Annotated in this window: 206 protein-coding genes, 2 tRNA genes and 3 pseudogenes (1 of these 211 running past the window's edge); 102 read left to right on the top strand and 109 right to left on the bottom strand. The window is 71.1% G+C overall.

The features are described 5' to 3' along the window. Window positions 1-60: 60 nt before the first annotated feature. Both ACTMMA_RS02640 and ACTMMA_RS02645 read left to right on the top strand, forming a co-directional pair. Window positions 61-708, top strand: coding sequence for a TetR/AcrR family transcriptional regulator (locus ACTMMA_RS02640; protein ID WP_441188548.1), 648 nt, complete (start codon window positions 61-63; stop codon window positions 706-708). Window positions 709-731: 23 nt separating this feature from the next. Further along, the gene (locus ACTMMA_RS02645; RefSeq protein WP_441188549.1) at window positions 732-3548 is read left to right on the top strand and encodes an MMPL family transporter; all 2817 of its coding nucleotides are present in this window, start codon (window positions 732-734) and stop codon (window positions 3546-3548) included. On the opposite strand, the gene ACTMMA_RS02650 is transcribed toward ACTMMA_RS02645, so the two are convergent. After that, the gene (locus tag ACTMMA_RS02650; RefSeq protein ID WP_441188550.1) at window positions 3518-4519 is read right to left on the bottom strand and encodes a hypothetical protein; all 1002 of its coding nucleotides are present in this window, start codon (window positions 4517-4519) and stop codon (window positions 3518-3520) included. The two genes, ACTMMA_RS02645 and ACTMMA_RS02650, sit on opposite strands and share 31 nt — an antisense overlap. 217 nt (window positions 4520-4736) lie before the next feature. Between ACTMMA_RS02650 and ACTMMA_RS02655 the strand changes: the two genes are divergently transcribed. Together ACTMMA_RS02655 and ACTMMA_RS02660 are read left to right on the top strand one after the other, a co-directional pair. Continuing rightward, window positions 4737-6731, top strand: a complete 1995-nt coding sequence (locus ACTMMA_RS02655; protein ID WP_441188552.1) for a PhoX family protein — start codon at window positions 4737-4739, stop codon at window positions 6729-6731. An 87-nt stretch (window positions 6732-6818) separates the two neighbouring features. Next, complete coding sequence (locus tag ACTMMA_RS02660) at window positions 6819-8309, top strand: sensor histidine kinase (protein WP_441188553.1); 1491 nt, start codon at window positions 6819-6821, stop codon at window positions 8307-8309. Between the two features lie 11 nt (window positions 8310-8320). Here ACTMMA_RS02660 and ACTMMA_RS02665 read toward each other — a convergent pair whose 3' ends face one another. The 21 genes from ACTMMA_RS02665 to ACTMMA_RS02765 form a co-directional block, all read right to left on the bottom strand. Further along, window positions 8321-9205, bottom strand: a complete 885-nt coding sequence (locus ACTMMA_RS02665) for a universal stress protein (protein ID WP_441188554.1) — start codon at window positions 9203-9205, stop codon at window positions 8321-8323. 164 nt (window positions 9206-9369) lie between these two features. Continuing rightward, entirely contained in the window at window positions 9370-10023 is a 654-nt protein-coding gene (locus ACTMMA_RS02670; protein WP_441188555.1) for a response regulator, read from the bottom strand. After that, window positions 10024-11085 carry a polyprenyl synthetase family protein gene (locus tag ACTMMA_RS02675; RefSeq protein ID WP_441188556.1) on the bottom strand — a complete coding sequence of 354 codons (1062 nt, stop codon included), beginning with the start codon at window positions 11083-11085 and terminating at the stop codon, window positions 10024-10026. Then, window positions 11082-12620 (bottom strand): NADH-quinone oxidoreductase subunit NuoN, encoded by a 1539-nt coding sequence (nuoN, locus tag ACTMMA_RS02680; RefSeq protein WP_441188557.1) that lies wholly within the window; start codon window positions 12618-12620, stop codon window positions 11082-11084. The genes ACTMMA_RS02675 and nuoN overlap by 4 nt, the downstream gene beginning before the upstream one ends. Further along, window positions 12620-14149 carry an NADH-quinone oxidoreductase subunit M gene (locus ACTMMA_RS02685; protein WP_441188765.1) on the bottom strand — a complete coding sequence of 510 codons (1530 nt, stop codon included), beginning with the start codon at window positions 14147-14149 and terminating at the stop codon, window positions 12620-12622. The genes nuoN and ACTMMA_RS02685 overlap by 1 nt, the downstream gene beginning before the upstream one ends. Continuing rightward, on the bottom strand, window positions 14149-16008 hold the full coding sequence (gene nuoL, locus ACTMMA_RS02690; RefSeq protein WP_441188766.1) for an NADH-quinone oxidoreductase subunit L: 1860 nt from the start codon (window positions 16006-16008) through the stop codon (window positions 14149-14151). Before nuoL ends, ACTMMA_RS02685 begins: the two co-directional genes overlap by 1 nt. A gap of 127 nt (window positions 16009-16135) precedes the next feature. Next, window positions 16136-16435: an NADH-quinone oxidoreductase subunit NuoK gene (gene nuoK, locus ACTMMA_RS02695; protein ID WP_441188558.1), complete on the bottom strand. Its 300-nt coding sequence runs from the start codon at window positions 16433-16435 to the stop codon at window positions 16136-16138. Then, window positions 16435-17229 (bottom strand): NADH-quinone oxidoreductase subunit J, encoded by a 795-nt coding sequence (locus ACTMMA_RS02700; protein ID WP_441188559.1) that lies wholly within the window; start codon window positions 17227-17229, stop codon window positions 16435-16437. The genes nuoK and ACTMMA_RS02700 overlap by 1 nt, the downstream gene beginning before the upstream one ends. After that, window positions 17226-17942 (bottom strand): NADH-quinone oxidoreductase subunit NuoI, encoded by a 717-nt coding sequence (nuoI, locus tag ACTMMA_RS02705; RefSeq protein WP_441188560.1) that lies wholly within the window; start codon window positions 17940-17942, stop codon window positions 17226-17228. Before nuoI ends, ACTMMA_RS02700 begins: the two co-directional genes overlap by 4 nt. Next, window positions 17935-19359 (bottom strand): NADH-quinone oxidoreductase subunit NuoH, encoded by a 1425-nt coding sequence (gene nuoH / locus ACTMMA_RS02710; RefSeq protein WP_441188561.1) that lies wholly within the window; start codon window positions 19357-19359, stop codon window positions 17935-17937. The genes nuoI and nuoH overlap by 8 nt, the downstream gene beginning before the upstream one ends. Next, a complete protein-coding gene (locus tag ACTMMA_RS02715) occupies window positions 19356-21821 on the bottom strand; it encodes an NADH-quinone oxidoreductase subunit G (protein ID WP_441188562.1) in 2466 nt (821 codons plus the stop codon). Before ACTMMA_RS02715 ends, nuoH begins: the two co-directional genes overlap by 4 nt. Next, window positions 21818-23128, bottom strand: a complete 1311-nt coding sequence (nuoF, locus tag ACTMMA_RS02720; protein WP_441188563.1) for an NADH-quinone oxidoreductase subunit NuoF — start codon at window positions 23126-23128, stop codon at window positions 21818-21820. The genes ACTMMA_RS02715 and nuoF overlap by 4 nt, the downstream gene beginning before the upstream one ends. Continuing rightward, window positions 23125-24039, bottom strand: coding sequence for an NADH-quinone oxidoreductase subunit NuoE (gene nuoE, locus ACTMMA_RS02725; protein ID WP_441188564.1), 915 nt, complete (start codon window positions 24037-24039; stop codon window positions 23125-23127). Before nuoE ends, nuoF begins: the two co-directional genes overlap by 4 nt. Beyond that, a complete protein-coding gene (locus ACTMMA_RS02730; RefSeq protein ID WP_441188767.1) occupies window positions 24036-25403 on the bottom strand; it encodes an NADH-quinone oxidoreductase subunit D in 1368 nt (455 codons plus the stop codon). Before ACTMMA_RS02730 ends, nuoE begins: the two co-directional genes overlap by 4 nt. A 62-nt stretch (window positions 25404-25465) precedes the next feature. After that, entirely contained in the window at window positions 25466-26209 is a 744-nt protein-coding gene (locus tag ACTMMA_RS02735; RefSeq protein ID WP_441188768.1) for an NADH-quinone oxidoreductase subunit C, read from the bottom strand. 104 nt (window positions 26210-26313) lie between these two features. After that, complete coding sequence (locus tag ACTMMA_RS02740; protein ID WP_441188565.1) at window positions 26314-26868, bottom strand: NuoB/complex I 20 kDa subunit family protein; 555 nt, start codon at window positions 26866-26868, stop codon at window positions 26314-26316. 74 nt (window positions 26869-26942) lie between these two features. Then, entirely contained in the window at window positions 26943-27308 is a 366-nt protein-coding gene (locus ACTMMA_RS02745; RefSeq protein WP_441188566.1) for an NADH-quinone oxidoreductase subunit A, read from the bottom strand. Between the two features lie 91 nt (window positions 27309-27399). Further along, window positions 27400-28692: a geranylgeranyl reductase family protein gene (locus tag ACTMMA_RS02750; RefSeq protein ID WP_441188567.1), complete on the bottom strand. Its 1293-nt coding sequence runs from the start codon at window positions 28690-28692 to the stop codon at window positions 27400-27402. Window positions 28693-28804: 112 nt separating this feature from the next. Beyond that, window positions 28805-29494: an exonuclease domain-containing protein gene (locus tag ACTMMA_RS02755; protein WP_441188568.1), complete on the bottom strand. Its 690-nt coding sequence runs from the start codon at window positions 29492-29494 to the stop codon at window positions 28805-28807. Then, complete coding sequence (locus tag ACTMMA_RS02760) at window positions 29494-31344, bottom strand: DUF294 nucleotidyltransferase-like domain-containing protein (RefSeq protein ID WP_441188569.1); 1851 nt, start codon at window positions 31342-31344, stop codon at window positions 29494-29496. The genes ACTMMA_RS02755 and ACTMMA_RS02760 overlap by 1 nt, the downstream gene beginning before the upstream one ends. Window positions 31345-31394: 50 nt before the next feature. Continuing rightward, window positions 31395-32111 (bottom strand): demethylmenaquinone methyltransferase, encoded by a 717-nt coding sequence (locus tag ACTMMA_RS02765; protein WP_441188769.1) that lies wholly within the window; start codon window positions 32109-32111, stop codon window positions 31395-31397. A 40-nt stretch (window positions 32112-32151) separates the two neighbouring features. Here ACTMMA_RS02765 and ACTMMA_RS02770 point away from each other — a divergent pair, with 40 nt between their 5' ends. Together ACTMMA_RS02770 and ACTMMA_RS02775 are read left to right on the top strand one after the other, a co-directional pair. Beyond that, window positions 32152-33486, top strand: coding sequence for an isochorismate synthase (locus ACTMMA_RS02770; RefSeq protein ID WP_441188570.1), 1335 nt, complete (start codon window positions 32152-32154; stop codon window positions 33484-33486). A 123-nt stretch (window positions 33487-33609) separates the two neighbouring features. Further along, window positions 33610-34107 carry a GNAT family N-acetyltransferase gene (locus ACTMMA_RS02775; protein WP_441188571.1) on the top strand — a complete coding sequence of 166 codons (498 nt, stop codon included), beginning with the start codon at window positions 33610-33612 and terminating at the stop codon, window positions 34105-34107. Window positions 34108-34224: 117 nt separating this feature from the next. Here the strand turns inward: ACTMMA_RS02775 and ACTMMA_RS02780 are convergent, their stop codons facing one another. Beyond that, the gene (locus ACTMMA_RS02780) at window positions 34225-35406 is read right to left on the bottom strand and encodes an MFS transporter (RefSeq protein ID WP_441188572.1); all 1182 of its coding nucleotides are present in this window, start codon (window positions 35404-35406) and stop codon (window positions 34225-34227) included. A gap of 139 nt (window positions 35407-35545) precedes the next feature. Between ACTMMA_RS02780 and ACTMMA_RS02785 the strand changes: the two genes are divergently transcribed. Next, window positions 35546-36850, top strand: coding sequence for a GNAT family N-acetyltransferase (locus ACTMMA_RS02785; RefSeq protein ID WP_441188573.1), 1305 nt, complete (start codon window positions 35546-35548; stop codon window positions 36848-36850). 30 nt (window positions 36851-36880) lie between these two features. On the opposite strand, the gene menD is transcribed toward ACTMMA_RS02785, so the two are convergent. Beyond that, window positions 36881-38596, bottom strand: a complete 1716-nt coding sequence (gene menD, locus ACTMMA_RS02790) for a 2-succinyl-5-enolpyruvyl-6-hydroxy-3-cyclohexene-1-carboxylic-acid synthase (RefSeq protein WP_441188574.1) — start codon at window positions 38594-38596, stop codon at window positions 36881-36883. A gap of 60 nt (window positions 38597-38656) precedes the next feature. On the opposite strand from menD, the gene ACTMMA_RS02795 reads away from it, so the two are divergent. Then, window positions 38657-40156, top strand: coding sequence for a gluconokinase (locus ACTMMA_RS02795; protein ID WP_441188575.1), 1500 nt, complete (start codon window positions 38657-38659; stop codon window positions 40154-40156). After that, window positions 40153-42405, top strand: a complete 2253-nt coding sequence (locus tag ACTMMA_RS02800) for a helicase-associated domain-containing protein (protein ID WP_441188576.1) — start codon at window positions 40153-40155, stop codon at window positions 42403-42405. Before ACTMMA_RS02795 ends, ACTMMA_RS02800 begins: the two co-directional genes overlap by 4 nt. A 15-nt stretch (window positions 42406-42420) precedes the next feature. Here the strand turns inward: ACTMMA_RS02800 and ACTMMA_RS02805 are convergent, their stop codons facing one another. Together ACTMMA_RS02805 and ACTMMA_RS02810 are read right to left on the bottom strand one after the other, a co-directional pair. Continuing rightward, complete coding sequence (locus tag ACTMMA_RS02805; protein WP_441188577.1) at window positions 42421-43059, bottom strand: hypothetical protein; 639 nt, start codon at window positions 43057-43059, stop codon at window positions 42421-42423. 38 nt (window positions 43060-43097) lie between these two features. Further along, window positions 43098-45074 carry a M13 family metallopeptidase gene (locus ACTMMA_RS02810; protein WP_441188578.1) on the bottom strand — a complete coding sequence of 659 codons (1977 nt, stop codon included), beginning with the start codon at window positions 45072-45074 and terminating at the stop codon, window positions 43098-43100. A gap of 12 nt (window positions 45075-45086) precedes the next feature. Here ACTMMA_RS02810 and ACTMMA_RS02815 point away from each other — a divergent pair, with 12 nt between their 5' ends. The 3 genes and pseudogenes from ACTMMA_RS02815 to ACTMMA_RS02830 all read left to right on the top strand — a co-directional run bounded on the left by ACTMMA_RS02815 (window position 45087) and on the right by ACTMMA_RS02830 (window position 47246). Then, window positions 45087-45638 carry a hypothetical protein gene (locus ACTMMA_RS02815; protein ID WP_441188579.1) on the top strand — a complete coding sequence of 184 codons (552 nt, stop codon included), beginning with the start codon at window positions 45087-45089 and terminating at the stop codon, window positions 45636-45638. 59 nt (window positions 45639-45697) lie between these two features. Further along, a pseudogene (locus tag ACTMMA_RS02825) lies at window positions 45698-46500 on the top strand (efflux permease Rv1217c-related protein). Between the two features lie 29 nt (window positions 46501-46529). After that, window positions 46530-47246, top strand: coding sequence for a GPP34 family phosphoprotein (locus ACTMMA_RS02830; RefSeq protein WP_441188582.1), 717 nt, complete (start codon window positions 46530-46532; stop codon window positions 47244-47246). Here ACTMMA_RS02830 and ACTMMA_RS02835 read toward each other — a convergent pair. Both ACTMMA_RS02835 and ACTMMA_RS02840 read right to left on the bottom strand, forming a co-directional pair. Further along, window positions 47224-48162 carry a lysylphosphatidylglycerol synthase domain-containing protein gene (locus ACTMMA_RS02835; RefSeq protein ID WP_441188583.1) on the bottom strand — a complete coding sequence of 313 codons (939 nt, stop codon included), beginning with the start codon at window positions 48160-48162 and terminating at the stop codon, window positions 47224-47226. The two genes, ACTMMA_RS02830 and ACTMMA_RS02835, sit on opposite strands and share 23 nt — an antisense overlap. Window positions 48163-48190: 28 nt before the next feature. Continuing rightward, window positions 48191-49132, bottom strand: coding sequence for a hydroxymethylglutaryl-CoA lyase (locus ACTMMA_RS02840; protein WP_441188584.1), 942 nt, complete (start codon window positions 49130-49132; stop codon window positions 48191-48193). 63 nt (window positions 49133-49195) lie between these two features. Between ACTMMA_RS02840 and ACTMMA_RS02845 the strand changes: the two genes are divergently transcribed. From ACTMMA_RS02845 to ACTMMA_RS02875, 7 genes are all read left to right on the top strand, one after another. Continuing rightward, window positions 49196-49393: a hypothetical protein gene (locus tag ACTMMA_RS02845; RefSeq protein WP_441188585.1), complete on the top strand. Its 198-nt coding sequence runs from the start codon at window positions 49196-49198 to the stop codon at window positions 49391-49393. 105 nt (window positions 49394-49498) lie between these two features. Continuing rightward, window positions 49499-51211 carry a DNA repair helicase XPB gene (locus tag ACTMMA_RS02850; protein WP_441188586.1) on the top strand — a complete coding sequence of 571 codons (1713 nt, stop codon included), beginning with the start codon at window positions 49499-49501 and terminating at the stop codon, window positions 51209-51211. Window positions 51212-51225: 14 nt separating this feature from the next. Next, window positions 51226-51966 carry an HAD family hydrolase gene (locus tag ACTMMA_RS02855; protein ID WP_441188587.1) on the top strand — a complete coding sequence of 247 codons (741 nt, stop codon included), beginning with the start codon at window positions 51226-51228 and terminating at the stop codon, window positions 51964-51966. Between the two features lies 1 nt (window position 51967). Beyond that, window positions 51968-52267 (top strand): NUDIX domain-containing protein, encoded by a 300-nt coding sequence (locus ACTMMA_RS02860; RefSeq protein WP_441188588.1) that lies wholly within the window; start codon window positions 51968-51970, stop codon window positions 52265-52267. A 105-nt stretch (window positions 52268-52372) separates the two neighbouring features. Continuing rightward, window positions 52373-52528 (top strand): NUDIX hydrolase, encoded by a 156-nt coding sequence (locus ACTMMA_RS02865; protein ID WP_441188589.1) that lies wholly within the window; start codon window positions 52373-52375, stop codon window positions 52526-52528. Between the two features lie 189 nt (window positions 52529-52717). Then, complete coding sequence (locus ACTMMA_RS02870) at window positions 52718-53431, top strand: response regulator transcription factor (protein WP_441188590.1); 714 nt, start codon at window positions 52718-52720, stop codon at window positions 53429-53431. A gap of 34 nt (window positions 53432-53465) precedes the next feature. Continuing rightward, window positions 53466-54965: a sensor histidine kinase gene (locus ACTMMA_RS02875; RefSeq protein WP_441188591.1), complete on the top strand. Its 1500-nt coding sequence runs from the start codon at window positions 53466-53468 to the stop codon at window positions 54963-54965. 5 nt (window positions 54966-54970) lie between these two features. Here ACTMMA_RS02875 and ehuA read toward each other — a convergent pair whose 3' ends face one another. The 4 genes from ehuA to ACTMMA_RS02895 all read right to left on the bottom strand — a co-directional run bounded on the left by ehuA (window position 54971) and on the right by ACTMMA_RS02895 (window position 58066). Then, on the bottom strand, window positions 54971-55729 hold the full coding sequence (gene ehuA, locus ACTMMA_RS02880) for an ectoine/hydroxyectoine ABC transporter ATP-binding protein EhuA (protein ID WP_441188770.1): 759 nt from the start codon (window positions 55727-55729) through the stop codon (window positions 54971-54973). 67 nt (window positions 55730-55796) lie between these two features. Next, window positions 55797-56435 carry an amino acid ABC transporter permease gene (locus ACTMMA_RS02885; protein ID WP_441188592.1) on the bottom strand — a complete coding sequence of 213 codons (639 nt, stop codon included), beginning with the start codon at window positions 56433-56435 and terminating at the stop codon, window positions 55797-55799. 3 nt (window positions 56436-56438) lie between these two features. After that, entirely contained in the window at window positions 56439-57149 is a 711-nt protein-coding gene (locus ACTMMA_RS02890) for an amino acid ABC transporter permease (RefSeq protein ID WP_441188593.1), read from the bottom strand. 11 nt (window positions 57150-57160) lie between these two features. Next, window positions 57161-58066, bottom strand: a complete 906-nt coding sequence (locus ACTMMA_RS02895; protein WP_441188594.1) for a transporter substrate-binding domain-containing protein — start codon at window positions 58064-58066, stop codon at window positions 57161-57163. A gap of 336 nt (window positions 58067-58402) precedes the next feature. On the opposite strand from ACTMMA_RS02895, the gene ACTMMA_RS02900 reads away from it, so the two are divergent. The 10 genes from ACTMMA_RS02900 (at window position 58403) to ACTMMA_RS02945 (ending at window position 68954) form a co-directional block, all read left to right on the top strand. Continuing rightward, window positions 58403-59629, top strand: a complete 1227-nt coding sequence (locus tag ACTMMA_RS02900) for a S1C family serine protease (RefSeq protein ID WP_441188595.1) — start codon at window positions 58403-58405, stop codon at window positions 59627-59629. 198 nt (window positions 59630-59827) lie between these two features. Then, complete coding sequence (locus ACTMMA_RS02905) at window positions 59828-61054, top strand: NAD-dependent epimerase/dehydratase family protein (protein WP_441188596.1); 1227 nt, start codon at window positions 59828-59830, stop codon at window positions 61052-61054. Window positions 61055-61088: 34 nt separating this feature from the next. Continuing rightward, a complete protein-coding gene (locus tag ACTMMA_RS02910) occupies window positions 61089-62267 on the top strand; it encodes a glycosyltransferase (RefSeq protein ID WP_441188597.1) in 1179 nt (392 codons plus the stop codon). Window positions 62268-62381: 114 nt separating this feature from the next. Then, window positions 62382-63011, top strand: coding sequence for an ArsR/SmtB family transcription factor (locus ACTMMA_RS02915; protein WP_441188598.1), 630 nt, complete (start codon window positions 62382-62384; stop codon window positions 63009-63011). Continuing rightward, a complete protein-coding gene (locus ACTMMA_RS02920; RefSeq protein WP_441188599.1) occupies window positions 63008-63883 on the top strand; it encodes a DsbA family protein in 876 nt (291 codons plus the stop codon). The genes ACTMMA_RS02915 and ACTMMA_RS02920 overlap by 4 nt, the downstream gene beginning before the upstream one ends. Before the next feature lie 16 nt (window positions 63884-63899). Further along, complete coding sequence (locus ACTMMA_RS02925) at window positions 63900-64745, top strand: cytochrome c biogenesis CcdA family protein (protein WP_441188600.1); 846 nt, start codon at window positions 63900-63902, stop codon at window positions 64743-64745. 58 nt (window positions 64746-64803) lie between these two features. Then, on the top strand, window positions 64804-66843 hold the full coding sequence (locus ACTMMA_RS02930) for a HelD family protein (protein ID WP_441188601.1): 2040 nt from the start codon (window positions 64804-64806) through the stop codon (window positions 66841-66843). A gap of 77 nt (window positions 66844-66920) precedes the next feature. Continuing rightward, window positions 66921-67571: a hypothetical protein gene (locus ACTMMA_RS02935; protein ID WP_441188602.1), complete on the top strand. Its 651-nt coding sequence runs from the start codon at window positions 66921-66923 to the stop codon at window positions 67569-67571. Between the two features lie 11 nt (window positions 67572-67582). Continuing rightward, window positions 67583-68263, top strand: a complete 681-nt coding sequence (locus ACTMMA_RS02940) for an HD domain-containing protein (protein WP_441188603.1) — start codon at window positions 67583-67585, stop codon at window positions 68261-68263. Continuing rightward, entirely contained in the window at window positions 68253-68954 is a 702-nt protein-coding gene (locus ACTMMA_RS02945) for a DNA alkylation repair protein (protein WP_441188604.1), read from the top strand. Before ACTMMA_RS02940 ends, ACTMMA_RS02945 begins: the two co-directional genes overlap by 11 nt. Before the next feature lie 3 nt (window positions 68955-68957). On the opposite strand, the gene ACTMMA_RS02950 is transcribed toward ACTMMA_RS02945, so the two are convergent. After that, the gene (locus ACTMMA_RS02950; protein ID WP_441188605.1) at window positions 68958-69737 is read right to left on the bottom strand and encodes a DUF4031 domain-containing protein; all 780 of its coding nucleotides are present in this window, start codon (window positions 69735-69737) and stop codon (window positions 68958-68960) included. Then, complete coding sequence (locus ACTMMA_RS02955; RefSeq protein ID WP_441188606.1) at window positions 69734-70069, bottom strand: YnfA family protein; 336 nt, start codon at window positions 70067-70069, stop codon at window positions 69734-69736. The genes ACTMMA_RS02950 and ACTMMA_RS02955 overlap by 4 nt, the downstream gene beginning before the upstream one ends. Before the next feature lie 137 nt (window positions 70070-70206). Here ACTMMA_RS02955 and ACTMMA_RS02960 point away from each other — a divergent pair, with 137 nt between their 5' ends. Beyond that, window positions 70207-70503: a WXG100 family type VII secretion target gene (locus ACTMMA_RS02960; RefSeq protein WP_441188607.1), complete on the top strand. Its 297-nt coding sequence runs from the start codon at window positions 70207-70209 to the stop codon at window positions 70501-70503. 122 nt (window positions 70504-70625) lie between these two features. On the opposite strand, the gene groL is transcribed toward ACTMMA_RS02960, so the two are convergent. The 4 genes from groL to ACTMMA_RS02980 all read right to left on the bottom strand — a co-directional run bounded on the left by groL (window position 70626) and on the right by ACTMMA_RS02980 (window position 75416). After that, window positions 70626-72248 (bottom strand): chaperonin GroEL, encoded by a 1623-nt coding sequence (groL, locus tag ACTMMA_RS02965; RefSeq protein ID WP_441188608.1) that lies wholly within the window; start codon window positions 72246-72248, stop codon window positions 70626-70628. Between the two features lie 193 nt (window positions 72249-72441). Continuing rightward, the gene (locus tag ACTMMA_RS02970; RefSeq protein ID WP_441188609.1) at window positions 72442-73278 is read right to left on the bottom strand and encodes an MBL fold metallo-hydrolase; all 837 of its coding nucleotides are present in this window, start codon (window positions 73276-73278) and stop codon (window positions 72442-72444) included. A gap of 76 nt (window positions 73279-73354) precedes the next feature. Then, the gene (locus ACTMMA_RS02975; protein WP_441188610.1) at window positions 73355-75022 is read right to left on the bottom strand and encodes a formate--tetrahydrofolate ligase; all 1668 of its coding nucleotides are present in this window, start codon (window positions 75020-75022) and stop codon (window positions 73355-73357) included. Between the two features lie 103 nt (window positions 75023-75125). Next, a complete protein-coding gene (locus ACTMMA_RS02980; protein ID WP_441188611.1) occupies window positions 75126-75416 on the bottom strand; it encodes a DUF3263 domain-containing protein in 291 nt (96 codons plus the stop codon). 390 nt (window positions 75417-75806) lie between these two features. Between ACTMMA_RS02980 and ACTMMA_RS02985 the strand changes: the two genes are divergently transcribed. From ACTMMA_RS02985 to ACTMMA_RS03020, 8 genes are all read left to right on the top strand, one after another. Further along, on the top strand, window positions 75807-76487 hold the full coding sequence (locus ACTMMA_RS02985) for a uracil-DNA glycosylase (RefSeq protein ID WP_441188612.1): 681 nt from the start codon (window positions 75807-75809) through the stop codon (window positions 76485-76487). Further along, window positions 76484-77371, top strand: coding sequence for an SGNH/GDSL hydrolase family protein (locus ACTMMA_RS02990; protein ID WP_441188613.1), 888 nt, complete (start codon window positions 76484-76486; stop codon window positions 77369-77371). The genes ACTMMA_RS02985 and ACTMMA_RS02990 overlap by 4 nt, the downstream gene beginning before the upstream one ends. Window positions 77372-77498: 127 nt before the next feature. After that, window positions 77499-77894, top strand: a complete 396-nt coding sequence (locus tag ACTMMA_RS02995) for a TOBE domain-containing protein (protein WP_441188614.1) — start codon at window positions 77499-77501, stop codon at window positions 77892-77894. Then, a complete protein-coding gene (gene modA, locus ACTMMA_RS03000) occupies window positions 77891-78625 on the top strand; it encodes a molybdate ABC transporter substrate-binding protein (RefSeq protein ID WP_441188615.1) in 735 nt (244 codons plus the stop codon). The genes ACTMMA_RS02995 and modA overlap by 4 nt, the downstream gene beginning before the upstream one ends. Further along, window positions 78622-79425: an ABC transporter permease gene (locus ACTMMA_RS03005; RefSeq protein WP_441188616.1), complete on the top strand. Its 804-nt coding sequence runs from the start codon at window positions 78622-78624 to the stop codon at window positions 79423-79425. Before modA ends, ACTMMA_RS03005 begins: the two co-directional genes overlap by 4 nt. Next, window positions 79422-80531, top strand: a complete 1110-nt coding sequence (locus ACTMMA_RS03010; RefSeq protein WP_441188617.1) for an ABC transporter ATP-binding protein — start codon at window positions 79422-79424, stop codon at window positions 80529-80531. The genes ACTMMA_RS03005 and ACTMMA_RS03010 overlap by 4 nt, the downstream gene beginning before the upstream one ends. A gap of 68 nt (window positions 80532-80599) precedes the next feature. Further along, complete coding sequence (locus ACTMMA_RS03015; RefSeq protein WP_441188618.1) at window positions 80600-81748, top strand: acyl-CoA dehydrogenase family protein; 1149 nt, start codon at window positions 80600-80602, stop codon at window positions 81746-81748. A gap of 74 nt (window positions 81749-81822) precedes the next feature. Continuing rightward, window positions 81823-82602 (top strand): SDR family NAD(P)-dependent oxidoreductase, encoded by a 780-nt coding sequence (locus tag ACTMMA_RS03020; protein WP_441188619.1) that lies wholly within the window; start codon window positions 81823-81825, stop codon window positions 82600-82602. Window positions 82603-82647: 45 nt separating this feature from the next. On the opposite strand, the gene ACTMMA_RS03025 is transcribed toward ACTMMA_RS03020, so the two are convergent. The 12 genes from ACTMMA_RS03025 to ACTMMA_RS03080 all read right to left on the bottom strand — a co-directional run bounded on the left by ACTMMA_RS03025 (window position 82648) and on the right by ACTMMA_RS03080 (window position 93661). After that, window positions 82648-83091, bottom strand: coding sequence for a hypothetical protein (locus ACTMMA_RS03025; RefSeq protein WP_441188620.1), 444 nt, complete (start codon window positions 83089-83091; stop codon window positions 82648-82650). A 29-nt stretch (window positions 83092-83120) separates the two neighbouring features. Then, window positions 83121-84821, bottom strand: a complete 1701-nt coding sequence (locus ACTMMA_RS03030; protein WP_441188621.1) for an MFS transporter — start codon at window positions 84819-84821, stop codon at window positions 83121-83123. Next, window positions 84818-86083 (bottom strand): amidohydrolase, encoded by a 1266-nt coding sequence (locus tag ACTMMA_RS03035; RefSeq protein ID WP_441188622.1) that lies wholly within the window; start codon window positions 86081-86083, stop codon window positions 84818-84820. Before ACTMMA_RS03035 ends, ACTMMA_RS03030 begins: the two co-directional genes overlap by 4 nt. Before the next feature lie 158 nt (window positions 86084-86241). Next, window positions 86242-86538, bottom strand: coding sequence for a hypothetical protein (locus tag ACTMMA_RS03040; protein WP_441188623.1), 297 nt, complete (start codon window positions 86536-86538; stop codon window positions 86242-86244). Next, window positions 86535-87269 carry a VOC family protein gene (locus tag ACTMMA_RS03045; protein ID WP_441188624.1) on the bottom strand — a complete coding sequence of 245 codons (735 nt, stop codon included), beginning with the start codon at window positions 87267-87269 and terminating at the stop codon, window positions 86535-86537. The genes ACTMMA_RS03040 and ACTMMA_RS03045 overlap by 4 nt, the downstream gene beginning before the upstream one ends. Before the next feature lie 9 nt (window positions 87270-87278). Then, window positions 87279-88082: a TspO/MBR family protein gene (locus tag ACTMMA_RS03050; protein WP_441188625.1), complete on the bottom strand. Its 804-nt coding sequence runs from the start codon at window positions 88080-88082 to the stop codon at window positions 87279-87281. After that, complete coding sequence (locus ACTMMA_RS03055; protein WP_441188626.1) at window positions 88075-88488, bottom strand: DUF2177 family protein; 414 nt, start codon at window positions 88486-88488, stop codon at window positions 88075-88077. The genes ACTMMA_RS03050 and ACTMMA_RS03055 overlap by 8 nt, the downstream gene beginning before the upstream one ends. Then, on the bottom strand, window positions 88485-89036 hold the full coding sequence (locus ACTMMA_RS03060; RefSeq protein ID WP_441188627.1) for a pyridoxamine 5'-phosphate oxidase family protein: 552 nt from the start codon (window positions 89034-89036) through the stop codon (window positions 88485-88487). The genes ACTMMA_RS03055 and ACTMMA_RS03060 overlap by 4 nt, the downstream gene beginning before the upstream one ends. Window positions 89037-89113: 77 nt before the next feature. Further along, window positions 89114-90229, bottom strand: a complete 1116-nt coding sequence (locus ACTMMA_RS03065; RefSeq protein WP_441188628.1) for an ATP-grasp fold amidoligase family protein — start codon at window positions 90227-90229, stop codon at window positions 89114-89116. 203 nt (window positions 90230-90432) lie between these two features. Next, window positions 90433-90505 (bottom strand) — tRNA-Thr (locus ACTMMA_RS03070). A gap of 68 nt (window positions 90506-90573) precedes the next feature. Further along, window positions 90574-91716 (bottom strand): transglycosylase family protein, encoded by a 1143-nt coding sequence (locus ACTMMA_RS03075; protein WP_441188629.1) that lies wholly within the window; start codon window positions 91714-91716, stop codon window positions 90574-90576. A 190-nt stretch (window positions 91717-91906) separates the two neighbouring features. Next, window positions 91907-93661 carry a protein kinase domain-containing protein gene (locus tag ACTMMA_RS03080; RefSeq protein ID WP_441188630.1) on the bottom strand — a complete coding sequence of 585 codons (1755 nt, stop codon included), beginning with the start codon at window positions 93659-93661 and terminating at the stop codon, window positions 91907-91909. Window positions 93662-93774: 113 nt separating this feature from the next. On the opposite strand from ACTMMA_RS03080, the gene ACTMMA_RS03085 reads away from it, so the two are divergent. Both ACTMMA_RS03085 and otsB read left to right on the top strand, forming a co-directional pair. Beyond that, entirely contained in the window at window positions 93775-95253 is a 1479-nt protein-coding gene (locus tag ACTMMA_RS03085; protein ID WP_441188631.1) for an alpha,alpha-trehalose-phosphate synthase (UDP-forming), read from the top strand. Continuing rightward, window positions 95253-96041 carry a trehalose-phosphatase gene (otsB, locus tag ACTMMA_RS03090; RefSeq protein WP_441188632.1) on the top strand — a complete coding sequence of 263 codons (789 nt, stop codon included), beginning with the start codon at window positions 95253-95255 and terminating at the stop codon, window positions 96039-96041. Before ACTMMA_RS03085 ends, otsB begins: the two co-directional genes overlap by 1 nt. Here otsB and ACTMMA_RS03095 read toward each other — a convergent pair whose 3' ends face one another. The 4 genes from ACTMMA_RS03095 to ACTMMA_RS03110 form a co-directional block, all read right to left on the bottom strand. Next, the gene (locus ACTMMA_RS03095; protein WP_441188633.1) at window positions 96042-97076 is read right to left on the bottom strand and encodes a LacI family DNA-binding transcriptional regulator; all 1035 of its coding nucleotides are present in this window, start codon (window positions 97074-97076) and stop codon (window positions 96042-96044) included. Between the two features lie 5 nt (window positions 97077-97081). Then, window positions 97082-98041, bottom strand: coding sequence for a sugar ABC transporter permease (locus tag ACTMMA_RS03100; protein WP_441188634.1), 960 nt, complete (start codon window positions 98039-98041; stop codon window positions 97082-97084). 2 nt (window positions 98042-98043) lie between these two features. Further along, window positions 98044-99729, bottom strand: a complete 1686-nt coding sequence (locus tag ACTMMA_RS03105) for an ABC transporter permease subunit (protein ID WP_441188635.1) — start codon at window positions 99727-99729, stop codon at window positions 98044-98046. 169 nt (window positions 99730-99898) lie between these two features. Further along, window positions 99899-101257 (bottom strand): sugar ABC transporter substrate-binding protein, encoded by a 1359-nt coding sequence (locus tag ACTMMA_RS03110; RefSeq protein ID WP_441188636.1) that lies wholly within the window; start codon window positions 101255-101257, stop codon window positions 99899-99901. A 328-nt stretch (window positions 101258-101585) separates the two neighbouring features. Here ACTMMA_RS03110 and ACTMMA_RS03115 point away from each other — a divergent pair, with 328 nt between their 5' ends. Then, entirely contained in the window at window positions 101586-102671 is a 1086-nt protein-coding gene (locus ACTMMA_RS03115) for an ABC transporter ATP-binding protein (RefSeq protein WP_441188637.1), read from the top strand. A 106-nt stretch (window positions 102672-102777) separates the two neighbouring features. Here ACTMMA_RS03115 and ACTMMA_RS03120 read toward each other — a convergent pair whose 3' ends face one another. Then, window positions 102778-103338, bottom strand: a complete 561-nt coding sequence (locus tag ACTMMA_RS03120) for a hypothetical protein (protein WP_441188638.1) — start codon at window positions 103336-103338, stop codon at window positions 102778-102780. Window positions 103339-103808: 470 nt separating this feature from the next. On the opposite strand from ACTMMA_RS03120, the gene ACTMMA_RS03125 reads away from it, so the two are divergent. The 3 genes from ACTMMA_RS03125 to ACTMMA_RS03135 all read left to right on the top strand — a co-directional run bounded on the left by ACTMMA_RS03125 (window position 103809) and on the right by ACTMMA_RS03135 (window position 106827). Further along, the gene (locus ACTMMA_RS03125) at window positions 103809-105059 is read left to right on the top strand and encodes a DUF4032 domain-containing protein (protein WP_441188639.1); all 1251 of its coding nucleotides are present in this window, start codon (window positions 103809-103811) and stop codon (window positions 105057-105059) included. Window positions 105060-105322: 263 nt separating this feature from the next. Continuing rightward, window positions 105323-105829 (top strand): transporter substrate-binding domain-containing protein, encoded by a 507-nt coding sequence (locus ACTMMA_RS03130; RefSeq protein ID WP_441188640.1) that lies wholly within the window; start codon window positions 105323-105325, stop codon window positions 105827-105829. Next, window positions 105826-106827: a cation diffusion facilitator family transporter gene (locus ACTMMA_RS03135; RefSeq protein WP_441188641.1), complete on the top strand. Its 1002-nt coding sequence runs from the start codon at window positions 105826-105828 to the stop codon at window positions 106825-106827. Before ACTMMA_RS03130 ends, ACTMMA_RS03135 begins: the two co-directional genes overlap by 4 nt. Here the strand turns inward: ACTMMA_RS03135 and ACTMMA_RS03140 are convergent. The 4 genes from ACTMMA_RS03140 to ACTMMA_RS03155 all read right to left on the bottom strand — a co-directional run bounded on the left by ACTMMA_RS03140 (window position 106824) and on the right by ACTMMA_RS03155 (window position 111940). Beyond that, window positions 106824-108833: a S9 family peptidase gene (locus tag ACTMMA_RS03140; RefSeq protein ID WP_441188642.1), complete on the bottom strand. Its 2010-nt coding sequence runs from the start codon at window positions 108831-108833 to the stop codon at window positions 106824-106826. The genes ACTMMA_RS03135 and ACTMMA_RS03140 overlap by 4 nt on opposite strands. 21 nt (window positions 108834-108854) lie before the next feature. Continuing rightward, on the bottom strand, window positions 108855-109808 hold the full coding sequence (rlmB, locus tag ACTMMA_RS03145) for a 23S rRNA (guanosine(2251)-2'-O)-methyltransferase RlmB (RefSeq protein ID WP_441188643.1): 954 nt from the start codon (window positions 109806-109808) through the stop codon (window positions 108855-108857). Between the two features lie 28 nt (window positions 109809-109836). After that, on the bottom strand, window positions 109837-111282 hold the full coding sequence (gene cysS, locus ACTMMA_RS03150) for a cysteine--tRNA ligase (protein ID WP_441188644.1): 1446 nt from the start codon (window positions 111280-111282) through the stop codon (window positions 109837-109839). Window positions 111283-111370: 88 nt separating this feature from the next. Continuing rightward, window positions 111371-111940, bottom strand: coding sequence for an AMIN-like domain-containing (lipo)protein (locus ACTMMA_RS03155; protein WP_441188645.1), 570 nt, complete (start codon window positions 111938-111940; stop codon window positions 111371-111373). A 233-nt stretch (window positions 111941-112173) separates the two neighbouring features. On the opposite strand from ACTMMA_RS03155, the gene ACTMMA_RS03160 reads away from it, so the two are divergent. The 6 genes from ACTMMA_RS03160 (at window position 112174) to ACTMMA_RS03185 (ending at window position 118119) form a co-directional block, all read left to right on the top strand. Then, window positions 112174-113313 carry an acyl-CoA dehydrogenase family protein gene (locus ACTMMA_RS03160; protein ID WP_441188646.1) on the top strand — a complete coding sequence of 380 codons (1140 nt, stop codon included), beginning with the start codon at window positions 112174-112176 and terminating at the stop codon, window positions 113311-113313. 96 nt (window positions 113314-113409) lie between these two features. Beyond that, window positions 113410-114339, top strand: coding sequence for a 3-hydroxyisobutyrate dehydrogenase (mmsB, locus tag ACTMMA_RS03165; protein WP_441188647.1), 930 nt, complete (start codon window positions 113410-113412; stop codon window positions 114337-114339). Then, a complete protein-coding gene (locus ACTMMA_RS03170) occupies window positions 114336-115145 on the top strand; it encodes an enoyl-CoA hydratase (protein WP_441188648.1) in 810 nt (269 codons plus the stop codon). The genes mmsB and ACTMMA_RS03170 overlap by 4 nt, the downstream gene beginning before the upstream one ends. 43 nt (window positions 115146-115188) lie before the next feature. Then, window positions 115189-116688 (top strand): aldehyde dehydrogenase family protein, encoded by a 1500-nt coding sequence (locus ACTMMA_RS03175; protein ID WP_441188649.1) that lies wholly within the window; start codon window positions 115189-115191, stop codon window positions 116686-116688. 107 nt (window positions 116689-116795) lie between these two features. Next, on the top strand, window positions 116796-117458 hold the full coding sequence (locus ACTMMA_RS03180) for a GOLPH3/VPS74 family protein (protein WP_441188650.1): 663 nt from the start codon (window positions 116796-116798) through the stop codon (window positions 117456-117458). A 25-nt stretch (window positions 117459-117483) separates the two neighbouring features. After that, the gene (locus tag ACTMMA_RS03185; protein WP_441188651.1) at window positions 117484-118119 is read left to right on the top strand and encodes a GOLPH3/VPS74 family protein; all 636 of its coding nucleotides are present in this window, start codon (window positions 117484-117486) and stop codon (window positions 118117-118119) included. 39 nt (window positions 118120-118158) lie between these two features. On the opposite strand, the gene ACTMMA_RS03190 is transcribed toward ACTMMA_RS03185, so the two are convergent. The 5 genes from ACTMMA_RS03190 to ACTMMA_RS03210 form a co-directional block, all read right to left on the bottom strand. Next, window positions 118159-118800 (bottom strand): MBL fold metallo-hydrolase, encoded by a 642-nt coding sequence (locus ACTMMA_RS03190; protein WP_441188652.1) that lies wholly within the window; start codon window positions 118798-118800, stop codon window positions 118159-118161. Beyond that, the gene (locus ACTMMA_RS03195) at window positions 118797-119912 is read right to left on the bottom strand and encodes an S-(hydroxymethyl)mycothiol dehydrogenase (RefSeq protein WP_441188771.1); all 1116 of its coding nucleotides are present in this window, start codon (window positions 119910-119912) and stop codon (window positions 118797-118799) included. Before ACTMMA_RS03195 ends, ACTMMA_RS03190 begins: the two co-directional genes overlap by 4 nt. Before the next feature lie 486 nt (window positions 119913-120398). Next, window positions 120399-120899, bottom strand: a complete 501-nt coding sequence (gene ispF, locus ACTMMA_RS03200; protein WP_441188653.1) for a 2-C-methyl-D-erythritol 2,4-cyclodiphosphate synthase — start codon at window positions 120897-120899, stop codon at window positions 120399-120401. Next, the gene (gene ispD / locus ACTMMA_RS03205; protein WP_441188772.1) at window positions 120896-122218 is read right to left on the bottom strand and encodes a 2-C-methyl-D-erythritol 4-phosphate cytidylyltransferase; all 1323 of its coding nucleotides are present in this window, start codon (window positions 122216-122218) and stop codon (window positions 120896-120898) included. Before ispD ends, ispF begins: the two co-directional genes overlap by 4 nt. Continuing rightward, window positions 122215-122697, bottom strand: a complete 483-nt coding sequence (locus ACTMMA_RS03210) for a CarD family transcriptional regulator (RefSeq protein ID WP_441188773.1) — start codon at window positions 122695-122697, stop codon at window positions 122215-122217. The genes ispD and ACTMMA_RS03210 overlap by 4 nt, the downstream gene beginning before the upstream one ends. 167 nt (window positions 122698-122864) lie before the next feature. Here ACTMMA_RS03210 and ACTMMA_RS03215 point away from each other — a divergent pair, with 167 nt between their 5' ends. After that, the gene (locus ACTMMA_RS03215) at window positions 122865-123404 is read left to right on the top strand and encodes a hypothetical protein (RefSeq protein ID WP_441188654.1); all 540 of its coding nucleotides are present in this window, start codon (window positions 122865-122867) and stop codon (window positions 123402-123404) included. 76 nt (window positions 123405-123480) lie between these two features. On the opposite strand, the gene phoU is transcribed toward ACTMMA_RS03215, so the two are convergent. Continuing rightward, on the bottom strand, window positions 123481-124182 hold the full coding sequence (gene phoU / locus ACTMMA_RS03220; protein ID WP_441188655.1) for a phosphate signaling complex protein PhoU: 702 nt from the start codon (window positions 124180-124182) through the stop codon (window positions 123481-123483). Window positions 124183-124382: 200 nt separating this feature from the next. Between phoU and ACTMMA_RS03225 the strand changes: the two genes are divergently transcribed. Both ACTMMA_RS03225 and ACTMMA_RS03230 read left to right on the top strand, forming a co-directional pair. Next, entirely contained in the window at window positions 124383-125660 is a 1278-nt protein-coding gene (locus ACTMMA_RS03225; RefSeq protein ID WP_441188656.1) for a sensor histidine kinase, read from the top strand. Next, the gene (locus tag ACTMMA_RS03230; RefSeq protein WP_441188657.1) at window positions 125657-126340 is read left to right on the top strand and encodes a response regulator; all 684 of its coding nucleotides are present in this window, start codon (window positions 125657-125659) and stop codon (window positions 126338-126340) included. The genes ACTMMA_RS03225 and ACTMMA_RS03230 overlap by 4 nt, the downstream gene beginning before the upstream one ends. 84 nt (window positions 126341-126424) lie before the next feature. Here ACTMMA_RS03230 and ACTMMA_RS03235 read toward each other — a convergent pair whose 3' ends face one another. The 3 genes from ACTMMA_RS03235 to mshA are packed head-to-tail and all read right to left on the bottom strand — an operon-like array spanning window position 126425 to window position 129023. Next, window positions 126425-127177 carry a phosphoglyceromutase gene (locus ACTMMA_RS03235; RefSeq protein WP_441188658.1) on the bottom strand — a complete coding sequence of 251 codons (753 nt, stop codon included), beginning with the start codon at window positions 127175-127177 and terminating at the stop codon, window positions 126425-126427. Between the two features lie 20 nt (window positions 127178-127197). Continuing rightward, the gene (locus ACTMMA_RS03240; protein WP_441188659.1) at window positions 127198-127713 is read right to left on the bottom strand and encodes a YbjN domain-containing protein; all 516 of its coding nucleotides are present in this window, start codon (window positions 127711-127713) and stop codon (window positions 127198-127200) included. A 5-nt stretch (window positions 127714-127718) separates the two neighbouring features. Continuing rightward, window positions 127719-129023 (bottom strand): D-inositol-3-phosphate glycosyltransferase, encoded by a 1305-nt coding sequence (gene mshA, locus ACTMMA_RS03245; RefSeq protein ID WP_441188660.1) that lies wholly within the window; start codon window positions 129021-129023, stop codon window positions 127719-127721. A 122-nt stretch (window positions 129024-129145) separates the two neighbouring features. Between mshA and ACTMMA_RS03250 the strand changes: the two genes are divergently transcribed. After that, window positions 129146-129919, top strand: a complete 774-nt coding sequence (locus ACTMMA_RS03250) for a class I SAM-dependent methyltransferase (RefSeq protein ID WP_441188774.1) — start codon at window positions 129146-129148, stop codon at window positions 129917-129919. Between the two features lie 6 nt (window positions 129920-129925). On the opposite strand, the gene ACTMMA_RS03255 is transcribed toward ACTMMA_RS03250, so the two are convergent. The 7 genes from ACTMMA_RS03255 to ygfZ are packed head-to-tail and all read right to left on the bottom strand — an operon-like array spanning window position 129926 to window position 134961. After that, window positions 129926-130318 carry a phosphomannose isomerase type II C-terminal cupin domain gene (locus ACTMMA_RS03255; protein WP_441188661.1) on the bottom strand — a complete coding sequence of 131 codons (393 nt, stop codon included), beginning with the start codon at window positions 130316-130318 and terminating at the stop codon, window positions 129926-129928. A 58-nt stretch (window positions 130319-130376) separates the two neighbouring features. Next, complete coding sequence (locus tag ACTMMA_RS03260) at window positions 130377-131189, bottom strand: alpha/beta fold hydrolase (protein ID WP_441188662.1); 813 nt, start codon at window positions 131187-131189, stop codon at window positions 130377-130379. Further along, window positions 131186-131518 (bottom strand): DUF2516 family protein, encoded by a 333-nt coding sequence (locus ACTMMA_RS03265; RefSeq protein WP_441188663.1) that lies wholly within the window; start codon window positions 131516-131518, stop codon window positions 131186-131188. Before ACTMMA_RS03265 ends, ACTMMA_RS03260 begins: the two co-directional genes overlap by 4 nt. Before the next feature lie 9 nt (window positions 131519-131527). Beyond that, window positions 131528-131974 carry a D-aminoacyl-tRNA deacylase gene (gene dtd / locus ACTMMA_RS03270; RefSeq protein WP_441188664.1) on the bottom strand — a complete coding sequence of 149 codons (447 nt, stop codon included), beginning with the start codon at window positions 131972-131974 and terminating at the stop codon, window positions 131528-131530. Further along, a complete protein-coding gene (locus ACTMMA_RS03275; protein WP_441188775.1) occupies window positions 131971-132966 on the bottom strand; it encodes an asparaginase in 996 nt (331 codons plus the stop codon). The genes dtd and ACTMMA_RS03275 overlap by 4 nt, the downstream gene beginning before the upstream one ends. A gap of 50 nt (window positions 132967-133016) precedes the next feature. After that, entirely contained in the window at window positions 133017-133862 is an 846-nt protein-coding gene (locus ACTMMA_RS03280) for a beta-keto acid cleavage family enzyme (RefSeq protein WP_441188665.1), read from the bottom strand. Between the two features lie 43 nt (window positions 133863-133905). Continuing rightward, window positions 133906-134961: a CAF17-like 4Fe-4S cluster assembly/insertion protein YgfZ gene (ygfZ, locus tag ACTMMA_RS03285; RefSeq protein WP_441188666.1), complete on the bottom strand. Its 1056-nt coding sequence runs from the start codon at window positions 134959-134961 to the stop codon at window positions 133906-133908. A 78-nt stretch (window positions 134962-135039) separates the two neighbouring features. Between ygfZ and ACTMMA_RS03290 the strand changes: the two genes are divergently transcribed. Next, window positions 135040-136245 (top strand): LCP family protein, encoded by a 1206-nt coding sequence (locus ACTMMA_RS03290; RefSeq protein ID WP_441188667.1) that lies wholly within the window; start codon window positions 135040-135042, stop codon window positions 136243-136245. 18 nt (window positions 136246-136263) lie between these two features. On the opposite strand, the gene ACTMMA_RS03295 is transcribed toward ACTMMA_RS03290, so the two are convergent. Together ACTMMA_RS03295 and ACTMMA_RS03300 are read right to left on the bottom strand one after the other, a co-directional pair. Beyond that, window positions 136264-136758 carry a heme-binding beta-barrel domain-containing protein gene (locus ACTMMA_RS03295; RefSeq protein ID WP_441188668.1) on the bottom strand — a complete coding sequence of 165 codons (495 nt, stop codon included), beginning with the start codon at window positions 136756-136758 and terminating at the stop codon, window positions 136264-136266. A gap of 97 nt (window positions 136759-136855) precedes the next feature. Then, on the bottom strand, window positions 136856-137644 hold the full coding sequence (locus ACTMMA_RS03300; protein WP_441188669.1) for a hypothetical protein: 789 nt from the start codon (window positions 137642-137644) through the stop codon (window positions 136856-136858). A 41-nt stretch (window positions 137645-137685) separates the two neighbouring features. Between ACTMMA_RS03300 and ACTMMA_RS03305 the strand changes: the two genes are divergently transcribed. Genes ACTMMA_RS03305 through ACTMMA_RS03315 form a run of 3 tightly spaced genes read left to right on the top strand, consistent with a single transcriptional unit; the run spans window position 137686 to window position 140325 of the window. Beyond that, window positions 137686-138393, top strand: a complete 708-nt coding sequence (locus ACTMMA_RS03305; RefSeq protein WP_441188670.1) for a winged helix-turn-helix transcriptional regulator — start codon at window positions 137686-137688, stop codon at window positions 138391-138393. A gap of 25 nt (window positions 138394-138418) precedes the next feature. Further along, window positions 138419-139378, top strand: a complete 960-nt coding sequence (gene mshD / locus ACTMMA_RS03310; protein WP_441188671.1) for a mycothiol synthase — start codon at window positions 138419-138421, stop codon at window positions 139376-139378. A 2-nt stretch (window positions 139379-139380) separates the two neighbouring features. Further along, a complete protein-coding gene (locus ACTMMA_RS03315) occupies window positions 139381-140325 on the top strand; it encodes an NUDIX hydrolase (RefSeq protein WP_441188672.1) in 945 nt (314 codons plus the stop codon). Between the two features lie 287 nt (window positions 140326-140612). On the opposite strand, the gene ACTMMA_RS03320 is transcribed toward ACTMMA_RS03315, so the two are convergent. From ACTMMA_RS03320 to ACTMMA_RS03345, 6 genes are read right to left on the bottom strand one after another with little or no spacing between them, the layout of a single operon-like run. Further along, window positions 140613-141251 carry a hypothetical protein gene (locus tag ACTMMA_RS03320; RefSeq protein ID WP_441188673.1) on the bottom strand — a complete coding sequence of 213 codons (639 nt, stop codon included), beginning with the start codon at window positions 141249-141251 and terminating at the stop codon, window positions 140613-140615. After that, window positions 141248-143104, bottom strand: a complete 1857-nt coding sequence (treZ, locus tag ACTMMA_RS03325; protein ID WP_441188674.1) for a malto-oligosyltrehalose trehalohydrolase — start codon at window positions 143102-143104, stop codon at window positions 141248-141250. Before treZ ends, ACTMMA_RS03320 begins: the two co-directional genes overlap by 4 nt. Further along, window positions 143105-145588 carry a malto-oligosyltrehalose synthase gene (gene treY, locus ACTMMA_RS03330; RefSeq protein WP_441188675.1) on the bottom strand — a complete coding sequence of 828 codons (2484 nt, stop codon included), beginning with the start codon at window positions 145586-145588 and terminating at the stop codon, window positions 143105-143107. A gap of 20 nt (window positions 145589-145608) precedes the next feature. Next, a complete protein-coding gene (locus ACTMMA_RS03335) occupies window positions 145609-145827 on the bottom strand; it encodes a hypothetical protein (protein ID WP_441188676.1) in 219 nt (72 codons plus the stop codon). Then, window positions 145824-146876, bottom strand: coding sequence for a hypothetical protein (locus ACTMMA_RS03340; protein ID WP_441188677.1), 1053 nt, complete (start codon window positions 146874-146876; stop codon window positions 145824-145826). Before ACTMMA_RS03340 ends, ACTMMA_RS03335 begins: the two co-directional genes overlap by 4 nt. After that, window positions 146873-147409 (bottom strand): SigE family RNA polymerase sigma factor, encoded by a 537-nt coding sequence (locus ACTMMA_RS03345; RefSeq protein ID WP_441188678.1) that lies wholly within the window; start codon window positions 147407-147409, stop codon window positions 146873-146875. Before ACTMMA_RS03345 ends, ACTMMA_RS03340 begins: the two co-directional genes overlap by 4 nt. Before the next feature lie 75 nt (window positions 147410-147484). Here ACTMMA_RS03345 and metH point away from each other — a divergent pair, with 75 nt between their 5' ends. The 8 genes from metH (at window position 147485) to ACTMMA_RS03385 (ending at window position 157069) form a co-directional block, all read left to right on the top strand. After that, window positions 147485-151261 carry a methionine synthase gene (gene metH, locus ACTMMA_RS03350; protein ID WP_441188679.1) on the top strand — a complete coding sequence of 1259 codons (3777 nt, stop codon included), beginning with the start codon at window positions 147485-147487 and terminating at the stop codon, window positions 151259-151261. Continuing rightward, window positions 151258-152031 (top strand): methylenetetrahydrofolate reductase, encoded by a 774-nt coding sequence (locus ACTMMA_RS03355; RefSeq protein WP_441188680.1) that lies wholly within the window; start codon window positions 151258-151260, stop codon window positions 152029-152031. The genes metH and ACTMMA_RS03355 overlap by 4 nt, the downstream gene beginning before the upstream one ends. Before the next feature lie 209 nt (window positions 152032-152240). Then, complete coding sequence (gene focA / locus ACTMMA_RS03360; RefSeq protein ID WP_441188681.1) at window positions 152241-153125, top strand: formate transporter FocA; 885 nt, start codon at window positions 152241-152243, stop codon at window positions 153123-153125. Between the two features lie 52 nt (window positions 153126-153177). Beyond that, the gene (locus ACTMMA_RS03365; protein ID WP_441188682.1) at window positions 153178-154548 is read left to right on the top strand and encodes a hypothetical protein; all 1371 of its coding nucleotides are present in this window, start codon (window positions 153178-153180) and stop codon (window positions 154546-154548) included. A gap of 167 nt (window positions 154549-154715) precedes the next feature. Next, complete coding sequence (locus ACTMMA_RS03370; protein WP_441188683.1) at window positions 154716-155474, top strand: class I SAM-dependent methyltransferase; 759 nt, start codon at window positions 154716-154718, stop codon at window positions 155472-155474. A 115-nt stretch (window positions 155475-155589) separates the two neighbouring features. Then, entirely contained in the window at window positions 155590-155892 is a 303-nt protein-coding gene (locus ACTMMA_RS03375) for an ArsR/SmtB family transcription factor (RefSeq protein WP_441188684.1), read from the top strand. Beyond that, window positions 155889-156764, top strand: a complete 876-nt coding sequence (locus ACTMMA_RS03380) for an SRPBCC family protein (RefSeq protein WP_441188685.1) — start codon at window positions 155889-155891, stop codon at window positions 156762-156764. Before ACTMMA_RS03375 ends, ACTMMA_RS03380 begins: the two co-directional genes overlap by 4 nt. Before the next feature lie 77 nt (window positions 156765-156841). Then, a complete protein-coding gene (locus tag ACTMMA_RS03385) occupies window positions 156842-157069 on the top strand; it encodes a hypothetical protein (protein ID WP_441188686.1) in 228 nt (75 codons plus the stop codon). Between the two features lie 6 nt (window positions 157070-157075). On the opposite strand, the gene ACTMMA_RS03390 is transcribed toward ACTMMA_RS03385, so the two are convergent. Continuing rightward, window positions 157076-159688: a DEAD/DEAH box helicase gene (locus ACTMMA_RS03390; RefSeq protein WP_441188687.1), complete on the bottom strand. Its 2613-nt coding sequence runs from the start codon at window positions 159686-159688 to the stop codon at window positions 157076-157078. Window positions 159689-159819: 131 nt separating this feature from the next. Between ACTMMA_RS03390 and ACTMMA_RS03395 the strand changes: the two genes are divergently transcribed. The 3 genes from ACTMMA_RS03395 (at window position 159820) to ACTMMA_RS03405 (ending at window position 161506) form a co-directional block, all read left to right on the top strand. After that, complete coding sequence (locus tag ACTMMA_RS03395) at window positions 159820-160239, top strand: aromatic ring-opening dioxygenase LigA (RefSeq protein ID WP_441188688.1); 420 nt, start codon at window positions 159820-159822, stop codon at window positions 160237-160239. An 80-nt stretch (window positions 160240-160319) separates the two neighbouring features. Continuing rightward, window positions 160320-160724, top strand: a complete 405-nt coding sequence (locus ACTMMA_RS03400) for a pilus assembly protein CpaE (protein WP_441188689.1) — start codon at window positions 160320-160322, stop codon at window positions 160722-160724. 38 nt (window positions 160725-160762) lie between these two features. After that, entirely contained in the window at window positions 160763-161506 is a 744-nt protein-coding gene (locus ACTMMA_RS03405) for a DUF1648 domain-containing protein (RefSeq protein ID WP_441188690.1), read from the top strand. 5 nt (window positions 161507-161511) lie between these two features. Here ACTMMA_RS03405 and ACTMMA_RS03410 read toward each other — a convergent pair whose 3' ends face one another. Genes ACTMMA_RS03410 through ACTMMA_RS03420 form a run of 3 tightly spaced genes read right to left on the bottom strand, consistent with a single transcriptional unit; the run spans window position 161512 to window position 163846 of the window. After that, the gene (locus ACTMMA_RS03410; RefSeq protein WP_441188691.1) at window positions 161512-161853 is read right to left on the bottom strand and encodes a hypothetical protein; all 342 of its coding nucleotides are present in this window, start codon (window positions 161851-161853) and stop codon (window positions 161512-161514) included. Further along, a complete protein-coding gene (locus ACTMMA_RS03415) occupies window positions 161850-162374 on the bottom strand; it encodes a cysteine hydrolase family protein (RefSeq protein ID WP_441188692.1) in 525 nt (174 codons plus the stop codon). The genes ACTMMA_RS03410 and ACTMMA_RS03415 overlap by 4 nt, the downstream gene beginning before the upstream one ends. Further along, on the bottom strand, window positions 162371-163846 hold the full coding sequence (locus ACTMMA_RS03420) for a purine-cytosine permease family protein (protein WP_441188693.1): 1476 nt from the start codon (window positions 163844-163846) through the stop codon (window positions 162371-162373). Before ACTMMA_RS03420 ends, ACTMMA_RS03415 begins: the two co-directional genes overlap by 4 nt. A gap of 89 nt (window positions 163847-163935) precedes the next feature. On the opposite strand from ACTMMA_RS03420, the gene ACTMMA_RS03425 reads away from it, so the two are divergent. After that, the gene (locus tag ACTMMA_RS03425; protein WP_441188694.1) at window positions 163936-164226 is read left to right on the top strand and encodes a hypothetical protein; all 291 of its coding nucleotides are present in this window, start codon (window positions 163936-163938) and stop codon (window positions 164224-164226) included. Between the two features lie 61 nt (window positions 164227-164287). Here ACTMMA_RS03425 and ACTMMA_RS03430 read toward each other — a convergent pair whose 3' ends face one another. Beyond that, window positions 164288-165910 (bottom strand): SLC13 family permease, encoded by a 1623-nt coding sequence (locus tag ACTMMA_RS03430; protein WP_441188695.1) that lies wholly within the window; start codon window positions 165908-165910, stop codon window positions 164288-164290. 83 nt (window positions 165911-165993) lie between these two features. Between ACTMMA_RS03430 and ACTMMA_RS03435 the strand changes: the two genes are divergently transcribed. Beyond that, window positions 165994-166066 (top strand) — tRNA-Lys (locus ACTMMA_RS03435). 81 nt (window positions 166067-166147) lie between these two features. Here ACTMMA_RS03435 and ACTMMA_RS03440 read toward each other — a convergent pair. After that, entirely contained in the window at window positions 166148-166405 is a 258-nt protein-coding gene (locus ACTMMA_RS03440; RefSeq protein ID WP_441188696.1) for a tyrosine-type recombinase/integrase, read from the bottom strand. A 20-nt stretch (window positions 166406-166425) separates the two neighbouring features. Here ACTMMA_RS03440 and ACTMMA_RS03445 point away from each other — a divergent pair, with 20 nt between their 5' ends. Further along, window positions 166426-166632: a hypothetical protein gene (locus ACTMMA_RS03445; protein ID WP_441188697.1), complete on the top strand. Its 207-nt coding sequence runs from the start codon at window positions 166426-166428 to the stop codon at window positions 166630-166632. Here the strand turns inward: ACTMMA_RS03445 and ACTMMA_RS03450 are convergent. Then, window positions 166609-167811: an McrC family protein gene (locus ACTMMA_RS03450; RefSeq protein ID WP_441188698.1), complete on the bottom strand. Its 1203-nt coding sequence runs from the start codon at window positions 167809-167811 to the stop codon at window positions 166609-166611. The two genes, ACTMMA_RS03445 and ACTMMA_RS03450, sit on opposite strands and share 24 nt — an antisense overlap. Then, entirely contained in the window at window positions 167798-170203 is a 2406-nt protein-coding gene (locus tag ACTMMA_RS03455) for an McrB family protein (RefSeq protein WP_441188699.1), read from the bottom strand. Before ACTMMA_RS03455 ends, ACTMMA_RS03450 begins: the two co-directional genes overlap by 14 nt. Window positions 170204-170253: 50 nt before the next feature. Here ACTMMA_RS03455 and ACTMMA_RS03460 point away from each other — a divergent pair, with 50 nt between their 5' ends. From ACTMMA_RS03460 to ACTMMA_RS03510, 11 genes are all read left to right on the top strand, one after another. Next, a complete protein-coding gene (locus ACTMMA_RS03460) occupies window positions 170254-170916 on the top strand; it encodes a hypothetical protein (RefSeq protein ID WP_441188700.1) in 663 nt (220 codons plus the stop codon). A 135-nt stretch (window positions 170917-171051) separates the two neighbouring features. Continuing rightward, window positions 171052-171312, top strand: coding sequence for an NERD domain-containing protein (locus ACTMMA_RS03465; protein WP_441188701.1), 261 nt, complete (start codon window positions 171052-171054; stop codon window positions 171310-171312). Next, the gene (gene pglW, locus ACTMMA_RS03470; RefSeq protein WP_441188776.1) at window positions 171267-175286 is read left to right on the top strand and encodes a BREX system serine/threonine kinase PglW; all 4020 of its coding nucleotides are present in this window, start codon (window positions 171267-171269) and stop codon (window positions 175284-175286) included. The genes ACTMMA_RS03465 and pglW overlap by 46 nt, the downstream gene beginning before the upstream one ends. After that, window positions 175283-178804 (top strand): BREX-2 system adenine-specific DNA-methyltransferase PglX, encoded by a 3522-nt coding sequence (pglX, locus tag ACTMMA_RS03475; protein ID WP_441188702.1) that lies wholly within the window; start codon window positions 175283-175285, stop codon window positions 178802-178804. Before pglW ends, pglX begins: the two co-directional genes overlap by 4 nt. A 1-nt stretch (window position 178805) precedes the next feature. Next, entirely contained in the window at window positions 178806-180770 is a 1965-nt protein-coding gene (locus ACTMMA_RS03480; protein ID WP_441188703.1) for a DUF262 domain-containing protein, read from the top strand. Next, on the top strand, window positions 180767-184543 hold the full coding sequence (locus tag ACTMMA_RS03485; RefSeq protein WP_441188704.1) for a DUF6079 family protein: 3777 nt from the start codon (window positions 180767-180769) through the stop codon (window positions 184541-184543). Before ACTMMA_RS03480 ends, ACTMMA_RS03485 begins: the two co-directional genes overlap by 4 nt. After that, complete coding sequence (gene pglZ, locus ACTMMA_RS03490; protein ID WP_441188705.1) at window positions 184540-187443, top strand: BREX-2 system phosphatase PglZ; 2904 nt, start codon at window positions 184540-184542, stop codon at window positions 187441-187443. Before ACTMMA_RS03485 ends, pglZ begins: the two co-directional genes overlap by 4 nt. A 10-nt stretch (window positions 187444-187453) precedes the next feature. Continuing rightward, window positions 187454-188809 carry a BREX system ATP-binding protein BrxD gene (gene brxD, locus ACTMMA_RS03495; protein WP_441188706.1) on the top strand — a complete coding sequence of 452 codons (1356 nt, stop codon included), beginning with the start codon at window positions 187454-187456 and terminating at the stop codon, window positions 188807-188809. Beyond that, entirely contained in the window at window positions 188806-190944 is a 2139-nt protein-coding gene (locus tag ACTMMA_RS03500; protein ID WP_441188707.1) for a DEAD/DEAH box helicase, read from the top strand. Before brxD ends, ACTMMA_RS03500 begins: the two co-directional genes overlap by 4 nt. A gap of 169 nt (window positions 190945-191113) precedes the next feature. Next, on the top strand, window positions 191114-192271 hold the full coding sequence (locus tag ACTMMA_RS03505; protein WP_441188777.1) for an ImmA/IrrE family metallo-endopeptidase: 1158 nt from the start codon (window positions 191114-191116) through the stop codon (window positions 192269-192271). Beyond that, the gene (locus tag ACTMMA_RS03510) at window positions 192271-192756 is read left to right on the top strand and encodes a DUF4411 family protein (RefSeq protein ID WP_441188708.1); all 486 of its coding nucleotides are present in this window, start codon (window positions 192271-192273) and stop codon (window positions 192754-192756) included. Before ACTMMA_RS03505 ends, ACTMMA_RS03510 begins: the two co-directional genes overlap by 1 nt. 140 nt (window positions 192757-192896) lie before the next feature. Here the strand turns inward: ACTMMA_RS03510 and ACTMMA_RS03515 are convergent, their stop codons facing one another. Then, window positions 192897-193226, bottom strand: coding sequence for a hypothetical protein (locus ACTMMA_RS03515; protein WP_441188778.1), 330 nt, complete (start codon window positions 193224-193226; stop codon window positions 192897-192899). A 597-nt stretch (window positions 193227-193823) separates the two neighbouring features. On the opposite strand from ACTMMA_RS03515, the pseudogene ACTMMA_RS03520 reads away from it, so the two are divergent. Beyond that, a pseudogene (locus tag ACTMMA_RS03520) lies at window positions 193824-194848 on the top strand (DNA/RNA helicase domain-containing protein). Between the two features lie 101 nt (window positions 194849-194949). Further along, window positions 194950-195819 carry an HNH endonuclease gene (locus ACTMMA_RS03525; RefSeq protein WP_441188709.1) on the top strand — a complete coding sequence of 290 codons (870 nt, stop codon included), beginning with the start codon at window positions 194950-194952 and terminating at the stop codon, window positions 195817-195819. Window positions 195820-196103: 284 nt separating this feature from the next. Here ACTMMA_RS03525 and ACTMMA_RS03530 read toward each other — a convergent pair. Then, window positions 196104-197503 (bottom strand): annotated as a pseudogene (locus tag ACTMMA_RS03530) (IS1380 family transposase). Between the two features lie 599 nt (window positions 197504-198102). Here ACTMMA_RS03530 and ACTMMA_RS03540 point away from each other — a divergent pair. Beyond that, window positions 198103-198384: a hypothetical protein gene (locus ACTMMA_RS03540; protein ID WP_441188711.1), complete on the top strand. Its 282-nt coding sequence runs from the start codon at window positions 198103-198105 to the stop codon at window positions 198382-198384. Window positions 198385-198450: 66 nt separating this feature from the next. On the opposite strand, the gene ACTMMA_RS03545 is transcribed toward ACTMMA_RS03540, so the two are convergent. From ACTMMA_RS03545 to ACTMMA_RS03580, 8 genes are all read right to left on the bottom strand, one after another. Next, entirely contained in the window at window positions 198451-199410 is a 960-nt protein-coding gene (locus ACTMMA_RS03545) for an electron transfer flavoprotein subunit alpha/FixB family protein (RefSeq protein WP_441188712.1), read from the bottom strand. Between the two features lie 37 nt (window positions 199411-199447). After that, the gene (locus ACTMMA_RS03550; RefSeq protein ID WP_441188713.1) at window positions 199448-200236 is read right to left on the bottom strand and encodes an electron transfer flavoprotein subunit beta/FixA family protein; all 789 of its coding nucleotides are present in this window, start codon (window positions 200234-200236) and stop codon (window positions 199448-199450) included. Window positions 200237-200305: 69 nt separating this feature from the next. After that, entirely contained in the window at window positions 200306-200710 is a 405-nt protein-coding gene (locus tag ACTMMA_RS03555; protein ID WP_441188714.1) for a PaaI family thioesterase, read from the bottom strand. After that, complete coding sequence (locus ACTMMA_RS03560; protein WP_441188715.1) at window positions 200710-201189, bottom strand: MaoC family dehydratase; 480 nt, start codon at window positions 201187-201189, stop codon at window positions 200710-200712. Before ACTMMA_RS03560 ends, ACTMMA_RS03555 begins: the two co-directional genes overlap by 1 nt. Beyond that, window positions 201173-201913 (bottom strand): 3-oxoacyl-ACP reductase FabG, encoded by a 741-nt coding sequence (fabG, locus tag ACTMMA_RS03565; RefSeq protein ID WP_441188716.1) that lies wholly within the window; start codon window positions 201911-201913, stop codon window positions 201173-201175. Before fabG ends, ACTMMA_RS03560 begins: the two co-directional genes overlap by 17 nt. A 20-nt stretch (window positions 201914-201933) precedes the next feature. Beyond that, a complete protein-coding gene (locus tag ACTMMA_RS03570; RefSeq protein WP_441188717.1) occupies window positions 201934-203139 on the bottom strand; it encodes a CaiB/BaiF CoA transferase family protein in 1206 nt (401 codons plus the stop codon). Then, entirely contained in the window at window positions 203136-204302 is a 1167-nt protein-coding gene (locus ACTMMA_RS03575) for an acyl-CoA dehydrogenase family protein (RefSeq protein ID WP_441188718.1), read from the bottom strand. The genes ACTMMA_RS03570 and ACTMMA_RS03575 overlap by 4 nt, the downstream gene beginning before the upstream one ends. Window positions 204303-204373: 71 nt before the next feature. After that, the gene (locus ACTMMA_RS03580; RefSeq protein WP_441188719.1) at window positions 204374-205279 is read right to left on the bottom strand and encodes a LysR family transcriptional regulator; all 906 of its coding nucleotides are present in this window, start codon (window positions 205277-205279) and stop codon (window positions 204374-204376) included. A gap of 105 nt (window positions 205280-205384) precedes the next feature. Between ACTMMA_RS03580 and ACTMMA_RS03585 the strand changes: the two genes are divergently transcribed. The 6 genes from ACTMMA_RS03585 (at window position 205385) to ACTMMA_RS03610 (ending at window position 212215) form a co-directional block, all read left to right on the top strand. Beyond that, window positions 205385-206302, top strand: coding sequence for a CoA transferase subunit A (locus ACTMMA_RS03585; RefSeq protein ID WP_441188720.1), 918 nt, complete (start codon window positions 205385-205387; stop codon window positions 206300-206302). After that, window positions 206299-207096: a CoA-transferase subunit beta gene (locus tag ACTMMA_RS03590; RefSeq protein WP_441188721.1), complete on the top strand. Its 798-nt coding sequence runs from the start codon at window positions 206299-206301 to the stop codon at window positions 207094-207096. The genes ACTMMA_RS03585 and ACTMMA_RS03590 overlap by 4 nt, the downstream gene beginning before the upstream one ends. Before the next feature lie 66 nt (window positions 207097-207162). Further along, complete coding sequence (locus ACTMMA_RS03595; protein ID WP_441188722.1) at window positions 207163-208500, top strand: MFS transporter; 1338 nt, start codon at window positions 207163-207165, stop codon at window positions 208498-208500. 114 nt (window positions 208501-208614) lie between these two features. Then, window positions 208615-209796: a TAXI family TRAP transporter solute-binding subunit gene (locus ACTMMA_RS03600; RefSeq protein WP_441188723.1), complete on the top strand. Its 1182-nt coding sequence runs from the start codon at window positions 208615-208617 to the stop codon at window positions 209794-209796. 73 nt (window positions 209797-209869) lie between these two features. Beyond that, window positions 209870-211804: a TRAP transporter permease gene (locus ACTMMA_RS03605; RefSeq protein ID WP_441188724.1), complete on the top strand. Its 1935-nt coding sequence runs from the start codon at window positions 209870-209872 to the stop codon at window positions 211802-211804. Window positions 211805-211942: 138 nt separating this feature from the next. Then, the gene (locus ACTMMA_RS03610; RefSeq protein WP_441188725.1) at window positions 211943-212215 is read left to right on the top strand and encodes a hypothetical protein; all 273 of its coding nucleotides are present in this window, start codon (window positions 211943-211945) and stop codon (window positions 212213-212215) included. A 395-nt stretch (window positions 212216-212610) separates the two neighbouring features. Here the strand turns inward: ACTMMA_RS03610 and ACTMMA_RS03615 are convergent, their stop codons facing one another. The 3 genes from ACTMMA_RS03615 to ACTMMA_RS03625 form a co-directional block, all read right to left on the bottom strand. Then, window positions 212611-213600, bottom strand: a complete 990-nt coding sequence (locus ACTMMA_RS03615) for an NAD(P)H-dependent flavin oxidoreductase (RefSeq protein ID WP_441188726.1) — start codon at window positions 213598-213600, stop codon at window positions 212611-212613. Continuing rightward, the gene (locus ACTMMA_RS03620; protein ID WP_441188727.1) at window positions 213588-214373 is read right to left on the bottom strand and encodes an enoyl-CoA hydratase/isomerase family protein; all 786 of its coding nucleotides are present in this window, start codon (window positions 214371-214373) and stop codon (window positions 213588-213590) included. The genes ACTMMA_RS03615 and ACTMMA_RS03620 overlap by 13 nt, the downstream gene beginning before the upstream one ends. Before the next feature lie 70 nt (window positions 214374-214443). Further along, a complete protein-coding gene (locus tag ACTMMA_RS03625) occupies window positions 214444-215235 on the bottom strand; it encodes a citryl-CoA lyase (RefSeq protein WP_441188728.1) in 792 nt (263 codons plus the stop codon). Between the two features lie 236 nt (window positions 215236-215471). Between ACTMMA_RS03625 and ACTMMA_RS03630 the strand changes: the two genes are divergently transcribed. The 7 genes from ACTMMA_RS03630 (at window position 215472) to ACTMMA_RS03660 (ending at window position 222899) form a co-directional block, all read left to right on the top strand. Then, window positions 215472-216233, top strand: a complete 762-nt coding sequence (locus tag ACTMMA_RS03630) for a GntR family transcriptional regulator (protein ID WP_441188729.1) — start codon at window positions 215472-215474, stop codon at window positions 216231-216233. 91 nt (window positions 216234-216324) lie between these two features. Continuing rightward, window positions 216325-217509 (top strand): CaiB/BaiF CoA transferase family protein, encoded by a 1185-nt coding sequence (locus ACTMMA_RS03635; protein ID WP_441188730.1) that lies wholly within the window; start codon window positions 216325-216327, stop codon window positions 217507-217509. Then, on the top strand, window positions 217506-218795 hold the full coding sequence (locus ACTMMA_RS03640) for an MmgE/PrpD family protein (RefSeq protein WP_441188731.1): 1290 nt from the start codon (window positions 217506-217508) through the stop codon (window positions 218793-218795). Before ACTMMA_RS03635 ends, ACTMMA_RS03640 begins: the two co-directional genes overlap by 4 nt. 37 nt (window positions 218796-218832) lie before the next feature. Continuing rightward, entirely contained in the window at window positions 218833-220014 is a 1182-nt protein-coding gene (locus tag ACTMMA_RS03645; protein ID WP_441188732.1) for an acyl-CoA dehydrogenase family protein, read from the top strand. 53 nt (window positions 220015-220067) lie between these two features. Further along, window positions 220068-220868 carry an HpcH/HpaI aldolase/citrate lyase family protein gene (locus ACTMMA_RS03650; protein WP_441188733.1) on the top strand — a complete coding sequence of 267 codons (801 nt, stop codon included), beginning with the start codon at window positions 220068-220070 and terminating at the stop codon, window positions 220866-220868. A 2-nt stretch (window positions 220869-220870) separates the two neighbouring features. Then, a complete protein-coding gene (locus tag ACTMMA_RS03655; protein ID WP_441188734.1) occupies window positions 220871-221707 on the top strand; it encodes an HTD2 family dehydratase in 837 nt (278 codons plus the stop codon). 34 nt (window positions 221708-221741) lie between these two features. Beyond that, window positions 221742-222899 carry an acyl-CoA dehydrogenase family protein gene (locus tag ACTMMA_RS03660; RefSeq protein ID WP_441188735.1) on the top strand — a complete coding sequence of 386 codons (1158 nt, stop codon included), beginning with the start codon at window positions 221742-221744 and terminating at the stop codon, window positions 222897-222899. A 39-nt stretch (window positions 222900-222938) separates the two neighbouring features. Here the strand turns inward: ACTMMA_RS03660 and ACTMMA_RS03665 are convergent, their stop codons facing one another. The 4 genes from ACTMMA_RS03665 to ACTMMA_RS03680 form a co-directional block, all read right to left on the bottom strand. Continuing rightward, window positions 222939-224333, bottom strand: a complete 1395-nt coding sequence (locus tag ACTMMA_RS03665; protein WP_441188736.1) for a glycoside hydrolase family 31 protein — start codon at window positions 224331-224333, stop codon at window positions 222939-222941. After that, entirely contained in the window at window positions 224242-225447 is a 1206-nt protein-coding gene (locus tag ACTMMA_RS03670) for a TIM-barrel domain-containing protein (RefSeq protein WP_441188737.1), read from the bottom strand. The genes ACTMMA_RS03665 and ACTMMA_RS03670 overlap by 92 nt, the downstream gene beginning before the upstream one ends. Window positions 225448-225613: 166 nt before the next feature. Further along, window positions 225614-225808, bottom strand: a complete 195-nt coding sequence (locus ACTMMA_RS03675) for a hypothetical protein (protein ID WP_441188738.1) — start codon at window positions 225806-225808, stop codon at window positions 225614-225616. A gap of 106 nt (window positions 225809-225914) precedes the next feature. Then, complete coding sequence (locus ACTMMA_RS03680) at window positions 225915-226268, bottom strand: hypothetical protein (protein ID WP_441188739.1); 354 nt, start codon at window positions 226266-226268, stop codon at window positions 225915-225917. Between the two features lie 21 nt (window positions 226269-226289). Here ACTMMA_RS03680 and ACTMMA_RS03685 point away from each other — a divergent pair, with 21 nt between their 5' ends. Continuing rightward, a complete protein-coding gene (locus tag ACTMMA_RS03685; protein WP_441188740.1) occupies window positions 226290-226481 on the top strand; it encodes a hypothetical protein in 192 nt (63 codons plus the stop codon). A gap of 236 nt (window positions 226482-226717) precedes the next feature. Here the strand turns inward: ACTMMA_RS03685 and ACTMMA_RS03690 are convergent, their stop codons facing one another. Continuing rightward, complete coding sequence (locus ACTMMA_RS03690) at window positions 226718-227836, bottom strand: hypothetical protein (protein ID WP_441188741.1); 1119 nt, start codon at window positions 227834-227836, stop codon at window positions 226718-226720. Between the two features lie 220 nt (window positions 227837-228056). Between ACTMMA_RS03690 and ACTMMA_RS03695 the strand changes: the two genes are divergently transcribed. Continuing rightward, on the top strand, window positions 228057-229097 hold the full coding sequence (locus tag ACTMMA_RS03695) for a hypothetical protein (protein WP_441188742.1): 1041 nt from the start codon (window positions 228057-228059) through the stop codon (window positions 229095-229097). Between the two features lie 87 nt (window positions 229098-229184). Then, window positions 229185-229377, top strand: partial view of a methyltransferase domain-containing protein gene (locus ACTMMA_RS03700; protein WP_441188743.1) — the start only. It continues 296 nt past the right edge of the window; 193 of the gene's 489 nt are visible here — the first part of the coding sequence; it begins with the start codon at window positions 229185-229187; the stop codon falls past the right edge of the window.

The raw sequence follows: 229377 nt of genomic DNA on the forward strand, positions 1-229377 counted from the left end.
TGATTATCTGCACATCATGCAGATTTGCACGGTGTGCAAGATCATGAATACCCTGGTGGGGTGACGCAGATCCAGGGACGCGAGATCCACGGTCGGCGGGAGCTCAACAAGGCCCGGACCCGCGAGGCCATCGTCGGTGCCCTCCGCGATCTCCTCCCCGGCACCGCCCTGACCGAGATCACCGTCGACGCCGTCGCCGAGCGGGCGGGCATCTCCCGCCGCACCTTCTTCAACTACTACGCCGGCATCCACGCCGTGCTGGTCGAGGTGCACTCGGCCTACGCCCTGGCCCTCATCGAGCAGATCGACATGGACGGCCTGCGGACCGACCCTTTGCCGGCGGTGCGCGAGATGGTGCGCCGGCAGGGGGTGCCCAGGGACTTCCTGGCCTGGCTGGCCCTGCTCAACTGCCACGACCTCGACCCCGAGGCCCGGGCCCGGATCGAGATGCCGGTGTGGACGGAGATGGGGGTCTGGCTGGAGGAGCTCCTGGCGACCCAGCTGCCGGACGGCACCGAGCAGCTCTACATCGCCACCCTGGCCACCAGCGTCATGCACTCCTTCGCGGCCACCGAGCAGCTGTGGCTGCCCAGCCTGGCCGACCCTCGTCAGGTCACCGACGCCGACGCCCGGCGCTTCACGGACATGCTCGACAAGGCCCTGGGCTATCTGGACCGGGGCTGGGCCCCCGAGCACGCGACTTCCTGAACCAACCCGAAAGGACCACCCCCGTGGCCACACTCCTGCACCGACTCGGGCGCTGGTGCGCCCAGCACCGGTGGACCGTCATCGCGGCCTGGGCCGCCCTCCTGGTCATCGTCGCCGCGAGCGCGCTGACCTTCATGAAGCCCCTGAACAACAACATCTCCATCCCGGGCAGCCGGTTCGAGACGGTGCTCAACACCCTGCGCGAGGAGATCCCCGAGGCGTCGGGCACCACCGGCACCGTCGTCTTCACCAGCGACGCCCCCTTCACCGAGCAGCAGCGCGAGGCCATCTCCGGCGTGGTCGAGGATTGGAACGCCATGGAGAACGTCGAGGCCATCGACCCCTTCACCTCCCAGGACCAGCTCGACGGGACCGCCGGCGACCTCGCCGACGGGCGGGCCGAGCTGGAGCAGGGTGCCGCCGACCTCGAGGACGCCCGGGCCCAGCTCGAGGACGGCCGCACGCAGCTGGCGGACGGGGAGAAGCAGCTCGAGGCCAGCCGTGAGCAGCTCGCCCAGGGCAAGGAGCAGCTGGAGGCGGGGCAGGCCGAGATCGACGCCCAGGCCCAGCAGCTGGACGCGGGGCAGGCCGACCTGGACGCCCAGCTCGCCCAGCTGGAGCAGGGCGTGGCCGCCGGCGTGATCCCGCCGCAGCAGGAGCAGGCCGCCCGCGCCCAGATCGCCGCCGCGCAGGCCCAGATCGACGGTGGCCGCCAGCAGCTGGCCGCCGGGCAGGCCGAGCTCGACGCCTCGCGCACCGAGCTGGAGGCTGGGGAGGCCCAGCTCGCCGAGGGGGAGAAGCAGCTCGAGGAGAGCAGGACCCAGATCGCCGACGGCGAGCAGCAGATCACCGACGGGGAGGCCGAGCTGGCCGAGGGTCGCGAGGCCCTGGCCGCCGGCGAGCGGATGGCCGAGCTGACCGACGGCATGCGCGTGGTCAACGAGGCGGGCACCGTCGCGATGACCCAGGTCTCCGTCACCGGCAGCGAGGTCGCCGCGATCACCCCCGAGGTCGCCGAGCAGATCCAGGCGATCGGGGACGCCATCGAGGCCGACAGCGGCGTCCAGGTGGACTTCTCGCAGGAGTTCTCGATGGACCTCAACTCCATCTTCGGCCCCTCCGAGGCCGTCGGTCTGGCCGTGGCCGGCATCGTCCTGCTCGTCATGCTCGGCTCGCTCGTGGCCGCCGGGCTGCCGATCCTCATGGCCTTCGTCGGGGTGGGCATCGGCGTCGCCGGCGCGATGGCGCTCTCACCGGTCTTCGAGATGCAGTCGATCACCCCGGTGCTCGCGCTCATGCTCGGCCTGGCGGTGGGCATCGACTACTCCCTCTTCCTCATCAACCGGCACCGCCAGCAGCTGCGGCACGGGATGGGCGCCACCGAGTCCATCGCGCTGGCCGTGGGCACCTCGGGCAATGCCGTCACCTTCGCCGGGCTGACCGTTATCATCGCCCTGGCCGCCCTGACCGTCACCGGCATGCCCTTCCTCGGCACCATGGGTCTGGTCGCCGCCGCCACCGTGGCCCTGGCGGTCCTGGTCGCCATCACCCTGACGCCGGCGGTCCTGTCCCTGGTCGGCCTGCGGGTGCTGCCGAAGAAGGCGCGGGAGGCCCTCGCCTCCGGCGACGACCACGAGACCGCCGAGCAGGACGCCCGCGAGGCCGACACCCACCGCGGCTGGGCCGCCTGGGTGCAGCGGCGCCCCTGGCTGGCCATCCTCGGCGTGATCGCGATCGTGGCGGCCCTGGGCTATCCCACCGGGCAGCTGCGCCTGGGCCTGCCGGACAGCAGCTCGGAGCCGGCCGGCTCGACCGCCTACACCACCTACGACACCATCCGCAGCGAGTTCGGCGCCGGCGCCACCGGCGCGGTCCTGGCCGTGGCCGAGCTCGAGGAGCCGGTCGCCGAGGGCGAGACGGCGCTGCTCAACGCCCAGGCCGACATCGCCGAGGACCTCGCCCAGATCGACGGGGTGCTGCGGGTCCTCCCGGCCGGGGTCAGCGAGGACCGCGACGTCCTCGCCTTCCAGATCCAGCCCGAGGGCGGCCCGACGGAGACCTCCACCGTGGCCCTGGTCGACGAGCTGGACGCGACCCTGCCCCAGCTCGGCACGGAGCACGGCGCGAGCATCGACATCACCGGGCAGACCGTGGCCAACATCGACATCTCCGAGCAGCTCGCCGACGCGATGCCGATCTACCTCGGCGTCGTGGTCGGGCTCTCCCTGCTCCTGATGCTGCTGGTCTTCCGCTCGATCTGGATCCCGCTGCTGGCCACCGCCGGCTTCCTGCTCTCGATCGTCGCCGCCTTCGGCGCGGTGGTCGCGGTCTACCAGCTGGGCCACCTCTCCCCCGTCTTCGGGGTGAACGAGGCCGGACCGGTCATCTCGTTCCTGCCGATCCTGCTCATCGGCATCCTCTTCGGGCTGGCCATGGACTACCAGGTCTTCCTGGTCTCGGCCATGCGCGAGGAGCACGTCCACGGCAAGGGCGCACGCACCGCGGTCGTCACCGGCTTCAACCACAGCGCCCGCGTCGTCACCGCCGCCGCGATCATCATGATCTCGGTCTTCGGCGGCTTCATCTGGGCGCACCTGACGATGGTCCGGCCGATCGGCCTGGGCCTGGCGGTCGGCGTGCTCGTGGACGCCTTCCTGGTCCGCATGACCCTCACCCCTGCGGTGCTCTCGCTGCTGGGCGAGAAGGCCTGGTGGCTGCCGCGCTGGCTCGACCGGATCCTGCCCGACGTCGATGTCGAGGGCGCCAAGCTCGAGCGCTCGCTCGGGCGAGGCGGCGCCCCGTCCGCCGATCAGGACCTCGCGGAGGCTCCCAGCCGCTGACCCGCGGCCTGCAGCAGCGTCCGGGCGCCGGCCCGCGCAGCCGGATCACCCTCGGTGATCTGCAGCGCGAGCCGGCGCCCGTCGCTCTTGTAGACCACGATGCCGGGGCCACCGGAGTCGACGATGTAGGCCGTGCGGTCCGGCAGCGCACGCAGCCCGATGCCGCCCCACTTCATGGGGTCGAGGACCTGCACGTCGGCACCGGCGATGTTCTCGGCCGGCGTGCGGGAGACGCGCACCGGCAGCACGAGCGAGCGGATCGTCAGGCCGTCCGCGTCCGCGCTGATCCGCACCTTCGACCACGCCAGGGCCACTCCCCCGGTGCCCAGAGCGGTCAGCACCAGGACGACGCAGAGCCAGATGCTCTGCCCGGCCAGGCCGATGACGACCGCGACCACGAGCATGACGCCCAGCAGCACCCAGCCCATGACGCGCAGCATGCCCGAGGAGACCTCGGTGGCCCACGGCTCCACCGGCCGGGCGGCCCGGCCGCGCAGCGGCTGCACCCGCGAGCGCTCGGGCACGAGTGCGGCCAGCTCCTTGGCCGACGGCGTTCGGCGACCGTGCACCACATACACCAGGATCCCGAGCGCCAGCCCCACCAGCATCGCGACCAGGATCCACCCGTCCCCGACCCGGTCCGGACCGTCGACGCCGGTGCGCCAGACGGTGACCACGTAGATCGCGACCGCCGCCCAGCCGACCGTCGCCGCCGTCGCCACGATCCAGCGCGACCAGCTCTGCGGGATGGCGCGCTGCAGCAGGCCGGAGGCGGAGGAGACGATCGCGGCGATCACGGTGACCACGAAGACGCCGGTCAGGAGCCCGGCGCCGCTGTCCCACCCGTCCGGGAAGCGTCCCGACCAGTGGGTGGGGACGCGCTCCGGCGGGGGCAGCGTGCTGCTGGCGACCAGCAGCACGGCCAGGGGCAGGATCGCGAGCAGGCCGGCGAGGGCGCGGCGGGAGTTCATCGGTGCGGGGTCCCCTCAGGAGATTTCTGGTCAGCCCCAAGGGTATGCGGTGGTGCCCCGCATCCCTGCCGTGCCGGTTCCACCCGGCTTCACCGGCCCGCCGTCAACTGTTCACAGTCACGTCGCCGACCGCGTCACCCGGGAGGCCTAGCGTCACGGGCGAGCCGGGGGTCCCGCCCCGGGTGATCGACGTTGACCGACGAAGCGAGGAATCCACGTGTCTGCCCCCACCGCGCCGCGCCGCACCCTGCTGCCGCTGAGCGTCCTGTCCCAGCACCTGACCAACCGCAGCGCCAAGACCTGCCAGTACCGCTGTGGCGACCAGTGCTCCCAGCCGGTGCCGAACACCTCCGCCAACACCTACTTCGGCGACATCGTCGCCGCCTCCGTGTCTCGCCGCTCCGTCCTGCAGGGTGCCGCCGGCACCGCCGTGGTCACCTCCCTGGCGTGGGGCACCGCCGAGCAGGCCGTCGCCGCGCCCGGCAAGGGCAGGGGCGGCAAGAACCTGGCCGGCTTCGAGCCGATCGCCCCCACCCCCGCCCACGTGGACGACCTCGTCGTGCCCGAGGGCTACGACTGGGCCCCCGTCATCTCCTGGGGCGACCCGGTCGAGGCCGGCGCGCCCGCCTTCGACGTGCACAACCAGTCGGTCGAGGCGCAGAAGAAGCAGGCCGGCTACAACGCCGACTACCTCTCGCTGCGTCGCGGTGGCAAGGGCAACAACGGCGCCAACAAGGGCCTGATCGTCTTCAACAACGAGTACACCAACCCCGAGCTGATGTTCCCCGGCTACGACGAGGCTGCCGGCCCGACCGCCGAGCAGGCCGCGATCGAGATGGCCGCCCACGGCATGACCATCGTCGAGGTCGCCCGCAAGGGACAGTTCGCGCCGTGGACCTACGACAAGAACGGCGCGCGCAACCGTCGTATCCACGCCTGGACCCCCTTCGCCGTCAGCGGTCCCGCCGCCGGTCACGACGCCCTGAAGACCTCTGCCGACCCGACCGGCCGGACCGTCCTGGGCACGCTGAACAACTGCGCCGGTGGCGACACCCCCTGGGGCACCACCCTCTCCGGCGAGGAGAACTTCCACCAGTACTTCAACGCCACCGGCGCCGAGGACCCCGAGGGCAAGCTGGCCCGCTACGGCATCTCCGCCTCCGGCCGTGGCTGGGAGCAGGCCGACGAGCGCTTCATGATCACCTCCGAGCCCAACGAGGTGAACCGCTTCGGCTGGATCGTCGAGATCGACCCCGACGACCCGAACTCCACCCCGGTCAAGCACACCGCGCTGGGCCGCTTCAAGCACGAGGGCGCCACCATCCGCCTCGCTGCCGACGGCCGCGCCGTGGCCTACATGGGTGACGACGAGCGCTTCGACTACGTCTACAAGTTCGTCTCCAAGGGCCGCTACCGCCAGGGCGACAAGAAGCACAACATGACCCTGCTGTCCGAGGGCGACCTCTACGTGGCCAGGTTCACCGGTGACGGCTTCGAGGACGGCATCAACGACGGCACCGGCGAGTGGATCGGCCTGGTCGTCGACGGCCGGTCCAAGGTGCCCGGCATGTCCGTGGCCGAGGTCCTCATCTGGACCCGTCTGGCCGCCGACAAGATGGGCCCGACCAAGATGGACCGCCCCGAGGACGTCGAGCCCAACCCGCACACCGGCAAAGTCTACGCGGCGATGACCAACAACACCCGTCGCGCCCCGTCGCAGATCGACGAGGCCAACCCGCGGGCGAACAACAAGTTCGGTCACGTCATCGAGTGGACCGAGGACGGCAACGACGCGGCCGCCCTCACCTTCACCTGGCAGATCGTCCTCATCGCCGGCCGTCCGGAGGACCCGTCGACCTACTTCTACGGCTACGACAAGTCGCTGGTCTCCCCGATCAGCTGCCCGGACAACGTGGCCTTCGACAGCCAGCCCGACCACCTGTGGCTCGCCACGGACGGCGCCCCCGGCACCATCGGCACCTGCGACGGCATGTTCCTCATGCCGACCGCCGGTGAGGACAAGGGCAAGGTCCAGCAGTTCCTCTCCGTGCCGGCCGGCGCCGAGTGCTGCGGCCCCGTGGTCTCCTGGGACGACCGTTCGGTGCTCGTCTGCGTCCAGCACCCCGGGGAGGGCCTGCCGAGCAACTATCCCTACCTGGGCGACAGCGTGCCGCGCCCCGGCGTCGCGCACGTCTACCGCTCCAAGCGCTGACCCGACGCGGGCCCTGCCCGCCTCCTCGTGCCCGTCGTGGCGTGGCCTCCCGGCCACCGCCACGGCGGGCACTAGCGTTGGGTCATCATGAGCTCCCACTCCGACACCCTGGCGCTGCTGCACGCCGCGCAGGAGCTGAGCACCATCGACGACGTCGGGGAGCTGCTGCGGCGCTCGCTGCGGATCGTCCGCGCCATGACCGGTGCCGGGGTGACGCTCTTCGGCGTCGACGACGAGGCGCACCCGGGCTGGTTCTCCCACGTGCTCAGCGAGGGGATCGACCGCTCGGACGACACGGCCGAAACTCTGATGGCCGGTCACGAGGACCCGCGCTTCGGGGTTCGCGTGCAGATGCCCGTCGTGGTCGGCGGCACGGAGTTCGGCACCCTGCTGGCCACCGGGTGGGAGCGCGAGCCGGACGCCCGGGACCGGCTCATGGTGGAGGCCATCGCCACGGCGCTGGGCCCACGCCTGGAGTCGGTGCGGCAGCGTCGCGTGGGCGCCCTGCACCAGCAGGTGGCCGAGACGGTCTGGGAGCTGGACCGCACCCTCGTCGACGCGGTCGACCTCGAGGTCACCCTCCCCCTGCTGGCCGCCCGCGTGCGGGAGCTCAGCGGCGCCCGGAGCGTGGCGCTGGTGGCCCCCGGCCCGCAGGGCAGCCAAAGGCTGCTCGCCGGCGCCGGGAGGGAGGTCTCAGCGACCCTCACCGAGCTCGAGGCCGACGTGCACGAGGCGCTGGCCGGCAGGCAGGAGCAGCACTGGACCACCGCGCCGCCGGACCCGCAGGAGCAGAACCCGCGCCCCCGCTGCACCTCCCTGGTGCCGCTGGACACCCGGGACCGCTCCTCGGTGGTCATGGTCGTCAGCGAGTGGCGCCCCTTCCCCGGAGTCACCCAGCAACAGGTCCGTGACGCCCTCAGCGTCCTGGCCCTGCACGCCTCGCTCATCCTGGACCGCGAGGAGGGGGAGCGGGAGCACGACCTCCTCACCCTCCTGGAGGACCGCGACCGCATCGCCCGCGACCTGCACGACCTGGTCATCCAGCGGCTGTTCGCCGTCGGTCTCACCCTCCAGGGAGCCAGTCGCCGCGCCACCGTGCCGGAGGTCAAGGAACGCCTCGAGGGAGCCGTCTCCGAGCTGGACCAGACCATCCGGGACATCCGGGCCACCATCTTCGAGCTGCGGCACCGTCCGGACGCGGGCAGCTTCCGGGCCGACCTGCGCCAGCTCGTGGAGTCCTACGCGCCGACGCTCGGCTTCGCCCCCCTGATCGAGCTGGTGGGCCCGCTGGACTCGGTCGCCGACGACGAGGCCCAGAGCCAGGTGCTCATGGTGGTGCGTGAGGCGCTCTCCAACGTCGCCCGGCACGCCAGGGCGTCCTCGGTGGTGGTCCAGGCCGTCGCGGACGCCGACAACCTCAGGATCAGCGTGCGGGACGACGGCGTCGGCATCCCCGCCGAGACCGCCCACAGCGGCCTGGGCAACGTCCGGGCGCGGGCGCACGAGCGTGGTGGAGACGTCGAGCTGCTGCGGGTCGAGCCGCACGGCACCGAACTGCGGTGGTGGATCCCGGTCTAGCCGGACCGCCCTCAGACCACCGCGACCGGGCAGGCGGCATACTCCACGAGCGCGCACCCGCGTGAGCCGCGGGGCACCACCACGAGCTCGGCCTGCTGGGCGTGCTCGAGCAGCGCGGCGACGGGATGCCGGTCGGTGGTGATCGACCGGATCTCGACACCCGGGTAGACGGAGGCCCACTCCCCCAGCACCTCCGCCAGCTCGCGCTCGGCGGCCGCGGCGTGCTCGGCCCAGACGTCGGCGATGCCCCTGCCCTCGAGGGCGGCGGTGGCGTCGACGGACCAGGCCAGGACGGCGACCAGCGGCCGGCCTTCCCGGTCCGCGCGGGCCATCGCGAGCGAGAGCGCCCGGTCCCGACCGGCGCGCGCGTCCTCGGCCCCGAGGAGATAGGTCGTGCCGTCGTGCCCGTGGCCGGGCAGGGTGGCGTCCACGACGACGGGTGCTGCGGGCGACAGGTTCTGACCCATCCAGCCCGGTGGCACGACCACCGTCGTCGGGCCCGCCTCGTGCACCAGCGTGCGCGCGGTGGACCCCAGGCTCAGCTCGGTGAAACCACCGGCCCCGCGACGACCGACCACGACCATGCTGGTGCCGACGCCGCCCGGCGCGAGATCGTGCTCGTGGGCCGACCTGAGCAGCCCGGTCGCCGGCCCCTCGCTGCTCACCTCGGTGACGGGGACGGCGTCGGGGTCGATCCTGGCCACGAGCGAGACCGCCCGGTCCACGGTCGCCCGACCGGCGGCCTCGCTGGTGCGTCCCCCCGTGTCGTGCACGAGGACGAGGGGCGCGGCGGAAGAGCTTGCCTCCGCCGTGGCCCAGGCGATCGCCGCGGCATTGTGCCGGGAGCCGTCCACGCCCACCAGCACCGCTCCCGGGGCCTGGACCGTGGCGCTCATCTCGCCCCTTCTCCCTGCTGTGATCGTGGCTTGATCCCAGCCTGCCACGCCCCGACGCGTGGTAGTAGAGGCGGGGGTCCGGACTCTGGGGGGACCAAGGTCCCGACCGAGGCGTGTCTGGCTCCGCGACGCGCGGGGATGAGGGCCGCGGGGAGGTGGCGGCGCTACTTGTCGAAGAGCTTGGCGCCCAGCACGGCGGCCTGGGTGCGGCGCTCCAGCCCGAGCTTGGCCAGCAGGCTGGTGACGTAGTTCTTCACCGTCTTCTCGGCCAGGAAGAGGCTCTGGGCGATCTGCCGGTTGGTCATGCCCTCGGAGATCAGCTCCAGGATCCGGCGCTCCTGGTCGGTGAGCAGGGCCAGCCGGTCCGCCTCGGGGTCGCCGCGCCGCAGCCGGTCCATGACCTTGGTGACCAGGGAGGGATCCAGCAGGGAGCGGCCCCCGGCGATCGAGCGGATGCCGTCGACGAGGTCGGTGCCCGCGATCTGCTTGAGGACGTAGCCGTCGGCGCCGGCCATGATCGCCGCGAACAACGCCTCGTCGTCGTCGTAGCTGGTCAGGATCAGCGCCCGGATGGCAGGGTTCTCGGCGCGCACGTCACGGCAGACCTCGACCCCGGACCCGTCCGGGAGCCGCCCGTCGAGGACGGCGACGTCGGGCGCGAGCTCGACGATCTGCCGGGTGGCCTCCACAGCACTGCCGGACTCGCCCACGATCTCCAGGTCCGGCTCGGCCGAGAGGAGGTCGTGCAGACCACGACGCACCAGCTCGTGGTCGTCGAGCAGGTAGACGCGGATCGTGGTGTCGCTGGGCTGGCTCATCTAGCTCGAGCGTAGCGCGACGCCGTCGACGAGGGCGTGCAACGCGTCGACGACCGGCCCGGCGGGCAGCCCGTCCAGCAGCGCCCTGGCCTCGTCCGCGACGCGCTGGGTGTGCTGCTGGGCCTGGGTCATCGCCGGGTGGGCGCGCAGCAGCTCCAGGGCCTCCTCGACCTCGGCGGCCTGCGTGATCGGGCCCCGCGTGAGGGTCAGCAGCCGCTCGTCGGCGGGGTCCTCGGAGGTGCGCGCGTAGAGGACCGGCAGGGTGGCCTTGCCCTCGCGCAGGTCGGTGCCCGGGGTCTTGCCGGAGGTGGTCGCCAGGGACGCGACGTCGAGCAGGTCGTCGGCCAGCTGGAAGACCACACCGATCTTCTCGCCGAAGGCGGTCAGGGTGGCGACCGTGCGCTCGTCGCATCCGCCGAACATCGCGCCGTAGCGCGCGGCGGTGGCGATCAGCGCGCCGGTCTTGTCGGCGAGGATGCCCAGGTATGCGGTGACGGCGGCGGGGTCGTCGGCGTCACCGGCCAGCGCGGTCCCGTCGACCTCACCCACTCCGCCCTCGGTCTGACGGTCGTCGCGGATCTGGCCCGAGCACAGGCGCACGAAGGTCTCCGCCTGGATCTTGACGGCCTCCGGCCCCAGGTCGGCCACGACGGCCGAGGCGGTGCCGAAGAGCAGGTCGCCGACCAGGATCGAGGTGGCGTTGCCGTAGCGGGAGTTGGCGCTCTCCACGCCCCGGCGCAGGTCCGCCTCGTCCATGACGTCGTCGTGGTAGAGGCTGGCCAGGTGGGTCAGCTCGACCCCGACCGCGGCGTCCACCACCTGAACGTTCCAGCCCTGACCGACCTCGCTGGACAGCAGGGTCAGCAGCGGGCGGAAGCGCTTGCCGCCGGCGTTGAGCAGGTGGGCGTTGGCCTCGGCGATGAAAGGGTCGTCGTGGTCGACGACCTCGTGCAGGCGGGCCGTGACCGCCGCCATGCCCTCGGCCACTCGCGCCTGCAGCGCCTCGTCGATCCCGGGGATGGTGGGGACGACGGGCGCTGCAGGGGTGTGCGGCAAGGTCACCGGAGGAAGACCGCGGTGCTCTGCGCCAGGTCGAGCAGCGGGCTGGGCATGATGCCCAGGCCCAGCGTCACGGCCAGGCCCACGACGATCGCGAAGGTCGTCAGCAGGGACGGGCTGGCCACGACGGTGTCGCCGCTCTCGTCACCGAGCCACATCTGCACCACGAGCTTGAAGTAGATGTAGGCGGTGACGGCGCTGGCCAGCACACCGATGACGGCCAGCCAGGCGTAGCCCTGGTTGATCGCCGCGGCGAAGACCGCGAACTTCCCGGTGAAGCCGGAGGTCAGCGGGATGCCCGCGAAGGCCAGCATGAGGAAGGTGAAGGCGGCCGCGACCCACGGGGCCCGCTTGGCCAGGCCGGACCACTGGCCCACCTGGCTGGCCTCGGTGCCCGAGGAGCGGACCAGGGCGACGATCGCGAAGGCCGGGATGGTCATGAAGCCGTAGGCGAACAGGTAGAACATCGTCGAGGAGATGCCCGACTGGTCGATGGCGATCAGACCGGTCAGCACGAAGCCGGCGTGGGCGATCGAGGAGTAGGCCAGGATCCGCTTGACGTCGGTCTGGACGATGGCCATGAGGGCGCCGACCACCATGCTCAGCGCGGCGATGACGGCCAGGATCGGCTGCCAGTCCAGGCGGGCACCCTCCAGCGCGACGTAGAAGACGCGCAGCATGGCGCCGAAGGCGGCGACCTTGGTGCAGGCGGCCATGAAGCCGGTGACCGGGGTTGGGGCGCCCTGGTAGACGTCCGGGGTCCAGGCGTGGAACGGGACGGCACCGACCTTGAACAGCAGGCCGACCGCGACGAGCATCAGGCCGGGGACGAGCAGGCCGTCCATGCCGACGTTGGCCGACACCGCGGCGGCGATGTCGCCGAAGCGCATCGAGCCGGCGTAGCCGTAGAGCATGACCGCGCCGAAGAGGTAGAAGGCGGAGCTGAAGGAGCCCAGCAGGAAGTACTTCAGCGAGGCCTCCTGCGAGAGCAGGCGACGGCGGCGGGCCAGGCCGGTGAGGATGTAGAGCGGCAGGGAGAGGATCTCCAGGGCGATGAACAGCACGAGCAGGTCGTTGGCGCTGACGAAGAGCATCATGCCGCCGACGGACAGCAGGGTCAGCGGGAAGACCTCGGTGGTGGTGCCACCGTGGGCGCCTGCGTAGGCCTCCTCGGCCGAGCCGGGGACCGAGGCGCCGGCCTGGGTGAAGGCGTCCGCCTGCTGGCCGCCGAAGCGCTCGGCCATGACGAGCAGGCCGATGAGGCTCAGCAGGAGGATGAGGCCCTGCAGCACCAGCGCGGGGCCGTCGAAGGAGACGGCCTCGGCGGCGGTCATGCCCTGGTTGTCCGGGCCAAGCACGACGAGCGCGACGAAGGCCAGGGCCAGGGTGACGACGGCGAGCGGCAGCTGTGCCGCATACCGGCTCCCGCGCCCCAGGAAGCCCTCGAGGAGGACGCCGATCAGACCGCCGACGAAGACGATGATCATCGGCAGGAGCGCCACGTAGTTGATGGCGGGCGGGGTGAAGATGTCGTTCATCAGCGGCCACTCCCCTTCGCGGTAGCGGTGTCGACAGCCGGAGCGGGGTCGCTGACCCCGACGTGCTGGAGGGTCTGCTGCACGGCGGGCTCGAGGACGTCGAGGACCGGCTTGGGGAAGAAGCCCAGCAGGAGGAAGGCGGCGATGATCGGGGCGACCACCAGCTTCTCGCGACCGGTCATGTCCGGCACCGCCTCGATCGCCGGGGCGGGCCCGGTGGCGACGCGCTTGTACATCCACAGGATGTAGCCGGCCGACAGGATCACGCCCATCGCGGCCAGGACGCCGAGCCAGGTGTGCCGCTGGAAGACTCCGACGATCACGAGGAACTCGCTGATGAAGGAGTTCAGACCGGGCAGCGCCAGGCCCGACATGCCGGCGAACAGCAGCGAGCCGGCGATGAGCGGGGTGACCTTCTGCCAGCCGCCGAAGTCGGCGATGTCGCGCGAGCCGCGGCGGGCGATCAGCATGCCGGCGACGAGGAACAGCCCGGCGGTGGTGAAGCCGTGGTTGACCATGTAGAGCGCGGCGCCGGTCTGGCTGATCGTGGTGAAGGCGAAGATGCCCATCACGATGAAGCCGAAGTGGCTGATCGAGGTGTAGGAGATCAGGCGGAGCATGTCGCGCTCACCGATGGCCAGGAAGGCGCCGATGACCATCGACAGCAGGGCCAGGCCCAGGATCACCGGGGTCGCCCACTGGCTGGCCTCGGGGAAGAAGGACAGGCAGAAGCGGATCATGCCGTAGGTGCCGACCTTGTCCAGCACGCCGACCAGCAGCACCGAGGTGGCCGGGCGGGCCTGCTCGGCGGCCAGCGGCAGCCAGGTGTGCACCGGCCACATCGGCGCCTTGATCGCGAAGGCGATGAAGAAGCCGAGGAAGAGCCAGCGGCCGGCCTCGACCGGCAGGTCCAGGCCCATGAGGTTGGTGACCAGGAAGCCCTCGGTCCCGCGCGGGCCGGCCAGGTAGAGGCCGATGACCGCGACCAGCATGATCAGACCGCCGGCCAGGGAGTAGAGCAGGAAGACCGTGGCGGCCCGCTTGCGGCGCGACCCGCCGTAGATGCCGATCAGGAAGTAGACCGGGATCAGCATCGCCTCGAAGAGGACATAGAAGAGGAAGACGTCGGTGGCGGCGAAGACCGCGACCATCAGCGAGGCCAGCGAGAGCATCAGCGCGAAGTAGCCGTGCTGACGGCGGCCGGTGGCCGGGACGTCGTCCCAGGCGGCCAGCAGGCAGATCGGCACCAGGATCAGGCTGAGCAGGATCATCGTCAGCGAGATGCCGTCGACGCCCAGCGCGTAGGACACCCCGAACTGCGGGATCCAGGCGTGCTGCTCCTCGAGCTGGAAGGGATCGCCGGCGCCCGGCTGGAACTGCAGCGCGGCGCCGATACCGACGGCCAGCGTGACCAGCGAGAAGCCGAGGGCGACCTGCCGGACCATGGTGCTGCCCTTGGGCAGCAGGGCCACGACGAGGGCGCCGACCAGCGGCAGGACCACCAGCGTGGTCAACCAGGGGAAGTTCATCACTGCATCACCCACACTGCACCGAGGATGGCGACGACGCCGAGCAGCATCGTCAGGGCATAGGACCGGACGAACCCGTTCTGGGCACGCCGGATGAGACCGCTGGCGCCCGACAGCGCGGCGGGGGCACCGCCGACGATGCCGGCGTCGACGACGTCGCGCTCGGCCTCGACCATGGTCCGGGAGAAGGACATGGCCGGGGAGACCACGAGGGCGTCGTTGACGTCGTCCTGGTAGAGGTCGACGCGGGCGGCCTTGGTCAGCGCGTTGCCGGCCGGGGCGGTCACGGGGACCTCGTCACGGCCGTAGCGCAGCCAGGCGTAGCCGGCGCCCAGCACCATCAGCACGGCGGCCGAGATCTGGATGGCCGGGATCGGGATGATCGGCTCGGGGTGCGGGGCCTCGCCGAAGACCGGAGCAAGCCACGACGGGAAGATGCCCGTGGTCCACAGGCCGAAGCCCAGGACGACGGCGCCCACGGCCAGGATCATCATCGGGATGGTCATCACCAGCGGCGACTCGTGCGGGTGCGCCTCGTCCTCCCAGCGGGCCTTGCCGTGGAAGGTCATGAAGAACAGGCGCGACATGTAGAAGGCGGTGATGCCGGCGGTGATCAGGGTCGCGCCGCCGAACACCCAGGCCTGCCAGCCCTCGGCCGCGAAGGCGGCCTCGATGATCTTGTCCTTGGAGAACCAGCCCGAGAAGCCGGGGAAGCCGATGATGGCCAGCCAGCACAGGGCGAAGGTGACCCAGGTGATCTTGATCTTGGAGGACAGGTTGCCGAAGCGGCGCATGTTGACGTTGTCGCGCATCGCGTGCATGACCGAGCCGGCCCCGAGGAACATCCCGGCCTTGAAGAAGCCGTGGGTGACCAGGTGGAAGATGGCGAACATGTAGCCGATCGGGCCCAGGCCGACGGCCAGCATCATGTAGCCGATCTGGGACATCGTCGAGGCGGCCAGCGCCTTCTTGATGTCGTCCTTGGCGCAGCCGATGATCGCACCCATCACCAGGGTGATGGTGCCCACGATCGCCACGGCCAGGCGGGCGTCGGGGGTGGCGTTGAAGATCGCCTGCGAGCGGGCCACGAGGTAGACGCCGGCGGTGACCATGGTCGCCGCGTGGATCAGCGCCGACACCGGGGTCGGGCCGGCCATCGCGTCGCCCAGCCAGCTCTGCAGCGGGAACTGCGCGGACTTGGCGCAGGCCGCGAGCAGGAGCAGCAGGCCCAGGATGGTCAGCGTCGAGGTCGGGACCTGGTCGACGGCACCGTGGACCTCGGCGAAGCTGAACGACCCGAAGGTGGCCAGCATCAGGCCCATCGCGGTGATCATGCCGACGTCACCGAAGCGGTTGACGATGAAGGCCTTGTTGCCCGCGGAGGCGTAGGCGGGGTTCTGGTACCAGAAGCCGATGAGCAGGTAGGAGGCCAGACCGACGCCCTCCCAGCCGACGAACAGCAGCATGTAGCCGTCGGCCAGGACCAGCAGCAGCATGGCCGCCACGAAGAGGTTGAGGTAGCCGAAGAAGCGGCGCTTGTCCGGGTCGTGCTCCATGTAGCCCAGGGAGTAGACGTGGATCAGCGAGCCGACGAAGGTGATCAGCATGACGAAGGTCATCGACAGCGGGTCCATGAGGAGGCCGGCGTGGATGTCCAGGTCGCCGACGCTGCTCCAGTCCCACAGGGTCAACTGGCGCGCGCGCTCCTCGGCGCCGTAGCCCAGGAGCTGGACGATGACGAGCACGCCGACCAGGAAGCTGCCCCAGGACAGGACGGTGGCCAGCAGCGGACCCCAGGAGTTGGTCACGCGGCCACCGAAGAGCAGGATGGCGGCGCCCAGCAGCGGCAGTGCGATCATCAGCCAGCCGACGGCGGTGATCCCTCCGTCGGCAGGGAGGTACTCCCCCACCCCGATGGGGGTGGTGTCGGGAGTGGCGAGCGAAAGGCCCGCGACGGTCTCAAGCACAGACACGTTGGCTCGCTCCTTACAGCTTCAGCAGGTTGGCGTCGTCGACCGAGGCCGAGCGGCGGGCACGGAAGATCGCCATGATGATGGCCAGCCCGACCACGACCTCGGCGGCGGCCACGACCATGACGAACAGGGCGTAGATCTGTCCGTCGACGGAGCCGTGGATGCGGGCGAAGGTGACCAGGGCCAGGTTGCAGGCGTTGAGCATGAGCTCGATGCCCATGAACACGATGATCGTGTTGCGGCGGGTCAGCACGGTGATCGCGCCGATCGTGAAGAGCACGACCGACAGGTAGATGTAGGCCTGGAGCCCCATCAGCGCTCACCCTCCTCAGGGGTCGAACCGGACGTCGTGGAGGCGCCGTCGGGGAGGCGGTAGGCCTCCGGGGACTGGACCTGGCCACGGGCGACGAGCACGCGCGGCACCGACTCCTCGACGGGGCTGCCGTCGGGGGCCAGGGCCGGGGTGTCGGCCGCGTTGTGGCGGGCGTAGACACCGGGGTTGGGCTTGCCGGCGAGCCACTTGCCCGAGCGGATCTTGGCCTCGGAGGCCTCGCGCTGGGTGACCCGGGGCTGGAGCCGCTGGCGGTGGGCCAGGACCATCGCGCCCATCACGGCGATGACCAGGAGGGCGCCGAGGATCTCGAAGCCGAAGACCTGGCGCTCGAAGATCTCTCGGGCCAGGGCGGTGACGGGACCCTCGGCCTGCGCGGCCTCCAGGCCGACGGCGGCCGGCCAGTCGACGCGGGACAGGCCGAAGACCGCGGCCGCGGCGAAGGCGGCGCCGATCAGGAAGGCCCAGAATCGCTGCCCCTTGAGGGTCTCGATCATCGAGTCGGAGGCATCGACACCGACCAGCATGACGACGAAGAGGAAGAGCATCATGACCGCGCCGGAGTAGACGAAGATCTGGATGATGCCGACGAACTCGGCGTTCTGGGCGACGTACATGATGCCCAGGCTGACCATGGTCATCGCCATGCCCATCGCCGCGTGCACGGCCTTGCGGGCGAAGAGCAGGCCGAGCGCTCCGACGACGGCGGTGAGGGCCAGCACCCAGAAGAGCGCCACCTCCATGCCGTCGATCATGACCTCGGGGGCGGGAGTCATCGGGTGACCTCCTCATCGGTGGGAGAGGCGGCGGCGTCGCGGTCGCGAGCTGCCACATACTCCTGCTGGGCCGCGGTCGGACCGGTGACGGTGCCGCGGTAGTAGTCGCGCTCCTCCATGCCCTCGGCCATCGGGAAGGGCGGGGTGAGCATCTGGTCGCCGAGCGGGGCCAGCAGCTGGTGCTTCTCGTAGATCAGCGCGCCGCGGGTCGGGTCGGCCAGCTCGTACTCGTTGGTCATCGTCAGCGCCCGGGTGGGGCAGGCCTCGATGCACAGGCCGCAGAAGATGCAGCGCAGGTAGTTGATCTGGTAGACGCGGCCGTAGCGGTCGCCGGGCGAGAAGCGGGCACCCTCGATGTTGTCCGCAGCCTCGACGTAGATGGCGTCGGCCGGGCAGGCCCAGGCGCACAGCTCGCAGCCGATGCACTTCTCCAGCCCGTCCGGGTAGCGGTTGAGCTGGTGCCGGCCGTGGAAACGCTTGGCCGTGGGGAACTTGACCTCGGGGTACTCCTGCGTGGGCACCTTCTTGAACATCTGGGCGAAGGTGACGCCGAAGCCGGCCACGGGGGCGAAGAGCGAGGCGATGGGGCCGGACTCCTTCCTGCCCCCGGTCGGGTCGACCGAGTGCGTGGCCGGGGTGGCCGCCTGCTCTCGACGGGTCGGGGTGCCGGCCTCGTCCGCCGGGTCGGTGGTGGGGTCGAACTGGTCAGCCACGGCTCTCCTCCGAGTCGGTGGTGTCGGTGCTCGCGCGGGTGCTGGTGACCGGGACCGGAGCGGCCTGCTCGAGCCCCCTCTTGGGCTCGACCAGCTTCTGGCCGGGCAGCGGCGGGACCGGGAAGCCGTCGGCGAAGGGGTCGACCTCCTCCGGCACCTCCATCCGGGCCTCGCGCTCGGCGTCGCGGCGCTGGGCGTAGCGGTCCCACAGCATGATCCCGAGCACGACGAAGACGCCGATCAGGCCCAGGGTGATGATGAGCGGCAGGACGCCGGCGCCGAAGAAGCCCTCCTGGGCCGAGCGGATCATGATGACCGCGATGACCCAGGCCAGCGACAGCGGGATGAGGATCTTCCAGCCCAGGTGCATGAACTGGTCGTAGCGGACACGCGGCAGGGAGCCACGCAGCCAGACGTAGAAGAAGATGAAGCCCCACATCTTCAGGGTGAACCACAGCAGGCCCCACCAGCCCTGGTCGAACATGCCGTCACCGATGAGGCTGATCGGCCACGGGGCGTGCCAGCCGCCCAGGAACAGGGTGGTGGCCAGGCCGGAGACGGTGAACATGTTGATGTACTCGCCGAAGAAGAACATGCCGAACTTCATCGAGGAGTACTCGGTGTGGAAGCCACCACCGAGCTCACCCTCGCCCTCGGCGAGGTCGAAGGGCAGACGGTTGGTCTCGCCGACCATCGTGATGACGTAGACCACGAAGCTGAAGAACAGCGGGATGACGTACCACATGGGGATGCCCCAGAAGAACGTCTCGGTCTGCTTGGCCACGATCTGGCTGGTGGACATCGAGCCGGCGTAGAGGAAGACGGCGACCAGGGCAAGACCCATCGCGATCTCGTAGGAGATCACCTGGGCGGTGGAACGCAGACCGCCCAGCAGCGGGTAGGTCGAGCCGGAGGACCAGCCGGCCAGCACGAAGCCGTAGGCGCCGACACCGGCGACCGCCAGCACCAGCAGCACCGCGACCGGGGTGTCGGTCAGCTGCAGCGGCGTGGTGTGGCCGAACATCTGCACGTCGCCGCCCAGCGGGATGATCGCGAAGGAGACGAAGGCCAGCGACGCCACCAGCAGCGGCGCCAGGATGAACATCAGCTTGTCGGCCGCCTTGGGCGTCACGTCCTCCTTGAGGAAGAGCTTGGCGCCGTCCGCCGCGGTCTGCAGGATGCCGATCGGGCCGAACCTGTTGGGGCCCGGACGCTGCTGCATCCGGCCGATCACGCGGCGCTCGAACCAGATGACGATGACGACCGAGATCAGCAGGTAGAGGAAGAGGAACATCGCCTTGACGAACGACAGCCACATGGGGGTGTCGCTGAAGTCGGCCACCGGCAGGTCGTCGGTCGCGACGGTCGTCCCCGCGAGCAACAGCTCGGGGTATGCGGTCAGCAGGGTTGCGCTCATGCCTCACCTCGGGGGTCGGACGGGGCGGCGGAGATCTGCACGACGGCGCCCGCGTCCGCACCGAGCGTGGCGCGGACCGTGGAGCCGGTCGAGTTGGTGGGCACCCAGACGACGCCGTCCGGCATCTCGGTCAGGACGACCGGGAGGGTGATCTGCCCACGCTCGGTCGCCACGGTGACCGAGGCGGTCTGAGCGGCGGGCACCGCCAGGCCGATCCCCTCGGCGGTCGCGGCGGACAGGCGGGCGACGGCCGCCGGGGCAGTGCCGGCCAGGAAGGGCTCGCCGTCCTGCAGCGAACCGGCGTCCAGCAGGTGGTGCCAGGTGGCCAGCACGGCCTGGCCCGCGCCGACCGAGGCCGGGACGGCGGGCTGGACGTTGGGGGCGGCCGGGCGGGTGGCCTCGGCGCGCTCGCCGAAGCCGGCGATCTCGTGCCGGACCTCGCTCAGCGTGCCGGTGCCCAGGTCGACGCCGAGGGCGCCGGCCAGGCGGTCCAGGACCACGTGGTCGGAGACCGAGGCGGAGTCGATCGCCCGCTCGAAGGGGCGCAGACGGCCCTCCCAGTTGACGAACGAGCCGGCCTTCTCCTGCTGCGGGGCGACCGGCAGGATGACGTCGGCGAACTCGTGGACGTCGGTCTCGCGGACCTCGAGGCTGACCACGAAGGCGCTGGCCAGGGCTCGCCGGGCCAGCTCCGGGTCGGGGAGGTCGTCGATCTCGACGCCGCCGACGACCAGGGCCGCCAGCTCGCCGGAGGCCGCGGCCTCCAGCATCGCGGTGGTGTCCCGGCCGGCCGGGGAGACGAGGTCGCCACCGGGCAGCAGGTTGGGCATCGCGCCGGCGTCGATCGCGCCGCGCTCACCGGCGCGACGGGGGATCCAGGCCAGCGAGGCTCCGGTGGAGTCGGCCAGCTCGGCCGCGGCGGACAGGGCACCGGGCGAGGTCGCCAGGCGCTCCCCCACCAGGATGACCGCGTCGCCCGAGAGCGAGCCGGCGGCTGCCGCATACCGCTCGTCGCCGTTGTTGGAGCCACCGGCCAGGGCGCGCAGCACCTCGGCCTCGGTCCCCGGCGCGGCCGCGAGCAGCGTGCCGCCGAGCTTGGTCAGGCCGCGCGTGGCGAAGGGCGCCACCGAGAAGACCTGGGTCTTGTTGCGACGCATGGCCTTGCGCAGGCGCAGGAAGACGATCGGGCTCTCGTCCTCGGGCTCGAAGCCGACGAGCAGGACCGAGGAGGCCTTCTCGAGGGTTGCGTAGCTGATGTCGCGGACACCGGCCACGCGGGAGGCGAGGAACTCGGCCTCCTCCTGGCTGTGCGGGCGGGCGCGGTGGTCGATGTCGTTGGTGCCCAGGGCGGTGCGGGCCAGCTTGGCGTAGGCGTAGGCGTCCTCGACGCTCACCCGGCCACCGACCAGGACCCCGACGCGGCCGGCGGCGGAAGTCAGCCCGGCCGCGGCAGCCTCGTAGGCCTGCTTCCAGGCGACGACGGCGTAGGCACCGTCGGCGCCGCGGACCACGGGGTCGCGCAGGCGATCGCCGAGCGTGGGGTAGGTGAAGGCCCAGCGGCCCTTGTCGCAGTTCCACTCCTCGTTGACCTGGCCGTCCTCGAGGGCCATCCGGCGCAGCACGACGCCGCGGCGGTGGTCGGTGCGGATCGCGCAGCCGGAGGCGCAGTGCTCGCAGACGCTGGGCGTGGAGACCAGGTCGAAGGGGCGCGAGCGGAAGCGGTAGGCCGAGCCGGTCAGCGCGCCCACCGGGCAGATCTGGACGGTGTTGCCCGAGAAGTAGCTCTCGAAGGGCTTCTCCTCGTAGATGCCGACCTGCTGGAGGGCGCCGCGCTCGATCAGCGCGATGAACGGGTCTCCGGCGATCTGGTCGGAGAACCGGGTGCAGCGCGCGCACAGGACGCAGCGCTCACGGTCCAGGAGGACCTGGCTGGAGATGTTGATCGGCTTGGGGAAGGTCCGCTTGACGTCGTCGAAGCGCGAGGTCGGGCGGCCGTCGGACATGGCCTGGTTCTGGAGGGGGCACTCGCCGCCCTTGTCGCAGACCGGGCAGTCCAGCGGGTGGTTGATGAGCAGCAGCTCCATGACGCCGGTCTGGGCCTTGTCGGCCACGGCGCTGGTGTGCTGGGTGTTGACGACCATGCCCGGGCTGACCGTGAGCGTGCAGGACGCCTGCGGCTTGGGCATCGGCTTGACGTTGCCCTCGCGGTCGGGGGTGGCCACGTCGACCAGGCACTGGCGGCAGGCGCCGACCGGGTCCAGGAGCGGGTGGTCGCAGAAGCGCGGGATCTGGATCCCGATCTGCTCGGCGGCCCGGATGACCAGGGTGCCCTCGGGCACCGAGACCGGCACGTCGTCGATGGTCAGCTCGACCATCTTCACGTCGGGCTCGTCCGGGATCGAGGCGTCGCCGCCGTCGGTGACGGCGTTGCCGCCGGCTGCGGGAGAGGTGGAGGTGGTCATGCGGGCTGGCTCTCCTTCGCGAACAGGGTGGAGCGCTCCGGCGGGAAGGATTCGTACCACGGCGTGTGCATGGCCTGCTCGAACTCCTCGCGGAAGTACTGGATGGCCGAGGTGACCGGGCTGGTGGCGCCGTCACCGAGGGCGCAGAAGGCCCGGCCGAGGATGTTGTCGCAGATGTCGTCCAGCTTCTCGATGTCGCCGGGCAGACCCTTGCCCTCCTCGAGGCGGTTCAGGATCTGCTTGAGCCAGTAGGTCCCCTCGCGGCAGGGGGTGCACTTGCCGCAGGACTCATGGGCGTAGAAGTCGATCCACCGGGCCACGGCGTGGACCACCGAGGTGGTCTCGTCGAAGATCTGCAGGGCGCGCGTGCCGAGCATGGAGCCCTCGGCGGCGACCGACTCGAAGTCGAGCGGGACGTCCAGGTGCGCGTCGGTGAACAGCGGGGTCGAGGAGCCGCCGGGGGTCCAGAACTTCAGCTTGTGGCCGTTGCGCATCCCGCCCGCCATGTCGATCAGCTCGCGCAGGGTGATGCCCAGCGGGGCTTCGTACTGGCCGGGGCGGTTGACGTGGCCGGAGAGGCTGAAGATGCCGAAACCGGTCGACTTCTCGGTGCCCATGTCCTTGAACCAGTCGGCGCCGTGGAGCAGGATCGGCGGGACCGAGGCGATGGACTCGACGTTGTTGACCACGGTCGGGCGGGAGTAGAGACCCGCGACGGCCGGGAACGGCGGCTTGAGGCGGGGCTGGCCGCGACGTCCCTCGAGGGAGTCCAGCAGCGCCGTCTCCTCGCCGCAGATGTAGGCGCCGGCGCCCGCGTGGACCGTGATGTCCAGGTCGAAGCCCGTGCCCAGGATGTTCTTGCCCAGGTAGCCGGCCGCGTAGGCCTCCTCCACCGCGCGCAGCAGGCGGCGGTAGACGTGGACGACCTCGCCGCGCAGGTAGATGAAGGCGTGGTGGCAGCCGATGGCGTAGCTGGTGATGACCATGCCCTCGATGAGGAACTGGGGCGCGGCCATGAGCAGCGGGATGTCCTTGCAGGTGCCCGGCTCGGACTCGTCGGCGTTGACGACGAGATAGCGGGGGCCACCGTCCGGCGGGGGCAGGAAGCCCCACTTCATGCCGGTCGGGAAGCCGGCGCCACCACGACCGCGCAGGCCGGAGTCCTTGGCCATCGCGACCAGGTCGGCCGGGTCGTGCTCGAAGGCCTTGCGCAGGCCCTGGTAGCCCTCGTTGGCCTCGTAGGTGGCCATCGTCCAGGACTGGGGGTCGTCCCAGAATTTGGTCAGGACCGGGGTCAGCACGCTCATGCTCCGCCCTCCTTGCTCGCCTCGGCCTCGGCCGTGCGGCCGTCACCGATGTCACCGTCGCCCGGCTTCTCGTCGGGCTCGTTGCTGGGGGTGTCCTGGGAGGTGTGACGACCGGCGTCGAGGCCGCCCGCCCTGCCCTCGGCGCTGGCCTCGGTGTCGGCGGCCTCGGGGGCCTGCCCACCGCTGACCGGTGCCGTCCAGCCCTTCTCGCGGGCCAGGACGGTGCCCTGGACCGAGGCCGGACCGGCGCCGACGCCCTCGTCGGCCAGACCGTCGGAGAAGCCGGCCAGGACGCGGGAGACCTGCTTGAAGGTGCACACCCGCGACGGACCGCGGGTGGGTGCCACGGGCTCGCCGGCGCGCAGCTGGTCCACGACCGCCTTGGTGGACTCCGGGGTCTGGTTGTCGAAGAACTCCCAGTTGACCATGACGACCGGCGCGAAGTCGCAGGCCGCGTTGCACTCGAGCCGCTCGAGGGTGATCTTGCCGTCCTCGGTCGTCTCGTCGTGCCCGATGCCCAGGTGCTCGCTGACCTCGTCGAAGATCTGGTCGCCGCCCATGATCGCGCACAGTGTGTTGGTGCAGACCCCGACGGTGTAGTCGCCGTTGGGGTGGCGCTTGTACTGGGTGTAGAAGGTCGCCACACCGCTGACCTCGGCGGTGGTCAGGTCGAGCTGCTCGGCGCAGAACTGCACGCCGCGGCCCGTGACGTAGCCGTCGACCGACTGGATCAGGTGCAGCATCGGCAGCAGCGCCGAGCGCTTCTGCGGGTAGCGCGCGATGATCGCCGCCGCGTCCTGGCGCAGCTGCTCGAGGACGTCCTCGGCGTAGGGCTCGTCGGAGGCGTGCAGCGGCGTCTGGTAGTGCAGCGGCGGCTCACCCTGGGTGTAGGTGAAGTGCGACTCGGTCATCGGTCTACGCCTCCCATCACGGGGTCGATCGAGGCGACGGCGACGATGACGTCGGCGACCAGGCCGCCCTCCGCCAGCGCCGAGGCGGCCTGCAGGTTGTGGAAGCTGGGGTCGCGGAAGTGCGCGCGGTAGGGGCGCGTGCCGCCGTCGGAGACCACGTGGCAGCCCAGCTCGCCCTTGGGCGACTCGATGCCGACGTAGGCCTGGCCGGCGGGGACCCGGAAGCCCTCGGTGACCAGCTTGAAGTGGTGGATGAGCGACTCCATGGACTCGCCCATGATGGTGCGGATGTGGTCCAGGCTGTTGCCCTGGCCGTCGGCACCGACCGACAGCTGGGCCGGCCAGGCGATCTTGCGGTCAGCGACCATGACCGGCTCGCCCTGGCTCGCGCGCAGGCGCGCGATGGCCTGCTCGGCGATCCGCAGCGACTGCCAGATCTCGTCGAGCCGGATGACCAGACGCCCGTAGGCGTCCATGTCGCGCCGGGTGATGACGTCGAACTCGTAGGTCTCGTAGCCGCAGTAGGGATCGGACTTGCGCAGGTCGTGCGGAAGCCCGGTCGAGCGCAGGATCGGCCCGGTGACGCCCAGCGCCATGCAGCCGGCCAGCGACAGGTGACCGACGTCGACGGTGCGCGCCTTCAGGACCGGGTTCTCCAGCAGCATCAGCTCGAGCTGGCGGATGCCGTCGCGCAGGGCGGGCAGCTCGGACTCGAGCTGGTCGAGGTGCTCGGGCAGGACGTCCTGGGCCACGCCGCCGGGGCGGACGTAGGCGTGGTTCATGCGCAGGCCGGAGACCGCCTCGAAGAAGCGCAGCAGGCGCTCACGCTCGCGGAAGCCGGTCGTCATGATCGTGGTGGCGCCCAGCTCCATACCGCCGGTCGCCAGGCAGATCAGGTGCGAGCCGATGCGGTTGAGCTCCATCATCAGCACGCGGATGTCGCTGGCTCGCTGCGGGATCTGGTCGGTGATGCCCAGCAGCTTCTCCAGCGAGAGGCAGTAGGCCGCCTCGTTGAAGATCGGGGTCAGATAGTCCATCCGGGTGCAGAAGGTGGTGCCCTGCACCCAGGTGCGGTGCTCCATGTTCTTCTCGATGCCCGTGTGCAGGAAGCCGATGCCGGCGCGGGCCTCGCGCACGGTCTCGCCGTCCAGCTCGAGCACGAGGCGGAGCACGCCGTGGGTCGAGGGGTGCTGCGGGCCCATGTTGACCACGATGCGCTCGGCGCCCAGGGTCGCGATGTCCTTGGCGATGTCGTCCCAGTCACCACCGGCGGTGGTGTAGACGGCGCCGCCGTCGACGGAGTCGGCGTCCACGCCGCCGTCGGCGTAGAGATCGCCCATGGCGTCGTCGAAGGCGGAGTCCATGTAGGCGGCGCCCTCGTCGGCGCGGGTGCCGGTGAAGGTGCCCTCCGGCTGGCCGGTGCTGGTCACTTGTAGCTCCTCCGCTGGTCGGGTGCGGGGATGGTGGCGCCCTTGTACTCGACGGGGACACCACCCAGGGGGTAGTCCTTGCGCTGCGGGTGCCCGGCCCAGTCGTCCGGCATCAGGATGCGGGTCAGACCGGGGTGGCCCTCGAAGACGATGCCGAACATGTCGAAGGTCTCACGCTCGTGCCAGTCGTTGCCCGGGTAGATGTCCACGATCGAGGGCAGGACCGGGTCCCCCTCGGAGCAGGTGGCCTCGAACCGCACCCGGCGCATGCCGTGGGTGATCGAGGCGAAGTGGTAGACCGCGTGCAGCTCGGCACCGGCGTGCTGGGGCCAGTGGACGCCGCTGACGCCCAGGCACAGCTCGAAGCGCAGTCGCGGGTCGTCGCGCAGCGCCTGCAGCAGGGCACGCAGGTGCTCGCCGGTGACGTGGATGGTCAGCTCGCCGCGGTCGACGACCACGCGCTCGACGCCGGCCTCGAAGGCCTGCGGGGCAGCGGCCTCGAGCGCGTCGACGATCTCGTCGAAGTAGCCGCCGTAGGGGCGCTCGCTCTCGCCGGGGAAGAGGACGGGGACCTGGAGGCCGCCCATGCCGCTGGTGTCGTTGCCCAGCGAGCTGCCGAACAGGCCGGAGCGGTGCGCGACCTGCACCGGCTCGCCGGAGCGGGTCAGGGTGGCCGGGACGACGCCGCCGGTCTGCGCGTTGGCCGTCGACACGTCCTGGGCATCGGACCTGGGCGGCATGTTGGCCTCGTCCATGGTCGAGCTCTGGGACGTGGGGTTCTTGTCCGGGGTCTCCGGACCGGTGGTGGCGCCGGCCTTGTCGCCGGTCTCGCCCTGCGGAGTGGTCACGCCAGGAGCCCCTTCTTCTCGTGCAGCGGGACGGCGGCCAGGGCCGCGGCCTCGGCCGCGCGGGCCGCCTGCTCGCGGTTGACGCCGAACTTGAACTCGCGGATCTGCCGCTGCAGCTCCAGGAGGGCGTTGAGCAGCATCTCCGGCCGCGGCGGACAGCCGGGCAGGTAGACGTCGACCGGCACGATGTGGTCCACACCCTGCACGATCGCGTAGTTGTTGAACATGCCGCCGGAGCTGGCGCACACGCCCATCGAGATGACCCACTTGGGGTTGGGCATCTGGTCGTAGACCTGGCGCACGACCGGGGCCATCTTCTGGGACACCCGGCCGGCGACGATCATCAGGTCGGCCTGGCGCGGGGTGGCGGCGAAGCGCTCCATACCGAAGCGGGCGATGTCGTAGTCGGGGGTGCCGACGGCCATCATCTCGATCGCGCAGCAGGCCAGGCCGAAGGTCGCCGGCCACACCGACTGCTGGCGCATCTGGCCGATCAGGCCCTCGACGGTGCCCAGCATGATGCCGCCGGGAATCTTGTCCTCAAGACCCATCGTGTCTCACCGAATCCTTCCGCCGGCGCGGGCGACCTGCCCACGGACCGGCACCACTGCATACCGGATGCTCATCAGTCCCACTCCAGTCCGCCGCGGCTCCACTCGTAGACGAACGGCACCGAGACCACGACGAGGAACAGGAGCATCGCGAGCACGGAGAAGAGCCCGACCTGGTCGAAGGCGACCGCGAACGGGTAGAGGAAGAGCACCTCGACGTCGAAGACGATGAAGAGCATCGCCGTCAGGTAGTACTTGATCGGCACCCGGCCGCCCTCGTGCGCCTGGGGCGTGGGCTGGATGCCGCACTCGTAGGCCTCGGCCTTGGCGCGGTTGTAACTCACCTTGCCGAGCAGCCCACCCCCGAACACCGAGCCGAAGGCGAAGAGGAGTCCGAAGAACAGGAAGAAGATGACCGGCAGATACGGGTGGTAGTCCATCAGTGCCAGTGCTCCTTTCGGGGCGTCAAGGGCGCAGGGCACGCCAAGGTCGACGTGGGGCGCACAGCAATCCTAGGGGTCCGGTGGCCGCTCATGCTGCAGGGGTCATCCTGCTCAGCGCGTTGATCACGCGGTCGTCCAGCCCACCGCCGCGTTCCTGCGGCAGGTTGGCCATGATCTTCATGAGCAGATGCATCAGACGGGTGCGCGGCAGGCCGTACTTGACCGCCAGGCGCATGATCTCCGGCTTGCCGATGAGCGTGGCGAAACCGCGCCCGAGGTTGTAGTAGCCGCCCAGCGAGCTCTTCATCACCGAGGTGTAGGAACGCAGCACGGCCTCGCGCTCGCCGGCGGTCGGGCGGGCCAGGGCCGAGGCGATCACCTCGGCGGCGTGGCGGCCGGCCTCCATCCCCTCGCCGATACCCTCGCCGTTGAAGGGGTTGATCATCCCGCCGGCGTCGCCGACGAGCAGCATGCTGCGGTCGTAGAGCGGCTGACGGTTGAAGCACATGGGCAGGGCGGCGCCGCGGATGGGGCCCTGCTGGGTCTCCTCGGAGATCTGCCAGTCCTCCGGCATGGTGCGGACCCAGCGGCGCAGGATGTCGCGGTAGTCGACCTTGCCGAAGGCCTCGGAGGTGTTGAGGATGCCCAGGCCGACGTTCATCGTGCCGTTGCCGGTCGGGAACAGCCAGCCGTAGCCGGGCATGAGGATCTTGCCGCCGTCGTCGCTCTCGGTCCACAGCTCCAGCCAGGACTCGAGGTAGTCGTCGTCGTGGCGGGGCGTCTCGTAGTAGGCACGGACCGCCACCCCCATCGGGCGGTCGTCGCGCTTGGGCCGGTCCATCGCCAGGGACAGGCGGCTGGAGTTGCCGTCGGCCGCGACCACGACGGGGGCGCGGAACTCGCGGGTCTCGCCGGTGGCCCGGCCGTCCTCCCCCATGACCTTGGCGGTGACGCCGCAGATGTGTCCGCGCTCGTCCAGGATCGGGTCCTGGACGTTGGTGCGCTCCAGCAGGCGCGCGCCGCGCGACTCGGCGTGGCGGGCGAGGATCTCGTCGAGGTCCATCCGGGTGCGGACCAGGCCGTAGCCGGGGAAGGTCTCGTTGGCGGGCCAGTCCATCTCCAGGCGGACGCCGCCGCCGATGATGCGCAGCCCCTTGGTGCGGTGCCAGCCGTCCTCCTCGCGGATCGACACGCCGACGTTGATGAGCTCGCGCACCGCGCGTGGTGTCAGCCCGTCGCCGCAGATCTTGTCGCGGGGGAAGGAGGACTTCTCCAGCAGGAGCACGTCCAGGCCGTGCCCTGCGAGGTAGGCGGCGGTGGCGGAGCCTCCGGGCCCTGCGCCGACGACGATCACGTCGGCGTTCTCGACCTGCAGATTCACGGTGTACGCGCCTCGCTTGTGCCAGATGTCACGATCTTCGTCAGTCTAGGCCTGCCCCAGGGGTGCGCCTGGTCAGGGGAGACTTCGTCGGAATAGGGCAAGGAGGACGTTCCTAATCCCGCTCGAGCACGTCGTCGAGGGTGAGCCGGCGCCCGCGGGCGACCTCCAGCGCCGAGCACTGGGCAAGGAAGAGCTCGCCGGCGGCGATCGCGTCGGTCGTGGCGTTGTGCGCGCCGTAGCGGGGCAGGTTGTGGCGACGGCGGCACGCGTCCAGCCGCAGCGTGCCGGGACGCAGCTCGTGGTGCTGGGCCCGCATGAGCCGACGCTGCACCTCGAGGGTGTCGACCACCTGGAGGTCGACGGCGCTGCCGTAGACCTGGCGGCAGGCCGCCGTCAGGAAAGTGGTCTCGACCTGGGCGAAGTGGGCCAGCAGGACCCGCCGACGCCCCCCGGTGAAGGCGGCGAGCACCTCGGGCAGGGTCTCGGCCAGCGGGGGCGCGGAGGCCAGGGCGTCGTCGGTCAGCCCGTGCACCACCGCGGACTCCCCCACCTCGCCGCGCGGGCGGACCGGGCGGTGCCGGGCACCGGCGAGCCGGACCTGCCCCGCCAGCACCGGGACCCAGCCGAAGGAGAGCAGCTCGTGGCGCGCGGGGTCCAGCCCCGTGGTCTCCAGGTCGAGGGCCACCAGCTCCACATCTTCCAGCGGGGTGCGCCGGTCGAAGGGCTCGGCGGCGGCGAGGTCCGCGAGGGGGCCGGGAGGCGGGTCGGGGTGGCGGCGGCGCCGCATACCGAGAAGACCCATCAGCCGACCTGCGGCACCCGCGCGGCCAGGCCCTGCTGCGCGCTGCGGACGATGCCGAAGGCGTCGCGCAGCAGCCGGCGGTCGAGGCTGCCCAGCGCCTTGGGGTCCAGGTAGTTGTCCGGTCGTTCCCCCGCCCTGACCTGTCCGGCCTGGTGCCGGATCCGCAGGTAGGAGAGGAGCTCGTGGGCGTCGAGGAGGTCGGCGGCGGTCTCGGGTGAGATCAGGCCCCGCTCCCGGGCGGTCGCCAGGCGCGCGGAGGTGCTCAGCGCGGTGGATCCCGCGCGCAGGGCGTGCACGCGGGCGATCTGCACGATGGCCGCGATGCCGCGCTTGACGTCGAGGGTGTCGCGGTGCTCCCCCGCGTCCTCGAGGACGAAGCCGCGGAAGAAGCCGATCGGTGGACGCATCCGCGCCGCCTGCCCCGTGAGGTGGGCCAGCAGCCGCTCGGAGCCGGCCGCCATCGGCACGACCTCCTCGCGCAGCGTCCGGACGAGCGAGGCGTCGCCGTGGAGCGCCCGCATGTCGTAGAAGATGGCCGCCCAGAGCACGGCGTCCGGCTCCGGCTCGTGGGACCAGCGGGCAAACTGCTCGCGCCACCGTCCGACCGTCATCCGCCACTGCGGGTTGGTCGCCATCACGTCGCCGTCGCACCGGGGCAGGCCGGCCGCCTCGAGACCGGCCGTGACGCCCTCGGCGAGCGCCGCCCACCACGGGTCGTCGGGATCGGCGTCGTCGGCCAGCACCAGGGCGTGGTCCTGGTCGCCGCCGAGGCCCTGCTCGTCCCGGGCTGCCGAGCCGAGCGCGGCCCAGGCCCAGGCCGCGGGCGCCGGGCCGAGGTCCGCCTCGGCCAGCTGGATCAGCCGCACGGTGACGGCGTCGTTGAGTGCGGTCGCGACCCGCCCGATGTCTTCTGCGGTGGCGTCCTCGTCCACCAGCTGGGTCACCACCCCCTGGATGCGGCGGGCCTGCCCGACGACGCCGTCGACGTCGACCTGCCGCTGCAGGTCTGTGACGAGGTAGACCGGGCTGGAGTGCTCCAGGCGGACCAGGTCCGAGGTGGTGACCAGGCCGGTCACCTTGCCGTCGGGGCCCAGGATCGGCAGGTGGTGGATGTTGTGGCCGGTCATCTCGAGCATCGCCTCGAAGGCGAGCGCCACGTCCGGGAGGGTGATCGGATCCTTGGTCATGATCTCCGCGACCGGCCGGGCCGGGTCGACGCAGGCCGCCAGCACGCGACGCCGCAGGTCGCGGTCGGTCACGATGCCGACCAGCCGCTCCCCCTCCATGACGAGCAGGGAGGAGGTGCCCTCGGTGGCCATGATCTGGGCGACCTCGGTGATGCTCAGGCCGGGGCCCGCGGTGACCGGTGGCATCCGCACCATGTCGCGGACCGAGGTCTTCAGCACGGCCGACCCGCGGTGGTGCTGCTGCAGCTGGGACAGCGCCGCCTTGATGCGGCGGTGGTGGGTCGCGGCGAAGTGGAGGGCCACCTGCGGCTGGCCGGCGATGAGCTCGTCGAAGTCGGCCTGCGGCAGGGTGATCAGCAGCGTGTCCTCGCGGGCGGTGACGTCGTAGCGCGTGGGGGCCCGCTCGATGAGGGCCGACATGCCGAAGCTGCCGCCGGCCTCTACGCGGTCGACCAGCTGCCCCTCGTCGGTGATGTCCACCGCCCCCGACCGGACGACGTAGAGGCGGTCGTTGGGTGTCCCGGCGCGCAGGATCAGGGTGCCGCGCCGGGCGTAGCTGAGGGAGCAGCGCGCCGGGAGCTGCGCCAGCACCGCCTCCGGCAGCTCGTCGTAGGGGGCGTGCGAGGCGAGGAAGTCACGGACCTCGGCGAGCTCGACGTCCATGTCGCGTCCCTCCAGGTGCGGGTCGGGTCAGGTGCCGGGCAGGCGCCGGGTCAGGCCAGCGTCCCCGGCGCCGCCAGGGGCGCGGTGGCGTGGTGGATGGCGGCGATCCCGCCGGTGAGGTTGCGCCAGCGGACCTGCTCCCAGCCGGCCTCGCGGATGCTGCGGGCGAGCTCCTCCTGGGCCGGCCAGGCCTCGATCGACTCGGCCAGGTAGACGTAGGCGTCGGGGTTGGAGCTGGTGCGACGGGCCACCGCGGGCAGGACCTTGAGGACGCCCCTGGAGTAGACGGTCGACATGACCGGCACCACCGGCTGGGAGAACTCGCAGATCACCAGGCGACCTCCGGGCCGTGCGACGCGACGGAACTCGCGCAGGGCGGCGGGGAAGTCCTGGACGTTGCGCAGCCCGAAGCTCATGGTGACGACGTCGAAGGAGCCGTCGGCGAAGGGCAGCCGGGTGGCGTCCGCCGCGGTGAAGGGCAGGTCGGGGCGGCGCCGGTTGCCCTCGCGCATCATCCCGAGGGAGAAGTCGGCCGGCACCACGTCGACGCCCGCGTCGGCGAAGGGCTCGCTGCTCGTGCCCGTGCCGGCGGCGATGTCGAGGATGCGCTCCCCCGGTCGCGCGTCCACCGCCCTGACGACCGCGCGTCGCCACAGGTGGTCGATCCCGCCGGTGAGGACGGTGTTGGTCAGGTCGTAGCGCCGGGCGACCCCGTCGAACATCTCGGCGACTTCACGGGGCTTCTTGGCGAGGGTGGCGCGGGACAGGCTCATGGGTCCATCCTCGCACCACCTAGGCTGGTCGGCTGTGTCGCTCTCCACGCCCCCGCGCCTGCGCGTGCGCTCCCTCGCCGTCGACGTCGCCGGCGACCTGCTCTCCCGCGTCCCCGACGAGACCGACCCGCGGGACGTCGTGGCCTGGCTGCGCGAGGGCGACGGGCTGATCGGCTGGGGCCGCGCCGCGGTGGTGCAGACCCGTGGGGCGGAGCGCTTCGCCGCCGCGGAGGCCTGGTGGGACGAGCTGCGTGCCGCCGCGGTCGTCGACGACGACATCCGCCTGCCCGGCTCGGGCCTGGTGGCCTTCGGCTCCTTCGCCTTCGACGACGGCTCCGGCGACCCCAGCGTGCTGGTCGTCCCGCAGATGCTCATCGGCCGTCGCGACGGGCTGGCCTGGGTCACCCAGGTGGTCGGCGCCGACGAGCCCTGGCCGGCCGAGCACCCCAGCGAGCTGCTGGCCCGCACCAACCCGCTCCTCGACCGGCTCGACCCCGTCGTGGAGGGCGAGGGCACCGTGCCGCCCGATGAGTGGCCCGGCGTCATCACCCGCGCGATCGGGCGGATCGACTCCGGGGAGGTCGACAAGGTCGTGCTCGCCCGCGACGTGCAGGTCCGGCACCGCGACGGTGACGTCGTGCGCGTCGCCCCGGTCCTGCAGCGCCTCTCTACCCGGTATGCCGCCACCTGGACCTTCGCGGTCGACGGTCTCCTGGGTGCCACGCCGGAGATGCTCGTCCGGCTCCAGGGCGGCCGGGCCAGGTCCCGGGTGCTGGCCGGCACCATCCGCCGGGGCAACGGCGCACCCGCCGGTGCCACCTCCCCCGCCGGTGAGCTGCCGCATACCGATCCCGACCATCCGGTCGACCCCAGGCTCCGTCTGGTCAGCAGCGAGAAGGACCTGGAGGAGCACGCCTATGCGGTGCGCTCGGTCGCCGAGGCGCTGCGGCCGCACTGCGACGACCTGCACGTGCCGGAGGCTCCGTACGTGCTGGAGCTGCCGGACGTCTACCACCTGGCCAGCGACATCACCGGCACGATGGCCAGCGGCGCGACCTCGCTGCGGCTGGCGGCCGCGCTGCACCCCTCGGCCGCCGTGTGCGGGACCCCGACCGAGGTGGCCTTCCGCGTCATCGCCGAGCTCGAGGGGATGGACCGCGGCAGGTATGCCGGTCCCGTGGGCTGGGTCGACGGCGGCGGCGACGGCGACTGGGGCATCGCCCTGCGCTGCGGCGAGCTCGCGCCCGACCGCCACTCCCTGCGCATCTTCGCCGGCGGCGGCATCGTCGCCGCGTCCGACCCTCAGGCCGAGCTCGCCGAGACCGAGGTCAAGCTCACCGCCATGCGCCACGCCCTCGGCCTCCTCTGACCTCTCCCCCCATTCCCGACCGAGAGCGTCGAATGGTTGCCCCTCACCCCACCGAGCGCGTCGAATGGTTGCTCCTGATCCCACCGAGCGTGCCGTGTGGTTGCCACAAGCCACAATGACCCCATGCCCGTGACCCTGCGCCCGCCCACGCCCGCGGATGAGACCGTCCTGCGGCGGATGCACACCCAGCTGGCCAAAGATGGTTTCGAGTTCCTGTTCGGACCCGAGCCGTGGGATGAGTTCCTCGCGCAGGTGGCGCGAGAGAGCCGAGGCACCGACCTGCCGCCCGGCCGTGTGCCCGCGGACTTCCTGGTCGCCGAGGTGGACGGTGCGCCGGTGGGACGCGTCTCCATCCGCCACGAGCTCAACGATTTTCTGATGGCCGAGGGCGGGCACGTGGGGTATGCGGTCGCACCACAGTTCCGCAGGCGCGGTTATGCGACCCAGATGCTGCGTCTGTCGGTGCAGCGGCTGGCCGAGCTCGGCGTGAGCCGGGTGCTCGTCACCTGTGACGACGACAACGTCGCTTCCGCCTCAGTCATCGAGACAGTCGGTGGCGTGCTGGAGGACGTGCGGACGACGTCGGCCGGGGTGGCCAAGCGGCGTTACTGGATCGGCTGAACAACCACACGCTGCTCCCGGTGGGGTCAGGAGCAAGCACACGACGCGCCCGGTCGGGGTGGGGTCAACCACACGAGGCGCCCGGTCGGGGTGGGGTCAACCACACGATGCTCCCGGTCATGGGGTGGAGCGCTCGCGCATCACCGGGGCCAGTGCCGTCATGAGGATGAGGAAGGCGACGACGATGAACAGCGCGCGGTCCAGGCCGAGGTGCTCGGCGAAGAAGCCGATCGTCGGGGCACCGAACAGGAAGGCGCCGTAGGCGATCGTCGACACGACGGTGATCGCCCGGTTGCCGCGGCCCGGCACCTCGCCCGCGGCCGACATGGCCGCCGGGAAGATCGTGGCCACGCCCAGGCCCCACATCAGCCCGCCGACCAGTGCGGCGACCAAGGACGGCACCAGCGTGACGATGAGGATGCCCGCGGCCGCCAGGACCCCGCCGAGGCGCACGACGACCGCGCGGCCCACCCGGTCGATGACGGGACTGCCGATGAGCCTGCCGATCGTCATCGTCAGGTTGAAGGCCGTCAGGGCCAGGGCGCCGAAGGCCTCCGGCGCCCCGTGGACGTCGACGAGCAGCAGGGCCAGCCAGTCGTTGGCCGAGCCCTCCGCGAGCGCCGCCGACAGGCAGACCAGGCCGATGAGGATCTCCAGGCGGGTGATCCCGCGCCGCGCGGGCCGCTCCCCCTCCCCCGTCGCCGGGTCCAGGTCCTCGTGGGTCTCGGTGACGAAGCGGGAGGCGCCGGCGACACCGCATACCGCTGCGACCAGGGCCAGGACGGGGAGCTGGACCAGGCCGATCCCGGCCCAGGCCGCGAACGCTCCCAGGCCCGCCCCGACCACCGCGCCGGCGGAGAAACCGGCGTGGAAGTAGGGCATCCACGCCCGCGGTCGCCGGCTCTCGACGTGGGCGGCCTGGATGTTCATCGCCACGTCCCAGATGCCGACCGAGAAGCCGGTGCCGACGAGCACGACGAGCAGCAGCGGGATGGAGGGGACGATCGAGACGACCGCCCAGCCGGTGCAGGCCAGCAGCACGGTCACGGTGACCACGGCCCGGCTGCCGAACCGGTCGACCAGGCGCCCGGTGAAGGGCATCGTCAGCAGCGAGCCCAGCCCCATCCCCATCAGCGCCAGGCCGAGCTCGGCCTTGTCGGCGTCGAGGGCGTCCCGCAGCGCCGGCACCCGCGACAGCCCCTGCCCCATCAGCAGGCCGGCGGCCGCGAAGACGACCATCACCGCCGCCACCGACCCCCGCAGCCCCTGGTCGGCAGGGCTCTGGGACACGGCGTTCATGGGGCTCCTGGGCAGGACGGGACGGGGGGTCGGGGAGAGATCGGAAGGGGTGGGTCGCACGCGACGAGGGGCGACCGATCCAGGCTACGGCACGAAAAGGGCTTGGCCCGACCACCTCGGAGGGAGCAGACTCGCTGCCGTGACCGACGAGCCCACGCACCCCCTGATCGACCTCACCCCGGCCGACCTGCCGCGCATCAAGGACCTGGAGGACCTCGTCTGGTTCGAGGTGCAGCCCGGGGGCACGCCCGCGGACCTCGAGGACGACCTCGACTTCGCCCACGCGCGCGCCGTCGAGCGCTCCGGCGGTCCTCGGACGGGCGAGCCGACCGACGGCCCCGCGCCGCTGCTGGGCATCTACAGCGCTTACGACATGGCCGTCACCGTCCCCGGCCCGCAGGAGCCCGTGGCCCTTCCCATGACCGGGCTGACCTGGGTGGGCGTCCACACCGACGCCCGCCGCCAGGGCCTGCTCACCCGGATGATCACCGACCACCTCGAGCGGGTCCACCAGCGCGGGGACGCCGCGGTCTCCGGCCTGCACGCCAGCGAGACCGGCATCTACGGGCGCTTCGGTTACGGCCACGCCTCGACCGAGATCAAGATCGAGCTGGGCCGCGGCACGACCTTCACCGCGCCGGCCCCGATCGACGAGGCCGCCGGCGCCGTCTCGACGCACGTGGTCACCCTGCCCACGCCCGAGGGCCGGGCCGCCCTCCATGAGGCCCACCTCGCCTGCGCCGCCGGCACCCTCGGCGCGGTCACCCGCCCCGACGCCAAGGCCGACCAGTGGTACCGCGACTTCCCCAAGTCCCGCGGCAGCAAGGAGCCACGACGTCTGATGCTCGCCACCCGGGACGGACAGGTCAGCGGCTATGCCGTCTTCCGGCGCGACTCCAAGTGGGAGGACGCCACCCCGCAGGGCGGCGTCGACGTGTCCGAGCTCGGCGCCGTCGACCACGCGAGTCTCCTCGCCCTTGCCCGACGCCTCACCGACCTGGACCTCACCAGCAAGGTCACCTTCTGGAACCGCTCGATGGACGACCCGCTCCTGTGGTGGTCCGGCGGCCCCCGTGGCGCGTCCGTCCGGGCCTTCGACAGCCTCTGGATCCGCATCGTCGACCTGCCCAGGGCACTCTCCGACCGGGGGTATGCGGCGCCCTGCCGCCTGGTCCTCGACGTCACCGACGAGCGCTGCGCCTGGAACGCCGGCCGCTGGCTGCTCACCGTGGACGAGCACGGTGCCGCGACCTGCGTGCGGACCGAGGAGGAGGCCGACCTCGTCGTCCCGGTCGCGGCGCTGGGCGCGGCCTACCTGGGCGGCCGGTCGGTGGTCTCGCTGGCGCCGGTGCACGGGATCACCGAGCACACCCCCGGGGCGCTGCGCCAGCTGTCCCGGGCGATGCGCGCGGACCTCGACCCCACGGGGGCCATCGGCTTCTGAGCCTGCGCCCGGCCGAGTCCGGCGGACACCTCAGCCGCGGAGCCGGTCGCGCAACGGCCGGTGGCCGGTGCGGTCCAGGGGCACCTCGACCACGCGCAGCCCGCCGTCCTGCGCCTCGAGCGCCGACCGCAGCGCGGCCAGGTCCGTGACCCGCACGAACGGCACGTGGTGCGCGGCACACAGCGCACCCAGGTCGGTGCCGTGCGGCGTGCCGAAGATCCGCTCGGTGGCGGCCGCGGCCTCCGCGGCGGCGGACCGGGCGGGCTCGCCGTACTCCAGCGTCGAGAAGATCCCGCCCCCGTCGTCGTTGGTGACGACGATCGTCAGGTCGGGCCGGGGCTCGGTGGGCCCGATGACCAGACCGTTGGCGTCGTGCAGGAAGGTCAGGTCGCCCATGAGGGCGACGGTCCGCCCGGTGCCCTTGCCCGACCCGGTCGCCAGGGCCACGCCCACGGCCGTCGAGACGGTGCCGTCGATCCCGGCCAGGCCACGGCCCGCCACGACGCGCGGCGAGGGCCACGTGGCGTCATGGGCGAGCGCCAGGTCGCGCGGGGCGTTGGAGGAGCCGAGGACGAGGACGTCCTCGTCGCCGAGGGCTGCGGCGACCGTCACCGCGACGCCCGGGCCGGTCAGCCCCTCGCCCACGGCGGCCCGCACCGGCTCGTCGAGCGCGCGGCCGGCGTCGACCCAGGCCGCCACCCAGGCGTCCGCGCCCGGCGTCTGCCCGGGAGGAGGCCCGAGCTCCCGGTGGACGCGGGCCACGACGTGCGAGGGATCCGTCCACCGCGGCCCGGGTGACACGTGCTCGACGCGCGTCCCGGGACGGCGCAGCAGGGCACCGAGCTCGCGGAAGAGCGTCAGCCGCCCCACGACCACCACGCGGTCCGGCACGAGACTGGAGAGCCCCGGGTCCCCGGCAGCCAGACGACCCGCGACCAGGACCCCGTGCGGCACGACGGTCCCGCCCGCCGGCAGCACCCCGAAGGGCTCGGCCAGCACCGGCCACCCCGCCAGCCCGGCCCACTCCAGCGCCTGCCTGCTCAGCGCCGGGTCGGGCAGGTCGCCGAGCAGGACCAGCGTCCGCTCCCCCGCCCCGATCGACGGGCCGCCCATGACCTGGACGACCGGCACCTCGGTCCATGGCCCCCCGCCCTCGCGCCCCTCCTGCGCCTCGACGGTGCTGCCCAGGTCCGGGGCCAGCGGGTCCCGGAAGGAGACGTTGAGGTGGATCGGCCCCCGACCACCGACCCCGGTGGGGTCGAGGGCGGCCGCCAGGGCACGGCATACCGTGGATCGCCAGTGCGCGTTGGCGACCGGCGAGACCGACTCGGGCGCCGGCAGGTCGGCCTCCCACCGGACCGCGGCGGCGAAGATCCCGGGCTGGACCGTGGTCTGGTTGGCGCCGGTGCCGCGCAGCTCGGCGGGGCGGTCGGCGGAGAGTACGAGCAGGGGGATGCCGCTGTGGTGCGCCTCGAGCACGGCCGGGTGGAGGTTGGCCACGGCCGTCCCGGAGGTGGTGACGACCGGCACCGGCAGGCCGGAGCCCCTCGCCAGACCCAGGGCCAGGAAGCCCGCGGAGCGCTCGTCCACGCGCACGTGCAGCCGCAGCCGTCCGGCACGGTCGGCCTCCTCCAGCGCGTAGGCCAACGGCGCCGAGCGGGAGCCGGGCGCCAGGACGGCCTCGCGGACGCCGCCGCGGACCAGCTCGTCGACGAGGACGGTCGCGAGGGCGGTCGAGGGGTGCACGGCCCCGATCCTCGCACGCCGGGGCTCCGGGCACGCGGGCGCCGCTTAGAGTGGTGCCCTATGGCTTCGGACTTCGAGATCGAGCTCAAGGACGCCGTCGAGCCGCTGGTCCTGGCGCTCGACGTCGGGTCGACCGCCAGCCGCGGCATGGTCTACGACGCGCAGGGACGCCCCGTCGGCAAGCGCGCCAAGGTGCCGCACGCCTTCACCACCGCCCCGGGCGGCACCTCCGAGATCGACCCCGACCAGGTGGTCGCGGAGATCATCTCGCTCATCGACCAGCTCACCGACGCGGTCGACGGCCACGAGATCGCCGGCGTCGCGCTCGACACCTTCTCCTCCTCCTTCGTCGTCCTCGACGAGGAGGGATCGCCGCTGACGCCCTGCTTCACCTATGCCGACGGGCGCTGCGCCAGGCAGGTCGTCGCCCTGCGCGAGGAGCTCAGCGAGGAGGCCCTGCAGCAGCGGACGGGCACGCGGGTGCACTCCAGCTACTGGCCGGCCCGGCTGCGGTGGCTGGCCCAGGAGCGTCCCGAGGTCGTCTCGGCGGCGGCGCTCTACCTGTCGATGGGCGACTACATCCTCTTCCGGCTCACCGGCACCCTGGCGACCGGCACCTCGACCGCGTCCTGGACCGGCATGGTCGACCGGCACACCGCGACCTGGTATCCCGAGCTCGTCGAGATCGCCGGCATCACCATCGACCAGCTCCCGCCCATCCACCACCTGGACCAGCCCGTCGAGGTCGCCGCCGAGCAGGCCGCCGAGATCGCCGAGCAGTGGCCGGTGCTGGCCGGGGCGCGCTGGTTCGCGCCGGTCACGGACGGCCTGGCGGCCAACGTCGGCCTGGGCGCGCACGACGAGACCGCGATCGGTGCCTCGTGCGCGACCTCCGGCGCCGTGCGCGTCCTGGTCAGCGAGATGCCCGAGGAGCTCCCGCCGGGGCTGTGGTGCTACCGCGTCTCCCACGACCGGGCGCTGCTGGGCGGGGCGCTCAACGACGTCGGACGGGCCGTCGACTGGGCCGAGGTCACCCTGGCGATCGACCAGCTCGACGAGGACGACCTCACCGACGCGCTGACCGCCGAGCCGCACGAGACCACACCGCTGGTCCTGCCCTTCTTCACCGGCGAGCGCAGCACCGGCTGGGCCTCCTCGGCCCGCGCGGTGGTCGCCGGGCTCAGCGCCGGGTCCGCGCCCGCCGAGGTCTACCGGGGCGTGCTCGAGGGCATCGCCCTGTCCTACGCCCGGATCGCCAGCCAGCTGCGCGAGGTGGCCCCGCAGCCGGAGAAGCTCTACGCCGGCGGCAGCGTGGCCGCCGACCGGCCTGAGCTGCTGCAGATCATGGCCGACGCGATGCGCACCCCGGTCACGCCGGTCACGCTCAAGCGCTCGACGCTGCACGGCACGGCGCTGCTCGCGCTGGAGACCCTGGCCCCCGACGTGCGCCGGGCCAAGCCGGACCGCGGCCCCACGCTGACGCCCGACTACTCGCGCCGGCCCTACTACACCGACCGCTTCCGCCGCTTCGAGCAGGTCTACGAGGCACTCTTCACGTGAGATCGCTGGCCGACGACCTGCGGGCCCGCAGCGACGACGAGCTCGCCGCGCTCCTGCGGGCGCGGCCCGACCTGGCCCGCCCGGCCGCGGCCGACGTCACCGCCCTCGCCGCGCGGGCAACCACCCGCGCCAGCATCCAGCGCGCCCTGGAGTCGCTCGACCTCGCCCACCTGCAGGCCCTGGAGGCGGTCGTGGTGGCCGCCCCGGCCGAGACCGGGGAGATCGCCGCGCTGCTGGCGACCAGCCCCTCCCGGGCGGAGGAGCTGCTCACCCGGCTGCGCGACCTCGCCCTCTGCTGGCGGGCCCCGGAGGGTATGCGGCCCGCGCGCCCCGTCGCGGAGCTGATCGGCGACCCGGCCGGCCTGGCACCGGCTGGCGAGGCGATGGAACCCGAGGAGATCGAGGCGGCTCTGGCCCGCGTCGACGAGCGCGGCCGCAGCGTCCTGGCCGCCCTGACGTGGGGGCCGGCCACCGGTGCCCTGGGGCTGCCGACCGGCGGGGACGGATCACCCGCCACGCCAGCCACGCTGGCCGGCGCCGAGCTGGTCCGCGCGGGCCTGCTCACGCGGGTCGACGACGAGCACGTCCGGCTGCCGCGCGAGGTGGCCCTGGTCCTGCGCGAGGGGCGCCTGCACCGGCAGCCCGCGACCGAGCCTCCGCAGGTCGAGCACCAGGCCCTGGACCAGGGGATGGTCGACGCGGCCGCCGGAGGTCGCGCTGCCGACCTCATCGTGCTGGTCACCGAGGTCCTCGACGAGTGGGGCCTGCGGCCACCGCGGGTGCTGCGCAGCGGCGGCCTCGCCGTCCGTGACCTCGGCCGCCTCGCCTCGCACCTGGAGCTCGACACCGACCAGACCGCCTGGCTGCTGGAGACCGCCCACGCCGCCGGGCTGCTCGCCGTGGACGACGGCGGCCCGCGGCCGGGAGCCGAGCAGGCCTGGGTGCCCACGACCCGGGCCGACGCCTGGCTGACCGAGGACGCCGGGGCCCGATGGGCGGCCCTGGCGCACGCCTGGTGGACGATGCCCGCCGCGCCCAGCCTGGTGGGCACCGGCGACGGCGGCCGCGTCAACGCCCTCTCGACGCAGACCTCATATCCCCTGTCGCGCGTGCGCCGGCACGACACGCTCGCCGCCCTCGCCACCCTGCCCGGCGGCGCGGCTCCCGACCTTGACTCCCTGGCGGCGCTGCTGCGCTGGCGCCATCCGCTCCGCACGGCCCGCCAGCAGGGCGACCACGGCGTCGGTCCGCCGGTCGCGCTGCGCGAGGCGGAGTGGGCGGGCATCACGGGTCGAGGCGCGCTGTCCGCCCCCGGGCGGGCGATCGTGGCCGGGGGCGCCGACCCCACCACCGTCCAGGCGACCGCGGCCGACCTGATGGAGCCCCTCGTCCCGCCCGCCGTCGACCACGTCCTCCTCCAGGCCGACCTCACCGCCATCGCTCCCGGACGCCTCGACGGGCCGGTCCGCACCCTGATGCACCTGGTCAGCGACGTCGAGTCCCGCGGCGGCGCGACCGTGCACCGCTTCACCGAGGCCTCCGTGCGCCGGGCGCTCGACCTGGGGTGGACGGCCGACCGGGTGCTCGCCGACCTCGCCACCGCCTCCCGCACCGGCGTCCCGCAGCCCCTGGACTATCTCGTCCGCGACGTCGCCCGCCGCCACGGACAGGCCCGCATCGGCGCCTGCGCGGCCTACCTGCGCTCCGACGACCCCGCCCTCCTGGACCGGGTCGAGCGCGACCGCGCCCTGGGGATGCTCCAGTGGCGCCGGATCGCCCCGACGGTCCTGGTCTCCCCCGTCCCCGCCGCCACCGTGGTCGACCTGCTGCGCGAGGAGCAGTACGGCCCCGTCCTCGAGGGCGGCGACGGCGGGGTCGAGCTGGCTCCCCCGCAGTGGCGCCGCACGTCCGCCCGCCCGGCTCCCCCGGTGCGCGTCAGCACGGTCGACGACGTCGTCGCGCGCCAGGTCGTCGCGCTCATGCGCCGCGGCGAGGGGGCACGTGCTTCCGGGCTCGGCGACGACGGCCTGCACACCGACCCGATCGTGGTCACCGGCCTGCTGCGGGAGGCCGCGGTCGACGGCTCCGCCGTCTGGATCTCCTACGCCGACGACGCCGGCGGCGTCGCCACCCATCTCGTCCGGCCCCAGTCCGTCGAGGGGGGACGGGTCAGGGCCGTGGTCGGCGACGGGGACGTGACGCGCACCTTCTCGATCCACCGTGTCGGCGGGGTGCGTCCCGCCACCTGAGGACCGGGTATGCGGTCACCCGCCGGCGCGGGGCTCCTCGCCGGCGATCCGCCACAGGTCCGGGTTCGGCCGGTCCTGGTCGTCCTCGGCGACGCCGGCCAGGTCGTGCAGCACCTCCGCGACGCGCTGCTCGTAGGCGGCGACCCGGCGCATCTCGGCATCCTCCCGCATCACCCCCAGGGCTCTCTTGACCTGGGGGCGCGCCCGCTCCAGCCACTCCCGCAGCGCCGCCCCGTGGGGCTCGAAGGAGGCGGGAAGCTGCCGCATACCCTCCTTGACCCGGGGGTCGTCAGCGACCCCGCTCCCCCGGGCCCGGGAGAGCCGCTCCTCCAGCGAGACCAGCTGACGCAGGTGGAAGAGCCAGGCGTCGTTGGACAGCCCGTCGAAGGGCCAGGGGTGGACGCCGTCGGTGATCAGCGACTCCTCGACGGCCAGGGCGAAGTCCGCCAGGAACGAGCCGACCAGCGCGACCGTCACCTCCGGCCTGGAGTAGGCGTGCGTCACCCGGTAGCCCACCGGCACGCGAAGGCGCAGGTCGAGACCACCGGTGAGCGACAGGCCGATGTCGGCCCCGCGGTTGGAGGCCTCCAGGCCCAGCAGCGTGGTGCTTCCGGGCGGGTCGTCCTCGAGCGGGAAGGTGAAGTGGACCGGCACGGGACCAACCTAGCCGGGTGGCCGCCCACCGCTCCGCGTCAGAAGACGCGCACCCGCTCCGCCGGCGCCAGCCAGAGCGCGTCGCCCTCGGCCGTCCCGAAGGCCTCGTGGAAGGCGTCGACGTTGCGGACCGTGTTGGCGCGCAGGTCGGCGGGGGCGTGCGGGTCGATCGAGAGCAGGCGGCGTGCCTCGGCCTCCCGGGCCACGGTGCGCCACACCGAGCCCCAGCCGAGGAAGAAGCGCTGGTCGCCGGTCCAGCCATCCACCTCGGGCGCCTGGCCCTCGGTGGCGATCGTGTAGGCCAGGTGCGCCAGCTCCAGTCCGCACAGGTCGCCGATGTTCTCCCCGACGGTCAGGCCGCCGTTGACCTTCTCCTCGCCGCCGGGCAGGTCGCGGGGGGACAGGTCGGAGAACTGCGCGATCAGGGCCTGGCTGCGCTCGTCGAAGCGCGCCCGGTCCTCCTCGGTCCACCAGTCGGTCAGCGACCCGTCGCCGGCGTAGCGGCTGCCCTGGTCGTCGAAGCCGTGCCCGATCTCGTGGGCGATGACCGCGCCGATCCCGCCGTAGTTGACCGCGTCGTCGGCCTCCACGTCGAAGAAAGGCGGCTGCAGGATCGCGGCCGGGAAGACGATCTCGTTGAGCATCGGGTGGTAGTAGGCGTTGACCGTCTGCGGGGTCATCAGCCACTCGTCGCGGTCGATCGGCTGCCCGATCTTGGCCAGCTCGCGGTCGGTCTCGAAGGCGTTGCCGCGGCGGACGTTGCCGACCAGGTCGGCCGGGTCGAGCTGGTAGGCGGTGTAGTCGCGGAAGGTCGGCGGGTGGCCGATCTTGGGCCGGAAGGCGGCGAGCTTGTCCAGCGCCCGGCCGCGGGTCTCCTGGCCCATCCACTCCAGCTCGCCGATCCGCTGCCGGAAGGCCTCGGTGACGTTGGCGACCAGCTGCTCCATCCGCTCGCGGGCTGCGGGCGGGAAGTGGGCCTCGACGTACATCTGCCCCGCGGCCTCGCCGAGGAGCGCCTCGACGAGAGCGACGCCACGCTTCCACCGCTCCTTGATCGCCGGGGTGCCCGACAGCGCGGTGCCGTGGAAGTCGAAGTGGGCCATGACCAGGTCCTCGGTCAGGTAGGGCGCCAGGCCGTCCAGGACGCGGACGGCGAGCCAGACCTGCCAGTCGGCGACCGGCACCTCGGTCAGCGCCTCGCCGACGGCAGTGAGCACGTCGGGCTGGCGGGCGACGACCTGGTCGAGCGCACCGGCGGGGGCGCCGAGGCCCTCGGCGTAGGCGTCCCAGTCCCAGCCGGGGGTGCGCTGCGCCAGCTCGTCGCGGGTGAGGCGGGTGTAGGACTTCACCGCGTCGCGGGCGGAGACCCGGTCCCAGTGCGCGTCGGCGATCCGCTCCTCGAGGGCGTAGAGGCGTCCCACCGGGTCGGTGCCCAGGTCCAGCCCGGCGGCCTCCAGGGCCGGGGCGGCGAGCTCGAGCAGCCGGCCCAGGTAGGCGCGGTAGGCCTCGCGGACCTCCGCGTGCGCCTCTGCGGTGTAGTAGTCCTCGTCCGGCAGGCCGATGCCGCCCTGGTGCAGGTAGACGATGTAGTCCTCGGGGTTGCCGGCGTCGGCGGTCACCCACGGGTTGACGAGCCCGTCGAGGCCCTCCCGCTGCAGGCGCCCGGCGAGGCGGACCACGTCGGAGGGGCTGGCGACGGCCGCGACCTCGCGCAGCGGCTCGACCAGCGGGTCGGTGCCGAGCTCGTCGACCCGGTCGGTGTCCATGAAGCTGGCGTAGAGCGCGCCGACCTTGCCCGCGGCGGTGTCGAGGGCCGGCTGCTGCCGCGCGGCGTCCTCGATGAGTTCGCGGACCCGGGTCTCGGCGTTCTCCCGCAGGGTGTCGAACGCGCCGTAGCGCGCACGGTCCTCCGGGATCTCGACGGTCTTCAGCCAGGTGCCGTTGACGTGGGCGAAGAGGTCGTCCTGGGGACGGACGTCGGTGTCCATGTGCGCGCGATCGATACCGGAGTGCATGGAGGACACGGTATGCGGTGGCGCACCGATTCCTCGCAGCGGCCCGGCGGCTTCACGGTATGGCGTGTGGGCACCTTCGCCGCCACCGTCGCCGGCGTCATGACCCTCCTGGGCGTCATCCGCTCCACCCGGGCCGACGAGGAGGAGGGCCGCACCGAGCTGCTGCGCTCCGGCGTGGTCGGCCGGCACGTCCCGCTGATCGCCGCCGTGCTCACCGCCCTGGTCGCCTGCGCCGTCCTGGCCCTCGGCATCGCCGTCTCGATGGTCGCGGTCGGCGAGCCCGTCCCGGGCTCGATCGCCTTCGGCGCGGGCACCGGGCTGGTGGCCGTCGTCTTCGCCGGCGTCGGTGCGGTGACCGCCCAGCTGGGCTCCACCGCCCGCGCCGCCCGCGGGCTGGGGATGGCCGTCCTGGGCGGCGCCTACGTCCTGCGGGCGGTGACCGACGCGCAACCGGACACGAGTGCCGCATACCCCTGGCACTGGCTGTCGCCGGTCGAGTGGATGGCGCTCTCCCGCCCTACGCCGACGAGCGCTGGTGGGTGCTGCTCCTGCCGCTGGCGCTGACCGTGACGCTGGTGGCCGTCGCGTTCTCGCTGCAGGCCGCGCGGGACCACGGCGCCGGGATGCGCCCGGTGCGGCCCGGGCGCGACCGGGCCCCGGCCGGGCTGCTGTCGGCGGAGGGCCTGGCCTGGCGGCTCCAGCGCGGTAGCGTCCTGGGATGGGCGATCGGGCTGACGATCTTCGCCCTGGCGATGGGCTCGCTGTCCGGGAGCTTCCGCACGATGCTGGACGACCTGCCGCAGTTCGAGATCGTCCTGCGGCGGCTGGGGCGGGGCGCCGAGGACCTCGTGGACACTTCTTCGTGGCGATGCTGGGCATCGTGGCGATCCTGATCGCGATCCTGGGCGTGCTGCTGTGGCAGCGCCTGGCGGCCGAGGAGCGTCGCGGGCACGCCGAGCTGCTCCTGGCCACCTCCCTGCCCCGGCCCCGGCTGGCGCTGTCCCACCTCCTCGTGGCCGCGCTGCTCCCGGTGGCCCTCCTGGCCCTGGTCGGGGCGCTGCTCGCCACCCCCGAGGCCCTGTCCCAGGACAGTCCGGGGCTGGTCGGCCAGGTCCTCGGCGCGGCGCTCGCGCTGGCCCCGGGCGGCCTGCTCATCCTGGGTCTGGCCGTCCTCCTGCACGGCTGGGCCCCGCACCTGGACTGGCTGGTCTGGGTGGTCATCGGGTGGTCGCTGTTCATCGTCTGGGTCGGCTCCGTGCTGGGCCTGCCCGGGTGGGTCACCCGGCTGACGCCGTGGGACCCGCTGCCCGCGATCCCGGTCGAGGAGATGGACTGGACGCCCGTGCTGCTCATGACGCTGGCGACCGTGGCCCTGATGGGGCTGGGGCTGTGGGGCTACCGGCGTCGGGACCTGCGCCTGACCTGACCCGCGGGCCGTCCTCGTAGGGTGGGACGGTGCTGCTCGCCGAGGAACTCATCCTGCTCCTGCTCGACGACGACACCGGTCGTTGGCTGGTCCGCCGCAAGGCCGCACGCCAGGCCGTGCGGATCGCCCTCGTCTTCGAGCTGCTCGCCGACCGGGCGCTCGGGCTGGACGACGACGGCCGCCTCGTCACCGGGATCCCGGGCCTGGTCGCCGGCGACCCCGTCCGCTCACGCGTCGTGGACGAGGCCGTGGGGCACCGTCCCTCGGAGCTGACCCGCCCGCCCAGGGGTGAGACGACGGCCCTGGTGCGCAGGCTGCGGGGCAAGGGCGTGCTGCGACGCGGGGTCCTCCGGCCCGGTCGTCATCTCCCCCGCGACGCGCACCCGGAGGCCGGCGTGCGCGCCCGCCTCCTGGAGACGCTCACGACCCGGCTGCGTCCCGACAGGCACAGCGCCCTCCTGGTCGCGATCGTCTACGAGCTCGACCTGCTGGGCACGCTGTTCCCCCACCACGACTCCTTCGAGCTCGCCCAGCGGGCCGCCACCATCGTCAGCGACCTGCGGACCGACCAGCACTACGCGCCCACCTCGCTGGAGCGCGACGCCGGCGTCGATGAGGTGTCCTCGTCCCGTGACCTCTCCTGGATCGGGGACGCCATCGACGTGCTGGACGTGATGGCGGGCGTCGTGCAGCTGGTCTCGCTGCCGTTCCGGGCGATCCGGTTCATCGGGGACCTGCTGCCCTGACCCGCCGGCGCGCCAGCAGGGCTGCGACGCCCGCCGCGAGGAGGTCGCCCGCGGTGACCAGGACGCGCGAGAGCAGGACGACGACCAGGACACCCCCGGTGTCGAGGACGGGAGCCATCGCCAGGGCCAGGACGCCCTCGCGGGCCCCGACCCCGGCAGGGAGGAAGACCAGGACGAAGCCGACGATCCAGGCCAGGGCGTAGCCACCCACCGCCAGGCGCAGCGTCGTCGTCCCCGGGTCGGCGCCGACCGCGACCGCCAGGACGTAGACCTGCAGGCCCACCGCCAGCCAGGACAGGAGCGACCACGCGGACGCGACGAGCACAGCCCGACCCCCGATGCGCTCGTGGACCGGCGCCTGCCGGGTGACGCGCAGCAGCGTGACCAGGATGCGGTTGAGGACCGCGGGCAGGACAGCGACGAGGGCCAGCGGCGCGAGCAGCACGAGCCAGCCGTGGTCGGCCAGCGGCGTGCCCGGCACCCCCGGCAGGAGCACCAGGGCCACCGCCCCCGCGACGACGGCGCTGATCATCGCCGCCAGCAGCATCGTGACGACGGTGCGGCGCCGCTCGATCCCGTGGTCGCTGCCCAGCTCGGCGGAGGCGACCACGTTCCAGACCCCGCCCGGGAGATACTTGCCGACCTGCCCCACCAGGTAGACCACGCTCGCCTCGCCCAGCCCCAGGGGCGCGCCCAGCCCGGCGCTCACCGACCGCCACGACAGGGCGGCCAGCGCCACGGTGACCAGGGACAGGACCAGCGCGACCAGGATCCACGGCCAGGAGGTCTGCGCGAGCGCCGCCCCGACGGCCTCCCGCTGGACCACCACCGCCACGACGGCGGCGGCGATCGCCGCCAGCACGAAGCCGCGCCGCACCCAGGGGCGGCGCAGGACGGAGATCAGCCTGCCCGTCACGGCAGCCGCTCCGCCGGGGGACGGACCCTCAGGCGCCGGCGAGGGCACGCACGACCCGGGAGGCGGAGGGCCGGCCGAGCTGCTGGGACATCCAGGTGCTGGTCTCGACCAGGGCGTCCAGGTCGGTGCCGTGCTCGATGCCCAGGCCCTGCAGGGTCCAGACGAGGTCCTCGGTGGCCAGGTTGCCGGTGGCCGACTTCGCGTAGGGGCAGCCGCCCAGCCCCCCGGCGGAGGCGTCGACGACGCTCACGCCCCGACCCAGTGCGGCCATCGTGTTGGCCAGCGCCTGGCCGTAGGTGTCGTGGAAGTGGACCGCGACCTGGTCCGGCCCGATGCCGGCGTCCTCCAGCGCGTCGAGCAGCCGGACCACGTGGCCCGGGGTGGCCACGCCGATGGTGTCGCCGATCGAGAGCTGGTCGCAGCCCAGGTCCATGAGCCGGGAGCAGACGTCGACGACCTTCTGCACGGGGACCGGCCCCTCCCACGGGTCGCCGAAGCACATCGAGACGTAGGCGCGGATCCAGGCGCCGCCGTCCAGGGCACGCTTGACCACCGGACTGAACATGTTGACCGACTCCTCGACGGAGCGGTTGAGGTTCTTCTGCGCGAAGGTCTCAGTCGCGCTGCCGAAGATCGCGATCGAGGTGACGCCCTTCTCCAGCGCCCGGTCCAGGCCGCGCTCGTTGGGCACGAGCACCGGCCGGTGCTGCCCGGTGCCGTCCCCGCCCAGCAGGTCGAGCAGCTCCTCGGCGTCCCCGAGCTGGGGCACCCACTTCTGCGGCACGAAGCTGGTCAGCTCGACCGTCTGCAGCCCGGCGGCCAGCAGCCGTCGGACGAACTCGGCCTTGACCTCCACGGGGACGACGGACTTCTCGTTCTGGAGCCCGTCCCGAGGGCCGACCTCGTAGATGGTGACCCGCTCGGGCAGGCCGGGCATCGGCTGGACCATCGGCAGCTGGGGCATCGTCATGGCCACATCTTCGCAGGCTCCCCCGGCGTGACGTGGCCGGGATCCGGTGCCAGGATTCCTCCCATGAGACCGCAGCGAGCTCCGACCTCGGGGATGGCGCTGGGATATGTCGGTGTCGGCGTCCTGCTCACCGTCGTCTCCCTGATGCTGCTCCTCCTGGGCACCGACCACGTCCTCCTCTGGCTCGGGCTGGGCGCCGGGGTCGCGGCCCTGGTGGTCGGAGCGGCGCAGTGGAGCTCGGCCCGCCACCCGCAGGGGTGAGCAGACCCGGGTGAGCCGTGCCGGAGGTGAGCTCGCCCTGAGGTGAGCTCGCCCTGAGGTGAGGTGGACGGAATGCGGGCGTGACCGCATACCGTTGAGGTTCTGATGACCGGACCACTGATCGTGCAGAGCGACAAGACCCTCCTCCTCGAGGTCGACCACCCCGACGCCGAGGCGGCGCGGCGCGACATCGCGCCCTTCGCCGAGCTCGAGCGCGCCCCCGAGCACGTCCACACCTATCGCGTGACGCCGCTGGGGCTGTGGAACGCGCGCGCCGCCGGGCACGACGCCGAGCAGGTGGTGCACGCGCTGATCACGCACAGCCGCTACCCGGTGCCGCAGGCGCTGCTGGTCGACGTCGCCGGGACGATGGACCGCTACGGGCGGCTGACGCTGCTCAAGGAGCCGGTCGACGGGGAGAACGATCCCGAGACGGGGATGCCGGTCACGCGGCTGGTGCTGCGCACCACCGACCGCGCGGTGCTCACAGAAGTGCTGCGGCACAAGAAGATCCAGCCGCTCGTCGGCGAGCGCCTCGACGAGGACACGGTGCTCGTGCACCCCTCCGAGCGCGGCAGCCTCAAGCAGGAGCTGCTCAAGGTCGGCTGGCCAGCCGAGGACCTCGCCGGCTACGTCGACGGCGAGAAGCACCCGATCGCGCTCGACACCGGTGACGGCACGGAGCCGGGATGGAGCCTGCGGCCCTACCAGCAGCAGGCCGTCGACGGCTTCTGGGACGGCGGGTCCGGTGTGGTGGTGCTGCCGTGCGGGGCCGGCAAGACCCTCGTGGGCGCGGGCGCGATGGCCCGCTCCGGCACCACGACGCTGATCCTGGTCACCAACACCGTGAGCGCGCGGCAGTGGCGCGACGAGCTGCTGGCCCGCACGACGCTGACCGAGGACGAGATCGGGGAGTACTCCGGGTCCCGCAAGGAGATCCGCCCCGTCACGATCGCGACCTACCAGGTGCTCACCACGCGCCGGAAGGGCGTCTACACCCACCTCGACCTGCTGGACGCCCGCGACTGGGGCCTGATCGTCTACGACGAGGTGCACCTGCTGCCCGCGCCCATCTTCCGGATGACCGCCGACCTGCAGGCGCGGCGGCGGCTCGGGCTGACCGCGACGCTCGTGCGCGAGGACGGGCGGGAGTCCGACGTCTTCTCCCTCATCGGCCCCAAGCGCTATGACGCACCGTGGAAGGACATCGAGGCGCAGGGGTGGATCGCGCCGGCCGACTGCGTCGAGGTGCGGGTGACCCTGTCGGACTCGATGCGGATGGCCTATGCAGTCGCCGAGCCGGACGAGCGCTACCGCTTCGCCTCCTGCGCCCCCGCGAAAGATGCAGTGGTGCGCGAACTGGTGGAACGGCATACCGGAGAGCCGACGTTGGTCATCGGCCAGTATCTCGAGCAGCTCCACACGCTCGCCGAGCAGCTGGACGCCCCGCTCATCACTGGTGAGACGACGGTGGCCGAGCGGCAGAAGCTGTTCGGCGCGTTCCGGTCCGGCGAGATCAGCCTGCTGGTGGTGAGCAAGGTCGCCAACTTCTCGATCGACCTGCCCGAGGCGAGCGTGGCGATCCAGGTGAGCGGGACCTTCGGCTCGCGCCAGGAGGAGGCGCAGCGGCTGGGGCGGGTGCTGCGGCCCAAGGGCGACGGGCGGACGGCGCACTTCTACACGGTCGTGGCGCGCGACACGGTGGACGCGGAGTTCGCCGCGCACCGGCAGCGCTTCCTGGCCGAGCAGGGCTATGCCTACCGGATCGTGGACGCCGACGAGCTCGACACCCTGGGGGCGACAGCCGCCGGCGGGTGAGGTGGGATGGGGCCATGAGCGACTCCACCGCCGGGGCCCCGCGCGAGACCGTCATCCTCGACGTCGACGGCACCCTCGCCGACACGAACTACCACCACACCGTGGCCTGGGCGCGCGCCTTCGCCTCGGTGGGGCTGCACGCGCCGCTGTGGACCATTCACCGGGCGATCGGGATGGGCGGCGACAAACTCGTCGAGGCCGTCGCCGGGCAGGACGCCGAGCGCGAGCACGGCGACGCTCTGCGCGGGGCGTGGGAGGAGGAGTATGCGGCTCTCCTCCCCGAGGTCCGTCTCCTGCCCGGGGCGCGGGACCTGGTGCTGGCGCTGGCAGGGCGGGGGCTGACGGTGGTGCTCGCGTCGTCGGGGAAGGAGCAGTTCACCTCGCACGTGCTGGAGCTGCTGGACCTGCCCGAGGGTGCGCTCGCGGGGCAGGCCTCCAGCGATGAGGCGGACGAGTCCAAGCCTGCGCCCGACGTGCTGGAGGTCGCGCTGGAGAAGGTCGGGGCGGAGTCCGCGGTGGTGGTCGGTGACACCCCCTACGACGTGGCGGCGGCGGGGCGTCTGGGGATGCCCTGCGTGTGCGTGCGCACGGGTGGTTTCGGGGTGGAGGAGCTGGAGGGTGCGGGAGCGGTGATGGTCGTGCAGGACCCGGCGGAGCTCGCCGGCCTCGACGACGGGGCCTGGTCCGAGATCCTGGCCAGCGAGCCTCCGCGGGGCGCCGCCGGCACCGACTCGCCCCTGCCGGGGGTGGAGTGAGATGGCCTGGCGCACCGACTCCAGCAGGGTCGTCTACGAGAACGCCTGGATCCGGGTCCGTGAGGACCAGGTCATCCGGCCGGACCAGTCGCGGGGCATCTACGGCGTCGTGGAGGCGAGGTCTCCCGCCGTCTTCGTCGTCGCGCTCACCGAGGCGGACGAGATCTGGCTGCTGACCGTCGACCGCCACACCGTCGGGCCCTCCGTGGAGGTCGTCGCGGGCGGCGCCGAGGAGGGCGACCTGCTCGAGGGCGCACGCCGGGAGCTGGCCGAGGAGGTCGGCCTCGCGGCGGAGCAGTAGGAGGAGCTGGGCGGCTTCGACTCCCTCAACGGGCTGTGCCGGGCGACCGGCACCGTCTTCCTGGCGCGTGGCCTCTCGCTGGCCACCGGCCGGCAGGCTGCCGCGATGACCGCGAGCGAGCAGCACCGCGAGGGCATCTCCGACGTCGGCCCCGTGCCGGTGTCCGAGGTGCTGGCCATGATCGGCCGCGGCGAGATCCGCGACGCCGAGACCATCGCCGCGTTGATGCTCGCCCTCAACCACCTCGGCCGCATCACCTGACCCCGGCGGAGTCCTCGCCACCGCCGGCGGCGGGGGGGCCCACCGTCGGCCGGTAAGTGATCCGTCGTCCGGAAATTTCCGGACGACGGATCACTTAGCGGCTGATGGTTCTGCGGATTCGGGAAAGGGTGGGTGGTTGATCCAGCAACTTCTCAGACGACTCCCAGAGTGCGGGGGGACGATGGCCGTATGAATGCCGCCCAGACCGCAGAGTCGGAGGCCACCCTGCTGGTGGTCGAGGACGAGACGAACATTCGTGAGCTGCTCACCACGAGCCTGCGCTTCGCGGGTTTCACGGTGCACCCCGCGCCCGACGGCCGCACGGCGCTGCAGCTGGCGGGCGAGCACGACATCGACCTGGCGGTCATGGACATCATGCTGCCGGACATGGACGGCTTCACCGTGACCCGCACGCTGCGCGAGCGCGGGCAGGACCTGCCGATCCTCTTCCTCACCGCCCGGGACTCCCTGGACGACAAGGTCAAGGGCCTGACGGTCGGCGGGGACGACTACGTCACCAAGCCGTTCAGCCTGGAGGAGGTCGTGGCCCGCATCCGGGCCGTGCTGCGCCGCACGCACGTCGCCGACACCGACGAGGACCACGCCCTGCGGGTGGCCGACCTGGAGCTGGACGAGGACAGTCACGAGGTCCGGCGCGCCGGGCAGGTCATCGAGGTCTCCCCCACCGAGTTCAAGCTGCTGCGCTATCTCATGCTCAACCCGGGCCGGGTGCTGTCCAAGAGCCAGATCCTGGACCACGTGTGGGACTACGACTTCCGCGGCGAGATGAACATCGTCGAGTCCTACATCTCCTACCTGCGCCGCAAGATCGACGTGGTGGGCGAGCCGCTGATCCACACCAAGCGCGGCGTCGGCTACGTCCTGCGCGCGCCCCGCAGCTGACGCGGCCGCGCGACAGTCTGAGACCCTGGGCCCGGTGAGCTTCCTCAAGAGCCTGCGCAGCACCTCATACCAGAGGTTGCACAACCTCTCCCTGACCCGACGGCTGGTGACCGTCGTGGTCCTCCTCGTGCTCGCCGCCTACCTGCTCACCACCTCGGTCTCGATCATGATGCTGCGCGGTTACCTGCTGCAGCGCTCGGACGCCGACCTGCGCGCCTACATCGAGCCGCTCGCCCAGAGCACGATCACCCAGATCCTGGAGCAGGCCACCGGCCAGGAGGTCACCGAGCGGCGGCAGATCTTCGTGCCGCCCAATCCCTACTTCGTGCTCTTCACCCCCGCCGACCCGTCGGCCCGTGCCACCGCGCTGGTCTTCCCGCCCCAGGACCTGCCCAGCCGCCCCCAGCTCGACCGCATCACGGTCGACGACCCACGCCTGGGCGAGCCGTTCACGGTCGGCAGCGTGGACGCCCCGGGCAGCTGGCGGGTGCTCGCGGCGCAGGTCACCGACAGCGACGCCGGGCGCGTTGGCGGGACGATCGCGGTCGCGATCCCGCTCACCGACGTCGACAACACCGTGCGCCAGCTGGGCCTGCTCACCGTCGGCATCGGCCTGACGACCCTGCTGCTGGTGGGCGTCCTGGGCTGGTTCGCTGTCCGCCGCGCCTTCCGGCCCCTCACCCGCATCGAGGACACCGCGGCCGCGATCGCCGCGGGCGATCTGACCCGGCGCATCCCACCGCGCGCCTCCAACGACGAGGTGGGGTCGCTGGCCGACAGCCTCAACCGGATGCTGGCCCAGATCGAGCACTCCTTCGCCGTCCGGGAGGCCTCCGAGCAGAAGATGCGCGACTTCGTCGCCGACGCCTCGCACGAGTTGCGCACGCCTCTCGCCACGGTTCGCGGGTATGCGGAGCTGTACCGTTTCGGTGCCGTCGCACCGGACGACGTGGCCGGGGCCATGCGCAGGATCGAGGACGAGGCCAGCCGGATGACCCGGCTCGTGGAGGACCTGCTGACCCTCACCAGGCTCGACTCGGACCCGGCGATGTCGCCCACCCGGGTCGACCTCACCGTGCTGGCCCACGACGTCGTCCAGGACGCCCAGGTCCGAGCCCCCGAGCGCAGCCTCACCCTCGTGCCGCTGGAGGAGACGACCGGGAACGGCGCCCCGACCGTCGTCGTGGGCGAGGACGGCGCGCTGCGACAGGTGCTGACGAACCTGCTGGCCAACGCCCTGAACCACACCCCCGCGGACAGCCCGGTCGAGGTCGCCCTGGGCGCCACGGCCGAGACGGTCGTCGTCGAGATCCGCGACCACGGGCCGGGCATCGACGAGCACACCGCCCGGCGCGTCTTCGAGCGCTTCTACCGCGCCGACAAGTCACGCAGCCGCGCCTCCGGCGGCACCGGCCTGGGGCTGGCGATCGTCGCGGCCATCGTGGCCCGGCACAAGGGCAGCGTCCGACACCGGCCGACCCCCGGTGGCGGCGCCACCTTCCGGCTCGAGCTGCCGGCCGCCGGTCACCGCTGACCCGGTCAGCCCAGGTTGACCGCCTCGAGGAACTTCTGGGTCCGCTCGTGCTGGGGGTTGGAGAAGATCTCCTGGGGCGTGGCCTCCTCGATCACCCTGCCACCGTCGAACATCATCACCCGGTTGGAGACGTCCTGGGCGAACTGCATCTCGTGCGTGACGATCAGCATGGTGATGTCGGTGTTGTCCGCGACGTCCTCCAGGACACCGAGCACGTCTCCGACCAGCTCCGGGTCCAGGGCGGACGTGACCTCGTCCAGGAGCAGGATCTCGGGGTCCATCGCCAGCGCTCGGGCGATGGCGACCCGCTGCTGCTGGCCGCCGGACATCTCCATCGGGTGCGCGTCGGCGCGGTGTCGCAGGCCTACGCGGTCGAGCAGGGACATCGCGTTGTCCTTGGCCTGGTCCGGGCTCTGGCCCAGGACGTGGACCGGGGCCTCGGTGATGTTCTCCAGCACCGTCATGTTGGGGAACAGGTTGAACTGCTGGAAGACCATGCCGATCCGCTTGCGGACCTCGGCGACCTGCTTGGGCTTGAGCTCGTGCCGCTTGCCGTCCCGACGTTCGTGGGTGAGGGGGTCGCCGTCCACCCAGATGTAGCCCCCGGTCAGCCGCTCCAGGGTCATCGCGAGGCGAAGGATGGTGGTCTTTCCCGAGCCGGAGGGACCGATCAGCGTCACACGCTCACCGCGTCCCACGCTGAAGTTGAGGTCCTTGAGCACGGTGGTCCGGCCGAACTTCTTCAGCACGTCCTCGAACCGGATGCGGGGAGGCTCCGTGCCTGTCTGGCCCGCCGATGCAGCAGGGACGGGACCGGGCGTCTGTGCGGGGTCAGTAGGCAAGTTTCTTCTCCAGCTTTCGCATCAGGACCGCGGTCGGATAGCTCGCCGCGAGGAAGAGTAGACCGGCCACGGCGAAGGCCTCGGTGTAGGTGAAGTTCTGCCCACCGAACTGGCGGGCCTCGGTCACCATCTCCGGGACCGAGATGAAGATGAGGAAGGGCGTGTCCTTGAACATCGCGATCGCCCAGTTGCCCAGGGACGGCAGGGTGTTGCGGATCGCCTGGGGCAGGATGACCGCACGCCAGGTGCGGCTGGCGGGCAGCGACAGCGCGCGGGCGGCCTCCCACTGCCCCTTCCGGATCGACTCGATCCCGGCGCGGTAGGACTCGGCCATGTAGGTCGAGTAGTGCACACCCATGACCAGAATCCCGACGGTCATCGCGCTGAGTCCGTTGAAGGTGTAGTAGATGACCAGCAGATGGACCGGCAGCGGGGTCATCCGGATGAAGTCCAGGACGAATCGCAGGGGGTGGGCCAGAATGCCGGGCAGCTCGCGCAGACCGATCGCCCAGACAAGACCCAGGGCGGCTGCCACCAGGGATCCGAGCACGGTCACCACGAGGGTGACTTTGACGAAGGCCTCCAGCAGGACCGGGAAAGCCTCGAGGAAGAGTTGGTTGTCCCACATGGCTCAGGCCACCCCCGCCGTCACGTCCGCCGGCTTGTCCGCGCGAGGACGCAGGCCGAGCCGCTGCTGGGCGCGCTTCTCGAGGTGCCGCAGCACCACCGATACCACGAGCGCGATGAGGTAGTAGATGATCAGGACCGCCAGGAAGGCGGGCCACGTGCCCAGCTGCCGACGCACCTGCCCCGCCTCGAAGGTGAGGTCACTCATCAGGACCAGGCCGACGACCGCGGTGCCCTTGACGAGCATGACCAGCAGGTTGTTGAAGCCCGGGAGCATCAACGCCCACGCCTGAGGCCAGATCACCCGGCGCATCTTGGTCCACCAGGACATCGACAGCGCGGTGGTGCTCTCCCACTGCCCCTTCGGAACAGCGTTGAGCGAACCCCGGACGACTTCGGCGCCGTAGGCCCCGTAGTTCAGGCCGAGTCCGACGATCGCCGACCAGGTCGAGCCCAGATCGACACCGGTAAGGGTCGGGATGGCGTAGAAGATGAAGAAGAGCTGGACCACCAGCGACGTGCCTCGGAAGAACTCCACGATCACCCGGGACACGGCCTGTGCCCACCTCGGGCCCTGGTGCAGCCCGAGCCCGAGCACGACGGCCACCACGACCGTGACCACGGCGCCGCCGAGGAAGGCGATCAGGGTGGCCGCAAGGCCCTCCTGGATCAGCCTCGGCAGCGCCGTGGCAAGGTCGGCGAAGAACTCGCCCACTGGCTGGTGGCTCAGCGACCGGCCTGGCCGGCCACCTCGTTGGCGGCCTCCAGGTCGTCGTTGCAGAGCATCTCGGCGGTCAGCCCCTCCGGCGGGCGCTCGGCGTCGGTGAACCCGAACTCGCCCACCACCTCGGCGAAGCGTGCCTCGTCGCCGACGATCTTGGCCAGCTCGGCGTTGTAGGCCTCCAGCAGGTCGGTGTCGTCAGGACGGAAGACGGTGGACCCGGCGCTGATCTGGCTCAGCCCGTCGACCTCGGCCACGAAGCCTCCGGTCGTGTCCACGGCGTCGTTCTCCTCCGCCATCGCCGCCAAGGTGATGTTGGTCAGGGCGAAGGCGTCGGCGCGGCCGTTGGCCACGGCGTCCATGCCGTCCTGGGCAGAGTTGACCGTCATGGTGTTGCTCAGCCCCAGGTCCTCGGCGTATCCCTGCTCGATGGCACCGGACTGGACGGCCAGCGTGACATCGCTGTCGCCGATGCTGGCGAAGTCGCTGAGCCCCTCGGGATTGCCCGCCGGCACCATGAGGGTGCTGGTGTACATCAGGGTGGGCTCGGCGAAGGCCCCGCGCTCACAACGGTCGGGCAGGATCGACATCCCGGCGGACACGGCGTCGTACTCGCCCTTGTTCAGGCCGGGGATGAGGGCGTCCCACTCCACCAGCTGACCCTCGACGTTGTCGATGCCCATCGCGTTGAAGATCGCGGTGTCCAGAGCGATGGTGGCCCCGGTGAGCTCACCGTTGTCGTCCTCGTAGCTGTAGGGGATCTCACCTGCGAAGGCCACCTTGATGGTGCCCTCCTCCTTGAGCCGCTCGAGGGTCGAGCCGGCCTCCTCGTCGCCACCGCCACCGCAGGCGGACAGCGCGAGAGCGGCGGCCGACACGGCCGCCAGCACAGAGATGCGAGTTCTGGTCATGGATGACCACGGTCCTTTCGGTTGGACGAGGCACATGCCCTCACACACGGCAGGGGACCTGCCGCGGGAACACGTCGCCCCGATTGGACAGAGCTCTCCCGCAAAAGAAATGCAGGAAAATTCCGAGATCACGGGAACGGAATCGATTCGAACGTAACGAGATAGATCCGTCGTTCTCAACCTGAGAGCGGCAGGGGCGTCGATCGTTATCGCTTTGAGATAGGCTCGCGATCGATTCGTGATTCCTGTCCGCTCTTCATGGCATGCCTGGACACCCCCAGCGAAGTCTCAGCCGACGCACAGCCCACGCCGACCCAGACCTGCTCTGATGGGGTCATGAACACGACACCCTCCAGCCCGGCGAACGATCACGACCGCACCCAGCCGGTCCCCGCCCTCACCCAGGCCTCGCCCTCCCCGCGCCCCACGCGGCCCCGCCGTCGCTGGAGCGACATCGCCATCGCCAGCGTCCTGGCCGCCGTGCTCTCCTCCGGCGGCACCTATGCCGCCGTGCGGGCCGCCGACTCCGCCGGCGCCGGAAGCACCGAGGCCTCGACCAGCGCCCAGGCCGGCGACAACAGCTCAGGGGACGTTCCGGCCCGCCCCGTCTCCTTCCGCGACGAGCAGGACTGGGCCGGCATCGCCGCCACCGTCACCCCCAGCGTGGTCTCGATCGACACCGCCGGCCGCGGCGGGCAGGGCTCGGGCTCCGGCGTCGTCTGGGACACCGAGGGCCACATCGTCACCAACGCCCACGTCGTCGAGGGTGCCGAGCAGCTGCGCGTCACCCTGGCCGACGGACGCAGCTACGAGGGCACCGTCGTGGGCGACGACCCCTCCAGCGACCTGGCCGTGGTCAAGCTCTCCACGGTGCCCGACGGCCTGACCCCCATCGCCGTCGGCGACGACAAGGCCCTGGAGGTCGGCGACCCCGTGATGGCGGTCGGCAACCCGCTCGGCCTGTCCGGGACCGTCACCACCGGCATCGTCAGCGCGCTGGACCGCCCCGTCACCACCCAGGGCTCGGGCCGCACCCAGGCCGCCGAGCCCATCGTCACCAACGCCCTCCAGACCTCGGCCGCCATCAACCCGGGCAACTCCGGCGGCGCCCTGGTCGATGCGGCCGGCCAGCTGGTCGGCATCAACTCCTCGATCGCCTCCCTGCCCTCCCCGGGACAGAGCCAGGCCGGCTCGATCGGCATCGGCTTCGCGATCCCCTCGGCCAAGGTCCGCGTGATCGTGGACCAGCTCATCAGCACCGGCACCGCCCAGCACGCCTTCCTCGGCGTCGGCCTGTCCGACGGGCAGGCCGAGGTCGACGGCGCGGTCCTGTCGGGCGCGCAGGTCCAGCAGGTCGAGCCCTCCTCCCCCGCCGAGGCCGCCGGGCTGCAGGTCGGCGACCTCATCGTGGCCATCGACGACGAGGCGGTCCCCTCGACCACCGCCCTCGTCGGCCAGGTCCGCGAGCGCGGCTCCGGCGCCCAGGCGGTCATCGACTACGTCCGTGACGGCAGGCGTGAGCAGGCCACGGCCACCCTGGCGGTCCGTCCCGACGCGGGCTGAGCCCGCCGACGGAGCCGCCCCACCAGCTGCCGCCCCGCGCCGACCGTTTCCCCTCCCTTGGCGGTCGACGCGGGGCGGCGCACGTCTGGCGTGACTCTCCCGCCACCGTGTCCGGCGTCCTTACCCCTCGGTTGATAGGTTGACGCCAGCGGCGTCGCAGGTCCCAGCGGTGCCACGGCCCCACGAGGAGCATCTGCGGTGAAGATTCTGGTCCTGGGCGGCGACGGCTTCTGCGGCTGGCCCGCCTCCCTCCACCTCTCCGACCTCGGTCACGACGTCACGATCGTGGACAACCTGTCCCGACGGCGGATCGACGAGGAGCTGGGGGCGCAGTCCCTCACCCCGATCTCCTCCCCGCAGGAGCGGGTGGCCGCCTGGCAGGAGGTCTCCGGGCGCACCATCGAGTTCGTCGAGCTGGACGTGGCCCAGGACTACGACGCGCTGCGCGACCTGCTCGGGACCCAGCGTCCCGACGCGGTGGTCCACTTCGCCGAGCAGCGCGCCGCCCCCTACTCGATGAAGTCACCCGCCCACAAGCGCTACACGGTCGACAACAACACCAACGCGACCCACAACCTGCTCTGCGCCCTGGTCGAGACGGGGCTGGACGCCCACCTGGTCCACCTGGGCACGATGGGTGTCTACGGCTACGGCACCGCCGGGATGAAGATCCCCGAGGGCTATCTCGACGTCCAGGTCACCACCGACGAGGGCCAGCAGGTGGAGCAGCAGATGCTCTACCCGACCAACCCGGGCTCGATCTACCACATGACCAAGTGCCTGGACCAGCAGCTCTTCGCCTACTACGCCAAGAACGACGCGCTGCGGATCACCGACCTGCACCAGGGCATCATCTGGGGCACCCACACCGAGCAGACGCTGCGTGACGAACGGCTGATCAACCGCTTCGACTACGACGGCGACTACGGCACGGTCCTCAACCGCTTCCTCATGCAGGCCGCGGTCGGCTATCCCCTCACCGTCCACGGCACCGGCGGCCAGACCCGTGCCTTCATCCACATCCGCGACATGGTCCGCTGCGTCGAGATCGCCCTGGACAACCCGCCCGCCAAGGGCGACCGCGTCAAGATCTTCAACCAGATGACCCAGACCCACCGGGTGCGCGACCTGGCCGGGCTCATCGCCCGGATCAGCGACGCACAGGTCGAGATGGTGCCCAACCCGCGCCACGAGGCGGCCGAGAACGAGCTGCACGTGCGCAACGACACCTTCCTGGACCTCGGGCTGGAGCCGACCTTCCTCGAGGAGGGCCTGCTCCTGGAGGTCGAGGAGGTCGCCGGGCGCTACGCCCACCGTGCCGACCTGGACAAGATCCCCTGCACCTCGGTGTGGACCAGCGCGCAGCAGCCCGGCGTGCCCACCTCCCGCGGCACCGACCCCGCCACTGACCAGAAGAGCGCCTGAGGGCCGGCGAGACACCGCATACCCCCTCAGACCCATGCGCATCGCGCTCTTCACCGAGGTCTTCCTGCCCAAGGTCGACGGCGTCGTCACCCGGGTGACGCGCACCCTGGAGCAGCTGGGAGAGCTCGGCCACGAGGTGCTGGTCTTCGCCCCGGGCGAGCCGCCGGACAGCTTCGGCCAACACCGTGTCGTGCGCACCCACTCGTGGTCCTTCCCCTGGTACCCCGAGGTCATGGTCGGCACCCCCACCCCCCGGATCGCGCGGGAGATGCACGACTTCGAGCCCGACATCGTGCACGCGGTCAACCCGGTGTGGCTGGCCAGCTATGGCGTCATCTCGGCCCGGCGGCGCAACCTGCCGCTGCTGGCCAGCTTCCACACCGACGTCCCGTCCTACACCACCCGCCTCGGCATCGGCTGGCTGCGCGCGCCCTCGCAGGCGTGGATCACGTGGTCGCACAACCAGGCGGAGGTCAACCTGTGCACCTCCGACCAGATGGTGCGCCGCGCCCGCGAGGTCGGCATCCGCGAGGTCGACCTGTGGCCCAAGGCGGTCGACACCGTCGGATACCACCCCTCCCGCGCGACCCGCGAGATGCGCGAGCGCCTCACCGGCGGCCACCCCGACGCGCCGCTCATCCTCTACGTCGGCCGGCTCTCCCGCGAGAAGGACCTCGACCAGCTCCTCGAGCCCCTGCGCCGTCTTTCCGGGTATGGGGCACGCCTCGCCCTGGTCGGTTCCGGCCCGGGCCGGGCCGAGCTCGAGCGCACCTTCGCGGGGACGCCGACGGTCTTCACCGGCTATCTGGCCGGGGAGGAGCTGGCCGCGGCCTATGCCAGCGCCGACGTCTTCGCCTTCCCGTCCACGACCGAGACTCTCGGCCTGGTCGCCCTGGAGTCGATGGCCTCCGGGGTGCCCGTCGTCGGGGCCGACGCGGGCGGGATCCCGTTCGTCATCGACGAGGGGCGCACCGGCCACCTCATCACCCCCGGCGACGCCGACGCCTGGACCGAGCGGCTCGGGCAGCTGCTGAGCGACGAGGAGCTGCGGGCCCGGATGGGCGCCGCGGCCCGCGCGGACGCCGAGCAGCACTCCTGGCGGGCGGCCACCGAGTCCTTGGTGGAGTCCTACGGGCGGGCGATCGAGCGGCACCAGGACCGCCCGCCGGTGCCGCGCATCCTGCGCGCCAAGCACCCGGGGTTCACCGAGTAGCCGGCGGAGACGCGTTTGGGTCCGCCCGCCCGGTGTGCTTGACTCGATTCCATGGATCATTGGAATAGTGAGGTCAGAGGCTCACGGAGGGCCCTGTTCGACTCCATCTCGCTGGTGAGCAAGGCCTTCGCCAGCCCCCGCCGGCTGGAGATCGTCGAGCTGCTCGGCCGCGGCGAGCGCACGGTCGAGTCGATCGCCACCACCCTGGACCAGAAGGTCGGGACCGTGTCGGCCCACCTGCAGATCCTGCGGATGTCCAACCTGGTCGCGAGCCGCCGAGAGGGCACCCACGTCTACTACCGCCTCGCTGGCCCGGACGTGGCCGCGCTCTTCGACCAGCTGCACCGGGTCGCGACGACGCACTCCGCCGAGGTCGGGCGGGCCCTGGACGCCTACCTGGGCACCGGGGACGAGGTCGACGAGGTCTCCCACGAGGAGCTGCGCGAGCGCATGGCGACCGGCGACCTGACGCTCATCGACGTGCGCGAGCCGCACGAGTTCGCCGAGGCCCACCTGCCCGGCGCGATCAACGTCCCGCTCGGCCAGCTGGCCGAGGAGCTGGGCTCGCTGGCCGCCGGCGACCGGGAGATCGTGGCCTACTGCCGCGGCGCCTACTGCGTCCTGGCCCACGACGCCGTCCGGCTCCTGGCCGCGCACGGTCTGCCCGCCGAACGGTTGCACCGGCTCCAGGACGGGATCCTGGAGTGGCAGGCGGCCGGCCACCCCGTGGAGGTGGGAGCATGAGCACCCCGACCACACCCCATACCCCTCAGGCGGCGCAGCCGCGACGCCGTTCGGTGATGGTCCCCGCAGCCGTCGCCGTGGTCGCCGGCGCAGTCGCCCTGGGCGGCTGGCTCGGCTCCCGGGCGGCCGACGACGCCCCGCCCGCACCCTCGACCGAGGGCACGTCGGTCGACGGCACCGCGGCCCCGCCCGCCCCCGACGCCACGACGCAGACCCTCGAGCCGATCACCGTCGGCGATGTCGTCCTCCAGCCTCCGCCGCCCTCGGAGTTCGCCTACCCCGGCGCCGAGGAGGAGAGCTGGACCGCGCCGCTGGAGGACCGCGACCCGGACGGCCCCTACGCCCTCGGCGACCCCGACGCCCCGGTCGTGCTGATGATCTGGTCCGACTTCCAGTGCCCCTTCTGCCGCAGCTGGGCCACCGAGACCAAGCCCGAGCTGATGCGCTTCGTGGAGGACGGCACGCTGCGGATGGAGTGGCGCGACTTCCCCTACCTGGGGCCGGAGTCCTCGCTGGCGGCGCTCGCCGGACGCTCGGCCGCCGAGCAGGACATGTTCTGGGAGTTCCACGACGCCCTCTTCGCCGCTGAGCACTCCCCCAACCAGGGCGGCTTCACCGAGGAGAGCCTGGCCGACCTCGCCGAGGAGGCCGGCCTGGACCGCGAGGCCTTCGCCGCGTCGCTCAACACCGTCGAGCAGCAGGAGGCCGTGGCCGCCGACCAGGACGAGGGCCTGGCCCTGGGCGTCATGGGGACGCCGGCGTTCATGATCAACGGCATGCCGGTGCGCGGGGCGCAGCCGACCGAGACCTTCGTGCAGGTCGTCGAGGACGCGGCGGCCGCGCGGGGCGCGGCGGCCGGCGCCGGCGACTGACGGGGGCGGGAGCGACATGGTCTCGATCAGCTGGTTGGCCGCGCTGCTGGCCGGGGCGCTGAGCCTGCTGTCGCCCTGCTCGGCGCTGCTGCTGCCCTCCTTCTTCGCCTACGCCTTCGGCTCGACCCGGGCGCTCGTCGCGCGCACGATCGTCTTCACGGTCGGGCTGATGACGACCCTCGTGCCGTTGGGAATGGGGGTCCAGGCGGTCTCTCGCGCGCTCTTCCTGCACCGGGAGACCGTCATCACCGTGGCCGGCTGGGTCGTCATCGCGCTGGGCGTGCTCACCATCGTGCTGGGCGGACGCTCGATGCCCGGCACCTCCCGGCTGCGCGCCCAGACCCCCGGCCTCACGGCCCGCAGCCGCGCCCGCGACGCGATGTCCTGGGTGGCCACGTGGGCCCTCGGCGCAGTCTTCGGGCTCGCCGGCTTCTGCGCCGGGCCCGCGCTGGGGGCGATCCTGACGATGGCGGCCACCTCCCCCAGCGCCTGGGTCGGCGGGGTCCTGCTGGCCCTGTATGCGGTGGGCATGGCAGTCCCGCTGTTCGCCCTCGCCTGGGGCTGGGACCGTTTCGACCTGGGCTCGCGCCCGTGGGTCCGGGGCCGGATGATCACGCTCGGCCCGGTGAGCCGGCATTCCACCACGCTGCTGTCCGGCCTGCTCTTCATCCTCGTCGGGGTGATCTTCCTGGCCTTCGACGGGACCGCCGGGCTGCTGGCCGGGCCGGACCTGACCCGCTTCGAGGGACAGGCGCAGGCCTGGCTGATGGACACCTTCTCCGGCGTGCCCTGGTGGTCGCTGCCGGCGGCCGTGGCCGTGGTGGCTCTGCTGGTGACGCTGCGGCGCTCCACCAAGGTGTAGGCTTCCCGCTCTCCCGTCCCGCACCCATCGCCATCCACCCACAGCTTTCGAGGGGCCCATGTCCACCGACCCTGCGACCGAGCTCGCGGCCGAGCAGGCGCACCTCGAGCGGGCCCGGGCCGAGCTGGCCCGGATGCGCGAGCACACCCTGACGCTCCAGAACGCCGGGGGCGACGCCCTGGCCGGGGAGTCCCTCGGCCGGCTGCTGTGGCTGCGCGCGCGGGCGCTCCAGGACGATCCCCGGACCGCGCTGTTCTTCGGGCGCCTGGACACCCGTGAGGACGAGCACCTCTACATGGGGCGGCGGCACGTCAGCGACGCGGCCGGGGACCCGGTCGTCATCGACTGGCGGGCCGGGATCTCGACCGCCTTCTACCGCGCCAGCCCCGTCGAGCCGATGGGGATGGTGCGCCGCCGGCGCTTCGGGGTGGAGGGTGGCCGACTCACCGCCTACGAGGACGAGGTGCTGGCCGAGAACGAGCTCGTCGGGGACGGGCTCGTCGAGGGCGAGCCGCCTGTCCGCGCCGCGACCCCGGGCGGTGGGCTGCTGGCCCGCGAGATCGAACGCCCCCGGATCGGCCCGATGCGCGACATCGTGGCGACCATCCAACCCGAGCAGGACGAGATCGTCCGCGCCGACGTCGGCACCACGATCTGCGTCCAGGGCGCCCCCGGCACCGGCAAGACCGCCGTCGGGCTGCACCGCGCGGCCTGGCTGCTCTATGCCTTCCGCGACCGGCTGGCCCGCACGGGCGTGCTCGTGGTCGGCCCCAACCGCGCCTTCCTCGAGCACGTCGGTGCCGTCCTGCCCTCGCTGGGCGAGGTCTCGGTGCGGCACACCACCGTCGAGGAGCTGCTGGCGCACGGTCGTGTCCGCGCGACGGACTCCCCCGCCGTGGCCACCCTCAAGGGCGAGGCGCGGATGGCCGAGGTGCTCCGCGGGGCGGTCTGGGACCGGGTGCGCCCGGCGACCGAGGCCCTCGTCGTGCCGCGCGGCTCGCGCAGGTGGCGCGTCCCGGCCTACGAGGTGCAGGACATCCTGGACGAGCTGCGCACCCGGGGCGTCCGCTACGCGGCGGCCCGGGCCATGCTCCCCATGCGCCTGGCGCACGCCGTCCTGGTGGCCATGGAGCGGTCCGGCGACTCCCCCGACGACCGCGTGCAGGACAGCGTCGCCCGCTCCGCGGCGGTCCGGGCCTACGTCAAGGAGATCTGGCCCGAGCTGACCCCACAGTCCGTCCTCGCCCACGTGCTCGGCACCGGCGAGGGCCTGGCCGGGGACCAGCGGGCCCTGGTGTGGGACAAGGCTCCCCGCTCCCCCGGCTCGGCACGCTGGAGCGTCGCCGACCTCGCGCTGCTGGACGAGATCGCCGACCTGCTGGAGCGGACGCCCAGCCTGGGCCATGTCGTCCTGGACGAGGCGCAGGACCTCTCCCCCATGCAGCTGCGTGCCGTCGGCCGACGTGCCTCGACCGGCTCGTTGACCGTGCTGGGCGACATCGCCCAGGGCACGACCCCCTGGGCGACGGGCTCATGGGACGAGTCTCTCCACCACCTCGGCAAGGAGCTGGACGCGGGCTCGACGCACCTGGAGGTCCTGGACCGCGGCTTCCGCGTGCCGGCCTCGGTGATCGACTATGCCGCCCGCCTGCTGCCGCTCATCGCTCCGGGGCTCGAGCCGCCCCGCTCGGTCCGGTCCCACCCCGGACGGATGGAGCGGGTGCCCGTCGCCGACGCCGTCGCCGGGGCCGTCGAGGCGGCCCGGGAGGCCGGCGCCCAGGAGGGGACCGTCGGCGTGATCGTGCCGGACGCCTGGCTCGACCGCACCGCTGCCGCCCTCACCGCCTCCGGGCTCGAGCACGAGGTCCTCGACGGCGACCACGGCGAGCGCATCCTGCCGCTGCACCTCGTCCCGGCCACGGTCGCCAAGGGCCTGGAGTTCGACCAGGTCGTCGTCGTGGAGCCGGCCGCGATCGCCGCCGCCGAGCCCGACGAGCGCACCGGCCTGCGCCGCCTCTACGTGGTCCTCACCCGCGCGGTCAGCGCGCTGACCGTGGTGCACGCGGAGCCCCTGCCCGGCCCGCTCGCCTCCCCCTGACCCGCCGGGTAGCAGCGGCGAGGAGCACCGCATACGGTGGAGAAGAGCACCACGACCCCTCTGCACAAGGAGCGACCATGCACCCCACGCACATGCCCATCCGCCTCGTGACCGGCGCCTACATGCTCAACTCCGGCATCAGCAAGCTGAAGTCCACGCCCGAGGAGGAGGAGCAGATGCACGGGTGGGCCTCCAGCGTCTATCCCTTCTTCAAGGACATGAAGGCCGGAGACTTCAGCAAGCTGCTGGCCTACGGCGAGATCGGCCTGGGCGCCGCCCTGCTGCTGCCGACCGTCCCCTCCGCCGTCGCCGGCGCGGGCCTGGCCGCCTTCGGCGCCGGCCTGACCGGCCTCTACCTCAAGACCCCGGGCATGACCCAGGAGGACGGCATCCGACCGACCGCCGAGGGCACCTCCCTGGCCAAGGACACCTGGCTGGTCGGCGCCGGTCTGACCCTGGCGATGCAGTCCTTCCTCTCCGGCACCAAGCACGCGGCCGAGGCCGTCGCCGACGGCGTCACCGGTGCCGCGGGCGCGGTGGCCGGCGGCGTGACCGGTGCCGCCAGCTCGGTGGCCCACGGCGTGACCGGCGCGGTCGGCAAGGGCGCGACGAAGAGCCGCTCCGGCATCGCCGGGCTCTACGACTCCGCCAAGGAGAGCGTGCACGACGGCCGCGAGGACCTCGCCGACGCGCTGGCCGACCTGGCCGACGCGATGCTCAAGCGCTGACCCCACCCCCGGTGGGCGCCGACGCCGAGGCCCTCCTCGACCGCTGGCTGCAGGACGCCGCCCGGCTCGCCCCCGACGCCGGGCGCGACCTGTGGCTGGCGGAGGGCTCTCTGCTGCTGCGCGGCTGGTCCGAGCCGCACCGCCGCTATCACACCCTCCAGCACCTCATCGAGGTCCTGGCCGCCCTCGACGAGCTCGCGGCGGCCCAGGGCCTCGATGCGCAGGAGGCGCTCGTGACGCGGGCGGTGGCGTGGTACCACGACCTCGCCTACGACCCCCGCGCCGCGCCCGGCAGCAACGAGCACCGCAGCGCCGCCCTGGCCCGAGATCACCTGCACCGGCTCGGCGTCGACGATCGGCTCGTGGACGCGGTCGAGACCGGGGTGCTGATGACGGTGACGCACCAGCTCTCCCCCGAGCTGCCCCATACCCCGGGGCTCGCGGTGTTCCACGACGCCGACCTGTGGATCCTCTCCGCCCCCCAGGCACGGTATGCGGCCTACCGCACCCAGGTGCGCGAGGAGTTCGCCCACGTGCCGGACGACGCCTTCCGCGCCGCGCGGGCCGCGATCATGGGCGGCTTCCTCGAGAGGAAGCGGCTCTACCTGACCGACCATGCGCACGAGCGGTGGACCGGGGTGGCCCGCGCCAACCTGGGGCGCGAGGTGCGTGAGTTGACCGGTGGGCCCTGACGGAGCGCTGGTCGCCGCGGTGCGCGCGGCGCTGGCGGCGGAGGGCGACCCGGAGCGGGCGGCGGGCCAGCAGGCCTACATGAAGAGCGCCCTGCCCTTCCACGGGGTGCCCGTGCAGCGCGTGCGGCAGATCGTGGCCGGCCTGGCCGGCGAGCGACCACCCAGCGATCGCGACTCATGGGAGGCGACGGTGCGGGCGTTGTGGGACGGGGCGACCCACCGTGAGGAGAGATACGCGGCGCTCGCGCTGGCCCGGCACCGCTCGGCGCGTGGCTGGCAGGACCCGGCCGCGCTCGGGCTCTACCGCCAGCTCGTCGTGACCGGGGCGTGGTGGGACCTGGTGGACGAGACCGCCACCTGGCTCGTCGGGCCGGTGCTGCTGGCCCACCGGGAGTCTGTGACGCCCGTGATGGACGCCTGGGCGGTGGAGGACGACCTGTGGCTGCGGCGCACGGCGATCCTGTCCCAACTCAAGCACAAGGGGGCGACCGACACAGCGCTGCTGGGGCGGTGCGTGGCCGCCAACCGGGAGGGATCGGCCTACGGCGGGGAGTTCTTCATCCGCAAGGCGCTGGGGTGGGCGCTGCGCGAGCACGCCAGGACCGACCCGGCGTGGGTCCTGGGGGTGCTGGACCGGCACGGGAGCCGGCTCAGCGGCCTGACGAGGCGCGAGGCGACCAGGCACCTGTGAGCGTCAGTGGCGCTCCCACCACCAGGCGACCAGCGCCCACCACGGCTGGGCGGCCCCGTGCCGCTCGGCCGCGTCCCGGGTGAACCATCTCGCCTCCAGCACGTCCTCGAAGCTCGGCCGCAGCGGCGGCGGGGCCGATCCCGACAGCTCCAGCACCGCGGCGAAGACCTGCAGGTGGTTGACGCCCGTGTCGAAGGGCCGGGGGTCCACGCCCTCGGGCACGGTGATGCGCTCGTAGCCGACGGGGGTCAGGCCGGCAGGCTCGAGCACCAGCCCGGTCTCCTCCGCCAGCTCCCGCACCGCGCCCTCGCGCACGCTCTCCCCGGGGTCCCGCTTGCCGCCGGGCGGCATCCAGCCCGGCCGGGAGGCGTTGCGGACCATCGCCAGCCGGTCCTCGGCGCGGACCAGGACGACCGACGCTCCCGCCGTGGCCTGCTCGAACGGCGAGGCGATGACGTCGAGGGTGTGCGGCGCGGAGGTGGCCGCGGCCAGGCCGTTCTCGACGCGGGCCAGCGACCGCTCGCCCTTGCGCTTGCGGACCCGCAGACCGCTGTCGCGCATCACCCGGGCCAGCTCGGTGGCGCCGATCGGGACCGCCCCCGCCGCGACGCAGTCCGCGTGCCGTTCCTCGGGGACGTCGTAGTGGTCGCCGTCGAAGGCCCGCTCGGGAAGCCCGGCCAGGGCCGCGACCTCGTGCAGCTCGGCCAGGTCCCGGTCGCTGACCAGGTGGGAGAAGAGGCGCCCGTGGGCGGGCCACAGCGGCGGGTCGATGAAGACGGTCATGGGGTCGCCCGCGGGGCGTACATGATGATCGTGACCCCGACGAGGCAGACCAGGGCGCCGAGCACGTCATACCGGTCGGGGCGGAAGCCGTCGACGACAATCCCCCACAGCAGCGAGCCGACGATGAAGACGCCGCCGTAGGCGGCCAGCACCCGGCCGAACTCGGCGCTGGGCTGGAAGGCCGCCACGACGCCGTAGAGCCCCAGCGAGATGAACCCCAGCCCCAGGAACAGCCAGCCACGGTGCTCCTTGACCCCCTGCCACACCAGCCACGCGCCGCCGATCTCCAGGAACGCGGCCAGGGCGAAGAGGGCGACGGAGCGACCGGTCATGGGTCCAGAGCCTACGTGGCCCAGGCTCCTGGTCGGAGCCTGTGGACAACTTCTGCGGGTTATGCGGCATCCCGCCTAACGTCGAAGGCGTCACCTGCGGTGTCCACCGGGTCACCGCCGCAACAGGGAGGGAACCCATGAGCAACACCTTCGCCGTCGACACGGCACGCATCGCCGCCGCCTCGGGCGACATCGAGCGGATCGCGAGCACCATCGAGTCCGAGGTGCGGGCGATGATGGCCAAGCTGACCGGCCTGCAGGACTGCTGGCAGGGCAGCGCGTCCGGCAACTTCCAGGCGGTCAGCCAGGACTGGAGCGCCACCCAGGAGCGGGTCCGCGCCTCGCTGCAGCAGATCTCGATGACGCTTCGCTCGGCGGGTCAGGACTACGAGCTGGTCGAGCAGGCCAACCGGATGCGCTTCACCCCGGCCTGACCGGCACCCTCGATCGGGTCTAGGGACGCCGGACGGGGCGGCCCCTCCGTGAGGAGGGACCGCCCCGTTCGGCGTTGGCCGCCCGCGAGGAACGCGGGCGTGCTAGCTCTGACCCGGGTGGATCAGAAGTCCATGCCACCCATGCCACCGTCGCCGGCCGGCATGGCCGGAGCCTTCTCCGGCTTGTCGGCGATGACGGCCTCGGTGGTCAGGAAGAGGGCCGCGATGGAGGCGGCGTTCTGCAGGGCAGAACGGGTCACCTTCACCGGGTCCGCGACGCCGAAGCCGAGCATGTCGCCGTACTCGCCCGTGGCCGCGTTGAGACCGTGACCGGCCTCCAGGTTGCGGACCTTCTCCGCCACGACGCCGCCCTCGAGACCGGCGTTGACCGCGATCTGCTTGAGCGGGGCCTCGACGGCGACCTTGACGATGTTGGCGCCGGTCGCCTCGTCACCCTCGAGGGTGAGCTTGTCGAAGGCGGTGGAGGCCTGGATGAGCGCGACGCCACCACCGGCGACGATGCCCTCCTCGACGGCGGCCTTGGCGTTGCGGACGGCGTCCTCGATGCGGTGCTTGCGCTCCTTGAGCTCGACCTCGGTCGCCGCGCCCGCCTTGATGACGGCCACGCCACCGGCCAGCTTGGCCAGGCGCTCCTGCAGCTTCTCGCGGTCGTAGTCGGAGTCGCTGTTGTCGATCTCGGCACGGATCTGGGCCACGCGGCCGGAGATCTGGTCGGCGTCGCCGCCGCCCTCGACGATGGTGGTCTCGTCCTTGGTGACGACGACCTTGCGGGCGGTGCCCAGCAGGTCGAGGTCGGCGGTGTCCAGCTTGAGGCCGACCTCCTCGGAGATGACCTGACCACCGGTGAGGATGGCGATGTCGGCCAGCATGGCCTTGCGGCGGTCACCGAAGCCGGGGGCCTTGACCGCGACGGACTTGAAGTTGCCGCGGATCTTGTTGACCACCAGGGTCGCCAGGGCCTCACCCTCGACGTCCTCGGCGATGATCATCAGCGGCTTGCCGGACTGCATGACCTTCTCCAGGACGGGCAGCAGGTCCTTGACCGCGGAGATCTTGGAGTTGACGACGAGCACGTAAGCGTCCTCCAGGACGGCCTCCATGCGCTCGGTGTCGGTGACGAAGTAGGGGCTGATGTAGCCCTTGTCGAAGCGCATGCCCTCGGTGAGCTCGAGCTCCAGGCCGAAGGTGTTGGACTCCTCGACGGTGATGACACCCTCGTTGCCGACCTTGTCCATGGCCTCGGCGATCATCTCGCCGATCTCGGTGTCGGCCGCGGAGATGGACGCGGACTGCGCGATCTGCTCCTTGGTCTCGACCTCCTTGGCCATGCTCAGCAGCTCGTCGTTGACGGCCTTGACGGCGGTCTCGATGCCGCGCTTGAGGGCCATCGGGTTGGCGCCGGCGGCCACGTTGCGCAGGCCCTCGCGGACCATGGCCTGGGCCAGGACGGTCGCCGTCGTCGTGCCGTCACCGGCGACGTCGTCGGTCTTCTTGGCGACCTCCTTGACCAGCTCGGCGCCGATCTTCTCGTAGGGGTCCTCGAGCTCGATCTCCTTGGCGATGCTCACACCATCGTTGGTGATGGTGGGGGCGCCCCACTTCTTCTCGAGCACGACGTTGCGGCCCTTGGGGCCGAGGGTCACCTTGACGGCGTCGGCAAGGGTGTTCATACCCTTCTCGAGACCGCGGCGAGCCTCCTCGTCGAAAGCAATGGTCTTGGCCATAACGGCTGGTTCCTCCACACGCTGATGGGCGGATGACCGGGGCGTCGCCCGCGACGGACGAGCCGGGTTATGAGGCTCACGTCGCCTCACGCCCCGACCCTCGACGAACCGGTCGGTCTTATCACTCTCAGGGCGAGAGTGCTAGGTCCATGATTAGCACTCGACCCCTCCGAGTGCAAATGACGCGCGCGGGTCAGCGACGCAGCTCGAGCGCCCTCACGGCCGCGTCGCGGAGGGTCTCGTCCTGCAGGCCCAGCCCACGGCCGGCGTGCGCCAGGGTGTCGACCGCCGCCGCTCCCCCGGCCAGCGCCTCGGCCAGCCGGGCGGCCAGCGTCGAGAGCAGCGCCGCCTGCTGACGGACGTAGGCCGCGTCGACGACGTCGCCGTGGCCGGGCACCCAGATGTCGGCGCCCTCGGCGGACGGCTTGGCCAGCAGCGCCAGCAGGGTCGCGGCCCACTCCTGCGGGTAGCAGTCCTCCATGTGCGGGTCGGCACCCTCCTCGACCAGGTCACCGGCGAAGACCACGCCCGCGTCCGGGACCGCGACCGCCAGGTCGTGGTCGGTGTGGCCCCGCCCGGCGTAGAGCAGGGTGACCCGCCGACCCCCCAGGTCGATCTCGGTGTCCTGGTCGACCAGGTAGAAGGGCGGCACGATCTCGGTGGCCTCGAAGCCCTGCGCCATCTCCTCGCGGTCGGTGGCGCGCAGGTGGTGCACGATCTGCGAGCGCTGGTCCTCCGCGGTGGCGATGAGGTCGTCCAGCATCCCGGCGTGCGCGTAGATCTGGGAGTCGCGGAAGGCGGAGTTGCCGAAGCAGTGGTCGTAGTGCGCGTGGGTGTTGACCACGACGATCTCGAGGTCGGTGAGCTCGCGCACCGACTCGAGCAGCTCCATACCGTGCTGGTGGTAGCTGCGCGTGTCCACCAGGAGCGCGCGCTCGGACCCCAGCACCAGGCCGCAGTTGAGGTTGAGCTCCTCGTGGCGGCGCACATACACCTGTGGCGCGACGCTGCGCCAGGTCACCTCCGCCATGGGTCCAGTCTAGAGGCCGGGGTATGCGGCGCCCGCCCCGCATCGGGGGCGGGCGCCTGCGTGCGTGGCCCGCGGATCAGGACAGCCCGGTGATCGTGCCGTCCGCGGCGATGTCCATCCCCACGGCGGCCGGGACCTTGGGCAGGCCGGGCATCCGCATGATGTCGCCGGTCAGCGCCACCACGAAGCCGGCGCCGGCGTTGACCACCAGGTCGCGCACGGTGATCCGGAAGCCGCGGGGTGCGCCGAGCAGGGTCGGGTCGTCGGAGAAGGAGTACTGCGTCTTGGCCATGCAGACCGGCAGCCTGCCGTGGCCCTCGGCCTCGATCTGGGCCAGCTGGGTCCGGGCGGGGCCGGTGAAGTCGACCCCGTCGGCGCGGTAGATCTCGGTGGCGATCTTCTCGATCTTGGTCGCGAGGTCGTCCTCGGGCGCGTAGATCGGGGCGTAGCTGCTCTCCTGCTCGCAGAGCTCGACGACCTTGCGGGCCAGCGACTCGCCGCCCTCGCCGCCCTTGGCGAAGACCTCGGACAGCTCGACGTCGGCACCCAGCTGGGCGCAGCGCTCACGGATCAGCCCGAGCTCGGCGTCGGTGTCGGTCGGGAAGCGGTTGATCGCCACGACCGCGGGGACGCCGAACTTGGCGATGTTCTCCAGGTGCTGCTCGAGGTTGACCAGGCCGGCGCCGAGCGCGTCGAGGTCCTCGGTGCCCAGCTCCTTCTTGTCCTTGCCGCCGTTGAGCTTGAGGGCGCGGACGGTGGCGACCACCACGACGGCCGACGGCTTGAGGTCGCCGGCCGGGCAGACGATGTCGAAGAACTTCTCGGCGCCCAGGTCGGCACCGAAGCCGGCCTCGGTCACGACGTAGTCGGCCAGCTTCAGGGCGGTCTGGGTGGCCACGACCGAGTTGTTGCCGTGGGCGATGTTGGCGAAGGGGCCACCGTGGATGATCGCCGGGGTGTTCTCCAGCGTCTGGACCAGGTTGGGGTTGACCGCGTCCTTCATCAGCAGCGCCATCGCGCCGGGGGCCTCCAGCTGGGCCGCCGTGACCGGCTCCTTGTCGTAGGTGTAGCCCACGATGATCCGGCCGAAGCGCTCCTTGAGGTCCTCGATGCCGGTCGCCAGGCAGAGCGCGGCCATGATCTCGCTGGCCACCGTGATCTCGAAGCTGCCCTCGCGGACGACGCCGTCGCCCTTCTTGCCCAGGCCCATGACGATGTGGCGCAGGGCGCGGTCGTTCATGTCCAGGACGCGGGGCCAGGTGATCCGCTTGGGGTCGATGCCCAGCGGGTTGCCCTGGTGGATCGAGTTGTCGAGCAGGGCGGCCAGCAGGTTGTGGGCCGAGGTGATGGCGTGGAAGTCACCGGTGAAGTGCAGGTTGATGTCGTCCATCGGCACGACCTGGGCGTAGCCACCTCCGGCGGCGCCGCCCTTCATCCCGAAGCATGGGCCGAGCGAGGGCTCGCGCAGGGTGGTCATCGTCTTCTTGCCGATGCGGTTCAGCGCCATGGACAGACCGACATTGGTGGTCGTCTTGCCCTCACCGGCGGCCGTCGGGTTGATGGCCGTGCACAGGATGAGCTTGCCGTCGGGGCGGTCGGCGAGCCGGTCCAGGACCGACAGGGAGATCTTGGCCTTGTCGTGGCCGTAGGGGGCGTACTCGCTCTCGTCCAGCCCGAGGTCGGCCGCGATCTGGCCGATCGGCTTGAGCGTGGCTGCCTGGGCGATCTCGACGTCGGACTTCACTGTCTCTCCCGGGGTAGATGAGCGGGCCACCCTGGCCCGTGACAGGGCACGACGCTACCCGCCGGGCAGGTGGGCCGCCAGAGGGGGATGAATCAGGTGGGGCTCAGAGCTCGATGCCGAGACGGCGGGCCGAGCGCGTGCGCTGACGGCGGGCCCGCTGACGACGCAGCCGCTTGATGAGCATGGGGTCGTGCGCGAGGGCGTCGTCGTTGTCGATGAGCTGGTTGAGCAGCTGGTAGTAGCGCGTCGGGCTCAGGTCGAACAGGTCCTTGACGGCCTGCTCCTTGGAGCCGGGGTACTTCCACCACTGGTGCTCGAAGTCCAGGATCTGACGATCGCGGTCGGTCAGGGTCGACGGCGCGGCGGCATCCTGCACCCGCGTGGCTGCACCCATGAAGAAGGTTCCTCTCGATCCTGACGATTGCTGCGACTGCCCGGAAGTCTACGGCACGGGACTTACAAGCGTGTCATTTCTCCGGCGGGTCGGGGCGCCCCGGGCGCGCCCTTCACCCCAGCAATCACCTGGGAAACACACGCCACACCACCCCCACCCCGCCGTCCCACCGACCCCGCGACCCACTCTGCCGCCCCACCGACCCGCGGCCCACCCGTCGCCCACTTCATGCGGGGTAGCCCACTTCACGCCGGTTATAACCGACACCTAGGTCAAGAAGCCGCATGAAGTGGGGTGCCCCTCGGTGCGATCCGTCTCGGGGTCGACTGGCTTCTCTGCGAGGTGGCGGTGAGTGGCGCGCGGAGCCGAGCTGCCGCATACCCTGTGATCGTGCCGTCTCCCGCCCCGCTGATCAGCCTGGTGCACCCGACCTGGGCGCAGGCCCTCGCACCCGCGGAGGGGACGGTGGCCCAGCTCGGGGCTTTCCTGCGCGAGGAGATGGCGGCGGGGCGGGGCTACCTGCCGGCCGGCGAGCACGTGCTGCGGGTCTTCGGCCAGCCGCTGGACGAGGTGCGGGTGCTCATCGTCGGGCAGGATCCCTACCCGACGCCGGGGCACGCGGTCGGCCTGAGCTTCTCCGTGGCGCCGGAGGTCCGGCCGATCCCGCGCAGCCTGCAGAACATCTACACCGAGCTGGTCGAGGACCTCGGCGTCCCGCGACCGACCACCGGCGACCTGACGCCGTGGGCCGACCGCGGCGTGATGCTGCTCAACCGCGTGCTGACCGTGCGGCCGGGCGCGCCGGCGAGCCACCGCGGACGTGGGTGGGAGAAGATCACCGAGCTGGCGATCGACACCCTCGTGCGCCGGGGCGGACCGCTCGTGGCGATCCTGTGGGGGCGGGACGCACGCAACCTGACGAGCCGGCTCGGGGACGTGCCCCGTGTCGAGAGCTCGCACCCCTCTCCCCTGTCCGCCCGCAGCGGCTTCTTCGGCAGCCGGCCGTTCAGCCGCGCCAACGACCTCCTCGTCCGCCAGGGCGCGGACCCGATCGACTGGAGCCTGCCATGACCCCCGCACCCGAGCCGACCCACCCGCTCCTGCTCATCCACGGCGACGCCGGCCCGACCGTGCACGGCGAGGCGGGCAGCGTCCGCCCGCAGCCGCGGGCCTGGGGCAGGTATGTGGCGATCGGCGACTCCTTCACCGAGGGCATGAGCGACCCGGACCCCTCGGTCCCGGACGCCTACGTCGGCTGGGCGGACCGGCTCGCCGCGCTGCTGTCGGCCCACGCCGAGGACTTCGCCTATGCCAACCTCGCCGTCCGGGGCCGCAAGCTGGCCGACGTCGCCGGCGCGCAGACCGACGCCGCGCTGGCCCTCGGCCCCGACCTCGTCAGCATCGTCGGCGGGGGCAACGACATCCTGCGCCCGAAGGCCGACGTGGACGCGCTGGCGGCCGAGCTCGATGCCGCGGTCGCACGGATCCGGGCCACGGGTGCCGACGTGCTCATGGCCACCCCGACCGACCCCGTCGGGGCGCCGATCATCGGCCGGACGCGCGGCCGGGTGGCGGTCTACATCTCCCACATCTGGTCCATCGCGCAGCGGCACGGGTGCTACGTGCTCAACCAGTGGGCCTGCGACTTCCTCAAGGACTGGCGGATGTGGGCCGAGGACCGGATCCACATGACGCCCGAGGGGCACCGTCGGATCGCGCTGACCGCCTATGTCGCGCTCGGCCACGAGGCGGAGGAGGCTGACTGGCGGGCCCCGCTGCCGCCCCAGGTCCGCCCGGGTCGCATGGAGGTGATGCGCGGGCACGCGCACTGGGCGGTGGAGTATGCCGGGCCCTGGGTGCAGCGGCGCCTCCAGGGCCGCTCCTCGGGCGACTCGATCACGGCCAAGCGGCCCGAGCTGGCGCCGGTGCAAGAGCTCAAGGGCACCGACACCTGATCCCGCGCGCCCGCCCGAGCGCTATGAGCCGGTTTCTTGTCCTGACCCCCTGATACATCCGGCTCAAGGAAAAGCAATCGGCTCGAAGCTGGGGGTGAGTCGCAGATGCGGTGATATTCTCCTAGACATGACGCAACTGCGTGTTTCTGAGGCGGCGGGCCTGCTCGGGGTGTCGACCGACACGGTGCGGCGGGCGATCGACGCCGGGCGCCTGACCGGCACCAAGGACGGGTCGGGGCGGACCGTCGTCGAGGCGTCGCAAGTCGCGGCGATGGCGGCCGAGGACGCCCACCAGGTCGAGATCGGCAGCGTCGGCGGCAGCTCCCAGCGCAACCAGCTTCGCGGGATCGTGACCCGCATCGTCAGCGACACCGTCATGTCGCAGGTCGAACTGCAGGCCGGCCCCTTCCGCCTCGTCTCCCTCATCTCCACCGAGGCGGTGAAGGAGCTGGGCCTGGAGGTGGGCTCGGTGGCGATCGCCTCGGTCAAGGCCACCAACGTCTCGATCGGGGTCCCGTCGTGAGACGCCGCGCGCTCACGCTCCTTGCCCTGCCGCTCCTCCTCCCCCTCAGTGCGTGTGGCGGCGCGAGCGACCAGACGATCACCGTCCTGGCCGCCGCCTCCCTGACCGACGTCTTCAAGGACATCGCCACCGACTTCGAGGACGACCACGACGGCGTCGAGGTGGAGTTCAGCTTCGCGGCCAGCTCAACGATCGTCCAGCAGGTCAACGAGGGCGCCCCCGCCGATGTCGTCGCCCTGGCGGGGATCAGCGCCCTTGAGCCGCTCACCGCCGAGCACCGCACGACCGAGCCGGTCGTCTTCGCCACCAACAGCCTCATGCTCGCCGTCCCCACCGACAACCCCGCGGACGTCGACGGCGTGGACGACCTCACGCGAGACGGCCTGCGCCTCGTCGTCTGCGCCGGGCAGGTCCCGTGCGGCGGCGCGACTGACGCCCTCTTCGACACCCTGGGGATCTCCCCGCAGGTCGCCTCCTACGAGCAGGACGTCCGCGCGACCCTGACCAAGGTCGAGCTCGGCGAGGCCGACGTCGGGATCGTCTACCGCACCGACGTGGCCGCGGCGGGCGACCGGGTGACCGGGATCGAGATCCCGCACGACGTCAACGTCGTCAACACCTACCCCATCCTCACCGTCTCCGAGCGCCAGCTGGCGCAGGACTTCGTCAACGAGGTGTTCTCGGAGCGGGGCCGGCAGCACCTCATCGACGCCGGGTTCGTGGTGCCGTGACCACGACGCACGGGGCGCCACCCCGGTCCGGCTGGGGCCGCCTGCCCCTCGCCGTGCCGGCCGGCCTCGGGATCGCCTTCATCATCCTGCCGCTGCTGGCGCTCTTCGTCCGGGCCGACTGGGCCAACTTCGCCGAACATCTCTCGGCCCCGGTCGTGGGCCAGTCGCTGCGGCTCTCGGCGATCACGACGCTGGCCACGATGCTCGTCGTGTGGACCCTCGGCACCCCGCTGGCCTGGCTGCTGGCCCGCTCCGAGCACCCCCTCACCGCCTGGGCGCGCGCCCTGATCACCGTCCCGCTGGTCCTGCCCCCGGTCGTCGGCGGCGTCGCCCTCCTCATGACCTACGGCCGTCGCGGCGTCCTCGGCGCCTGGCTCGAGTCCAGCCTCGGGATCACGATCCCCTTCACCACCGTCGCCGTCGTCATGGCGGAGATCTTCGTGGCCATGCCCTTCTACGTCATCTCCGTCGAGGGCTCGATGCGCAGCCTCGACCGCCGCTACGACCAGATCGCCGCCACCCTCGGCGCCTCCCCTGTCCGAACCTTCCGCACCGTCGCCATCCCGATGGTGCTGCCCGGCATCGCCGCCGGCTCGGCCCTCGCCTGGGCCCGCGCCCTCGGCGAGTTCGGCGCCACCATCACCTTCGCCGGCAACTTCCCCGGCCGCACCCAGACCGCGCCGCTGGGGGTCTACGCCGCGCTCGAACGAGACCCCCAGGCCGCGATCGCGCTCTCCCTGGTCATGCTCGTCGTCAGCGTCGTCGTCCTGGGCGCCCTCCGGACGAGGTGGCTGCGATGACACGTCTCGAGTCCCGGCTCGTCGTCGACCTGGGCGGCTTCGACCTCGACCTCGACCTCACGGCGGAGCAGGGCGTCACCGCGCTCCTGGGCCCCAACGGCTCGGGGAAGACGACCGCGCTCAAGGGCCTCGCCGGCCTGCACACCCTCACCGCCGGCCACGTCCGCGTCGGCGGCACCACCTGGGCCGACACCGCCGCCCGCACCCACCTGCCGCCCGAGCGGCGCAGCGTCGGCATGGTCCTCGCCGACCCCCTTCTCTTCCCGCACCTCTCCCTGCTCGACAACGTGGCCTACGGCCCCCGGTCCAGGGGTATGCGGCCACCCGCCGCCCGCTCCCGCGCCACCGAGGAGCTGGGTCGGGTCGGTCTGGGCGACCTGGCCGGCCGCAGGCCCGCGCAGGTCTCCCAGGGCCAGGCCCAAAGGGCCGCCCTGGCCCGCGCGCTGGCCACCGACCCCGAGGTCCTCCTCCTCGACGAGCCGCTGTCCGCGCTGGACCCCCAGACCCGATCGACCACCCGCGCCGAGCTGGCCCAGCGGCTGCGCGACTATCCCGGCGTGACGATCCTGGTCACCCACGACGCCCTCGACGCCCTCACCCTGGCCGACCACCTGGTCTTCCTCGACGGCGGACGTGAGATCCAGGCCGGCAGCCCGGCCGAGGTCGTCTCCCGCCCCCGCTCCCCCTACGTCGCCGGCGTCGTCGGGCTTAACCTGCTCCACGGGACGCTCGCCGCCGATCCTGGTGACACCTCCGCCCCCGGGACGGCCAGGGGCCTGCTCGACCTGGGCGGCGGCACCCACCTGGTCGTGGCCGACCTGCCGGAGGGCACCTCCCCGGGCGACGAGCTGCTGGCCACGATCAACCCGGCGGCGGTCACGCTCTACACCGACCGCCCCGCCGCGTCGGCCCGCAACCTGTGGGAGCTCACGGTCGCGGCCGTGACGGTCACGGGGCAGCGCGCCCGGGTGCGCCTGCACCTCATACCCGGCACCGACCTCGTCGCGGAGGTGACGCTGCCCGCCGTCGCCGAGCTGCGGATCACCGCCGGCAGCCGCCTCTGGGCGGGCGTGAAGGCCACCGAGATCGAGGTCTACCCGTCCTGACCGAGTGCCCCGTCCTGCCTCGCCGGACCGCCCTCGTGCCACCACCTGCCCGGCGATATCGTCAGGACATGGTGCAACGCGTGCTCCCGACCGAAGAAGCCCAGGACCTCCTCGCCCTCGTGCGCGAGATCGCCGACGAGCAGCTCATCCCGCAGGTCGACCAGGCCGAGGCCGAGCACCGCCTCCCCCGCGAGGTCTTCACCATGCTGGGCCGCACCGGCCTGATGTCCCTGGCCTATCCGGAGGAGTTCGGCGGCGGGGGCCAGCCCTACGAGGTCTACCTGCAGGCCGTCGAGGAGATCGCCCGCGGCTGGATGTCGGTCGCGGTCGGCGTCTCGGTGCACTCCCTGACCTGCGCGCCGCTGGTCAACTTCGGCACCCGCGAGCAGCAGGAGAAGTGGCTGCCCGGGATGCTGGGCGGCGAGCAGCTGGGCGCCTACTGCCTCTCCGAGCCCCAGGCCGGCTCCGACGTCGCCGCGATCCGCACCCGCGCCGTTAAGGAGGGCGACGAGTGGGTGCTCACCGGCGGCAAGGCCTGGATCTCCCACGCCGGGCACGCCGACTTCTACACCACCTTCGCCCGCACCTCCGACGACGGTGGCCGCGGCCTGTCCTGCTTCTACGTGCCCGCCGGCGTCGAGGGCCTGACCTTCGCCCCGCCGGAGAAGAAGATGGGCCTGCACTCCGACACGGTCGGTGAGGTGCTCTTCGACGAGGTCCGCCTCCCCGCCGACCACCTCATCGGCGCCGAGGGACAAGGTATGGGGATCGCCCTGTCCGTGCTCGACTCCGGCAGGGTCGGGATCGCCGCTGCGGCAACGGGTCTGGCCGAGCGCGCCCTCGAGGTCGCCGCCGCCTACGCCAACGAGCGCGAGCAGTTCGGCCGGCCGATCGCCAGCAACCAGGGCCTGGCCTTCCTGCTCGCCGACATGGCCGCTGCGGTGGGCTCGGCCCGCGCGACCTATCTGCACGCCGCTCGGCTCAAGGACGCCGGCCTGCCGCACACCCGCGAGGCCTCGATCGCCAAGCTGGTCGCCACCGACGCCGCGATGAAGGTCACCACCGACGCCGTCCAGGTCCTCGGCGGCTACGGCTACACCACCGACTTCCCGGTCGAGCGCTTCATGCGCGAGGCCAAGGTCACCCAGATCTTCGAGGGCACCAACCAGATCCAGCGCCTCGTCATCTCCCGCCAGCTCCTGGCCTCGCTCGCCTGACCCGAGCCAGACCCGACCCAGACCACCCCGAGCCGGACCACCCGACCCAGCACACCGCATACCCGGAGGAATCCATGCAGATCACCGACAGCACCGTCGCCCTCGTCACCGGTGGGGCCAGCGGCCTGGGCGAGACCACCGCCCGTCGACTGCTCGAGGAGGGGGCCCAGGTCGTGCTCGTCGACCTGCCCGGCGGGCGTGGCGAGGAGGTGGCCGCCGCCCTGGGCGAGCACGCGCACTTCGCCGGGGCCGACGTGCGCGACGAGGAGCAGGTCGCCGCCGCCGTGGCCAAGGCCGCCGGGCTGGGCGAGCTGCGGATCGTCGTGGCCTGCGCGGGCGTGGCCACCCCCGGCCGCGTCCTGTCGCGCAAGGGCGTCCTCCCGCTGGAGACCTACCGCACGGTCGTCGAGATCAACCTGATCGGCACCTTCAACGTGCTGCGCCTGGCCGCCGAGCAGATGGCCGGCAACGAGCCGGTCGAGGACGAGCGCGGCATGGGCGATCGGGGCGTCATCGTCACCACCGCCTCCGTGGCGGCCTTCGACGGCCAGATCGGGCAGGCGGCCTATGCCTCGTCCAAGGCGGGCGTGGCCGGGCTGACCCTGACCTGCGCGCGCGACCTGGCCGACAAGGGCATCCGCGTCATGTGCATCGCGCCGGGCGTCTTCGAGACGCCGATGATGGCCGGCATGCCCGCCGGCGTCAAGGAGTCCCTCGAGGCGCTCGTGCCGCACCCGGCGCGGCTGGGCAAGCCGGCCGAGTATGCGGCGCTGGTCGCCCACATCGTCGAGAACCCGCTGCTCAACGGCGAGGTCATCCGCCTCGACGGCGCGCTGCGGATGCCTCCGCGCTGACCTGACCAGGTCCTCGACGAGGTCGGGCTGGCGCTCCGGGCCGGGCTACGAGCGCGGAGTGGGGCTGCGGTGCCAGGCCCGGACCCGCTCCAACTCCGCCGGCGGCACCCCCAGCAGCGTGATGAGGCTGCCGTCGCCGCACACCGCCTGCACCCGCCACGGGGTGCCGTCGGGCGAGTCGTGGCGCAGGTCGAGGATGTCGGCCCGGGTCAGCCTGGTGACCCGGCGGCCGGCGGTGACCACGATCTCCTCGCCGATCAGCCGGGTCCCGCTGCGCTCGGACCGGCTGGCCCAGATCAGGAAGACGCCCAGACCGAGCCAGAGCAGCATCCCCAGGTCGATGCCGCCCCAGGGCCAGGCGATGGCCAGGGCGACCAGCGAGGTGAGGACGAGGACTGCGCCGATGCCAGCCCGCAGCAGCGGGACCCAGCTGGGCTGCATCAGCCATTCGGTGGTCGTCGGCGGCGACCCGGGCAGGGGACGGCTCACCCGACCACTGTCCCAGACCGTCTCCCTGGTCACCTCCGCCGGGCCTCCACGATCCGGCGCAGCTCGTCGGGGTCGAGGCGGACCAGCTCACCGAGCAGCGCATGCTTCTCGGCCTCCCTCAGCTCGGTGACCGACAGCCCGGAGAGCCGCTCCAGGATCGCCCGCTTCTCCTCGTCGGGCGGCAGCTGGGCCGGCGGTGCGGCCGAGGCGGCCATCGGCTGGGCGCCCCGGTTGCCGCCGCCGCGCGGCACGGTCAGGGCGATGGCCAGGATGGCGACCAGCACGATGACCAGGTTCCAGATCATCACGACCATCCCGGCCTGGCGCAGCGCGACATTGTCCTGGACGCCGGTGAAGGTGACGGTGCTGCCCAGGATGAGGGAGTTGCTGCCCATCAGACCGGTGAAGATCGCCAGCGAGATCGCCACGCCGATGGCGCTGCCCAGGCTGGAGGCCATCTTGAAGATGCCGGCCCCGGCCCCGGCCTGGTCGGCGGGCAGGTTGGACAGCGCGGCGTCGGTGGCGGGGGTGGCGTAGAACGCCAGACCCAGGCCGAAGACGGCATAGGCCACGACGGCCAGCACCTTGTAGGTGTCGAGCATCACCCACGTGGGCATGAGCAGCAGGCAGGTCAGGCCGACCAGCATCGAGCCCCACATCATCGGGCGGCGCGGGCCGAAGCGCTGGAGCAGCTTCTCCCCGACCCGGATGAAGGCGACGATCATGATCGCGTAGCCGATGCTCAGCAGCCCCGCCTCGCCGGCAGAGACGGCGTCCTGCGCGCCGGGCTCCCGGGCCCGCTGCAGCATTTGCTGGCTGACGATGAGCAGGCCCATCGTGCCGTTGAGGATGAAGTTGGACACCACGGCACCGGTGAAGGTGGTGTTGCGGAAGAGCGCGAAGTCGATGAAGGGCACCGCCTGCCGCCGCTCCCACAGCACGAAGGCGGTGATGCCCACGACGGCCACGACCGCCAGGGCCAGGGTGATCGGGTTGGTCCAGCCCAGCTGCTTGCCGAAGATCAGCACGATCATCATCGCCAGAACGGTGATCATGAAGATGACCAGCCCGATGCCGTCGAAGCCGCGGTGCGCCGCCCCCTCGACGCGGCTCTCCGGGGTGCCCCGGATGAGCATGATCGCCACGACGCAGACCACGATCGAGACCAGGAAGATCCAGCGCCAACCCAGGTTGCTGGCCATCTGCCCGCCGAAGACGGCGGCCGAGCCGGCGCCGCCGAAGGAGCCGATCGACCACATCGAGACCGCGCGCTGCCGACCGGCGCCGTCCCAGTAGGTCTTCACCAGGGCCAGCGTCGAGGGCATGATGCAGGCTGCGGCGAAGCCCTGGACCGCCCGCCCGACGAGCAGCAGCGGCAGCGCCACGACGCCGGCGGCCAGGACGACCAGGACGTTGCCCAGGATCATCGCGAGCAGCCCGATCATCGCCATCCGGACGCGCCCGGTGCGGTCGGCCAGCCCACCCATGACGACGGTGAACAGGCCGGAGAAGAGCGCGGTGATCGAGACCGCGAGGTTCATCTGCTGGGCGCTGATCCGCTCGGCCTCGGTGTTGATGCCGCGCAGGATCTCGGGGGCCACCGTCCCGACCGTGCCGGCGAACAGCCAGAAGGTCAGGACCGCCAGCACCAGTCCCAGCAGCAGCTTGTCATTTCCCTGGTATGCGGTGCGCTCGGGCTGGGGGGCGGGCGTCACCGTCGTGGTGCTCACCTCGCGCCCCCTGCCGGCCCGGCGAGGAAGGCCGTCACGGCGACGACGGCGGCCTCGGTGCCGGTGCGCAGGGTCGGCTGGATCACCGGCCCGAAGGCGGGATTGTGGTTGGGCACGCCCTGCCCCTCGGGGAAGCCGCCGAAGCCCCAGTAGGCGTAGGGCACCCCGAAGGCGTCGGGGATCACGCTGAAGTCCTCCGAGGCCGGGACCCGGCCGAGCTCGTGGACCCGCTCGGCGCCGAGGTGCTCGATGAAGGCCTCGGTGACGCGGGCGGTGACGTCGGGGTCGTTGTCGGTGAGCGGGAAGGACTCGAAGACCTCGATGTCCGGCTCGGCGGGGCAGCCTGCAGCGGCGCACTCGGCGCGCACGATCCGCTCCACCGCCGCGGAGATCCTCTCCTTGACCTCCTCGGAGTAGGCCCGCGTGTTGATCAGCAGCAGGGCCTCTCCCGGGATGATGTTGGCCTTGGCGCCGGCCTGCACGCTGCCGACGGTGACGACGCCGAACTCTCCGGGCGCGAGCTCGCGGGAGACGACGGTCTGCAGCCGGAGCACGATCGAGGCGGCCACCACGACGGGGTCGACCCCCAGGTGCGGCATCGAGCCGTGCGAGCCCCTGCCGTGGACCGTGACCCGCACCGAGGTCCCGGCCGACAGCACCGGCCCGGGGCTGGTGGCGACGTGGCCCGCCTGCGGCTGGGCGAGCACGTGCTGGCCCAGGCAGACGTCCGGGCGCGGGATCGTGTCGACGAGTCCGGCGTCCACCATGCTCTGCGCGCCCTTGCCGACCTCCTCGGCGGGCTGGAAGAGGGCGACGAAGGTGCCGCTCCACGAGTCCCTGCCCTCGCTGAGCAGCTGGGCCGCCCCGAGCGCGCAGGTGATGTGGGCGTCGTGGCCGCAGGCGTGCATGACAGCCACGCTCTTGCCCTCGTCGTCGGTGACGGTGACCGTCGAGGCGTAGTCGAGACCGGTCGTCTCGGTCACCGGCAGGGCGTCGAGGTCGGCGCGGAAGAGGACGGTCGGCCCCTCGCCGTTGGCCAGCACCCCGACGACACCGCCCCCGACCTGGTGCACCGCATACCCCAGCTCCTCGAGGCGCTCGGAGATCAGGGCACAGGTCTGCTCCTCCTGGAAGGAGAGCTCGGGATGGGCGTGCAGGTGCCGGTAGAGCTCCTCCTGCCACCCGGTGATCGCGTCCAGCCCGGCCAGGACCGTCGCCGTGTCCGGCCTGGCCGCCTCGGACATCGCCGTCGTCTCGGGCATCGCCAACCTCCCTCACCGCGGGGCGCCGGCCGGTGGGATCGTCAGCGCTCACTACACGACGAAGCGTAGTATCGTCAGCCACCGCCCGCACCCGATCGGGCGCGGGACGGGCGAGGATGAGTCTCGACCCCGATTCCCCCCGCCAGCATCAGGAGACCTCAGCGTTCGCGTGAACGGGTCCGATGCAGCGCGATCACGGCGACCAACAGACCGCAGCCCGCGATCACGAGCATGGTGACGGCGCCCTCAGCGCCACCCCTGGCAGGGGAAGCGTCGGAGGCGTAGTACGAGTACCACAACCCGATCGCGACGACCGTTGTGCCGATGGGCACCACGCCCAACCTCGAGCCTCTCCGGACAGCCCACGCGCCAAGGATCAGAGGCAGCAGCACGAGCACGAAGAGCAGCGGCGCCTCCCCGATGTCTCGAAGCATGAGATCGACTGGCGTGCTCACGGCGACTCCTGTCCCAGCACGCAGAACTCGTTGCCCGAGGCGTCGCGCAGCACCACCCAGGCGTGCCCCTGCGCCCAGTCGTCGTCCACGCGGGTGGCTCCGAGCGACAGAGCGAGCTCGACCGCCTCCTCCTGGCCCGGGTCGCTAGACTCCGGGCGCACGTCCAGGTGCATCCGGTTCTGGGTCTGCTTTCGTCCTCGCTCCGCCCACAGCTCGAGCAACGGGCCGTGCAGCGAGGGGTGGCGCAGGGTGACCGGCGCGCTGCCCGCGACGGGCACCCAGCCGGTGAGAGCGGCATAGAGCTCGCCGTCGCGCTCGGGGTCGGCGCTGTCCAGCGGGAGCGCGGCGATCGCGCCGGTGTCCTGGTATGCCGTGCGCTCCTCCATCACGCACAGCGGGCTCCCGTCGGGGTCGGCGAGCACCACCCACGGCACGTCCTTCTGGCCGATGTCCAGGGGGCGCGCGCCCAGCTCGATCAGCCGCTCGACCACCTCCTGCTGGCGCGGACCGCCAAGCAGGTCGGGGTGCAGCCTCGGGTGGGGGTCCGGCGCCCGGTCGACCTGCTCCAGGCATACGTCGAGCCAGAGGTCGGGCTGCGCGGGATCGAGGGCCAGCCGCCCCTCATAGGTGTGGTCGGTGAGGATGCCCCGGGTCAGCCCCAGCGCACCCTCCCAGAAGAGCGCGCTGCGGCCGATGTCCCGGGTCTGCAGAACGGTGTCCTCGAGACGCATGCTGCGACGCTACAGGGGACGTGGCCGTCCATCGGGTCGGGTGCGGAGCAGCGCCCATGCACCCAGGGCGGCGACGGCCACCGCGGTCGCGACGGCCGCGTAGCCGACCAGGTCGGAGCGCAGGTCGCCGGTCAGGCGACCGACCGCGACCCAGGAGGTCCCCCAGACCACGGCCGCGACCAGCCCGAGCTGGAGCATCCGCTGGTCGGTCCGGGTCAGCAGGAAGCCGGCGATGGCGACGACCGCGGCCAGCACGGCGACGGTGATCCACCGTGCGGTCCGGCCGTCCTCCGGCACACCCAGCCCCACCAGCCAGGAGGCGATGTTGGCGCACGTCGCCACGCAGATCCACCCCAGGTAGAGACCGAAGGTGAGCGCCACGAAGATGTCGGTGGCCCAGCCGTCGCGGTGCAGCCCGGCGGTGCGGCGCAGCACGATTCCCAGCGAGACCACGATGCCGATCATCACCAGCACCGAGACCAGCACCCAGCCGGCCCAGACCACGATGAGCCACAGACCGTTGAGGGCGATCGCCGCCGCGGCCGGCGCCCGGGTGACCTGCGCCCAGGGGGACGTGGAGATCCACTGCCACACCACATACCCCGCCAGACCGAGGTAGATGACCGACCAGATGGAGAAGGCCGGTCCGTGCGGGGCGATGAGGGTGGCGCTGTCGGAGAAGAGACCGCTGCCCTGGCTCTGGACGCCCTCGGTGCCGCCGAGGACGCCGAAGCCGAGCAGGGTGCCGCCGATCCACAGCACGGCAGCGAGGGTGACGACGACCCGGTCGCGCAGCAGGGTGCCGTCAGTCACGCGTGGCCGCCTTCACGACGGCGGTCGCGGCGGCGGCCGAGGCCGCGGTCACGAAGGTGCCCCACGCGATGTCGGGCACCACCATCTCGGCCGGGAAGTCCTCGATGACGGCCAGGCTGGTCAGATCGTAGGTGGAGTAGGCGACCAGGCCGAGCGCGGCGCCCTGGGCCGCGGCCTTGCCGACGCTCCCCTCCCGCAGGCCCGGGGCGGTCGCGAAGTGGGCGATGCCCAGGGTGTAGATGCCGTAGAACGCGGCGGCCGCCGGCACGTTGAGGGGGTCGGCCATGAGCGGCCCGAGGGCCCGCTGGTTGAAGTCCTTGGCCACGACCCCGAGCCAGAGCGCGTCGAGCGCCCCGAAGACCGCGGCGCCCGCGGCCCAGCCACCGAGCCAGCGGGCAGGCCTCATGGGAGCTCGACGACGGTGGGACCGTCGTCCTTCGCGTCGTCCTTGCCGGTGATCGACCTCACGGTCTGCACGACCATGCCGATCATCGACTCGCCGCCCCAGTACTCCGCCGTGTCGCCGGAGACCTTGAGGATGACGTTGTCGGGGTTCTCCGGGCCGCCGTCCATGAAGGCGTCGGCACCCTTGGACCAGAGCTGCTCGACCAGGGCGCGGTCCTCGACCAGGGTGGCGGTGCCGGCCAGCGAGACCCAGGCCTTCATCGAGGAGTAGGCGACGTTGACCTGGGGGTTGGCGCGGACGTCGCGGGCCACGGCGCTGGAGGAGCGGACGAGGAAGAGGACGTCGCCGTCCTCCTCGTGGACCTGGGTCGACAACGGGCGGCTGGTGAGTCGGCCCTGCGCGGAGCTGGAGTCCACCGTGGTCAGCATCGCGATGTCCATCTTCTTCATCACGTCGTGGACCTTCTGGACCTCGGCAGGGTCGCTGGAGACGTTCACCGGGTCGCTGGGCGTGGTGTCGTGCTGCTGCGGGTGCTCGGACGTGGTCATGACAGCTCCTCTGGGTCGGGGCCTGCCACGCTAGGCGGGCGGGGCCCCGCTGTCCTGCTGAGACGCAACGGCTTCCGTCAGCGCTGGTCCTGGCACCACCGGCCGCAGGGCTCGCGGTGGACGGCCCAGTGGCCCGACCCTTCGCCGTGGGAAGGATGGCCGGGCGGGTAGAGCGAGGGTGCGTCGTGCATGCCGTGCAGGGTGAAGGGCGGGCGCCCGGCCTGGATGTCGACGTCCAGGCGGCGGCGGGCATCGGCCCAGAACTCCCCCAGGGCGCGGTCGTGGTCGGCCCGGTAGAGCTGCTTGCCCCCTGGCGTGCGGGTCAGCTCGCCCAGCACGGGGCCGTCCGGGGTGTCGTAGAGGTCGACCCTGATGAACGGCAGCGCGACCGCCCGGGACAGGTGCCGCGCGACGTCCATCATCTCGGTGAAGGAGACCGGCAGGGGGATGCCGGGGTCCGTGCCGGCCGGGATCACGTCGTGGCCGAGGTCCTGCCCCTGCTCGTCGACATAGCGGCTGGCGACGGTCGCCAGGTTGCCGTGCTGGCCGGCCCTCCGCAGCAGGACGTGGCCGATGCGGCCGTAGAAGGCGTAGGCCTTGACGTCGTCGGGCAGGGTGCCCGGTGCCTGACCGACCTGCTCGAGCAGCTCCTCGGCGAAGAACGGTCCCCGTGCCTGGTCGGTGGCGTCGAGATGGGCGCGGAGCGCAGCGGCGTCGAGCTCGCCCGCCTTCCCCGCGACGCGGTAGCGGTCGTGGCCCACCCGGGTCAGGGGCAGCACCCCGTGGCTGCCCGCGCCCCGGTCGGACTTGAGGACGAAGCGCTCCGGCAGCCCGTCCAGGTCGATGTCTGAGGTCTTGGCCCACACGCCCAGGACCCGTGGCACGGGGACGCCGTGGCTGGCGGCGAGTCGATAGTTGCGCAGCTTGTAGGGAACCTGGAGCAGCGGGTGCTGCCTGGCGCCGGGCGTGTGCCACAGGGCCTTGGCCGAGCCGCGTGCCGCCATCAGCTCGCGGCGGAAGGACGGGGGCAGGTCGTGACCGTCCCGCTCCCCCCGGTAGGACGCCAGCTCGGCCTCCAAGGCCGCCACCCGCTCCCGGAGCTCGGCGACCTGCTCGGCGCGCTGGGCCAGGCGCCGGTCCCGCCAGGCCAGCGGTGGGATGGCTGCGATCACACGGCTGCGCAGACCTGCCACGTGGACCTCCGTCCTCCTCGTAGTGCGTCCACATCCGCAGAACATGTACCACGTTCTCCTCAGGGAGCACCTGGGCTACCAGCCACCCGCCCGCCGGCGTACGTACCGGCGTGCGCAATGGACCCCATCCTCGGCTCTTGGGCGGATTTCGGCCGTTGTGCACGCCGGTACGTACGCGCGTCGGGACCTCATCGTTCGAGGAGAGCTGGCGAAGGGACTCGAACCCTCAACCACCTGTTTACAAGACAGGTGCGCTACCAATTGCGCCACGCCAGCGGACGTCCGGGCACGCCCCGGACGGCCTGACGAGTCTAAGCGACCGGGAGAGCCCGGCCCGGCGCGGCTCAGCCGATGACGTTGGCGTTGAGCCAGCCCTGCAGCGCGAGGACGGTGCGGTAGTTCATGTAGGTCGACCCGTCGCGGGTCATCCCGATGCGGTCCTGCAGTGCGGCCTGCGACGCGGGGCCCCAGTCGCCGTCGGCAGGGGTGCCGACCGTGCGCTGCAGCGCCATGATCGTGGTGGTGTTCCAGTAGCCGGTCTCCTGGATGCCCGCCCACCGCTGGATCGCCTTGACCGTCAGCGGGCCACGGCTGCCGTCCAGGACCAGCGGCGCCATGTCGGAGACCCCACCCCCACCGGTCGAGGCCCGCAGGATGGTGCCGCTGATGTAGCCACGGCCGTCGGCGAGCTTGACCCAGCCGTTGGACAGGACCCCCTTGACGGTGGTCCCGTAGCGGGCGCCCCCGGCGATCGAGTAGGACGTGCCCGGACCGGAGCGGATGTTGGCGCCGGCGGTGGCGGTGACCACATAGCTGGCACCGCTCGACGGCGGCGCGGGCGCGGGCTCCGGCGCAGGAGCCGGGGCGGGGGCCGACGTGGACAGCGTCGTCAGGCTGATCCACCGACCGCCCTCCATGGAGACCCAGCCGCCCTTCTCTGTGCCGCTGACCTTGGTGCCGGTCGCGGCCGAGCCGATGATCGAGTAGTTCGTCCCAGGTCCGGAGCGGATGTTGGCGCCGGGGGTGGCGGTGACGTACCAGGTGCCGGGGCTGACGTCCCGCGACGGCGGGTCGACGTCCTGCCCGGGATAGGGAGCCAGGCCGTTCTCCATCGTCAGGCCGGCGCGCACGGAGCAGACGGGCCAGGCTCCCGGCCCCTGGACCTTGAGCACCTTCTGGGCGATGGTGATCTGCTGGATCTTGGTCGCCTGGTGGGCGTAGGGGGCGAACTGGGTGCCGCCGAAGGAGACCCAGGTCGGGTGCCAGAACTGCAGGCCGCCGTAGAAGCCGTTGCCGGTGTTGATCGACCAGTTGCCCGTCGACTCGCAGTGGGCGACGCGGTCCCAGACGTTGTCCTCGGCCGCCGCGGTCTGCGCGGGCAGGGTCACGCCGGCCAGCCCGGCCGCCCCGGCGAGCACGGCGCTGCCGGCCTTGCGGAGCCCGCCGGTCGCGCGGTCCTGGGTGCTGGTCACACGGGAGTTCGCCATGGGTCGCTGATCCTTCCGGCGGGGTCGTTCGGGACAACCTCTCGGCCCGCGATGTGACTGATGGGACCAGAGATGGATGGGACAACTCTTCACGGTAGGCCACCCTCTCGGACACCCGGTAGGAGATGTGGCGAGGATCACACCAGGCGTCCGGCCGGAGTCGCCGCAGGTCTCAGGACGCAGGCAGGTCTCAGAGCGGGAAGCCGTAGGGCAGCCACTGCCGCGGGTCGAAGTTGGGGCCCAACGGCCACCAGGACACCGTCCCGCCGTCGAGGACCGCCCAGGCCGCGAGCGCCGCCCCGCCGACGACGCACAGCGTGGCGACCACCGTCGTCGGCAGCCCGGCGGGGACCATGCCCCGCAGCGTCGTCCGCGAGCCGCGCCGCAGGGCGGTCGCCCCCAGGCCCCACCAGCCGACGAGACCGCCGACCAGCGCCGCGGCACCCATCGCGATCGGCGAGTCCGGGGTCACCCCGATCATCAGCTCGGAGATGGACACCGACCAGGCGACCCCGAGCGCCACCAGCCCGGCGATCGCCACCGGCAGGATCAGCGCGAACGCGGTCGTGACCAGGCTGGCCAGCAGGTTCCACGGGGAGGCCAGGACGAGCATCGGGACGTCGCTGCGACGCCGCCCCGCCTCGTGACGGCGCAGGACCAGGCCGGTCAGGCTCCGGTCCACGGTCCGGGTGAGCACGCCCCATACCGCGAAGAGCCCCCACGCCAGGACCGGGGCGACGGTCGCGAGCCCGACGAAGAGCACCAGGAGCGCGGCCAGCGTGCCGCTGCGCGCGCTGCGCCCGATGCGGGGGTCGGGCCCGCCCTGCTCCCCCGGCTCCGGCGTCACCTCGTGCAGGCCGAAGGGCTCGGGGTATGCGGCAGGTCCGGCAGCCTGCTCCCTCACCTCCGGGACGGGCTTGGGGCGCCGCGGTGGCGGGTCGGGCCAAGGGTCGGCCACACGTGCCGGCGCCACCCGGGTCGGGTCGGGCCGACGCTGCGGCGCGACCTGCGTTGCCCAGGACGGCAACGCCTGGGTGACGTCCTCGTGGCGGGCATAGCGCTCCAGCCCGTCGAGCACCTGGGCCTGGGTCGGGCGCCGCTCGGGGTCGGGGTCCAGCGCTGCGGCCAGGAGCGGGGCGAGGCGGGGGTCGACGCCCTCGAGCTGGAGACGCCCGCGCAGCACCCGGTCGAGGACGACCGTGAGCGGGCCGCGGCCGAAGGGCGGCTGCCCGCTCGCGGCGAAGGCGAGCGTGGCCGCCCAGCCCCACCAGTCGGTGGCCTCCCCCACGTCGCCACCCTCGACGACCTCGGGCGACAGATAGCCCGGGGTGCCCATGACCATCCCGGTCATGGTGAGTCGGACGTCGTCGGCGACCTGGGCGATGCCGAAGTCGATGACCACCGGGTCGAGGTGGCCGTCGCGCTCGACCAGCAGCACGTTGCCCGGCTTGAGGTCGCGGTGCACGATGCCCGCGCCGTGGATCGCGCGCAGGGCCTCCCCCAGACCGCGCCCCAGCCGCAGCAGCGCCTCCCCCCGCAGCGGGCCGCGGCTCTCGACGACCTCGTCCAGCGGCGGGCCGTCGACGAACTCGGTGACGATGTAAGGCGCAGGTCCGTCCACGTCCGCGTCGATGACGGCCGCCACGCGCGGGTGGTGGACCCTGGCAAGCGTGTGGACCTCGCGGCGCAGCCGCTCGCGGGCGTGCTCGTCGTGGGCGATGTGCTCGCGCAGGACCTTGATGGCGACCTCGCGGCCGCGGCGGTCGGTGGCCCGCCACACCACGCCCATGCCGCCCTCGCCCAGGCGCTCGTGCAGCTCGTAGTCGCCCAGCATCCGCGGGCCGGCGATCCCCTGCCCGCCACCGGAGACGCGCCCACGCGCAGGCCGCGGCACCGGACGGGTCACGTCCGTGTCGCCGCGGTGCTGGCCTGGCTCGGTGGTCACGGTCTCCACGGTATGCGCACTCCTGCCCCCTCGGGCACCTTGGTCGATCCGGCTGGGCGCGTGTCTGCCCCGCCCCCTAGGGTTGTCACGAGGACAACGAGCAAGGGACATCCATGGTTTCCACCGCTGATCCGCGCACCTACGACTTCGTGATCGCCGCCAACCGGCTGCCCGTCGACCGGCACGTCAGCCCCGATGGCACCACCACGTGGAAGACCAGCCCCGGCGGGCTGGTCACCGCGATGGAGTCGGTCATGCACGGCCGGGAGGCCGCCTGGGTCGGCTGGGCCGGCTTCCCCGGCGAGGCCCCCGAGCCCTTCGACGACGACGCGCTGCGGCTGCACCCGGTGCCGCTGTCGGCCGAGGAGCTCGTCGACTACTACGAAGGCTTCTCCAACGACACCCTCTGGCCGCTCTACCACGACGTGATCGTGCCGCCCACCTTCCACCGCTCGTGGTGGCACACCTACCAGAAGGTCAACGACCGCTTCGCCGCCGCGATCGCCGAGGTGGCCGCCGAGGGCGCCACGGTGTGGGTGCACGACTACCAACTCCAGCTCGTGCCGGCGCTGCTGCGGGACCGCCGCCCCGACCTGCGGATCGGCTGGTTCAACCACATCCCCTTCCCGCCGGTGGAGCTCTTCGCCCAGCTCCCCTGGCGCGGCCTGATCCTGCGCGGGCTGCTCGGCGCCGACTTCCTCGGTTTCCAGCGGCCCGACGACGCCCGCAACTTCATGCGCTCCTGCCGCTCGGTGCTCGGCACCACCAACCGTGGCGACGTCGTGCACTGGGCCGGGGCCGACGACGACCGGCTCGGGGCCGCTCCGCGCCGGGCCCGCGCGGCCGCGGTGCCCATCTCGATCGATGCCTCGGGCTTCGAGCACCTGGCCCGCAGCCCCGAGGTGCGTGAGCGCGCCCGGGAGATCCGGGAGTCGCTCGGCGACCCGGAGGTGGTCCTGCTCGGCGTCGACCGGCTCGACTACACCAAGGGCATCCGTCACCGGCTCCGCGCGATCGGCGAGCTCTTCGAGGACGGGGAGATCGCCCCGCCGGAGGTGACCTTCGTGCAGGTGGCCACGCCCAGCCGCGAGCGCGTCGAGGCCTACCGCACGCTGCGCGAGCAGATCGAGGGCACCGTCGGGCGCATCAACGGCGACTTCTCCCACCTGGGCGACACCGCGATCCACTACCTGCACCAGTCCTACGGCCGCGAGGAGATGGCGGCGCTCTTCCAGGTGGCCGACGTCATGCTCGTCACCCCGCTGCGCGACGGGATGAACCTCGTGGCCAAGGAATATGTCACCGCCCGGCACGACGGCGGCGGCGCCCTGGTGCTCTCCGAGTTCACCGGCGCGGCCGAGGAGATGCGCTCGGCCTATCTGTGCAACCCCCACGACATCACCGGGCTGAAGCAGACGATCCTGCGCGCGATCCGCGACACCCCGACCGCCAAGAAGCGCAGGATGTCGGCCCTGCGCCGCCGGGTGCGCACCCACGACGTCCAGCGGTGGGCCGACGACTTCCTGCGCGCGCTCGCGGTCGCCCCCGGCAAGCCCGAGAAACCGACCCACACCGACGGCAAGGACGCGTGATGACTCTCTCCCCCGAGCTGCACGCCGCGCTGGCCGAGCTCGCCTCCCGCGGGCGCATCCTGGTCGCCAGCGACTTCGACGGGGCCCTGGCCCCGCTCGTCCTCGATCCCATGGACTCCCGACCGATCGAGGGGGGTATGGAGTCTCTCACCGCCCTCTCCACGGCACCGGGGACCACAGTCGCCCTGGTCTCCGGACGGGCTCTGGGTCCCCTGCGCGAGCTCTCCGGCGCCCGGGAGCCGTTGCTGCTCATCGGCTCCCACGGCGCCGAGGACTCGCGCCTGCCCGACGGCCTGGCCCTGGACGAGCGGCAACGCGTGCTGCTGGCCACCCTCGAGGAGGAGACCCGGCGGCTGGCCGAGGACCACCCCGGCATCCGCGTGGAGGACAAGCCGGCCGCCCGCGTCATCCACACCCGTGGCCTGCCGCCCGAGGTGGGCTCCGCCGCCCTGGAGGCGGCCACCGCCCTGGGGAAGCGGCATACCGATCTGGTCGTGACCCCCGGCAAGGAGGTCGTCGAGCTGGCCGTGGCGCACGTGGGCAAGGGGGTGGCGCTGCTGGCGCTGGCCGACGACCTGGGTGTGGACGCGATCTTCTACGCCGGAGACGACGTCACCGACGAGCACGCCTTCGAGGCCCTGGCGCACGACCCCGACCAGGAGCGCGCGGCACGGCGGGTGACGGTGCGGGTCGGTGACGGGCCGACCGCGGCGCAGCACCGCGTGGCCGACGAGCCGGGCCTGCTCGAGGTGCTCCAGACCCTCGAGGCGCTCCGCACGAGCCGCTAGTCAGCCGCGGGCGGTGACCGGGGCGGGCGCGGTGGACGAGCGGAGGATCAGCTCGGGCACGAAGGTGTACTCGCGGTGCTCGGCCCTCTCGCCGGAGACCTCGGACAGCACGGCCGTCACGGCGGCCTGGGACATGCCGCGCACGTCCATCCGGATCGTGGTCAGCGGCGGGTCGACGAAACCCATGAACGGGACGTCGTCGCTGCCGATCACCGACAGGTCGTCCGGGACGGTCAGGCCCAGCTGACCGGCGCCGCGCAGGACGCCCAGCGCCATGACGTCCGAGCCGGCGATGACCGCGGTGGCCCCGGCGTCGACGAGCTGGCGGGCCGCCGTCGCGCCGCCCTCGACCGAGAAGAGCGTGGTCGAGATGAGGTCGTCGAGGTCCACGCCCTCGGGCAGGTCGTCGGCCATCGCGGCCCGGAAGCCCTCGATGCGCCGCTGGACGGGGACGTAGCGCAGCGGGCCGGTGGCGAAGCCGATGCGCCGGTGGCCCAGGTTGCGCAGGTGCCGGACCGCCAGCTGCATCGAGGCGACGTCGTCGTGGCTGATGAACGTGGCGTCCACGTCGTCGCGGTAGCCGTTGACCAGCGCGATCGGCAGGCCGCGATCGCGCAGCGAGGAGTAGCGCTCCGTGCTGGCGGTGGTGTCGGCGTGGAAGCCGCTGACGAAGATGATCGCCGAGACGCCGCGGTCCAGCAGCATCTGGACGTACTCGTCCTCGTGCACGCCGCCGGGGGTCTGCGTGCACAGCACGGGCGTGTAGTTGGCGGCGGCCAGCTGGGTCTCGATCTCCTGGGCGAACATCGGGAAGATCGGGTTGGTCAGCTCCGGCACGACCAGGCCGATGAGCCCGGCGCTGTTCTTCTTGAGCTTGCTGGGGCGCTCGTAGCCGAGCACGTCCAGCGCGGTCAGCACCGTCTGGCGGGTCGAGGTGGCCACGCCGGGCTTGTCGTTGAGCACCCGGCTCACGGTCGCCTCGCTGACCCCCGCATAGGCGGCGAGGTCGGCGAGACGACCGCGGGAACGAGCCACGGTGGTCACTTCACGGAGCCGGAGGTCAGTCCACCGATGAGCTGCTTCTGCAGGCTCAGGTAGACCAGCACGGGCGGGATCGAGGCGATGAGTGCGCCGGCCGAGAACATGCCGAAGTACTTGTTGCGGTCGGCCAGGTTCAGCGAGTAGAGGCCGACGCCCAGGGTCCGGACGTCCTGGTCCAGCAGGAAGATGCTGGCCAGCATGAACTCGCCCCACAGGCCGATGAAGGCCAGGATGCCCACGGTGGCCAGGATGGGGGCGACCAGGCGCAGGGTCATCGTGAAGAAGATCCGCGCGTGGCTGGCGCCGTCCATCTTGGCCGCCTCGTCCAGCTCCTTGGGGATGGTGTCGAAGTAGCCCTTGAGCAGCCAGACGTTGGCGCCCATCGCACCGCCCAGGTAGACCAGCAGCAGGCCCCACAGGGTGTTCAGGCCGATGCCGGGCAGCGACTCACCGATGCGCAGGAACATGATGTAGATCGCCGGGAAGGCCAGCAGCGCCGGGAACATCTGGGCCAGCAGCAGCGCCATCAGGCCGGGGCGACGGCCCTTCCACCGCAGCCGGGAGAAGGCGTAGGCCGCCGCGGCCGCGATGAAGAGCTGGATGATCGTGCCCAGGCCGGCCACGATGAGGCTGTTCCTGAACCACGTCCAGAACGGGAAGGTCGTGGAGTTGAACAGGTCGTTGAAGTTCTTCATCGAGAAGTGCTGCGGGATCGGGCTGGTCGCGTTGAGCGTGCCGGCCGGGTTGAGCGCCGCGCTGACGATGAACATCACCGGGAAGAGCGCCCAGATGACGACGATGATCGCCAGCAGGTGGCGCCACCAGACGCCGCTCCTGCGCCGTCCCCCGGCGGGGACGACCGGCACCTGACCGGCGCGCAGCTCGTCCTTGCCCTCGGGCTTGAGGGTCGGGTCGGCGGCGAGGCTGCCGCCGGGCTGGATCGGGGTGTCCTGGCTCATGTTCAGTTCACATCCTCAAGGGCGGCGGACCGACGGAAGCCGATGTAGCTGATCGCTCCGACGAGGAAGAAGATCACGATGCTCACGGCGGAGGCCAGACCGATGTTCGGGTTGCCCGACTCCAGCGCCAGTCGGTAGGCGAAGTTGATCAGCAGGTCGGTGTTGCCGACCAGGGTGTTGGTGGAGTCGAAGGGACCACCACCGGTCACCAGGTAGACCAGGGTGAAGTTGTTGAAGTTGAAGGCATAGCTGGCCACCAGCAGCGGGCCCACCGCGACGAGGAGCAGCGGCATGATCACCGAGGTCAGGGTCCGGATCGGGCCGGCGCCGTCGACCGCGGCCGCCTCCTTGACGTCCTGCGGGATCGACTGCAGGGCACCGGTGCAGATGAGGAACATGTAGGGGAAGCCCAGCCACAGGTTGGTGATGATCAGGGACAGCCGGGCGAACCACGGGTCGGTGCGCCACGGGATCTCCAGCCCGATGAGGTTGTTGATCAGGCCGAACTGCGGGTTGAACATCGAGGCCCACACGATGCCGGTGACGAAGATCGGCAGGGCGTAGGGCAGCACCATCAGCGAGCGGTAGATGCCCTTGCCCTTGAGGCGAGGATCGTTGAAGAGGAGCGCGAGCAGCATACCGAGAAGGAAGGTGCTGACCACCGTGATCAGGGGGAAGACCAGGTTCCACAGGAAGATCTTGAGGAAGCCGCTGCGGAAGCTGGGGTCGGTGAAGATCGTGGCGAAGTTCTTCAGGCCGACGTTCTCGGTCCACCCGGCGGTCAGCGGGGCGCCCTCGCCGTCCTCGGGGACGAAGTTGCCCTCGGCGGCGACGTAGCGCTTGCCCTCGAGGGTGGTCATGACGTCGTTCTCCTCGTCGTAGGTGATCGAGGGCTGACCGACGTAGGCCGCAGAGGTGGTCGCGGCCTTGATGCCGGCGCCGGTGTCACCGACCGGGACGGCGAAGGCCTGGACCTCCTGGCCACGCTGGTTGGCCTCCATGAGGTTGAGGACGCGGTAGCCGGGGGCGGCCTCGACCGTGCCGTTGCTGCGGATCGCCACACCCTCCGCGGCCAGCGGCTCCAGGCCCTCCTCGGTGCCGACGAAGAGCTGGTAGCCGTCGGCGGTGACGTTCTCGCCGAGCTGCGCCTCGCCACCCTCCTCGGCGCCCTCCTCGAGCTCGCCCGCATCGTCGGCGGGGGCCACGGTGAGCAGCATGGACAGCTCACCGGTCTCGATCGGCTGGCCCTCGGGCACCGCGATCGACATGCCGTAGCGGGGGGCCTCCGGGTCCTGACGCACCGACTGGGCGCGGATGGCGTCGATCGCCTCCTCCTTGGTCAGCGTGTGGCCGTCGCCGTAGTTGGTGAAGGCCGTGCCGACCGTGTAGACGATCGGCCACATCTGGAACAGGAGCAGCAGCACCAGGCCGGGGAGCATGTACTTCATCGGGACCAGGCGGCGCGTGGAGTAGACGACCAGGACCATCATCGCGACGAAGGCGATGACGGTCACGATCAGCCACGAGCCGGCCTCGATGGCCTGCTGCGCGGCCCAGCCCAGGAGCGCGATCGTGAGGGCGATCGCTGCCCATTTGGCGACGTGGACCCAGGCCGGGGTGTGGTCGAGCTCGCCCTTGGGCGGCGGCTCGGTGGCCGGCGGCCGGGCCGCTGTCGAGGTCGATGACATCGGTGTCTTCTCTCCCTTGGATGGCGTGCGGGCGCTGGCCCGAGGATCAGGTCGGGACGGGACCTGGTAAACCGTACGGCCCGGGGCTGCTCGCCCCGCGGTCGTACGGCATACCGGACCCCGCCCCGGGGCAGGTGGGTCTCACCTGCCCCGGGAGGGTGTCATCGGGTCACTGCAGGGCGGACTCGACCTCGGACTGCGCGGTCTTCATGCGCTCGGCGGCGTCCTCGCCGGAGACGATGCCGGCGGTGGCCTTGCCCAGCGGGCCCCAGACGGCGTTCATCTGCGGGATGTTGGGCATCGGGGTGGCGCCGACGGCGGCCTCGCCCCAGGCGGCGATGTCCTCGTTGTCGGCCGCGACCTGCTCGTAGGCCTCGGTCAGGGCCGGCGGGCGGTCACCAGCCTCGAACAGCGAGAGCTGCACCTCGGGACGGGTGACGAACTCCTGCACGAAGGTCTGCGCGATCTGCGGGTTCTTGCTCTGCGCGGAGACGAAGAAGGACTGGACACCCAGGAACGGGCTGGTCTCGCCGCCGTCCTCGAAGTCCGGGATCGGGTCGATGGCGTACTCGATGCCGGCCTCGGAGATCTGGCCGATCGCCCACGGGCCGGAGACCATGTAGGCGGCCTTGCCCTCGGCGAACAGCGGGATCACGTTGGAGGCGTCCTGGTTGGTGGAGAGCGCACCCTCCTCGGCCAGCCAGGCCATCTTCTCGGCGCCCTTCAGGGTGTCCTCGGAGTCGAGGATGACCTCGGTGCCGTCGAAGCCGCCCTCGTCGAGCAGCGGGAAGATGCCGCCGCCGTAGGCGGACAGGTAGGGGTAGAGCGAGAAGGCGTTGCCGTCCGCACCCACCTCCTGGGTCATGATCAGCTCGGCCTCTCCGTCGGCGACCAGCTGCTTGCCGTGCTCGACCAGGGCCTCCATGGACTCGGGGGCCTCGGGGGCGAGCTCGGTGTTGCGGATCAGGGCGAGGGACTCGACGGCGTAGGGGACCGCGTAGGTCTGGCCCTCGAACTTCACGGCCTCGATCGACTCGGGGCTGAAGGCGGAGGAAACCTGCTCGGAGAGCTGGATCGGGGCGACCACGTTGTTCTGGACGAGCTCGCCCAGCCAGTCGTGCGCACCGACGGCGATGTCCGGGCCGGCGCCGGCGCCGACGGAGTCCTTGAACTGCTCGCGCAGCTTCTCGTTGGCCACGATCTGGATGTTGACCGGGACACCGGTCTCCTCCTCGAAGGCGGCAGCGTGCTCCTGCAGCGCCTCGGCGCGCAGGTCGTCGGCCCAGATCACCAGGCTGTTGCCGTCGGAGGCGGCCGGGGCGGCGCCCTCCTCGGTGGCGGCGGCGTCGTCGGCGGGGGCCTCCTCGGTGGCGGCCTCCTCCTCGGCGGGGGCCTCCTCGGTGGTCTCCTCCGTCTGCGTGGTGTCAGTGGTGGGAGCCGCGGGGGTGTCGGCGTCGCCGTCGCCGCAGGCGGTCAGCAGCAGGGCGGCGATACCCGTCATGGCCAGTGCACCGGTGGTGCGCTTCATCTGTTCTCCTTCGAACGTGGTGTGCCCGGTGACGAGTCCAGGGGGCTGCGCCGCCGTGCTGTGACAACCGACGTCGGAGTGAGCCAGTTGTCGTGATGGTGCTGTCAAGTATGCAGAACCTTCGGTCGGTCTGCAAGATCTTGCAACGGGATCTACGACATCTGGTAGCGTGATCCTCGTCACCGGCAACGTCGCCCTGACCTGCGCCAGCGGGATCGGGCTCCGGCCCTGGGCGATCGAGCCGGAGACGTGCCTCGCGGCGCCGTCGCGAGGTTCCTTTACAACGGATCGTCCGGCACGTACCTGCCGGTGAAGGAAAGGCTCATCCATGGCAACTGTCACCTTCGACGGAGCGACGCGCATCTACCCCGGTGCCGACACCCCCTCGGTCGACCAGCTCAACATCGAGATCGCCGACGGCGAGTTCCTCGTCCTCGTCGGGCCCTCCGGCTGCGGCAAGTCCACCTCGCTGCGCATGCTCGCCGGCTTGGAGGAGGTGAACAGCGGCCGCATCCTCATCGGCGACCGCGACGTCACCCACATGGCCCCCAAGGACCGCGACGTGGCGATGGTCTTCCAGAACTACGCGCTCTACCCGCACATGACGGTCGCCGACAACATGGGCTTCGCCCTGAAGATCGCCGGCAAGTCCAAGTCGGAGATCCGCGAGCGCGTCGAGGAGGCCGCCAAGATCCTCGACCTGACGCAGTACCTCGAGCGCAAGCCCAAGGCCCTCTCCGGTGGTCAGCGTCAGCGCGTCGCCATGGGCCGCGCCATCGTGCGCCAGCCGCAGGTCTTCCTCATGGACGAGCCGCTGTCCAACCTGGACGCCAAGCTGCGTGTCCAGACCCGCACCCAGATCGCCTCCCTGCAGCGCCGCCTGGGCGTCACCACCGTCTACGTGACCCACGACCAGGTCGAGGCCATGACGATGGGTGACCGCGTGGCGGTCCTCAAGGACGGCATCCTGCAGCAGGTCGACAGCCCGCGCCGCATGTACGACCACCCGGACAACGTCTTCGTCGCCGGCTTCATCGGCTCCCCCGCGATGAACCTCATGACGGTCCCCGTCGCCGACGGCGGCGTGCAGCTGGGCGACTACGTCCACCCGGTCGACCGTGAGGTCCTCTCCGCCGCCGGCGGCCGCGAGGTCGTCCTCGGCGTCCGCCCGGAGGACCTGGAGCTGTCCGACTCCGGCCGCGGCCTGCCGATCGAGATCGACGTCGTCGAGGAGCTCGGCGCCGACGCCTACATCTACGGCCAGCTGCCCGGCTCCGAGGTCGCTGACAAGCCGTTCATCGCGCGCGTCGACGGCCGCACCCCGCCGAAGAAGGGTGAGATCGTCCACTTCCAGCCCAAGGGTGACCACATCCACGTCTTCAACGCCGAGACGGGCGAGCGCATCAGCAAGTAGCCCCACCCCATCCCCACCGGACGCGTCCAGTGGTTGCTCAGGCAGCCACCGGGCGCGCCTTGTGGTCCGCTCCGGCCCACGGATCGACGCGGGCGAGCGATGGGACTCAGTCCGCTCCGACCACCTCCGTCGGCTCGACCAGGCGCTCCGCACCCACCCAGGGACCGCCGCCAGCCACGACAGCGCGGCGCTCCTCCACAACCTGCCCATCGTCGTCGCGCCCACGGCCGAGGTGCACATCGTCCAGGTCGACGGCTTCCCCAGCTCGCGCCGGCTCCCGGACGTCACCATCCACCACAGCGACTCCGGGCCGATCCCGCTCACCACCGCCGAAGGCCTTCGCCTCACCACGATGGCCCGCACGGTCGCCGACGTCCTCCGGACCCGGCGGGTGCCGCACGCACTGGCGACACTCGATCAGTCTCTTCGCCAAGGGCAGGTCAGCCTCCAGCAGGTCCGCGCCGAGCTGGACGCGCAGAAGCGCTGGACCGGCAAGGTCCGGGCGCAGCAGGTTCTCGATCTCGCCGACCCGGCCCGGGAGAGCTGGGGAGAGTCCCATTCCTACGGGGTGATCGCCGAGCTGAAGTTTCCTCGCCCGCTGCCACAGATCGAGATCCTCGACGAGACATTCACCTTCGTCGCCCGCGTCGACGGACTCCTCGACCACGAGCTCGTCTTCTTCGAGATCGACGGCACCGTCAAATACTTCCTAGACCCAGCCCAAGGCGAGGACGCGAGCAGACGGCGCGCCGCAAGCTTGCGGAGGAAGCCACCCGGCACGACAGTCTCGAGAGCCTGGGGCTCGTCGGGGCGCGATGGACCCCTGACCTGGCGATGCGCTCACCGGACGACGTCCGCCACCGCCTACGCACCGCCATCGCCAAGGCTCGCGGCAACGTCTTCACGGGGTGGGTTCGCTGGCAGGGCCAGCTGTGCCGTTTGCCACTCCTCCCACGCTGAAGGGGTATGCGGTGAGGCGAGACGCCGCATACCTCGCCTCAAGCTGGCTCGAGCAACCACAGGACGCGCTCAGTCGCGCTCACGGCAACCACACGACGCGCCCGGTCGCGGTGGGGACAACCACACGACGCGCCCGGTCGGAGTGGGTGGGGGTCGATCGGAACTAGGGTGGTCGGCATGGCGCTGGACTTCACCGCGATCACGCCGGACCCGGCGCTGCTCGACCTGCCCTGGGAGACGCCGCTGGAGGAGTGGCCCGAGGAGCACCTGGCCGCGCTCCCCCGCGGCATCTCGCGGCACGTCGTGCGGTTCGTCAAGATGTCGGGGCACGTGATCGCGGTCAAGGAGATCAGCGAGCCGCTGGCCCGGCGCGAGTTCCAGACCCTGCGCAACCTGCGCCGCCTGGGCCTGCCGACCGTGGAGCCGCTGGCCGTCGTCTCCGGGCGCACCGACGTCCACGGGCAACCCCTGGACGCCTGCCTCATCACGCGGCACCTGAAGTTCTCCCTCCCCTACCGTGCCGTCTTCTCCCAGCGGCTGCGCGAGGACACCGCCCGGCGCACCCTCGACGCCCTCGCCGTCCTGCTCGTCCGCCTCCACCTGGCCGGCTGCTTCTGGGGCGACGTCTCCCTGTCCAACACGCTCTTCCGCCGCGACGCCGGCGACTTCGCCGCCTACCTCGTCGACGCCGAGACCGCCGAGCTGCACCCCCAGCTCTCCCGCGGCCAGCGCGAGCACGACCTCTTCGTGGCCCACGGCAACATCGCCGGGGAGCTGATGGACCTGGAGGCCGGCGGCCAGCTGGCCGAGGGCGAGGACCCGGTCGAGATCGCCAACCGGCTGATGCACCGCTACGACCTGCTCTGGAACGAGCTGACCGGTGAGGAACGCTTCGAGCGCGGCGACCGGTGGAAGGTCGAGGAGCGCATCCGGCGCCTCAACAACCTCGGCTTCGACATCGACGAGCTGGAGATGAGCACCGACGTCGACGGCACGACGCTGCGCATCCAGCCCAGGGTCGTCGACGCCGGCCACCACTCCCGCCGCCTCATGCGCCTGACCGGCCTGGACGTCGAGGAGAACCAGGCCCGCCGCCTCCTCAACGACCTCGACTCCTACCGTGCCGCCACCGACCGGCTCGGAGACGACGAGGAGCTGGTCGCGCACGACTGGCTCTCGCAGATCTACGAGCCGACGACACGCGCCGTCCCGCCCGAGCTGCGCGCCAAGCTGGAGCCGGCCGAGCTCTTCCACGAGCTGCTCGAGCACCGCTGGTATCTCTCCGAGCGCGCCGACCAGGACACCCCCCTCGCGGACGCGGTCCGCGACTATGTCGCCACGATCCTGCCCAACCTGCCCGACGAGGCGGCCGTCCTGGGCGTCGACACCCAGGAGATCCCGATCCAGGCGATGATCGAGGACGGCTGACCCGGGGACGATCGCCCGCCCCGCGTTCTGGACCGCCTTTCGGGTATGCGGTCTCCCCCGTCCGGGGGAGACCTCACCGGCCGACTTCATGCGGGGTCTGTCACTTGGTGCCGGTTATAACCGGCACACAGGTCGGTTTCCCGCATGAAGTGGGCACAGGCCCCTCGGGCCGCATCAGGCCGCCCGGGCCACCTCGGCCCCCTCGTGCCCCGGCCGGGGCGACTCGGGTGGAGAAGGGCGAGGGGCAGGCGCACACTCAGACGGTGACGTCCACCCCATACCCCCTCTCCCGCAGGACGTCCGCCGTCCTGGCGGGGGTGCTCCTGCCGGCTGCGCTGCTGGCCGGCTGCGGGGTGCAGATCCCCGCAGACCCGGACGGCACCCTCGACGAGGTCGTCAGCTCCCGCGAGCTGAGGGTCGGGGTCTCGGTCAACCCGCCGTGGACGACCCTCCCCGCCACCCCGCAGGACGACCCGGGCGGCAGCGAGGTCGAGCTGGTCGAGGGCTTCGCCCGGAGCCTGGACGTCGAGCCGGTCTGGGTGGTCGGCGGCGAGGAGGAGCTGGTGCGCCAGCTCGAGGAGGGCGAGGTCCACGTCGTCGTCGGCGGGCTGACGAAGAAGAGCCCGTGGGCCAGCAAGGTCGCGCTGACCCGGCCCTACGCCACGACGAACGAGCACGGCACGAGGGTCAAGCACGTCATGGCCGCCGTCCCCGGCGAGAACGCCCTGCTCAGCGAGCTCGAGCGCTACCTGGACGAGGTGGCGCCGTGAGGCCCGTCGGCACGACCCGCTCGGGCACCCACTTCGGCGCCACCGAGCTCCCGCAGAAGCAGCGGCGGGTGCTGCGCCGGGCCCGGCGGCTGGAGGTCGTCTCGATCGTCTACATCGCCAGCGTCGCGGCCCTGATGTTCCTGGTGATGGGCTCCTCGCAGGCCATGCAGGCCGCCTTCGTGGAGGACCTGCTCTCCCTGGTCCCGCCGATCTCCTTCCTCGTCGCGGCACGCGTCGCCGCCAAGGAGCCGGACCGCAAGCACCCCTACGGCCGGCACCGCGCGGTCGCCGTCGGCCACCTCGTCGCCTCGGTGGCGCTGCTGACCATGGGCCTGCTGCTGACCTGGGAGTCGGTCTCGGGGCTGGTCAAGGCCGAGCATCCGCCGATCGGCACGATGCAGCTCTTCGGCCACACGGTCTGGGCGGGCTGGGTGATGATCGCCGCGATGGTCTACGGCGGCATCGGCCCCGTGATCCTCGGCAGGCTCAAGCTGCCGCTGGCCGAGCAGCTGCACGACAAGGTCCTGCACGCGGACGCCGACATGAACAAGGCCGACTGGATGACGGCCGGCTCGGGCATCCTGGGCATCCTCGGGATCGGGATGGGGCTGTGGTGGGCGGACGCTGCGGCCGCGCTGGTCATCGCCCTGGGCATCCTCAAGGACGGCGGGACCAACGTGCGGGCCGCCGTCGCCGGGCTCACCGACACCACCGCCCGCACCGTCGACGACAAGCACGAGCACCCTCTCGTGCGCCAGATCGACGACTACCTGGGGTCGCGCCCCTGGATCGCCGCCCACCGCAGCCGGGTGCGCGACATGGGCCACGTCTTCCAGGTCGAGGTCCGCGTCGTGCCCCGCGACGGTCGGGTCGACCTGGATCGGCTCCACCAGGTCGGCGAGGACCTGCGCGCGATGGACTGGAAGCTCCAGGACGTCACCGTCAGCCCGGCCCTGCGCATCGACGAGGGTGAGCGGACGGCGGCGCCTGCCGACTAGGCGAGGTTCTCGACGGTGACCGGCTCGATGTCGTCGGCCAGGTCCAGTCCGAAGACCTGCGCGTAGAAGGACAGCTCGGCCTCCAGCGCCCGCACCTGGTTGTCGAGCACGCGGAAGCCGTGCCCCTCGCCCTCGAACATCACCAGCGCCACGGGCAGCCCCTTCTCCCGCAGCACCGCCGCCATCTGCTCGGCCTGGTCCGGCGGCACCACCCGGTCGTCGGTGCCCTGGAGCAGGATCAGCGGGGTCGAGAGCCGGTCGACGTGATGGATCGGCGAGCGCGCCTCATACACCTCCCTGCCCTCGGGCCACGGCGCCACCAGCCCGTCGGTGTAGCGCGACTCCAGCTTGTGCGTGCCCGTGGCCAGCGTCGCCAGGTCCGAGATCCCGAAGTGGCTGGCGCCCGCGGCGAAGACGTCGGTGAAGGTCGCCGCCGCCAGCGTGGTGAAGCCACCGGCGCTGCCTCCGGTGATGGCCATCCGTCGGCGGTCGACGATCCCTTCCTCGGCGAGGTATGCGGCTCCGCCGGCGGCATCCTGCACGTCCACCTCTCCCCATCTCCCCTTGAGGCGCTCGCGGTAGGCGCGACCGTAGCCGGTGGAGCCGCCGTAGTTGACGTCGAGCACCGCGAACCCGCGCGAGGTCCAGAAGGTGCGGGAGGCCGAGTGGCCGGGGACCGCGCCGGCGGTGGGCCCGCCGTGCAGGGTCACGATGAGCGGCGGCAGGTCGCCCTCGGGCGCGTTGACCTGCGGGTTGGTCGGCCGGTAGAGGAAGCCGTGGGCTGTCGCGCCGTCCGGGGTGGGCCAGCTGACCGGCTCGGGACGGGCCGCCAGCTCGACGGGGGTGGTCGGTGCCACCTCGACGACGGGGCGGTGCCGCCCGGTGGCCAGGTCCACCTCCCACAGGGTCGAGGGACGGTCCAGGGGCGCGGCGACGAGGACGACGCTGCCGTCGGCGAGGACGGTCTGGTCGTCGACGAAGCCGACCTCCAGCGGCACCACCTCGGTGCTGCCGGTCGTCGGGTCGATGACGACCAGCTCGCGGAAGCCGTCCCGGGAGCGGCCGCTGACGACGCGGCCGTCGGGCAGCAGGGCGTAGGAGCGCTGCCCGGGCGTCCAGCGCGGCTCGCCCAGCTCCAGCTCCCCGGTCGTGATGGCCGAGAGGCCGCCGGGGTCCTCGACGTCGAGCTCGTAGAGATTGCTCCAGCCGGTGCGGTCCGACAGCAGCAGGAGGGTGGTGTCGTCGAGCCACTGCGGCTGCTCGATCGACTCGCCGTCACCGCCGACGGCCGGGGCGGCCGAGGTCAGGTCGCCGGCCCCGTCCAGCTCCCCCAGCCACAGGGTCGTCTCGTCCCAGGACATGTGCGGGTGGTCCCACTGGAGCCAGGCCACGCGGGAGCCATCGGGCGAGAGGGCGGGGTCGAGGATGAAGTCGGGGGCGGGGTCGTCGGGGCTGTTGGTGTCGGGGCCGTCCCCGTCCCGTTCCACCCGGCGGCGCTCCTTGCCCGCGACCAGGACGGTGCCGAGGTCGGCGTTGTCCCCGTCCAGGTCGAGCCGGACCAGGGAGTTGACCGGCTCCAGCTCCTCGTCGCGCTGGTCCTCGCGCAGGCAGAAGACCGCGCGGCGCGCCAGGTCGATGAGGAAGCAGGACCAGCGCACCTTCCCGTCGGTGGGCGGGGTCAGGGCGCGGGGCTCCTGCCCGGGTGAGCTGCTCCATACCTGCTGGGTGTCGAAGTCGACCCAGAGCACGGTGCCGTCGAGGGCGGCGTAGTCGCCGCCGCCGTACTCCAGGTAGCGGGTCCGCACGTTGTGGTCGGCGGGGCTGACGTCCTCGACGCGCCCGGCGCGCCGTCGCACGAGGGTGACGCGGCCGGCGTCCTGCGGGCGGGCCTCGAGCCAGTAGAGGTCCTCGCCGTCGGCCAGCGGGGAGCGACGGCGGGTCAGGCCGGCGAGGGTCTGCCGCGCGTCGACGGGCGAGGGCCAGGAGCCGTAGGGCATCGTCTGCATGGCCCCACTATGACAAGGGGGTCAGCGGCGGCGGGAGCGGGCGATCTCGTAGAGCGTGACCGCCGTGGCGATGCCGGCGTTGAGCGACTCGGTGACACCCGCCATCGGGATGGAGACGATCTGGTCGCAGTTCTCGCGGACCAGGCGCGAGAGGCCCTTGCCCTCCGAGCCGACGACCACGACGAGCGGCTGGTCGGCCAGCTCCAGACCCGGCAGGTCGACATCGCCCTCGGCGTCCAGCCCGACCACGAAGAAGCCCGCCTTGCGGTAGTCCTGCAGCGCGCGCGTCAGGTTGGTCGCCTGCGCGACCGGGATGCGGGCGGCGGCGCCGGCCGAGGTCTTCCACGCGGAGGCGGTCATCCCGGCCGAGCGTCGGGCCGGCAGCACGACGCCGTGGCCGCCGAAGGCACCCACGGAGCGGATGATCGCGCCCAGGTTGCGGGGATCGGTGATGCCGTCGAGGGCCACGATCAGCGGCGTCCCCGGCAGCTCGACGTGCAGCAGGTCCTCGGGGTGGACGTAGTCGTAGGCCGGCACCTGCAGCGCCAGGCCCTGGTGGACGGCACCGTCGGCGATGCGGTCCAGCTCGGCGCGGGGCGCCTCGAGCACGGCGATGCCGGCCTCGGTCGCCAGGGTGATCGACTCCTTGACCCGGTCGTCGGACTCCAGGCGCGAGGCGACGTAGAGCGTCGAGGCCGGGATGTGCGTGCGCAGCGCCTCCACGACCGCGTTGCGGCCCACCACGACCTCCGAGGAGCCCTTGGTGCTGCCGCGGCGCGGCTGCGAGGAGCGCCGGGTGGCCGAGGCCTTGGCGTCGCGGGCGGCGCGGCGCGCGGCCGGGTGGCCCGTGCGGTCCTCGGCCTTCGGGGTCGGCCCGCGGCCCTTGAGCTGCTTGCGCCGCTGCCCGCCGGAGCCGACGACCGCGCCCTTCTTGTTGCTCGTGCGCGCGTTGCGGCGCTGCTGGTTTCCAGCCATCGTCTCTCTCCGTCTGCTCTCGTCGCCGTCAGCGCAGCGTCCAGCGCGCGCCGGTGGGGGTGTCCTCGATGACGACGCCGAGGGCCGTCAGCTGGTCGCGGATGGCGTCGGCCGCCGCGAAGTCCTTGTCCTTGCGCGCCTGCGCCCGGGCCGCGAGCCGCTCCTCGACCAGGGCGCCCAGCACCGCCGCGGCCTTGTCGTCCCCGCCGCCGGACGTCGCGCCCCACGAGGGGTCCAGCGGGTTGATGCCGAGCACGTCGAGCATGGCGACCAGGGAGTGGAGCACGTCGAGCCGTGTCTCCATGTTCTCGCCCGGTCGGCCCTCGTCCAGCGCCCGGTTGATGTCCCGCACGACGGTGAAGACCTCGGCGAGCGCCTCGGGCACGTTGACATCGTCGTCGAGGGCCTGCGCGAAGGGAGCTGTCACCCGCCACCCGCGGGCGGCCTCACGCACCGAGGCACGGTCCGACCACTCCTCGATGGCGCGCTCGAGCGTCTTCTCGATCCGTCCGAAGGCGGCGGCAGCCTCCTCGAGGGACCCTTCCCCATACTCGATCGTCGAGCGGTAGTGGGCCGCGCCGAGGTAGTAGCGCAGCACGATGGGCCGCACGGTCTTGGTCAGCTCGGTGACCGCGAGCGCGTTGCCGAGGGACTTGCCCATCTTGGCGCCCTTGACCGTGACCCAGGCGTTGTGCAGCCAGAAGTTGGCGAAGTCGAGGCCCGCGGCGCGCGACTGGGCCTGCTCGTTCTCGTGGTGCGGGAAGCGCAGGTCGACGCCGCCGCCGTGGATGTCGAAGGCGTCGCCGAGATACTTGCGCGCCATCGCCGAGCACTCCAGGTGCCAGCCCGGCCGGCCGCGGCCGTAGGGGGTCGGCCAGGAGGCGGTCTCCGGCTCACCGGCCTTGAAGCCCTTCCACAGCGCGAAGTCGCGGGGGTCGCGCTTGCCCCGCGGGTCGGCGTCGGCCGCGGCCTCCATGTCGTCGATCTTCTGGCGCGTGAGCTCGCCGTAGGCCGGCCAGGAGCGCACGTCGAAGTAGACGTCGCCGCTGCCGTCCTCGGCGGCGTAGGCGTGCCCCTTCTCGACGAGGGTGTCGATCATCTCGACCTGCTCGGTGATGTGGCCGGTCGCGCGGGGCTCGTAGGTCGGCGGCAGCACCCCGAGCAGGTCGAGTGCGTGGCTGGTCGCCCGCTCGTGGGCATAGCTCCAGGCCCACCACGGCTCGTCGTGCTCGGCGGACTTGGCCAGGATCTTGTCGTCGATGTCCGTGACGTTGCGCACCAGGGTCACGTCGTAGCCGTGGCCCCGCTCTAGCCAGCGCCGCAGGATGTCGAACGCGACGGCGAAACGCACGTGCCCGATGTGCGGGCTGCCCTGGGTGGTGAGCCCGCAGATGTAGATGCCGACCCGTCCGGGCTCGAGCGGTTCGAAGGGCCGCAGCTCGCGGGAGGCGGTGTCATAGAGGTGGAGGCTCACCCGACAAGGTTACCGGCGGTATGCGGCTCCCCCCACCTTCCTGGGCTCGACGTACCGCACCCTCGGGTCAGGGGCGGGCCTGGCCCGGTCACCAGCGGTGGGCGACGTCGATCACGACGCGGGAGCCGGTGCCCGGGCCGTCCAGCAGCATCACGCGGTAGGGCAGGCGGGCCCGGACGCCGACGCCGAAGGCCGTCCCGCCCTCGAACGACCCGGCCAGCGCGACCTGCCGCAAGGTGTCCCAGCCGGTGACGTTCACGACCCGTGACCGGTCGCGCGGGGAGTAGGTCGCCCGCCCCTGCTCGTCGTAGGCGGGCACCGTGACCTCCACCTGGAGCCTGGCGCCACCGCTGAGCGGCACCACCTGACCCGAGCCGGGGGCACGGACCGCGTCGACGTAGCGGACCGCATACCCGATCTTGCTGGCCGGCACACCGGCGACGTCGACGACGATCCGGTCGAAGCACTCGTGCCGCCCCGCCCTCAGGTCGGTGACCGTGCCGTCACCCACCCGGGAGTCGGGGTCGCTCCTGGCGAGCGAGCCCCAGGTGACCTGGCAGCCGGTGGCCGCCGTGGCCGGTGCGAGCGCGGCCACCGAGGTGGGCACGAGCAGCACGGCCGCGAGGGCGGCGCTGGTGAGGGTGCGCGTGGTCTTCATGATGCGTCCTTCCGGTGGGGACCCCGGCGGGGTCCTTCACCAGGTATGTCGCAGCAGGCCGTCGAAAGGTGCAGGAGACGGGGGTATGCGCTGCCCGTCACCGGTCCGGGGGCGGCCCCAGGACCGTCCGGGGCACGAGTAGGGTGAAGACGTAGATCCCGGCCCGCCCGGGCGAGCACGACGACGCGGTCCGGTGCCCCGATGTGCTGGTCGCCATCTTTGACGGAGGAGCCATGACCCTCGACGACGAGGACCTTGCCGCGATGCTGTCCGCGGTCCGCCAGTTCGCGGAGAGCGAGCTCGCACCCCACGCGCAGGAGCGCGACGAGCAGAAGATCTTCCCCGTCGAGGTGCTGGTCGAGGCCGGCGAGATGGGCCTGGGCGGGCTCTACGTGCAGGAGGAGCACGGCGGCACCGGGCTGACCCGGCAGGTCTCCGCCCGGATCCTGTCCGAGCTGGCCCGTGGTGACGTGGCGCTGGCCGCCTACGTGAGCATCCACAACATGGTGGCCTGGATGATCGACACCTTCGCCACCGACGAGATGCGGGCCCACTGGCTGCCCGGCCTGACCTCGATGGAGCAGCTGGGCAGCTACTGCCTCACCGAGCCGGACGCCGGCTCGGACGCGGCAGCCCTGCGCACCACCGCCCGCAAGGACGGCGACGACTACGTCCTCAACGGCGTCAAGCAGTTCATCTCCGGCGCCGGCAGCTCGGCGGTCTACGTCGTGATGGCCCGCACCGGTGACGCCGGCCCCAAGGGCATCTCGGCCTTCATCGTCCCCGACGGCACCGAGGGCCTGTCCTTCGGTCCCAACGAGCACAAGATGGGCTGGAACACCCAGCCCACACGCCAGGTGATGATGGACAACGTCCGCGTCCCTGCCGGCAACCTGCTCGGCAACGAGGGCGACGGCTTCACCATCGCCATGCGCGGGCTCAACGGCGGCCGCATCAACATCGCCGCCTGCTCCCTCGGCGGCGCCTCCTGGGCCGCCGACCGGGCCAAGGCCTACCTGCAGGAGCGGTCCGCCTTCGGCAAGCCGCTGGCCGCCCAGCAGGCGCTGCAGTTCAAGGTCGCCGACATGGAGACGGCGCTGGAGGCCTCCCGCTGCCTGCTCGACCGGGCCGCCTCAGCCCTGGACGCCAAGTCCCCCGACGCCGTCAAGCTCTGCGCGATGGCCAAGCAGTTCGTCACCGACCAGTGCTTCGACGTGGCCAACACCGCCCTCCAGCTGCACGGTGGCTACGGCTACCTGGCGGAGTACGGCATCGAGCGGGTGCTGCGCGACCTGCGGGTCCACCAGATCCTCGAGGGCACCAACGAGATCATGCGCGTCATCGTCAGCCGGGCCGCCCTCGGCGACGGCTGAGGCCCACCGGCACCAGGCCGGGTCCGACCCCGGACCCGGCCGAACCCCATACCCCCCATCTGAACTACGACAGCCATCCCCCACGAGAGCAGGAGCATGAGCATGAGCGCGAAGGTGGCCTTCATCGGCCTGGGCAACATGGGCGGCCCGATGGCTGCCAACCTCGTCAAGGCCGGCTACGAGGTGACCGGCTTCGACCCGATGCCGGAGGCGCAGGACAAGGCGCGCGAGGCCGGGGTCACGGTGGCGGGCTCCCCCGCCGAGGCGGCCAAGGAGGCCGAGGTCGTCATCACGATGCTGCCCAACGGCAAGCTCGTCCTCGACGTCTACACCGGCCGTGACGGCCAGGAGCCGCTCGTGGGCGCCGCCCCGCAGGGTGCGCTCTTCGTCGACTGCTCCACGATCGCGGTCCAGGACGCCCGGGACGCGGCCCAGGCCGCCCTCGACGCGGGCTACCGCGCCGCCGACGCCCCCGTCTCCGGTGGCACCGTCGGCGCCGAGGCCGGCACCCTGACCTTCATGGTCGGCGCCGCCGAGGGCGACATCGAGCAGCTGCGCACGGTGCTGGAGCCGATGGCCGGGCGCGTCGTCCACTGCGGCGACGTCGGCGCGGGCCAGGCCGCCAAGATCTGCAACAACATGATCCTGGGCATCTCGATGATCGCCGTCTCGGAGGCCTTCGTGCTCGGTGAGCGTCTGGGCCTGACCCACCAGGCGCTCTTCGACGTGGCCTCGACCGCATCCGGCCAGTGCTGGGCGCTGACGACCAACTGCCCCGTCCCCGGGCCGGTCCCGACCAGCCCCGCCAACCGCGGCTTCACCGGCGGCTTCGGCACCCCGCTGATGGCCAAGGACCTCGGCCTGGCCATGCACGCTGCCGACAGCACCGGCACCGACACCCGCCTGGGCCAGCTGGCCACCGACATCTATCAGCAGTTCGCCACCGAGGGCGGCGTGGGCCGCGACTTCTCGGCGATCATCGAGGAGATCCGCGCCACCGGCGGCGAGACGGAGGAGAGCAAGTGAGCGAGCAGACCCCCGACAAGGCCTCCGAGGGCGACTACGAGACCATCACCGTCGAGCGGATCGACCGCGTCGCGGTCATCACCCTCAACCGGCCCAAGGCGCTCAACGCCCTCAACGCCAAGCTCAACGAGGAGGTCGTCGAGGCCGCCATCGCCCTGGACGCCGACCCGGGCATCGGCTGCATCGTGCTGACCGGCGCGGGCGAGAAGGCCTTCGCCGCCGGCGCCGACATCAAGGAGATGGCGGCCCTGGGCTACGCCGAGGTCATCGAGCAGGACTACTTCTCCCCGTGGGACCGCTTCGCCGGGATCCGCACGCCCACCATCGCCGCCGTCAACGGCTACGCCCTCGGCGGCGGCTGCGAGCTGGCGATGATGTGCGACTTCATCATCGCCGCGGAGAACGCCCGCTTCGGCCAGCCGGAGATCACCCTGGGCACCATCCCGGCGATCGGCGGCACCCAGCGGCTGACCCGCGCCGTCGGCAAGGCCAAGGCCATGGACCTGGTCCTGACCGGCCGGATGATGGACGTCGAGGAGGCCGAGCGCTGCGGCCTGGTCGCCCGGGTCGTGCCCGTCGACCGGCTCCGCGACGAGGCCCTGGAGACCGCGGCCAAGATCGCCTCGATGTCCCTGCCCGCCGTCTACGCGGCCAAGGAAGCCGTGGCCCAGGCCTTCGAGACGAGCCTGACCGCCGGCGTGAAGTTCGAGCGCCGCACCTTCCACGCGACCTTCGCCCTGGCCGACCGGGCCGAGGGCATGGCCGCCTTCACCGAGAAGCGTCCGGCCAACTTCCGGCACGCCTGACCCCCACGACACCTGAGCACCCACAGATCGGAGCATGCGGAGCATGAAGCACCAGACCACCCTCGAGCTGAAGACCGACGAGGTCCCCGACTGGCCGATGTACATCGACGGCGAGTGGGTGACCTCCGAGGGCGGCGGCTGGACCGACGCCGTCTGCCCCTCGCGGACCGACACCGTCCTGGCCCGGGTGCCGGAGGGCACCGCCGCCGACGTCGACCGCGCCGTCGCCGCAGCCCGCAAGGCCCAGCCGGCATGGGCCGCGCAGCACTTCACCGCCCGCCAGAAGGTCCTCAACGCCATCGCCGACTCCCTCGAGGAGCACGCCGAGGAGCTCTCGGTCCTCACCGCGCAGGACACCGGCAACGCGCTGCGCACCCAGGCCCGCCCGGAGAGCGCGACCCTGGTAGCGCTGTTCCGCTACTTCGCCGGCGTGGCCGGTGAGTTCAAGGGCACCGTGCTGCCGGCCGGGGACAACCAGCTGCAGTACACCCGCATCGAGCCCCTGGGCGTCGTCGGCGCGATCCTGCCGTGGAACTCCCCCCTGATGATCGCCGCGATGAAGATCCCCGCGGCCCTCGCCGCCGGCAACACCCTCGTGGTCAAGCCGGCCGAGGACGCCCCGCTGACGATCCTGCGGATGGCCGAGATCGCCGCCGAGCACCTGCCCGCCGGCGTGCTCAACATCGTCACCGGCTTCGGCGAGACCGTCGGTGATGCGATCGTGCGCCACGAGGGGATCAACAAGGTCTCCTTCACCGGCTCCTCCGAGGTCGGTCGCCTCGTGGGCGGCGTGGCCGGCGGCCGCATCGTGGCCACCTCCCTGGAGCTGGGCGGCAAGAGCCCCAACATCGTCTTCCCCTCCGCCGCCTCCCCGGAGCGGATCGAGGAGACGGCCGCCGGCTGCCTGCTGGCGATGAGGTTCACGCGGCAGGGTCAGTCCTGCACCGCCGGCTCGCGTCTCTTCGTCCACGAGGACGTGTATGAGGAATTCCTGGAGGTCCTCGCCCGTCACGTCGGCGCGTTGAAGGTCGGTGACCCTCTGGATGAGGACACCGACATGGGCACGATCATCAGCGCCAAGCAGCACGCCCAGGTGTGCGAGTACGTCGAGGAGGGCAAGCAGCAGGAGGGCGTGCGGGTCATCCTGGACGGCAGCAACCCCGACGTCGAGGGCCTGGAGGGCTACTACCAAGGCCCGACCATCCTGGCCGGCGCCAGCAACGAGTGGCGCATCTCCCGCGAGGAGGTCTTCGGCCCGGTGCTCGTCGTCATCCCCTGGCGCGAGGTCGACGAGGTCGTGGCCATGGCCAACGACTCCCACTACGGCCTGGCGGCCTTCGTCTGGTCCGCGGACCTGGACGAGGCGATCGGCACCGCCCACCGGATCGAGTCCGGCTGGGTGCAGGTCAACCAGGGCGGCGGTCAGGTGGTCGGCCAGTCCTACGGCGGCTACAAGGACTCCGGCATCGGCCGTGAGTTCTCCCTCGAGGGCGCGATCGCCGGCTTCACCCAGACCAAGCAGATCAACGTCAAGCTCGGCTGACGCACCCACGTCGGCCGCTCGGCCCGCGGGCCCGTCCACCCGGTGGTGGGCGGGCCCGTCGCCGTCCCCGAGCCTCTGCCGCACGGTGCCGCCCGTAGGGTGTGCCCATGCTGATCGCCGAGGACATCCTGCTCCTGGGGACCGACGAGCGGGGCCGGGACCTCTTCCAGCAGTACCGCCAGATCGTCGTGGGTGGGGCCGTGCTGACCGAGCTGATGCTGCGCGGCAACCTGGGCCTGGACGGGAAGGGGAAGATCCAGGTCCGCGAGGCTCCTGCCCCGACCGAGCCGTTGCTGGCCCAGGGCCTGCAGGAGCTGGCCAGGCGCGATGGCCGTCGGGCCAGGTTCGTCATCCCCCAGCTGGGCACCGGCCTGCTGGACACCGCCCTGGCCGGCCTGTCCCGGGAGGAGATCCTGCAGCCCGAGCGGATGCGCCTGCTGGGCATCCCGGTCGGCACCAGCTGGGAGCTGGTCATGCCGGCGGTCCGGCAGCAGCGCCAGCGCCAGCTCGCCGCCGTGCTCCTGGGCATGGAGCAGCCCACCACCTCGACGGGGGCGACGATCGCCCTCCTGCAGGCCGCCAACGTCATCACCCGTGTCTTCCCGTCGGAGATGCGTCCGGCCACCAGCGACAAAGAGCTCAGGGAGCGGGCCCGTGCGGTGGCCACCGGTGGCTGGGAGCCGGGCGACGAGGCTGCCCTCGTGCTGGAGGGGGCGCGGGTGACTCGCCACGCCTGGCAGGGGGCCCGGCGCCACGCCGGCCGGTTGTGACGATGGACCCGGTTAGCGTGGCTCCATGCTCATCGCCGAGGAGTTCCTGCTGCTGACCATGAACGACAAGGGCATCTCGTCCGTCACCAACCGTGAGACCGGCACGGCGGGTGCCCTGTTGTCCGAGCTCGCGGGCCAGGAGCGGGTGATGGTCGACGAGAGGGGCCGGCTCCAGGTCGTCGACGCCTCCTCCACCGGGGACGCGATCCTCGACGAGGCCCTGGTCCGGATCGGCGACAGGCAGGGCAAGAAGCCCCAGTCGGTGCTGGGCCCCCTCGGCAAGGGGATGAACAAGGTCCTGCTCGAGCGGCTCGCGGTCGCCGAGATCGTGGAGGCCGACCGCAACGAGGCGCTGGGGGTCTCGCTCTTCACCACCTGGCCGTTCGTGGACACGGCCCACCGGGACGCCCTCCGTCAGGACCTGCTGCGGGTGCTCTCCGCCCAGGCCGAGCCGGACCTGCGCACCGGGACGTTGATCTCGCTGCTGCAGGCCAACTCCGCCTGGTCCACGGCGCTGCCCAAGGACGCGCGGGGCGGTCTCAAGGGCGGCGACATCAAGCGCAGCGCCAAGGAGATCGCCAAGGGCCGCTGGGGCAGCGAGGCCGTGCGCAAGGCGGTCGAGGCCGCCAACGCCGCGCTCTTCGTCGCCGTCTACAGCTGAGCCGGCCGCTCACCTCACGACCGCCACGCCGGGCCTCGCTCAGCTGCCCCGGTCGATCCACTCCTGCAGGTGCGGCTTCTCGGCTCCGATCGAGGTGCTGCCGCCGTGGCCCGTGTGCACCACCGTCTCTTCGGGCAGTGTCAGCAGCTTGGTGCTGATCGAGTCGATGATCGTGCCGAAGTCGCTGTGCGACCGCCCCGTCGCACCCGGGCCACCCTCGAAGAGGGTGTCGCCGCTGAAGAGCACGCCCAGGTCCGGGGAGTAGAAGCAGCACGCGCCCGGCGCGTGGCCGGGGGTATGGAGCACGCGCAGCATCAGGTCGCCCACGGGCACGAGCTGGCCGTCCGTCAGGTCCTCGTCCCATCTCCGGCCCTCGTGCCGCTGGTCCCACAGGACCTGCTCGCCGGGGTGCAGGTAGATCGGGGCGCCGGTGCGCTCCTTGAGGTCGAAGACGACGTCGACGTGGTCGGAGTGGGCGTGGGTGAGCAGGATCGCGGTGACCTTCCGGTCCCCCACGACCTCCATGATCTTCTCCGCGTCGTGCGGGGCGTCGAGCACGACGCACTCCTGGTCGTCGCCCACGACCCAGACGTTGTTGTCCACCTCCCACGTGCCGCCGTCCAGCTCGAAGGTGCCGGTGGTCACGCCGTGGTCGATCCGGACCTGGCCGTCGTTGGTCATGCCTGCTCCTTGTCCAGCACGACGACCGAGCGAAGGACCTCGCCGCCGTGCATCTTGTCGAAGGCCGCCTCCACCTGGTCCAGCACGATCGTCTCGGTGACGAAGGCGTCGAGGTCGAAGCGGCCCTGGCGGTAGAGGTCGATGAGCATCGGGAAGTCGCGGGAGGGCAGGCAGTCGCCGTACCAGCTGGACTTCAGCGCGCCGCCTCGCCCGAAGACGTCCAGCAGCGGCAGCGTGATCTCCATGTCGGGGGTCGGGACGCCGACCAGCACGACGGTTCCGGCGAGGTCGCGGGCGTAGAAGGCCTGGCGGTAGGTCTCCGGCCGGCCCACCGCCTCGACCACGACGTCGGCGCCGTTGCCGCCGGTCAGCTCCTGGATCGCCTCGACCGTGTCCTGCTCCTTGCTGTTGACGGTGTGGGTCGCGCCGAACCGCTTGGCTCCCTCGAGCTTGCGGTCGTCGATGTCGACGGCGATGACCTTCGTCGCCCCGGCGATCGAGGCCCCCGCGATGGCCGCGCTGCCCACGCCGCCGCAGCCGATCACGGCCACGCTGTCGCCCCGGGTCACGCCGCCGGTGTTGACCGCCGCGCCGAAGCCGGCCATCACGCCGCAGCCGAGCAGGCCGGCCGCGACGGCCGAGGCCTCCCGGTCGACCTTGGTGCACTGGCCGGCGTGGACGAGGGTCTTCTCGATGAAGGCGCCGATCCCCAGGGCGGCGGACAGCTCTCTCCCTGCCATCGGGTCGCCCTCGGCCAGGGTCATCTTCTGGGTGGCGTTGTGGGTGGCGAAGCAGTACCACGGCTTGCCCTTGGCGCAGGCCCGGCACTGCCCGCAGACGGCCCGCCAGTTGAGGATGACGAAGTCCCCGGGGGCGACATCGGTCACGCCCTCCCCGACCGCCTCCACGGTCCCGGCAGCCTCGTGGCCGAGAAGGAAGGGGAACTCGTCGTTGATCCCGCCCTCGCGGTAGTGCAGGTCGGTGTGGCAGACGCCGCAGGCCTCGACCCGGACCACCGCCTCCCCCGGTCCCGGGTCGGGCACGACGATGTCGACGACCTCGACCTCGGCTCCCTTGCTGCGGGCGATGACGCCCTTGACGGTCTGGGGCATGGCGACCTCCTGCTTGTCGGCGGTGGGGGTCGCGAGCACTCGTCCGCGACCTCTCTCCCACCCTAGGGGTCGGTGCCCCCGGGGCGCTGGGGGATAGCACCGTGGGCAGGACCGCCCCGCGTGCGCAGCGCCGAAGACGAACGGTTCGACCACCCGGGGACCTGAGCCTGCTGGACAACATCGTCCTGACCGCCTCCCTGGACCGGGTCGGGACCTCGGCGTCACGGCGCGCGCGGGCCGAGCAGCTCATGCAGCGGTCCGACGAGCAGGGCGACGGGCAGCGGCCGATCACGAGGAGGACCGCCTCGACCTGCTCACCGCCCGGATGCGCGAACTCTGCATTTGAGCCCTCCGCGCCTCCGCAACCTCATGAGGGAAACCTCGCCTGATGAGGGTTATAACCCGGACGAAGAACGGTTTCCCTCATGAAGTGGCTGGGGTGGGTGAGAGGTTGCGGCACATGGCCGGGGGCGGGGGCGCGGCGGGTCAGCTGGTCGGCGTGCGCGGCGCCACCAGCGCCGTGGCGATGCCGGCCAGGCCCTCGCCGCGACCGGTGAAGCCCAGCCCGTCGGTGGTCGCCGCGCTCACCGAGACCGGTGCCCCACCCAGCGCCGCGGACATGGCGGCCTCCATCTCCTCCCGGCGGGGGCCGACGCGGGGACGCTTCCCCACGAGCTGCACGGCCACGTTCCCGATGACGAAGCCGCCCTCCTCCAGCATCCCGAGCACGTGGGCGAGCATCTGCGCTCCCGAGGCCCCTGCCATCTCCGGGCGGTCGGTGCCGAAGACCGAGCCGAGGTCCCCCATACCTGCGGCCGACAGCAGCGCGTTGCAGGCGGCGTGAGCGGCGACGTCACCGTCGCTGTGCCCCTCGATCCCCCGCTCCCCCGGCCACTCGAGGCAGCCGAGCATCAGCACCCGGTCGGAGCTCTCGGCGGCGTAGGCGTGCACATCGACGCCGATGCCGGTGCGCGGCAGGGCGGTCACGAGGTCACTTCCCGGAGGTGGTCGGCGATGCGGACTGCCAGGGTATGCGGTGCGGCGGCGGCCGTGTCGAGGCGCAGGTCGGCCTCGGGCCAGGGGTGGAGCTCACGGCCGGTGACCTGGACCCAAGTCGGGAGGGCATGGCCCTCGATGTCCGCCGTCCGGTCCTCGACGCGGCGCCGGTGGGTGTCCTCGTCCGAGCACTCGACCAGCACCCGCAGCACCCGGGCCCCGGCGCGCAGCCCGACCTCGTCCCAGGCCTCCCGCACGAGCGGGATCCCGTTGACCATGTCGGCGACGACCCCCAGCCCCGCGGCGAGCTGGTCGGCAGCGACGGCGTACGCGGCCGCATACCCCTTGGGCCCCAGCTCCTCCTCGGGGATCCCGCCGCGCACCAGACCCTGCTCGATCGTGTCGACCCGCAGGTGGGCGGCGGGCAGAAGCCGGCAGAGCTCGCGGGCGAGCTCGGTCTTGCCCACGCCCGGCAGCCCGCTGAGGACGACGAGCACGGGCCTGGCCGGGCTCTCGGCGGGGCGCTCGTCCTGCGCCAGCCACCCGGCGGCGACCTGCAGGTCGTGCGGGGTGGTGATCTTCATCCCCCGGGCGTGGCCGGGCACGACGTGGACCCGGCCGCCGAGGGCCTCGACCATGCCGGCGTCGTCGGTGACCGCCATCGCGGGATCGGTCTCGGCGTGGGCCCGCTCGAGGGTCTCGCGCAGGAAGCCCTGCGGGGTCTGCACGGCCCGCAGCGTGGAGCGGTCGACCGTGGCGACGACGTGCTCGCCGCCGTCGGGGTCGACCTCGACCTGCTTGATGGTGTCGACGACCGCAAGTGCGGGCGCGACCGCCGCGTGGCCGGCGCGCACGGCGTGCACGACGCGAGCGAAGACCTCGGGCGGGATCAGCGCCCGGGCGGCGTCGTGGACCAGGACGATGCCGACCTCGGGAGGGAGCGCGGCCAGGCCGAGCGCCACCGAGTCGGACCGTTCAGCGCCTCCCGGCACGATCGTGGGCACGGGCACCCGTCCGGTCTGCACGCCGGGACCCGTCCGGTCGGTACGCGGGGACCCGTCCGGTGGGGAGAGGGCGGCGCTGAGCTGCTGCAGGCCCTCGCGGTCGGCAGGGGCCACGACGACCACGTCGGTGATGTCCGCGCAGCCCAGGGCGGACATCAGGGCGTGCAGGACGATCGGCTCCCCGGCCAGCGGCACCAGTGCCTTGGGCATCCCGGCGCCGAGGCGGGTGCCCTGACCGGCCGCGACCAGAATGAGACCGACCCGGCCATGCTCGGCATGACCGGGTCGTGACTGCTGCTCGTTCAGGAGGCGAGAACCTCGTCGAGGGTGGACTCGGCCGTCTCCTCGTTGGTCTTCTCCGCGAGGGCCAGCTCGGAGACCAGGATCTGGCGGGCCTTGGACAGGAGGCGCTTCTCACCGGTGGACAGGCCGCGGTCCTTGTCGCGGCGCCACAGGTCGCGGACGACCTCGGCGACCTTGATGACGTCGCCGGAGGCGAGCTTCTCCAGGTTGGCCTTGTAGCGGCGCGACCAGTTGGTCGGCTCCTCGGTGTGCTCGGCGCGCAGGACCTCGAAGACCTTGTCCAGGCCTTCCTTGCCCACGACGTCGCGGACACCGACGAGATCGCAGTTCTCGGCCGGGACCTCGATGGTCAGGTCGCCCTGGGCCACCTTGAGCTTCAGGTAGAGCTTCTCCTCGCCCTTGATGGTGCGCGTCTTCATCTCTTCGATGAGAGCGGCACCGTGGTGCGGGTACACGACCGTCTCGCCGACCTTGAACGTCATCTTCACAAAGCCCCTTTCGCGGACCTCCAGAATATCACGCGTGGCGCAGGTCACTAAATCCCATGAGTGATATTTGCACTGGTCGGAGGCCCGCGGAGCCGCCCCGGCGACGGTCCTGCGGCAGGTCCTGGCCGGACCCGTGCCCCGCCCCCGCTAGGCTAGGCCCCGTGAAGACTGTCGCCACCTCCCGCCGTCGCGGCGCCGCCCTGCTCCTGGGCCTCGCCGCCGCCAGCCTGAGCCTGACCGCCTGCTCGGTCACCTCGCCGCAGACGACCCAGCTGCGCTACGCGCCCGCCGACGGCGTCGAGATGGACGGGGAGGCCCTCATGGCCCGCGACGTCCTGCTCGTCAGCCACGGCAAGGGTGCACCGGCCGTGGTCTCCGGCACCCTGGTCAACACCGGCAAGGAGCCGCTGACCGTCACGGTCAACGTCGCAGGTCAGTCGGTCGGCGAGGTCACCGTCGAGGCCGGGTCCACCGCACGCCTGGACGGCACGGCCGCCGACGGCACCCCGGGCGAGCGCCTCGTCGTGGAGGCCTTGGAGACCGCTGCCGGGGAGCACGTCGAGGTCCGCCTCCAGGCCGGCTCGGAGACGCTGGGCGCCAGCGCCCCCGTCCTCCTGCCGCAGGGCGCCTACGCCGACTTCGCCGACGACGCCGGCGGCGAGGTCGAGCCCCGCACCGAGGAGCCTGCCGCCGACCACTGACGGTCACCCGCGACATCGCACGACGAAGCGCCGCACCCCTCCCGCTGGGTGCGGCGCTTCGTCGTGTCGGTGAGGTTCAGGCCTCGGCGCGGGGCGGGTAGCCCACCTGGTGCTCGTGCTGGTCCCACTCCTCCTCGTCGTGCCAGTTGCCCGTGACGAGGAAGACGACGCGGATGGCCACGGAGACGGCGTGGTCGGCATAGCGCTCGTAGTAGCGCGAGAGCAGCGTGGCGTCGATGATGAGCTGGTTGTTGCCGGCGAACTGCTCGTCCAGCAGGACCCGGAAGACGTCCTTGTGGAGGCGGTCCATGGTGTCGTCGCGGCGCTGCAGCTCGACGGCGCCGTTGGCGTCCAGGTCGCGCACGATCTCACCCGCGCGCAGCACCATCTCCTCGGCGACCTCGGCCATCTCGGCGAAGGTGGGGCGCAGCGCCTCGGGGAGCACCTGCTCGGGATAGCGCAGCCGCGCCATCTTGGCCACGTGGGCGGCCAGGTCGCCGGCGCGCTCCAGGTCGGAGCTCATCCGCAGGGTGGTGACCAGCTGCCGCAGGTCGGTGGCCACGGGCTGCTGCCGGGCCAGCGCGTCCACGGCCCGGTTGTCGAGGTCGCGACGGATCGCGTCAATCGCGTCGTCCTCGCTGATGACCTGCTCGGCGAGGCTGAGGTCGGCCTCCATCAGCGCCTGGGTCGCGCGGCGCAGGGCGGCGGCCGACAGTCGGCTCAGCTCGACGAGCTGGTCGGAGAGCAGGGAGAGCTCCTCGTGGAAGACGCTGCGCATGCAGCCACCTTTCAGGGTCGGAAGTGCTGGTCAGATCTCGAGCCTAGAGGCGTCGAAGACCCATAGCCTGTCGAAGCTGATCACACAGACGCTCTGCACGCTGTCACCGTCGGGTGAACACGACCCGTCCCGAAGGTGAACAATCGCCGACCAGGGTGCATCCGGGCAAAGCCCCTTCCAGGGCGGCTTAGGCTGTGGTCGTGAACGCCCTGACCGCCTTCTGCCTCGGCATCGTCGTCGGGCTGCTGGCCGGTCTGGTGATCTGGGCGGTGGCCACGGCGCCCGCCCGCCATCGCCGCCTGGTGGCCGAGGCCCGCGCGATGCGTGAGGACGACCCCGTGCCCGAGGGGGCCGAGGAGATCCTGGCGGTCCTCCGGTCGGGCGGCATCGTGCTGGACAAGAGCAACAAGGTCCGCTCGGCCACCGCCTCGGCGGTCGCCTTCGGGCTGGTGCGGGGCAAGGACCTCGTGCACACCGAGCTGCGCGAGCAGGTCGCTCACGTGCAGCGGGACGGCGTCATCCGGGAGGGCGAGTTCGTCATCAACCGCGGCCCGCTGGGCTCGGGCCGCATCCTCATCGGCACCCGCGTCGCGCCGATCAGCGACGGCTTCGTGCTGATCCTGGTCGACGACCGCACCCAGGCGCACCGGGTCGAGGAGGTCCGCCGCGACTTCGTGGTCAACGTCAGCCACGAGCTCAAGACGCCGGTCGGCGGTCTGGCGCTGCTGGCCGAGGCCGTCGAGGACGCCTCCGACGACCCCGAGGCCGTGCAGCGCTTCGCCGGCCGGATGAAGACCGAGGCCGCCCGCCTCAGCCGGCTGGTGAGCGAGATCGTCGATCTCTCCCGGCTGCAGACCAGCGACATCCTCGCGGACATGGTCATCGTCGACGTGGCCGAGTGCGCCTCGGAGGCGGTCGACCAGATCTCGGTGGTCGCCGGCAGCCGCGAGGTCATGGCCATCGCCTGGCCGGAGCCGGACGGCACGCGCGTCTACGGCGACCGCGACCTCATCGTCACCGCGATCCGCAACCTGGTGGCCAACGCCGTGGCCTACTCCGAGGACGGCACCCGCGTCACCGTCGTGACCCGCCGCGCGGGCGACCTGGTCGAGGTGGCCGTCACCGACCAGGGCAGCGGGATCAGGACCGAGGACCAGGAGCGCATCTTCGAGCGCTTCTACCGCCTCGACAGCGCCCGCAGCCGCCAGACCGGGGGTACCGGCCTGGGCCTGTCGATCGTCAAGCACATCTGCGCCAACCACGGCGGCACCATCTCGGTCTGGAGCCAGGAGGGGCACGGCTCGACCTTCACCATCCAGCTGCCCGCCATCCACGACGACGACCGAGCGACCGGGTCCCCCGCGCCCCATACCGCCGGGCAGCCGCGCCGCGTGGCCGACCCGGCGCACGGCAACACCACCCCGCCCCAGGGCGAGACCCGCCCCGACCCGAGCCAGACACGAAAGGTTCTGCGATGACGCGCATTCTCGTCGTGGAGGACGAGGAGTCGTTCTCCGACCCGCTGTCCTACCTCCTCCGCAAGGAGGGCTACGACGTGGCCGTGGCCGAGACCGGTCCCGACGCCCTCACCGAGTTCGACCGCAACGGGGCCGACCTGGTCCTGCTGGACCTCATGCTGCCCGGGCTGTCCGGCGTCGACGTGTGCCGCGCGCTGCGGCAGCGCTCCTCGGTCCCGGTGATCATGCTCACCGCCAAGGACTCCGAGGTGGACAAGGTGGTCGGGCTGGAGATCGGCGCCGACGACTACGTCACCAAGCCCTACTCCGGGCGTGAGCTGCTGGCCCGCATCAAGGCGGTCCTGCGCCGGCTGGCCGAGCCCGAGGACCTCATGCCCTCGACCATCGAGTCCGGCCCGGTGCGGATGGACGTCGAGCGGCACAGCGTCCGGGTCGACGGCCGCGAGGTCGCCATGCCGCTGAAGGAGTTCGAGCTGCTGGAGATGCTCCTGCGCAACGCCGGCCGCGTCATGACCCGCGGCCAGCTCATCGACCGCGTCTGGGGCAGCGACTACGTCGGCGACACCAAGACCCTCGACGTCCACGTCAAGCGGCTGCGCGCCAAGATCGAGCCCGACCCCTCCCACCCGGTGCACATCACCACCGTGCGCGGCCTGGGCTACAAGTTCGAGTCCGCCTGAGGACCGCCCGCACGCACGACGAGGGGCTGCCGCGCCGGAGCGCGGCAGCCCCTCGTCGTCTGCTGGCGGAAGGCCCGGCGCGGACTACTTGCCCTGGTTGGCGACCTGCTGGATCGCGGCCGCGGCGGCGTCGGCGTCCAGGTAGCGGCCGCCCCGGTTGACCGGCTGCATGTGGGCGTCGAGCTCGTAGAGCAGCGGGATGCCGGTCGGGATGTTGAGCCCGGCGATGTCCTCGTCGCTGATGCCGTCGAGGTGCTTGACCAGCGCGCGCAGGCTGTTGCCGTGGGCGGCGACCAGCACGGTCTTGCGGTCCTGCAGGTCGGGCACGATGTCGGACTCCCAGTAGGGGATCATCCGGGCGATGACGTCCTTGAGGCACTCGGTCGCGGGGATGTCACCGTCGACGTCGGCATAGCGCGGGTCGCCGGCCTGGGAGAACTCGTTGTCCGGCTCGATCGGCGGCGGCGGGGTGTCGAAGCTGCGACGCCAGAGCATGAACTGCTCCTCGCCGTACTTCTCCCGGGTCGCGGCCTTGTCCAGGCCCTGCAGCGCGCCGTAGTGGCGCTCGTTGAGGCGCCAGGTGCGCTTGACCGGGATCCAGTGGCGGTCGGCGACGTCCAGCGCGGTGTTGGCGGTGGTGATCGCGCGCCGCAGCAGAGAGGTGTGGACGACGTCGGGCAGCAGCCCCTCGGCGAGCATGAGCTCACCGGCGCGGCGCGCCTCGGCGTGGCCCTGCTCGGTCAGGTGGACGTCGACCCACCCGGTGAACAGATTCTTGGCGTTCCAGTCGCTCTGGCCGTGCCGGAGCAGGATCAGGGTGCACTCAGCGTCGCTCATGACCCAACCCTATCGGGGGCTCAGGAGCCCTGCCCGTCGGCCTCCTGCACCGGCTCGGCCTCCAGCTCGGCCCGGAAGGCCTCGAGGTTGGCGGTGGACTCCCCGCGCGAGATCCGCCACTCCCACTCGCGCTGGATCGAGGTCCAGAAACCCAGCCGCAGGAGGTCGTTGAAGGGCTCGTCGCAGGCCGTCAGCACCGCCCCCATCAGCTCGTCCAGCGCCTCCTCGTCCAGCCCCGCCAGCGGCAGCCGCCCGGTGACGTAGACGTCGCCGGAACCGTCCACCGCATACCCGAGGCCGGGCAGGCGCAGCGTCCGCCGCAGCAGGTAGCGGTAGAAGGCCTCGTGGTTCTCGTCGGGATTGCGGATCACGAACGCGCGCAGCGACAGCGCCCGGTCGCCCACCAGCAGCGACACCACCGTCTTGAGCTTGCGCTCCCCGGGCAGGGTGACCACGGTCTCCCCCTCCCGTGCCCCCGGCTCGTGCTCCAGCTCCAGACCCTCCAGCAGGGTATGCAGCAGCTCCTCGTGGTCCATCCGCCTCACCTCTCCCGCGGGTCGGGTCGGGCGCCGTGCGCGTCCGGTGCCCCGCTGGCCCCACCGTAGACGGCCACCAACCGGTCCACCGTCCGCTCCCAGGAGAAGCCCCGGGCGTGCGCCGCGGCCCGCGCCGACCAGTCCTGCCGAGCGCCCGGCTCCCCCAACCGTGCCAGGGTCGCGGCGATCGCGTCGGCCCAGTCGGCCGGGTCGTGCCCGTCGACGAGCACGCCGGCCTCCCCGACCGCGGTCGGCAGACCCCCCACGCGGGCCGCCACCACGGGCGTCCCGCACGCCAGCGCCTCGACCGCGACCAGGCCGAAGCTCTCGTTGTGGGAGGGCACGGCGAGCAGGTCGGCGGCGCGGTACCACCGCGCCAGCTCCTCGCGCGGCATGGAGGTGTCGTAACGGACGACATCCTCCAGCCTCTCCTCGACCACGACCCGCTGCAGCGCGTCGGGTGCGGCCAGCCCGGACCCGGACAGACCCCCGAGGACGGCCACCACGAGCCGCCGACGCAACGAGGGCTCGCGGCGGACCAGCTCGCCGGCCGCCCGGACCAGCACGTCGGGCGCCTTGAGCGGCTGGATGCGTCCCACGAAGAGCAGGACGACGGCGTCCCGGGGCAGGCCGACCGCCTCACGCGCGCGGGCCTGCGCCTCGTCCCGGGTCCCCGCGGCTGCGTCGGGGTGGAAGATCTCCAGCGCCACGCCGGGGTGCACGACGTGCACGCGCCCGGGGTCCGCCCCGTAGAGGTCGACCAGCGACCGTGCCTCGTCGGCGGTGTTGGCCACGAGCGCGGCGGCCTCGCGCACGATCTGCTCCTCGCCGGCCTCCCGCACGGGCGGCTCGGGCCTCTCCCCCGGCGCGAGGGCGGCGTTCTTGACCCGCGCCATGGTGTGCATCGTGTGCACGAGCGCCCCACCGGTCGCCCGGACCAGCCCCAACCCGGCCACCCCCGAGAGCCAGTAGTGGCTGTGCACGACGTCATAGCCTCCCGCCGCCCGCGCGTGCCCCACCATCGCGTCGGCGAACTGCGCCACGTGCCCCGGCAGCTGCCCCTTGTCCAGGCCGGCAGGCCCGGCCGGCAGGTGGTGCACGTGCGCGCCCGGGGCGAGCTGCTGCATACCCTCCCCCTCGGTGGCGCGGGTGAAGACGTCGACGTGCACGCCCCGGGCGGCCAGGCGCGCGGCCGTCTCGGCGACGTAGACGTTGAGACCCCCCGCGTCCCCCGTGCCCGGCACCGCCAGCGGGGAGGTGTGGAGGGAGACCATCGCCACCCGGGACGGGAGCGGCGCGGCAGCGGTCATCGCCCCAGTCTGGCACGTCGGCCTACCCTGGTCCGGTGACCCGATCCGCGCCCGGCCGCCCCGTCGGCACCGTGACGCGCGGCACGACCAATCCCAACCGGCTGCGGCGCGTGGACCGGTGGATGGCCTGGGCGCTGCGCGACGTGCTGCGCGCACCGCGGGAGGCCCCGGTCGTGGTCGATCTGGGGTATGGGGCAGCTCCCGTCACGGTGCTCGAGCTCGCCGACCGGCTGGGTCGGGTGCGGTCCGACGTGCGCCTGGTGGGGATCGAGATCGAGCCCGAGCGGGTGGCGCGTGGGCTGGCGGTCGCGGACCCGCCCCGGGTGGACTTCGCGCTCGGCGGCTTCGAGCTGCCCCTGCCCGACGGGGCCCGGCCGTCGGTGGTGCGGGCCTTCAACGTGCTGCGGCAGTACGACGAGTCCGAGGTCGCCGGGGCCTGGGCGCAGATGCTGGACCGCCTGGCTCCCGGGGGCGCGCTCGTGGAGGGGACCTGCGACGAGATCGGCCGGCTGGCGACCTGGGTCCACCTCCGGCGGGGCGCCGAGGGGGCGCCCGACCCGGTATCGCTCACCCTGTCGTGGCGGCTGGCCGGGCTGGAGCGTCCCTCGGTCGTGGCCGAGCGGCTGCCCAAGGTGTTCATCCACCGCAACGTCCCCGGGGAGGGCGTCCACGAGCTGATGACGGCCCTGGACCGCGCCTGGGCCCGGCACTCGGCGCTGGCCGGCTACGGCGCGCGACAGCGCTTCGTGGCGGTGGCCAGCGACCTGCGCGACGCGGGGTGGCCGGTGCTGCACGGCCCGACCCGCTGGCGCCTGGGCGAGCTCACCGTCGCCTGGGAGGCCGTGGCCCCTGGCGGCCCGCCGCAGGAGGCGGAGAGAGGTGCTCCGCAGGCGTAGCGGGACTCAGCGGGCGTAGTCGTCCTCCAGCCGGACGATGTCGGCCTCGTCGAAGGGCCCGAAAGCGACCTCCAGGATGCGGGCGGGCTCCTCGGAGGCATTGCCCATGCGGTGCTCGGCGCCGCAGGGCACCCAGATCATCTCGCCCTGGCCCGCGGTCCACGTCTCACCGTCCAGGGTGATCTGCAGCTCGCCGTCCAGGACGTGCCACATCTCGGCGCGGTGTCCGTGGGTCTGCAGCGACAGCCGGTGCCCGGGCTCGACGGTGATGGTCTTGACCGTCACCGGCTCGCCGGAGACGAACTGCTGGAACCTCCCCCAGGGACGCTCGACGACGAAGGAGTCCCCGCGGCGGTCGCGGGTGAGGTCGGTCTGGGAGTCGTTCTGGGAGTCGGTCACGGTCGCGGTCTCCGTCGTTCGGTGCGTGGCCCCTGCCTCCTCGCCGAACGGTCATGCCCTACGCCGTCGTGAGGAAGTCACCGACCAGGTCACGGGTCTGTTGTCGGTGCTCCCACATGATGCCACCCTCGCCGCGGACGTGCAGCATCGCCTGCGGGAAGCAGTCCGCCAGCTCGCGGGCCACCTCGACCGGATGGGTGTCGTCGCCCTCCTGGGCCAGGATGAGGACCGGGCAGGTCACCTCGCGGAGGAGCTCGCGGTCGGCCACGGGCACGAGGTGGGGCAGGGTGTGCAGCGCCTCGGCCAGACCCGGTTGCAGCAGCTCCGCGGCCTGCCCCTCGGCCCACGCCCGCACCGCCGGGTCGTCACGCACGGCCGCGGGCTGGTCGGCGACGAGGTGCGCGGCCAGTGCCGCCTGGTCACCGGCGCGGACCCGGTCGGCCAGCGCCTCCAGCGCGGCCATGGCCCGGTCGTCGCGCGGGGTGTCGATCGCGGCGGGCAGGGCCAGGACGACGCGGTCGAAGCGGTGCGGCTCGCGCGTCAGACCCCGGCAGATCGCGCCCGCCCCCATGCTGATCCCCAATGCCCGGTCGGCCCCCACCCTGTCGGCGACGGACCAGACCTCGGCCGCGAGCTCCGCATACCCCCACTCCCCCGTGGGAGCGTGCGAGCGGCCGTGGCCGCGCAGGTGCATGAAGGTGCGGGAGCCGGCCACCCGCATCCCGTAGGGGCGGGTGGTGCTGATCGAGCCGGCGAGACCGTGGACGAAGAGCGTGTGCGGACGGCCGTGGCCGACGGTGAGGATCTCGAGGGGTCCGTCGGGCCCGTCGACGAGGGTGGTGCGGGGCGCGCCGAGGGAGGCCGGCCTCACCACGGACCGTAGGGACCCATGTGGGTGCCCTGGCCACCCCGCCCGATCGCCGACCTCACGGCCGGGCGGACGTCGGTGAGATAGACGGCTGCGGCCACGAAGGCGGCGATGTTGAGCAGCCCGAAGGGCGCACGCCCCAGGTAGACGAACCCGATGAGGGTGGCGGCCCCGGTGAGGACGAGCCAGAAGGTCTTGGTCTTCTTGCCCGCCGCGGGGAAGGCGTCCTCGCGCGTGCGCAGGCAGTCGACGAGCGCCCACACCATGACCGCGAAGGCCGCGAGGCCGATGACGGTCATCACGAGATTCTGGGTGCTGGCGAGGAGCGACATGGGTCCAGCCTACGTCGCCGCCGCGCCGGCAGCGGTGTCGACGAGCACCGTGAAGGGCCCGTCGTTGACCAGCTCGACCTGCATCATCGCCCCGAAGACGCCGGTGGCGACCTCGATGCCGCGCGCCCGCAGCGCCGCGACGACGGCGTCGACGAGCGGCTCGGCCACGGGCCCGGGGGCGGCGTCGCTCCAGGAGGGACGCCGGCCCTTGCGGGTGTGGCCGTAGAGGGTGAACTGGCTGACCACCAGGACGGGTGCCCCGGTGGTGTCGACCGACTCCTCGTCGCGCAGGATCCGCAGCTCGGCGATCTTGCGGGCCATGGTCTCCACCTCGGCGGGGCCGTCGTCGTGCGTGGCCGCGACCAGGGCGACCAGGCCGGGACGGTCGATGGAGCCGACGACCTCGCCGTCGACGGTCACGCTGGCGCGGGTCACCCGCTGCAGGACCGCCCTCACGAGAGGGGGACCGCCCGGATCGCACCGACCGGCTCGCCGTGGCCCTTGACGACGGCCTCGGCGTCGAGGTCCTCGAGGACCTGGGCGACATCGGGGCCGAGGTCCGCGCCGCCGAGGTGGCGCAGCGCCGCGGTGGTCACCACTCCCCTGGCCCGGTCGTTGCCGTCGGCGATCTTCACGACGATGCCGCGCCCGTCGGCGAGGCCCACCGCGTAGACCGACTCGGCGCCGTCCTTGGCGATCAGCCCGGGCACGCCTTGGATGAGCCGGGTGACATCGCGCCGGGTGCCGCCGAGCCACTCGGGATGGCGGCGGATCGCGTCGGCGACCGTGCCCTCGGGGGTGCCGGGATCGGCGGAGGCGATGCGGCCGAAGGCCCTGGCCAGGCCAGCGGCGCTGACGCCCAGGGCGGGCGCGCCGCAGCCGTCGACCGTGGTCGCCGCGACCGGCTCGCCGCAGAGCTCCTCGACGACCTCGACGATCAGCCGCTGGAGCGGGTGGTCGGGCTGCCGGTAGGTCGTCAGCTCCCAGCCGGAGGCCACGCAGGCGGCCAGCATGCCGGCGTGCTTGCCGGAGCAGTTCTGGGCCAGGCGGGTCGGCCCGGTGCCGGCGGCGATCACGCGGTCGCGCTCCTGCTCGTCCAGCGGCAGGGAGGGCGTGTTCTGCAGGGCGTCCTCGTCCAGGCCCGCCGCGGCCAGGATCCGGCGCGCACCCTCCTGGTGGAAGTCCTCGCCGGAGTGGCTCGCGCAGGCCAGCGCCAGCAGCTCGCCCTCCAGCGCGGCCCCGGCCAACAGCATCGCCACGGCCTGCAGGGGCTTGAGCGAGGAGCGGGGCAGGATGGGCGCGTCGACCGGGCCGACCGCCAGCAGGGTGGCGCCGTCGGCGGCCATCGCCGAGACCACCCCGTGGTGCACCGACTCGACGACGTCGTTGCGGACCACCTCGGCCACGACGGGGGCGTCCCACAACGGGGTGCGTCGGTCGGCTGCCATGCCCCCGGCGTGGGTCACGGCGCCGGTCCCGGCGTCGGTCCCGGCCTCGCTCACCGGCCCCTCCGGTCCTTGACGCCCAGGAGGGTGCGGGCGTCCTCGGCCGACATCGGCGGGCGCTGCATCGTGGTGGCCAGCAGCGCGGCACGCTCGACGAGCTCGACGTTGTGCTGGACCTGCTGGCCGCGGGCGTACATGAGGTTGTCCTCCATGCCCACCCGCAGGTGCCCGCCCATCGCCAGCGCCGCGGCGGCGATCGGCAGGTGCGAGCGCCCGATGCCGGTGGCCGACCAGCTGGTGACCTCCTCGGGCAGCATCTGGACACCGGCGACGAGCGCCTCCACGGTGCCGGGCATGCCGCCGGGGACGTTGGTGACGAAGTCGACGTGGACCTTGCCGCCGTAGGGCAGCCCGTGCTGGTCGATCAGCCGGCGCAGCGCGGCGACGTGGCCGAGGTCGAAGAGCTCGAACTCGGGCACGACCTCCTTCTCCTGCGCCTGGACGTAGAGCTGGCTCATGAAGCCGTAGGGATTCATGAAGACGTCGTCGCCGAAGTTGAGGGTGCCGCAGGTCAGCGAGCAGGAGTCGGGCTCGGCGTCCAGGACGGTGAGGCGCGACTCGAGCGGGTCGTGCACCGAGCCGCCGGTGGAGAGCTGGACGACCAGGTCGGTGGCCTCGCGCAGGGCCTGCACGGTGTCGCGCAGCCGGACCGGGTCGAGCGTGGGGCGGTGGTCGTTCTCGGGGTCGCGCACGTGCACGTGGACGAGACCGGCTCCGGCCTCCTCGCACCGGCGGGCGTTCTCGACGATCTCCTCGAGGGTGGTCGGCAGCTGCGGGAAGTCGGCCTTGGTGGTCTCGGCGCCCGTGGGCGCCACCGTGATCAACGTCGATGCGGACATGGTGCCGATCTTCTCAGGCGCGGGGGTATGCGGTGCAGCCGGCTCAGGGGGTCCGGGGACCCCGCGCCCTGCCGCGCTCGGCGTCGGCCGGCACGATGACGGTCTGGGCCGCGCTGGTGGTGCCGGCCAGGAGCGTCAGGGACGGGTCGAGGTTGCGCTTGACCAGGGCCAGCGCGATGGGGCCGTCCTCGTGGTGACGGGCGACCGAGGTGAGGTGCCCCACGGGTCGCCCGCCCCCGACCGGGACCAGCTCGGCGCCCGGCTCGGGCAGGACGTGGCCGGAGCCGTCCAGGTGCAGGAAGACGAGGCGTCGAGGGGGTCGACCCAGGTTCTTGACCCGGGCGACCGTCTCCTGCCCGCGGTAGCAGCCCTTCTGCAGGTGCACCGCGGTGCGCAGCCAGTCCAGCTCGTGCGGGATCGCGCGCTCGTCGGTGTCCACGCCGGCCCGGGGCCGCCACGCCGCCACGCGGAGCGCCTCGGCGGCCCACGTCCCGGCCAGGGGCCGGTCGCCCACGGCGGCCTCCAGCTCTGCGCGGGGCACGATCAGCTCGCGCCAGGGCCGCTCCCGGCCGGGGTGCTCCTCGGAGGGCGGCCCGTAGGCGAAGGTGTCGCCGACCGGCCCCGGCCACGGGTCGACCCAGGCGATCGGCTCGTCAGGCCCTGACTCGGCACGGATCGGCTCGCCGAGCACCCCATACCCCTCGGAGACGTCGGCGACCTCGACCCGGAGCATGAAGCGCATCGAGTCCAGCCACCCCGCCACGGCCGGCGCGTCGCCGGGCTCGGTGGTGATCCAGGTGGTGCTGCCATCGTCGACGACGTGGAGGGCGTGCTCGACCTTGCCCTTGGGCGAGAGGATCAGCGTCTCGGTCGAGGTGCGCGGCGCCAGGCCGCTCAGGTGCTGGCTGGTCAGGGAGTGCAGCCAGGTCAGCCGGTCGGGGCCGGTGACGGTGACGACGCCACGGTGAGAGAGGTCGACGACGGCCAGGCCCTCGGCTAGCAGGACCTGCTCGCGGTGCGGGTCCCCGTAGTGGCAGGCCACGCCCTGGTCGGGCCCGAGTCCGTCGACGGCACCAGGTCGGGAGAGCAGGGGGTTCATGCCCGGCAGGCTACGTCACGGGTCTGACCTGCTCACCCTGCAGGCTTCCCCCAGGGAACCGCCGTAGACTCGGCGGCCATGGGGTACCAGGAGCACCATGAGGCACCGGTCGACGAGGGCCGGCGCCCTCGCCGTCGCCGTCGCCCGGTCCGCACGGCCGCGGCGGTGGTCGGCATCTTCGCGCTGCTGGGGGTGATCGCGCTCGCCGGGTTCGCGTTCTACCTGCAGAACACCGCCGAACGCAACATCGTGCACGAGGACCTGCTGTCCAAGGACAACGCGGTCATCACCATCTCGCCCCAGCTGACCGGCGGCGAGCGTCCGTCGGGGGACGATGGCGAGGAGCAGGACGACGCCGAGGGGGGCGACGGGGAGCCGGCCGAGGACGAGGAGCCGATCGTCATCGTCGGCGAGGACGGGCAGGAGGTGGAGGTCCAGGAGGGCACCACCCACACCGCCACCACCCCGGAGCGGGCCACCGAGGCCGGCGAGGCCCTCAACTTCCTCATCATCGGCTCCGACAGCCGCGACCTGTCGGTCGAGCGGGGCCGCTCCGACGTGATCGTGCTGATGCACATCAACGACCAGCGCGACCGGGTCGACCTGATCCACTTCCCGCGCGACACCTTCGTCCCGATCCCGGGCACGGGCGGGTCCTCCAAGATCAACGCCGCCTACGCCTACGGCGGGGCGCCGCTGCTCGTGCAGACCCTCCAGCAGCAGGTCAACGTGCCGATCGACCACGTGGTGATCGTCAACTTCGAGAGCTTCAAGGCGATGACCGACGCCATCGGGGGCGTCGACGTCAACGTCACCCAGGCCGGCGGTGGCTTCAGCACCGGCGTGCAGCACATGAACGGCGAGCAGGGCCTGCGCTTCGTCCGCGAGCGCTACTCCCTGTCCCAGGGCGACATCTCCCGCGGCGAGCGGCAGATGCAGTTCATCAAGGGCATCATCACCAAGGCCCTCTCCCGGGAGACCCTGACCAACCCGGGCCGGATCGCCGGCTTCGTGGACGCCGCGACGACCAACCTGACGGTCGACGAGGACCTGAGGGTCGGGGACATGCGCGACCTGGGCTTCTCCATGCGCAACGTGCGCGGCGGGGACATCCACTTCTGGTCCGGGCCGTGGTGCGGCATCGCCGACCACCCGGTGGCCGGGTCGATCATCCTCAAGGCCGACGCGCAGATGGCCAGGCTGGCCGAGGCCCTGCGTTCGGACAGCATGAGCGGCTACGTCGACAACGTCTCGCCGCGCAGCGGCTTCGGCGGGGGTTGCTGAGCAGACCCTGCCCGGCGGTCAGACCCGGCGCAGCTCCGCGGAGACGTGCGACTGCAGCTCGTGGCCGGTGGCGGCCATGTCCATGACCCACATCATGTTGCCGTTGACGTAGCCGTAGAGGCGGTGGGCGGCGGTGTACTCCTTGGCCCGGGGGCTGCGGATCACGCCGTCGGTCTGGACCTCGACCTTGGCCGGGCTGGTGCGCCCGTAGTAGAGCTCGACGATGCCGGTGGGGTGGGCCAGGAGGAGCTCGACCTCGTCGTCCGGCAGGGGGCGCCAGAAGCCGGTCTCGAGGGCCGCGACCTTCTCCTTGTTGCCGTCCGCGTCCAGCAGCCAGGTGCGTGAGGTCCACATGAAGAAGGGACGCCCGTCGTGGGTGACGTCGATCTCCTGGCCGAAGTTGCGCGACTCCATGGACGGATAGCCGACGACGCCGGCACCCGCCCAGGATCCGAGCATCCAGGCCAGGGGCGCACAGTCGGGGTGCATGGTGGGGTCGATCTCGATAGGCACCCGCCCATGGTAGGCGGTGGGAGCGTTGGCCGGGCAGGCTCGGCGGGACCGGCTCATCCGGGGAGGCTCAGCGCGGGTCAGGCTCAGCGGGTCAGGCTCAGCCCGGCAGCGCCGAGGGCAGGAAGACCAGGGCCACCAGGTAGGGCACCAGCCCGGCGACGAGGACCGAGGCCACCGCCGTGACGAGCCGGGGCCGGGCGTGGGCCATCGTCGGCAGCTCGCACAGGACCTGACGCATCGCGTGGCTGAGCGCCCCGGCGGCCACCCCGAGCAGCAGCCAGGTCGTCCACGGGGCCGACAGGGCGAGGGCCACGAGCACGGCCGCCGCTCCCCCGGCCGCCATGGCCGCGGCGGTGAGCCAGGTGGTCATGGCCGGCCAGCGGCCGAGGAGGTCGGTGAGCGCCGAGGCCGCGGCCGCGGCGAGGGCACCCAGCACCAGGGAGACACCTTCGGGCGTGCTCGCCGGCGGGACCAGCAGGACGCCGCAGGCCAGGAGCCCCAGGGCCAGGACGACGGCGCTGACCGACTCGACGACCCGCGGCCGCCCGTCCCGGCGGAAGAGCTGGTGCACGAAGGCCGCGATCATCGCCAGCCCGAGCGCGGCGGGCACCCAGGTCAGCCGGGGGACGTCGTCCTGGACGACCACGGAGCTGACCAGGGCCAGACCGCCGACGACGATGGTGCCGACCGTGCCGCGCGGGGTGGGCAGGTTGAGCGCTCCGGCCCATCCCCAGGCCAGCACCACGGCGGCCACGGCGAGGGCGAAGGCCAGCACCAGCGTCGAGGTGAGGGCCGCGGCGCCGAGCACGAGAGCGATGCCGACCACGGCCACGGCCACGTGGACCGACGGCGTGATCCGGATGCTCGGTGCTGGCGTCGTCGTCATCGTGGTCATTATGACCTGCCCGAGGTCCTTATCCTTGGGAGGTGGCCGACCTGGTCCTGCTCACCCCCGCCGCCCCGGCGTCCGCCGCGGTGGCGGTGGTGCTGCCCGGTCTGGCGCTGCTGCCGCACGTCGTCCGCGCCCAGGGGCTGGACGTGGGCCAGTTGCTGGGGCACCCCTCGCCCGACCTCCTGCTGGTGGACACCGTCACCGATCTCGTCGCGGGCCACGCCACCCTGCGGACCCTGGCCATGGTGGAGCTGGACGCCCCGGTGCTCGCGGTCGTCGACGACGCCGGCCTGGGCCTGGTCGACGAGGGCTGGCCCGTGGACGACGTCATCACCAGCACGGCACGGCCCACCGAGGTGGGCGCGCGCGTCCGCCTGGCCCTGCTGCGGGCCCGGGCCTCCGTCCAGAAGACCAGCGCGCCGGCCCCGGAGCCGACCACCCTCCGGGTCTCCGACGTCGTCGTCGACGAGGCCTCGTGGACGGTCCGCGCCGGCGGGGTCCCCCTGGACCTGACCTACAAGGAGTTCGAGCTGCTCCGTTATCTGGTCCAGCACCCGGGGCGCGTGGTGACCCGCGACCAGCTCCTCCACGAGGTGTGGGGCATGGACTACTACGGCGGCACCCGCACCGTCGACGTCCACATCCGCCGGCTGCGGGCCAAGCTGGGTCCGGAGCGCGAGGCCCTGATCGGCACCATCCGCGGCGTCGGCTACCGCTTCGCGCGACCGGTGGGGCAGGACTGAGCGCCGTCGTGCAAAACTGGCCCCCATGACCGGCCAGTCCCTCGCCGTCGAGGAGTCGACCACCCTGTCGCCCGAGCTGTCCGGCGACGTGCTGGCCCTGGCCGTGCGCGCCGGACGTCACGACGGGGTCAAGCCGTTGTCGGAGCAGACCGTCCTCCAGGCGCGGCGCCTGCCGGACGACGTCACCACCCCCACCTCCACCCACCTGGTGGTCCGCGACCCCGAGACCGGCGCGGTCGCCGCATACGGGCACGTGGACGAGGGCGACCCCGGCGCCCCGTCGGCGGAGCTCGTGGTGGACCCCGACCACCGACGCCGAGGGATCGGTGGCCTGCTCCTGGACCATGTCCTCCGACGGTGGCCACAGGCCCGGCTGTGGTCCCACGGCGACCTGCAGGACGCGCGCCGTCTCTACTCCTCGCGCAACCTGACGGTGGTGCGCGAGCTGTGGCAGATGAGCCGCCCGCTGGAGGGCGAGTGGAGCGACCTGCCGGAGGAGGTCGAGCTGCCCGAGGGCCTGGCGGTGCGGCCCTTCCGCGTCGGTCAGGACGAGGAGGCGTGGCTGGAGCTCAACGCCCGCGCCTTCGCCACGCACGCCGAGCAGGGGCGGATGACCAGGGCGGACCTGGCCGACCGGCAGGCCGAGCCGTGGTTCGACCCGCAGGGCTTCCTCGTGGTGGAGGACACCACCGCCACGGATGCCGACGGCCGTGCGCGGATGGCCGCCTTCCACTGGACCAAGGTCGAGTCCGGCCCGTCGGGCAGCGTCGGGGAGGTCTACGTCGTGGGGGTGGACCCGAACTACCAGGGTCGTGGCCTCGGGCTGACCGTCACCCTCCTGGGCCTGCGGCACCTGCGCGCCCGCGGGGTGGGGACGGCCACGCTCTACGTGGACGGCGACAACGCCGCCGCGATCGCCACCTACCACCGGCTCGGCTTCGAGCGGATGGCGATCGACGTCATGTATGCGGCGGGGGCCGCCTGATCGTGGGCGACCGGATCCGGGTGCGCGCCGCCGGCGTGCTGCCCTACACGGTCAAGGCCGACGGCTCCCTCCGGGTGGCGCTGGTCCACCGGCCGCACTACGACGACTGGTCCTGGGCCAAGGGCAAGCTGGACCGGGGCGAGGACTGGGCCGCCGCCGCGGCCCGTGAGGCGCTGGAGGAGACGGGGCTGGTCGTGCGGCTGGGCATGCCGCTGCCCGACGCGCACTACCGGGTGGGCAGCGGCATGAAGCGGGTCCGCTACTGGGCCGCCACGGTCGTCGGGGGCGAGGGCAACCTCGAGCATGAGATCGACGAGGTCGTCTGGCTCAAGCCGAAGGCCGCTGCGGAACGGCTCTCCTACGCCCACGACCGCGAGCAGCTCGAGGCGCTCGTCGACCTCCACGACAAAGGGCGGCTGGACACCTGGCCGCTGCTGATCGTGCGGCACGCCCTGGCGGTGAGCCGCACCGCCTGGTCCCGCCCGGATCCCTTGCGCCCGTTGGTCTTCGACGGCTATGTCCGGGCCGCACACCTGGTCGGCCTGATCGACGCCTACGCCCCCGAGCAGATCCTCAGCAGCCCCTCGGTCCGCTGCACCGCCACGGTCCGGCCGTTCAGCGAGTCGCTCAGCGTGCCGATCACGACCAAGAAGGGCCTGTCCGAGGAGGGCTTCGAGGCCACCCCCGATCGCGTCGTCAAGCACCTCGACGGCATGCTCGCCGCCGGACGGCCGGCCGCCATCTGCACGCACGGGCCCCTGATCCCCGTCATCCTGAAGACCCTGCGCTCGCGGGCGGCCAAGACGCTGGACAGTGGTGACCGACGGCTGCTGACCCGGCTGACCGAGGTCCCCCTCGACAAGGGCGAGGTCCTGGCGCTGACGATGAGCGGGACCGGGGACGAGGCACGCGTCGCCGCGGTGGAACGCCACCGCCCCGTGCTCTGAGGAGCGGCTGTCCCGTCCCACGAAAGCCACGAGAAGTGGGGCACGTGCCGGGCTGGGAGCGCCTCTCGGCGCGAGGCCGCTCGTAGCGGCGAATGTTGGAGCCCGGGGCTACCGCAGCCCGGCACGCGAAGACTTCCAACGACGGGCTCGCGGCGGTTGTTCCCGACGCTCCTCACTTCATGCGGGAAACCGACCTGTGTGCCGGTGATAACCGGCACCAGGTGGTCAAACCCGCATGAAGTCGGGACCGGCGGGCCGTCGCCCGTGCCGGGGCGAGGTGATCGTCCTCAGTGCAGGTCGCCGAGGCGCCACAGGCGGGCGCTGGCGGTGAGGTCGGTGGCGGTGTCCTGCATCCGGGCCGCGCGACGGGACTGCTCGACCGGGATGTCGTCGACCCCCGGCTCGGCCAGCCCGACCGCCATCACGTGGCAGAAGGCGGCGGCCCGCTCCAGGGCTACGGCCAGGTCACCGGTGAAGACGCCGGTGAGGATCTCCTCGGTCAAGGCCTTCAAGGCCGGCGGGCTGGGCGGCTCGGCGACACCGGCGATCGCGCGGTAGACCTCGGCGTGCACCGAGCCGGAGGCGAACAGCCGGGCGACCTCCTCGGGCTGGCGCAGGACCCACTCGCGCAGCAGGTAGAGACGCCAGAGCGTGCCGGGCAGGGTCCGGGCCGGCCGGTCCGCCCACATCTCCGCGACCGTGGCCAGGCCCAGCTCCTGGACCAGCCCGACCAAGCGGGCGGTCAGCTCCGGATCGGCACCGTCCCGGCCCCGCCCGACGACGAGCTCGGCCGTGCGGTGCGCGGCCTCGGCGGCCTCCAGCGGGTCGCCCCCACCACCCATGGCCTCCAGCGCCTCGATCGGGCGCAGCGTGGGGCGGTGGAAGGGGCGCCGGGCCGAGCCGGATCCGCCCTCGGCGACGGTCACGAGGCGCTCCCGGTATCGGCGCCGTCGGCATCGGCGTCGTCGGCATCGGTGCCGTCGGCCCGCGCGTCCCCGGCGCCGGCGAGCACCGCCACGCTGTCGGCACCGAGCACGAGCCGGCCACCCTCGGAGGTGACGGGACCGTGGTGGGCGAGGAGCTGCATACCGTCGGAGAGGTCGAGATCGACGCTGCCCGGGTGGTCACCGGTGGGGGCGGGCGCCAGGTGGGCGAGCACGCGGACGTCACCGCGCCGGACCGTGATCAGCTCGCCTCCCCCGTCGACCGGCTCGCGGTGCACCGAGCCCTGACCCAGCGGGGTGTCGCGGAGCCCGGAGCGCTCGCGGCGCAGGCGGATGAGGGTGCGGTAGAAGTCCAGGAGCGTGGCGTGCCCGTCCCGGTCCACCTCGGACCAGTCGAGGGTCGAGGCCCGCACGGTGCCCTCGTCCTGGGGGTCGGGGACGTCGCCGGCCCAGCCGTGCTCGGCGAACTCGTTGCGCCGGCCCTCGCGGATCGCCTCGGCGAGCCACTCCTCCTCGTGGTCGGTGAAGTACTGCCACGGCGTTGAGGCGCCCCACTCCTCCCCCATGAACAGCATCGGGGTGTAGGGCGAGGTGAGCAGCAGCGCCGCCCCGATCGCCGCCCGCCCGGGGCTCATCCCGTGGCCGATGCGGTCGCCGCGGGCGCGGTTGCCGATCTGGTCGTGGGTCTGCAGGGAGGCCACGAAGCGCCAGCCCGGCGTCGTCGCGGGGTCGACCGGTCGCCCGTGGCCGCGGCCGCGGAAGGTGGAGAAGGAGCCGTCGTGGAAGAACGGCGAGGAGCCCAGCACCTTGGGCAGCGCGCCCGGGTCGGCGAAGTCGCCGAAGAAGCCCTGGGTCTCCCCGGTCAGCGCCACGTGCAGCGCGTGGTGCACGTCGTCGGCCCACTGGCCGTGCAGGCCCCTTCCGCCGGCACCCCCCGGTCCGCGCGGGGAGACGGTGGCGGGGTCGTTGCGGTCGGACTCGGCGACCAGCGTCCGGGGTATGCCGCTGCTCTCGGTGATCTGGTCCGCGAGGCTCGCGAGGTCCTCGAGGAGGTGGACGGCCCGCTCGTCGTGGAGGGCGTGGACGGCGTCGAGGCGCAGCCCGTCCAGGTGGTAGTCCTCCAGCCACATGCGGGTGTTGTCCAGGATGAAGGCGCGCACCTCGTCCGATCCGGGGCCGTCGAGGTTGACCGCCTCGCCCCACGGGGTCTGGTGACGGTCGGTGAAGTAGGGCGCGACCTGGCCCAGGTAGTTGCCGCTGGGGCCGAGGTGGTTGTAGACGACGTCGAGCCACACGGCCAGCCCCTTGGCGTGTGCCGCGTCGACGAGACGGGCCAGGCCGGCGGGGCCGCCGTAGGGGGCGTGGACCGCGTAGAGCGCCACGCCGTCATAGCCCCAGCCGTGCCGTCCGGGGAAGGCCGCGACCGGCATGATCTCCAGGACGGTCACGCCGAGGTCGACGAGATGGTCGAGGTGGTCGATGACCCCGTCGAAGGTGCCCTCGGGGGTGAAGGTCCCGACGTGCAGCTCGTAGACGACGGCGTCCTCCAGCCGCACGCCCTGCCAGGCCTGGTCGGTCCAGGTGAAGGCCGCCGGGTCGACGATGGCGCTCGGGCCGTGCACGCCGTCGGGCTGGTGCCGCGAGCGCGGGTCAGGGACCGGCGCGCGGCCGTCGATGGAGTAGGCATAGCGGCCGTCGGCGGGGGCGGCGCTGGCCTGCCACCAGCCGCCCTCCCCGCGGGTCATCTCCACGGCGGCGTCGCCGGCGGCGCCGAGGCGGACCTCGACGCGCTCGGCCTCGGGCGCCCAGAGCCGGAAGTCATGGGAGTCGGTCATTCAGCCACCTGCCTGGAGGTCGTCGGCGCGCACGAGCAGCGCCACGGGTGCGTCGGCGAAGACGTCCCGGGCCAGGACGCCGGTGGCGCCCGCCTCGTGGACGACGCCGGTGAGGGCGTCCTGCCACCGGTCGGGGGGCAGGGGGATGCGGGTCTCGCCCAGGCCGCCGGCCTCGCCGAGCGCGCGGGGGGCGCGGATCGCCAGGGTGGCCGCGCAGCCGCCGCGGACGAAGCCGAGGACGTGGTCACCGGCCTGGACGGGGTCGTAGGAGGCGCCGGGCCCGTAGGCCTTGGGCAGCCAGGTGCGCAGCCGCAGCACCCGGGAGGTCACCCAGAGGACCTCGTCGGACAGGTCGCCGGGCCAGCCCTGCGAGTCCAGGCGCCGGAGCCGGTCGACTCGCTCCTCGTAGTCCACGGGCCGCCGGTTGTCGGGGTCCACGAGGGACAGGTCGACGACACCGGCCCCCTGGTAGGTGTCCGGGACGCCGGGCAGCGTGAGCTGGACCAGCTTCTGGGTGAGCGTCAGCGTGCGCACGGTGAGGCGGTTGTCCCGCACGGCCGCGCCGATCGCCTCGCTGACCTCCCCCTCGGCGACCATCTCGTCGGCCAGGGCCAGCACCCTGCCCTCGTAGTCGGCGTCCGGCTCGACCCAGGTCGTGTGCAGCTTGGCCTCGCGCAGGGCCTTGGTGAGGTATTCGTGCAGGCGCCCGGTCTCGACGCGGCCGGCCCCCAGGAGGGTCTGCCAGACCAGGTGGGCGGTGGGACGGTCGACGCCGTGCCGGTCGGCCGCCTCGAGGCTGGCGCGGGACAGGTGCTCCCAGGCCCCGGCGTCTCCGGCGACCGCCAGGATGCGGGCACGGACGTCCTCGCTGCGCTTGGTGTCGTGGGTGGACAGGGTGGTCATGCCCAGCGGCCAGTGCTCGGCCTGGTGGCGGGCCCAGGTATGCAGCGTGGCCACCTCTGGGTGCTCGCCCAGGCTGGGGTCGGCGCCCACCTCGTTGAGCGCGACCAGCCGGTGCCACCGGTAGAAGGCGGTGTCCTCGATCCCCTTGGCCATGACCGGGCCCGTGGTCTGCTGGAAGCGCACGCACAGGTCGCGGGCGGACCCGGCGTCGGCGCCGGGCGCGCCGGCCGGGTCGGCGAGCACCTCGCCGAGGGCCTCGAGCTCGACGCCGAGGTCCGGCCGGGCCGCGCGGGCCCTGGCCAGGCCCTCGAGCAGGGGCAGGAGCGCGGCGTGGTCGCGCTCGTCCACCGGCTCCTCGGGGCGGATGTAGGCGCGGTAGACGTGGACCGCGACCAGCGCCTCGACGATGGCCTCGCGGAGCCGGTCCGGGTCGAGGTGGGGCAGGACGGCGGTGGCCCGGCGCTGGAGCCGCCCGAGCTCGGGCCCGAGCAGGTCGGCGACGACCTGACGCTTGGCGCGGTCGACCTCGTCGTCGAGGTCGGGGGTGCCGCCGGTCTCGACCCACGTCTGCGTGATGGCCTCGGCCGTGGTCGGGTCGACCAGGGCGGCGGTCACGGCGGCGTTGGCGTCGTAGCCGGTGGTGCCCTCGCAGGCCCAGCCGTCGGGGAGCCGCTCGGAGCCCTCGAGGATCTTCTCGACCCAGACCGGGGTGCCGGGTCGCAGCGCCGCCCGGAGACGCTCCAGGTAGCCGCCGGGGTCGGCCAGCCCGTCGGGGTGGTCGATCCGGAAGCCGTCGATGATCCCGGCGTGGTGCAGCTCGAGCAGGAGGGCGTGGGTGGCCTGGAAGACGTCCTCGTCCTCCACCCGGACACCGATGAGCCCGTCGACCTCGAAGAAGCGGCGGTAGTTGAGCACGTCGGGGGCGTCCAGCCAGTGGCCCAGCCGCCAGTGCTGGCTCTCGAGCAGCTCGCGGGTGACCGTCGCTGGGCCGTGCCCCAGACGACCCGCCAGCCGGTCGGTGCCCGGGGCGAGGGGCAGGACGTGCTCGAAGTAGCGCAGGACCGGCTGGCCCGCAGCCCCGCCTTCGTCATGGCCACCCACGTCGAGGGTCAGCTCCCCCGCCTCCAGCACCGCCTCCAACGGCTGGCCGAGGACGGGCAGGCCGAACCGGCCACCCAGGTGGTCCCAGTCGACGTCGAACCAGTGGGCCGTCGGGGCCTCGGGCCCCTCCCGCAGGACCTGCCACAGGGGCAGGTTGCGCCACAGCTCGGAGACGAGCGCCATGTGGTTGGGCACCACGTCGACGATCAGGCCCATCCCCCGCTCGTGCACCGCTGCGGCGAGGGTCTCCAGGCCGTCCTGGCCACCGAGCTCGGGGTTGATCTGCCGATGGTCGAGCACGTCGTAGCCGTGCTCGGAGCCGGGCACCGCGGTCAGCACCGGGGACAGGTAGACGTGGCTGGCGCCGAGGGCCTCCACGTAGGGCAGCACCCGCAGCGCGTCGGCGAAGGTGAAGCCGGCGTGCAGCTGGAGCCGGTAGGTCGCGGTGAGCGGTCTGCGGGGAGCTGGGTCGGTGGTCATCGCGACCCAGTGTCCCAGGCTCAGGTGGTCCGGCTCCATTCGGCGAGGAACCAGCCCAGCAGCACCAGCAGCGTGGCCGCGGCGACCAGCCCGGCCAGGAGCAGCTCCCGGCGGGACCCGCGTCGCACCGCCCGCTCCTGCGCGGCGGCCCCCACGGCCGCCGGGTCGATCCCGTGGTCGGGCGACCGGAGGACTCTGCGCAGCAGGTCCTCCAGCGCCCGCACGACGCTCGCGTTCATCGTCCCGCTCCGGCCCGGGCGGGGTCGAGATGGGCCAGGTTGGCGGCCGTCTGCTCGGCGATCTGCCCGGCGGCCTCCAGGGCCCGCTCGTAGGAGGCGTCGTTGACCGCCACGCCGACGAGATAGTCACTCTGACGGACCAGCGCCCCCGCCGTGCTCCCGGCGGGCGTGCCCTGCCTGCCGACGAGCAGGTAGTCCTCGTCACCGTCGTGCCCCGCCCAGGGCAGCGGCTCGGGGGCGCGGTGGACGAAGGTCGGCTCGTCGGTGCCGTCGGCGGCCGGCTCCAGGTCGCCGAAGGACGAGGCGTAGTCCGAGCGGCCACCCTCGCGGAAGGCCGCCATGGCGTCGGCCCCCGAGTCCCAGGCCGTGATCACGATGGAGACGGTCGGCTGGTCGATGGCGTTGGTGCCGTCGAAGTAGAACCACTCCGTCGCGCTGTGCGGCTCGGTGCGGACGTCCTTGACCTCGTCGCCCGTCGCGAGCATGAAGTCCATCAGGGGGACCTTCCTGGGGTAGTCCGAGCGGTACTGCGGGGCGCCCAGGTCGTCCAGGAACGGGATCCCGGTCGGACGGGCGTCGGGGATCTCGATCTCATTGGCGTAGACGCTCCCCCCGGGGTCGCCCGGGTCCAGCGGCGCCGGTGGGGCCACCTGCTGGTAGGGCGGCAGGCTCGGGTCGGCCGCGCTGTCGTCGGTCGTCCCTTGCTCCGGTGCCCCGGTGGCCTCGACGGTTTCCCGGACCGTGTCGTCGGCCGTGCGGTCAGCCGTGTCGCCAGCCGTGTCGTCGGGCACCTCCGCGGTGGAGGTGGCGGTGGTGCCGGCCATGTCCGGCGCCTCCAGGCCGCTCCCGCCCAGGCCCTTGCCGATCGCCCAGCCGGAGGCGACGAGGGTGGGGACCAGGATCGCGGCGGTCACGCCCTGCGTGACGGCGCGGCGGCGACGGATGCGGCGGGCCCGGGTCTTGGTCCCGGCCACGAGCGCGTCGTAGTCGAAGTCGGTCTCCTCGATCGACCCCAGTGCGGCGCGCAGCTCCTTGTCGAACTCGCTCATGGCTGGACCTCCTCTCCGAGCTCGCTGGGCACCAGGGCCCGCAGCTTGTGCAGTGCGGTGTGGGCGGCGCTGCGGACGGCCTGCTCGGAGCAGCCCAGCGCCTGGGCGATCTCCCGGTCGGGGAGATCCTCGTAGTAGCGCAGCGCGATCACGGCGCGCTGGCGCTCGGGCAGGCCTCGGACCAGGCCGAGGACGTGCTCGCGTTCGGCGATCCGGTGCTCGGCGGAGGCCGAGGCCGGGGCCGACCAGTCGGCGGTGACCGCCTCGTGGGAGATCACCTCGGAGGCGGCCTTCTTGCGCTTGCGGCTCAGCAGGGTGTTGACCATGGTGCGCCGCACGTAGGCGTCGATGTTCTCGGCCTCCGAGACCCGCGCCCACTTGGTCAGGACCAGCGCCAGGGTGTCCTGGACGAGATCCTCGGCGTCGGCCTTCTGGCCGGTCATGGCATAGGCCAGCCCGACCAGACGCGGCATCGCGGCGGCCACGTAGGCCTCCGCCTCGCTCTGCTGCGCGGCCCGACCGAAGAGCCTCACGCGAGCTTCCTCCTGCTCATAGGACCTAGACGCGATGGGGTGGCGGCAATGTTGCACGCCTCGGGCACCTACAGTATGTCCGTGCCCCCTGCTCACACCCAGACCGAAGCATCGACGTCTCGACACCCCCTGAGGGCCGAGGCAGATCGAAGAATCCTCGTCCTTGACGGCGGTTATGGGTCGATGCTTCAGCAGGTCGAGCTGACCGAGGAAGACTTCCACGGGACCGGTGCGCAGTGGGCGGAGCACGCGTCCACCGCGCTCAAGGGCAACTTCGACCTGCTGGGCCTGACCCGCCCGGAGGTCGTCGAGTCGGTGCACCGCGCCTATGCCGACGCGGGGGCCGTCATCCTGACCACCAACACCTTCTCGGCCACCTCGATCGCCCAGGCCGACTACGGCACCCAGGGTCTCGTCCGGGAGATGAACGTCGCCGCGGCGCAGACCGCCCGCCGCGCCGCCGACGCGGCCGCCGAGGCGGACGGGCGCCGCCGCTGGGTGGCCGGCTCGATGGGCCCGACCAACCGCACCGCCTCCCTCTCCCCCGACGTCGAGCGCCCGGAGTTCCGCGCCGTCACCTACGACCAGCTCCGCCAGGCCTACGCCGAGCAGGCCGCCTCGCTGCTCGAGGGCGGCGTGGACCTGCTCATGGTCGAGACCGTCTTCGACACCCTCAACGCCAAGGCGGCGCTGCACGCCATCGCCGACGTCCAGGCCGCGCGCGTGGCCGCCGGCGACGCGGACGGACCCGTCCCGGTCATGGTCTCGGGCACGATCACCGACGCCTCGGGCCGCACCCTCTCCGGCCAGACGCCGGAGGCCTTCGCCGTCTCCACCGAGCACGTCGACCTGCTCTCCCTGGGCCTGAACTGCGCCCTGGGCGCCGAGGCCATGCGCCCGCACCTGCGCGAGATCTCCCGCGCCACCGGCGCCCTGACCTCGATCCACCCCAACGCCGGGCTGCCCAACGCCTTCGGCGGCTACGACGACACCCCCGAGGAGATGGCCCAGGTCCTGGGGTCGATGGCCGCGGAGGGCCTGATCAACATCGTCGGCGGCTGCTGCGGCACCACCCCCGACCACATCCGGGCCATCGCCGAGGCCGTGGCACAGGCCGACCCGCGGGACCCGGAGCAGGAGAAGGCGCCGCGCGCCCCATACCTGAGGACCTCGGGTCTGGAGGCGTTCACCATCACCCCCGAGGTCAACTTCGTCAACGTCGGCGAGCGCACGAACATCACGGGGAGCCCGAAGTTCGCCCGCCACGTGCGGGAGGGCGACTGGGACGCCGCCGTGGCGATCGCGCGGCAGCAGGTCGAGGCCGGCGCGCAGTTGATCGACGTCAACGTCGACGAGGGCATGCTCGACGGCCCCTCGACGATGACCCACTTCCTCAACCTGCTCGCCGGCGAGCCCGACGTGGCGCGGGTGCCGGTGATGATCGACTCCTCCCGCTGGGAGGTGCTCGAGGCCGGGCTGCGCTGCATCCAGGGCAAGGGCGTGGTCAACTCGATCTCGCTCAAGGACGGCGAGGCCGAGATGCTGCGGCGGGCCGCGACCATCCGGAGGTACGGCGCCGCCGTGGTGGTGATGGCCTTCGACGAGACCGGGCAGGCCGACACCTACGAGCGACGGATCGAGGTGTGCGAGCGGGCCTTCCGGCTGCTCACCGAGCCCAGCGAGGCGCTGCCGGACCCCTTCCCGGCGCACGACATCATCTTCGACCCCAACATCCTCACCGTCGCCACCGGGATGAGCGAGCACGACCGCTACGCGCTGGACTTCATCGAGGCGACCCGCTGGATCAAGGAGAACCTGCCCGGCGCGCTCGTCTCCGGCGGCGTCTCCAACGTCTCCTTCTCCTTCCGCGGCAACAACGTCGTGCGTGAGGCGATGCACAGCGTCTTCCTCTTCCACGCGATCCGGGCCGGGCTGGACATGGGGATCGTCAACGCCGGCATGCTCGGGGTCTACGAGGAGATCGAGCCGGGGCTGCGGGAGGCCGTGGAGGACGTGATCCTGGCCCGGCGCGAGGACGCCACGGAGCGGCTCATCACGCTGGCCGAGCAGATCAAGGCGGAGCTGGAGGGCGCCGACGGGGCGGGCGGCGTGGGCGCGATGTCGGCGGCCGCCGCGGCCAAGCTCGCCTGGCGCGACGCGGACGTCACCGAGCGGCTGCGGCACGCCCTGGTGCACGGCATCGACACCTACGCGGTGGAGGACGCCGAGGAGGCCTACCAGCTGCTCGGCTCGCCCCTGGCCGTCATCGAGGGCCCGCTCATGGCCGGGATGGACGTCGTCGGCGACCTCTTCGGCGCGGGCAAGATGTTCCTCCCGCAGGTCGTGAAGTCGGCGCGCGTCATGAAGAAGGCCGTCGCCCACCTCACCCCCTATCTCGAGGCGCAGGCGCTGGAGACCGGCGGGCGCAGCAAGGGCCGGATCATCATGGCCACGGTCAAGGGCGACGTCCACGACATCGGCAAGAACATCGTCGGGGTGGTGCTGGGCTGCAACGGCTACGAGGTGCACGACCTCGGGGTGATGGTGCCCGCCGAGACGATCCTGGCCACCGCCGACGAGCTCGGCGCCGACGTCATCGGCGTCTCCGGCCTCATCACGCCGAGCCTGGACGAGATGGTCTCGCTGGCCACCGAGATGCAGCGCCGGGGCCTGACCACCCCGCTGCTCGTGGGCGGGGCGACCACCTCGGCCGCGCACACCGCGGTCAAGATCGACCCGGCCTACGAGGGCACCGTCGTGCACGTCACCGACGCCTCCCGCGCGGTCGGTGTGATGGCCGACGCGATCCACCACGAGGAGAAGCTGCGCGAGCGCGTCGCCGGGGAGTACGCCTCCCTCCGCGAGCGCCACGGCGCCAAGGACGTGCGGGTCGTGCCGCTGGCGGAGGCGCGGGCCAGCACCCGTGCGGTCACCGGCCCCGTGCCCGTGACGCCGGGACTGGTCGGCACGCGGGTCCTGGAGCCCTCGCTCGCCGAGCTGGCGCAGATCGTGGACTGGACCCCCTTCTTCACCGCCTGGGAGCTGCGCGGCTCCTATCCCCGCATCCTGGAGGACCCGAAGATCGGCGAGCAGGCCCGCGCCACCTGGGAGGACGGCCAGCGGTGGCTGCGGCGGATCCTGGACGAGGGCCTCCTGCACGCCCGCGGCGTCGTCGGTCTCTGGCCGGCGCACCGCTCTGAGGGCGGGGACGACATCGTTCTGGACGTCGCCGGGGAGGCCGTGGTGCTCCATACCCTCCGGCAGCAGCGGGAGCGGGCCCAGGGAGGGTATGCGGCGCTCGCGGACTTCGTCGCGCCCGCCGGCCCGGACGGGCCGCGGGACCACGTCGGGGCCTTCGCCGTGTCGATCCACGGCGCCGAGGAGCTGGCGCGGCGGCTGCGGGACGAGGAGCACGACGACTACGGCGCGATCATGGTGCAGGTGCTGGCCGACCGGCTGGCCGAGGCCTTCGCCGAGTGGCTGCACCGGGAGGTGCGGACCTCGCCGGAGCTGTGGGGCTACGCGCCGGAGGAGGACCTGGACGTGGCCGATCTGATCAAGGAGCGCTACGACGGGATCCGGCCCGCGCCGGGCTACCCGGCCCAGCCCGACCACACCGAGAAGACCACCCTGTGGCGGCTGCTCGACGCGCAGGAGCAGGCCGGGATGGTGCTCACCGAGCACGGCGCGATGTCGCCGAACAGCGCGGTGTCGGGGCTGCTCATCGGGCACCCGGAGGCCAGATACTTCGCCGTCGGCCGGATCGGGACCGACCAGGCGCAGGACTACGCAGATCGCAAGGGCTGGACGCTGGAGGAGGCGCAGCGATGGTTGGGACCGGTGCTCCGATGAACGGGCACACCTCACGCATCTCGGTGGAGCTGGTGCCCCGGAGCGCGGAGTCGGTGGCCGCGGAGATGGCCGAGGTGGACGCGCACCTGCCGTGGGTGGACACCATCAACGTGCCCGACCTGCTCAAGTTCGACCTCCGCAGCTGGGACGCCTGTGGCCTGGTGCGCCAGGCACCCAGGGCGACGGGCACCCCATACCCCGCGATCCCGCACATCCGCGCGGCGGACGTGGACCCGGACGCGCCGCTGGCGATGGGCGAGGAGCTGGACCAGCACGGGATCACCGAGGTGCTCGTGGTCTCCGGCGACGACGCGGACTACTTCACCCACCACACCTACCCGGTGGACGCCGTCGACGTCATCCGTCGGTTCCGGGCCGAGCTGCCGCACATCACGGTGTACGCGGGCCTCGACCCCTACCGGCAGGGCATCGCCCAGGAGCTGCGCTATCTGGAGCGCAAGCTGTCCGCGGGCGCGGCCGGGATCTTCACCCAGCCCTTCTTCGACACCTCGCTGATGGCGGCCTGGGCGCGCGTCCTGCCCGAGGGGATGCCGGTGTGGTGGGGCGCGACGACGGTGACCAGCCAGGGGGCGATCGGCTACTGGCGGCGCCGCAACCTGGTGGCCTTCCCGACCGACTTCGCGCCGACCCTGGAGTGGCAGCGCGACTTCGCGCGGCGGGCGATCGAGTTCGCGCGCGAGCGGGAGCAGCACGTCTACCTGATGCCGGTGCGGGCGTCGGTGGCCGACTACCTGTCGGGGGTGCTCTGAGGGCGAGGGCTCGGGGGAACGGGACCTCGAGCGCTGCTCGGGGGACGGGACCTCGTCGGCGGCGCGTGAGGAAGACCACACGGGCGGGATAATTTAGAGGGCTTTCATCCCATAAACTAGGCAGGGAGGTGACACCCCGCCACCTCCGCGTGGCCGGGTCGGCCGGCCACACCCCATACCCACCCCTTCTTCGTCCCAGCGAGGGCCCCATGTCAGAGTCGAGCTCGATCCTCTCCCCCGCCCAGATGGCCCGCGCGGCCGAGGACGCCGCCTTCGCCAAGGCGACCGGGCGCCCGATGAAGTCCTTCCTGCTTGGCCTGACCGCCGGCGGCTACATCGCGCTGGGCTTCATCTTCTTCGTCACCTCCCAGGTCGGCGCGGCCGAGCTGCCGTGGGGCGTGGCCAAGGTCCTGGGCGGCGTCGTCTTCGCCACCGGGCTGGCGCTGGTCGTGCTGACCGGCGCCGAGCTGTTCACCTCCTCCACGCTGACGCTGACCGCGCGCGCCAGCGGCCGGATCACCTGGGGCCAGCTGCTGCTGAACTGGCTGGTCGTCTACGTCGCCAACTTCCTGGGAGCGCTGACGATGGTGGCGCTGGTCTTCCTCGGCGGCACCTGGCACAACGCCGAGGGGGGCTGGGGCGCGGTGGTCCTCAGCACCGCTTCCTACAAGCTCGACCACACCTTCCTCGAGGCCTTCGTGCTCGGCATCCTGTGCAACCTGATGGTCTGCCTGGCGATCTGGGCCGCCTACTCGGGCCGGACCACGACCGACAAGGTGATGGCCGTCACGATGCCGATCGCCCTCTTCGTCGCCTCCGGGTTCGAGCACTCGGTGGCCAACATGTTCATGATCCCGCTGGGCATCCTCATCAAGGGCAGCGCCGGCGGGGAGTTCTGGAGCCAGACCGGCCTGGACCAGGCGGCCTTCGCCGACCTGACCTGGGTCAACTTCTTCGTCGACAACCTGCTGCCGGTGACGTTGGGCAACATCGTCGGCGGTGGTGTGATGATCGGCGTCCTCTACTGGACGATCTTCCACTTCCTCGACACCCCCAAGGACGGCGCGAAGGGCGCCCCGGCCGCGAAGTCCTGAGCCAGGAGGCGCTGGGGCGCAGGCTGTCGGTAGCTCCTGTCACGATGGGCGCATGAGGGCAGGACAGCGGCCGGTGGCCGGCGAGGGGGACGGACGGTCCCGACGGGCGGTGGTGCTCATCCACGGGATCGGCGAGCAGCGACCGACCGGCACCCTGCGCGGTTTCGTCGACGGACTGGGCCTGCAGCCCGCGTGGAGCAAGCCGGACCGGATCAGCGACAACCTGGAGCTGCGGCGGATGTCTGTCTACCGACGCGGGGAGGCACCGACGGATCTCTACGAGCTCTACTGGGCCCACCACGCCCCGGAGTCCTCCCCGACCCAGGTCCTCTCGTGGGCGGCGCGCCTGCTCTCAAGGCGTCGGGTGTGGCGTGGCTCACCGGTCGCGCCACTCCTCACCCTGGTGGCGCTGCTGGCCGGGCTCGCGCTGGCCGCCGCGGTGACGATCGCGGTGGTGACGACCTGGCAGGGCGGGGTGCGGGCCTGGCTGTCCTCGCCCCCGTTCTGGGTGTCCTTGGCGGTGGCCCTGCTGCAGCCTGCGGTGCGCCACCTGCTGACCCGGCGGATCGCCGACGCCGAGCGCTACCTGACGCCCGACCCACCCAACATCGCTGCGCGCAACGCGATCCGGGCCGAGGGTGTGGAGCTGCTGTGCCGCCTCCACGATGCCGGGATCTACGACCAGGTGGTCGTCGTCGGGCACTCGCTGGGGTCGGTGATCGGCTACGACATGCTGCGGCTGTTCTGGGACGAGGCGCGGCACCCAACCTTCGAGAAGGCCGGGCCGCAGCCGGAGGCCGAGAGCTTCGCCGTGGACTTCGCCAACCCGCTGGGCCTGCACAAGGGCGAGGTCGAGATCTTCCAGTCCCGGCAGCACCGGCTGTGGCGTGAGCAGCGGGCCCGGGGCGTGCCGTGGCTGGTCACCGACTTCATCACCCTGGGCTCGCCCCTGACGCACGGGCCGCTGATCCTGGACACCCCGGACGCGTCCCTGACCCGGCGTCAGGACGACCTGGAGCTCCCCGTCTGCCCGCCGATGCCGTCGTTGGACCCGGCCGAGGTCGACGACGACCGCGACGCGGCCTTCTACCGGGCGGTCCTGCGCAAGGGCGGGCAGGAGCGGGAGGCCCTGGTCGGCAACCACGGCGCCCTGTTCGGACCGACGCGGTGGACCAACCTCTACTTCCCGGTGCGGATGGTGCTGGGCGGCGACCCGGTGGGCGGGCAGCTCGCCGGGGTCTTCGGGACCGGCATCCGGGACGTCGCGGTCCACCACTCCGGCCGGCTGCGCCCGTGGTGGCGGCGACTGATCCCCCTCCGCGCCCACACCGCATACTGGGCGCCCCTGGACCGGCCGGCACGACAGCGGCCGGGGACGGCCGAGGCCGTCCCCACCCTCCGCCACCTCCTCGGCCTCGACTGATTCCCCTCTGCGACCGGGCGCACCCTGTGGTTGCCCCCACCCCGACCGGGCGCGTCCTGTGGTTGCTCCCACCCCGACCGGGCGCGTCCTGTGGTTGATCTCAGAGCGGGCGACCCCGAGCTCAAAGCCCTTGCAGGCCCTCCGAGACCTCTGGTTCGGTGGTCGACATGGATGCTGCAGACTTCTACACCGATCTCGTGGTGGACGCCTACGCACTCCTCAAGGGGGAGACCTTCGACGCCGACCGCTATGCCGACTTCGTCCGGAGCAGCGGGGAGCCTGCCCTGGAGGTCGGCTGCGGTGACGGCCATCCGCTGCTCGAGCTCCGTCGCCGGGGACTCGACGTCGACGGGCTCGACTCCTCGGCCGACATGCTCGATCGCGCCCAGGAGCAGGCTGAGACCCAAGGCATCGAGGTGTCCCTTCACCATGCTCGGATGGAGCAGATGGACCTCCCCCGGCGTTACCGCTCGATCTATCTGGCGGGGCCGACCTTCAACCTGCTGCCTGATGACGAGGTAGCACTCGGGGCGCTGAAGGCGTTCCGCCGACACCTGGAGGATGACGGAAGGGTGCTCGTCCCGCTGTGGGTGCCCGAGCCGACGCCGCCCGAGCAGCTGGGGGCACCCCGTGAGGTCGTGACCGACGAGGGCGACCGACTGCGCTACACGGCCGTCTCCGAGGAGCTGGATCACAAGGAGCGCACCCGGACCACGCATGTCCGATACGAGCGCATCAGCCCCGGTGGCGAATCGGAGGCTGTCGAGCGTGAATGGATCATCCACTGGCAGACTCGAGCCTCGCTGCAGGCCATGTGCACTGAGGCTGGACTGACGGTCGCCGATGTCCGCGACGAGGTCGGCACCCCGGACGAGCCTGGTCACCAGTCAACAGTCGTCCTGGCGCGTGCCGACGGCGCCTCCTAGAGCATCATTCGACGCCCCCGGTCGGGCTGGGAGCAACCACACGACGCGCCCGGTCGGGCTGGGGGCTTGACGCCGAGCCAGATCCTCCTCCATAGTTATCCATATGGTTAACCATGTGGATGTGTTCGCGGCTCTCGGGGATCCCAACCGCGCCGCCATGGTGGGCCAGCTGTCCAGGCGTGACCGGTCGATCTCCGAGCTGGCCACGCACGTCTCGATCAGCCTGCCTGCGACCCTCAAGCACGTGAAGGTGCTCGAGGGGGCAGGACTGGTGACCCGCACCAAGAGCGGTCGCACCGTCACGGTCGCCCTGCGCCCCGAGGCCCTCGCCGACAGCGAGGCCTGGCTGCACCGCACCCGCACCTTCTGGCAGTCCCAGCTCGACAACCTTGCCGCCAGTTTCGAGGAGAAGTCATGAGCACCAGCATCGACATCACTGAGCTCGTCGTCACCCAGCAGGTCCCTGCCCCCGTCGATCAGGTCTGGGCGGCCTGGACCAGCGCGGAGGGCTGGGCCACCTGGTGGTGGCCGCAGTGGGAGGACACGGAGTATGCCGTTGACGCTCGCCCTGGTGGGACCTACCTGGCCCGCAGCATGGAGGGTGACGCCGGCGTCACCGGCGAGTTCACTCTCCTTGAGGCACCGCACACCCTGGAGATGACCTGGCGCTGGGACGGCGAGGACGCCGAGGACGTCGTCCGGGTCGAGCTGACCGAGGCCGACGGTGGCACGCTGGTCACCGTCCGACACCGCACCGGCACCGACGGGGTGGAGAACTACCGGATGGGCTGGGAGTTCGTGCTCAGCAACCTGGTCTCGACCGGCCCGGCGTCGACCAGCCCGGCCGGTCCGGCCGTCGCCGTCCGCGACCGGGTGGCGACCCTGGCGGGACCGACCCTGCGCATCGAGCAGCTCGTCGACGCCTCGGCGGGGTCCGTCTTCGACGCCTGGCTCGACCCGCAACGACTGGCGACGTGGTGGTGGCCGGACAACCCTGACACGACCTTCGAGGTCGACCCGCGGGAGGGCGGGCGATTCGCGATCCGGTCCGCGAGCCTGGGGCTGGGCGCGACCGGCACCTATCTCGTCCTCCACCGCCCTCACATTCTGGCCATGACCTGGGCATGGGAGTCGGACCGTGGAGTCGGGCCCGAGGACGTGGTCGAGGTCGAGTTCACAGAGGTCGGCGACGCTCAGACCCTGGTCCTGCTGGCCCACCACATGGCCGAGCCGACCGATGACCTGAGCAACCCCGAGCACGGCTGGCGCGAGGTGCTCGGCAACCTGTAGGCGCGGCCTCGCCGAGTTGTCCACAAGAACCGACGTCGACCGTCCCTGCCATCGGCAAAGACACCTACAGTGGGTTCATGACGGCCACCGATCTCGAGCGCAAGGTGCGGCAGCTGGATAACGACGTGTCGTCGATCTACACGATGATCGCCGACATCCAGAACACCCAGCGCCGCCACACCAACCGGTTCAACGAGCTGACCTCCGACGTCGCCGCCCTGGGCGGCCGGATGGACTCCCTGGAGTCCAAGGTCGACTCCCTGGAGGCCAAGGTCGACCAGGTCCTCGATCTGCTGCAGCGCTGACCCAGCTCAGAGGCGGCGGAAGGCGCGGGCCAGCAGGACCGGCTCACCAACGAGGTCTGAGGCGTCGAGGTCGCACTCGGCCTCGATCACCCAGTCCTTGTCGCCGGCGGGGTCGAGCACGGTCTGGACCACGCTCCATACCCTCCCGGGCCGTCCGTCGGTGATCGCCGACTGCTCACCCGGCATCGGCTCGACGCGCAGCATCGCCGGACCGCGGGCGTCGCCGTCCATGACGACATACTCGTGCTCGTCGTAGAAGGCGCCGATCGCGTCGTACCACTCATCGGGCGACATCAACGGCTCGACCGCCGGCTCCGGCAGGGCCGCCACCGCCTTCTCCAGCTCACCGAGCGCCTCCCAGGCGTCGTCGGCGACCAGCTCGACCCGGCGCCAGGCGGCGTTGCGCACCATCACCCCGAAGGCCCGCTCGTTGCTCGTGATCGGCCGCGACGGCGGCGCGACCTCGCCCGAGGCCTCACGCGCCGCGGCGGCCGCGACCAGCTCGGGGTCGGTCAGCGCCTCCCACTCCTCCAGCAGCGAGGAGTCGGTCTGCCGGATCGTCTCCCCCAGCCAGTGGATGACGTCGTCCAGCTCCTCGGTCACCGCTTCGGCGGGCAGGGTCTGGCGCAGCGTGCGGTAGCAGTCGGTGAGGTAGCGCAGCAGCACACCCTCGGACCGCGCCAGCTGGTAGTAGCCGACGAACTCGGTGAAGCTCATCGCCCGCTCCCACATGTCGCGCACGACCGACTTCGGCGACAGCGCGTCCTCGCGCACCCACGGCTGGGTCTGCCGGTAGATCGTCAGCGTGCCCTCGAGCAGCTCGGCCAGCGGCCGCGGCCAGGTGACGTCCTCCAGCAGCGCCATCCGCTCGTCATACTCGATGCCGTCGGCCTTCATCTGCGCGACGGCCTCACCCTTGGCCTTGTAACGCTGGGCGAAGAGCACCGCGTTGGGGTCGTCGAGGACGGCCTCGATGACGGACAGGACGTCCAGCGGGTATGCTGCATCCTCCTTGTCGAACAGGTCCAGGGCCGCGAGGGCGAAGGGGGCGAGGGGCTGGTTGAGCGCGAAGTTCTCCGCCACCCCCTCGGCGAGGTCGACGGTGCGACCGCCCGGGCCGGGCGGGTCGAGGCGGACCAGCACGCCGGAGTCGAGCATCGAGCGGCCCAGCACGATGGCCTTGCGCTTAAGTCGTGCCTGCGAGCGCGGGTCCTCGTGGCTGTCGCGGATGAGGCGGGAGAGGTTGCGGACGGGGTCGCCCGCGCGAGCCACGGTGTTGAGGATGACCGAGTGGTCGATCTTCATCCGGGAGACGAGCGGCTCGGGCTCGGAGCCGACGAGCTTGGCATAGGTCTCCTCGGTCCAGGAGACGAAGCCTTCCGGCGGCTTGCGCTTCTGGACCTTCTTGAGCTTCTTGGGGTCCTCCCCCGCCTTGGCCACGGCCCGGGCGTTGTCGATGACGTGCTCGGGGGCCTGGACCACGACATACCCCTCGGTGTCATAGCCCGCCCGGCCTGCCCGTCCGGCGATCTGGTGGAACTCGCGGGCCCGCAGGATCCGCTGCCGCGACCCGTCGAACTTGGCCAGCCCGGTGAAGAGCACGGTGCGGATCGGCACGTTGATGCCCACGCCGAGGGTGTCGGTGCCGCAGATGACCTTGAGCAGGCCGTCCTGGGCGAGCTGCTCGACGAGGCGGCGGTAGCGGGGCAGCATCCCGGCGTGGTGGACCCCGACGCCGTGGCGGACGAGCTTGGACAGGGTCCGGCCGAAGCCGGCGGTGAACCGGAAGGCGCCGATCTTGTCGCGGACCGCCTCCTTCTCCTCCTTGGTGAGCAGGGTCGTGGAGAGCAGGGACTGCGCCCGCTCGAGCGCGTCCTTCTGGGTGAAGTGGACGACGTAGACCGGTGCCTGGCGCCCCTCGAGCAGCTCGGTGATGGTGTCGGGGACGTGGGTGAGCGCGAGCTCGTCGGCGTAGTGCAGGGGCACGGGGCGCACGGCCCCGGTGACGGTCGCCGTCTCCCTGCCGGTGCGCTCGGACAGGTCCTCGGTGATCGCGCCGACGTCGCCGAGGGTTGCCGACATGAGAAGGAACTGTGCCTGCGGCAGGGTGAGCAGTGGCACCTGCCACGCCCAGCCGCGGTCGGGCTCGGCGTAGTAGTGGAACTCGTCCATGACGACGACGCCGATGTCGGCACCCTCCCCCTCGCGCAGGGAGATGTTGGCCAGGACCTCGGCGGTGCAGACCACGATCGGGGCGTCGGCGTTGACGGCCGCGTCGCCGGTGAGCATGCCGACGTTCTCGGCGCCGAAGGTGCGGCACAGGTCGAAGAACTTCTCGCTCACCAGCGCCTTGATCGGCGCGGTGTAGAAGGCGACCCGGTCGGTGGCCAGGGCGTGGAAGAGCGCGGCGGTGGCCACGAGGGACTTGCCGCTGCCGGTCGGGGTCGCGAGCACCACGTTGCTGTCGGCCAGCAGGTGCAGCAGCGCCTCCTCCTGGTGCGTGTAGAGCGCACGCCCCTCCCCCTCGGTCCACTCCGCGAAGGTCTCGTAGAGCGCGTCGGGGTCGCTGGCGGCCGCCCCGGGCGGGATCCGGTCGGTGAGGGTCTGGTCGGCAGGCATCCACGCCATTGTCCGGTATGCCGTTCCCGTCCACATTCGGGACCTAGGTCCTGCTTCTAGAGTCGTTCTCCGACGACCTGTAGTCGTATCCTTGACCAGTCAACCACCCCTGTAGAAAGGCTCGTCCCGCCATGCGCACCCCCCGCCTCATGGGCACCCTGCTCGCGATCCTCGGTCTCATCTTCGTCATCGCCGGTGGCGCCACCTACGTGATGGTCAGCCAGGAGCTGTCCCGCGCCAACGTCACCGTCGCCGACGACGCCGACTTCCTGGCCGGCGACCACGTGAACGGCCCCTTCTCCGCCTACTCCCAGGCGCAGATCATCGACAAGCACGCCCTGGAGTCCACCGGCGGCAAGACCTACGCCGAGCTGGACCGTGAGGACCCGCTGCGCAATGTCGCGATGAACGCCTCCTTCCTGCGCTCCTCGCTCTTCACCTCCGTCGTCGCCTTCGGTGTCGCCACCATGGCCATGGGTGTCGGCGTCGCGCTGATCCTGGCCGGCATCGGCTTGCGCGCGGTCGGCGTGGAGCGCCGCGTGACCGCCTGAACCACCTGCTCCACCCGAAGGGCCGGCCTCCCCTGGGCCGGCCCTTCGTCGTCCCCGGCGACGGTCCGCATACTGGACCCATGCTCTCCACCTCGCTGGCCCGCGACCTGCTCGACGCCGGCCTGATCTGGAGCCCGCTGCCCGGGGACCGCTTCGTCGTGGACCGGTCGGGGCTGGAGGCGGAGGTCTACCACCTGGCCGATATGACCGTTGAGGTGCACGAGTTCGTCGGCGGGTCGGTCATCGGGTTCAACGGGGTCGCCGAGTGGGCGCTGGACTCGGTCGCCCTCGAGGAGACGCTGTGGCTGCCGCGGGAGGACCAGCTGCGGGCCGTGCTCGGCCACGACTTCGTCGGGCTCGGGCTGCAGGCTGAGGGGTATGCCGTGGTCGCGCTGGTCGACGGCGCGCCGCAGACCTTCACCCACCGGGATGCCGAGGAGGCCTACGGCCTGGCCACCCTGGCGGTCCTGCGGAGCCGGTCGTGACGGGGAAGCCGAGGAGGGCCGGCAGCCGTCGCACCCCCATGAGCGAGGAACTGCTTGCCCGCGGCCGGGCCCGGACCTGGATCCCGTTCGGCCTCGCCCTGCTTGTCCTGGTGGGGACCTTCGTGCACGGCGCCATGATCTACGGCTCCCTCCCCGACCAGGTGCCGCTGCACTGGGGCGCGGACGGGCAGCCGACGCGCTTCGGCGAGAAGTCTGTCGGCAACGTCTTCCTGGGACCGCTGCTGACCCTGGCCTCGCTGCCGGTGACCGTCGGCCTCGCCGCAGCCCTGCCCATGATGATGTTCGACTCGAGCCGGCCGGTCAGCGACTGGACCAGGCTGCGCTCGGAGGGCGCGATGCGCGGGACGCGGTCGGGGATCGGCTGGCTGATGGTCCTCATCCTGGCCTCGGTCTGGGCCATGTCGGCCCAGGGCTGGCACTCCCCCGACCAGTTCTCCGGGGCCTGGCCCATGGTGGCGCTCTTCGTCGGGATGGTCCCGGCGATGGTCCTGCCCTACCTGGGCTGGCGGCGCTGGGCCCGGCGCACAGCCGCCGAGCACGGGGTCGGCCCCACCGAGGAGGAGGCGGCCGAGGACAAGCTCTGGCTGCCCCTGGGCCTCTACAACAACCCCGACGACCCGCGGGTCTTCCCCCCGAAACGGGAGGGCCACGGGATGGGGACCACGGTCAACCTCGCGACCACCGGCGGCCGGATCTTCGCGGCGCTGATGGTCCTGGTGATCCTCGTGCCGCTCGTCATCATCCTGGTCAACGCGCTCTGACCCTCCTAGGTGAGGCGCACGTCGGTGATCTCCTCCGGCGGCGGGAAGCTGCCCACCGCCTCGTCCTCCCAGGGCGCCAGCTCCAGGCAGCTCAGGTGACCGCCGTCGACGAAGAGCAGGATCGTGCCGGTCTCGTGCGAGCTCATGAGGACCTCGCGCGGTCCGTCGTCACGGCCCTCGGCCGGGGAGAGGTCGATGGTGGGGCAGAGCCCGCACCCGCAGGTGCCGGAGACCATCGCCGTGGCGACCTCCGCGCGCGCCGGGTGGCCGGCCGGCAGTGCCTCGGCCATCCGCGCGAGGACAGCGGCCTCACGCTCGGTGAGCGGCCGCATACCCTCCCCGCTCATCGCCGGACGCTGATCTGCGGCGCGTAGAGCTCCATGGCCGCGAGCGCCCGCTCGTGCGCCTCGTCCGAGGAGCCGGCGCAGGCAGCGGCGACGACCTCCACGAAGCACCCGGCGTCGGCGGCGGCCAGCGCGGTGGACAGGACGCAGCAGTCGGTGGCCACGCCGGCCAGCGTCAGGCGCGCGTCGGGCCCGACGACGTCCCGGAGCCGCTCGCCCCACTTGCCGAAGGTCGGCTCGGAGACGGTATGCGGCAGCTGCAGCTCGGCGATCTCGTCCACTAGGTCGAAGATCGCGTCGTGCGGCGACCGGTCGGCGAAGGGGAAGGTCTCGAAGTAGGGCTGCCACGAGCCGTGCTTGACCGGCGGCGGCACCCAGCGGGTCTGGACGACGCGGCCCGCGTGCTCCTCGACGAGCTCCCGGATCGGGTCGACGGTCTCGGCGAAGCGCGGCGCGCACCACTCGCTCTGGGGGTCGGCGAAGATCCGCTGCGCGTCGATGACGATCAGCCAGGGGGCGGTCACGGCTGCCCGCTCTCCTGGCGTCGCACGATGCTCCGGCCGAGGAGCAGCCAGCCGAAGAAGCCGATCGCCAGGGAGATCAGGACGCCGAGGTTGGCCCAGGCCCAGGTGCCTTCCTTGCCGCCCAGGCCCAGCGGCCCGAGCAGGTAGCCCTGCCAGTTGTTCCACGGCGCGGCCTCGGCGAAGGTGTTGATGACCAGGCCCCAGCCGACGACAGCGCCGACGAGCATGAGGGCGATGGCCGTCCAGTTCCAGTTGCCGTAGCGGCCGCGGGCGTCGAACAGCGCGTGCTCGTCGTAGTCCTTGCGCCGCAGGGCCACGTCGGCCATGAGGATGCCGGCCCAGGCGGCGATCGGCACACCGAGGGTGATGAGGAAGCTCTGGAACGGGCCGAGGAAGGACTCGGCGAAGAAGACCACCCAGATGGTGCCGAGGGTCAGGATGGTGCCGTCGATCGCGGCGGCGGCGGGGCGGGGGATGTTGATGCCCAGCGACAGCAGGGTCAGGCCGGAGGAGTAGATGCCCAGGACCGCACCGCTGACCAGCGCCAGGACGGCGGCGAGCAGGAAGGGCACGAGGAACCAGATCGGCAGGATCGTGGCCAGCGTGCCGATCGGGTCGTTGACGATCCCCTCCTCCAGCGCGGGGTCGGAGCCGATGAGCAGGAGGCCGTAGATCACCAGGATGGTCGGGGCGAGCGCGCCACCGAGGGTGTTCCAGAAGACGATCTTGGCGTTGGAGGCGTCGCGGCGCTGGTAGCGCGACCAGTCGGCGGCGATGTTGATCCAGCCGAAGCCGAAGCCGGTCATGAGCATGACGAGAGCGCCGATGACCGCGGTGGCGGGGCCGGTCTCGCGGGACATGACGGCCTCGAGGTCGACCCGGTTGAGCGTCATCGCGATGTAGGCGATGGTGGCGGCGCCGGTGAGCCAGGTCAGCACCGACTGCAGGCGCATGATCGTGTGGTAGCCGGCGACCGAGGCGAGCACGATGAGCGCGGCGATGACGGCGGTGGCCAGCACCTTGGTCGTGGTGCCGCTGGCCCAGCCGAGCTGGTCGAAGACGGTGGCGGTGGCCAGCACGGCCATGATCGCCAGGAAGGTCTCCCAGCCCATCGAGATCAGCCAGGAGAAGATGCCGGGCACCTTCTGGCCGTTGACGCCGAACGCCGCGCGCGAGAGCACCATCGTCGGGGCCGAGCCGCGCTTGCCGGCGATCGCGATGATCCCGCAGGCCATGAAGGACAGGACGACGCCGATGATCGTGACGATCAGTGCTTGGACGAAGCTGATACCGAAGCCGAAGACGTAGGACCCGTAGGAGATCCCGAAGACCGAGACGTTGGCCGCGAACCACGGCCAGAACAGGTCGGAGGGCTTGGCGGTGCGTTCGGACTCATCGATGATGTCGATGCCGTTGGTCTCGACCAGCGTGCGTTCGCTGGCGGACAGGCGCGTCGTTGCGGTCTCGCTCATGGGAGGAACTCTCCCACACCCCCAGTGTTCACCCGCCCTTCAGCCGCACCGAGGTGCCGGGCACGGCATACCCACCTATTTTGGCCGGTATGACGTCACGCACCCACCGACCGAGCACCGCCGTCTCCGCGCTCGCCTTCATGGCCGGGCTGGGCGCCGCCGCCGTCCCTGCGCAGGCTGCGCCGGAGGGGAAGGGCGCACCGGACCACGACGTCCGGTTCGCGACCTTCAACGCCTCCCTCAACAGGTTCAACGCCGGCGAACTCACCCGCGACCTGTCCACCGGGGACAACGTCCAGGCGCAGAACGTCGCCGAGACGATCCAGCGCACCGACGCCGACGTGATCCTCGTCAACGAGTTCGACTACGCACGCCGCTGAGGCGAGGTATGCCGAGGGGCCGGGTCCGCGCGGACCCGGCCCCTCGGCATACCTGATGGTGCTAGTAGACGATGTTGAAGACCGCCGTCGCGATGAGCATGGTCGTTCCCGTCACCAGGAAGATGCCGATGATGTTGAGCCACAGGCCGGCCTTGACCATCTGCGGGATGGTCACGTAGCCCGAGCCGTAGGCGATCGCGTTGGGCGGGGTGGCCACCGGGAGCATGAACGCGCAGGTGGCGGCCAGGGCGACCGGGATGGCCAGCAGCATCGGGTCGATGCCGATGCCGCCCGCGATGCCGCCGGCGACCGGCAGGAAGGTCGCGGCCGTCGCCGTGTTGCTCGTCAGCTCGGTGAGGAACAGGATGCCCGCGGCGAAGATCGCCACGATGAGCACGACGGGCAGACCACCGATGCCGGAGGTGACCTCACCGATCCACTCGGTCAGGCCCGAGGAGCCGAACTGCGCCGACAGGGCCAGGCCGCCACCGAAGAGGAGCAGCACGCCCCAGGGCAGCTCGACGGCACTCTCCCAGTCGAGCAGGCGGACGCCCCGGTTGGCTCCGGCTGGGAGCAGGAAGAGCAGGAGCCCGGCGAGGATCGCGATGCCGGCGTCGGAGATCGGGGTGTTGTCCGGCCAGACGAGCGGCACGCTCACCCAGGCGATCGCGGCGAGGATGAAGATGATCAGGACGCGGATCTCGCCCTGGGACATCGGGCCGAGCTTGCGGATCTCGCGGCCCATGAGCTCGCGGCCGCCGGGGATCTCGCTGATCTCGGGCTTGTAGAGCACCTTGGTCAGCAGGAACCAGCAGATGATGAGGAAGACGATGGCGATCGGCATCTCGACGAGCATCCACTGGCCGAAGCCGATCTGGATGTCGTGGTTCTCGGCGAGGTAGCCGACGAGGAGAGTGTTGGGCGGGGTGCCGATGATCGTGCCGAGCGAGCCGATGGAGGCGGCGTAGGCGATGCCCAGCATGAGCGCGGTGCCGAAGTTGGAGCGGACCACGGCGGCCTTGGCCTCGTCGCTGTCGGCGGCCACGTCGCCCTCGAGCTCGGGGGCGTCCATCTCGGTGCCGAGCTTGGCCACGAGCATGAGGACGGAGACACCGATCGGCAGCATCATCACGGCGGTCGCGGTGTTGGAGACCCACATCGACAGGAAGCCGGTGGCGATCATGAAGCCGGCGATGACCATGGCGGGGTTGGTGCCCATCGCCGAGACGGTGAGCAGCGCGATGCGGCGGTGCAGGTTCCACCGCTGCATGGCCAGGGCGAGCAGGAAGCCGCCCATGAACAGGAAGATGATGTTGTTGCCGTAGTTGGCGCCGACCTCGTTGACGCTGGAGTCCCCCAGCACCGGGAAGACCACGAGCGGCACGAGCGCGGTGGCCGGGATCGGCAGCGCCTCGGTCATCCACCAGACGGCCATCAGGACCGCGGTGGCCGCCGTCAGCTTGGCCGCGTGAGGGACGTCGCCCGGCATGAGGACATAGACGAGCAGGCCGGCGAGCAAGCCGCCGATCAGGCCGGCGAGGCGGAACTTGACGGTCTTCGGCTCGAGCTCCGGTGCGCGCTCGCCGGGTGACTTCTGGTCGATCTCCTCCCCTCGACGCGGGTCGGGCGACAGATCGCGGAGGTGGTCACCGGGCACCGGGATGCCGGGAGGTTGCTGTCCCATGTCGTTCCTCTTCGTCGGGGAGTCGGCGTGGACAACCTATCGCGCAGGTACCCTGACGGAGTTGACCGGCGTCCCGCCGGCGCGGGCCTCTAGCTCAATGGTTAGAGCTGCGGACTTTTAATCCGTAGGTTGTGGGTTCGAGTCCCACGGGGCCCACCTTCAGATCGTCGCAGGTCAAACGGTGTTTCGTCCCGCTGGGGGATGTCTCACAGCAGCCGAGCCGGGTTCCGTAGGCCGTCACAGCCGGCTGTTCAGGTAGCCGTCGAGTTTCGCGGCCGCGCCGTCGAGCGCGTCGGGCAGCAGGTGGGTGTAGAGGTTCAGCGTCGTCGCCGGCGTGCTGTGACCCAGGATGCGCTGCACCTCCACCGGCGTCGCACCCGCCTGGATAAGCAGGCTCGCGCAGGTATGGCGCAGGTCGTGGAACCGGATGCCGCCGCCCATGCTCGTGACGGCTTCGCTCCACCCGGACCACCGCTTCCAGTTCGAGGCTCGCAACCTGTCCCCCCTCAGGCGAGGTGAACAGCAAGGCGGAGACGGACGACGTGCCCGCCGAGGCGTGGCCCGCGCGGGCAGCGTTCTACGCGCCGCAGTTGCGTGCCTATGCCAGCGTGGTCGAGGCCGCCGCCGGAACTCAGGTCGACACCGTCCTCGCGGGCAGCACAGCGACGGTCACGGTGGGGACGAGCACGTCGCAGCGTTCAGCCCTGAGTCGGTCGCAGTGACGCGTTCCGGTACGTCGGAGCGAGCACAGATTCCCTCGCGATACCTCGGAGTTGCGCCACCAGTTGTCGGGGTGACTGCGCCAGGTCCAGGTGCCTGACGCGCACGACTTTGTCGACCTCGTGAATGACGTGATCACGGTCGTCGCCTCCCTCGCCGTAGAAGAGAGTCGCCTCAGGCAGTCGAGTCGCGACTGCGTAAGCAAGCGCCTGATAGATGTCTGGGGATCGTCCAGTTCCTGAGTCGTCCTTCTTGTACTTGGCGTCGCCTACGAACCTCCAGCCGCCGTGCGGAGACCACCCCAGGTCAGGGTTGAGTCTGACTCGGTTCGCCTGGTCCAGGGTCAGCTGTCCGCCCTTCCAGGAGTCGGGCATGTCGATCTCAGAGGCGCCCCATGCGTTCCGGAGTGCGGTCCGCACGAACTGCTCGAAGACGTCGTGCATCACGAGAGTGAAGCCCTGGACCGCGACGTCTCCGGCGACCACATCGGCCATCTGCCCTCGGAGGATGACCCCCGCCAGCTCTACCGCTGGTCTGTAGTGAGCATTCCGACGGGTCCAGCGGACCTTGTCGGCAGCATCTGCGGGCATGGGCAGCGTCCCCAGGTTGCGGAGGATGTTCCATAGACGAGCCAACTCGGGGGCCACCCTCGGCGAGACGTGGTGTCGCCGAAGCACCTGGCAAGCGGCTCGAAGTATGCGGTTCTCCGTGGTGTCATCGTCGTGGACGTGATGCCGCAGGGCGATAGGGACGGGGAGCAGGCGCCTAGCCTGGATGGGCCAGGCAACCTTGCCCCGCACAACCCTGTCGTCCATGTTGACGGCTCGGTAGTCCCGAAGGAGCCCGCGAGCCGTCAAGGGCGCGCAGGCGCGCACGAACAGGCTGGCCATGCCGTCCACGAGGGAGTCGACCGACCCGATCGTCGAGATGTGGTCCTGCCAGCCATAGGGGTCGCGCGCGTAGGCCACCATGAACAGCACACGGTCGATGTCGATCTTGGGTCGGACGGTCACTGCCGTCTGGCCCACTGTCACCGACCCCACGACCCCGCCAGGTCGGACGATGAACTCGTCGGGGCCCGACCCCATCCGGATGGTCGCGTCGAAACGATCCTCCAGCACACGACGCACGGGAGGCTCGACCGGCAAGGAGGGCGACCAAGCCCACTCAGTCAGCAGCATCGTCGGTGACGGTCCCCTTGACCCGGTCCTTGAGGGTCGCGAAGTCCAGGCCCTCCAGCACTTCCGGCCGGTTGTAGAAGGTCTCGCGCAGGGTGGGCATCACGCTGTTCTCCCACGCCCGACGTGCCCGCACCTCGGTCGGTGGATCCCCCATGAAGAAGCTGGGGCCGATCGCCAGCTCGCGGTCACCGATGGCCCCGTTCACCTGCTCCAGCAGGTCCGCCAACCAGGTGAGCTCCGGCGCCAGTCGCTGCAGGTGAGTGCGGAGGATGCCGTCTAACGGGACCTCGCCGGGTCTGAGGTCTCGCACGTAGAAGCGCCTGCGCATCGCGGAGTCCAGCATCGTGATGGACCGGTCAGCTGTGTTCATCGTGCCGATAATGAGCAGGTTCTTCGGCAGGCTAAAGGGGGCCGTGTCGTAGGTCATCGTGATTTCGGCGTCGCGGTACTCCAGCAGGTAGTAGAGCTCCCCGAACACGGCCGGCACGTTGGCGCGATTGATCTCGTCGATGATGAGGACGAAGATCTCGTCAGGGTTGCCCCTGGCCTGCTGAGCCATGCGGAGCAACGGACCGGCCACGAGCGAGAAGCGACCGGCCTGCAGGGGATCGGGTCGCAACCCGGCGACGAAGTCCTCATAGGCGTAGGACGGATGGAACTGGACAACGCCAATCCGTTCGGTCGCGCCGGTGATGAACTCGGCCAGTGCCCGCGCGATGTAGGTCTTGCCGGTCCCCGGCGGCCCTTGGAAGATGAGCTGACGCTTCTCGCGAAGCAGTGCCACCGTCTCCTCGAGCCAGGGATGATCGGCTTCTGCGAACGAGAGCTCCTCGGCGAGGTCCTCGAGAGTGCTCGCGGTACTTATCGCTGGAGGAGGCGAATCATGCTGACCCTCCGACGATGAGGTTTCGACAGGCGCCGCGACGTCTTTCCCTGAGCGCCAGGCGTCGAATGCCTGATAGGTGTCGTTGTCCCAGCCTGGGATGTCGTCATGCTCGGCCACGAGCCATGCCAGCGCTTGCGCCTCGAGTCTGTCGGCGATGGGGCGGCCCGCATGCCGCATCGCAACGATGATCAGGTCGAGCCTCTCCAGGAAGAGTCCGTAGTGCTCCCCCGCCGTTGCACTCTCTTGTGCCCGGTATCCCTTGGTCAGGCGGGCGGTGGTCTTAGCAGGGCGGTCGCGGTACGGCGGCCAGGTATGTGGGTCTACGGCCATGAGAAAGACCGCGCCGAGACTGATCCTGCCGCCGAGACCGGACAGTTGTCCCGTCCGAGGCACGAGCTCGAGGAAGCGATCCATCGCCTCCGCGCCCCGGTAGGTGTCGAATGCTGCTAGTGCCTGCGCCGCGGCCTGGGGCTCGGCCTTGACCCACTTCCGGAAGTCGTCGACGACGAAGAAGTGCACGAGGTTGAAGTCGCCGCCGGTCATCGCCTTGCGGAGCTCTTCGTTCAGCAGGTCCGGATCCTCTCGCGCACGGAGCACGGCCTGGAGGTTGGCTGCGATGGACTCCTTGTAGTCAGTCTCCAGCTGGAACTGCTCCTCAGCAACGCGAAGGAGCCTCACGCCCCACTCCGCATAGCGGGTGACGGTGAGGTCGATGCCCTTCCACTTCTCGCGATAGGGCGTTCGGTACGGCAGCACGGCTCTGCGCTCTCCATACTCGGCATTGGGCTCAAGGCGGCTCAACACCTCGGCGACGTCACCGCCCAGGTCTGGCCAGGTGCTCACCACCGCCGCACGGTCGTCGCGGTTGAGCATCGGCGGGGTCAGATCCGGGAAGAGCAGGTGCTCGACGGCCCACATCTGCGACCACACGGTCTGCTGGTCGAGCTCATTAAAGACCTGCTGCAACTGGACCCGGTCGGTCAGTGCCGCCCGTCGCTGGTCGATCGGAAGCGACTTGACCCTGACGAAGAAGTTGATGAGGAAGGCGAACATCTTCCATCGGTAGTTGTTGAACGCCTGCCCTGGGTGAGCCACGCCTCCACGCAAGGCGTCTGCAAGATCATCTGGCACGCCGGACATCTGTCCCTCCCGGAAGTCGAGCACGGCCTGGATCGTCTGGAGCTTGGTCCTGCTCTTGACGGCGTCGGTCGAGACGATGAGGAAGTGCACGTAGAGCAGCTCGGCAGCCACTTGCACGGCATCGGTGCTGACGGTGGACAGCTGACTCCTGAGCTTCTCCACGAAGGTGCCAGGGCTGACGTCGAGGTTGTCCACGAAGTGCTCGACGAGTTCTCGGCCTGCCGCCAGACCGTCGAGCTGGTGGCCCCCGAAGAGGCTGGTGTCAGCGAGCAGCGCCTCGTCACGCCACCGTTCGGCCGCCGCGTAGAGGGGCTGGGCCGATGGCTGTGGGAGCCGAAGGGACGATCGCTGGGCACCGTTGTCCATGCCTGGAAGTCTGCCTGACCTGACCGCGGGTTGCGTGCCAGGGTGGGACGATGAGGACTCCCACGATCCGCATCGTCGACTTCTCAGGCGGCACGGACCTTCACCACTCACTCGAGGCCACCCGCAATCTCATCTTGGCGATCGCGGCGCTCTGGGAGGAGTCCGACGACGCGGTCTACGCGCCCGCCGAGCCTCTGGCCCACGTGGAGAAGGTGAGCTCGGCGGCTCCGGACGTACTTACGGCAGCTCTCCACGCCGAGGCGCTCGTCCTGCACCTCGCCAGTCACATGAACGGCAGAGGTAACGACTCCCCCGCGCTCTTCGGTCGCGACCATGAGGTCGCGGTCGCCACGGTCGCAGAGTGGCTGGCGGACCAAGAGCGCGGCATCTATGCCGCGTGTCTCTACGTGGACGGCTGCAACGGCGGGATGCGGAAGTTCATCCGGGCCATGCGCGACTGCCTTGAGGTTCCAGTGACCTACATCGGATCGCGTCGCATGGTCACAGAACCGGAGTGCACCCTCTTTGCGGCCAACTTCTACGGCGCCTTGCTCCAGCGCAAGGGCAAGGGCGAGGACCCGCTCGACAGGACCCGCGCAGCCGCCGAGCGAGCTCAGAAGGCGTATACGGCCGCCACCGGTTCCCAGTGTCCGTTCCGGGTGGAGACGGTCGAGCCCAGCAAGGCCGCCCTAGCGGCGTTCGCGGACGACTGACCAGCCTCACGTCCCTCGCCGGCCGGTGCAGACAAGCCTCCAGCCGCTGGTTAAGGTTGCAAGGGATGGCATCGATGACGACGCAGAACGGGGACAGGGAGAGCAGTGGCGCTCGGGGATGACCGCTGGGTCGAGGTGACGAAGTCACAGTTCGACCACGAGACCGCAGGTCTCGAGATCGTCCGCAAGCTCCTGCCCGACATCGCTCCCTACCGCGCGTGGTCCAACTTCGAGTTCCGCGACAACCACGGCCGCTGGCACGAGGTCGACCTCCTCGTGCTGGGCCGCGCCCGGCTGCACCTCGTCGAGCTCAAGTACTACTCCGGCACCCTCCACGGCAACGACCAGACCTGGATCCGCAGCGGCGGACGGGCCGAGCCTTCCCCCTCAAGCTAGCCCGTCGCAAGGCGCAGTACCTCGCGACCCGACTCAAGGACCAGCTCATCGAATGGTCCCGCAAGCAGGGCGTCCGCATTCCCGACCTCCGCGACGGGGTGCCGTTCATCCAGGAGGCCGTCTTCCTCCACCACCCCGGTCTGCGCAGCGAGCTCGGTGAGCTCGAGTCCAAGAGCCTCTACGGTCTCGACCACCACGAGAGCCAGACCGGCCTGCCCGGCATCTCCAGCCTGCTGCTCGAGCGCCCGCAGCAGCCGCACGTCGTCACGGCCACCCACGAGCGCATCGTCCCGGTCCTCATGCAGCAGCTCGGCCTCGTCCCCCGCCGCGAGCGGACCGCCGGGTCCTGGGTTATCGAGGAGTCCCTCGCAGGTGAGGGTGACGGCTGGCAGGACTGGCGTGCCTACCACAACGTCGACAAGACCCAGCACGGCCGCATCCGCTTCCGCATCACCCCTCCGGGTGCCGGCGAGACCGCCGCCAGAGAGCTGAAGAGACTCGCGACCCACGAGTTCGCCACCATGACCAGGCTCGTCCACGACGGTCTGCTGCGTCCGGTGGACATCGTCGAGTCTGAGCTCGGCACCGGGCTTGTCTACCCGGCCGACGACAAGCTGCAGCGGCTCGACCTGTGGCTCGCCGAGCAGCCCCAGGGGCTCGCGCTGGAGACCCAGCTCGACCTCGTGCGCCAGGTGGCCGAGGCGGTGCACTACGCCCACGGCAACGCCGTGGCCCACCGCGACCTCAGCCCCTCCGCGATCTGGGTCCGCACCCACACCGACGGCTCGCACAAGGTCCTGGTCGGCGACTGGCAGAGCGCCGGCCTGACCACCACTACCGCCCACACGGGCCTCCCGGCCGACGGGGTCACCGCCCTGCACGTGGCCTCCGCCGAGCCCGACGACGAGCACGCGGCATACCGCGCCCCCGAAGGCACCTGGCAGGCCAGCGCGGGTGACCGCTTCCGGCTCGACGTGTTCGGCGTCGGCGCACTGGCCTACTACATCCTCACCGGCGAGCCGCCCGCTGCCGACGCGGCCGGGTTACGCGACCGGCTGCGTCAGCAGGGTGGGCTCGACGTCAGCCCCGTGCTGCCGGCAGCTTCCGAGACGCTGCGTGCCCTGGTCCTCAACGCGACCCGACCCTCCCCCAGCGAGCGCACGCCTGACCTCGCGGCCTTCCTCAAGCAGCTCGCAGAAGCGGAGCAGGCGCCTGAGCCGTCCTCCGAGCCCGACGTGGACCCCCTCGAGGCGCGCCCGGGCGACCTGCTCGGCGAGGGCCGCTTCGAGCTGCGTCGACGCCTGGGCCGAGGCTCCACCGCCGTCGGCCTCCTTGTCGACGACGCACAGTCGACTGGCTCCGGTCAACGTGTCCTCAAGGTCGCCCTCGACGACTCCGCCGCAGCACGCCTGCGCGACGAGGCCGAGGTCCTCGCCCGTCTCGACCACCCCCGACTGGTCCGTCTCGTCGAGGGCCCCCTCACGGTGGGCGGTCGCACCGCCCTCCTCCTGGAGTCCGCCGGTGACCAGACGCTCAGCGAGGTGCTGCGCGAGCGCACCAGGCTGTCGCTGGACCTGCTGGAGCGCTACGGGACGGACCTCCTCGAGGCGCTCACCGCTCTCGACAAGGCTGGCGTCGACCACCGCGACATCAAGCCGGCAAACCTCGGGGTACGCGCGACATCGCGTGGAGTCAAGCACCTCGTCCTCTTCGACTTCTCCCTCACCCGCGCCGCAGCGTCGGCCACCGAGGCCGGCACCCCGCCCTACCTGGACCCGTTCCTGTCCTCGGAGGACCGTCCGCGCTTCGACTCTGCCGCCGAGAGGTATGCCGCCGCGGTCGTCCTTTTCGAGATGGCCACTGGCGCGACCCCCGTCTACGGCGACGGCAGCGCCCACCCGGCCTCAATCCGTGACGAGGCCACGATCCACGGGGCTGCCTTCGACCGCACCATCGCGCGCCCCCTGGTCACCTTCTTCACCAAGGCCCTCGCTCGCGACGCCAAGCAGCGGCACCACACCGTGGCGGACATGCTGCGGGAGTGGGAGGCTGCCTTCTCCCCCGACGCCACCACGATCCCCGACGACGCCGACGAGCTGGCCGACGCCGCGACCCTGGACATGCCCCTAGCCAAGGCTGGCCTGTCGGCCCGGGCACTCTCGGCGATCGAGCCCCTCGGTGTGACCACGGTCGGCGACCTGGTGGCGGTCGACCCCGTGCGACTCAACCAGCTCTCCGGCTCCGCAGACGCCACCCGCAAGGAGGTCAAGCGGCGCGCCAAGCAGTGGCGCACCCGCTTCGCCGACGCCGTCCGCGGCCTCGCCGCGCCCTCCACCGCAGCCTCGCTGCCCTCTCCCGTGGACGCGGCCCAGCTGCTGATGACCCACACCGGCAAGGGTCGCTCGGCCTCGCGCCAGGCCATGGCACGACTGCTGCTGGCCTCCGGAAACGAACTCGACGCGTTCGCCACCCAGGCCCAGCTCGCGGCGCACCTGCCCACCCCCGTCACCCCGGCGCGGGCGACCCAGCTGCTGTCCGCGCTGCAGGACGGCTGGGCCGACCACGCCCGCACCAAGGACCTGCTGGTGCGGCTGGACCACGCCGTCCGGGAGCGGCTGCACGAGCTCGGCGGGGTCGCGACGGTGGATGAGCTCACACGCACGCTCCTGGAGCGCATGACCCCACGGGGTATGGCGTACAGCCGCGCCGAGCGCGAGGAGCACCGCATCGCGCGCGGCCTGCTGCGCGTCGTCGTCGACCGGCAGCGCGCGCTCGTGCGTGCCGAGGACGAGGACGAGGCTTGGCACACGCGTCGGCGCGACGGTCGGATGAGTCTCATCGCGACCGACGCCGTCCTCATCGACATGGCCGAGGCCCTCGGGAGGGAGGCCGACCGCCTCGTCGCCGCGAGCACTGGTGAGGGCCACGACCTGCTGGTCGCCGCAGACGTGGTCACCGAGCGACTTGCCGGTGCGCACGAGCAGTTCGGCGCCGAGGCCGTGCTCGATGCCGGGCGCCGGGTCCGCCTGGCCGCCGCCGTCTCGCACCGGGCCGGCGCCTCCGGAGCCGGCGAGCTCCATCATCGCGACCTTCCCCCTGCCGCCGCTGTCGCGCACGCTCTGCGTGGCGTCGCCGCCCACCAGCTCCTCAGCCCGCACTCGGTCAAGGACCGGGTCCGTGCCCGCTTCCCCTCACTCTCGCCTCTGCCTGACCGTCCCGATCTCGACACCGTCGTGGCCGCTGCAGACCTCGGGCTGGTCTTCGACGCGGACAAGCGCGCCTACCGCAGTCGGACGGCCTCCTCGGACACCACCGGTCTCGACACCCGTCAGCCCACCCGGGTGGTCACCGACCTCGCCCCGGTGTCTGCGGTGGGCGTCGCCGGTCAGCGCCTACGCGACTCACGAAGCCGGCGGTCCTTCCTGGCTCTAGGTGTCCCCGGGCACCGGCTCGAGCGGGCGACCCGGGTGCTCAAGGAGGAGTTCGGCGCCCGCGAGCTGGACCTGACCGAGGTCCTCCTGCGCGCCGTGCGGGCACAGTCCGAGCAGGTGGGTATGCCGTGGGCCACGATCGAGGCCGCCGACGCCGCCGACCCGGAGACCACCCCGGCCCGCGGGCTCGCGGCGTTGGTCGAGCGGGCTCTGCCCGCCGTCACCGCTGCGGTCGAGGAGGCGATGGGCTCCGCGGACGAGGGAGCCGGTCCCGTCCTGCTGACCGAGGCGTCGGCGCTCTCTCGGTACGGCCACCTCGGTGTGCTGGCCCAGTGGACCGATTTGACCCGGCCACGCGCCCAGGCGGTCTGGCTCGTCGTCCCGCAGCTCCGCAACGTGCGCGGCGCGATCCTCGACGGACAACCGGTCAGCCTCAGCTCGCCGGGGCAGTTCCTCGCCCTGGACAGCGAGTGGATCGATTCCCGCGACCTTGCACTGCAGCACACCACCACCCGCACCACCGAAGCAGGAGCCGCTCCGTGACCGCGACCGACCGTCTGACCGCCGACCTCAAGGCCCAGGTGCTGGCGCTGGAAGACGACCTGCGCACCCGGGTCGCGGAGGACGCCGACCTGGAGCAGCGGTGGGTGCAGGAGCACCGGGATGCCGTGGAGGCCGAGCGCACCGCCGCGTCGTGGACCGAGTTCTTGCAGGACCGGCTCACCCAGTCCGCGGTCGCCTGGGTCCTGACGAGCGTCTTCGTCCGCTTCTGCGAGGACAACGGGCTCGTCTCACCGGTCTGGATCGCCGGCCCACCGGCGCGGCGGCAGGAGGCCCTGGACGCCCAGCTCGCCTACTTCCGGTCGCACCCCGAGCACACCGACCGCGAATGGCTCATGCAGGCCGTCAACCACCTGAAGCAGCTCCCTGCGACGGCTGCCCTGGTCGACGACCACTCCCCGCTGTGGCAGGTCTCGCCGTCCGGCCAGGCCGTGACCACGCTGCTCGACTTCTGGCGATCCAAGGACGACCACGGGGAGCTCGTGCACGACCTGCGCGACGACTCCCTCTCGACGCGGTTTCTTGGAGACCTCTACCAGGACCTCTCCGACCACGCGAAGAAGACCTACGCCCTGCTGCAGACACCCGTCTTCGTCGAGGAGTTCATCCTCGACCAGACCCTCGAGCCGGCCCTGGCCGAGCGTCCGCTGGAGGGGTTCAGGCTCATCGACCCCACCTGCGGGTCTGGCCACTTCCTGCTCGGGGCGTTCGACCGGTTCGTCGCACGGTGGCGGCAGCACGATCCCTCCCTCTCGGAGCGTGAGGTGGTGCATCGCGCTCTCGACTCGGTCCACGGCGTGGACCTCAACCCCTTCGCCGTCGCCATCGCCCGCTTCCGCCTCACCGCCGCGGCTCTGAAGCATGCCGGCCTTAGCAGCCTCGAGGATGCCCCCAGGGTGCCCCTTCATCTGGCGGTCGGGGACTCGCTCCTGCACGGCCGGGCCGAGAGCGAGCTCAACTTCGGCCCCTTCGACCCCGACGCCCAGCTCAGCGGGTTCACCTACTCCGTCGAAGACCTGGAGAGGCTGCGCGACCTGCTGCGCCCCGGCCGCTACGACGTGGTCGTCGGTAACCCGCCCTACATCACCGTCAAGGACAAGACCCTCAACCGCCGCTACCGCGAGCTCTACGACACCTGCAAGGGCAAGTACGCCCTCACCGTCCCTTTCATGGAGCGCTTCTTCGAGCTCGCCCGACCCGATAGTGACGGCCCCGCTGGCTGGACGGGGCAGATCACCTCCAATTCCTTCATGAAGCGGCAGTTCGGCTCGAAGCTTATCGAGGATTTCCTCGTGCGCCAGGACCTGCGTCTCGTTGCTGACACCTCTGGCGCCTATATACCTGGTCACGGCACACCAACCGTCATCATCGTCGGACGTCGCCAACGGCCGATGGGAAATACGGTGCGTGCAGTATTGGGTGTCCGCGGTGAACCAGGACGACCCGAAAATCCGGAAAAGGGGCTCGTGTGGCGCGCGCTCGTGGACAACGTCGGGGCACCTGGTCATGAAGACGAGTGGGTCACCATCGCCAATATGAACCGACAGCATCTTGCCACTTTCCCATGGACACTGTCTGGCGGTGGAGCAACGGACCTCGAAGCCAAGCTCAGCGCCATTCCCCGCAAACTTGCTGATGACGTCTCATCTATCGGCATCGTGGCTGTCATAGGCGAGGAAGATGCATTTGAGCTGCGGCCAGGTTCGCGAGCCCCGTCGATTCCCCTTGTTCTCGGTGAAGCGGTCCGCGACTACTTCAGCCATGGAGTGGCCAGATACTGGCCATATGATGCAGACTTGCGGAAGCTGAGCAACGATAGTGGCTTACGGCATATGTGGCCGTATCGCACCCTGCTATCGCGCACGCTTATGTTCGGTCAAACGCGTCGCGGGCGGGGTCTGGATTTCGATGAGTACATGATGCTCGCTCGAAACAAACTATCCCATCCGCTATCAATCACGTTTGCGGAAGTGGCGACCCACAACCATTTCGCGTTGGACCGCGGTGGCAAGATATTCAATCAAAAGGCCCCCGTCATCAAGCTGCCGGAGGGCAGCACCGAGGACGACCACCTGGCGCTGCTCGGGGTCCTCAACTCCTCGACCGCGTGCTTCTGGCTCAAGCAGAACAGCTATCCCAAGGGCGGTGACCCGATGGGCCAGGACGGCGCGCGTGTCTCCCAGCAGCCTTGGTCCGACCGCTACGAGTTCACAGGGACCACCCTCCAGGACTTCCCGCTGCCGGCCGACCTGCCGCTCGCCCGCGGTAGGTCGCTCGATCAGCTCGCGCAACGTGCCGCGTCCCAGACCCCTGCCGCAGTGGCCACCGAGGGCGCACCGACCGCCGCGGTTCTGGCCAACGCGCGTTCGGCATACGCCCATCTGCGGGGGCGCATGATCGCGGAGCAGGAGGAGCTGGACTGGGAGGTGTACGGGCTGTATGGCCTGATCGAGGACGATCTGAGGTACGGCGGGGACGACCTGCCTGACGTGGCGCTCGGGGAGCGCGCGTTCGAGATCGTGCTGGCTCGTAGAGTCGCCGCTGGGCAGGCGCAGACGGCGTGGTTCGAGCGGCACGGGTCGACCCCGGTGACGGAAATCCCGGACCGGTGGCCCACGGCATACCGCGACCTGTTGCAACGCCGGATCGACCTCATCGAGTCCGACCGGTCGATCGGCCTGCTGGAGAAGCCGGAGCACAAGCGTCGCTGGGCGTCTGTGCCGTGGGAGAAGCAGCAGGAGCAGGCGCTGCGCGGGTGGCTGCTGGACCGGCTGGAGGACCGGCGGTACTGGTTCGACAACCAGGGCCGGCCAGCCCCGCGCAGCGTCGCGCAGCTGGCCGACCTCGTCGCCCGGGACGAGGAGGTCATGGATGTGCTGGCCCTGTGGGAGGGGCGGCGCGACGTTCCGTTGACCACCTCGCTCACCCGCCTACTCGTCGACGAGGCGGTGCCCTACCTGGCGGCATACCGGCTCAAGGAGACCGGGATGCGCAAGCGGGCAGCGTGGGAGGAGACCTGGGACCTGCAGCGGCGCGAGGACGCGGGCGAGAAGGTCGGGCCGATCCCGGTGCCGCCGAAGTACACCAGCGCCGACTTCCGCAAGGCGTCCTGGTGGCAGGCGCGCGGCAAGCTCGACGTGCCCAAGGAGCGGTTCATCCTCTACCCCGACGCCGGGCGCGCGACCGACCCCACCGCGCTTCTGGGCTGGGCCGGGTGGGACCACGCGCAGCAGGCGCTCGCGCTGAACATCATTATCGGCGAGCGCGAGTCCGAAGGCGCGGAGGACGCCCAGCTGGTCCCTCTCGTCGCCGGGCTCGCCGAGCTGCAGCCCTGGGTGGAGCAGTGGCATGCCGACATCGACCCCACCTACGGGATGCCCATGGCCGAGTTCTGCCGCGAGCAGCTGCAGGACCGCAGCCTCCAGGTGGGCCGGACGGTCGAAGAGCTGGCGGCATGGCGGCCGGAGCCGGCACGACGTGGACGAAAGGCGAGGAGCTGACATGGTCGGACAGCAGGAGCTCACCCTGCAGAGCGTCGCGAGCGAGCGGCTCTTCAGGATTCCGGACTACCAGCGGCCTTACGCGTGGGAACGCAAGCAGCTCGAGGACCTTTGGTCGGACCTCAATCTGATGACGTCGAACAGGCACTACGCGGGCACGCTGGTCCTTCAACCTACGGGTGGGGAACCCGCCATCACCAGCAGCGGCATGAGCCTGGAGCTGTGCGACGTCGTCGACGGTCAACAGCGCCTGACCACGTGCTTCATTCTTCTCGACCAGCTGCGCCGGCGCCTCGAGGACTTCGACGACGAAGACGCCAACGAGATCGCGCGGAACCTGCGCAATACTTTCGGGTACGTCAGCATCGGTGGAGTCAAGCGACCCAAGCTGGAGCTCGGGTCAGAGCTGAAGCACTACTGGGCGAACTCGGTCCTCGGTGATGAGCCTGCTGCGGTGAGTTCACTCATCGTTGGTCAGCGACGACTCAAGGAGGCGAGGGAGTTCTTTGCCGGTCGCCTCCAGGAGCTGACGGACGGCGTCGACTCGGCAGCCGCAGTGCAACGACTGCAGCTCCTCAACGCACGCGTCGTCTCAGGTTTGCGGTTCCTCGTCTACGACGTCAGCGACAAGTCCGATGTCGGGGTCATCTTCGAGACCCTGAACGAGCGCGGGCGGACCCTGTCGGACACGGACAAGATCAAGAACTACCTGCTCTATCTCGCGCGGGGCCTCCCGAGCCAGCGACGGGACGACCTTGTCCAGCACATCAACCAGGTCTGGGCCGAGATCTTCCGCAACCACTCCACCATGTCGGGAAATCCCGAAGATTCCATACTCCGAGCCCATTGGCTGGCAACGGTGGACCCGCGCTCGCGGGAGTGGCGCCGGACAGCGTCGGTGAAGATCCAGTTCCCACGCTCCCGGTACATACCCTCCTCCCAGACCTTAACGGGGGCTCCCGCGAGCGGCGACCATGACGCCGATCGACTGGATGAGTTGGTCAAGGACATCAAGACCTATGTCGACACCCTGCAGCGATGCTCACTTTTCGCCGCTGAACTGGCCGCGGTCTCCCCCAACTTCGTCGACTTCAGCGACAATGGCACCAGGGCTGCAGAGGCACAGGCTGCCCTGCGCCGCACTGGAACACTCACGTTCTTCTACCCGCTGCTTTTCGCCACGCGGCTCAGACACCCACAGGACGGGGAGCTCTACGCGCGGGTGCTGCGAGCGTGCGAGACCTTCGCCGCACGAGTTTTCGTCATCGGACAACGGCGCTCCAACGCGGGTGCGCAAATCTTGTACTACCTCGCTCACGAGGTGTTCAAGGGCCTGGACCCCCAGAAGGCTCTGGTCGAGATCAACGCGGCCACGTGGAAGTACGGGAACGACGAGCGGGTGCGCGGCGCCCTCGGAGCCGCTGAGGACTGGTACAACCGCCGAGGTCACAAGTACTTCCTGTACGAGTACGAGATCTCGCTGCTCTCGTCCAGCGCCCAGAAGACCCTCCTGCCGTTCGACTCCTTCACCAGCAAGGCGTACTCAGAGACGACCGAACACATCCTTCCGCAGACCTTGGCGGGGCAGTGGAAAAATGACTTCACGAAGGCCCAGCACGAGCAACTGCGCCACAGCCTGGGCAACCTGATGCTCACGCATACGAACTCGACCTACAGCAACAAGGACTATCGAGACAAGCGAGGCCAGCCCACGTCGCCGGCCGGCTTCTACTACGGCGCGGCGATGGCCCAGGAGCGGGAGGTGGCGAAGAGCTACGACGAGTGGACGCCCGAGTCCATCCTGGAGCGCCAGGAGCACCTGGCCGCCTGGGCCATGCAGCGGTGGCCGGCTACCCCGCCCGCTACCGGCGACGTCTCCGAGATGGAGGACGCCGTCCCGGACGCGATCGAGATGGAGGGCGAGGATCTGGACGGGCAGACCGAGGATGAGGAAGAGCTGTCATGACCACGTTGCTCAAGGACGTCATCACCATCCCCGAGCGGGCGGGTGACGAGGACTACGTCCTGCGTCTGACCGACAGCGTCGGGTCGGGGGCCGAGAGCGCCCTGCGGATGTACGTCGTCACCGACGAGATCGCCGAGGCGTTCGACCAGGCACTGGGGCTGGTGTCGGAGTCCATCTCCTCCGACGTGAGCCGCGGCGCCTTCCTCACCGGATCGTTCGGGTCCGGCAAGAGCCACTTCATGGCCGTCCTGCACGCCCTGCTGCGGCAGGACCCGGGGGCACGGTCCAAGACCGAGCTGCAGGGCGTGGTCGCTCGTCACGACCCTGCCCTGCGGGACAGGAAGGTCCTGCCGCTGGCGTTCCACCTGCTCGGTGCGGAGTCGCTGGAGCAGGCCGTCTTCTCCGGCTACATCCGCCAGGTCCAAGCCCTCCACCCCGACGCACCCCTGCCCGCGGTGCACGAGTCCGACGGGCTCATCGCCAACGCCGAGCAGATGCGCCGCCGGATCGGCGACGACAGCTTCTTCGCCGGCCTCAACGGCTCCGCCGGCGACAGTGCAGACGACGCGGTCTGGGGTGCCGTGCTCGGGTCGGGCACGTGGACGCGGGAGAGCTACGACCAGGCGCGCGCGGCGACCCCCGACACCGAGCAGCGGCAGCGCCTCGTCACCGCCCTCGTGGAGCGCTACTTCAGCGCCTACACGCGGCAGGCGACCTACCTGGACCTGGACACGGGCCTGGCCACCATCTCCAGCCACGCCAAGGCTCTCGGCTACGACGCGGTCGTGCTCTTCCTCGACGAGCTGGTGCTGTGGCTCGCCTTCTCGGTGCAGGACCCCGCCTTCTTCCGCCGGGAGAGCCAGAAGATCACCAAGCTCGTCGAGTCGGGCACGGGCCGACGAGCCGTGCCGATCGTCTCCTTCGTCGCTCGGCAGATGGACCTGCGCCGCTGGTTCGCCGACGCCGGTGCCAGCGGCGCCGAGCAGGAGATGCTCGAGCGCGCCTTCAACCACCAGAGCGGCCGCTTCTCGATCATCGAGCTCGGCGACGACAACCTTCCCTACGTGGCCAAGCAGCGGCTGCTCATGCCGAAGGACACCCGGTCCGAACGCGTGCTCAGCGACGCCTTCGAACAGCTCGAGCGCCGTCCCGAGGTGTGGGACGTGCTCCTCGACGGGGTGAACACCGACGAGGCGCACCGGGGGGCTGACGAGGTGGCGTTCCGTCGGACCTACCCCTTCTCCCCCGCACTGGTCTCGACGCTGCGCAGCCTGGCCAGCGTCATGCAGCGCGAGCGCACCGCGCTCAAGGTCATGCAGCAGATGCTCGTGGACCGACGGGAGAGCCTGTCGGTCGACGACGTCATCCCCGTCGGCGACGCGTTCGACTACATCGTCAACGGGCAGCAGCCGCTGGACACCCAGGCGGCCGCGCTCTTCCGCGCAGCCCGAGATCTGTATGCGCAGAAGGTTCAGCCGTTGCTGATGTCCACCCACGGGCTCACCCGCGACGACCTCGAGCAAGCCGAGAGCGGCCGGAGCGGCCTCCCACCGGCATACCTCGCCGACGACCGACTGGCCAAGACCCTGCTGCTGTCGGCGGTGGCCCCCAACGTCCCCGCCCTGAAGGGACTCACACCCTCGCGCCTGGCCTCGCTCAACCACGGGTCCATCCGTTCCCCCCTGCCCGGCAACGAGCGGACCATCGTGCTGGGCAAGGTCAAGAGCTGGTCGGCGACCATCCCGGAGATCCACGTCGAGTCCGACCAGCGCGACCCCGTCATCCGCGTGCAGCTGGAGGACGTCGATTACGAGTCGATCGTCGACCGCGCCAAGGGCGAGGACAACCCCGGCCGGCGGCGCGAGCTCGTCAAGTCGCTCGTGGCCGAGATGCTCGGCATCGAGCTGGGCAACCCCGACGTCCTGGGCGCCCACACCACCCAGATCGTGTGGAGGGGGTCCCGGCGCGACGTCGACCTCGTCTTCGGCAACGTCCGCGACAGCTCCTGGCTCACGGAGGACCACTTCGCCGCACGGCCGGGCACCTGGCGGATCGTCCTCGACCACCCCTTCGACGAAGAGGGTCACTCCAGCGCCGAGGACCTCTCGCGCCTCGACCGGCTCCTGAGCACCGGGCAGCCGCACCGCACCGTGGTCTGGCTCCCCCACTTCCTGTCCGCGGACCGGATGCGCGACCTGCGGCGGCTGGTGATCCTCGACTGGCTGCTGGAGGGCACCGGCGAGCGCTGGTCGAGCCACGCCGACCACCTCGGCGAGGTGGACCGGGCCACGGCCAAGCACATCCTCCAGGCGCAGCACAGCTCGCTGAGGGAGAGCCTGACCCGCGCCCTGGAGCAGGCGTATGGCGTGCTCGCACCCTCGGGAGGGGTGCTCACCGACGAGGCGCACCACGACCGCGTGCTCACGAGCCTGGACCGGTCGTTCGACCCGGGCAGCCCCCGCGGGACCAGCGTGCGCACCGCATACCTCGACCTGGTGAACCGCGCCTATGCCGCCACCTACCCCGCCCACCCCGAGTTCGAGCCCGGGGACGTCGAGGTGCGCCCAGCGGACCTGAAGGCGGTCCACGCACACCTGGTCCGCGCGATGGCCGACCCGCAGAAGCGGGTGCCGTTGCAGGGCGACGTCAAGGGGGTCCGTCGGGTCGCCAACGCTCTGGGCGTGGGCACGGCCGCCGAGACGCACTTCGTCTTCGGGGACGACCGGTTCACCCCCTGGGGCTCAGAGCTCGCCCGCGCGGCCGGCGCCGCCGGCATCGACGACGGACCCGTCACGGTGGCGCAGGTCCGCCGGTGGATCGATGCGCTGACGCCCGCCCGGGGCCTGCGACCAGAGGTCAGCGACCTGGTCATCCTGGCCTGGGGTCTGCTCCGGCAGCGGTCGTGGTGGCACCGCGGAGCATCGATCCCCGCCCCCGACCCTGGCAGGCTGCTTCCCGAGATGGAGCTGCGGCTCCAGCCGATGCCCAGCCAGGCCGAGTGGTCTGCGGCGACCAAGGGCGCCGCCGAGCTGCTGGGCGTCTCTGCCTCGCCGTTCCTCACCCCCCAGGCGGTGGCGACGCTCGCCGAGCTGGTGCACGCCGAGGCACGCAAGGTCACCGCCCCTGCCCAGCAGCTCGTCGGGGAGCTCGAGCGCGCCTACCACCGGCTCGGGCTGCCCATCGACGCTGCCGAGCGCACCGCTGACCGGCTGGCCACCGCGCGCCGCGCCGCCACGATCGCTGCGTCGCTGCAGCAGCTGCAGGGTGTGGAGCTGGTGAAGCGGCTCGGTGTCGAGGTCGAGGACGGCCGGGGCAACGCGCTCGGCACCAGCCTCAAGCAGGCGGGCGCTGTCGTCGCCGCGTTCGAGCGCTTCCGGTGGGAGCGCCTGGACCCGCTGAGGTCGGCGGAGACGGATGAGGACGCGCAGCGGGTGCTGAGCCGCCTCAAGACCGACCTCACCTCTGACGAGATCGTCGCCCGCGCCGCGGAGGCGCTGCAGCGTGCTGACAACGAGGCGTTCGAGTGGGCCCTCACGATCAAGCCCGTGCCGACGCCGCCGATCCAACCGCCGGCGCCCCAACCGGGCGGCGACGACCCGGACGTCGTCCCGCTTCCTCCTGGCCCTGATCCGGGACCGGTCCACGACCCTTCGCTCCACCGAGTGACACGCACCGCGAAGGGTGACGGTGAGGAGATCCTCACCGGCCTGCGGGAGTTCCTCCGTGTTCACGAGGGCAAGCAGGTCGAGGTCACGTGGAGGGTGGTCGAGTGACGTCCTCCCCGCGTGCGGAGCGTCAGCTCGCCGGTGCCATCAGCCTGCCAGTCGTGCGGGCCATGCTCGACGATGCCGCTGCCCACGACTACGGTCCGTCCCACCGGGACGCGGCCACGGTGCTCGGCATCTATGCCGACCCCTCGAGCATCGAGCACACGACGTTGGAGCACCGCGGTCTCCCGGTCGAGGTGGCGCCGTGCGTCTCCGCGCTGGCCGTGAGGCAGGCCCTGCTCGCGCAGCGGCCGGGGAGCTGGCTCGTCCTGGTGACCGATCGCCCGGAGGAGGACCTCGGCGTCGGCATCCTCGCCCACCTCGCGGGCCACAAGCTGCGCACGCCCGACCCGTGGGAGTCGGTCCGGCAGCAGTTCGCCGCCACCGGACTCGAAGCCGCGCTCTACGTGCAGCCCGACAGCCGCACGCTCGCCAACGGCCTGCTGCTGGCCCGGCCAGAGGACGGCTGGCCCCCAGCACCGGCCGGCACCCTGACCCGTGATCACGCGCTGGGGTCGGTGGCACGAGCCTGGCTGGACGTGCCCCGTCGGGGTCTCGACGTGCTCGGGGTCCTGCGATGGACGGCGACCCCGGGCCTGACCGGCAGGATCGCGGATTTCCGGGCAGCGGCGGGCGACCGGGTCACAGACGCCACCCTTGCCTGGATCTGCTCGGCGGCCGGTGCGGCCGAGGCCCCGCTCCTCCAGCTGCTCAGGCAGGGCGAGATCAGGGACGCCGTGTCACTCGGGGTCGTGCTGTCCCTCCTCGTCCCCAGCGCCCCCGACGGGGGGCCCGGTGGAACCACGGCCGATGACGACGCCGTGGCGACACAGCATGCCCGTGACCTGGGGCTTGCACGGCTCGCCCACCGCTGGCAAGGCTCGTCCCCTTCCACAGCGGCGCTGCGAGCCCTCGGTGACGCCGCCACGCAGGTCGTCAGCGACCTGGTGCACGACCGTTCGACCCGCGACGTGGCACGACAGCTGCTCAACAGGGCCGACGCCCTCCTTGTCGAGATCGACGCAGACGCGCTGGCCGAGCGCTCGGACGTGCTCCCCAGCGGCCTGACCGCCCGCCTGCTCACGGTCGCCGAGCGGCTCCGGTCGGCCACGCTAGGGCTACCGGACCGTGCTGTCGAGCCGGACGCCGTGTCCGGTCAGGTTGCGCGGCATACGCAGCAGATCGAGCTGGCGTGGGCGGCCGTCGGCCGTCATGTCCTCGGCGACCCCGAAGAGACCGGTCGCGGAGATGCGCGGTTGGCGCCCGTGCAGGCAGCGGTGCGACTGTCCAGGTGGCTGGCCCTCCCGACCGAGCCGACCGCCACGGACCTGGCCACGCTGGCGCTGCGCCAGGGCGCCACCGATGCCTGGGTGGACGCCGCGGCCAACGACGCGCACGAGGGAGTGTCTGACGCACGGTTGGCCGACGGTCTCACCGCCGTCCTGGCCCTTGTGCAAACCGTCCGCGACGTCCACGACCGTGCCTTCGCCTCCGCGCTGGCTCAAGCCGTCGAGGATGACGCCGGCAGCTTCGACGGCTATCTCGCGCCCCCTGGTCGCACCGACCGGGTCTGGCTGCTGGAGCACCTGCTGCGCGGAGCCGTCGTCCCGGTCGCGAAGGCGACACCGACGCTGCTGCTGGTGCTCGACGGGATGAGCACGGCCGTCGCGACCGAGATCGTCTCGGACGTCCTCGGGCGGGGTGAGGGCTGGCAGGAGGCGCTCCTGCCTGAGGCGCACGTGCGTGCGACCGGCCTCTCCGTCCTGCCGTCCCTCACCGAGGTGAGCCGCGCGTCCCTGCTCTGCGGGGAGCTGACCACCGGCGGGCAGGACCGCGAGCAGTCCGGGTATGCAGCCCTCGTGTCGGCACTCGGTCTGAGGAGCCCCAAGATATTCCACAAGAAGCCCCTGGACTCGTCGCAGCCTGGATTCGCGGTCGCTGACGATGTCGCGCTCGCGATCTCCGACACGTCCCAGCAGCTGGTGACTTGCGTCCTCAACACGATCGACGACGCGCTCGACCGTAGCGACCCCGCCGGCACCGTATGGACCGCTGACGCCGTCAAGCACCTGCGACCGCTGCTGGAGCGCGCCTTCGCCGCAGGGCGCACCGTGATCCTGACCGCCGACCACGGTCACGTGGTCGAGCGCCGGATGGGAACCCAGCGCAGCGCACCGGACATCTCAAGCGGCCGGTCTCGTGCCGCCGACCCCCCTCCCGACCCCGACGAGGTGCTGGTCTCCGGGACACGGGTGCTCAAGCACGGCGGGCGGGCCGTGCTGCCGGTGTCCGAGCGGTTGCGCTACGGGCCCCTGAAGGCGGGATACCACGGCGGCGCCACCCCGGCCGAGGTCGTCGTGCCGGTCGTCGTCCTGGTGCCCGGGCCAAAGGTGCCGGAGGGAAGCGATCTGCGGCTCGCCCGGCAGCAGACACCGCGCTGGTGGTCGGTCGCCCCGGTCGAAGCCACCACGGTGGAGGTGGATGCACCGTCCACGCACCGCCGCCGAGCACCACGTGGACGGCCGGCGGCCCCACCGCAGGAAGATGCGCTGTTCGACACCTCGACCGTCCCCTCGACTCCCCCGCCGGCGGCGAAGGAGATCGGACTGGGTGAAGCCATCCTCCGGTCGGAGGTGTTCGAGCAGCAGAAGTCCGTCGCCGGACGGCTCTCACTCGACGACGCACAGGTGCAGGCGGCGCTCGAGGCGCTGGCCGCCGCCCCCGGCACCAGGCTCGGCGGAACGCAGCTCGCTGGCGTCCTGGGTCTGTCCCCCGCCCTCGTGCGAGGTGCCACCGCCCAGCTGGCCAAACTGCTCAACGTCGAGAGCTACCCCGTGATCCGCACCGAGGGCACTACGGTCATCCTCGACGTGCCGCTGCTGCGCGAGCAGTTCGACGTCCGGTAGAGAAATCGCTATGAGCCAGGTCTCCCCACGCCGCCGTCGCGAGGTCGTCGACGCCCTACGCCGCGGCACCGTGCCCAGCCACGGTCTCGACCTGCTGGCCGTCGGTCTCGACCGCTTCAGCACCGCCCTCTCCTCCGAACTGGACACGGTCGCCGGAGGGGGTTCGGTCTTCAAGGCCGTGCGTGGTGAGTACGGGGCCGGAAAGACGTTCTTCACCCGGCACCTCGCCGAGGATGCCCTCCGTCGCGGTTTCGCCACCGCAGAGGTGCAGATCTCCGAGACCGAGACACCGCTGCACAAGCTCGAGACGGTCTACCGCCGGGTGACCGAGTCGCTGCGGACGGCGTCAGTAGCGCCAAGCGCCTTCCGCTCCGTGCTCGACTCCTGGTTGTTCACCCTGGAGACCGACGCTGTCACCGCCGACCCAGCGCTCGGCGACGCTCATCCCAGCCGGGTGGCGGAGGCGGTCGACGCCCTGCTGGACCAACGGCTCACGGCGGTCTCGGCGCGGACACCCACCTTCGCGATGGCTCTACGTGCCTACCGCCAGGCGGTCAGCGACAACGACTCAGCGACGGCTGATGCTCTGGCCGCCTGGCTCGGCGGCCAACCGCACGTCGCCGCGGCGGCCAAGCGGGCCGCCGGCGTCCGCGGCGACCTGGACCACTTCGGCGCCATGGCCTTCCTGCAGGGGTTGCTCCTGGTCCTGCGCGACGCCGGCCACCCGGGCCTCCTGCTGGTGCTCGACGAGGTCGAGACCCTGCAGCGGATGCGCAGCGACGTGCGCGACAAGGCGCTCAACGCCATACGCCAGCTCGTCGACGAGGTCGACTCGGGCCGCTTCCCCGGCCTCTACCTGGTCATCACCGGCACGCCGGCGTTCTTCGAGGGCCCCTCCGGCGTCCCGCGCCTCCCTCCGCTCGCCCAGCGGCTGGCGACCGACTTCGCCACCGACGCCCGCTTCGACAACCCGCGGGCTGTGCAGGTCCGCCTGGGTGGCTTCGACGAGCGCTCCCTGGTGGAGGTCGGGTCGAAGGTTCGCGACCTGTACGCCGGTGGGACCGAGCAGTCCGACCGGATCCTGCGGGAGGTCGACGACGCCTACGTCGCCGAGCTATCCCGGGCGGTCACCGGCAACCTCGGCGGCAAGGTGGGCATCGCGCCCCGGGTCTTCCTCAAGAAGCTCGTGGGCGAGGTCCTGGACCGGGTGGACCAGTTCCCCGACTTCGACCCGCGGCAGGACTACGCCCTCACGCTGCGGCAGGACGAGCTCAGCGACGTCGAACGGCAGGCGGCATCGGGTGGCTCGGGTCCCCGACGGGCGGCACCCGCCTCGTCCGCGGACGAGGTCGAGCTGGACCTGTGACCGCACCGCCGCAGGAGGGTTTCGGGCGGCTGGACCCTGTGGTCCAGCATCACGTGGTCAACACGCTGGGGTGGTCCTCGCTGCGGCCGCTGCAGGAGCAGGCGGTCTCCCCCGTCCTCGCCGGGAACGACGCCCTGCTGCTGGCGCCGACCGCCGGCGGCAAGACCGAGGCGGTCCTCTTCCCGCTGCTCAGCCGGATGCGGGCCGAGCAGTGGCAGGGGCTGTCCGTCCTCTACGTCTGCCCCCTCAAGGCGTTGCTGAACAACCTGGAGCCACGGGTCTCCGGGTATGCCGGGTGGCTGGGCAGACATGCGCAGGTGCGCCACGGCGACACCCCGCAGTCGGTGCGCAAGCGGCAGGTGCGCGAGCGTCCCGACATCCTCCTCACCACCCCGGAGTCGCTGGAGTCGATGCTTGTCTCCCGGCTCGTCGACCCGCGGCAGGTCTTCGCCGACGTGCGGACGGTCGTGATCGACGAGGTCCACGCGTTCGCCGGTGACGACCGGGGGTGGCACCTGCTGGCGGTGCTCGAGCGGCTCACCGCGCTGACCGGACGGCCGCTGCAGCGGATCGGGTTGTCCGCCACCGTCGGTAACGCCGAGCAGCTGCTGTCCTGGCTGCAGGGCAGCAACCGGGCGGCCGAGATCCCCGCCACCGTCGTGGCACCGGACGCGGGCGTGGGCGTCACGCCGGAGATCCAATTGGACTACGTCGGCACGCTCGGCAACGCAGCCACCGTGATCGACGCCCTGCACCACGGTGAGAAGCGGCTGGTCTTCGCCGACTCGCGACGCACGGTGGAGACGCTCGCGGAGGGTCTGCGAGAACGGCATACGGAGACCTTCGTCTCCCACTCGTCGCTGTCGGTGGACGAGCGTCGGCGTGCGGAGCAGGCTTTCGCCGAAGCCCGGGACTGCGTCATCGTCTCCACCTCGACCCTCGAGCTCGGCATCGACGTCGGCGACCTCGACCGCGTGCTGCAGGTCGGCGCACCGATGACGGTGGCGTCCCTGCTGCAGCGGCTCGGGCGCACCGGCCGTCGCTCCGGGAGCTCACGCAACATGCTCTTCCTCGAGGCGGACGACGGTGACCTGCTCCGGGCAGCCGGTCTGCTCCTGCTGTGGTCGGAGGGGTATGTCGAACCCGTCACGGCTCCCCCGGCGCCCCGGCACATCCTGGCCCAGCAGCTGCTCGGGATCACGCTGCAGCACCGGCAGGTCGGCTCCGGCACCTGGGTGAGCGAGCTGGGCGGGCTCGGCCTGGGCTCCCCCGAGGACGCGGAGGCCATCGAGGCCTGGCTGCTGGACAGCGGCCATCTCGACCGCGACGGCGACATGCTCTTCGTGGGGCCGGAGGCGGAACGGCGGTACGGGGTGGTGCACTACCGGGACCTCATGGCCGTCTTCACCGCCGACCCCGAGGTCCAGGTCTTCCAGGGACGTGAGCAGGTGGGATCGGTGGACCCGATGCTGCTGCTGCGCAAGGTCACCGGACCGCGTCTGCTGACCCTGGCCGGCCGGCCGTGGGAGGTCACCTACATCGACTGGAAACGACGCAAGGCGTACGTGGAGCCGACAGCGAAGGGCGAGGCACCGCGGTGGCAGAGCATGCCCCAGGCGCAGTCGTGGGCCTTGGCGGACGCGATCCGGCGGGTGCTGCTCGGTGCCGACCCCGCCGGGGTCCGCCTGACCAGACGTGCCGACGACCGGCTCGCGGATCTCCGGGAGGAGATGGCTGACCTCGTCTGGGCCGACGGCACCGTGCTGACCGAGGACGGGGCCCGGATGCGTTGGTGGACCTGGGCGGGCGCCCGGGCCAACGCCGTGCTCGTGGGCGCGCTCGACCGGGTCGCCCCGGACATCCTGGGCGACTCGGTCGTCTACGACAACTGGCAGATCGGGTTGCGGAACGATGCCAGCGCAGAGTGGCTGCGCACGGCGCTGGAGGTCGCTAGGACTGAGCTCGGCCCGGACCTCGCCGGGGCGTTGCCGCTCATCGACGAGCGGGCCATCAAGCAGCTGAAGTTCTCCGAGATGCTGCCGCCGGAGATGGCCGTCGCGACGTTGGCGGAGCGGGCGGCCGATCATGAGCACGCGAAGTCCACGGGTCAGGGACGGCTCCGTCAGATTAACTAGGTGGCCCATCCCAGAGCCCGTCTGTGTCCGGGCTCTCGTCGCCGTGTTGTCGGCCCGAGCCGCTGAGTCGGGGACGGAAGGGCGAGACCGTCGGATGGGCGTGTCGCCCCGGCTCCGTAGAGTGTCAGCCACAGGTAGGCACGACTCGCACTGACGGGAGGTGAGCGAGATGGTCGTCCGGGTAGATGTCGCCGGCGACGTCCTGCAGTGGGCGGTCGAGCGTGCGGGGTGGGACGAGGAAACGGTCGCGCGACGGGCGCCCCGGTTAGACGAGTGGATCATCGGGACGCAAAAACCCACCTTGAAGCAGATCGAGAAGTTCGCCAGCGACACGCACACTCCGTTCGGTGCGTTGTTCCTGCCCGAACCGCCGGTCGAGGACGTGCCCATTCCGGACATGCGGACGATTGGCAACCTTGCTGTGCCTCGACCGTCCGTCGATCTGCTCGAGACCATCTACCTCTGCCAGAACCGCCAGGCTTGGTATCGGGCGTATGCGGAGGACAATGGCCTTCCCGCGCCGGAGTTTGTCGGATCCGCAACGACGGACACCTCGGCCAACCTCGTGGCCGCTGAGATGCGCCACCTGCTCAAATTCGAACTGCCCGACCGCAGCACGTTCTCCAGCTGGCAGCAGGCCTTGCGCCGCCTCATCGACCGTATCGAGAACCTCGGGGTGCTGGTGATGGTCAGCGGCATCGTCGGCGGGAACACGCATCGCAAGCTCAACCCGGACGAGTTTCGTGGATTCGCGCTTTCCGACCCCCAGGCGCCGCTCATCTTCGTCAACGGCGCTGACACCAAGGCGGCGCAGATCTTCTCGATGGTCCACGAGTTCGCCCACATCTGGTTGGGCGGAAGCGCCCTGTCGGACGCGACCATGACAGCCCGCGAAGGCGAGACCGCCGAGCTCTGGTGCAACGAGGTGGCCGCCGAGGTACTCGTGCCACTGGCCGCACTTCGCACAGACTTTCAGGGAACGGTTACGGTCGAAGAACTAGAGCGCCTGGCAAGTCGATATCGCGTCAGCACCTTGGTGGTCCTTAGCCGGATCCACGACGCGAGTCTCATGACCTGGGAGGACTACCGAGACACATTCGAGCGGGAACGCGAGCGCGTCATGGCCATCCTCGAGGCCAAGGGGGGAGACGCAGGCGGTGGCAACTACTACTACACACAGCCTCTCCGCCTGAGCAGACGGTTTGCGCAGGCCGTGGTCTCCAGCACGTTCGAAGGTTCGACGTCCTACCGGGACGCGTACCGACTGCTCGGGACCAAGAAGCATGCGACATTCGAGGGCCTGGCCACGGAGTTGGGTGTGTCGTGATGCACCTGGTCGATGCCAACGTGCTTATCGAGGCCAAGAACCGGTACTACGCTTTCGACATCGCGCCCGGCTTCTGGGACTGGCTCGATCGGGCACACCACCGCGGCGAGGCGTGCAGCATCGACGCCGTCCGCGAGGAACTGACGGAAGGTGACGACGCGCTCGCAGATTGGGCCCGGACGAACGCTGGATTCTTCAGGTCGATCGACCAGGGCAGCCAGCGGCACTTCAGGGCTCTCACGGCCTGGGCTTACTCCCGCAACTACACCCAGGCAGCGCTGGCTGAGTTCGCAAGCGACCAGGCCGACTTCCTCCTCATCGCGTTCGCCCGGGAGCATCAGCATCTCGTCGTCACGCACGAGCAGTCCCATCCGGACGCCCAGAAGCGGGTGTACATTCCAGACGCATGCCGGGCGATGGGCGTCAGCACCGTGAACACGTTCCAGATGCTTCGTGCCACCGGCGCCAAGCTGGATCTGCGTTAGAGCTTCGTGTCTTCGTCCGGCGCAAGGCCTGGCTGGCAGCTTGGTTTCGGGCCCTCTGTGTGTCGCCCTAGAGACAGACTTCCGGTGACGCGCGAGTCGGTGTGCATGACGCGTGCCGCACACGTCCTAGAGTGACCATGTCATAGCGGCCCGACGGGCTTCCTCTCCGGACACGCCCCCACCCGCACGAGTTTCGTGCTGCCTGGGGAGTCCTGCCGGTGTTCCTGCTCCGATCGTCCGTGCAGGGACTGTCCGTCGCCGAGGCGCAGCTCGCCCAGCACATCGCGGAGCAGATGGCCATCACCACCGGCCGGTCGGCCTCCCCCTCCGAGCGTCGCTCGTGGGAGCGCAGCCTCCCCCGGCTGCGCGCCGACCTCATCGACGCCGGGCTCGGCGACGTCGAGATGCTCGTGGAGTACCAGCTGCCGCTCACCAGCAAGCGCGCCGACGTCGTCCTCGCCGGGCAGCACCCGCAGACCGGACGTGCGTCATACCTCGTGGTCGAGCTTAAGCAGTGGAGCGAGGCGGAGCGCTTCGAGGACAGCGACGTGCTCGTGCGGATCGACGGCTACGGCAACCACCCGGTGCTGCACCCGCTGGAGCAGGTGCGCGGCTACTGCGACTACCTCACCGACTTCGTCGTCACGCTGGCCGAGGACGAGCACGAGCTCGCCGGCACGGCATACCTGCACAACGCGACCAACCTGGGCATCGCGGACCTGAGAGACATGACCTCCCCCGACCCGGCGCGGCCGGCGCGGATGTTCAGCGGGCAGGACCGGGGTGCATTCGTCGACTTCCTCAGGAGTCGTTTCGCACCCGGGGTGCCGGGCGCGGGGTATGCGGACAGGCTGCTAAGCAGTCGCATCGCCCCCTCCAAGCAGCTGCTGGCCCTGGCGGCGGACGAGGTGCAGCGGCGTGAGCAGTTCGTCCTGCTCGACGAGCAGCGCGACGCCTACGAGCTGGTGCTGCACGCGGTCGAGAAGGCGCGGCGGGGCAGCACCAAGACGGCGATCGTCGTCAGCGGCGGGCCCGGGAGCGGCAAGAGCGTGATCTCCCTGTCGGTGATGGGTGAGCTGTCCCGGCAGGGGCGGGCGGTCATGCACGCGACCGGCTCGCAGTCGTTCACCAAGACCCTGCGCAAGGTGGCTGCGGCGCGGGCGCCGCGGGTGCGCAAGATGTCAGCTACTTCAACAGCTTCATGGCGGCCGAGCCGAACGAGCTCGAGGGCCTCATCCTCGACGAGGCGCACCGCACCCGGGAGACGTCGGAGTCGCGCTACACCCGCAAGGAGCACCGCACCGGCCGGCCGCAGCTCGACGAGCTGCTCAGCGCCGCGCGGGTGCTGGTCTTCCTGCTCGACCAGAACCAGGTCGTGCGGCCCGGCGAGATGGGGACGGTCCAGGCAATCACCGAGTATGCCGAGTCGCTGGGCATGGACGTGCACGAGATCGATCTCGACGACCAGTTCAGGTGCGGAGGCTCGGCGCTGTATGTCGAGTGGGTCGAGCGGCTGCTCGGGCTGGCGCCCGGCGGGCCGATCCGGTGGGGTGGTGACCCCGCGTTCGAGGTGGGTGTCGTGGACTCCCCCGACGAGCTGGAACACGTGCTGGCGCTGCGGCAGGAGGACGGCTACTCGGCACGCATGGCGGCCGGCTACTGCTGGCCGTGGTCGGATCCCGAATCGGACGGGACGCTCGTGCAGGACGTGCGGATTGGCGACTGGTCGCGGCCGTGGAACCTCAAGGGTGACCGCTCGGTCGTCGGGGCGCCGGCGGCCGCGCTGTGGGCGACGGATCCTGCGGGCTTCGGGCAGGTGGGCTGCATCTACACGGCGCAGGGCTTCGAGTACGACCACGCGGGGATCATCATCGGGCCCGACCTGGTGTGGCGTGACGGGGCGTGGCGTGCGGTGCGCGAGGGCAACCGCGACCCGGTGCTTCGCAACCGCACGAAGGTGCCGGACCGCGACTTCGACCGCCTGGTGCGCAACGTCTACAAGGTGCTTCTGACGCGGGGCGTGCGCAGCGCCTGGATCTACTCCACCGACCCGCAGACCAGGGACTTCCTCCGGAGCTTGATGCGGAGGTAGCGGGCGGCTTGCCGCCCTTGACCACAACCACACACCGACGGATCGACAGGCTTCCGCTGCCGGACACGCCTCCCCCGTGATGAGCACGGAAGGCGCCTGCCATGGCGGCATGGCTGCTGACGATCAGCAAGGACTACCCCCAGCACTGGGAGTACGCGAAGGAGCACGGCCTCTGGGACCTGATCACGCCGCGCGGGATCAGGGCCGGGGACGTCGTCTACTACTGGCAGAGCGGGGCCTCGCTGCTCGGCAAGGTGCGGGTGCTCCGGGATGCCTACCAGGTTGATGTCGATCAGGTTGCTCCGGGGCCGTGGGACGACTGGCCCGGGGCCGAGGACAGGCCGTATGTTCAGCGCTTCCCCCTCGAGGTCCTCGCCGGCGAGGCGGCCGAGCAGCCGCGCTGGCACGACGTCGCCGCAGCAACCGGGTTGCCCAAGAACCCCACGTTCGTCCGGAAGCTCAAGCCGGAGCAGCAGGATGTCCTGGACGCCTACCTGGGCGGTGACCCGAGTCCCCAGCAGTCCCTGAGTGACGCACAACGGGAACGGATCTTCGACTCCATGGACGAGGATTTTCGTGTCCGCCGAGTCCAGATGGTGGCGCTCCGGCTCGGACAGCCCCAGTTCCGCGGCGCACTCCTGCGTGCCTACAGCGGACGGTGTGCGATCACCGGGACGGCAGTCGAGTCGGTGCTGGAGGCGGCGCACATCTGGCCGCACAAGGGCGAGCACACCAACGCGGTCTGGAACGGTCTGCTCCTGCGCGCCGACCTCCATACCCTCTTCGACCTCTTCCACCTGACCGTCGAGGCGGACAGCCTGAAAGTGCGTGTCTCCCCCGCGCTGCAGGGCACCGAGTATGAGGCCCTCGACGGCACGGTCCTCACGGTGCCGTCGACGCTGGACGAGCAGCCGGCCCGCGAAGCCCTGACCAAGCACAACGAGGACTGCGCTGATTGGCTGGGGCGATGAACGTCGAGCACTGACAGGAGCAGCTGCGCACTTTCGCCGAGGAACGGGACTGGTTGCAGTTCCACACACCGAAGAACCTCGCCATGGCGCTGTCCGTCGAGGCCTCCGAGTTGCTGGAGATCTTTCAATGGCTGACCCCGGTCTTTCATGAGGTCGGGCTGGTTGGCTCGGCGCGAGCGTGATGGTCGTCGTGTTTGCGATTTGGCGCGTGGGCGTGGGGTAGCGCCGGCTGGCGCTGCCGGGCTGCGGTTCTCCGGGTTCCTGGTCGTGAGCGGACGGGGTGGTCAGGGGTGTCGGGGGATGGCGGCGATGTTCGCGAAGACCGCGACGATCGCTGCCGCCCAGGGCCAGGACTTCGGGATCCGCAGCCGTCGGCGACGGGCGGCGTGGGTGAGCCGGGCGGGGACGTGCAGGAACCGGTAGCGCAGCGCCTTGGGCTCGCACGCGGCCAGGGTCGTGGCCTCACCGGTCAGGGCCAGCAGACGGGTCCAGGCGATGAGGTCGGCGGCGATGCCGGTGAGCAGCAGCCAGGTCTGGTTGATGCCGAACTCTCGTGAGGGAAAGCGTCCCAGGCCGGAATCCTTCGCGTGCCGGATGCGGTCCTCCACGCGGGCATGGGCGCGGTGGCGGGCCTCGAGGAGGGCCAGCTGCCCGACGGCAGTGTTGGTGACGAACGCCTGGTAACGCCACCCGTCTGCCTCCTCGAACAGGGACAGCTGCGCACCGGGGTGGGGCCGCTCACGGCGCACGATGACCCGCATCCCCTCGGGCCACGTCGCGAGCAGGTCCGCGTCGATGAGGCCGGTCAGCTCGGCGACGTGCCCGCCTTCGCGCACACCACCGTCGGCGCCCACCGCCGGGGTCCAGGTCTGCTTGGGGACCAGGACGATCGCGTCGCGGACCTGCTCGGTGAGCGCGAACCCGACGGAGTACTCCACCCGGCGGCCGCGGACCTTGCCCTGGCCGGTGAGCCAGTCCAGCAGGTCGTGCGAGGCCCCGGCCCCGTCGGAGCGGACCAGCAGGTCCTTGCGGTGGGTGCCGGGGACCTGGGCGATCGCCGCAGCCAGGACCTCGATGTGGTCGGCGGCGGTGTTCGACCCGGCCCGACCGGTGCGCAGCTTCGCAGCCAGAAACTCACTCGTGTTGTCGCACCACACGCCCAGGGGGTGGAACCCGAAGGTCCGCTTGAAGGTCGGCGCCGCCTGTTCCTTCTCACTGTGCGCGAGCACGATCGTGGCATCGACATCGAGCACGACCGTGGCACCGAGGTCGGTCCCGGCGACCTTGCTGGCCGGCACCCCACCGGGGATCAGCGACCACACGTGGCGCCGGACCCGGGCCCGGCGGCCCCGATCTTCCTGGCCCGGGCCGGTGTGACCTCGCCAAGAGTGCGCCACACCGTGGGTGGTGAGGCGACCGGCCCGAGCACGCCGTCCTGGTGGCGCAGCACGTCGATGTCGGCGATCGCCTCCCCGCCGTCGGCGAGCATCACCGCCACGTCGCTCAGCACCTGGCCGCGGTCGTGGACCGGGACGAACGACCGGCGGGCCATCGCCCCGGACAGCTCCCCGGTCAGCCCGGTGCGCTCGGCCAGCAGGCGCAGCCCCACACTGCCCGCGTGGGCCACCACGCCGACACCATCAGCAGAGACGGACAACCCCGACGACCACAACGTACGCTTCACTTACCGAGTGCTTCCTGCTGGGCGGACCTGGGACCTTAGACAAGTCCAAGTCTTCCCTGATCAGGGAGCACTTCGGTGCTTCTACACGCCGATCACACCGCCACCCGGTGAACGATCGGGGCTGACGCCTGAGGAGTCGCTGCAGGTGATGTCCGGTGAGAGTGCAGACGCAGTCCGAGACGAGTTGGCCGACATCGCCATCTACCTTCTTCGACTTACTGACGTCCTCGGCGTGCAGCTTGACGACGAAGTGGCCAGGAAGTTTCGACGGAACAAAATGCGATTCCCCACCTCCGGGTAACAGATGGAGCTTCGCTAGGCGTCAGGGGGCACTGTTGGGGTGGAGCGGGCGGGCGACGTGTGGTGTCATGGCGCGGCGCCCGCATCACGGGCCTGGCTGCAATCCGAGGAGAAGACTTGACCACGGCGACCGCTACGAAACCGAAGAACTGTCCCGCCTGCATGCAGCAGGTACCCGTGGGGACCGACGGCAAATCCATGGCGCACGACACCAAGGTGGGGAACCCTGCCCCGGAGGTGCATCTTGGGCGTCATCCGCCCCCGCAGCCGGGCTTGTGGGCTGGGGTCTTGGTCTCGTGATGGGGGCGGCGATTCCCTTCGTAGTCGGCTTCAGCACGATGCTGACCTCGACAATGTATTCCGACAGCGACGGCACCGGATGGTTCGTTCTGGCCGCGCTGATGGAGCTGGCGGGCGTCCTGGCGTTTTGCATAGGGCTCTACAGGCTGGTCAAGAAGGCCGATGTGGCCTTCCTCCTGGCCCAGCGCCATCACGACAACTTGAAGGCCCAACAGGCCCGCGACGTGCTGCTGAAGCCGTCAGATACCGGCGCAGACGGTGACCCCGACCGGACTGGTTAATCCGAGGCCGGACGACGCAAGGCCCCGGCCGCGGGGTCGCGGTCGGGGCCTTGCGTCGGGGGTTGCTCAGCCCTTGCGGGTCTGGACCTCCTGGGTGGCCTGGGGCAGGACCTTGAACAGGTCGCCGACCACGCCGTAGTCGACCAGCTCGAAGATCGGGGCCTCGGGGTCCTTGTTGACCGCCACGATCGTCTTGGACGTCTGCATGCCCGCCCGGTGCTGGATCGCCCCGGAGATGCCCGCGGCCACGTACAGCTGCGGGGAGACCGACACCCCGGTCTGCCCGACCTGGGAGGCGTGCGGGTACCAGCCCGCGTCGACCGCCGCCCGCGAGGCGCCCACGGCCGCGCCCAGGGAGTCGGCGAACTCCTCCACCGGGCCGAAGTCGCCGCCCGTGCCACGCCCGCCGGAGACCACGATCGCGGCCTCGGTCAGCGACGGACGGCCCGAGGCCGCCTTCTGCGCGCGCTCGGTGATCCGCACCGCGGTGGCCGCCTCCGACAACGACACCGAGACCTCCTCCACGACCGGGGAGGCCGGGGCCTCCTGCGCCGGGACCGAGTTCGGCTTCAGCGTGACCACCGGCGTGCCGGAGGTGACCGTCGAGGTCACCGTCCAGGACCCGGCGAACACCGACTGGGTGGTCAGCACGCCACCACCCTCACCGGGCTGGACGTCGACCGCGTCGGTGATGACCCCCGAGGAGGTCTTGATCGCCAGCCGGGCCGCGATCTCCTTGCCGTCGTTGGACGAGGGCAGGATCACCGCCGCCGGCGACACCTTGCCCACCAGGTCGGCCAGCAGCTCGGCCACCGGCGCCACGAGGTGCTCGGTCAGCGCCGGGTCGCCCGCGGCATACACCTTGGTGGCGCCGAACCGGCCCAGCGCCTGCGCCGCCGCCTGCGCATCACCCCCGACCATCACCGCGGCCGGCTCACCCAGGCGGGCCGCGGCGGTCAGCGCCTCGGCGGTGGACTTGCGGACCTGCCCGTCGACGTGGTCGACCAGGACGAGAACTTCAGCCATCAGATGTGCTCCTTCATCAAATCTCGGGTCGACCGGCTCAGACGAACTTGCGCGAGGCCAGGAAGTCGGCCAGGGCCTTGCCGCCCTCGCCCTCGTCGGTCACGACCTCGCCGGCCGAGCGCGGCGGACGCTCGGTCGCCTCCACGACCTTCGTCCAGGCCGCGTCCAGCCCCACCTGCGCGGCGTCCACGCCCAGGTCGGCCAGCGACCAGGTGTCCACCGGCTTCTTCTTCGCCGCCATGATCCCCTTGAACGAGGGGTAGCGCGGCTCGTTGATCTGGTCGGTCACGCTCACCACCGCCGGCAGCGAGGCCTCCACCGTCATCGACGCGGTCTCGTCGTCCCGACGGATCCGCACCGTCGACCCCTCCACGGTCAGCTCCGAGGCGAAGGTCACCTGCGGCAGACCCAGCCGCTCGGCCAGCATCGCCGGCACCACCGACATCACCCCGTCCGTGGACGCCAGCCCGGTCAGCACCAGGTCCACCGGCGACTCCTGCCCCAGCTTGCGGACCGCCTCGGCCAGCACCAGCGACGTCGCCACCGAGTCCGACCCGGCCAACGCCTCGTCCAGCACGTGCACACCCCGGTGCGCACCCATCTGCAGGCTCTTCTTCACCGCCGCCACGGCGTCGTCCGGGCCCATGGTCAGCACCGTGACCTCACCCTCGCCCGCCTCGACGATCTTCAGCGCCTCCTCCACCGCATACTCGTCCAGCTCCGAGAGCAGCCCGTCCACCGACTCCCGGTCGGTCGTGCGGTCCTCCTCGAAACCCCGGTCACCCTGGGCATCCGGCACATACTTCACACAGACGACGATGTTCACGTCTCACGTCCTCAATCTCATTGGTTTGGATGGTCCTCGCTGGCGGGGATCTCTTCTTCAAGACACGCTCTAGTGCCGCCACTGCATGAGGAGCTGGGTCTGCGTCGTGGACGACACGGCCTTGCCGTCCTCCCGTGTCGTCATCACCTGGATCACCAGGGTGCTGCGCCCTCTGTGCAACGGCTGGGCCACGGCCCTGACGACGTCACCGACCCGGGCAGCCCGGAAGAAGTTGGTCTTTGCCTCGACGGTCACGTTCGTCGTGTCCTCGTCGCAACAGACGAAAGCCAGGGTTCCGGCAGCATGGTCGACTAGCGACATCAGCGCCCCGCCATGCAGCACACCGTTCCTGTTCGCCATGTTCTCGGTGACCGACATCCGGTATTCGGCACGGTCAGGTGCGACGGCCACTGTCTCGATACCAAGCATGGCCGAGAAGTTCGAGGGTGGTGGCAGCTGCTCTTCCTGGGACATCAGGGGATCAATCGCCTGATGGTGTCGGCGACGCACACAGGGCGCTCGTACCCCTCCGCCTCGACGGTGAACCGGACCACGAACTGCATACCGTCCTGACTCACCGGTGTGGCGGAGACCAGCTCGGCGGTGGCACGGATGCGTGCGCCAACGGGCAGCGGCGCTGGGAAGCGGACTTTGTCCAGGCCGTAGTTCAGGGCCGTGCCCACCCCCTCGACACGGTAGATCTCGGCGGCCAGCATGGGGAGCATCGACAACGTGAGGTACCCATGGGCGATCGTGCCCCCGAAGGGACTGGCGGCAGCACGGTGGGGGTCGACGTGGATCCACTGGTGATCACCGGTGGCGTCGGCGAAGGCGTCGACCCTCTCCTGATCCACGACGTACCAGCCGCTACGTCCGAGCGTGGATCCCACCGCCTGCTCAAGCTCCTCGATGGACCTGTAGACCCGGGGGTGCGTCTCAGATGTGTCGGCCACCGGCCACCTCCAGCACGGTTCCAGACATGTAACTGGCCATGTCCGAGGCCAGGAACACCACCACACTCGCTACCTCGGAGGCCTCTCCCGGGCGACCCATCGGGATCTCGCTGCGCTTCTGCTCCTTGACGTGCTCGGGCATTGCCTCGGTCATCGCCGTCCTGATGTAGCCGGGCTGAACGGCGTTCACCCGCACGTTCTTGAACCCCAGCTCCTTGCAGGCCGCCTTCGTCAGACCCACGATCCCGGCCTTCGCCGCGGAGTAGTTGGTCTGGCCCAGCATGCCCACCTTCCCGGAGATCGAGGAGATGTTGATGATCGAGCCCATCTCCCGGTCACGCATCCGGTCGGCTGCCGCACGAGTGCCGTTCCAGGCGCCCCTGAGGTGCACCGCGATCACGTCGTCGAAGTCCTGCTCGGACATCTTGCGCATCGTGGAGTCACGCGTCATGCCTGCGTTGTTCACCATGACGTCGACTGGCCCGAAGGCCTCCTCCGCAGCGTCCAGCATCGCCTCGACCTGGCCTAGGTCGCGGACATCGCAGCCGACGAACCGGGCGACGTCCTGACCACCCAGTTCTTCAACGGCCCGAGCACCCGCCTCGGCGTTGATGTCAGCGAGCACGACGCGCGCGCCGTCGGCGACGAACGCTCGGGCGATCTCCAGTCCGATCCCCTGCGCACCTCCCGTGACGACGCCAACTTTTCCCTCGAGCAGACCCATGGTGTTGTCCTTCCTGTTGTTCACTGCACCACCTCGTCGCGGCGCAGCTGAGAGATGTCGTCAGATCCGCGGCCCAGTTCCGCCAGGATCTGATCGGTGTGTTGGCCGAGTGAGGGGATGGCACCCATGGGCAGCTCGACGTCCCTAAAGTTCATCGGGGGCAGCACTGCCCGGAGCGGCCCGACCGGGCTGCCGATCTCTCGCCAGCGGTCCCGTTCCCCGAGCTGCGGGTGCTGAATCACCGCCGCGGTGTCGTTGAGCTGGGCAGCAGGGACACCGGCCCGGGCAAGTCGCTCGTCCAGCTCCTGGGTGGTCCAGCGGAGGGTCTCCCGCGTCACGGCCTCGTCGCAGGCGGCGCGGTTCTCGACCCGCAGCCTATTCGTGACGAACAGAGGATGCTCGGCCAAGTCCGGCCGGTCGAGTACCTCGGTGACGAACGTGCGCCACCCCCGGTCGTTCTGCACCCCGATCAGGATCTGCCCGTCTTTCGTGGGGAAGGAGTCGTAGGGGGCGATGGAGGCGTGGCTCAGGCCCATGCGGGGAACTTCGGTGCCGGCATACATCTGCATGTACATGGGGTAACCCATCCACTCGACGGTGGCGTCGAACATCGAGACGTCGACCGTGGCGCCGCGTCCGGTGCGCTCGCGACGGAACAGGGCGCTGACCACCGATGTGCAGGCGTACATCCCGGCGGCGATGTCCGCTGTCGGGATGCCGGTCTTGGTCGGCGTCTGCGGCGTGCCGGTGATCGAGATGAGGCCCGCCTCCGCCTGGACCAGCATGTCGTAGGCTTTCCGGTCGCGCCGGGGCCCCTCTGTCCCGTAGCCGGTCACGTTGACGCAGACCAGTCGGGGGTTCTGCTCACGCAGCGTCTCACTGCCCAGCCCCAACCGTTCGACGACACCAGGGGCCGCGTTCTGGACGAAGACGTCCGCCCGCCCCAGCAGGTCCTTTACAACGGCGAGCCCCTCCGGGCTCTTCAGATCGACCGCCATGGACTCCTTGCCCCGGTTGAGCCAGACGAAGTGGGCGGCAAGGCCCTCGACCGCGGAATCGTAGGCTCGGGCGAAGTCCCCCTCGCCGATCCGCTCCACTTTGATAACGCGGGCTCCGAGGTCTGCCAGGTGACGGGTCGCCAGAGGGGCGGCAACCGCGTTCTCCATCGTGACGACGGTGATCCCGTGGAGCGGCAGATCCTCCTGGAGGTCGGTGGCAGTGCTCACGCCTGGCTCCGCTTGGCGGCCTTGACCAATCCACCGCCGACGATCAGCCGTTGAATCTCGCTCGTGCCCTCATAGAGGCGAAGGAGGCGGACGTCACGGTAGATGCGTTCGACCGGCACCTCCCGCATGTATCCGGTCCCGCCATGCACCTGGACGGCCAGGTCGGCCACCCGTCCGACCATCTCGGTGCAGAACAGCTTGGCGGCCGAGGGTGCGATGCGCCGGTCCTCCTCGGTCACCCACAGCCGGGCGGCCTCACGCACGAGCGCACGGCCCGCCATCACATCGGTCTGCTGGTCAGCCAGCATCGCCTGGACCAATTGGAAGTCACCGATCGGCCGACCACCCTGGGTGCTGCTGGCGGCATAGGCGACGGACTCGTCGAGCGCTCTCTGCGCCTGTCCCACGGAGAGGGCCGCGATGTGCACCCGCCCCCGCGCCAGGATCATCATGGCCGCCTTGTATCCCGTGTCCTCGTCCCCGGAGACCAGGGCGCTGTGGGGTACGCGAACGTCGGCGAAGTTGACGTCCGCCGTCCACGCCCCCTCCTGACCCATCTTGGCGTCCTTGGGTCCGACGGTCAGTCCCGGCGTGTCGGCAGGCACGAGGAAGACCGCAATGCCCTGGCCTCGATCGTCCGCCGGTCGGGTCCGGGCGAAGACGATAAAGAGACCCGCGACCGGCGCGTTGGTGATGAAGCGCTTGTCACCGTTAATCACCCACTCGTCCCCGTCGCGCTCGGCGCGCGTGCGCAGCCCAGCCGGGTTGGAGCCGGCCCCCGGCTCTGTCAGGGCGAAAGAAGCGACCACCTCGCCCGAGGCGATCCGCGGAAGCCACTGCGCCTTCTGCTCGTCGGTTCCGTAGTGCACGAGCACCTGGCCGGCGATGCCGTTGTTGGTGCCGAACATCGACCGGAGGGCCAGCGTGGTGTACCCCAGCTCCATCGCCAGCTCGGCGTCCTGGGCAAGGTTGAGACCGAGGCCTCCCCACTCCTCCGGGATCGCGTAACCGAACAGTCCCATCTCGGCCACCTGCGCACGCAGGTCCTCCGGGATGGCGTTGGTGTTCATGATCTCCAGCTCGCGCGGGACCACGGCCTCTCGCACAAACTGGCGGGTCATCTTGAGGATCTCGGCGAAGTCGTCGTCGCTCACGCTTGTCATGAGGTCTACCCTCGCGACGCGATCATTAAAGATCAAGAACGAAGTCCGTAAAGATCAATACTCTCCGAGTACTAGTCTTCGCTCGCCGGCGTGGGAAGAGCGTCGCGGGACACCTCGAGGACCCGCAGCAGCGCGGGGTTGCTGTTGTCCTGCCGCCACGCCAGGTAGGCCCACACCGAGTCGTCCTCCCCAGCGATAGTGAGCAGGTGGACCTCCGGGGCGGCGATGCTCCCCAGTACGGAGTCGAACGTCAGCGCGATCCCCACCCCGGCGGACACCAACGCCATAGTCGTCCACGAGTCGGGGGCGTGCTGGGCAATGCGGGGCGTGTACCCCGCATCGAGGGCCATCCGCATCAGCATGTTGTACAGGTAGGGGGGCGGGTCGGAGGACAACGTCACCCAGGCCTCGTCCTTGAGGTCGGCCATGGTGACCGAGTCCTGTCCCGCCAGTTCGTGGTCGAGGGGCACCGCGACAAGCCTGCGCTCCTTCAGCACGGGCCGGAACCGAAGCCCCGGCGGCGTCTGGTCCCACCGGACGATAGCCACGTCCAGCTGACCATCCATCAGTTGACGCACGCCTTCCCCGGCGAACGTGAGGCTGCTGAACACGAGGTCTATCCCCGGATACTGGTGGCGAACCTCCCGGGCCAGACGGGCAACGGGCCGGTGGGAGGACGCACCCGCGAATCCCACCCTCACCCGGCCACTGACCCCCGATCCTGCCGAGGCCACGATCGAGCGCGCCACGTTGAGGTCTTCCAGCACCTGCTGCGCAGGCCGGACCAGGGCCTCGCCGGCTGCAGTCATTCTGACGCTGCGCGTGGTTCGCTCGAACAGCTGAGCGCCCAACTCCCTCTCGAGCTGCTTGATGGCCCGACTCAGCGGCGGCTGCGCCATGTGCAGACGGGCCGCCGCCCGACCGAAGTGCAGTTCCTCGGCGACGGCGATGAAGGCGCGCAGATGCTGAATCTCCATAACCCATTAATACTCCATCGTTCATGATCACCGCCGGATTGGTCTTGGACATCGATCTTCCCAGGGAGCCATAGTGCAGGCACAGAGGGACGATGAGAGGACAGCATGGACAAGGTGATCGGACTGCGCGAAGCGGTCCAGGAGTACGTGCGGGACGGGATGGTGGTCGCGCTCGAGGGCTTCTCCCACCTGATCCCCTTCGCTGCGGGCCACGAGATCATCCGTCAGGGGCGGAAGGACCTGACCCTGTGCCGCATGACCCCGGACATCAGCTCGGACCAGCTCATCGCCGCCGGATGCGTGAGCAAGCTGGTCGCATCATTCTTCGCCAGCGGGTCGGCCGGCGGTCTGCACGAGATCCGCCGGCGCGTGGAGAACCACGATCCCGCCCCCCTGGAAATCGAGGAGTACAGCCACTACGGGATGCTCCTGCGCTACCAGGCAGGGGCCTCCGGGCTGCCGTTCCTCCCGCTGCTGTCCTACGCCGGAAGCGACCTGCCCGAGCTGAATCCCCGCATCCGGATGGTCGACGACCCCTACGGCGGGCCTCCTGTCTACGTCGTACCGGCCCTCAAGCCCGACCTCGCCATCGTCCACGCCCAGCGTGCAGACCGCATGGGGAACGTCCAGATCTGGGGCATCACCGGCGCCCAGCAGGAGGCTGTCTACGCGGCCGAGCACGCCATCGTCGTGGTCGAGGAGATCGTCGAGCCAGATGTCATCCGGTCCGACCCCAATCGCACCCTCATCCCCAAGCATGCTGTGGATGCGATCGTGCATCTCCCGTACGGGGCACACCCCTCCTACGCGCAGGGCTACTACGACCGGGACAACGCCTTCTACCGAGAATGGACGGCCATCAGCAAGGACAAGGACCAGCTGCAGGCATGGATCAAGGAGTGGGTCCTGGACGTGCCCGACCACCAGGCATATCTGGACAAGCTGGGACCCCAGCACCGCGAGCGGGTGCGTGTGGGCGAACGACCCTCGGGCGAGGTCAACTACGGAAGGCGGCTGCCGTGAACCAGGTCCAACATCTGCCCTTGTCCGACGTGGAGCCCCGGAGCACTGAGTTCCTCGCAGCCGTGGCGAGCAGGGAGCTGCGCGACCGACGTCGGGTGTTTGCCGGCGTCGGCCTGCCCACCCTGGCCGTGGACCTGGCCAAGCGGACCGTCAACCCGGACGTCGAGCTCATCTACGAGTCGGGCGTCTGCGGCGCGCATCCCGAGGGGCTTGCGGAGGGCATCGCCGACGGGGTCCTGGTATCCGGCGCCGAGGCGGTCCTGAGCATGCAGGCCCTCTTCGGCTACGTCCTCCAGGGAGGGAACGTCGACGTCGGGTTTCTCGGAGCCGCCCAGGTGGACCGGTACGGGTCTTTGAACACGACGTTCATCGGTGACTGGCACCGGCCCAAGGTGAGGCTTCCGGGCGCGGGCGGAGCCGCGGAGATCATGCCCAATGCCGGAGAGGTGGTCGTCGTCATCCGTCGCCACGACCCGGGGGCCCTCCCGGAACAGCTCGATTTCTGCACCTCCCCCAGCCCTGTCCGGGTCCGGGAGACCGGCCGGGGGGCTGTTCCGCCAGGGTTCGGTCTGGCCACGCTGATCACCCCGTTGGGCGTTCTGCGCCGCGCCGAGAAATTTGGTGAGCTCGAGCTGTGCAGTGTGCACCCGGGGGTCAGCGTGGACCAGGTCAAGGAGGCGACCGGCTGGGACCTGGTCGTGCGCCCCGATGTGGTCGAGACACCACGACCCACCGTCGAGGAGGTCCGTCTGCTCAGGGAGGAGATCGACACCGTCCGCCTCTACCTTCGGTGAGCCGCACCCGGAGGGGGACCCGCTGAGGTGCGACACCACCAGGAATCGACGCAGCCCCCGGGCAGGGTGGCGTACTTCACGCTGCTGGGCACGTCGTCGCTGGCGACACTGACCAGCACGATCATCAATGCCCCGATCAACCGGATCGCCGCGGACCTCGAGGTGTCGGACCGCGAGATTGTCCTCGCGGTGAGCACGTTCACGGTCGTCATGGTGCTCTTCGCCCCGCTCGCCGGATGGCTGTCACAGAGGTACGGCGCCAAGCGTTACCTAGTCGCCTCGTTGGTGGTCATGGTGATCGGCCAGTACGGCGCGGCGGCGGCCGACAGCCTTACCTGGCTCGTGCTGATGCGGGCTGTCCAAGGGCTGGCTTGTTCGGCCATTCCACCCGCGATCCAGCAGACTTTCAACGCCTTCTGGCAGGACCGCCGCCCCCAGGCCCTTGCAGCATGGGCCTCAGCCATCGGGCTCGGGCAGGCACTGGGGCCACCCCTGGGGGGCGGCATCACGGCTGTCGCCGGGTGGCGGGCCGTCTTCGTCGTCCAGGGGACACTCACTCTCATCGCCCTCTTCCTCGCCGCCCGCAACGTGCCGGCGCCCCGGGCTGTCCCGGTCAGGATGCACGCCACCGGCATGACGCTGCTCGTCGCCGGTGTCGGTTTACTGGTCACCGCCGCCACGCTGCTCGGTCAACGGGTCTCGTTCGGCCTCGAGCTGGGGCTTGTCGGAGCCGGCCTGATCCTGGTAGCCGCGTTCCTGATCGTGTCGCGCAACAACCCACGGGCTCTCGTGCCCCCACACCTGCTGATCGAGCCCCTGTTCCTCCAGACCACCCTGACCGCAGGGACAAGCATGGCTGCGATGGGCATCTCTGCGGTCACCGTTCCGCTCTACCTGGGTGGAACCCTCGGGATGGAACCGGGGCGTATCGGCCTGATCGCCTTCGCCATGGCTGCAGCCATGTTCACTTTCGCCCCCGTCACGTCCCGCCTCGCGGACCGCTTCACGGCCCGCCGAGTCATGCTGGTCGGGCTGAGCGTGCTCATGGTCGGGCCGGTCGTGCTGGCACTGTTCAGCCTGGACACGCTCACCGAGATCGGCATCGTGGGGATCATCCTGGGCCTGGCAATCATCGGATCGGGGGTGGCAGCGACCCAGAGCACCGCGGCCATGGGCGTGTTGCGCTCCCCCGCTGCCGAGTACGGGGCAGCCCTGGGAATTCACAACATGGTGCGCTTCTCGGGGCTGGCCGTCGGCTACGCGTGGGTCAGCATCGCCTACCCCGGTGGCAACGTCCTCTTCGTCCACGCAGGAACCGTGGTCCTGGCCGGCCTAGCCCTGCTGGCCGCAGCCGTCGCAGGTCCAGACGCCTGGGGCGCGTCCACGGTCGATCATCAGCCATGATGCGCATCGCGCATAAGTATCTCGCAAATAGGTATTGGAACTGTGTCAATTGTTCCGTCACAGTTGACGGACACCCATACGGGTAGTTCGGCCACGGGCCGTCCGTGGCCCAACATGGTTGGCCGCCCGAGTCAGCAGAGCACCAGAACGAAGGAGTTCACAATGAACAAGACACTGATTGCGCTGGCAGCAGCCTCGGCGCTGGCGCTCACCGCCTGCGGTGACAACGGTGGCAGCAGCGCCGATACGGGCGGCGCCAGCGGCGACCAGCCCAGCCAGTTGGTGATGGCGACGTATGGCACGGGAACGGCCACCTACGTCGACCTGGCTGCTGTCTCCGAAGCGATCACCAACGCTTCTGGGACCGCCATTCGCATCATCACCTCCGACACGGCAATCGGACGGTTGTCACCGCTGCGGGAGGGGCAGGCGGACTTCGCCCGCACTGGCGACGAGTATATCTTCGCCTTCGAGGCCGAGTACGACTTCGCCACCGAGGACTGGGGCCCACAGGACATGCGTGTCGTCTGGGCTCCCCTCGCTCCGCACGGACTCCTGGTCAAGGATGGGTCGGACATCCAGACCTTCGAGGATTTGCGCGGTAAGAAGTTCCCCCAGATCACCGCCAATCCCTCGGTCAACAACAAGCTCACGGCGTTCCTCGCCTACGGGGGTTTGACGTGGGACGATGTCGAGGTGGTGGAGGTCGGGTATAGCGACCAGCCGGACGCCCTGAAGAACGGGCAGATCGACGTCCTCTTCCAGCAGGTCTACGGCGCTTCGCTCTTCGAGCTGGAGAGCTCGACCCCGGTGCGCTGGCTCAGCATGGACGACGAGGACCAGGCAAAGATCGACGCCGTCGAGGAGATCGCTCCCTCGACGCAGATCGGTGCCTTCACCGACGCGCCGGGTCAGGAGGACGGCGAAGAGGCCAAGGGTCTGATGTACGCCATTCCGATCGTGACCTACGCGGACAAGGACCCTGAGACTGTGAACTACCTGGTGTCCCAGATCGTCAACAACCACGATTCCTACGCGGACGCTACCGCCACCTCCCCCGGTTGGGCCCCGGACCAGGCACAGACCGTGCCCACGCAGGTTCCCTTCCACGACGGGACGGTGCAACTTCTGGAAGAGGAGGGTCTTTGGACCGATGAGGCGGAGGAGCGCAACCAGGCCCTGATCGAACGTGGGGAAGCCATGCGTGAGGGCTGGGAGGACTTCATCGCCGAGGCCGACCCGGAGAACATCGCGGCCGAGTGGGCGGAGTGGAAGGACGCCAACCTCGCCGAGTAATCCCGTCGGTGGTGGGCGAACCGGCCCCGGTCGCCCACCACCGCCGAGCCCATCACCCGGACAGGAACACGTTATGAACGCACGACTCAACGCCTTCTGGACGACGATCGTGGTCGTCTTCACCCTTCTAGGTCTGTTGCTGACAATCAACCAGGTCTTCTTCCTGAACCTTCTGGGTGCAGGGATGCTCAAGCAGCAGTTCCTCTACTACGTGCTTGCGGTGTTCCTGTCCCTGGTCTTCGTCGTACTGCCGGCACGGCTGCTCGACAAGCGCCGACTGCCCTGGTACGACATCGTCCTCTTCGTCGTCTCCATCACTGTGAACCTCTATCTGGCGGTGAACACCGAAAACATCGTGACTCAGGGATGGGACTATGTCGCCCCGACCACGGCTCAGATCGCCAGTTTTATCCTGTGGGGGCTTGTGCTCGAAGCGTTGCGACGGTCGGCCGGTCTCGCGGTAACCATCATCGCCTTCATCTTCTCCGTGTACCCGATGTTCGCCGCTAGCGTCCCCATCGACTTTCTTCGCGGTCTGCAGTCCGACGTGACCACCACCGCCCAGGTGCACGCGATGGGTGTCGACAGCATCCTCGGCCTCCCGCTGCAGACTGCGGCTGCTATCCTGATCGGCTTTCTCTTCTTCGGAGTCGTGCTTCAGCAGACTGGTGGGGCCACGTTCTTCTACGACCTGGCCATGTCGCTCCTAGGACGTGCACGTGGTGGCGCAGCCAAGGTGTCCGTTGTCAGCTCCGCTTCCATGGGCATGATGAGCGGAAGCGCGGTCTCGAACGTTCTCACCACGGGGCCCATGACCATTCCTGCCATGAAGCGCAGTGGGTTCGATGGCAAGTACGCGGCCGGTATCGAAGCGACGGCGTCCTCGGGCGGTTCGATCACGCCACCGATCATGGGTACGGCAGCGTTCCTCATGGTCTCGTTCTTGGGTATCCCCTACGCCGAGGTGGCCATCGCGGCGACGATCCCCGCGCTGCTCTATTACTTGGGCATCTACACCCAGGTGGACGCCTACTCCCTCAAGAAGAAGTTGCGCGGCCTGCCCTCCGCCGACATCCCTCGGTTTGCTCCGACGGTCGCTGCCGGCTGGCCGTTCCTGCTGGCCCTCGCCGGCCTATTGGTACTGCTGGTCGTTGTTCGGCGTGAGGCTCAGGCCCCGTTCCAGATCGCGGCTCTGCTGCTCTTGATCGCGCTCGCCCGCAAGCAGGACCGACTGACTTTCACCGGTTTGAGAGACCTTCTGGTCTCCGCTGGCAAGACGATCTCCGAAATTATCGGCATCATTGCGGGCGTCGGCCTCATCGTCGGAGGGCTGTCCATGTCGGGAGTGTCTTTGTCCCTCGCCCGCGAGCTGGTACAACTCGTCGGGGATAACGTACTCCTGATCCTCATCGCCGGAGCGCTGACATCCTTCATCCTGGGCATGGGCATGACGGTCTCCGCCGTGTACGTCTTCCTAGCCATCGTCATGGCGCCCGCCCTGGTACAGCTGGGCGTGAACCCGGTGGCCGCGCACCTATTTGTCATCTACTGGGCCACCGTCTCGTACATCACTCCCCCTGTGGCGCTTGCCTCCTTTGCGGCAGCCGGTATTGCCGGAGAGTCACCGATGAAGACCAGCCTAGTCGCCATGCGGCTGGGGATGGTGAAATACATTATTCCGTTTGCGTTCGCTCTTAACCCAGCACTCGTGGCCCAGGCGCCGCTGACGGACGTGGTCATCACACTCGTCATGTCCTCGCTTGGTGTCATCCTGATGGCCTGCGCGTTTGAGGGACAGCTCATCGTGGTCAAGCGCCGTCTCACCACCGTCCTGCGCGTAGGGGGCCTGGGGGCCGGCGCCGCGATGTTCGCCCCTGAACTCTTCAGCAGCCTGGTGGGACTGGCCCTCGGCGCCGTGATCGTGGTCGTCGCGGTACTCACCCAGCCGCCGACCGACGCACCCGACGACGAGACGTCCGTTGACGCGGGCGCACCGGCCTCGGCCTGATTCGCCGATTTACCTCTTCTAAGTTCAACGTGGTGCTGGTTGTTCACGCCGCCGTTGGGGTCGGCGTGTAGGCCGATGCCGCATAGGTAGTCGTCATGGTTACGGCACCCTCTTCCGGAAGCGGGCCGTTCGGTCACAATGGAGGGGAGCTTCCACCTGCGGATGCTCGCCAAGTACGGCTTCCTCGAGCGGGCCGAGCGGCGTGGCAAGGAGAAGCCGTGGCAGATCGCCCGGGAGGCGGCCAACCTGAACTCCCGGCCCGACCCCGACGTCCCCGGTTCGATGCACGCGGTCCAGGAGCTCGCCTCGCTGACCGTCACCCGGGAGACCGAGCGGGTCTCCCGCCCCCTGGCCCAGGCGGCCGAAGAGCCCCGAGTGGGTCGAGACCCGCGCTTGACCGATTCTTGTTGACGCTCGTCGCTTCGGTGCGCGCATGCGGCCCGGTCACCCCTCTCCGCCGCACTCCACGTCCTCAGACCATCTGCACCGGTCGGGCCTCACCCGGGCTGAGGGGACGCCGCCGTCCGGGCAGCAGGGTCCTCGCCGGCGGCCGTCTCGAGGAGCACCTTCCGACCGCCCTGGCCCCGGACCGCGGAGGGCACGCGGTGACCGGCCAGGTTGAACGAAATCGACGCCGCTAGCATCATGCGTGGGCTGGACAACCTCGTGATTCTCCTAAATTGGACGTCTTGACAACATTTCATGCTGGCGCAGTGCCACGAGTCCTCACATCGAGCCCCACCACGCTCATCCTCTAAAAAGCCGAGAACCGGCATATGCCCTTGCGGCCCGCCTCAGCCGGGTCGCTAGGCGAGGAGCGTCCGAAGCCGCACGTCCACCAACTCCACAGCCTCCTCGACGATCCGTCGTACGAGTTCAAGGACCGGCGGGATGTCGTGGATGATCCCCTGGGACAGCCCGACGGACCAGACACCGAGGTTCGGGTCTCCTTGCTCGTACACCGTCCGCCCGCGGGCGCCGGACACGAGGTCGCGGACATCGGCGAACTCCGCTCCGCCGCTGAGCAGCTCAGCCACTCGGCGGCTGACGTCGTTGCTTGCCACCCGGGAGGTGTTGCGGAGCTGGCGCATGATCAGCTGGGTGTCCAGTTCGGTCGCCGTGACGATCTGCTCCTTGATGTTCTGGTGGACCGGTGCTTCCTCCGTGCAGAGAAAACGGGTCCCCATATTGATAGCACTGGCGCCGAGCGCCAGGGCCGCCACCAGCCCACGACCGTCGGCAAAGCCTCCCGATGCGATCACAGGAACATCCAGGAGGTCGACGGCACGCGGGATGAGCACCAGCCCCGGGATGTCGTCCTCACCCGGGTGACCGGCACATTCGAAGCCGTCGATGCTGACAGCATCGACGCCGAGCTGCTGGGCCTTCAGGGCATGCCGGACACTGGTGCACTTGTGGATGACCTTGACTCCCGCAGGGCGGAAGGCGTCGACGTGCTCCGCCGGGATGTTACCCGCCGTCTCAACTACCCGGATTCCTGACTCGATGATCACGTCCCTGTACTCGGCGTAGGGAGGTGGAGTGATGGAGGGGAGGATGGTCAGGTTGACCCCGAACGTACGATCGGTCATCTCCCGGGTCCGGGCAATCTCGGCGGCCAATGCCTCCGGGGTCGGTTGGGTGAGGGCGGTGAGGAACCCCAGCGCCCCCGCCTCAGCGACGGCAGCGACCAGTTCGGCGCGCCCGACCCACTGCATACCCCCTTGGATGATCGGGTGTTCCACTCCGAATTGGTCGGTGAACCTTGTGCTGAGCCGGGCCGTCACAGCCGCCACCTGCCCTCGAAGGTCGGCTCGGTGCGCTCAACGAAGGCTCTGCGGGCGGCAGGAGCGTCCGTCGCGAGGTTCACCATCAGTGCACGAGACTCGGTATCCAATGCCTCTTCGAAGGTCGCTGTCATGGAGGCGTCCAGCATCCTCTTGGTCAGGGCAAGCGCCACCGGGGGGCCGGCCGCCAAGGCCGCCGCCGTGTCGGCGACGAACCGGTCGACGTCGTCGGCAGGGACCACCCAGGTCACCATCCCGATGCGCTTCGCCTCATCCGCGTCGATGATCTCACCCAGCAGGGCAAGTCGTTTCGCCTGCTGCAGCCCGACCACCCTCGGCAGGAGCCAGCTGCCGCCGAAGTCCGGCGACAGGCCCCGTCGGACGAAGATCTGCGAGAACCGCGCATCAGGCGTCGCGACCACGAGGTCGGCCGCCAGAGCCAGGTTGCACCCGGCACCCACGGCCACGCCGCTCACCTTGGCGATGAGAGGCTGCGGCAGATCGTGCAGAGACCTGGCCACGTCCGAAATGAAGCGCGTCCTGGTCAAGGGGTGTACTTCACGGCGGTAACCACCGACATCTGCACCGGCGCAGAAATCACCGTCGGCCCCGGTCAGGACGACGACCCGGATCGACTCGTCGTCCCGGGCGCTGCCCAGGACACCGGCGAGCTGTTCCCACCCGTGGTCGTCAAGGGCGTTCTTGCGCCTGGGGCGGTTGAGCGTCACCGTCAGGATGGCACCGTCCCGGTCGACCAGGACCGGGTCTGTCGTGCTGGGCATGGGCTTTTCTCCCTCGTACCGGCTGGCGGATGGAGCGCCGGGGGCAGCTCCCCCGGTGCAGAGCGACGGATCAGTTGAAGGTTTCGTCCACGTGCGCGTCGACGACCTCATCCTCGACCCGGAACCAGATCTCACGGGCCACCGGGTTCTCCATCTCCTCCCGGATGTGACCGATCAGGCCAACGGCTCGGGCGGCCACCCCCAGACCGCGCGCGACCTCGATCGGGAAGTCCAACTCGCACAGAAGGGCCCCGATGGCGCCGGTGGCATTCATCGGCAATACCTTGCCGTACTGGCTGGCGGCCTCCTCGGCGATCAGCTCCATGAGCCGGACGTACCGGCCCCGGTACCCGTGGGCACCCGCGATCTCGAACAGTCGCTCGGTCCGGGGATCAACCGGCTTGTGGACGGGATGCCCGATCCCGAAGATCTGTTTGCGACCGGCGCGGTACTCCGCGACGACGCCTTGGGCCACGTTCCGCAGTTCCTCCTCGGTCCGGGCCTCGCCGACGTGCTTCTTCAACATGAGAGCGGAACCCTCGGTGGTGCCGACGAACACGCTGCCGATGCCGAGCACCCCGGCCGCTATGGCGCCCTGGATGGACTCGGGCGCCCCCATGTAGGTCAGCCGCGCAGCGATCGCGCTGGGTGTCATCCCATGCTCGACCAGCGTCACCGCAATCGCGTTGAAGACCACCGACTCGTCGGGGGTAGGAAGGCGGTTCATGACCTCGAGAAAGGCCATGTCACCGAGATTGACGTGTCCGAGGATCTCGCTGGGCAGGTCCTTGCCACGAACGACGATGCGGTCACTGGTGCTCCAACCCATCTCGGACTGGATCGGCTGACGGGGTCGGGCCACGGAGACTCCTTCATCGCAGGTCGCCCGGGCACGGAACGTTACGCGGGCCACGGCCCATGCTGCCCCTTCCATTGGTGCTCGTCCAATACTAATACTCGCTCGACTGATGCTGTCGAAATATAGGTCCCGCCAGGAGCGCGTAGCCAGGCATCGAAATGTATGGTCATTTTGTCGGCCGCGATCGACGTCGGCTCATCCGGCGGGACGGGGCATCGGTCGGGGTCGGAGAGGACACCATGGGCAAGAGTCGCGCGGAGCAACCTGAGTATCAGCGCGTCGCCGCGGCAATTCGGCGCGGGATCCGGGAGAACCGCTGGGAGGAAGGCAAGCCTCTCCCCACGGACGCAGAGCTCGAGCGACAGTTCCACGTGAGTCGCCAGACCGTGCGTAGGGCTTACCTCGACCTGGTCGGAGAGGGACTGGTCTATCGCGTCCCAGGGCGTGGGACCTTCGCCACGCCCTCCTATCTGCGATACCGCCGTCCCTTCGAGACCGTCGACGACCTTTTGAGCCTGTCCCAGGACACTGAGCTCGAGATCGTCGAGCCCCTCGCCGGCGCCTTCGAGGCACGGGCAGCCGGTGAACTGCGCCTCGAGTCCCGCCTCATGTACGGTGTGCAGTTCCTCCGACGGCACAACGGGACCGTGTTCTGCTACACGTCCGTTCACCTTCCACCAGCGGTGGGATCGCTCATTGAGAACGTCGAGACTTTCACCACTCGAGGAGCCCGGACGACCGAGACGGTCATCGGCGCGCTCGCGTCCCACGGGGTCCAGATCGCTGGTGCCGAGCAGTCGATGACCGCCATCGCGGCTGGCCCCGCGACTGCCGAGCTCCTCGGCTGTCCACCGGGCCACCCGCTGCTCCACGCGGAGCGGCTCTACCTGGACCCGGCCGGGCGGCCGGTGGAGTGGGCGGTGTCCGACTTTCTGCCGGAGCACTACACGCACCGGCTACACCTGGGCCGACGACCCGCCACCACCCCCGAGGGGCCTTGACCTCCCAGACACAAAGCCCCAGCCGCACCGAGACGATTGACAAATGTACGGCTTTTCGTAACCATGGCCGTACATGACCACAGGAGGCGCCTTGCCCATTCTCGATGACATCACCGTCCTGTCTCTTGAGCAGGCCGTCGCCGCACCGTTCGCGACCCGCCAGTTGGCCGACCTTGGCGCCCGGGTCATCAAGGTGGAACGGCCTGGTCCCGGCGACTTCGCCCGCGGCTACGACGAGACGGTCCGTGGTGAGTCCAGCTTCTTCGTGTGGCTCAACCGTTCCAAGGAGTCCGTGGCTCTCGACCTGAAGACCGACCTTGGGCGTGAGGCTGTCCTGGCGCTCGCCTCACGCGCAGACGTGTTCGTCCAGAACCTCGCACCCGGTGCCGCGGAACGGCTCGGTCTCGGGGCCGAGGCCCTGCGGGCCGTCAACCCACGACTCATCCACGTCTCGATCTCTGGCTACGGCACCGGGGGCCCCTATACCCAGAAGAAGGCCTATGACCTGCTGGTGCAGTGCGAGGCCGGCCTAGTCTCCATCACGGGCACTCCCGACCAGCCGTCCAAGGTCGGCATCTCGGTGGCCGACATCGCTGCCGGGATGTATGCCTACAGCGGGGTCCTCACGGCGCTCATCCAGCGTGGTCGCACGGGTGAGGGCGCCACGCTGGAGGTCTCGATGCTCGAGGCGCTCGGCGAGTGGATGGGCTTCCCGCTCAACTACGCCGTCCACGGAGGGACGCCCCCACCACGGTCGGGGGCCTCGCACGCCTCCATCGCCCCCTATGGTCCTTTCCGGTGCGGTGACGGCAACCAGGTGTTCCTCGGCATCCAGAACGAGCGCGAGTGGACCATCTTCTGCGATCGCGTGCTCGGGGCCCCTTCCCTGGCGACGGACCCGCGCTTCGACCGCAACTCCCTACGGGTGACGAACACCAAGGACCTGACCGCCGAGATCGAGGCCTCGTTCTCCTCCAGCACCGCAGAGGAGGCGGCGGACCTGCTGGAAGCGGCCGGTATCGCCAACGCCCTGCTCCGGAACATGCACTCGTTCGCCGACCACCCGCAGCTGGCCGCCCGGGCCCGGTGGGCCGAGCACGACTCCCCCGTCGGTCCGCTGCGTGCCCTCATCCCGCCGGCGACGCTGGAGGGGAACACACCCGTGATGGGACCGGTCCCCACCCTGGGCCAGCACACCGAGGCCGTGCTCGCCGAGCTAGGCCTGTCGACCGATCACCGGACCAGCACCGGGTCCGTCCAGGAGGAAGCCCCATGAACCCTACGACCACAGGCTCCACCTCAGCCCGCGCCCTGGCCGAGTGGGCGCTGGCGCTCGACCCCACCAAGGACGACCTCGCCCTCGCCGATCGCAGCCTGCTCGACACCGTCGCTGTGGCGCTCGCCGCCCGCACGCATCCGATCCGACCGGTCGCCGACGTTCTGGCCGACGGCTCCGGGCCGCTCGCGGGCGACTCGGCCCGGTGGGCCCTGCTGGCCCACGTCATCGACTTCGACGACCTCCACCTGCCCTCGACCACGCACATCTCCACGGTCTGCGTCCCGGTTGCACTCGCCATGGCTGGTGACGACCCGAGCCTGGCCGCCCGCGCCTACCTCGCCGGGGCGGGTGTCATGGCCCGCCTCGGCACGGCCCTCGGCTGGCGGCACTACACGGCCGGCTGGCACGCCACCACCACGGCAGGAGCTCCCGCAGCCGCCGTCGTCGCGGGGGTGGCGCTCGGGCTGAACGTCGAGCAGCTGACCACCGCGATCGCTCTTTCGGTGCCCGCCGCCGGCGGTGTCCAGCGGGCCTTCGGCACCGACGCCAAGAGCATCCAGGTCGGCATGGCAGCCGCGGCCGGGGTCCGGGCGGCGCAGCTGGCTGCGGCCGGTGCCTCGGCCGACGCGCGAGCCCTCGACGCCTGGCTGCCGCTCGTCGACGGCGACCCGTCCCACACGCTGCTGACTAACCCCGCGGCAGACGCCGACACCGTCCCCGACGGGCTCGCGATCAAGGTCTACCCCGCCTGCTACGCGCTTCAGCGGCCCATTGGCGCCCTCCGCACCACGATGGGCGGCCCGGTCGACCCCGACCACGTGAAGGCCGTCCGCCTCACCACGCCAAGGGGCACGGTCACCCCACTGGTGCACCACGACCCCCGGACCGGGCTGGAGGGCAAGTTCAGCCTCGAGTACGCCGCCGCAACCGCCCTGCTCGACGAACACTCCGGCTTCCAGGCGTTCGACGACGAGGCCGTCCGTCGCGCCGAGGCACGGCGGCTTGTCGAGATCACCGACGTGACTCTTACCGAGGGCAGTGGTGAAGGCCTTCTCGACGGTGCTGTCGAGGTCGAGGTGGACCTCGCCGACGGCACCACCCGCCAGGGGTCCCTTGACCTGCCGCCCGGCTCCCCCGGTCTGCCGCCAACTGCGGACGAGATGAACGCCAAGGTCTCCGACTGTCTTCGCCTCGGTGACATCGCCGACGTCACGCCCAACGACATCTCCTGGGAGACCGGCGCTGCCCTCCTGTCCGCACACCTGGGCGCCTTCGCGCACTGAGCGCCCCACGCATATCCCCGCCCACGAAAGGACCCCCATGACCACCGAGCTGCTGTCCGAGGACGAGATCGAGATCGTCCGGCTCGTGCGCGAATTCGTCGACGAGCAGGTCAAGCCGGTCGTCAACGAGCTCGAGCACGCCAACACCTACCCCGAGGACCTCATCGAAGCGATGAAGCAGATGGGGATCTTCGGGCTGGCGATTCCCGAGCCGTGGGGCGAGGCCGCCGTCTCGCTGCCCGCCTACTGCCTGGTCACAGAAGAGCTGTCCAGAGGGTGGATGAGCCTGGCGGGCGCCATGGGCGGTCACACGGTCGTGGCGAAGCTGATCCTGTCCTACGGGACCCAGGAGCAGAAGGACAAGTACCTGCCCCGCATGGCAACCGGTGAGCTGCGCGCCACGATGGCCCTCACCGAGCCCGGTGGCGGCTCGGACCTGCAGGCGATGCGCACCACCGCCCGCCGGGACGGGGACGACTACGTCGTCAACGGGTCCAAGACGTGGATCACCAACGCCCGCAAGGCCGAGCTGATCGCGCTCATGGTCAAGACCGACCCCGAGGCCCAGCCGCGCCACAAGGGCGTCTCGATCCTGCTGGTGGAGAAGGAGGGCGAGGACGGTCTCGGCGGGTTCCACCTGTCCCGCGACCTGCCCAAGCTCGGGTACAAGGGCGTCGAGTCCTGCGAGATCGCTTTCGACGGCATGCGAGTGCCCACGGCCAACCTGCTGGGGGACACAGAGGGTGCGGGCTTCGCCCAGATGATGAAGGGCCTGGAGGTCGGCCGGCTCCAGGTCGCCTCCCGCGCCCTCGGCGTCGGCCGGGCCGCCCTGGAGGACTCGCTGCGCTACTCCCAGGAGCGCGAGGCGTTCGGCGTCCCGATCTGGAAGCATCAGTCGATCGGCAACTACCTTGCCGAGATGGCGACCAAGCTCGTCGCCGCCCGCCAGCTCACCCTCCACGCGGCGCGCGCCTTCGACGCCGGCCAGCGGGCCGACATGGAGGCCGGGATGGCCAAGCTGTTCGCCTCCGAGGTGGGCATGCAGATCGCCCTGGACGCGATCCGCGTCCACGGCGGCTACGGATACTCCACCGAGTTCGACGTCGAGCGCTACTTCCGCGACGCCCCGCTGATGATCGTCGGCGAAGGGACCAACGAGATCCAGAAGAACGTCATCGCGCGCCAACTGGTCAAGCGCGGGAACGTGGACCCGGTATGACGCCCAACGGCACAGGCGGGTCAGGCCCTTTTCGGGACCCTCGGGCCGAGCAGGTGCGGGCCGCGAGATCCTTCCTCTTCGTGCCGGGCGACCGACCCGAGCGCTTCGACAAGGCTGCCGCAGCGGGAGCCGACGCCGTGATTATCGACCTGGAGGACGCCGTCGGCTCCGAGCACAAGTCCTCTGCTCGCGAGGCGGCCGCCACCTGGCTCCAGGACGGCGGATCGGCCTGCGTCCGGATCAACGCCGCGGACAGCACCGAGCACGACGCAGACGTCGCCGCGCTCGGTGGCCTCACCAGCCTGGTCGCCGTCGTCCTGCCTAAGGCGTCCGGCCCCGCCGTCGCCTCCGCCGTGGCCCAGCGCACCGGGGCACCGGTCTTGGCCCTTGTGGAGTCGGCCGCTGGCATGCTGCGAGCCGCGGAGATCGCCGCGGCCGACGGTGTCGTCAGGCTGGCTTTCGGCCACCTGGACTACGCGGTCGACCTCGGCAGCGACAACGGACGCACCGCCATGCTCCACGGCCGCTCCACCCTCGTGCTGGCCTCCAGGGCCGCCGGGATACCAGGTCCGGTCGACGGGGTCACCGTGGCGCTCGACGACCCAGCGGTACTGGACGACGACCTCGCCCACGCCCGCGATCTGGGCATGACCGGCAAGCTCATCATCCATCCGCGTCAGGTGGACGCCACCCATGCCTCCTACCGTCCCTCGGAGGAGGAGGTGGTGTGGGCGCAGAAGGTGCTCGCCGCCGTCGATGGCGGCCCGGGTGGAGCCGTCCGTGTGGACGGCGACATGGTGGACGCCCCGGTCATCGCCAGGGCCCAGGACATCCTCCGACGGAAGGACCGCTGACCATGACCGACAACCCGACCACGGCCACCCGCACCGAGGTCATCGCCGCCGAGCCCGTGGAGTCCCTCGCAGCCGTGCTCGAGGTCGACGTGCCCTTCGGGACCGACGACCCCGTGCCGCCGCTGTGGCACTGGATGTACCTGCTGGACCGTCGTCGTCAGAGCGAACTGGGTCCGGACGGCCACCCCACCAGCGGCATCCCCGCCCCACCCGGCCCGGGCCGTCGACGCATGTTCGCCGGTGGGCGGGTGACGACATACCGACCCCTGGTCATCGGGGAGTCCGCCGTCAAAGTGACCTCGATTGCCAGGACGGTCGAGAAGGAGGGCCGGACCGGCCCCCTGACCTTCGTCACGGTGCTCCAGGAGATCACCCAGGGTGGCGACCTGGCGATCCGGGAGGAGCAGGACATCGTCTACCGGGTGCCCGGCACCGGGGCGCTGCCCCCGGCACCAGAGCCCCCCGCGCCGCCGGCGGGGCCGACGCTGAGCCTGGACGTCGACGAGCGGTTGCTCTTCCGCTTCTCTGCCCTGACCTACAACACCCATCGGATCCACTACGACCTAGGCTACGTACCCACCGAAGGATACGACGGGCTCGTCATCCACGGCCCGCTGCAGGCACTCATGATGGGAGACCACATGCGGCGCCAGGACATCAGCCTGCTCGGACGCACGTTCGGCTACCGCCTCGTCTCCCCCATGGTCGGCCCCCAGACCTTCACCGTAGTGCCCGGTCCGGACGGGCTCGAGCACGGTGCAGAGTCCCGCTCGGCAGCCGGCGCGATCTGCGCCGTGAGCACCCTGGGCGGAACGGCCGAGACGCCCCGACCCTCCTGAACGTGCACGCTCCATACCCACCGCAGGAGATTTCGTGACTCAAGGACCTGCTGTCGATCTCGCCCGGTCCCGTACCCGAGAGGTCACCGATCGGTTCGGGGACGACTACTGGAGGCAGGCCGACCTCGAACGTGCCTACCCCCAGGAGTTCGTCGATGCCATGGGGGCCTCCGGGCTGCTCGGGGCGATGATCCCGACGGAGTACGGGGGGCTGGGTTGGGATATCGCCGCCGCCTCGGCCGTGATGGAGGAGATCAACGCCAGCGGGGGCCACAGCGCGGCGTGCCACGCGCAGATGTACACCATGGGGGCACTACTGCGTCACGGGTCACCCGAGCAGAAGGACCAGTACCTGCCGGCCATCGCTTCCGGCGCGCTGCGGCTGCAGGCGTTCTCGATCACCGAAACCTCCGGGTCCGACACCTCGCGGATCGAGACCGTCGCCGAGCGCGACGGGGACGACTACGTCATCACCGGCCACAAGACGTGGACCAGCCGCATCTCCGAATCCGACCTCGTCATCGTGCTGGCCCGGAACTCGCCCCGGGGCGAGCGCCCCACCGATGGCATGACACTGTTCCTGGTCGACCTGCGCGAGGTCCGTGAGCACCGCCCGGACCAGGTGGAGGTCATCCCGGTCCGGACAATGTTCAACTACGCGACCAACCAGGTGAAATACCACGGACTGCGCGTTCCTGCATCGGCCGCCCTGGGGACGGTGGGTCAGGGCTTCCGCCACGTCATCGACGGATGGAACCCCGAACGCATCCTGCTGGCCGCCGAGGCGATCGGTGACGCCCGCTGGTTCGTCGAGCGCGCCTCCAGCTACGCCACCGAGCGGGAGGTCTTCGGCCAACCGATCGCGGTCAACCAGGGCATCCAGTTCCCCATCGCCGACGCCTACATGCGGATGCGCGCCGCGGACGCGATCCGGTGGGAAGCCTGCGCGAAGTTCGACGCCGACGAGCCGTGCGGCGCGGAGGCGAACATGGCCAAGTGGCTGGCCGCCGAGGCGAGCTGGGAAGCCGCGAACATGTGCCTGGACACCCACGGGGGCTTCGGCTTCGTCGACACGTATGACGTCGAGCGCAAGTTCCGGGAGACCCGCGTGTATGGCGTCGCTCCGGTCAGCAGCAACATGATCCGGTCGTTCGTCGCGACCAAGGTGCTGGGCCTGCCGAAGTCCTACTGAGAAGAACCTTCTACTGACGGGCAGGGACACCTTCGCCGGTCACATCCCGATGAGGTCCAGAGCCTCGAACGACACCGTGACCAAGTGGTCGCGGTGCGGATTTGGGTAGGATAGCAACAGGGACCGTAGCGTCGCGGAGTAGTACCACCCAAGGTCAGCTCGGTCGAACACCTCCCGGTCGAGCATCCGTGGAATGGTCTCGCCCTCGACAGTGACCCAGGATGCGGCACCCTCTGGGCACACGAGGTCCAAGGTCAGGTGTTCCACGCTGCTCGTGTACGACCCCGTTCGGGTGAACCCGATCTCGACCCGGCGGCCCGCTCGCATCGTGATCCGGGTCTGCAGCCACTCACCCCGCTCGAAGGCGCGGCTGTGCCCGTCGTCCTCGTAGAGCACGAACTCCCCGTCACGCTGCGGCGCACAGACGATCCGGAGGGCGGTGACCGGCTCCGTGCTCAGGTTGCCGATCTGCTGACCCGCCATCGGCACGATGCCACCGGCCCGCAGCAGCACCGGGATGCTGGTCTGGTCGACATCGATCTCCACGGTCTTACCGCCGTCGTACCCCCTTCGTGTGCCCAGGTCGAAGAACTGCTCGCCCTCCGGCAGGTAGACCCGCCGACGGGTCGTCCCCGGCCGAACCACGCTGGCGACGAGCAGCGCGTCGCCCAGCATCATGTCGACCGACTCGTCGTAGGTCGCCGGGTCGTGCTGGAAGACGCTGCACATCGGCTCCACGAGCGGCAGACCGGTGCGGTGGGCTCGGGCGGCCAGCGAGTAGAGGTAGGGGAAGAGGCGGTAGCGCAGCTGTACGGACTGCCGCACCAGGTCGGTACGGCCGGAGTACATCCAGGGCTCGGTCACGGTGTTGTCCGTGTTGGCCGAGTGGATCGAGAAGCGCGGCTGGAAGACGCCGTGCTGGACCCATCGGACGAACAGCTCGGCTGTGGGCGCCGGCCCGTGGAAGCCACCGATGTCGGTGCCCTGGTGGGCGACCCCCGACAGGCTCATGCCCAGCATCGTGGCGACGTTGTGCTCGAGCGACTCCCACGAGGTGGAGTTGTCACCCGACCAGGTCTGGGCGTAACGCTGGATGCCGGCGTGACCAGAGCGGCACACGACGAACGGGCGGGCGTCCGCGTCCCAGTCCTCGACCACCTGCCGCGTCACCTGACACATGAGGTTCGCCATCACCGACTTCAACCGCCCGACGGTCCCCCCGGCCCCATCGAAGTCGCAGCGGGCATCGAGGTCGACGAGGCTGTCGTACTCGCAGTTGTCGTTCCAGACCGACGTCGTGCCGTGGGCGAGGACGCTCTCGCTGAGCCGGCGACGCCAGACCTCACGTGCGCGCGCGCTGGTGAAGTCCACCAGGTGCCCCGGCCCGCCCCACCACCTTCCCGTGGCAGGCGCGTCGTCGGCGCTGTCGCGCACGAACAAGCCTTCCTCCGCCATCTCGGCCGCGTCCGGGTGCGTCAGGAGCACCCCCGGGCTTGACGTTCGGCGAGACCGTCACCCCGCGCTCGGCCATCTGCTCGAAGAACGCGGCGGGGTCGGGGAAGCGGTCCTCGTTCCAGGTCAGCACGCACCGCCGCAACCCGTCGGCCGTCTCCTGCTGCGTGTAGCCGGAGGACAGCTGGAACCCGTCGAGGGGTATGCCGTGACGCCGGGCCGTGTCCACGAAGCCGATGATCGCCTCGTCGCAGTGCCGCTCCAGTTCGGAGTAGTACATGGAGCTGCCGAGGTACCCGAACGCAGCGGCGGGCAGCATCGTGGGCCGGCCGGTCAGCCCGGTGTAGCGGCTGACGACCTCACGGATCGTAGGCCCGGCGACCAGGAAGAGGTCGACGTCCCCGCCGTCGGTGCGGTAGGTCGCGTGCGGCGGCCAGTAGTTGCTCCGCGAGCACCCCAGGTCGAACTCGCACGGATACGTGTTGTGGTAGAAGTACCCGACCGCGACGCGGGTGCCCCGTCCCAGCCGGACGAAGAAGGGGATGTGCTTGTACAGCGGGTCCGTGTGCTGCGGGTCGTAGCCCATGGCGTCGCGGGGGTCCAGGGTGATCCTCCGCCCGGCCTTGTTGAGCGGCCCGGTGGTCTCCCCGAAGCCGTAGAAGCAGTCGTCGGGCGCGATCAGGGTGGTGTGGATGCGCCGGCCGTTGGTGTCCTCGCGGTAGCCCAGCTCGGGCACGTCGGCGTGCAGCACGCTGCCGTCGACGTCGCGCACCACGAGCCGGAACGGCTCCCGGTCGACGTCCACCCGGAGCCGCTCACCGACAACGACCCAGCCGGTGGGCGACTCCTCGACGTCGATCCGGCCGGGCGCGACGCGTGTGCGCTCCGCGCCGAGCACGTGGTCCAGGCGGTCCTGCCACGCGGTGGTGACCAGGCTGTAGGACTCCTCGGCAAAACCGCCGTCGAAACCAGCACGGATGCGCAGGACGTCGGCCGTGACGAACATCAGGCGGATCTCGACGGCGTCGGTGAACACCCCGACGTGGCCCGTCCCCTCGTGGTGCTCGAGCCGCTCCACCCGGCGCGCCAACCGCATACCCTCCTCCTTCCTGTCTTCTACCGGCGGTCGTCCTGCTCGCTGTGGTGCTCGCCGGTATGGCCTCCGCCTTGCGCACCCGCAGGCGGGGGCACCTGTGGGTGGCGATCCGCCCTCGCTGCCCCGACCCACACCTTTGTTGTCGCCTTGGCGTCCGAGCTGCCGCTCAGTTGACGCTGCGGCCCGACGGCGACCAGAGCTTCCATGCGCTGAACCTCCAGGCCTGGCCCGAGAACCACCAGGCGGCCGGGAGGCTCGGAACGGCGGTCACGTCGTGGGCGGACAGGCACGGCTTCACGTTGGGGTGCACCTGCAACGAGCAGTTGGTGAAGATGTACCAGCGTTGGGGTCTGTCGGTCACGGGCACCACCGTGGGGTGGGTGCCTCCGCTGCGGCGCACGACTCTGGTGACCATGGTCAGAGAGCCACGATGAGGACGTGGTGGTCACTCACGTCGGCGAGGACCGTCAGCCCGCCAGCCCGTCCCTCGGTGCCCGCTCCTCGTGCTGCGCCAGATGCGCCTCCGCCTCCTCGATCGCGGCTGTGTCAGCCCTGGCCTCCGTGAGTGCCTTCTCCGCGTCGGAGATCCGACGCTGCTTCTCCTCTGCGGATGCAGGGAGCCGGTTGACGGCGATCTCCCCGGCGAGCACGAACTTCTTGGCCTTCTCGATGTCGGTCGGCTGGAGCTTGACGATGTCGCCCCAGGTCTGGTCCCGGACGGTGAGGTAGACCTCCCGGGTGTCCTCGCGCCGGACCGTGGACTTCTGGGCCAGGGCACCGACCGCCATACCGGCCCCACCGCCCAGCAGCGCGCCAGCCACGATCCGCTTCCCACCCAGGCGGTGCCCTCCGACGGCCTGGACCTGACCTCCACGTCCAGCTGGAAGACGGTGGTCTGGCTCAGGGGGAAGCTGTTGGGGCCGATCTTGACGGTCAGCGGGGTCAGCTTCACCGTCGAGATGGAGGCCTGCGGCGCGTCCTTGTGCGCCTCCTTGAGGGCCCGCTCCGCCTTCGCCACCGCGTTCCTGTGCTGACGCTGCGCCTTCTCCAGGCCCCTCCGGAGGGTCTTGCGCTCCACCTCGTAGCGGTAGGCCGGGTCGGTCTCTATCCGGGTCTGGTGCCGCTGCCGCGCGCGTCTGACCAGGATGCCTATCCCGACGAGGAGCGCCAGCCCCAGGACGACCATCACGACCCACATCCAGCTGTCCATCCCATCCCCTCTCGGACCAGTGCCTCATATCGTGCCGCACGGGCCCGCCATCCACCTACGTCATTCGCTGGGGAAGTCCAGCGTGAGCGACTGGGTGCCGAAGTCCTTGACCGTCTCTCCCGCACCGAGCTCGCGCATCTCAGCCTGGTTGGCGACGTCCACCGTGAACGACTCGAGGTCGGAGGGGACGTTGACGACGACGGTGCCGTCCCTCCCCCAGAGCCGCCCCTCCTGGACGACGGGGTCCACGCCCTCCACCGTCCAGGTCAGTGTTGCGTTGCGGTCGGACCAGCCACTCTCCGTGGCGTCGTACTCGAGCCGGTACTCCAGGACGAGCCACATGGTGCCGGGATCCGCCCACCGCTCGGAGCCGACCCGCGGCGGCACGTAGGGGGTGATGCGCGCCGAGCGCATGCGCACGCTGGAGGTGAACTGCCTACCCTCCTGGCCAGGCACCGGACCGTAGTCGAGGACGTCGGTCAGGTCCTGCTGCAGGACCCGACGCAGGTAGGTGTCGGTGACCGGGTCGGGCACCCGGGCTCCCGAGGGAAGGTCGAAGACCTGCTCGTGACCGTCGGCCGCCACGACGAGGCCGGCGCCCTCCGCGCCGCTGGGAAGGCTCGCCAGGAAGGAGGTGTCTCCGGCGGCGAGCTCGCCGACCAGCTGCCGGGTGCCCTGGGACTCCAGGTACAGCTCGGTGGGAGGTGTCTGGTCGTCCTCCCCCGGCACGAAGGTCACGTCGACGACGTAGAACTCCTCGCCGGACGCCGGGACGTAGGCCGACTCCGCCCCTCCCATCACGTGGCCCGGCACCGTCTCCGCCCGGCCGACCGACACGATCTCCACCGTGCCGTCCGGGGTGCCGAAGACTCCCCCGTCCGGCTGGGTCACGTCCTGGCGCGGGATGTCCTCGCGCAGCGGTGTGAGGAGCAGCCCCGACTGGGCCTCGGGCGGTGGCGGGGGCGGCGCCTCGGTCGTGGCGACCGCCATGTCCCCCGTCTCGGCGGACGCGTCGGCGGGCGCCGGAGCGGCCTCCTCCGCCGTCGGGGCCGGCCCCGTCGTCACCTGGGGCGCGTCGGCACTGTCGTCTGCTGGGTCCTCGGCCCCGCAGCCGGTCAGGAGCAGGGCTGCCGCACCGGCGGTGGCGAGGGTGCGGCGGAAGAGTGCAGGCGGTGTCATAGGGGGTCCTCGCGTGGGTCCAGGGTCGTGGTCAGTAGCCACGGTAGGAACGGCATCGCGGCTGGGCAGAGGTCTTCGGCGAAGCCCGAACGACCCCGAACGCCCTCGGACGACCACGGATGTCCGGAGATGGGCCTACAGTCGTCGGACACCGTCTCGCGCGACGTGGCTCCCGTGGGTTCGGTCAGGCAACCGTGACGCAGCAGCAAGGGGTGGGTCCGTGACCAACGACGCGACGGGTGACTCGGTCGACCGTATCGTTCAAGATCTGCAACGGCTACGCGCCGACGCCGGAGCCCCTTCCTACGCCGAGATCGTCCGCCGCATCGCCGCGACACGGCAGGCGGAGGGCGTGCCGGACCTCCTGGCCCGTCCCGCCCGCACCACGGTTTACGACGCCTTCCGCCAGGGCCGTTCCCGACTGGACCCCGACCTGGTCGGTGACATCGCCCAGGCGCTCGGTGGGGACCGTCAGGGCTTCCGCCGGCGGAGCTTGCGGGTCCGGCTCGCGTCCGAGGTCACGACGGTCACCCTGGAGGGTCCCGCAGGGCCTGCCACGGACGAGCCCCCCTCCGGTGCGGGGGATCCTGACCCCGTCCGGGCCCCCGGCCCGGAGCCGCGTCCCACTCAGCAAGGGACGGCATACCGGGTCGTGATCGTCCTGAGCTGTCTGGCCTTCAACCTCCTCGGGTATGTCGCCGTCGACGCCTTCGACCTGGCGATCTACCTGGACATGACCGGCACGGGCATCGCCGCCATCGGGCTCGGACCGTGGCACGGGGTGCTCGTGGCCGTCCTCACCCACCTCGTGGGGATGAGCGTCCACGGCGTGATGTCCGTGCCTTTCGTGCTGGTCAACATCGCGGGAGCGCTGATCTGGGGATACGGGGTCCGACGCTTCCGCCAGGGCCGCTCGCTGCCCCGGTTCTTCGGCCTGACCCTTCTTGTGGCAGCCGCCTCCAGCGCCGTGGCCACACCCATCCTGCTGCTCCTCTTCGGCGGCGGCACCGGGCACTCGGCCTCGCTCGTCGAGGGGTTGATCGACCTCGGTGAGCCTTTCGGCCTGGCGGTCCTCCACGCCAACCTGATGATGTCCGTGGCGGACAAGCTGATCTCCGGGTTCGTGATCCTCACGGCCGCGGCCTGGCTGAGCCGATACGTCCCGATCCCCGGCGGACGAGTCTTCGTGGTCCTCGGCAGCCTGAGCAGGCAGCCGCCCTCGTTGACATCCACCACCAACGGTGGCCCGACGCAGGGCTGACGTCTGATCCGACCGTAGGGTGAGCACCGCGGATCCGCCCACGTCCTCGGGTCATGGGACTGGATAGGGTCCCCGGGAGGAGGCGATGTGCACACCTGGGACCCTGACCGGTATCTGACCTTCGCCGACGAGCGAGGCCGACCGTTCGTGGAACTGGTCGGGCGGATCGGCGCGACGCGGCCCCGCACCGTCGTGGACCTGGGGTGCGGGGCAGGCAACCTCACGCGGCTCCTCGTCGACCGCTGGCCCGAGGCCCGGGTGACCGGTGTCGACTTTAGCC

This window comes from Ornithinimicrobium panacihumi (genome assembly GCF_052073805.1).
GTDB classification, from domain to species: Bacteria; Actinomycetota; Actinomycetes; order Actinomycetales; family Dermatophilaceae; genus Ornithinicoccus; species Ornithinicoccus panacihumi.

Excerpts from the sequence above, each read along its gene's own strand:
- ACTMMA_RS02730 (WP_441188767.1), bottom strand. The coding sequence starts at position 25,403 with ATGGACTCCGCCTTCGACGACGCCATGGGCGATCTCTACGCCGACGGC.
- ACTMMA_RS03210 (WP_441188773.1), bottom strand. The coding sequence starts at position 122,697 with ATGACGTTCAAGGTCGGCGAGACGGTCGTGTACCCGCACCACGGTGCC.
- ACTMMA_RS03620 (WP_441188727.1), bottom strand. The coding sequence starts at position 214,373 with ATGCCCAGCACGACAGACCCGGTCCTGGTCGACCGGGACGGTGCCATC.
- ACTMMA_RS02715 (WP_441188562.1), bottom strand. The coding sequence starts at position 21,821 with ATGACCACCTCCACCTCTCCCGCAGCCGGCGGCAACGCCGTCACCGAC.
- ACTMMA_RS03580 (WP_441188719.1), bottom strand. The coding sequence starts at position 205,279 with ATGGAGATTCAGCATCTGCGCGCCTTCATCGCCGTCGCCGAGGAACTG.
- ACTMMA_RS03010 (WP_441188617.1), top strand. The coding sequence starts at position 79,422 with ATGACACGTCTCGAGTCCCGGCTCGTCGTCGACCTGGGCGGCTTCGAC.
- ACTMMA_RS02755 (WP_441188568.1), bottom strand. The coding sequence starts at position 29,494 with ATGGGTCTTCTCGGTATGCGGCGCCGCCGCCACCCCGACCCGCCTCCC.
- mshA (WP_441188660.1), bottom strand. The coding sequence starts at position 129,023 with ATGACCGCTGCCGCGCCGCTCCCGTCCCGGGTGGCGATGGTCTCCCTC.
- ACTMMA_RS03155 (WP_441188645.1), bottom strand. The coding sequence starts at position 111,940 with ATGAAGACCACGCGCACCCTCACCAGCGCCGCCCTCGCGGCCGTGCTG.
- ACTMMA_RS02855 (WP_441188587.1), top strand. The coding sequence starts at position 51,226 with ATGAGCGACTCCACCGCCGGGGCCCCGCGCGAGACCGTCATCCTCGAC.
- ACTMMA_RS03690 (WP_441188741.1), bottom strand. The coding sequence starts at position 227,836 with ATGACACCGCCTGCACTCTTCCGCCGCACCCTCGCCACCGCCGGTGCG.
- ACTMMA_RS03505 (WP_441188777.1), top strand. The coding sequence starts at position 191,114 with ATGGTCGTCCGGGTAGATGTCGCCGGCGACGTCCTGCAGTGGGCGGTC.
- ACTMMA_RS03020 (WP_441188619.1), top strand. The coding sequence starts at position 81,823 with ATGCAGATCACCGACAGCACCGTCGCCCTCGTCACCGGTGGGGCCAGC.
- otsB (WP_441188632.1), top strand. The coding sequence starts at position 95,253 with ATGACTCTCTCCCCCGAGCTGCACGCCGCGCTGGCCGAGCTCGCCTCC.
- ACTMMA_RS02895 (WP_441188594.1), bottom strand. The coding sequence starts at position 58,066 with ATGACCAGAACTCGCATCTCTGTGCTGGCGGCCGTGTCGGCCGCCGCT.
- ACTMMA_RS03430 (WP_441188695.1), bottom strand. The coding sequence starts at position 165,910 with ATGGGACAGCAACCTCCCGGCATCCCGGTGCCCGGTGACCACCTCCGC.
- ACTMMA_RS03085 (WP_441188631.1), top strand. The coding sequence starts at position 93,775 with ATGGTTTCCACCGCTGATCCGCGCACCTACGACTTCGTGATCGCCGCC.
- ACTMMA_RS02885 (WP_441188592.1), bottom strand. The coding sequence starts at position 56,435 with ATGTGGGACAACCAACTCTTCCTCGAGGCTTTCCCGGTCCTGCTGGAG.
- ACTMMA_RS03610 (WP_441188725.1), top strand. The coding sequence starts at position 211,943 with ATGGAGGGGAGCTTCCACCTGCGGATGCTCGCCAAGTACGGCTTCCTC.
- ACTMMA_RS03395 (WP_441188688.1), top strand. The coding sequence starts at position 159,820 with ATGCGCACCCCCCGCCTCATGGGCACCCTGCTCGCGATCCTCGGTCTC.
- ACTMMA_RS02760 (WP_441188569.1), bottom strand. The coding sequence starts at position 31,344 with ATGGACGTCGAGCTCGCCGAGGTCCGTGACTTCCTCGCCTCGCACGCC.
- treZ (WP_441188674.1), bottom strand. The coding sequence starts at position 143,104 with ATGACCGACTCCCATGACTTCCGGCTCTGGGCGCCCGAGGCCGAGCGC.
- ACTMMA_RS03250 (WP_441188774.1), top strand. The coding sequence starts at position 129,146 with ATGGCCTGGGCGCTGCGCGACGTGCTGCGCGCACCGCGGGAGGCCCCG.
- ACTMMA_RS02995 (WP_441188614.1), top strand. The coding sequence starts at position 77,499 with ATGACGCAACTGCGTGTTTCTGAGGCGGCGGGCCTGCTCGGGGTGTCG.
- mshD (WP_441188671.1), top strand. The coding sequence starts at position 138,419 with ATGACCGGCCAGTCCCTCGCCGTCGAGGAGTCGACCACCCTGTCGCCC.
- ACTMMA_RS03290 (WP_441188667.1), top strand. The coding sequence starts at position 135,040 with ATGGGGTACCAGGAGCACCATGAGGCACCGGTCGACGAGGGCCGGCGC.
- ACTMMA_RS02960 (WP_441188607.1), top strand. The coding sequence starts at position 70,207 with ATGAGCAACACCTTCGCCGTCGACACGGCACGCATCGCCGCCGCCTCG.
- ACTMMA_RS02780 (WP_441188572.1), bottom strand. The coding sequence starts at position 35,406 with ATGAACGCCGTGTCCCAGAGCCCTGCCGACCAGGGGCTGCGGGGGTCG.
- ACTMMA_RS03400 (WP_441188689.1), top strand. The coding sequence starts at position 160,320 with ATGCTCTCCACCTCGCTGGCCCGCGACCTGCTCGACGCCGGCCTGATC.
- ACTMMA_RS03280 (WP_441188665.1), bottom strand. The coding sequence starts at position 133,862 with ATGTCCGCATCGACGTTGATCACGGTGGCGCCCACGGGCGCCGAGACC.
- ACTMMA_RS03180 (WP_441188650.1), top strand. The coding sequence starts at position 116,796 with ATGCTGATCGCCGAGGACATCCTGCTCCTGGGGACCGACGAGCGGGGC.
- ACTMMA_RS03540 (WP_441188711.1), top strand. The coding sequence starts at position 198,103 with ATGGGGGCGGCGATTCCCTTCGTAGTCGGCTTCAGCACGATGCTGACC.
- ACTMMA_RS03575 (WP_441188718.1), bottom strand. The coding sequence starts at position 204,302 with ATGACAAGCGTGAGCGACGACGACTTCGCCGAGATCCTCAAGATGACC.
- ACTMMA_RS02910 (WP_441188597.1), top strand. The coding sequence starts at position 61,089 with ATGCGCATCGCGCTCTTCACCGAGGTCTTCCTGCCCAAGGTCGACGGC.
- ACTMMA_RS02665 (WP_441188554.1), bottom strand. The coding sequence starts at position 9,205 with ATGAGCGCCACGGTCCAGGCCCCGGGAGCGGTGCTGGTGGGCGTGGAC.
- ACTMMA_RS03385 (WP_441188686.1), top strand. The coding sequence starts at position 156,842 with ATGACGGCCACCGATCTCGAGCGCAAGGTGCGGCAGCTGGATAACGAC.
- ACTMMA_RS02850 (WP_441188586.1), top strand. The coding sequence starts at position 49,499 with ATGACCGGACCACTGATCGTGCAGAGCGACAAGACCCTCCTCCTCGAG.
- ACTMMA_RS03175 (WP_441188649.1), top strand. The coding sequence starts at position 115,189 with ATGAAGCACCAGACCACCCTCGAGCTGAAGACCGACGAGGTCCCCGAC.
- ACTMMA_RS02845 (WP_441188585.1), top strand. The coding sequence starts at position 49,196 with ATGAGACCGCAGCGAGCTCCGACCTCGGGGATGGCGCTGGGATATGTC.
- ACTMMA_RS02685 (WP_441188765.1), bottom strand. The coding sequence starts at position 14,149 with ATGAACTTCCCCTGGTTGACCACGCTGGTGGTCCTGCCGCTGGTCGGC.
- ACTMMA_RS03510 (WP_441188708.1), top strand. The coding sequence starts at position 192,271 with ATGCACCTGGTCGATGCCAACGTGCTTATCGAGGCCAAGAACCGGTAC.
- nuoE (WP_441188564.1), bottom strand. The coding sequence starts at position 24,039 with ATGACCGAGTCGCACTTCACCTACACCCAGGGTGAGCCGCCGCTGCAC.
- nuoK (WP_441188558.1), bottom strand. The coding sequence starts at position 16,435 with ATGGGGCTCCAGGCCTACATCTACCTGTCGGTCGTGCTCTTCACGATC.
- ACTMMA_RS03355 (WP_441188680.1), top strand. The coding sequence starts at position 151,258 with ATGAACGGGCACACCTCACGCATCTCGGTGGAGCTGGTGCCCCGGAGC.
- nuoH (WP_441188561.1), bottom strand. The coding sequence starts at position 19,359 with ATGAGCGCAACCCTGCTGACCGCATACCCCGAGCTGTTGCTCGCGGGG.
- ACTMMA_RS03480 (WP_441188703.1), top strand. The coding sequence starts at position 178,806 with ATGGTCGGACAGCAGGAGCTCACCCTGCAGAGCGTCGCGAGCGAGCGG.
- ACTMMA_RS02840 (WP_441188584.1), bottom strand. The coding sequence starts at position 49,132 with ATGACGATGCCCCAGCTGCCGATGGTCCAGCCGATGCCCGGCCTGCCC.
- ACTMMA_RS03380 (WP_441188685.1), top strand. The coding sequence starts at position 155,889 with ATGAGCACCAGCATCGACATCACTGAGCTCGTCGTCACCCAGCAGGTC.
- ACTMMA_RS03390 (WP_441188687.1), bottom strand. The coding sequence starts at position 159,688 with ATGCCTGCCGACCAGACCCTCACCGACCGGATCCCGCCCGGGGCGGCC.
- rlmB (WP_441188643.1), bottom strand. The coding sequence starts at position 109,808 with ATGGCTGGAAACCAGCAGCGCCGCAACGCGCGCACGAGCAACAAGAAG.
- ACTMMA_RS03460 (WP_441188700.1), top strand. The coding sequence starts at position 170,254 with ATGAGGACTCCCACGATCCGCATCGTCGACTTCTCAGGCGGCACGGAC.
- brxD (WP_441188706.1), top strand. The coding sequence starts at position 187,454 with ATGAGCCAGGTCTCCCCACGCCGCCGTCGCGAGGTCGTCGACGCCCTA.
- groL (WP_441188608.1), bottom strand. The coding sequence starts at position 72,248 with ATGGCCAAGACCATTGCTTTCGACGAGGAGGCTCGCCGCGGTCTCGAG.
- ACTMMA_RS03425 (WP_441188694.1), top strand. The coding sequence starts at position 163,936 with ATGACGTCACGCACCCACCGACCGAGCACCGCCGTCTCCGCGCTCGCC.
- ACTMMA_RS03655 (WP_441188734.1), top strand. The coding sequence starts at position 220,871 with ATGACCGACAACCCGACCACGGCCACCCGCACCGAGGTCATCGCCGCC.
- ACTMMA_RS02865 (WP_441188589.1), top strand. The coding sequence starts at position 52,373 with ATGACCGCGAGCGAGCAGCACCGCGAGGGCATCTCCGACGTCGGCCCC.
- nuoL (WP_441188766.1), bottom strand. The coding sequence starts at position 16,008 with ATGATCGCACTGCCGCTGCTGGGCGCCGCCATCCTGCTCTTCGGTGGC.
- ACTMMA_RS03115 (WP_441188637.1), top strand. The coding sequence starts at position 101,586 with ATGGCAACTGTCACCTTCGACGGAGCGACGCGCATCTACCCCGGTGCC.
- ACTMMA_RS03055 (WP_441188626.1), bottom strand. The coding sequence starts at position 88,488 with ATGAGGCCTGCCCGCTGGCTCGGTGGCTGGGCCGCGGGCGCCGCGGTC.
- ACTMMA_RS03265 (WP_441188663.1), bottom strand. The coding sequence starts at position 131,518 with ATGTCGCTCCTCGCCAGCACCCAGAATCTCGTGATGACCGTCATCGGC.
- ACTMMA_RS03125 (WP_441188639.1), top strand. The coding sequence starts at position 103,809 with ATGGCGCTGGACTTCACCGCGATCACGCCGGACCCGGCGCTGCTCGAC.
- focA (WP_441188681.1), top strand. The coding sequence starts at position 152,241 with ATGTCAGAGTCGAGCTCGATCCTCTCCCCCGCCCAGATGGCCCGCGCG.
- ACTMMA_RS03035 (WP_441188622.1), bottom strand. The coding sequence starts at position 86,083 with ATGCCCGAGACGACGGCGATGTCCGAGGCGGCCAGGCCGGACACGGCG.
- ACTMMA_RS03275 (WP_441188775.1), bottom strand. The coding sequence starts at position 132,966 with ATGGCAGCCGACCGACGCACCCCGTTGTGGGACGCCCCCGTCGTGGCC.
- ACTMMA_RS02745 (WP_441188566.1), bottom strand. The coding sequence starts at position 27,308 with ATGGACTACCACCCGTATCTGCCGGTCATCTTCTTCCTGTTCTTCGGA.
- ACTMMA_RS03195 (WP_441188771.1), bottom strand. The coding sequence starts at position 119,912 with ATGCCCCAGACCGTCAAGGGCGTCATCGCCCGCAGCAAGGGAGCCGAG.
- ygfZ (WP_441188666.1), bottom strand. The coding sequence starts at position 134,961 with ATGAACCCCCTGCTCTCCCGACCTGGTGCCGTCGACGGACTCGGGCCC.
- ACTMMA_RS02810 (WP_441188578.1), bottom strand. The coding sequence starts at position 45,074 with ATGCACTCCGGTATCGATCGCGCGCACATGGACACCGACGTCCGTCCC.
- ACTMMA_RS03450 (WP_441188698.1), bottom strand. The coding sequence starts at position 167,811 with ATGCTGCTGACTGAGTGGGCTTGGTCGCCCTCCTTGCCGGTCGAGCCT.
- ACTMMA_RS02935 (WP_441188602.1), top strand. The coding sequence starts at position 66,921 with ATGCACCCCACGCACATGCCCATCCGCCTCGTGACCGGCGCCTACATG.
- ACTMMA_RS03370 (WP_441188683.1), top strand. The coding sequence starts at position 154,716 with ATGGATGCTGCAGACTTCTACACCGATCTCGTGGTGGACGCCTACGCA.
- ACTMMA_RS03300 (WP_441188669.1), bottom strand. The coding sequence starts at position 137,644 with ATGACGACGACGCCAGCACCGAGCATCCGGATCACGCCGTCGGTCCAC.
- ACTMMA_RS03365 (WP_441188682.1), top strand. The coding sequence starts at position 153,178 with ATGAGGGCAGGACAGCGGCCGGTGGCCGGCGAGGGGGACGGACGGTCC.
- ACTMMA_RS03410 (WP_441188691.1), bottom strand. The coding sequence starts at position 161,853 with ATGAGCGGGGAGGGTATGCGGCCGCTCACCGAGCGTGAGGCCGCTGTC.
- ACTMMA_RS03190 (WP_441188652.1), bottom strand. The coding sequence starts at position 118,800 with ATGACCAACGACGGCCAGGTCCGGATCGACCACGGCGTGACCACCGGC.
- ACTMMA_RS03240 (WP_441188659.1), bottom strand. The coding sequence starts at position 127,713 with ATGGACCACGAGGAGCTGCTGCATACCCTGCTGGAGGGTCTGGAGCTG.
- ACTMMA_RS02740 (WP_441188565.1), bottom strand. The coding sequence starts at position 26,868 with ATGGGTCTTGAGGACAAGATTCCCGGCGGCATCATGCTGGGCACCGTC.
- ACTMMA_RS03600 (WP_441188723.1), top strand. The coding sequence starts at position 208,615 with ATGGTTGGCCGCCCGAGTCAGCAGAGCACCAGAACGAAGGAGTTCACA.
- ACTMMA_RS02990 (WP_441188613.1), top strand. The coding sequence starts at position 76,484 with ATGACCCCCGCACCCGAGCCGACCCACCCGCTCCTGCTCATCCACGGC.
- ACTMMA_RS03060 (WP_441188627.1), bottom strand. The coding sequence starts at position 89,036 with ATGACCACGTCCGAGCACCCGCAGCAGCACGACACCACGCCCAGCGAC.
- ACTMMA_RS03185 (WP_441188651.1), top strand. The coding sequence starts at position 117,484 with ATGCTCATCGCCGAGGAGTTCCTGCTGCTGACCATGAACGACAAGGGC.
- ACTMMA_RS03545 (WP_441188712.1), bottom strand. The coding sequence starts at position 199,410 with ATGGCTGAAGTTCTCGTCCTGGTCGACCACGTCGACGGGCAGGTCCGC.
- ACTMMA_RS03605 (WP_441188724.1), top strand. The coding sequence starts at position 209,870 with ATGAACGCACGACTCAACGCCTTCTGGACGACGATCGTGGTCGTCTTC.
- ACTMMA_RS02900 (WP_441188595.1), top strand. The coding sequence starts at position 58,403 with ATGAACACGACACCCTCCAGCCCGGCGAACGATCACGACCGCACCCAG.
- ACTMMA_RS02930 (WP_441188601.1), top strand. The coding sequence starts at position 64,804 with ATGTCCACCGACCCTGCGACCGAGCTCGCGGCCGAGCAGGCGCACCTC.
- ACTMMA_RS02860 (WP_441188588.1), top strand. The coding sequence starts at position 51,968 with ATGGCCTGGCGCACCGACTCCAGCAGGGTCGTCTACGAGAACGCCTGG.
- ACTMMA_RS03230 (WP_441188657.1), top strand. The coding sequence starts at position 125,657 with ATGACGCGCATTCTCGTCGTGGAGGACGAGGAGTCGTTCTCCGACCCG.
- ACTMMA_RS03160 (WP_441188646.1), top strand. The coding sequence starts at position 112,174 with ATGACCCTCGACGACGAGGACCTTGCCGCGATGCTGTCCGCGGTCCGC.
- fabG (WP_441188716.1), bottom strand. The coding sequence starts at position 201,913 with ATGGGTCTGCTCGAGGGAAAAGTTGGCGTCGTCACGGGAGGTGCGCAG.
- ACTMMA_RS03335 (WP_441188676.1), bottom strand. The coding sequence starts at position 145,827 with ATGAACGCGAGCGTCGTGCGGGCGCTGGAGGACCTGCTGCGCAGAGTC.
- ACTMMA_RS03105 (WP_441188635.1), bottom strand. The coding sequence starts at position 99,729 with ATGTCATCGACCTCGACAGCGGCCCGGCCGCCGGCCACCGAGCCGCCG.
- ACTMMA_RS03555 (WP_441188714.1), bottom strand. The coding sequence starts at position 200,710 with ATGTCCCAGGAAGAGCAGCTGCCACCACCCTCGAACTTCTCGGCCATG.
- nuoN (WP_441188557.1), bottom strand. The coding sequence starts at position 12,620 with ATGAACGACATCTTCACCCCGCCCGCCATCAACTACGTGGCGCTCCTG.
- nuoF (WP_441188563.1), bottom strand. The coding sequence starts at position 23,128 with ATGAGCGTGCTGACCCCGGTCCTGACCAAATTCTGGGACGACCCCCAG.
- ACTMMA_RS03140 (WP_441188642.1), bottom strand. The coding sequence starts at position 108,833 with ATGCAGACGATGCCCTACGGCTCCTGGCCCTCGCCCGTCGACGCGCGG.
- mmsB (WP_441188647.1), top strand. The coding sequence starts at position 113,410 with ATGAGCATGAGCGCGAAGGTGGCCTTCATCGGCCTGGGCAACATGGGC.
- ACTMMA_RS03525 (WP_441188709.1), top strand. The coding sequence starts at position 194,950 with ATGGCGGCATGGCTGCTGACGATCAGCAAGGACTACCCCCAGCACTGG.
- ACTMMA_RS02735 (WP_441188768.1), bottom strand. The coding sequence starts at position 26,209 with ATGCCGCCCAGGTCCGATGCCCAGGACGTGTCGACGGCCAACGCGCAG.
- metH (WP_441188679.1), top strand. The coding sequence starts at position 147,485 with ATGTCCGTGCCCCCTGCTCACACCCAGACCGAAGCATCGACGTCTCGA.
- ACTMMA_RS02955 (WP_441188606.1), bottom strand. The coding sequence starts at position 70,069 with ATGACCGGTCGCTCCGTCGCCCTCTTCGCCCTGGCCGCGTTCCTGGAG.
- ACTMMA_RS02980 (WP_441188611.1), bottom strand. The coding sequence starts at position 75,416 with ATGGGTGCAGCCACGCGGGTGCAGGATGCCGCCGCGCCGTCGACCCTG.
- ACTMMA_RS03110 (WP_441188636.1), bottom strand. The coding sequence starts at position 101,257 with ATGAAGCGCACCACCGGTGCACTGGCCATGACGGGTATCGCCGCCCTG.
- ACTMMA_RS03645 (WP_441188732.1), top strand. The coding sequence starts at position 218,833 with ATGACCACCGAGCTGCTGTCCGAGGACGAGATCGAGATCGTCCGGCTC.
- ACTMMA_RS03075 (WP_441188629.1), bottom strand. The coding sequence starts at position 91,716 with ATGGCGAACTCCCGTGTGACCAGCACCCAGGACCGCGCGACCGGCGGG.
- ACTMMA_RS03640 (WP_441188731.1), top strand. The coding sequence starts at position 217,506 with ATGAACCCTACGACCACAGGCTCCACCTCAGCCCGCGCCCTGGCCGAG.
- ACTMMA_RS02920 (WP_441188599.1), top strand. The coding sequence starts at position 63,008 with ATGAGCACCCCGACCACACCCCATACCCCTCAGGCGGCGCAGCCGCGA.
- ACTMMA_RS03670 (WP_441188737.1), bottom strand. The coding sequence starts at position 225,447 with ATGCGGTTGGCGCGCCGGGTGGAGCGGCTCGAGCACCACGAGGGGACG.
- phoU (WP_441188655.1), bottom strand. The coding sequence starts at position 124,182 with ATGCGCAGCGTCTTCCACGAGGAGCTCTCCCTGCTCTCCGACCAGCTC.
- ACTMMA_RS03405 (WP_441188690.1), top strand. The coding sequence starts at position 160,763 with ATGAGCGAGGAACTGCTTGCCCGCGGCCGGGCCCGGACCTGGATCCCG.
- ACTMMA_RS02795 (WP_441188575.1), top strand. The coding sequence starts at position 38,657 with ATGGCTTCGGACTTCGAGATCGAGCTCAAGGACGCCGTCGAGCCGCTG.
- ACTMMA_RS02660 (WP_441188553.1), top strand. The coding sequence starts at position 6,819 with ATGAGCTCCCACTCCGACACCCTGGCGCTGCTGCACGCCGCGCAGGAG.
- ACTMMA_RS02775 (WP_441188571.1), top strand. The coding sequence starts at position 33,610 with ATGCCCGTGACCCTGCGCCCGCCCACGCCCGCGGATGAGACCGTCCTG.
- ACTMMA_RS03100 (WP_441188634.1), bottom strand. The coding sequence starts at position 98,041 with ATGAGCCAGGACACCCCGATCCAGCCCGGCGGCAGCCTCGCCGCCGAC.
- ACTMMA_RS03340 (WP_441188677.1), bottom strand. The coding sequence starts at position 146,876 with ATGAGCGAGTTCGACAAGGAGCTGCGCGCCGCACTGGGGTCGATCGAG.
- ACTMMA_RS02700 (WP_441188559.1), bottom strand. The coding sequence starts at position 17,229 with ATGACTCCCGCCCCCGAGGTCATGATCGACGGCATGGAGGTGGCGCTC.
- ACTMMA_RS03420 (WP_441188693.1), bottom strand. The coding sequence starts at position 163,846 with ATGAGCGAGACCGCAACGACGCGCCTGTCCGCCAGCGAACGCACGCTG.
- ACTMMA_RS03485 (WP_441188704.1), top strand. The coding sequence starts at position 180,767 with ATGACCACGTTGCTCAAGGACGTCATCACCATCCCCGAGCGGGCGGGT.
- ACTMMA_RS02670 (WP_441188555.1), bottom strand. The coding sequence starts at position 10,023 with ATGAGCCAGCCCAGCGACACCACGATCCGCGTCTACCTGCTCGACGAC.
- ACTMMA_RS03235 (WP_441188658.1), bottom strand. The coding sequence starts at position 127,177 with ATGAGCGACGCTGAGTGCACCCTGATCCTGCTCCGGCACGGCCAGAGC.
- ACTMMA_RS02970 (WP_441188609.1), bottom strand. The coding sequence starts at position 73,278 with ATGGCGGAGGTGACCTGGCGCAGCGTCGCGCCACAGGTGTATGTGCGC.
- ACTMMA_RS02950 (WP_441188605.1), bottom strand. The coding sequence starts at position 69,737 with ATGACCGTCTTCATCGACCCGCCGCTGTGGCCCGCCCACGGGCGCCTC.
- ACTMMA_RS02925 (WP_441188600.1), top strand. The coding sequence starts at position 63,900 with ATGGTCTCGATCAGCTGGTTGGCCGCGCTGCTGGCCGGGGCGCTGAGC.
- ACTMMA_RS02650 (WP_441188550.1), bottom strand. The coding sequence starts at position 4,519 with ATGAACTCCCGCCGCGCCCTCGCCGGCCTGCTCGCGATCCTGCCCCTG.
- ACTMMA_RS03015 (WP_441188618.1), top strand. The coding sequence starts at position 80,600 with ATGGTGCAACGCGTGCTCCCGACCGAAGAAGCCCAGGACCTCCTCGCC.
- treY (WP_441188675.1), bottom strand. The coding sequence starts at position 145,588 with ATGACCACCGACCCAGCTCCCCGCAGACCGCTCACCGCGACCTACCGG.
- ACTMMA_RS03630 (WP_441188729.1), top strand. The coding sequence starts at position 215,472 with ATGGGCAAGAGTCGCGCGGAGCAACCTGAGTATCAGCGCGTCGCCGCG.
- ACTMMA_RS03455 (WP_441188699.1), bottom strand. The coding sequence starts at position 170,203 with ATGGACAACGGTGCCCAGCGATCGTCCCTTCGGCTCCCACAGCCATCG.
- ACTMMA_RS02815 (WP_441188579.1), top strand. The coding sequence starts at position 45,087 with ATGCGGTGGCGCACCGATTCCTCGCAGCGGCCCGGCGGCTTCACGGTA.
- ACTMMA_RS02870 (WP_441188590.1), top strand. The coding sequence starts at position 52,718 with ATGAATGCCGCCCAGACCGCAGAGTCGGAGGCCACCCTGCTGGTGGTC.
- ACTMMA_RS03585 (WP_441188720.1), top strand. The coding sequence starts at position 205,385 with ATGGACAAGGTGATCGGACTGCGCGAAGCGGTCCAGGAGTACGTGCGG.
- ACTMMA_RS03045 (WP_441188624.1), bottom strand. The coding sequence starts at position 87,269 with ATGCGTCTCGAGGACACCGTTCTGCAGACCCGGGACATCGGCCGCAGC.